Raw genomic sequence first — 230,686 nt, 5'->3', positions numbered from 1 at the left:
TGACGATTAATGGGAATGAAAATCAACTACATCTTTGTCAAAGCTGCTTCCAGAAGGAGCGCGACAAGATGTTATCAACTTTGGGACCAAACCTATCTGGTTTTCAACCTTTCCCCCCTTTCGAATCATTCTTTCAACCTATGAATATGAATCAAAAAGGCAAACCACAAAGAAATATGGAGACTCCACAGAAAAACACTGGGAACGGGGGCTTCATTGATCAATTCGGACGAAACTTAACGACAATGGCACAGGCTGGTTTAATTGATCCAGTGATTGGCCGTGAAGAAGAGGTTAACCGTGTCATTGAAATCTTAAATAGAAGAAATAAAAATAATCCTGTCTTAATAGGTGAACCTGGTGTTGGTAAAACAGCCATTGCAGAGCACCTGGCAGTTAAGATTGCTGAAGGAAATGTTCCAAACAAACTTAAAAACAGCCAAGTTTACCTTTTGGATGTAGCTTCTTTAGTATCAAACACAGGTATCCGTGGCCAATTTGAAGAGAGAATGAAAGAAATAATCCTTGAGCTTCAGCAAAAGAAAAATATTATCCTATTTATTGACGAAATTCATCAGTTAGTTGGTGCCGGGAGTGCAGAAGGCTCGATGGACGCTGGGAATATATTAAAGCCAGCATTAGCACGTGGCGAACTTCAACTTATTGGCGCAACAACTTTAAAAGAGTATAGAAAAATTGAGAAGGACGCCGCTCTTGAAAGACGTTTCCAACCGGTTCAAGTACAAGAACCAACAATATCCGAGGCGATTGAAATCCTTAAAGGTTTAAAAAGGAAATACGAGGACTATCATGAGGTAGTATTTACAGACGAGGCAATCGTAGCATGTGTGAATTTATCCCATCGATACATTCAAGATCGATTTCTTCCTGATAAAGCGATTGATTTACTTGATGAAGCCGGTTCAAAGCTGAACTTAATATCTAATTATTCTAATAAGGAAGGCATTGAAAATCGCTTGAAGGAAATCGCTATAGAAAAAGAAAAAGTTTTAAAGGAAGAAAAATATGAGCTCGCTGCCAAGCTACGTGAAGAAGAAAAAGAACTTGAGCAACAGTTTTCTCAAGTAGACCTTGATCATAGACCAATGGTAAAAGTAGAGCATATCCATGAATTAATTGAAAAGAAAACTAGAATTCCTGTAGGTAAACTTGAGCAATCTGAACAAGAAAAGCTACAAAAACTTGAAGGTTACTTATCAAATAAGGTAATTGGACAGCAGGAAGCTGTGAAAAAAGTAGTAAAAGCTATTCGTCGAAGTCGAGCTGGTTTAAAAGCAAAAGGACGTCCTATTGGATCCTTCCTTTTCGTTGGTCCAACCGGTGTCGGAAAAACAGAATTGTCCAAGTCATTAGCTGAAGAACTATTTGGTTCAAAAAACTCTATGATTCGCTTAGATATGAGTGAATACATGGAAAAGCACAGCGTATCTAAACTAATTGGTTCTCCTCCTGGTTATGTGGGACATGAGGAATCTGGACAGTTAACGGAACAAGTGAGACGAAATCCTTATAACATTATTTTGCTAGATGAGATTGAAAAAGCACATCCAGACGTTCTAAATATGTTCCTTCAAATCCTTGAAGACGGTAGATTAACGGATAGCCAAGGCAGAACAGTCAGTTTTAAAGATACGGTTATTATTATGACTTCCAATGCAGGTGTCGGCCATAAGACGGTAAAGGTTGGCTTTGGAAATGATCATCACGAACTCGAAAGCAATTTATTAGCTACATTAGGATCATACTTTAAGCCTGAGTTCCTCAATCGTTTTGATGCTATTATCGAATTCTCATCATTAAAAGAAGAGGATTTACTTCAAATTGTTGATATTATGATTAAAGACTTAAATAGTATGCTTAAAGAGCAACAGATGGCTGTAACAGTAACTGATGAAGTGAAAAGAAAACTTGCTACCTTAGGTTACTCTCCTTCTTTCGGAGCACGTCCGTTAAGAAGAGTGATTCAAGACCAAATTGAAGATCAAATTTCGGACTTTATTATAAACGATCCTGATTGTAAAGAATTAATCGCGGTTGTAGAGGATGATAAGGTTATTATTAAGAAAGCATAGAAATAGAAAGAGCGGAGCCACATTATGTTGGCTTCGCTCTTTTTCTTATAACTTTTGATCTTCGATTGAGTTTAACCAAGCCTCAATTTCACCTACAACAGATTGTACGCAACCATCTTCAAAAGGTGAAATTAAGTTTGCTGCTTTTACAAGCTCAGTAAAAGGCATGCTACCGCCTAAAGTACAGAGATGTAGATAATCATTCCATGCTTTTTTATGATCCTCTCCAGAACGTTTCCAGAATTGGAATGCACAAATTTGTGCCAAAGTGTAATCAATATAATAGAACGGAGTCGTATAAATATGCCCCTGACGCTGCCAGAATCCGCCCCCCTCTAAGTATTCATTACCATCGTAATCTTTGTGAGGCATGTATTTCTTTTCAATCTCACGCCAAGCTAACTTTCTTTCTTTTGGTGTAGCGGTAGGGTTTTCATACACCCAATGCTGGAATTCGTCCACACTTACCCCATATGGAAGGAATAAAAGGGCTGAGCTTAAATGAGCAAATTTATATTTATCCGTATCTTCCTTAAAAAATAGCTCCATCCATGGCCATGTGAAAAATTCCATACTCATCGAATGAATTTCAGCTGCTTCATATGTCGGCCAATTGTATTCAGGAATTTCAAAATGACTGCTTGAGTACACCTGGAATGCATGCCCTGCCTCATGGGTTAAAACATCAATATCTCCTGACGTTCCATTAAAATTTGAAAAGATAAATGGAGACTTGTAGTTTTCAATATACGTACAATATCCGCCACCAGCTTTTCCTTTCTTTGCCACCAAGTCCATTAAATGATTCTCTACCATATAATGAAAGAACTCGCCTGTTTCCTTTGATAGTTCATCATACATCTTTTGTCCATTTTGAATAATCCATTCAGGATCACCCTTCGGTACCGCATTCCCTGACTTAAACTTGAAGTTTTCGTCATAATACTTGAGAGTATCAACATCAATTCTTTGTCTTTGTCGTTCCTTTAGTTTTGTAGCAATCGGTACAATATAATCTTCCACTTGTTTTCTAAACCCTGCGACCATTTCCGCGTTATAGTCGGTACGATACATACGGTAATATGCTAGTTCAACAAAGTTTTTATATCCAAGTTTTTGAGAAATCTCTGTACGTACCTTGACCAAGTCGTCATAAATACGATCTAACTCACTTTCGTTTTCTGAAAAATAATTAAAACGAGCTTCACTTGCCTTTTTTCTCATACCTCGATCCTTCGATTCTGTAAACGGTTCCATTTGTGCTAATGTCCGTTCTTCTCCCTCGAAGGGAATTTTTGCAGCAGCAAGTAGCTTTGTATATTCCGTCGTAAGTTTATTCTCTTGTTGAAGCAAAGGAATGATTGCAGGAGAGAAAACCTTTAGCTGTGCTTCTGCTAAGGCAAAAAGCTGTTTTCCCCACTTTTCTTCTAGCTCGAGCTTAAAAGGTGAATTTACAAGCGCTTCGTAATACTTTGTAACTAATCCCTCAACACTTGGTTGAATTTCATCCGTATAATCTTGTTCCGCCTTGTAAAACTCATCATTCGTATCGATCGAATGGCGAATATAAACGAGGTTAAACATCGTGCCTAAATCATTACGTATTTTATTTATTTCTTTCATTGCCTCATTTTGCTCGTTTGCAGAGGCTGCTTTTGAAAAAACCTCTAATGCATCTAAAAATTTCTTTTCAACAACCTCAAAATTAGGTCTCTCATATGTATACTGTTCAAATTGCAAAGTAAATCCCCCTTTGTTTAAAAATTTCGAAAAAATCTCTCTTTTATTATAACTCAGGCGACAAAGAAGCACAAAAAAACAAGGCACCCCAGTCGATGCCTTTGCTTACTATTATTTCTTATTTTCTATAGATAATCCTAATTTCTTCAGGAGCTCTGTTGCTTGATCTTTTTCATCAGCTGTAAGCTCTTTCATTAATTCATGTATTTTTTGGGCATGGTCAGGAAAAATATCTTCGATAAATTTCTTCCCTTGTTCAGTGATTTGAGCATATGTTACTCTTCGATCACTAGGACAAGCGACTCTAGCAAGTAAAGACTTTTGCTCTAATTTATCCACCACGTACGTAATACTTCCACTCGCAAGGAGGATTTTTTCACCTATTTGTTGTAACGGCTGATCTCCTTTGTGGTATAAAAGTTCAAGAACAGCAAACTCTGTTGGATTAAGTCCATATGTTTGAATAAGTTTATTTACATTTTCATTGACTGACCGATATGCTCTAGATAGCACAATAAAAAGTTTTAAAGATTGACTGATTTCAGCTTCCATGATTCTCATCCCTTTAATATCCAATATTTTTACCTTTTTTGATAAAATATTTTTAATTAAGACTATTATAGAAAAACTATCTTTGTTCTGTCAAATTCCCGTTTAATCCGTAATTCCTATAAAAAGCTTACTAATATAGTGATATAATAAGCGAAGCTATGGAAAAAAATTATGTGCTTGGAGTCATTACATGAAAAGACACTTACAAAACCTACTTTTATATAGCCTCATCGTAGTACTACCAACACTAGGTGGCAGTTATATTTTTTCGCAGATTGAAAAAGAAAAAAACCTGTTAGAGCAAGTTCAACATGCAGAATGGATTGCTTCTATTCATAAATCACATTGGGATCAATTTATAAGTGAAACAGTCACTTCTATTCAAACTCTGTCTCTCACGTCAGAGATATACGTTAACAGCCCAGAAAAAATGGCCCCATTGCTTCAAAAGGCGTTTCAGACAGATCCTAGATACAGTGGCTTATTTTTATTAAACGAAGAAGGACGATTGATTGTTGGCTCTAACAATCTACTAGACGACAATCTGTACAAAAACTCGTATATTCAAGAAGTCATACGTACGAAAGATATCATTATATCTGCACAGGTGAATACATTAAAAAATAACCAAAAGGTGATCGGACTTGCTTCACCTGTGTTGGATGAGCATAGTCAACTGACATTTATCACGCTTGCACTACTGAGGGTTGACCATGTTCAAAACATAATGAAAATACTTACACCCGAAACACCTATAGTCATCCTCAACCAAGAAGATCAGGTGATCATTGATTTCGATTCCAAACATTTATATAAACAAGGTGGTCATTGGGTATCAACTCCTATGAATCAGCTACCCTGGACGATTAAAGTAAAGGTAGATGAAAACGCAGCACGTACAAATATTTCTCATTTAGTGGGAACAATCACTTTGTTCTTTATTTTGACGCATATCCTGTTTCTTTTAGTTAAATATATTTTACTAAAAAGACAATCCATTAAGGAAAGAAAACAAAATGAGGCCCAAAAACTTGAGCTGGTAGGTACATTAGCTGCTGGCACCGCACATGAAATTCGAAATCCATTAACTGGAATTAACGGCCTTATCCAGTTGCTAAGTGAAAAGCATAAAGGTGAAGAAGATCAATTTTATTTTTCGGTTATCAATAACGAAATTAAGCGAATTAATCAAATTGTGAGCGAGTTTCTAATTCTCGGAAAACCGACAGCCATGAAAAATGAGCCGATCGATATAAAAATGATTATTCAAGAGCTACAACCACTTATTTCATCTGAAGCAAACTTAAACAATGTGATATGCCATTATTCATTTCCTGAAGAACCGGTTGTTGTTTCATGTACAAAGGATCAAATGAAGCAAGTCATTTTAAATATTACGAGAAATGCATTTGAATCCATGCCCACAGGTGGTACACTTGGCATCCGTATTTCAAAAGAAAGGGAAAAATGTGTTCTTACGATCTCTGATTCGGGAGTTGGGATTGGAAAAGATGAGCTTGAGAAGATTTTCCACCCTTTTTATACGTCAAAGGCGTCAGGTACTGGCTTAGGTCTAGTTGTTTGCAAAAGAATCGTCCAATCGTTTCATGGAGAAATTGATATTACAAGTATCGAAAACAAAGGAACAACAGTGCTTGTTACATTTCCGTTAATGAGAAAATAGAGAGCTTGTTTGGCTCTCTATTTTTTTATGAGCACTATTGGAAATTATATACTTATCTACTTCTATATCATATACTTTGCCTCACGAAATAAACCATTTCATAATCACTGGAAATTTAGTAAGATATTTTTATACCATTCTTCAAAATCAAAGGAGATCTTTTTATTATGGCACAGACTGCTACTGTTCAAGAATTTAAAAAAACTGACAGTGCAACAACTTATAAAATCTTATTCATCATCGCATTATGTCACTTATTAAACGATTCGATTCAGTCGGTTGTACCCGCTATGTTCCCTATCCTTGAACAATCAATGGGTCTAAGCTTTACTCAATTAGGAATCATTGGTTTTTCACTAAATATTGTATCCTCGATCATGCAGCCCTTTGTTGGAATGATTACAGATCGTAAGCCTATGCCATTTGCTTTACCCATCGGCTTGATGTTTACTTTAATAGGAGTTCTAGGGCTAGCTTTTGCCCCTAGCTTCTTACTAATTGTCATATCGGTGGTCTTTATTGGCTTAGGATCAGCTGTTTTCCATCCTGAAGGTTCAAGGGTTGCCTATATGGCAGCAGGACCAAGAAGAGGGCTTGCACAGTCCATATATCAAGTTGGGGGTAATTCCGGGCAAGCACTAGCTCCATTAATTACGGCTCTTATACTCGTTCCTTTTGGTCAAAAAGGGGCAGGCTGGTTTACAATTGTCGCAGCAGTTGCAGTGGGGTTACTGGTTTATATTGCTTTTTGGTACGCGAACAAGCTAAAGATAGATGGTCATAAACCAAAAGAAATGAAGAAAATAGCGCCTGCATCATTTTCATTTCAACGACAAATTCGCTTCTATTTGCTTGTGATCTTATTCTTAATCTTCGCTCGTTCCTGGTATATTTCAGGAATCACTAATTACTACGCGTTTTATGCAATTGATAAGTACAGCTTTTCTATACAGCAAGCTCAGCTTTATTTATTTGTGTTTCTAGTTGCAGGAGCATTAGGTACTTTTTTCGGTGGACCGTTAGCTGACAGGTTTGGGAAAAAAACCATCATCTTGTTATCCATGATTAGTTCTGCTCCAATCACCATTTTGCTTCCCTTCGTGCCTCATTATTTCGCAGTCGTTTTACTGGCAATAGCGGGCTTCATACTTATGTCTAGTTTTTCAGTAACCGTTGTTTATGCCCAAGAACTCGTTCCCGGGAAGATAGGGACAATGGCAGGTTTGACAGTAGGATTAGCTTTTGGAATGGGAGCTTTAGGATCGGTATTTTTAGGTATATTAGCAGATACAATTGGATTGACTTTAACAATTATATCAACCGGTTTTCTCCCATTACTTGGGTTTCTAACACTTCTGCTTCCATCTGACAAACAAATTGCAGATATATACAAATAAAACGGAAGAGGCACCCTCTTCCGTTTTATTTTTTAATTCTTTCTTTCAATTGTTCTTTTTCATCTTCTGTAAAGAAGTTTTGTATTATGGGGAATAGTTCATATTGTTACTTTGATTATAAGAAAGTAAGTGCTTTTCTGTTGTGATGCTTATCACAGAGAAAATAATGTAAACGCTTTTAAAATTCTAAAAATTTTAACAATTTAGGAGGTAATTTTTTTGTAAAGCTCATATAATAAAAATATAAGAAGTTTCTATTGTAAACACGAGAGGTTAGGAGGGGTTAAAATGTATCAATGTAATCTACAAGAATTTTACCCAACCGCATTTATTCGAATTGGAGAGAATGACCAGTCCATGCTAAAAGGAAGTCGATTCATGTCTGAGGCTTCTGTACACTGGCTAGTCGCATTAGACGGTCATCCTAAAAATGGAACAGAAGATTTTTATGTTTGGAATGTTCTTGTTTACCTTGCAGACCATCATGGAAACTTTGAGTTAAGTCAACCACATTATTGTTCTGAAAGTTATTCCTGCTTTGAACAGGCTTGCAATACAGCTAAAGATCTTATGGTTAGTGGACTTAACGACGAGATGATGAAATACACGGTAAGAGTAAGAATAAGCTAAATAGATTTTAATCAATACTTTTGGCTTTTCCTTTTTAGGCTACTATGTGAAAATTTATACATAACGATAAATAGGATGGAATTCATAGAGGTCTATCGAAGAAGTAAATCTATAATTGGTAGCTATATAAGTAGTTTTCAACAAACTGAACAATTTCTAAATGTTGCTTATCGGTTTTGTTCTTTTCAAGTTCCTTTAGCCGCTTTTTCGCCTTCAGAACATAGGGCTGCAAAGTAGGACGAGTCCCCGCCTCTTTCACTGTTAATTCTCCATTTAATATATCAATGGCTGCCTCCTGAACTTGTACATCACAAGTTAAATAGTAGAGTATTCCAGCTAAATACGATGTTCGATCCATACTGTCTCCTCCTATCTATTAATAGAACCTATTTTAATAGTAACGGAATGTTTGTTCGTTTTCAACCATATTATCGGAATCTTTAAATAATTCACATTTTATACACAATATTCAGGACATAACAAAACAAAGACACCAATCATATCCATGAAGGTGTCTTTTGCTCAACTATTTATTTGCTGTTACGCTAATCGAAACACAATTCCATGGCCGCCTTTTGGATATTCCCATTTAATATTTTGGTATGGGCAACCAATGCGGCAGCTTCCACATTCGTGGCAGCCCTCGTACCCTACTTGCATTCTCGTGCCTTCCCACTTGTATACTTCTGCTGGACAGAATACGGTACAAATTTTATCAGGACATTTTGTCATACAAATATCGTGGTCAAGCACTGTTAGATGAGATTTCGTGTCACACTTAAAACGCAATAAGTACTGTTTTTCCTCGATAGTTTTCGTTGACATTATTTCACCGCCTTCCAAGCACGATAGACATCTTGAATGACTTTAAACGTTCCTTTGGTCCCAGTTACACTTCTCATGATTTGTTTTTGTTTTTCACGCTTTGGTGTTCCGTCGACTGTAAAGAATTTACTCATTGCCTGATTCATCATTGGAATATACTCTTTAAAATACTGAGGATGATGCTCAAATGTGTGGGCAGCATCTTTATATTTTTCTAAGTCCTTCATAATAAAGCTATTATATAAAGCTTCACGGTAACTATTTAAACTTGCCTCACTAAAATCATTTCTTTCCTTTGCACGAATAATGGCTTCAGCTGCCATCTTTCTTGATGACATCGCCATATTTGAGCCTTCTCGATGGATAGCGTTTACTAATTGGGCCGCATCTCCGACAACTACAACCCCATTACCTGCCACTTTGGGTACCGAATGATATCCTCCTTCTGGAATTAAATGCGCCAAATACTCCGCAGACTCCCCACCCGCAAGTAGTGGTTTTACCATGGCATGATTTTTCAAGTAATCTAGCAAATCATATGGCTTGAGCTTTGCCTTTATCATGCTGGATAGAGTTGTACCTACACCTATATTAATACTTTCTTTATTCGTATATATAAAGGCTGTACCAAGGTTCCCCTTTGTTGAATCACCAAAGATTTCAATCGTACAACCTTGGTTCTCCTCAAGGTTAAAGCGGTCGTTAATCTTTTCTTTTGATAGATTAATAACCTCCATTACCGTAAGAGCAACTTCATCAGGACGAAATTCTTTATGAAAGCCAAGCTGCTTGCCTAACAGAGAGTTTACACCATCAGCTAATACGACTACATCCGCATACACATCTCCATCAGGACGATCGGTCCGAACCCCTACCACTTTTCCATTTTCTACAATACACTCATTGGCTACTGTTTCATTGATGAGCAATACCCCTTGTTCCACCCCTTTTGCCGCAAACCATTGATCAAACGGAGCTCTTAATACGGTAAAGTTATTATAAGGTTCCTTTCCCCACTCTAATCCTTTGTAGCCAAAAGAGACGGTAGACTCCTTATCCATCATCCAGAAGCGTTGTTCAATAACAGGTCTTTCTAATGGCGCTTCCTTCCAAAACTCAGGAATAATCTCCTCCATTTGTTTCCTGTATAATACGCCACCCATTACGTTTTTACTTCCTGGATATTCCCCACGCTCGAGTTGGAGCACCTTCAATCCGTTCTTTGCACATGTATAGGCACATGAAGTTCCTGCAGGTCCAGCACCAACAACAATGACGTCAAATTTTTCAGGCATAACTGATTTCACCACCCTTTTCTGTACGTATTTCTTTAAATTGTTGGATGAGTTTCGGGAGAATGTCCAAAGCATCCCCTACAATTCCATAGGTTGCTATATCAAAAATAGGTGCACTTGCATCCTTGTTAATGGCGATAATAATTTCTGAATTCTTCATACCGACTACGTGTTGAATAGCACCTGAGATACCGACTGCGAAGTATATTTTTGGTGTTACCGTTTCACCCGTTTGCCCAATTTGCAACTCATGTGGGAGCCAGCCAGCTTCTACCACATCCCTCGTTCCACCAACACTTGCACCAATCACTTCTGCAAGCTCATAGATTAATGAAAAATTTTGCTGATCCCCTAATCCCTTTCCACCGCAAACAATGATATGTGCATCCGCAAGATTGGCTCTTTTCGTTACATCCTTCACAACTTTGAGCACTTTTGTTCTCATATCGTCCTCATACAATTCGATATTTTCTTCAATGATTACTCCCTGCCGCTCTTTATCTCGTTCAAGAGCTTTCATTACTTTCGGTCGAACGGTTGCCATTTGAGGTCGATGCTTTTTACATAAAATCGTAGCCATAATATTTCCACCAAAGGCGGGTCTACTTGCCTCCAATAACCTTTTATCAAGATCCACATCTAACATGGTTGTATCTGCAGTCAAACCCGTACTTAAATCAGTTGCTACAGCACTGGCAAGGTCCTTACCGTTTGGTGTGGCTCCGTATAAAAATATCTCAGGACTGTATTTTTCAGCGAGAAGAACCACGCCCTTCATATAGGATTCTGTCCGGTACTCTTCTAATACTGGATGATCAATCACATACACCTTATCCGCCCCGTAGGAGATGACTTGATTACATAGGGCTTTAACATCTTTACCTAGCAGGACTCCACAAAGCGAAACACTTAACTTATCTGCTAACTTTCTTCCTGCTCCAAGCAATTCTAACGAAACACCTTCAATTTCGCCTTCATTCTGTTCAATGAATACCCACACGCCACGGTATTCTTTACTCATTTTAGGCACCCCCATCATCACGTATTAATGTGTATCACTTCACATGAAAAAGTTCTTTTTTCTCTTCAAGTAAGCATTTGATCAGCTCTCTTACTTGTTCATCTGAAGAGCCCTCTAAACGCTTCCCACCCTCATGCTTTGGAGGAGTAAACATTTTACCAACGATGGTAGGTGATCCTTTAAGTCCTAGCTGTGTTCGGTCCACGTCTCCTAGATCGTTTACCGTCCAAACAACGGGTTCGTACCTTGCAGCTTTTAACATATTAGGAAGAGGGGAATATTCTATCGCATTGATTTCTTTTTCGACAGTCAATAAGCATGGCATTTGGATTTGAAGCAACTGGTACCCTCCTGACAGCTTTCTCTTAACAACTACGTTTTGCTCCTTTTCATTAAGTTCTGTCACTTCGATCACGTTTGTAACTGGAGGAATATCCAATCTTCTTGCAATTCCAGGTCCCACTTGCCCAGTGTCTCCATCAATCGCATGCTTTCCACAAAGAATCATATCAATCGGTCTGATACTGGCGATTTTATCTAAAGCCTTCGATAATGCATAGCTTGTTGCTAATGTATCTGCACCTGCAAATGCGCGGTCAGAAATCAAATATCCCTCGTCAGCACCAATTTCAACGCTTTTTTTAATAATCGCATTTGCTTGTGGTGGCCCCATCGATAAAACAGAAATATATACTTCTTTGATGAAACGCTTCATCCGAACGGCTTCTTGGACAGCATGTGCATCGTAAGGATTTAAAATTGCTGGGGCACTTCGACGATCAAGCGTATTCGTCTTAGGATTAATCTTAATGATCTTCGTGTCTGGTACCTGCTTGACACAAACTACAATGTGCATACAAATCCCCTCCTTAATGACTAAAGGCTAAATCAGCTATATATATTTTGCAAAGCTTCGTAATAACGATATATGTATCGGTTTACGAGCATAGTACAAACAAATTAGATGATATTTTTTGTGTATAATAATTTTTGTATGCGTTTTCATTAAAGTGTAGTTAGTTAGAAGTGAATGGCTTACGGAATCTTCATTTTTGTATATCTACATATTTAAATGGTGGGGTTTATCCACTAGGATGGAATAACATTTATTTTTTGAAGGGAATGGTCCAGTACTTACCATTCTAGTTATTATATTAAAAGAAATTCAACTTTTCCCATATGATAAAAATCACAGATGTCATTCAAATTTCATATATGTAATTGTGTGAGCAATCGCTCATATAGATTTACAGCATACGACTCAAAAATACGAAATGGAATTTGATGAAAAAGCGATGTTGATTATTGCAGCGATTACGCTCCATAATATTCCCGAAGGATTATCAGTTGGAGTTAGTTATGCTACAACTGCTGAAGCGAATACAGGAAATCTAATCGCTTTTGCCATCGGACTCCAAAACGCTCCTGAAGGATTTTTAGTAGCCCTATTTTTAGTGAATCAAAAAATTGAAAAAAGCAAGGCGTTTGTAGTAGCTACTTTAACAGGTGCAATCGAAATTGTTACAAGTTTACTAGGTTTCTATTTAACTTCCTATGTTGCAAGTCTCGTCCCCTATGGTCTAGCCTTTGCAGCTGGAGCTATGCTGTTCATTATATATAAAGAGTTAATACCTGAAAGTCATGGGGATGGCAATGAACGTACATCCACTTACTCCTTTATTTTTGGTTTACTATTTATGATATTGCTAATTGACCTCTTTTCATAATATGAATTCGGCATGTGTATACATGCCGCTTTTTTATTTCCTTTGAATGATTAAGTTCCAGATTTACTTACATAGAAACGATTTATTGTATAATAAATAACAAGGATCGATACAAATGGAGGTGACTTAATGGAAAAACAACTTATTCACGAAGCCATTCAAATGAATTTAGAGAACCAAATACAGCACCGAAAATTACCGAAAAAAAGTATTATTAAAAGAGCTGTTTTTATTTTTATTGGCGCTATCCTAATGGCTGTAGGATTAGAAATTTTCCTCATACCCAATCAAATTATGGATGGTGGAATCGTTGGGATATCAATTATTCTCTCTCATATTACTGCGATTAAAATTGGTCTAATCATCTTCATTTTAAATGTTCCATTCTTTTTCATCGGATATAAACAAATTGGAAAAACCTTCGCACTATCTACACTCTTCGCTATCACCATATTATCAATTACAACCGTATATCTTCATCCCGTTCCTGCTTTTACTGATGACATCCTGTTAGCAACCGTATTTGGGGGAATTGCCTTAGGGTCAGGGGTAGGACTAGTCATCCGGTATGGAGGCTCACTGGACGGTACAGAAATCCTTGCCATATTGATCAATAAAAAGATTCCTTTTTCCGTTGGAGAAGTGATTATGTTTTTTAATATTTTTATTTTTGGTACCGGGGGATTTGTATTTGGATGGGACCGAGCGATGTATTCGGTTTTAGCCTATTTTATTGCTTTTAAAACCATTGATATCGTTATTGAAGGTTTAGATCAATCAAAATCTGCATGGATCATTAGCGATAAGCATAAAGAAATTGGTGAGGCGATTTTGGCCCGTCTCGGTCGGGGTGTCACCTTCCTCTCAGGAGAAGGAGCCTATACAGGAGAGGATAAAAAAGTTATTTTCTGTGTCATTACCCGCCTAGAAGAAGCAAAGCTCAAGCTCATTATAGAAGATTTAGATAGCAATGCCTTTCTCGCCGTTGCAGACATAGCCGAAGTTAGAGGTGGGAGATTTAAAAAGCGAGCGATCCATTAGAATATCCACAAAAAAGGAAGGAGCGCTAACGACTCCTTCCTTTTCAATCTATTTATACGCATATGATGTTATTTTGCCATACAAACATAGCTTGTTTTCTGGTTATCTTTATTTCTCTTTTGCTTTTTCTTTTCTCTTGTGATAAGCATTGATATTCAAAAATCAACTTATCAAGCTCCTGACTACATTCGATCGTCTCTTCTCCACCTAAACCATTTGCTTGTGCAGATTCAATCATTTTCTCTCTCATTTGTTGAATCGTGGCAAGCATTTCACTGCTATTCTGCTGCACCCCGCTAACCTCCTAATACTCCCTTAAATCCCCTAAAAAAAATGATCACTTGATGAATTATTGCAAGAATTCGAATAAAAGTAAATAGAATCGCAAAATAAGACAAATTTTTCTAAATATTTCGGAATACGACAAAAAACCACCCTAAAACTCCTATTACTTTTCGACAATTATCGATTTTATCCACCAAAAGTAATAAAGACACTAGGAGTATAGACTCTAGTGCCTTGATAACTATTATTAAGCTTCTACTTCATTCTTTTCGTAGATTGGAACCCATCCTTCAGTAGTTACAAAAATACGGATAGCTACTACTTTTCTATCCTCTTGAAGAGTAAAATAATGTCTAACATTCGGAGGAACTGAAATAAGATCACCAGGATTTAGAAATACCTCAAAAAATTCTCCGTCTAACCCTTGAATAATAAATACCCCGTGTCCACTAACGATAAAGCGTACCTCATCGTCTGTATGGTGGTGTTCTTGTTGGAAGTTCTTTAATAGTTGCTCTAGGTTTGGAGTGTGTTCAGCAAGAGAAATAACATCCTGTGCCTTGTATCCACGCTTCTCTGAAATTTCAGCAATTTCAGTTGAGAATGCGGATAAGATTTCTGCTTTCTCTGCATCTGTTAAAATATATTTCTCTTGAAGATTGCTAGGTAGTTTTGTAATATCCCAATTCTCATAGATTACCTCTTGTGATTGTAAAAACGCTGCTACTTCTTTTTGATCTCTAATCTCTTCTTTTGTACTTTGAAAAACGATATGTGCCATTTTTTCATACTCCTTTATATTTTATTTTTTATATTCTAAAAGTCTTAGATGATAACGAAATAAAAATTCGGATGCTTCTAGTAGTTTTTTTGCCTCGAATGCATTTTTCCCCCACACTGTTATTCCATGGTTTCTGATTAACACAACGCCTTTGTCCTCTTTTACATGTTCACTAAACTCCTGTGCTAGTGTCGGAATATGAGCTGGATTACTGATAATAGGAACTCGAAGTACGGCATCTTCTTCCCATAAATCAAATGCTTTAATAAGCTCCTGGCCAGTAAAAGTGATTTCTCCTTGATCGCCATATAATTCAGATATGATATTATTATCAATTGTATGAACGTGTAAACTACACCCAGCAGCTGTTTTATTATAGATTTCCACATGTAATAAGGTTTCAGCAGATGGCTTCAAATGCGTCTCATTTACTGGTTTTCCATTCTCATCGACGAGCAGAAAATCCTCTGACGTTCGCTTCCTCTTATCCTTGCCACTTGCTGTTACTAAGAATTGTAAAGGATTGTCGCTAACCTTTATGGCTAAATTCCCGCTCGTTCCCATAAACCAATCTCGAACAGCAAGTTCATCCTTCACATCAGCAAGCTCTTCCCAACGTTCAGTTAACTGACTCATCCAATCAACTCCTCTACTTGCGACATATGCTTGATCACATCATAGAAATCAACAAACTCTCTATGATTCAATCCATACTCTATTGATTTTTCTAATAGCAGTTCTCTTGCAATCACTAGATCAGCTTGCTTAGCTGCTTGCAAATCGGTTACTGAATCACCGATAACGACTTTGTAGAAATCTTCTTTAAGTCCACGAATAATAGTAGGTTTACAGCAGCCACAATCGTTCTGACAATGCTCATCACATGCATTTGGCCAAAGAATATTGATATACTCTCCACTAAAATCGGAAGCATTACAATAGACTCCTGAAAAAGGACCATAAGCTTGTAGAATAGGATAAACGAAGAAATCAATACCTCCACTAACAACATACAAAGGAATATTCTTCTCCTTCAAAAACTTCACAAAATCAGCAAATCCTTCACGTATTTTCACATTTTCAATTGCATACGTAATGATTTCTTCCTTTTTAGATGAAGGAAGCAACGAGAATAGCTTACCAACTCCTTCCCGAATGGAAATACGCTCTGACAAAATGTCGTCTTTTAGTGCTTCCCATTCAGGTGGAGCAAATCTTTTCATAATGGCAATAATGTTATCCTTCTCGGTGATTGTGCCATCGAAATCACAAAATACAGCTATCTTCTTGCTCATGATGGTTTTGCCACCTCAGTAACTCCCCACAGTTCAATCGCTTTTGCAAGTTCAGGATATTGCTGTGAATTTTCTCTCAATGGCAGACCTTTTTGACTTAAATCAATAGCTTGGCGGAAAGCTAGACCTCCACCTTTCGCACCAGCTGGATGACCATGTACACCACCACCAGCATTAATGACACTATCTAAGCCAAAATCTTGTAGTAAAAGTGGAACAAGTCCAGGATGAATACCAGCTGAAGGCACTGGGAAACTCTTATTCATAGATTCTGACTGATCTGTTAACGCTTTAGCAATTGATAATGCTGCATTCTTTTCCAAAGCCACAGAACCGTATGGAGACGGGAATAAAGACAAGTCAGCTCCAGCGTAACGCAACAATTTCCCAAGTAGTAGGGAATGAGAAATTCCGTACACATCAGATGAAGTGAGCGCTCCACTCACAGCTGGATGTGCCATAATCGGAAGATCGACATTCTCTTCTTCGCGTAATTCCTGAAGAACATCAAGTCCATACGCAAACACATTAAACAATAGTAAGTCCGCACCAAGTTCTTTTGCTTTTTTAGCTTTGTCAATTAATTGAGACGTACGTCCTGTCAAGTTCACAGCATACAAAGTACGATGTCCAGTTTCTTCATAGACCTGTTGTAGAACTTCTCTTCCTCCAGTAATTCTTTGTTCAAATGGAGTTAATGGGTTTTCAAACAATATTTCATCATCTTTTACAAAATCGACTCCACCCAATGCTTGTTCGCGCAATTGGCTGATGAGGAATGGAAGATCTCTACCAAGAATTCCTTTAAAAATACTCATTAATAACGGACGATCATATACACCCAGCTTGTCTCTTAGGCCATTGATACCAAACTTAGGACCTGGAAAAGCTGTTTTTAACTCTTCTGAAAAATCAAGATCTAATAGCTTAATCTTCCCGTCAAGTGAAAGCTTTCCAAACACTGTTGTTAAAATAGCTGGAAGATCTAGCGAAAAGTTATTTGAAGGATAAGCGATTTTTAACACCGCTACCGTTTCATTTGTATGTTCATCTATGTGTAATTTTTCTGCGGAAATAACTCTACCTTTATATTTTTTCAATTGCTCTTGCTCAAGCTTTTGTAATTGAGTCCATGAACCAACCGTTAAACCAAGCGCAATTTCCTCTGCTTTTTTCTCTGGGTTGTGTTTGGCGTCATGTACTAAGTACGTTGCGATGATCTCACTCATTTGCTTTCGTCCTTTCTCTCCGACACGGGTATACATAAAAAACCTCTTCTGGTCATCAGAAGAGGTTAGTATCGTAAACTAACATCTCCTTATCTATCAGCCTTTGCTGCAAGAATTAGCACCGTGCTTACAAAACTGTAAGTCGGTTGCCGGGCTTCGTCGGGCTCGTCCCTCCACCTGCTCTTGATAAGAAAACGAATGTTTTCATTATGGTATTATTGTTTATACTTTCAATTGATTTTGATTATTCCAGAATTTAATTCGACTGTCAATACATTAACTAAAAATTTGGAGCTTTGAAATTCTTTCAACCGCTTCTTGCAAACGAGCTTCCGAAGTTAGTAACCCCACTCGAACATAACCCTCTCCCCAGTTTCCAAATCCAATTCCAGGGGCAACTGCAATATGTGCTTTTTCTAGTAATAAATCTGAAAATTGCTCAGATGTATAACCATTAGGAACCTTCAGCCATGCAAAAAATGAACCCTCCGGTGCTTCGACATTCCAACCTAATTCTTGAAGTCCTCCGATAAACACGTTTCTTCTAGATTCGTACAATGCATTTAACTCACGTACACAACTTTGAGAATCTGTTAATGCTGCCACTGCCGCCTCTTGGACAGCTCCAAAAAGACTTACATATAAATGGTCTTGCAACAAATTAAGAGCTGAAATGACACTCTCATTGCCAACGGCAAAGCCTACTCTCCAACCAGCCATGTTATACGTCTTCGATAAAGTATATATTTCAATTCCCACGTCTTTTGCACCTTCTGTTTCAAGAAAACTAATCGGTTTATGACCATTAAAGCCTATCGCTCCGTATGCAAAATCATGTACAACACAAATCTCGTGTTCTTTAGCTAGTGCAACCGTATCTTCAAAAAATTCAGCGTTTGCTATTGCGCCTGTCGGGTTATTCGGATAATTTAAGAACATAAGCTTCGCTTTTTCAAGCTCGCTATCTGAAAGAGCCGTATAATCGGGAAGAAAATGATTTTCCTCTTTCAAGGGCATTGTAATCATTTCTGCTTGTGCAAGTGCTACCCCTGACCAATAGTCTGGATAGCCCGGATCCGGGACGAGAACATGTTCACCTGGGTTTAATAAACATTGTGGGATTTCAACAAGCCCAGCTTTTCCTCCGAAAAGAATGGCAACTTCTTTCTCAGGATTGATATCTACGTTATATTCTCTTTTATAAAAGGTCGCAGCAGCTTCTTTTAATGATGCAAAGCCTTGAAAAGGAGAGTATTTGTGATTATTCGGATTCTCTGCTGCCACTTGCAGGGCTTTTACGATATGTGTTGCTGTCGGTTGATCAGGGTTTCCCTGTCCCAGGTTTATCACATCATGGCCATCACTGATTTGCTTATTTACTTTAGCAACAAGTGAAGCAAAGAATTGTTTAGGTAAGCTTTTTAATAATTTTGATTGAGGATATATCATCTTTTTTCCACCTACTTTAAATATTCGGGTAATTGGCAATTTTTATATTGAAAAACTAGTCACAAATGTATATCGTAAATGACAACTTGTAAAGTATTTTTACTAATATTTTTTAGAAAAGGTGGTTTCTTATGAGAGTTTCATGTATTCAGATGGATATAAGCTTTGGGAATGTAGAAGAAAACTTTCAAAAAGCGGAAAGATTAATAGAGTTAGCAATGGCTGAAAAACCTGATTTAGTCATTCTTCCAGAGCTATGGACCACAGGCTATGATTTAACTCGCCTCGATGTTCTTGCTGACTTAGAAGCAAAAAAGAGCATTGAATTTTTGCAGAAATTAGCTAAAAAACATCATGTGCACATAGTTGGTGGATCTGTTGCTTCTCAAGAAAATAACGGTGTATACAACACCATGCTGGTCATTAGTAACGAAGGAGAACTTGTTTCCACATACAGTAAAGCGCATCTTTTTAAGCTAATGAATGAGCATGAACATCTTCAATCAGGCAGTACAAACGGGATATTTGCTCTAGACAAGTATTTATTTGCAGGATTCATATGCTATGATATTCGCTTTCCTGAATGGATTCGTGCTCATACGACAGAAGGAGCGGAAACCATCGTTGTTGTTGCTGAGTGGCCTCTCCCTCGATTGAACCATTGGAGATCTTTATTAATTGCTAGAGCGATTGAAAATCAATGCTTTGTCATAGCATGCAATCGTTCAGGCTCAGATCCCGACAATGTGTTTGCTGGGCATTCATTGATTATTAATCCTTGGGGAGAAGTAATTGCTGAGGGAGACGAACTTGAATCTATTGTAACTGGTCAAATCGATTTGGCAGAAGTAAAGAAAGTCCGCAACACGATTCCGATATTTTCAGACCGTCGGACAGACTTATATTAAAAACTGTTGACAACTTTAACACTATGCTGATATGATTCTGATCAGTGAATATTAACTGAAAATTACATCTCTTATCAAGAGTAGGCAGAGGGATTTGGCCCGATGAAGCCCAGCAACCGACCGTAATTCCATTGTGAAATGGGGCGCTATCAATTTAGCGCCGGATAAATCCGTAAGGCACGGTGCTAATTCCAACAGAAAGAAATTTCCTTTCTGGTAGATAAGAGGTTTGTTGACTAAAGCCTCAAACCTCTTTCTAGTAGAAAGAGGTTTTTTTATGCAATAGGAGGATAATCATTATGTCAACAGTAATACAAGAAACTTATCAACCATTAACAGAAGAAACAGCCATCTTATTAGCAAAAGAGAGAAATTTATTCTCCGAAAATAGTACTCTATCGTGTACAGAAATAGGAGATGGCAATTTAAATTTAGTTTTTCATATTAAAGATCAAGATGGAAAAGGCATCATCATAAAACAAGCTCTTCCATATGCAAAAGTAGTAGGTGAGTCATGGCCACTCACTTTAAAACGTGCCACTATTGAAGCAGAAGCATTAAAACTATTTAAAAAGCATGCTCCAGAATTCGTGCCTGACGTGTATTATACGAATGAAGTATTAGCTATTACGATTATGGAAGATTTATCACATTTGACTATCTCTAGAAAAGGGTTAATTGACGGAAACGAATATCCCCTGCTTGCAAGTCATCTTGGCACATACTTAGCCAATACAACCTTTTTCACATCAGAGTTCGGGGTGGATAAGGGACAAAAGAAAGAGCTTGTTGGAAAATTTATCAACCCAGAATTATGTAAAATTACTGAGGACCTAATTTTCTCCGATCCTTACTTTGATGCAGAGACCAATGATTTTGAACCACAGCTCACTTCAACCGTTGAAAAACTATGGAAGGATACAGAGTTAAAACTTCAGGTAGCCTTACTGAGAAAAAGCTTCTTAACGGAAGCGGAAGCACTTTTACATGGTGATCTTCATACAGGCAGCTTATTTGTTTCGAAGGAAGAAACAAAAGTAATTGACCCAGAATTTGCATACTTTGGTCCTGTAGGTTTTGATATTGGTCAAGTCATTGCCAATTTATTGTTCCAAGCAATTGCCTTCGAAGAAAAATCCGATTCGATATACTCACAGGTAAGAACATTTTGGAATGTGTATCAAAATCAATTTTCAATCCTATGGGAACATGACAATTTAGAACCATTTGCTCGTATTGACGGTTTCCTTTCTTCTACTCTACAAAAATACTTTCAGGATGCAGTTGGTTTTGCTGGATGCGAACTAATAAGAAGAACAATCGGTCTTGCCCATGTAGCAGACTTGGATGGTCTTCCAGATGAAAAGGAACGAATTGCAGCGAAGGAAAAATCATTAGCGTTAGGTAGAGAATTAATTCTCAAGCGCAATGAATTCACATCCATTGAAGAGTTAGTTACATTTTTACAAACAAAAAAATACGAGTAGAATGATTCTCTACTCGTAATCTTACTATCGTTTAAAGCCAGCTCCTTCTAATGTAAGGAGCTTTTCCTTTATATCTGTACGTGTTCCTGCATAACCTGTCAGCTTCTGATTTTTCCCTATTACTCTATGGCATGGAATAATAATAGGAAGACGATTTGCTTTATTCGCCTGTCCGATTGCACGAACCGCCTTACTATTTCCTATCTTTTCTGCTACTTCTTGATAGCTGTAAGTTGTTCCAAATGGAATCGAGTGGAGGACGTTCCAAACAGATTGTTGAAACTCAGTACCTTCCAACTGAAGTGGCAAATCAAAGTCCTGTCTTCTCTTTGAAAAATAGTCCTTCATTTGCTGCACTGCTTCTTTTACCAGTTCATTATCAAGTGAAAAAATCGGCTGGTGAACTCTTTCACGCCTCTTAAAATCTTCAACTCCAATATGAACGGCCGATACCAGTCCATCTTCAACTACTATATAAATGGTCCCTAACTCCGATTCAACCGTTCCATACAATCTGTTCATACATGACTCCACCTTTATTTTCCGACTGGTAAATACACATGAAATACCGTCCCTTTTCCAACTTCACTTTCGACTTTAATCGTACCCTCATGCTCCTCTATAATCCGATAAGAAACCATTAGACCTAGGCCTGTTCCCCTCTCCTTTGTCGTATAGAATGGCTGACCAAGTTTCTTTAACTTTTCCTCTGGAATACCATAACCCTCATCCTTTATCGAAATATGGATCCGATTATCTGTAGTTTGATTCATTGTAATCGTGATAAATCCACCGCTCGGCATAACTTCTATTCCATTTTTAATCATATTTATAAAAACCTTTTTCAACTGATTAGGCTCACAGATTAACGATGGTAAATCATCATCATAATGAAGGAGGAACTGAACATTGTACAAAACAGCTTGTGCACCTAATAGATTAACCGTTTCAGACATGATTTGAGTAATACTATGCTCCACAAATTTAATCGCTTGTGGTTTGGCTAAAATTAAAAATTCATTTATTATCGCGTCAATACGATTCAGTTCTGTTGAAATTACATCAAAATACATCGAATGCTTTCCTTCACTGGAGTCTTCTAAAAGCTGAATAAACCCTTTCAACGCAGTCATAGGATTACGAATTTCATGTGCAACTCCAGCTGCCAACTGACCGATTACACTAAGGGTATCAGATTTATGAAGATTAGCCTCCATTTCAAGCTTTTCCGTAACATCCCTAAAAGTTGTTAAACTTAGGTTACTTACATAGACTCTCGGAATAACTAAGTCATTTTTATGGGATTTGTAAAAAAATAACTGGAAATTAGCTTCGATTCGATGAAAATTCCTTTTTTTCATTTCCTTTTTCAAAAAAATGCATACCAAATAAGCCTTGCTTATAAAATTTTTAAAAATGATTAAGCAGACTTTTTAAAAATGACATTTTCGAGATTCAGCTTTTCTTTTTTAACGTCGTACCAAGCATCAATATGTTGGCACATCATAATGGCATAAGTCCGAATGTACCACATTTTCGTGGAACGATGACGACCTAATTCTAAATGATAATCAACCTTTTCACGTTTGTTCGACCGTTCTACAGATGTACGACGCTTATAAGTTAGCTTCCACTTTTCAGACGTTCTCGGAGTCTTAGTAAACAACCGAAGGTTGTCCTTCCGGAATGTATGAAATGTTCGACCGTATTTAGCTTTAGAACAGGGATTCTCACAAGTAATTTTTGTGCCGCATGCGAGTGGACATCTCCATTTCTGCCGGTTTTTGGATTTATCAAAACCATTGGGCTTCATTTTTAACCCTGCAGAACAAATTGGTGTCCCTTCGGGAGATATTTGTATATCGCTTTCAGTGCTGAAATTTTTCTTGGTTCGAACATTCAGATCAATGAAAGGCTCGATATTATAATGATCTAGCAATTCATAAATAGGTTCCGCATCATGAGCAGCATCCAAGAGAATCTTACCAATTGTGCCCAAGGTAGTGCGTTGCGAAAATTCAATAGAACTGGCAACAAGACTGACAGAATCATGCCGGGAAGCTGGTTGAAGTCTTGGATACAAGGGTAGGTCGTATCGACTGTCGCTAGTGGATAACATGTAGAGATGGTATCCGTTGAAGTAGCGTTCCCGTGAACTGTCCCACCCTGAGTCGATGTCAGGTTGGGAATAATGACGAGGATGGTTACAATTCGTTAGTCCTTGGGCACTGCATTCACAAGTACGCTTGCTTCTTGGAAATCTAGCCGTTTCAATCGGGGTACCGTCTCCGACAACCCCTAGAGCGTCCAAGTCTCCGAGTAAGCCTAGGTTCGCTGATACATGGAGAAATTGAGATTGAAATAATTCAAATAATCGATCGCTTGGCAGCACTTTTTTCTTAGCATCATAACGAAAAAAACGATCGATTAACTTTCTAACTATACCTGGACTTGATGGGGACGCTTTTTCGCCTTTCTTGGGTTTCTTCTTTTTCTTTTTTTGGCGTTTCGGTTTGATATTGGGTTTTATATTAGCGTTATCCCTTCCCCATAAACGGTGGAAAAAATCGTAGAAAGTCCCTATACCAGGAACTTTCCCCGGTTCAAAGCCACTCATGATGGCATAGAAAGGCACTCGATACAATTCATCAACCCATTCAGTAATACTGAGAGTTGGTTTAGCCAAAAGAAGCAAAAGGTAAGAGCGCATCATAGAAGACGGATCACGAGGCTCCGGACCTTTATTCGAATAAGAGCTCCGAAGCCACGAGGTAATCTGAGAAAGGTCAGTGATCCATAACTTGTAAATAATGGGCCAATCATTATTTACAATAGTAAGGACGTTACCAGAGTAATGCTTTCTTAATTGTTCTAAAACGAAGTTTTGGTAATCTTCATGACTAACGACAGTTGGCTTCACCTCAACACCCCAATTCACGGTTTATAAGGAAATAAATCCCTTCGCCGGCGATTATTGTGGTGTTTTCAAAAAGTCAAGTATTTTCGACAAAAAAATCAACAAAATTTCACTGAGGAATTTCCAATTCTTCTTATAAAACGTGAAACATCCCCCTACTAAAAGTAGGAGGAATCAAATAAAAATGGTACAAGAAAATCCTTGTACCATCTAACTCGGCGAATGCCGAGAGTCTATTTACTACATTTTGCTTGGTGGAATACTCATAATGTAAAGTCTTGCCACTTCTTGTCGTTAATGTTATCGTACCTGTTGCATGACCTTCAATCATGAGATTTTTCATAACTTCATTTAACTCGTCATCCGGAAAATGACAATTGATCAGCAAATCACGCATTGTTTTTCCGACAACTTCATATTTAGATACTTTCAAGTACTTTTCACCGGCTGGATTCACATCTATGATTCTTTGATTTTCATCCCATAATAACATTCCGTCAAGGGAGCCTTCAAAAATCTTTCGAAATTTTTGCTCACTCTCTCTTAGCTTTTTTTCCATTTGGTACCGTTCAGTCACATTTCTAAAAATGGTCATATGATATCCATCAACGACATAAAGCTTGGTTGAAAACTCAAGATATTTCATTTGACCATTGTACATTTGAAATAGCAATTCGTCACGAACGGAACCTCTTCTGTTTAAGTCTTGAATGATCGCATGATATTTTTCATCCTTTTCGTACACAAAAGCATCTATTGGATATTGCTTTAATATATCAAGGCTACATTCGAATAAGCGACAGGCGGCATCGTTTGCATTAATGACGCTCATATTTTCATTCCAAAAAATAATCGCATCAAGAGACTCTATAAAAAATGATTTAAAGAGGTCTGCAATGGGTATCTCTATATTATTTTTCTTCATTTGATTGATTCGCACATTCTCTATACCTATACTTGAAAGGAACGTATTCACGGTATCTCTCCTTATAAAGGAACTTCTTAATTATGAATTCTACACTATTCCCAAAACTCCTCTATTGGAAAAAAGAACGTTTTCTAATGAAAAATATTTCAAACCCAAAAGTAAAAGGAGCAAAGTAGTTAACTTTGCTCCTTCCTATTATAATAATGGATTTTCGTGCTTTGCCTTCAAACGTTGCCATCTTGCCTCTATTTCCTTACCAAACTCATCTAGCATTGGCTTGTTTTCTTCCTTTAGTAAGTGTTTGGTTTTACCCATGTAGGCTAACCAATCTGCTAAAGGTATACGCTTTTTCTTGTCTTCCGGATTGTACGTAATGGTCGTTTCCCCTTGTTCCACTTCATACAGTGGGAAGAAACATGAATTAACAGCTGCTTCCATAATAGTTTGACCAAATCTTTCCTCTGACTTCCAGTTTAAGGGGCAAGTAATTAAGATCTTCCCGTAAACTGTTCCCACGTTTTGGGCATACCACTGAGCTTTTGCTGCTTTTTTAATCAAGTCTTGTGGAAATGCTTCTGTACCCGTAAACACATACGGGATATTTGTAGAAGCCATTATTTGTGCTGTATCTTTATGATGGAATGCCTTTCCTTGTTGTGCTTTCCCTACATTTGTTGTGCTTGTCATATGACCCAATGGCGTAGAATATGACATTTGTGATCCGGTGTTCATATACCCTTCATTATCATACTCAAGCATAATCAGCTTATGATTTCTTAAAGCCGTTCCAATGGCAGAACCCATACCAATGTCCATCCCACCATCACCTGTAATCATTACATATGTGACATCGTCTGAAACCGGTACTTCTCCTCTTTCCTTTAACTCTAAAAATGCTTCTAGTGTTCCCGATAGAGTTGCAGGACCATTTTGGAATAAGTTATGAATCATCGTTTGCTTATGAGATGAATGTGGATAAGCAGTTGTGACTACATACGCACAACCTGTTTGGAATAGAACGACCACGTCTCCTTCAATTCCTTTAAAGAATAACTCAAGGCCTGGGAAGATTCCACAACCGGGACATGCACCATGACCTGATGCTAGTCTCTTTGGCTTTGTCGTCAAAGCTCGTAAAGGTGGAATTTTCACCTTGAGCTTTTTCGTCTCTTCATCTTGGTTCACTTCAATTAACCCCGTTTTGAATGCATCGCCAGACTGAGGTTCAATAACTGGTTTCAGCACATTTTCAACTTCACCAGGTACATGACCATAGTAATCAAATGCCTTCTCAACATAGCCTTTTTCCTTTGCATCAAGGGTCATCTCAAAAAACTTGGTGGCATCATCCGCGAAAAAATCCTTTCCTCCCAGTCCGAAAACACGACTTAATACAAGTGTTTGATTTTCTTTATCCTCCTGTAAAGCAGATTTCACCTCATGAGTGAGGTTTGGTCCGTTTGCTCCATATGAATCTGCTCGTTCCCCAACAAGAAGTGCTTTTATATTTTTCAGTGCATCACGAATCTGTTCGGAAGGGAATGGACGAATAATATTTGGGCTGATTACTCCAGCTTTTATTCCTTTAGCTCGGAACTGGTCTACTACATCTTTTGCAGACTCTGCCGCAGAATTTAATAAGAATAAAGCAACTTCTGCATCTTCCATTCCGTACAAGTCAAGTACCGGATATTCCCTTCCAGATATCTTTTGGTACTGCTCTGCTACCTCTTTAAAAACCTCGCCAGCTGCATACATGGCTTCCGATTGCTGGAAATGGTTGTTTAATAGATCGTCACCATTCATATGAGCACCGATAGTGACTGGTTTTTTAGGGTCTCGAGCAAAATGATAATTAGTTGGACATTCGCCCACAAAATTTTGTACAACTTTTCGATCTTTAAAATAGTTTACCTTACGCTTTTGATGAGAGGTAAAGAAGCCATCATAAGCGACAATCACCGGCAATCTGACCTTTGAGTGTTCAGCTATTTTTAAAGCCATTATGTTCATATCATAAACTGCCTGGGGTGTTCTTGCTGTTAAGATCACCCAACCCGTATTTAACGCAAAATATAAATCAGAGTGATCTCCTCTTATATCTAGCGGTCCACTAATAGACCTTGTAACGAGATTCATAACCATCGGGAATCTAGTGCCGGATTGAACGGGGAGCTGTTCAAGCATATACATTAATCCATTTGCGCTTGTCGCATTAAACACACGTGCACCTGTCACAGCTGCTCCGTAACAAATGCCCGCAGAACCATGCTCTCCATCGGCTGCTATTAATTTAATAGTATGCTCTCCACGAGCTTTCATCTGATCTAAATACTGCGCCACCTCTGTTGATGGGGTAATAGGAAAATATCCCATTAAATGATAGTTGATTTGAGCTGCAGCCATAGCGGCCATTTCATTTCCAGATTCAAATGTAGCTAATTGTTCAGGCAAACCCATTGCTTGTAATTCTTTTTCTAAAGTTGCCATTACCTTACACCCCCTACAAATGGAAAGTATTGTTTTACTGAATGTTCTTTTGCATAACCAATCACTTCTCGAAGGTCATTTAATGCATCTGTCGGACATGCCTCTACACACTTTAAGCACCCCTTACAATATTGATAGTCAATTCCTTTAAGGAACGTCTGCTTTCGACCTCGTTTATCTTCTCCTTCTTCCCAAACAAAGCAGTAGTCAGGACAAACTGTATCGCAAGCAGCACAATTAATACATTTTTCTTGATGAAATTCAGGGACAAACCCTTGTCTAGACCCACTTAAGTCCTTCAAAATACTATTCGCTTGAGAAATCATTACTCCCCCAATAGCCTGTGTGTTATATCCGAGCTGCGGTACAGGTCTAGTAAAGGATCGTCCTTCCGCATGATCTGGTACCTCATAAGTTTTGAATTGTACTTCATTATATCCACGATCAAATGTGCGAATGTTTGGTTCTACTAAGTGCGGATATTTCTTTTCAAACGTCTTTCGTATAACATTCCTCATGGTTTCCGGGTTTAAAAAACTACAAATGCGGAATAAGGCACCAAGCATCGCAGTATTCACTTTTGTTTTTTCTTCAACAGCAATGCCGAGAGCATCAACGATGGCCAGTGTACCATAGTTTAGTTTCAAGTCTTTTTTCACGTCATCAAAATCTCTAGTTGAATTAACCAGTACAATACCGTCACCCGTTAAACCACTTACCACATCAACCGTTTTATATAAAGCCTCGTGAAAAACTCCAATTACATGAGGCTGTTCTATTGGGCTATGGTCCCTGATGGCAACTTCAGCATCGCAAAACCGGATAAAACTCTTTACTGGTGAACCTTTCTTTTCTGATCCATAGGATGAAAAGTTTGAACCATTCAATCCGTGCCCAAGCACCCCAGATTCAGCAAGCATTTTTCCGGCTAGGTTTGCACCTAATCCTCCAATAGATTCCAATCGTATTTCAAAAAAACCTAACTCATTTCTAACAGGTAAAATTGACATAAGCTCCCCCCAAAACGAAAGTTAATTGTTTAAATTTTAAGGTAATGAGCCACTTTACGCTGTGATAAATATCAAACAATAGAGATTTTTTTATGAAACAGCTGCTTTTTTTTGTTATTTTCCCAATAAAACCAAACAAAAACCATTATATAACAGGCGTTTATATGTATTAAAACAGCCGGAAGGGAGAGGTTGGAAGAAAGTGTAAGGTTTTATGACTAGAAAAAGAGGGTAAGAAATAGTAGACTTTCGGAAGGAGGATATGATGAAAAAACGAGACTTTTACTTTGATAATGCAAAATTTATATTAATCTTTTTTGTTGTGTTTGGTCACTTAATCCAATCATTTATTCAAGACCACTATACGGTCTATACTTTATATAAAACGATTTACACCTTTCATATGCCAGCTTTCATTCTCATATCAGGATACTTTGCCAAAGGATTTCAGAAGGAAGGCTATTTGAGGAAAATTTCCTTTAAACTAATTATCCCATATTTAATTTTTCAGCTGATCTATTCAGTATTCTATTTCTTTTTAGATTCAAAAGAGACCTTTGTGATGGACCCATTTGATCCCCATTGGTCACTTTGGTTTTTAATCAGTCTATTCTTTTGGAATCTATTTTTATTTGCTTTTACAAAAGTGAATAGGAAAATTGCCCTGATGCTTGCTGTTATTCTCAGTTTACTTGTTGGGTATGTAGATTGGATGACAAATTATTTAAGTCTATCAAGGACATTTGTATTTTTCCCACTCTTTTTACTTGGGTTTTATTTAAAAAAGGAGCATTTTAAAACTCTTTCAAGTACACCTTACCGAGTTGCATCACTTATACTGTTCGCTATCGTCTTCACTGGTTTTTTTGTAGCACCTGATATGAACTATCAATGGCTATTTGGATCAAAACCATACGAAGCATTAGGTGCAGAAATCTATACTGCACCTATTATGAGGTTTGGACTACTTTTGCTTAGTACTATACTGGTTCTAGCCTTTTTCTCACTCATTCCTAAGAGGCAGTTGTTCTTTACTCCGTTTGGTAAAAATACACTTTACGTCTATTTGCTACACGGATTTATTGTTCAGCCATTTAGGCATAGTGATGTACAGGATTATTTTTATAATGTGGAAACCTTCTTTCTGCTTCTATTAATTTCATTTGTAATTACAGTGTTACTATCGAGTAAGCTTTTTACGACTTTTGCACAGCCATTGATAGAACTAAAGATGTCACGCCTGAGGCAATTCGTTACAAGATTTCAAAAATATATAGAAAAAAGGAAGCTCAGTCATTAGACTTCGGCTTCCTTTTTTCTATGTTTTGTATGTTATGTTGTATGAGTAAAATGTTTGTGGGAGATGTTGTACCCTGTTTCTCAATGGATGGGGCGTAGACCCATCCATTGAGAAACAGGTCACCAAACGGAAGTGCGGTAGATGGAAAATAAAATCAAATGAAAAAAGGACTCTCTTCTTGTATAGTAAAGTCTGCGAAAACCACAAATACAAGGAAGAGGAGTCCTATGAAAAAAGATACCATACAATTACCCACATTAAAAGAACTGGAAAAAGATTTATTTGTTATGCTTCAAAAGACATTTGGTGAAGTTCTCACGAAGCAACTCGAAGAAATGGATCAACAGATTGCAGAAAATAGAGATAAAAAGAGATTTTACCTTCAGGATAAGCGAGCCGTAGAGATGGATACTTCATTCGGTTCTATTATCATCAATCGGAATTACTATAGGGACAGGGAAAAGGGTGGATACGTTTATCTCCTTGATCACTATTTAGAGTTTGAGGGGTCAAAAGGTTTCAGTCCCCTAGTTGAAACGATGGCAATGGAAATGGCAGTTCAAGGTACATCCTATCGTCATGCTTCCTCCATGATTGAGAAACTACTAGGTTACAAAGTAATCAGCCATGAGACTATTCGTCAACACCTTCTACAAACAGAAGTTACTTTCGTCAAGCCGACCGACCAATTGAGGAAAGTGCTCTTTGTAGAAGTAGACGGACTATATGTGAAAAGGCAACGTGGAAAACGACGTGGGCGGGAAGAAAAGATTGCTTCCGTACATGAGGGCTGGATAGTCAACGGGAAACGAACATCCTTAATCGCAAAACGTCACTATGTCCACAAAGGTAAAGAAGCGTTCTGGGAAGGATTTGAGCAGTTCTTAATAGATAATTACAACTACAATCCGAGTGAACATCACCTCGTAATTAATGGGGATGGAGCCCAGTGGATTACGGCTTGTCAGGATCACTATAAGAATGCATTCTTTGTCATCGACCGATTCCATGTAGCTCGTGAGGTTAAAACGCTTTTCAAAGGCCATAAGAGATATAGAGTCATTCGTAAGAAACTGGCTCAATATGATGCGAAAGGATTCCTAGTGGAACTTAATAGTGCAGTTGGTACTCTTGAAAACGAAAAGAAAGAAGAACGGTTAGAAGAGTTCATACAACAGCTGTCAAAATATCCTCAGGCCCTTGGAGATTATCGCGAATGGTTGAAGGAAAAAGACATAGACACCAGCCACTATCGTCCAATGGGAAGTGCGGAAGGAACGATGAGTGTATTCGCTAAACGGCTTAAAAACGGCCGCAGCTGGTGCGATAAAGGAATACAAGCATTTATTGACTTTATGGTTGGTATGAAGGATGAATTAGAAATCAAGACGATTTTAGGACGAATTAACCCTAACGATCAAACCGCTTCTGTTTCTCAGCCAAAATATTATGTGGAAAAGTTAAAGAGTTCAGTCGGAGAGCTAACAAGAAATAATTTATCATATTTAAATCGGCAAAAAGGAAAGCCGATATACCATGCTTTACAAGCCTTACGAGGTTTTTAAAAAATGAAGGAAATGAACAAAAACAAAACTAAATTGTTTAGATAACGCTTTCATTTAGGTGGGAAATATAACTAAATAAGAGGGGAGTTTTTCTATCCAAAAAAACCTCCCACAAAAACTTGACTCAATCTGTTATGTTTTCCCTTCTCTATATTTGGAGAAAATATGATAAAATATACTGATTGTATAAAGAAACACAAAAGGAGCAAAAAATGAAAGTTATTGCAGCAACACTTAACGCAAAATATATTCATACAAATATAGCTATTCGCTATCTTAAAGCTTATGCTGAACCTGAATTTGAGATCGAGCTTTCTGAATATACGATTAAGGATCCAACAATGAATATAGTAACCGATCTTGTCCAAAGAAAGCCGGATATTATTGGGTTTAGCTGTTATATATGGAATATTGAAGAAACAATCAAAGTTGTTAGTATGATCAAAAAGATTAATCCTATGATTCAAATAGTCGTAGGTGGTCCCGAAGTTACTTATGATGTGATGGAATGGATGGAAAAAGTGCCTCAATTTGATTTTATTGTCATTGGTGAAGGTGAGGAAACATTTAAAAATCTTCTTCAGCAGCTAGACTCTGAGAAAGATTTTCATCAAGTGGCTGGAATTTCCTACCGTACCGAAACAGGAGAAATCAAATTAAATCCACAGCGTCATAAGCTTGATTTACGTGAACTTCCTTCTCCATACCGTTTTAAAGAAGATATGGAGCACCTAGGAAAGCGTGTGTCGTATATTGAAACTAGCCGAGGATGTCCTTTCAGTTGTCAATTTTGCCTTTCTTCTATTGAAGTAGGTGTACGTTATTTTGATCGTGAAAAAATTAAAGAAGATATCCGTTACTTAATGAAAAACGGTGCAAAAACGATCAAGTTTGTTGACCGTACCTTTAATATTAGCCGTAGTTATGCTCTAGAAATGTTCCGTTTTCTAATAGACGAACATTTACCTGGGACAGTCTTTCAATTCGAAATAACTGCCGATATCATGCGACCTGAGGTTATCGAATTTCTAAACCAAGAAGCACCTCCAGGCTTATTCCGCTTTGAAATTGGTGTTCAGTCTACAAATGATTATACAAATGAGCTTGTGATGAGAAAACAAAACTTTGAGAAGCTTACTCGAACGGTAACAATGGTTAAAGACGGTAAGAAAATAGATCAACATCTTGACTTAATCGCGGGTCTCCCTGAAGAAGATTATGATACGTTCAAAAAGACCTTTAACGATGTATTTGAGATGAGACCTGAAGAACTACAATTAGGATTTTTAAAAATGCTTAGAGGTACTGGCTTGCGTTTACGAGCCGATGACCACCAATACATTTATATGGACCAGTCACCGTATGAAATTCTAGGTAATAATGTTCTGTCCTTTGATGATATTATTAAAATCAAGCAAGTGGAAGATGTGCTAGAGAAGTATTGGAATGATCATCGTATGGACCATACGATTGAATATTTAGTTACGAACTCCTTCTCTTCTCCTTTTGAATTTTTCCAAAAATTTGGTTCTTATTGGGAAGATAGAGGTTGGTCTAGAATTGGTCACCAGCTTGAAGATTTATTTAAGCGTTTGTTTGAATTCATCAAATCCATAGATCTTCCTGACCAAGATGTTATCTTAAGCTTAATGAAGATTGACTATTTGGAGAACGCAAAATTCAAACCACGAAAATCGTGGTGGGAGGATCGTCTTGAGAAGGATGAGAGGTCTGCTCTATATCACATGATCCTTGAGGAACCTCGCCTATTAGGAGAAGATTTTGCTGCTTTAGAGATTAAAGAAAAAGAGCTTTACAAGCATTCCATCGTAGAAGAGCTTTCTTTTGACTATCAAGAGTATATGCATTCAGGAATATTTTCACGAGGAAAAACGAGTCTTTTAGCCTATTTTGAACCGACAAAGCAACAATCGCAATTATTTGGAACAAAAAAATGATAAGAAAAACTAAGGAGGGCTTTATAAGCTCCTCCTTAGTTTTTCTTATTTTGCTTTTTCTTATTGCCTTGCTTTTTATCACCATTCATCAGTGGGACTTCATAATGTTTGGCTGCATTGATATCACCAAACTCACTTCCAAATTCAACGTTTGGGGTTTGTTTTTTCTTTTTCATTAGGATCTACCTTTTCTTCCTTGTTTAGAGTTTCGATTAAATCCCTTCATCGTGTTCTCATCAGAAGTAAATTCCGCTGAAAATTCAGATTCATTTACATTTTTCTTAGGTGTTTTGCTATATTTTACGGCAGCATCTCGCTCTGCTTTTCTTTTAGCCATTTTTCATTCCTCCTTAATGGAACTACATATATGTTTCACTTTTCTTTTATGTTTCACTCTTCCTTTTTTTGTCTTCATTTTCTACTTATAAAAATCCATGGACAACAAAATATAAAAGAAAAAGGGATGATTGTTATGAGCAAAAAGAGAAAAAAATTGGAAGAAAATTATTCAATCGACGGTACTCTACCTCATCAAATAAACTCTCCAGATTTTAAGGGAACAGGCATTACCATAGAACCACCATTTATTAACTCTCAAGGCGTTGTTATTGGAGATAGCCTGTATGCTTCACCTAATTCCCCATTAGAACAATGGAGTGAAGATACGGATCCAGCCGTTATGTCCGGTGACGAATGGGTACATCCGACAAATGATATTGGTTGGAACACAAGTGAAAATAGAGACCTTGTGGAAAGCAAGAAAAAACCGAAGGGATACCCTTTTATGCACCCAACAAAAGATGTTAGTCATGGAAAAGATTAATACGACTTTTCCCTAAAATACGAAAACTTACCACTTATGTTAACAAGTCAATGCTTGCATACTACACATACAGAGAAGATTTCTCTGTAAATACAAAAAAAGGAGCTGATATTATGGCAAGAAATAGTAACAAGCTTTTAGTTCCAGGCGTGGAACAATTTTTAGATCAAGTTAAGTACGAAATCGCTCAAGAATTCGGTGTTACGTTAAGTGGAGATACAGTATCAAGAGGGAACGGTTCAGTTGGCGGAGAAATTACAAAGCGACTTGTAAAACAAGCACAAGCACAAATGTCAGGTCGTAATTTTTAATAAAACTTCATATCAAATGGCAAAAAGCCTCCGCATTAGTTGCGGGGCTTTTCTTCATTATTACTATGAACTTCGTTATTCTTTACTTCTTGTTTTTTTCCTAAGTTACTATTTTGTTTAGCTTGCCGATTCATTTCTTGTTTTCTTCCTGAGTTACCATTTTGTTTAGCTTGCCAATCAACTTCTTTTTTTAGTTGTCCAGGATTGTTATTTTTAGAATTGCCATTCCCTGAATTTTGTTTATTTAAATCTTTTTTTTGAGCATTTGAGTTAGGGTTGGCCTTTCCATTACCGTTATTATTCTTTGCAGGTATATCAGTAGAGTTGTTAACTGGATTATTCACGCTAGGTGCAGGTGTTTCTACTGATGGTTCCTCTTGTTTCGCGTTATCTTCTTTCTTTTCCTTTGCTTTCTCTTTTGCTTGCTGAGCTTTGTATTTACCAACAGAAACGCCTTGTTCTTTTGCCTCTTTTCTTTCTTCAGCAGTCGCTTGAACATCAGCAATTTCCACTTCTGTCTCTTTCTTTAAGGAATCAATCACTTGATGAAGTTTTTCATCCGTTTTGTTTACTTGAGTACCAGCCAAGACCGTACCAACGACGATTTCCTGTGTATCAGAATGTACTTCTTGGTTTTCAATACTAGATAAAATTGCCGTTGATACTTTATCAACTTGCTCATTTTCCCAATCAATGTCAGCAATAACTTCTTTTCCACTCTCGTTATAAGCAATTACGTCTATAACTTCGAGATCTTTATTTACAGCAAGTTCAATGCTTGATTCTCCATCTATTGACATGTAAGCATACACTTCATTATCCACTCTAGATGGAACGAAAGAAAATATTAGAAGAAGAGATGCCGCGACAAGTACCCCTGCTGTTTTTTTATGAAGAACTTTGCCCCAACCACTCAAGAAACTTTCTTTCTCAAACGGAACAAATGAGATTTCTTGTCCTATTTGATAATTTCTACTTTGATTACGGGCCTTTAAAAATTCACCTTCGGGGGTTAATAATGTTAAAAAACGATCATTAACTTCCATTATGATTCCTTGTTTCACGTTTCCAACACCCCTTTTATATACTCCTGTAAATATAGATAGTCATTCATTAATATAAGAGCAATAGCAATAATATATTTTCGATTCCGTTCGATCGTCTTCCTGCTAACACTTACAGAATTCTCAATTTGTTTGATTGGAAGTCTCTTTTTCTCTACTAAAAATTGCTTAATTTCTTCATTAGAAACAATTTCCCTTGCAACTAGCATGGCATTTTTTCTAGCATCTGCATGCTTTGGAGAATTCTCTACCAAGTCTTTAAAAGTTAGATCAAACTCCGTTAAAAGTTTTGAAAAACGGATAATTTCTTGTTTTCTTAATTCATCATCTGTTTGCTTATGATATTCCTCAAGTGACATATTCGCTTCAAGACTAGACTGAGAAACCTCATCCTCGTTTTCTTCAAAGCCATTTGCATCCATTGACAGATTTTGGTGCTTAATTTGCTGCCGGATATAATCAATCACTCTTCTTTTTATAATAACTTCTGCAAAACTAAGCAGGGAGCTGCCTTTATCCGAACTATATTTTTGTATTGCTTCATTAAATGCAATTAAACCAATGCTAAATTCATCGTCTGTTTCACTAATATATCTTTTACAAACGGAAGATACCGTTTTTGCAATAAAGGGTTTATATTGATAGATAAGTTCATTTTGAAGGGCTTGGTCTCCATTTTGGATGGCTAATACCGTCTCTTCTAATGAACGTTTCTTCTTTTTAGGTAAAAACAATAAACCTAACAACAGCTTCACCTCACTTATCACCATATATCATACGATACTTTGTTGTGATTTTTAAGGGTAAGCTATTGGAAAAAAGAGAGCCATTCTAGTAAGAAGCGGCCGCTATCTTCTAGTCACTAAATACCTACGAGCAACTTGTGAATGCTATGGGGGTGTAAAAGTCGAAAAAAACAAAAAAAGTTCTAACAAAAAGTTAGAACTTCACTTTTGGTACCTTTGCTCTTAAAATTAAGTATCTGATTATAAAACCAATAAGCAAACCAGGCACCAAAAACATCATAGGAAGAAAGATTGGCCCAAATACGACACCAAAAATCTTTACTTTCTTAGATAACATCAACCCGACTGTAATAAAATAGGCTCCGAAGGCAAAAGGAAGATAAGAATATTCCTCCGTTTCGGGCATTGCAGATCGATATGCATCCCACATAGCGAACATATAAAGACAAGGGTAAAACATCAGCCATTGATAATCAAGTACTGCAAACGCTTGATCTATCTCCCATAAAAAACTTAACATTATGGCCTCATTAAAGTTACTCATTACATTAACTACAAACTCAAGAAGTACGAATAGTACCCCTTTCACGTAGCTTCCCCTAAGAAGCTGACTAAATCCAGGCAGCGCAATACTCCACAATACAGCTTCTAACTTCCCTTGTTTTTTCATTGTTTTTGACATCTTTAAATTTCCTAAAGTTGACGGTATTGCCTGTCCAGAATTAGTCGATTATAATGTCCGTATATAATTCGAAACATTTCGACATTTATTTTGGGGAAAGGAAAAGACGTCCCCCATAATGTATAACTGCGCCAACAGTTATACAGGAGACGTCCCACAAAAAAAGTATATGATTATTGTATCAGATTATCAGCTGATTGAAAACATACTTACTGGAGTTTTTAGTTAGGGGTGCGGGGAGGATTCCTTCCCCATGCTGCGGGAAAGACATGTTGGTTAGAGGTACAAAGAATCGAAAAGCCAAGGATCATACAGGTCAGAGTAAGACATATAACATCCGAAGATTGCAGTGCACCAATTGTCAGACCATTCATCATGAACTTCCAGATTTATTGATTCCTTATAAACGCTATGAGGCTGAATGTATCGAAGACGTTCTTACGAACCCGTCCACCCACATTGTTCCCGCCGATGATTCCACTCTTTCGAGATGGTACGGCTGGTTTCATCAATTTGTGGATTATTGGATAGGCTGTTTGAATTCCATCATGATCAGAACCAACCAAGGAAATATCCCCCTGGATGTCACGTCCAAATGTTCAGGGACCGCACTTCAAAGGATAGGACGCTTGGCAGGAGATGCCAATGGATGGCTAACAAGAATTGTCCGGCCCATCGTAAATATTAATTTATGGATACACACCCGTTCTGCATTCATTGTCCAATAACACCTGATTTACACTCGTGATAGACACAGAGAGGAGAGTGTATCATGAGGGAACATAAGAAATCAGAGGAATTGGCAGTGCAGCGTTTTCAGCTGATATCCCCTTTATTGGCAGAGGGGCTTGACGCTGGGAAGGTAAAGGAATTAAGAGACCAAATAGTGAAGGCCAGCGGTCTTTCAGAAAGAACCATCAGGCGATATTTGGCTCAATTTCAGGAAGATGGGTTTGGGGGACTAAAGCCACAAGGAAGAAAAGGTGCTCGTAAGTCTGAAGCTATCCCTCCTCATTTATTGGAACAGGCAATCCTTCTGCGTAAGGAAGTGCCAAGCCGGAGCGTAGCACAAATCATACAGATACTCGAGTGGGAAGGGTTGGCTGAGCCAGGACAGATCAAAAGGTCAACGCTCCAGGAAAAGCTCACTGAAAAAGGTTACAGCACACGGCATATGCGACTTTATTCCCAGACAGGAGTAGCTGCCAGGAGATTTCAGAAGCGACATCGCAACCAACTATGGCAATCAGATATCAAGTATGGCCCTTACCTGCCGATTGGTCCCAATGGAATGAAGAAACAAGTGTATCTTGTCGCCTTTATCGACGACGCAACCAGGTTTGTGCTTCATGCAGCTTTCTACCCTACATTGGATTCAAGGATCATTGAGGATTCCTTCCGTCAGGCCATCCAGAAGTATGGTGTTCCAGAGGCTGTCTATTTTGATAATGGAAAGCAATATCGAACCAAATGGATGTCGCGTACCTGCTCAAAAATAGGCACCCGCCTTACTTACACACGGCCGTACTCAGCTGAATCAAAAGGGAAAATTGAACGCTTCAATAGAATCATAGATTCATTCATCAGTGAGGCTGTCATCGAAAAACCCAATACACTTGATCGTCTGAATGAGCTTTTCCAAGTGTGGCTGACAGAGTGTTATCAGAATAAGCCTCATTCTGCACTTGGGGAGAAAATTAGCCCGGAAACGGCATTTCGTTCAGATAAGAAAGCGATTCGGTTCATCGATCCGGATACGTTGAGTAATGCATTTCTCCATTGTGAAACGAGAAAAGTCGATAAATCAGGATGTATCAGCTTCATGGATCAAAAATATGAGGTGGGCCTGGCATTCATTGGACGACAGGTTGAGGTTGTTTATGACCCTGCGAATATCAAGGAGCTGACCATTGAGTTCGAGGATCATACTCCTTGGAAGGCCAAAAAGCTTGTCATAGGGGAAAGAGCTGGGAAGCGTCCTGCATTACCTGAGCACCTACAGGTGCAGGATGTAGAATCTTCAAGACTATTAAAGGCAGCTGAACGAAAGAACCAAAAACGTCAAACTGAACAGAAACCTGCCGTGACCTTCCGTGCCGTTTGGAAGGAGGATGATTCTCGTGTTTGAAGCCTTCTATGAAATGGATAACACCCCTTTCGCCAGAGATCTTCCGACTGATCAATTGTATGATTCCTCCATGATGCAAGAAATCCTTGGAAGGCTGAAGTACACAGCTGAAAGACAGCTTTTTGCCGTTTTGAGTGGGGATAGTGGTACTGGAAAGACCACGACCATCCGTAAGTTTGTGGACAAATTGGATAAAGGGAAATTCCATATCCTTTACCTGTCCGACTCTAAATTAACACCTCGTCATTTTTACAAAGGTCTTTTGGAACAGTTAGGCTCCGAAGCGAAGTTTTATCGAGGAGATGCAAAACGGCAGCTTCATCGTGAGATTGAATTAATGAAAGGCATACGAGGGCTACAACCTGTGGTGGTAGTGGACGAAGCCCATCTTCTGGACCGGGAAATGCTTGAAGAGGTTCGTTTCTTACTGAACTTCAAAATGGATTCGCAAAGTCCGATGGCACTCATTCTCGTCGGTCAAAGTGAATTGTGGGATCGTCTTCGACTCCAATCCTACGCAGCGATACGCCAAAGAATCGATATCCAATTCCAGTTAGGACATCTCGATCGTGCCCAGGTTGAGGAATATGTTTCTAGGCATCTTCGTTATGCTGGAGTTGATCAACCAATTTTCTCTGACGGGGCGCTCGACGAAATCCATCGGTTTTCTGGTGGTGCCGCAAGGCTGATAAATAAACTCTGCACACATAGTCTACTCTATGGCTCACAAAATGGCCGAAGGATCATTGACGACCATATGATCAAGCAAGTCATACAGGGTGAGCTTTCATGAAAAGTCGCTGGAAAGAAATGAATTACAATGAAGAGTTGGATTGTTGGGTCGTGTTTTGGGGAGACAATTCTGGTTATAAGATGAGATGTGGTGAATGGTTTGATCTACATCTGGGAAGTGGGAAGACTCTTTCCTGCCGCTTGGAATTGGGCAGAGACTGGTATATCCTTACGGGTCGAAATGATGTTAGGTTCTACCTTAAGAAAAATGAGACGTATCAAGTTGATTTGTAAATCATTAGGGAAGCATGTGAACTGCTTCCCTTTCATTTTTGGACAGTGAATCCGTCAGTTTTAGGACAATCAACACCGTCAAGTTCTGGACATTGGAGAACGTCATTAACATTTCATCCTAATCACCAGCTAATTTTCATTACTTATAGGTTGTACGAAATAAAGAAGAATTATCACTTGAACATGCAAGACTTTTCCTACATTTTTCGACATTAGTTTTTTTTTCCAGACCACTCTTCCTAATGAATATAAAATAAAGAAGCCCTCAATCTTGAGGACTCCCTTATACTTATTGATAATCATCCATAGGATTATAAAGTGTAATATCTGGATTTTTTTCTTGGAACCAGCGAAGGGCAAAGTCGTTTTCGAAAAGAAATACTTTCTTATCGTAGCGATCCTTTACTAAAAGACTTCGACTGCTAGAAAGATTTTCGTTAATTTCTTCATTTTCGACCCAACGGACAATTTTTGAGCCTAATCTTTCCATTAATACCTCAGCATTGTACTCGTTTCTCATTCGATGCTCAAACACTTCAAATTGAAGTTGACCTACGGCCCCTAGCAAATAATCATCTGTTCGAACCGTACGGAAGAGCTGAATGGCTCCCTCTTGTACAAGTTGCTGAATTCCTTTATGAAAAGACTTTTGCTTCATTACGTTTTTAGCTGAAACTCGAACAAAGAGTTCAGGTGTAAACTGTGGAAGCTTTTCATATTGAAAGTTGTTTTTTCCAACAGTCAATGTATCTCCAATTTGATACGTACCTGGATCGTACAAACCAATAATATCTCCACTAACCGCTTCATCAACCGTGTTTCGGTCATCCGCCATAAACTGTGTTGATTGAGAAAGCTTCATTGACTTTCCTAAGCGTGGGATATTGACTGTCATCCCTCTTTCGAATTTTCCTGAACATACACGTAAAAAGGCAATTCTATCCCTATGAGCAGGATTCATATTAGCTTGAATCTTAAAAATAAAGCCTGAGAAATCCTCTGATAATGGATCGATTTTTCCTTCTGTAGATTCCCGTGCTTGAGGTGCAGGTGCAAATTGAAGATAGGTTTCTAGAAAAGTTTGAACACCAAAGTTCGCTAGGGCGCTACCAAAGAATACAGGTGTTAGTTCCCCATTTGCTATTCTTTCACGAGAAAACTCATTCCCCGCTTCATTTAATAGCATGATTTCTTCCAACGTCTGGTCATATAAGGAGTATTGCTTTAATTTATGATCTCCTTCTATTTCTCCATCTTCATTTAACCCAACAAAACGTTCTTCCTCATCTACTCGGAATTGTTCAATTCGCTTGTAAAAACGGTCATATATACCGAGAAATTCTTTCCCCATTCCAATCGGCCAGTTCATCGGATATGATTCTATTCCCATAACCTCTTCTAGTTCAGCTAAAAGTTCTAATGGAGATTTCCCCTGACGATCAAGCTTATTAATAAAGGTAAAAATCGGAATGCCTCTCATTCGACATACTTTAAATAGCTTTAAGGTCTGCTCCTCAATCCCTTTTGCTGAATCGATTATCATGACCGCACTATCAACAGCTGTAAGAGTACGATACGTATCTTCACTGAAGTCTTGGTGACCTGGTGTATCAAGAATATTTACTCGACAGTCATTATAATCAAATTGCATCACACTCGACGTAACGGAAATACCACGTTGTTTTTCAATTTCCATCCAATCGCTCGTAGCAAACTTACCCGTTTTCTTTCCTTTAACTGTTCCCGCATCACGAATGGCTCCACCAAATAACAATAACTTCTCAGTTAATGTCGTTTTCCCAGCATCTGGGTGGGAAATGATCGCAAATGTGCGACGCGATTGTACATCATCTTTAAAATTTTTTGCCATTATAGAAATTCCTTTCTTTCCTTACACAAATTCATCCATAACTTCAATCTTATCGTGACTGTTTAAAGTTTGCAATGTGTTCTTTACAAAAGCAACAACAAACATATCATTATGTTCATTTTCCAAGAAAGTTCTTCCTTTTCAAGAAAATAATTTCTGCTATAATGAGATAGAAATGAAACTAAATAGGTAAGAATTGTAGGGGAACCGATGAAGACCGGTTGAGAGTGCATCCCATTGATGCTGACCCTTTGAACCTGATCTGGATGAAACCAGCGTAGGGAACATATTCTTTAGACAATCATATTGTTTAAACATATGCGCCCGGTTCAAAAACTGCGGCGCTTTTTGTCGTCTATGGGGCCAGGTCATGTTCCTACTTATACCATTGGAGGAGAAAGTAATGAAAAAATGGATAGCTGCAATAACAGCTTCTGTATTACTCGCAGGTTGTTCAGAAACAAATGAACAGCAAACAGAACAAGAGGAGTCAAGCGCTGACTTAAAAAAAGTGACTGTCGTTCTTGATTGGACTCCAAATACGAATCACACAGGACTATATGTTGCAAAAGAAAAGGGCTTTTTTGAAGAGGAAGGTCTTGATGTGACCATTCAGATGCCTGGAGAAGCTGGTGCTGACCAACTTGTTGCTTCTGAGAAAGCTGATTTTGGTGTAGGTTATCAAGAAGGAATTACACAGGCAAGAGTACAAGGAGTACCGCTTGTTTCTATAGCTGCGGTTATTCAACACAACACTTCTGGTTTCGCATCACCGGCATCTAAAAATATTCAATCCCCTAAAGATTTTGAGGGAAAAACATACGGTGGTTGGGGTTCACCTGTTGAAGAATCCGTCATCGACTCACTTATGAAGCAAGAACAAGCAGATGTAGAAAAGGTGAATATTGTAAACATAGGCGATGCGGACTTCTTTACCGCTGTTAAACGTGATATTGACTTTGCTTGGATATACTACGGTTGGACAGGCGTAGAAGCGGAATTACGAGGAGAAGACATTAATATGGTCTACTTAACCGATTACTCCGAAAAGTTAGACTACTATACACCTGTTTTAACCACTAGCGAAAACATGATTAACAACGATCCTGAAACAGTAAGAGCTTTTGTTAATGCCGCTTCAAAAGGCTATGAATTTGCTATCGACAATCCTTCCGATGCCGCTGACGTCTTAATCAAAGCTGCTCCAGAACTTGACGCAGAGCTTGTAAAGAAAAGTCAGGAATGGCTTGCTACCAAATATCAAGACGATGCAGACCAATGGGGTGAGCAAAGTTTAGAAGTATGGGAAAACTATGCTTCTTGGATGCTTGAGAACGGGTTGCTAGAATCAGAGTTAGATGCAGAAAAAGCCTTTACTAATGAATTTTTACCACAATAGGAGTTGTTCATATGGCAAACGCACTTGTTAGTATACAAATTATCCCTAAGACAAAAAACGGTGAAAATGTGATTCCTTACGTAGATGAAGCAATAGCCGTTATTGATGCGTCAGGAGTAAAGTATGAGGTTCATCCCTTAGAAACAACTATGGAGGGTGATCTTCAGGAACTATTTTCAGTGATTACGAAAATGAATGAAAAGATGATTGAAATGGGAAGCAGTAATGTTATTTCACAGGTGAAGATTCTTTACCAGCCAACTGGTATAACAATGGATACTCTTACGGAGAAATATCGTTCATGATACAAAAATTACAAAAAGGGTGGAGACCAACTTTTGTTCTCCTCCTTTTATTCCTTGTTTGGGAATTCACTGCAAGAATCACTGAGATTCCAACTTGGCTGCTCCCAACTCCCTCACAAATTTTTAATGAACTTATCAATGGCTGGAGCAGTGTTTCTGTACATCTTTCTTCCACCATTCGGCTTATTTTACTAGGCTTTGTTTCTGGAGTTACCGTAGGTCTGTTAACTGCCTTTATATTACATAATATTCCTTTTTTAAAAGAATCTTTATATCCGCTTCTTATATTATCGCAAAATATACCTATTATTGTACTTGCTCCACTTCTGGTTATATGGTTCGGCTTTGGCCTATTACCAAAACTAATTGTTATTACTCTGGTTTGTTTCTTTCCTATTACGATTTCAGCCATGGATGGATTTCGCCAGGTTGCTCCTGAGCTTTTTCATTATATGCAAATGGCAGGAGCAACCAAACGTCAGTTATTTTGGAAACTCGAGTTTCCGTTTGCCCTGCCCTCCATCTTTTCAGGGCTGAAAATTTCAGCGACATATAGTGTAATGGGTGCTGTAATATCTGAATGGTTAGGATCAGAAAATGGGATTGGAGTCTATATGACACTCTCTTCCTCATCATTTCGAACAGATCGTGTCTTTGTTGCCATATTTCTCATTATGGCTTTAAGTTTGTTATTTTTTATCATGATCAATTGGTTAGAGAGATTTATTATTCGTTGGAAAGCAGAGGGGAAAAATCGTGGAGCATCTTGAATTACATAATGTGTCTTTTTCTTATAGAGATAAACCAATATTACAGAATCTCAACCTCTCTATTAAGAACGGGGAATTCGTAACCGTTCTTGGTCCCTCTGGAAGTGGAAAAAGTACGATTTTCCAGTTAATCGGCGGTCTCCGGGCTCCTCTTACAGGGTCTATTATCCTCGAAGGAAACAACATTACAGGTAACAGAGGACATATTAGTTATATGCCCCAAATCCCTTCCTTATTTCCATGGCGAACAATTATTCAAAATGTTGTTCTTGGACAAGAGCTACAAGCTAAAAAAGATTACGAAATGGCTATGGAGATGCTGCGAAGAGCGGGGCTATTAGAATATAGAAATGCTTTTCCTCACGAACTTTCAGGAGGTATGAAGCAAAGGGTGGCATTTTTACGGGCACTTCTTAGTCCCCAGCCCATCATCTGTTTAGATGAGCCATTTTCAGCTTTAGACGAATTAACTCGTCAGGAAATGCAGTTATGGCTACTTTCGATTTGGGAACAGTACAAAAAAACAATTGTTTTTGTTACCCATAATATCGAGGAAGCACTCTTTCTTTCCGACCGCATACTTGTATTATCCGATAAACCCGCAAGAATCAAACAGGAGGTCACTGTTCCCTTCTCACGACCTAGAAACGAGGAAATAATGTTCTCTGAAGAATTTCTCGGTTACAAAAAAAGGATTCATGATTTTTTAAAAGTAAAGGTTGGTCAAAAATGAGGAAAATAATTGACAGCCACATCCATCTAGATAAGTACCTAGATGAGGAAATTCATACGATGATGGAGACACTTGACGAAGTTGAAATGCTCATAAGCGTTTCCTATGACTTAGAATCCTGTAAAAGAAACTCTCATATTTCAAAGGTATACCCGCAGGTCAAAACAGCGTTTGGATTTCACCCTGAACAAGCAATAGGCTCAGACAAAGAAATGGCAGACCTTTTTCAATGGGTGTACTCACATTTTGATGAGATGATAGCGGTTGGAGAGGTTGGCCTCCCCTTTTATTTACGGACTTCAACTTCCTGGAACTCCTCTCTGGAACCGTATCTAGAACTACTTGAAGAGTGGGTAAAGCTGGCTAGCAAGAAAAACTTGCCTATCTCGCTTCATGCCATTTATGATGACGTGCCAACTGTTTGCTCTCTATTAGAAAGACATAGTATTGAACATGCTCATTTCCACTGGTTTAAAGGAGCAGACACAGATATGGATCGCATCATTCAAAATGGACATTTCATATCACTTACTCCTGACCTTTTTTACGAAGAAGAAATTCAACATATCGCTAAGCATTTTCCTCTTTCACAGATCATGGTGGAAACAGACGGTCCCTGGCCCTTTGAAGGACCATTTCGTGGCAGAATGACGCATCCTAATATGATTCATCAAACAATCAAACAGCTTTCTGAATTGAAAGCTATCTCTATGGAAAAGACATATGAAACACTGTATGTAAATACAAAACAATTCTTCCGATTATAAAGGAATGAAGGTGAGAAATCCCACCTTCATTCTTTTTTTTTACCACTTAAAGCATGCAGCACCAACAATGATTAATAGGATGAAAAGTACAACGATTAGAGCGAAGCCACCACCGTATCCAACTCCACCAACTGCTGGATAACCGCAACCGCTGTAAGGATATCCATATCCGTACATTTAAATTCCTCCCTTTTAAGGTTTAGTTTAGTTAATTATTAATAACCGTAACCATAGCCCCAAGAAGCACCAATGATAATTAAAAGGATAAATAAAACTACTAGCAGAGCGAAACCTCCGCCGTATCCACCAAATGTTTCTGACATTTAAATTACCTCCTTAGTTGTAAGTCACTATATCCTATGTAAGAAACCCAAAATGTGCGAATAGTCAATCGCCCTTTTTTAGGTAAAAAGCGGAGGCGGCTTGTACAGTGGTTTTTATGAATAATAAACAAGAGCCTCCCAAAATTGGGACGCTCTTGTTTTCTACATGATCGGTCTCACTTCATAATTATTAATAATAGATTCTTTCATTTCTGCAAAATTATATTCGTATTGAATTTGATTTGGCAGGGGAAGTTCAATCCAGCGATACAGACCATATTTAGTGATTTGTTCTTTGTAAACTGGTCGACAATTTTCTAATACACTTACATTAAAGGATTCAAAACCATCTAATTGAACTACTTCTTTGAGTAATTCCCTTTTCATTTCAAGACTCGTTACTTCCCTCTCCGGTTTGGAAGGAAGATGAATAACAATTTTTTCGTCCTTCATTTGCTCTAATATCATTAATTTCGATTTAGAAAGCTTCTTTAGCATTCTATTAATTTTCCAAAGAGAAACACCATCAATTGTTTTAAAAATCAATTCCATATTTTTTTTCATTTTTTCAGATCCTTTATTTCCTCATTTTCGTATGTATGCATAACATATCACAATTTGTCGAATAAAAAAATTGGACAATTGACCTAACGAATACACGTACATTTCTTTTTCTCATTCAATATCAGGACGTTTGTTGTATGTTTCTATCATTCATTCCCAATATTGATGTAAATTCACCATTTGCTTTCAAAAATACCATTCTAAAGTAGTTTAATAGATTTTATGAAAAAAGGAAACTTCCATCTTATTCCTGCATAGATTTAGAGGTAGATTGAAGTAAAGGCGGAGAAAGTGTGAGTCGATTAAAGCGATACATGACTTGGGTAAGTTTGAGGATTGTTTTTTTACTAGTTTGTCTTATCGTACTTTTCCTTTTAGTAGCAAAGCTTTACGATAATAATACTATCGTCCCTGTTCAACCTAAGGAGGACGAACCAGGGGAAAAGATTATTATCATCTTACCAAGTGGGAAAAAAGTTTATACGTATGAAAACTTGATTGTATCTGAAAATGGAAAGCTGTACTACAAAGGAGATCGATCAGAGCTTGATTTGACAGGCGGAATTGTCAAATATGAAGATTGGGAATAAAAATGAAAAGCCATCCTTCGATGGCTTCATTTTTATATTTTATAGTTTACTTTAATAACATTTGCCTTTTTTAACGTATCGTAAACAATTACGATAGCCGGACCTAAAAATAAGCCAAGAAAACCAATAAGTTTAAAGCCTATGTATAGACTTACTAAGGATGCTAGAGGTGAAATCCCTAGACTGCTCGAATATACCTTCGGCTCAATGATCCTTCTAATTATGGTGATTAACCCAAATAAAATAATTAAGCCCACACCTAATAATTGATTCTCCTGTAATATGGCCACAATTCCCCAAGGGACTAAAACGGAGCCTGTTCCCAAAATAGGTAATATATCAACAATGACTATTAATAATGATAATAGAGTTTTATTTGTAACTCCTAAAATCCATAATCCTGTGAATGCCATCACAAAGGTAATTACACTTAAAAATAGCTGAGCCTTTATAAACCCAACTCCTGCCCAGGTTAGTTGGTTAATGACAAGGGATGCTTTCTTTAAACTTCCCTCTGTTAGATGTCTTTTAATATTTTCTTTTAGTCTAGGTAGCTCTAGGGAAAACAGGAATAAAGCAACCAAGTACACTAAAAATTCAATTAAAAAACCAGGGATGGCTGTTAATAAAGATATGATCGTTTCAAATAGAGTTTGTAAGAAGGCATCTAAGGACGCGATACTTGACTCTATGGTGTTTTCCATCGAGTTTAATACTTCTTCTGGTAGTGTTTGTAAATATCTCTCTAAGCTACCCATTATTGGTAAAATAGTACTTCGATAGAAATCCTTTACAAAAGTTGGTGTACTCTCTGACAAACGAAGAGTTTGTTGAATGATTAAAGTAAAAAAGTGATAGCCAATGATTACTAAACCTAATATGTACGTTAAGAATGATGCTAAAACAGCATGCACTCGTGCAATCCTAAGTTTATTTTTATAAAACTCAACTAAACCTTCTAAAAATAGAGCGGTAACTAAAGCAAAAACCAATGGCAAACTATAAGGCAGTAAAAAAAAGCCAATACTGCACAAAACGATAACGATAATAAGCTTTTTTAGCATGTATTTCTCTCCTACTTTCCTTCCATAGTATTAGTATACAGCGATTTTCATAAGGAAAAAAGAGTGAACATGAAATAAATATAAAAGGACAATGATCTTTTCTGACAAATGGATCAATTGTCCTTTTCCAATGATTTAATTTTGCTTAGAAAACTGTGATAAATACTTAAAATTTAAGCGACTATGCTGATGTATTAAGTGAGCAGATCTCGTTGCACCTTCTTTTCGCAAAGTATTAAGGGCTTTAATCATTTCTTCCTCTGTACCAATTCCAATTCCATGACCAAAATATTTATCTTCACCTAAAAATACAACATTTTCTCCTATCCAAACCGGATTATCATAATCTGGATTGTAAAAATACATCACATCTCCCGGAATAAAATCCGAGCCGATTCTAGTAATAATTCCTAGGTCCTCATCATAGCTCCAATCCCAAACGAGAAGATGATTAAAAAGCCAATTAAAAGCTCTCTCGTCAATAGATTGAAGAACAGCATAATAAAAAATGACAACAATGGCCGTCGTACATTCAAAACCGTACTCTTTCCCATTAAGAAAAATATCTTTTATTGCATCGGAGGGCAATACATTTGGCTTAAGAATATAACCTCTTGATGTTTTCAACCAATACATGGAGTTGAACTTTGATGTATGAAATATGGAAAATTCCACTTCACTTTCGTTCATTTCAATAGCACTATTGATCATGTTTTTTCGTAATATCAATTCAAACAACAGCTCTCTACTATGAACATACCTATGCACTTCCTTGCTGTTCTTTAAGAAGTGGAAAATTTCTGCTTGTTTGCTGGATAATTGAAAAGGGGGTATCTCTAAATTCATTCCCGCAACGATAATCACAAATCCTTGACCTCCTTTCTCCATTACTACATGCTATGCTCCAATGGGAAAAGAGGCATCCATAATACGCAAAAAGAGAGCATCAGCCCCCTCTTGACTTCCGATTACAATAACCGTATCACCAGGCTTAACATCTGCATTGCTTACTCCCCAGTAGGCAGTTGGGACCGCATCAGCTAGTAGAACTAATGCATTTAAGTTCTTCTAAGGGAATTAATTTATTGCTCGTTGCAAATGCTCCCGGAATTTGAACAGGATTATTATGTAAATCAATGGTCGTGTCATTACTGCCTGTGGGCCATTTGATAATCTCTGCATCCACGAATTTCTCAAACTTTTCAATATCAGGTAAGAATTCTTTCCCACCTGTTGATGTTTCTATTTGTGTTGAACTTTGACTAATATAGTCTTTAATATCCTCTAATTCTGTATGAGTAAAATAGGAAGCGGTATTAGTTCCCATGGCAAGCGCAAGACCAATTTGCAAATCCGTATTGGGGACACCCTCCATAATTTTCCCTTTAGCATCAACAGTGGCGTGACAGGCAGCACAGCTTACTCCAGCTTTTAATCTTCCTTCATCAAATACAACCTTAATACCAACCGGTGTTTTAGCCCCTTTAGCCACATCAAGACATGTATCAATTAAGTCACCTTTTTTATGTGAAAATCACCAGCAGAAAAATCTTTATACGCTTCGACCTGAAGATTATTCGTACTTTCCTCATTTAATTTTAAGATTGCCTTTCCTATATTACCTAAGGTTAAGGCCCCATTAAACATTCCTAAAATATCTGAAAAAAAACACTTCATTCCCAAAGGTCTCCTCATAAAATAATTTTCGTCCTAACTCAATCTGTTCTGATGTCCCCATCTCCTCCCCGTTTGACACAGAAGCTATTTTCGATTTCTTTTCTGATTTTCTTACATCCTCTGCTTCCGGAACAAATGCGTAATCAAAGGAAACATTTGTTAATGTATAGATAACAACACCAAAGATAAGCATAATAACTCCAAACAAGATTAAAAGTTTTCTCATACTACACCTCCATAGCAAACATATTATTTGCCCTATGGAGCTTTACAATACAAAAAAAGACGCAATCATTATGCGTCTTCCCTAGAAACTATTAACTACATTCAATTGATCTCTTTTTAGACCGATAGGTGATACAGGGTAACGTTTAAATAAGACAGGTAGCTTCACACTCTCTAGCTCACCTTCGTATAAGAAACTTCCGTATATACTACCACCAAGCTCTTTAACCACTTCTTGAAGTATATTTACATGCTTTGAATTTTCATTTATAACCGCTTTTAAGCGTAGCCATTCCTCCTTGTTTTGCAGTGGAAATACAGCTAATTGAATACTTGCATTATTCTCCTTTTCATTTTGATTTTGATAGCTATATCGATGTACTTTTTGCAAGGGCTGTTTTTGTTGTTCAATTTGTACCAAATCTTCAATCATAGCACTTGCAGTAGCCTTTGAACCAGCTCCTGGTCCTTGAAGCATAAGAGTTCCAACCAAATCCGTTTTTATAACTATGCCATTGTCTACCCCCTCCACATTGTAAAGAGGATGTTCAGAGCTTACAAACGTAGGCTTTACGGTTGCCTTGATTCCCTCGTCCACTCTTTTCAAAGAGGCCAGCAGCTTTAGCCTTAATCCATGTACCTCACCTAAGGCTAGATCTTCTAAAGCGACTTGTTCAATCCCAATTCTTTCAACCTTTTCCCAGTCGGGTTGCTCATGGTAGATTAAACTACTTAAAATCATTTGCTTATAGAAAGCATCTCTACCAGAAATATCACTTTCCGGATTAGCCTCTGCGTATCCGAGTTGCTGTGCCTCTTGCAGGCATTCTCCAAAGCTCAATTTCTCATTTCTCATTTTCGATAGAATGTAGTTACTCGTTCCATTTAATATACCCTCTAGAACTAAAATTCCATTCACTTGAAGAAGCTGAATAATCGTTCTAAGTAAAGGAATCCCTCCTGCAACAGCTGCCTCAAAAGTTAAAAACTTACCTTTATTTAAAGCATAATCCGTGAGCTCCTCACCACGATTGGCAAGCAATTCCTTGTTTGCACTTATCACATGACAGCCCCGATCTAAAAATAACTTTGTATAGGAATACGCTGGTTCAATACCAACAATCGCTTCGAACACATAGTCTATTTTGGGGAGAGCTAAGATTTCGTCAATCTTTGTAGTTACAATAATATTTCGAGGAAGTTGCCGTTCCTTTTCCGACTTCACTAATATACCGACAATTTCAACCTTCTTACCAATAACATGTTCCAGCTTCTCCTGATGTGTATGAAGGATGGAATCATACACACCTGATCCAACCGTACCAAACCCTAAAAGAACAACTTTCACCGTTTCCATCATGTTTTCCTCCTCTGATAAAATAAAAAACCCTCTTCTAAAGAAGAGGGTTTATGGTTATCATCTCTTCTTATCTGTCAAAGCACGATTGCTTTGCAGGAATTGGCACCGTGTTTTCTATAAAAAGAAAATCGGTTGCCGGGTATCATCGGGCCAGCCCCTCCACCACTCTGGATAAGAAATCCAATATTCAGTTCATTTATGGATAATAATAGCACAAACTTTTTTAATAAGTAAAGAAAGAATTATAGTATCTTACAATTTTGCCATAAGATTATATATATCTTGAAGAGTCTCATATCCCTTTTCCTGAACGTTTTCAATAAAAATACACCACAGTACAGCGGTCAATTTAGCATCTCCCAGCGCATGATGTCTATCCACTACTTCTATCCCATACCGCTCGCAAATATCCTCAAGCTTGTTTTGAGTTAATTCTGGATCGGCAATTCTTGATAGGAATGACGTATCAATGATGCGATGTTTTTGAGGAGCTTTGAATTGTTTCCAATTCGCTGCTTGCAAGAAGTTTTTTTCATGATTTGAATGGTGTGCAACAAGTGGCGTTCCTCTAGCAAAGTGATAAAAATCCAGTAGAACATTTGACAAAGGAGGCGCACTCCTTAGTTCCTCTTCTGAAAGCCCTGTTAACTCTTTCACCAGGATCGGAAGTTCTTTATCGTATTGAACTAAAGAATAAAAGGAATCAGCTTCTTTCACATGCGCTCCTTTTGTCTTTATAGCACCAATAGACAAAATTTCATCCCCTTTTTCAGGAAAGAAACCTGTTGTTTCAAGGTCAAAAACTGTCACCTCTAACTCCGACAACGGAATCAGTAAGGCATTGTCTGAATTTAATTCTTTTTGCATCTGACGCAAAAAGGCAACATGCTGACCGTTTTGTCCCTGTAAGCCACTATATACATTTGTCCCCAGTTTCCCCTGGATTCCTCTCACAAAATGAATAAATGGTTCAAACGCCATGATTTCCACCCTTTTCAATCATTCTCTGAACGTATTGCTGCAGCTTCTTTCCATCTTTCAGTATCTTTTTAATTAGTTTTTGATTGTCTTTCGTAAGTTTTTTTACATACAAGTAGTGGGAATCATCATATGAAGCTGTAGAAGAAAGGTGTTCTAAGCGAAACTGAAGAAGCTGCGAATAGTTCTCCTGATAATGAGATAACTCCTCATACCCTAATTTATTAAGCTCTTTTAATCTACCTATTGTACTAGTCTCGGTTATCCCTTCTTTCCATGCTAATAGCCGAACTGCATTCACATATGGTATAAAAGCAGAATACTTCAAATCAATAGCTCCAGCATGTATTCCCTTCTCCTCAACAATGATCTGTCCTAGTGGACCAATCGTCTTTTTAACATGTTTTACATTTTCTAATAATCGTCCTAAAAATTGAGGATGGGATCGACTGTATTCGTGGATAATGTTTTTAAGATCGAATAGAAGTTCATGCTTACCTACAAGTTTCCTAGCATCATAGAAAATCTGCAAATTGCGAATCGACACCCAACTGCTCTCCTCCATCCAATTTACCACCTGTTTATTCCAACTAACAGCCGTTTGACACCATAATGGGTTTGAACTCATTACCTTACCATCGCACAATGGGTATCCAACTATTTGTAATCCCATTGATAATTCCTTACCTAACTCACTAAAATAATTACCTGCCTCTGGACTATCATCTTGAAAAATAATCCCATGATCTTGGTCACTTATTAATCCTTGTTCAAATCGTCCCCCGCTACCAGTAATAAACCATACAAAAGCACATGGAGGTTCAATATTCATTCGGGCACTTGCAGTCTTAAATACCTTCATCATAATCTCGTCGTGGAATTCATTTAAAGATTCTGAATTGGATATATACTCTTCAACATGAGTTTCTTTCCATAATTTTATTGACTCATATGAACTCAATTCTTACACGCCCTTTAAGTAGATAAGGAAAGCCCCATAAAATGAGGCTCTCCTTATTAATTATGAAGAAACTTTTTGATTTTCACTAGTTAAAAATACTTCTGGGTATCCGTAGCTACCATGTTCACTTACATCTAGACCCATAATTTCTTCCTCTTCAGTTACACGAAGGCCACCGATTACTTTTTTAACAATCGCAAGGATGGCGAATGATACTACAAAAGCGTATAGCCCAGATACACCCACACCCATTGCTTGAACCCCAAGTTGCTCTAATCCACCGCCATAGAATAAACCAGGCTTACCAACTGTCGCTAATTCTGGTGTTGCAAAGAACCCTGTTGAAAGTGTTCCCCATACCCCTGCAGCACCGTGAACAGATAGGGCAAAGATTGGGTCATCAATTTTACGCTTTTCAAAGAATCTCGCGCTATAGAATACTAGAATACCAGCTACAAATCCGATAACAACCGCTGCCCATGTATCAACGAATGCACATGATGCTGTAATAGCAACCAGTCCTGCAAGTGCACCATTTAAGATAGTAGGAATATCTGATTTTCCTAATACTACCCAAGAAATAATTAACGCTGCCACTGCACCAGCACCTGCTGCCAGGTTCGTATTAAGTGCTACAAATCCAAAGAATCCTGCATCAACTGATACGGTACTACCAGCGTTGAATCCGAACCAACCAACCCAAAGAATAAGAACACCTAACGCTGTAAATACTTGATTGTGTCCATAAATATTGTTTGCAGAGCCATCTTTGTTATATTTGCCAATACGAGGCTTTAATAGAATAGTAGCTGCAAATGCTGCCATCGCTCCTGTTAAGTGAACAACCGTTGAGCCAGCAAAGTCTTGCTTACCATGTTCTGCTAACCAGCCACCGCCCCAGATCCAATGAGCAACTACCGGATAAACTAATGCTGAGAACAATACTGTAAAGATTAAATATACAGATAATTTTGCACGTTCAGCAAATCCACCAAGAGCAATTGTTATGGCAATTCCTGAAAAAGCTAATTGGAATAAGAAGAATACCGAGGAATTTAGTGCTAAATCTAATTCTGCTCCACCATAGAAAAAGTTCGATAGACCTACAAAGAAATTAGCATTGTCACCAAAAATAAATCCAAAACCTACTGCCCAGAATACTAATGAAGCTAAACCGAATGTAAAAATGGTTTTACCTGCAATATGACCAGCGTTCTTCATACGAGTGGAACCAGCTTCTAGCATGATGAATCCACCAATCATGAAGATAACTAACACTGCCGACACCATTACCCATAGACTATTCATTAAGTAGTTTACATCCATTTTTCTTTTCCCCCTTAATTTTTGTTGTGTAACTTTACTTAACGGTATAATGTCATAAAATATAACATTAGTTCGAATAAGTTTATTTTAAACGATATCCACAAAGAGTCAATATTATTTACAAACATTCTGAAAATACCATGTAAGATAATCTAACAATCGCCAGATGTAAACCCTTTCTTTTTGATTTGACAACAAAAAACACCATCTTCCAGAAGGAAAACGGTGTTATTTTATGCTTATTTCATCAACAAGTTTTTCAGCTACTCGTCGATAATGATTGCTAATATTAATTAATGAGGCGACCAGGAGAACTTTTTTTAAATAAAGATTATCTTCTTCAGTGGTACCTTCCATCTCTTCCATCACATCTTGCCAATGTGATTTTACCTCTTCATTAAAGGATGTAACATTCTTCATAGCCAAATTTAGATAGGATGTATAGAATTTTTCTAAATCCAGATTATCTGATTGGATACCGTCGTTCAAACCAACTAATGTTGTCTTAATATCATTAATGGACAAGCCACCCTTAAGCTGGAATATGAGACTAATGAGTATGAGGTGTTCCTTTGAATACTTCTTATTTTTTATCGGAATAAACAATTTATCCTTAGCGTAATTGTTTATCATAGTTTTTGTTAATAATTTCTCATCTTTATTTCTTTTCGTATCATTGAATTTCTGATCAAACAATTGGATAACTTGATCCATATATAAATCAATCGCTGGAATGTCATCCATTGTAATTTGTTGTTGCAATCCTAGTTCGTCAATCAACTCGTCAAGATGTTTCATAATTCTCTCCTTTTTTCTTCTATATACATATCAATTTTACTTCACAAATCTTTATAAGTAAATGTTGACTAGTTGTCGTAATGCGTATACTATAATAAGTAGTTATAAAAACTACATAAAGAAAAAAGGAGAGAAGCATATGCTTTCTTATATTAGAGAACCTATCAACGGTCTAACCCATTTAGCAGGAGCCATCCTTTCGTTTATCGCCCTCTTAGCGTTGGTAATTAAAGCTTCCATAACCACAAGCTCTGCTTTGGCGATTACGTCTGTTATCATTTTTGGGTTAAGTATGATATTACTTTATTCAGCTTCAGCCACCTACCACATGGTTGTTGCAAAAGATTCAGTCATTGCTTTTCTACGTAGGCTTGATCACTCGATGATTTTTATTCTCATTGCAGGAACATATACTCCTTTTTGTTTAATTAGTTTGAACGGTTTAACCGGCTGGGTCCTGTTTTCTATTATCGTATTTGCTGCTCTTTGCGGTGTGTTATTTAAAATGATTTGGTTTAGTTGTCCTCGTTGGTTATCAACAATCATCTATATTGTGATGGGTTGGATGGTTATCTTTGTTGCTTCTCCTCTTGCAGAGATTTTGAGCAGCACTGGTTTATTTCTGCTCGTTTTAGGAGGAATTTTTTATACAGTAGGTGGTATTATTTACGGAGCAAAACCTAAATTTCTTCAATCGCGTTTTATGGGGTTTCATGAAATTTTTCATATTTTCATCATGCTCGGATCCACCTCCCACTTCCTATGCGTATATATGTATGTACTATAAAATCAGCTCAACAAAGGCCATTATCCATACACGGATAATGGCCTTTTATTAAAATTTTTACATCATATTTGGGGGAATCTTTCCCGCTGTATCTTTAAGTACAGCAGGTGGTGTATCATGAATATATGGTGGTGCAGGGTTTAATTTGGGCTTTTTCGCAAGAGGAACTGGGTTTTCTACATATTGGAAAACACCCTCCCCATCCATACTTGGTCCACTCGCCCATCGACCACTGGCACTTTCATTCCCAGCGGACAGATTAAATAACACATGTGACACTTCTCTTTTTTCCAAATTACGAGGGAATGTGCTTGGAACAACAATATTTTCTTTAGCTTCTAGTTCCTTAATAGCTGCAATCCACTGGTTTTGATGCATCGTGTCACGAGCAATTAACCAAGAAAGCATATCCTTGACCCCTCGATCATTGGTCATCTCATACAATCTTACTACCTGTAATCTCCCCTGTGACTCAGCATTTAAATTAGCTCTAAAGTCAGCTAACAAATTGCCGCTAGCAATTATATAATCCGCTGTCCATCTATTCCCTACGCTATCCGCTGGCATTGCGCCCAGACCTGAAACAATTGCGTGTTGCGGGTTCATTCCTCCTAAAATTGCACCAATAACGGGATCTTTGGCAGCTTCCTCTAAATCACCGACCGGAGCTCCATCTAGCAATCTAGCAATCATAGTTGCTAACATTTCAATATGAGCTAATTCCTCTGCTCCCGTATCCATTAATAAATCCTTATATTTTCCGTTCCCTCGAACATTCCATCCTTGGAATAAATATTGCAAAGCTACAGATATCTCACCGAATTGTCCACCTAACACTTCTTGCAGATTTTTAGCGAACAGCGGATCCGGTCTTTCTGGGTTAGCCTGGTATTGAAGTTCTTTAACATGATAAAACATCGAGCCACCCTCCGACTTTTATGAATATCTATAAATTTCGCTTTTTAACCGCAATGACATTGTATGATGTCACTTGGAATTGGGTGACTGTCCATGGAATAAGCATTCAAGGAAAACAGAAAAAAGCTCAAAACCTTAAAATAAAAGGTTTCGAGCTTTTCGTATGACCTGTGAGGGACTTGAACCCCCGACCCCCACCCTGTCAAGGTGATGCTCTCCCAGCTGAGCTAACAGATCTCTTATAAAGTACATATTTTATTATACTTGAAATAAGAGAATTGTCAATATGATCCCACAGACAATCGAAGTATTTAATTTTCTTAGAGACATCCAACATCCCTTTGTATTTTCATAAAATTTTCCCAACATCCTAACTCTACAAGTCTATTGATTTCGATTAAAAATTATTACTATACTTACCTTACAACCTCGTAGGTTGAACCTATAAGTCGTGAAGGAGTTCATACATGAAAAAAAGAACTTTAGGATCGGTGCTTATTAGCGCAGCAATGGGACTATCATTATTTGCAAGCGGTGCGCTAGGTGCCCAGCAGGAAAGTGCTTCAAAAGATACTTATCGAGTGTACATCCAAGGGCCTCAGAGCGAAAAGGGTAAAGCAAAAGAAACGTACGGATCGCGCTGGGACTTTGGAAATGATGGGTTTACAACAACGGTAAACGAAAATCAGTACAATGCTTTACTTAAAAACAAGAATCTCACCATTCAACTGGTGGATGAGGTAAGCCTTGAAGCTCGTACAGACGCAAACGCGAAACCCAAGTAGGGGGAAATTATGAAAAAACTTATCTATTCCTTTATTGCGATCGCTTTTATCCTATCAGCTTCAACAGGTGTCACTTATGTTTTTTCAAGTTCTGATGTTCCTCAAGGCCACCCAATCTTACCTCCTGTAAAAGAAGCATAAAAAGTTCGGCGATCTGAAAAAATTCAGATCGTCGTTTTTAATTCCTATCAATTCAAGCATTCCATTTTCTATTAATAACTAACTAAAAATAGATATCAATTTAAAATAATTATAAAAAAGTATTGATTTTCGAATGAGAAATGTTATCATTATTTATATACTCAACTTGAACTTCCCAAACTTTTAATCTACCAGTAAAGAGGTTCTATTTTATGACTAACGAATTTGATTTCGATAAACTTATTCCTTTTTTAAAAGAACGCGGACTACGGATTACACCACAAAGAATATTAATATTACGAACAATTGCTTCAATAAAAGGTCATCCAACTGTCGATGATATCCATTTACAACTCCCTACTATTAGTATCGCAACCATCTACAATAATGTAAAAATGTTTGTGAAATTAAAAATTTTAAATGAATTACCCTACGGCAATGGATTTAGCAAATATGAATTTAATATAGATGAACATTATCATGTGATATGTCATATATGTGGTATAATCGAGGACTTCAAATATCCATTGTTAAATGAAGTAGAGGCTGTAGCAAATAAGTTAACGAAGTTTCGTATTCGTTCTCATCAGCTTGAGCTTTATGGAGTATGTAAAAATTGTAATGAAAACAATGAAATGACTAAATAAAAAGTAGGCGATTATTATGCATAACAGTATATGCCCTAAGTGTCAAACTCCCATTAAGCAATTGAAACATAGTGTGATTTGTAAATGTGGAAGTAAGTTTAAAATAAGAAAAAATTAACCTGGTAAAAATTAAATATTGGTTGTTTTTTAGTTTGAATGTATGTTCTTCGCGCTTTTATCAAAAAATAAGTTTGAATCTTTATGGAAAAAGATGAAAAGGCGGGAATGCAATGAAAAAAAACAACTCATCAAAAATTGCTGGTAAATCATTTGAACCCTCTGATTACAACAGTAAAAACCAACTCGAAATGGGCTTAGCCCAAACACATGAACAAGCAAGTGATGGTTATTATGAAGGAACGATTGACCAAGAACTTGAAAAGAACGACTGATTTTATAAAAGTGTGGAATTTTTTCCACACTTTTTTCATTTATTGAATAAAGAACATTTGTTCGTATATAATAGGAATATCAACCTAAATTGCGAGGGATGCATATGCAGAGAGCTTTATTAAAGGCATTAAATGAGAAGCAACCTCTAGAGATCATCTATCTTTCCGACAAACAAAAAATTACTCAACGAACAATCATTGTAAATGAAATCAATCCACATACGATCCGGGCTTATTGCTTTTTACGAAAGCAAAGGAGATTGTTTAAAATTAATAATATATTGTCTATTTTCCCAATAAAACAAAAAGAGCCTAACATTAGCTAGGCTCTTAAATAAATTACTTACCTAAAGCTGTTGATGGCTCAGGTCTTTTTAAGAATACTTGTAGTGCAACTAATACGGCAAATGTCACCAAGCCAATGATGTCAGTAACCCCTTCTGGATAGATAAGAAGAATTCCACCAACAATACCAAGAATTCGTTCCCACCAGAATAACTTTCTCATCCAATACCCGATGACACCTGCACCTATCGCCATCATCCCTGCAAGCGCCGAGAAGATGACCCAAATAAGGTACGTCCATGTTGTATCAATCATTAACAACTCTGGAGATAAAACAAACATATATGGAATGATAAATGCTGCAATGGCCAACTTCGCAGATTGGACACCAGTACGAATTGGCTCACCACCAGAAACACCCGCTGCCGCAAATGCAGCTAAAGCAACTGGAGGTGTAATGTCAGCAATGATTCCGAAATAAAATACAAATAAATGTGCCGACAAATCAGGTACGCCAAGCAATATGATCGCTGGTGCTGCAATCGTAGACGTAATAACATAGTTAGCTGTTGTCGGAGATCCCATTCCTAGCACAATCGCTGCGAGCATGGTTAACATTAATGTTGGTATTAACGCCCCACCAGCAAGATCTAGTAACCCATTAGCAAGCTTTAATCCTAGTCCTGTCTTTGTTACAACTCCTACTATGATACCTGCCGCTGCCGTTGCAGCTGCCACTCCAAGCGCCGTTCTTGCACCATCCACTAGCGCTTCAATAATCCCTCTAATACCTATACGGGTCTCTTTATTAATTGCTCCTACAATAATAGCTACAAGAATGGAAAATAGTGCAGCTCTTGTAACTGTCATACCAGATGTCATTAACACGATAACTGCGATAATCGGTGTTAATAAATAGAACTTTTTAAGCACCTCTTTACGGTTAGGCATTTCCTCATCTTTTAAGCCTCTTAGTCCAAGTCGCTTGGCTTCGAAGTGAGTCATAATCCAAATTCCAGCAAAATATAACAATGCTGGAATGGCTGCAGCTTTTGCGATCTCCCAATACGTAATTCCACCTATGAATTCAACCATTAGGAAGGCAGCCGCTCCCATAATTGGTGGCATTAATTGTCCACCTGTTGATGCAGCTGCCTCTACTGCACCAGCAAAATCCTTTTTATACCCAAGCTTTTTCATCATAGGGATTGTAAATGAACCAGACGTAACAACGTTAGCAACTGAGCTCCCACTAATGGTTCCCTGTAAAGCACTTGAGAAAATAGCCACTTTCGCAGGCCCACCAACTCTTTTACCAGCAATGGATACTGCTAAGTCATTGAAATACTGACCAACACCTGTTTTTACAAGGAAGGCACCAAAGAGTAAGAATAAGAAGATATACGTTGAAGAAACGCCTAATGGTGTACCTAGGATTCCTTCAGTTGTATAAAACATTGTTTGAACAAGTCGTTCAAGTGATAACCCCCGATGCGCTAAGAAGCTCGGCATATACGGCCCGTATACAGCATAGGCAAGAAATAGACCTGCGATAATTGTAATCGGTAGCCCCACTGCCCTTCTTGTTGCTTCAAGCACTAGGACAATGGCAAGAAGCCCAATATAAAAATCCATATCATTCAACATACCAACTCGTAATACTAACTCATCGATCATGAGAGGCCAATAGGCACCCACCGCAACAGAAGCAATCGATAATATAACATCATACCAAGCAACCTTATGTTTTTTCCCTTTCGTTTTTCTAGCAGGAAAAAGTAAAAATATAAGAGCTAGCGCAAATCCCAAATGAATAGAACGTTGCAGTTGGGCTGTTAGAATACCAAATATACCTGTATAAAGTTGAAATAATGAAAATGATAATAATCCCAGAAATACAATCCAACCAAAGATTCCTGTTAACTTTCTCGAACCTGCTTCCGGATCATATTTTTCTAAAAGTTCTTCTTGCTGTTCTTGTGATAGAGATTCGAATTTATCCGTCAATGAGATTCACTCCTTTCCATTGTTGATAAAGGTTTATCTTAATTACCTTTATTCTTACCAAAGTACCTGGTTCTACGTATTTATTTAAAGGGTACTCTTTGTTTCTATATATTATTGTATGATTGGCACGAACCTTTCCTGTTCTTAAATCAAAGTATGGAAAAATTCGATTCATATTTTTTATATAATATTTCCCATTCCTCTGCTCGAAAACCTCACCACTCGAGGCATTTTCCGGCATCCCTATGGAAAAGTCAGAATATTCGAGTTCAAACTGCTTAATTTCTCCATTGCTATTAACTTGGTAACTCTCAATAACGTCTGATAGATGAATCGAATGTGTATATTTTATTTTGAATTCTGGATGGTCTCCAAGTGGAATATACACAAGAACCTCACCAGAGTTTTCTAACTGAAAAGTTAATGCTTTTTTATATGGAATGATTGATAGACAAATGATGAGTAACATACTGAGGAATAAACTTAGAAAGGATTTGCTTTTAATCACTTTCCCCATGGTAACACGTCCATTTTCTAGTACATTTTTATCTCTAAAAGCGAAAAATTGACCGACCATAATAACCCTTAATTGGTTATAAAAGCCGGCCGGTCTCATTTTCACCAAACTACTTTATTATTCAGCTTTAATACCTTTTTCATCGTAATACTTCTGTGCACCTGGATGGATGTCAATTCCTACACCATTTACAGCATTTTCAGCTGAGATCAATTTTCCTTTAGCATGTGTCACTTTATCAAGGTTTTCAAAGATAGCCTTTGTAACATCATATACAACTTCTTCAGAAAGGTCTGATTTTACGACTAACATTGCTTGAACAGCAACAGTTGCTACTTTATCAGTTAATCCGTAAGTACCAGCAGGAACTTCATCCTCAACATAGTATGGATATGCTTCAATTAATTCTGCAATTTTTTCAGCTGCAATTGGTACAATCACAATATCCTCTGTTGCAGATAACCCTTCTACTGCCCCTGTTGGTGTACCAGCAGTAACGAATGCAGCATCAATGGTTCCATCTTGAATACCAGCAGTAGACTCATCAAACGATAGGTCTTGCTTCTGGATATCATCGAATGATAAACCATGAACCTCTAAAATTTGTTCTGCATTAGCAGCTGTACCTGAACCAGGTGCTCCTACAGAAACTTTTTTCCCTTTTAAATCTTCAACAGAGCTAATACCTGACTTTGCTGTAGTAACAATTTGAATGGTTTCTGGATATAATGTTCCAATTGCTTGAACATTATCAACGGCATTCCCTTCAAACATTAACTTTCCGTCTTTAGCGTATGAAGCGATATCAGTTTGTGAAAAGGCAATTTCTGCATCACCAGCTTTAAGTGTGGTCATGTTTTCAGCAGAAGCACCTGATGTTTCAGCGTTTGTTTCAATACCAGTTGCATCCGAGATGATCGAAGCAAATGATCCACCTAGCGGGTAGTATGTACCACCAGTTCCACCTGTTACGATACTAATGAACTTTGGCTTTTCAGCACCTGAATCACCGCTATCCTCAGCACCATTTCCCTCGTCATTGTTTGCTCCACAAGCAGCAAGCACAAGTGACAGTACCAACATCAGAACGGTTGAGAGAAGAAAACGTTTCTTTTTCATTGGAATTCCCCCTTTTATATTTTTCCAGTTTTTCGTAATAATTTTATCATAACTCTTCATCAGTTTGTCAAACAATTTGGTACAACTAGCATATCACCTACAATTTTTCTATCTTTCACTTTTATATACATATTTATTTATGTATTTCTATACAGGATTTATACACTAAGTAAAATAAATTTATTTCCATACAATATTTATGATAGAATTTTTAGTAGTACCTTTATATTCCAGTAAAGGGGAAATGCTCAGTGAATACCCTAAAAGGAACCATTCAAGACTTGTTGGTTTATAGTTACGAACTTAAAGAAGAAATAAACCTTTTGGTATATAAGCCAGCCAATTATTCACCTTTATATAAGTACCATCTCCTTGTTACAGCTGATGGGAAGGATTATTTCCAATTAGGTAGACTAGCCAGGCTTTGTGATGAACTTCTTTCCGAAAAAGAAATAGAAAATATTATTGTAGTTGGAGTTCCATATCTCACAATTGAAGACCGCTGGGAAAAATATCATCCAAAAGGAAAAAAACATGAAGCATACATCCGCTTTTTGGCACATGAGCTTATCCCATTTTTGGATCAAGAGTTTCCAACCTTTCAAATGGGGATGGGACGGGCATTAATGGGTGATTCCCTAGGAGCTACTATTTCCCTACTCGCTGCAATAAAATATCCAAACACATTTGGAAAGGTTATACTTCAATCTCCATACATAAACAGCAACGTTTTGGAAAAAGTGGTCAATAAAAACACAACTAGTCTTCTCTCTATTTACCATAGCATTGGAAAAAATGAGACAGCCGTAAAAATGACAAAGGATGAAGTGTATGATTTTCTAACACCTAACCGAGAACTGAACAAATACTTAAAAAATCATTCTCTTTCCTATGTTTATCATGAATTTGATGGAGATCATACATGGACATATTGGCAAGGAGACTTGAAGTCGTCCTTAAAAGCGATGTTTGGCTCATAATACAAAGGGTATTGCGGGCCTTGTATGGGTATAATTATATAAATGATTTTGAAAATTTGTTATAATATTTAATATTCAACGCTTCTATATTACATAGCTTATCGGAGGTCATATAATGAAATTTGGAATTGTTATTTTCCCTGGAAAAACACTTCAAGATTTAGCTAACTCTTACAGAAAGCGCTATGATCCTCATTACTCACTCATTCCACCGCATATCACGTTAAAAGCGCCGTTTGAAGCTAACGAGGATGAGGCAAAAACATTAGCTAATAAGCTTGAAGATATCTCAAAAAGATTTTCTCCTTTACATATTCACATACCGAAATTTAGTTCTTTTCATCCTGTAAACAATGTTATTTATTTTAAAGTAGAACCTTCAACTGAGATGACAGATCTTCATGAGGCGATTGATGCCCTTGGGTATGGAGAGGCTACAGAATATTCCTTTGTTCCTCATATAACGTTAGGACAAAGATTATCCGATGATGAGCATTCGGATGTTTTCGGATCATTAAAAATGCAGAAGATGAATCACGATGAATACGTAGATCGTTTTCATCTTTTATATCAATTAGAAAATGGCTCATGGACTGTTTTTGAGACGTTTAGGCTTGGAAAGGAATAGATATTAGTGAATGTAGACATCGTTACAACAAAAGAACAGCAACAGGATGCCTTTAAAGTTCGAAGACTCGTATTTGTGGAGGAACAACAAGTACCGGAGGAAGAAGAGATTGATCAGTACGACGATGAATGCACTCACTTCGTACTTTATGATCAGGAAACACCTATTGGTGCTGGTCGCTTTCGAGATTTAGAAGGCATTGGAAAAGTGGAAAGAATTTGTGTATTATTTAGTGCTAGAGGCACCGGTGCTGGGAAACTAATAATGGATAAAATTGAACAATATGCCAAACAAAATGATTATGCTGCATTAAAATTAAATGCTCAAACACAAGCCATTCCATTTTACAGCAAATTAGGATATGAAATCATATCTGAAGAGTTTATGGATGCTGGCATTCCACATCGAACAATGAAAAAATATATATAAAAAAATGCCTCATTAGAGGCATTTTTTTATACGCTTATATCAAGGTACTTTCCTTTTCCTGTAATTTCATATATATGAGCTAACGCCTCATTAGTAGGTCTTACTACTTTTCTTTCTTCTCTTTGAAGCAATTTCTTAGAAAAAGAAGATTGCTGGTGCTGATTACCCTCTGAAGTTCCACTTTTTATCGGAGTAACTCTATTTACCGATTCATATTTATATGGATCTCTGGATGTTATTAAGTTTCTCTCTAAATACTGGTTCGATTGAAAATTAACTACTGGAATAATATAGCCCATCTTCTTCACCTCTTTCATAAATCTCCTCAAACTTTTGGAAAATAAATCTTTTATTTTTTCTTCTTTATGTAGGAGTAATTGTTTTGTTATGATAGAGTTCGATTGAGTTTTTGATTTTAAGGGGTTAATTATGAAAATTGCTATGAAAAATAATGAAACAGTTAATTTAAACATTATGGATAGAGAGAATTATCAATTTGTATATGATGAAGCTAAAAAAGGAAAACTTCATTGTCCCACTTGTAAAGAACAGGTCCGTCTTTATTTAGGAATACAAGAGGAGCCCTATTTTTATCATATGCTCCGGAAGCAATCTGAATGCAAAGGTTTAGATATCGAATCCGCTGAAATGAGTATTGAGCCTATCGAATATGTTGAACGAAATGGCTTCAGAATACCAGTTACTCGTATGATTGTTTCTCCATCCAAACAATATACGTTTCAGCCATCAATACATGTAAAAGCTTCTCCCTCCTTTCAACCAACCGTTCGGCAAGAATCAACCATAACCTCACACTATATAAAACGATTATTTAACAGCGGTTTCCAACTTGATGATCAACAAATAAAGGCAGTCACAACGGTAAACGGCTCTGTCCTAGTTGTTGCTGGTGCTGGTAGTGGTAAGACAAGAGTGTTAACTACAAGAGCGGCATATATGCTTCATGAGTTAAAAATAGATCCAAAATCAATTATGCTTGTTACGTTCACAGCGAAAGCAGCCACAGAAATGAAAGAAAGGCTTAACCAATATCCTCTCCTTTCACCTACAGACATTAATAGGCTTTTAACTGGTACATTTCATAGTATTTTTTATAGAATACTAGCTTACCATGAGCCAGAAAGATGGCATCCATCTAAATTAATAAAAAAGGATTGGCAAAAGGATCAAATCCTTAAAGAAGGTGGAAAAACAATTTCTCTTGATGAGAAGGTGTTTGCATACGATTTAGCTCTTCAACAAATTGGATATTGGAAAAATACGTTTCTACTTCCACAGGATATACAAACAGCTAGTCGTTGGGAGGAGCAAGTATTACAGTTATACAAACATTATGAACAAGAAAAGGAAAAGAAGAATCTATTCGATTTTGATGATATGCTTATCGGATGCTATAAATATCTAACCGATCATCAAGATGTTTTAGAGATGTACCAAAATCGCTTTCAATATTTTTTAATTGATGAGTTTCAAGATATTAACAAAGTTCAATATGAGCTGATTAAATTGCTATCCCGTAAAACAGCAAACTTATTTGCCGTTGGAGATGATGATCAGTCTATTTATGCATTTCGAGGTAGTGACCCTAAATACCTTCTATCTTTCGAAAAAGATTTTCCAAATAGTAAAATGATTATCCTAAACGAAAATTACCGTTCCTCACATGAGATTATTTCAACTGCCAACCGGATCATTGAAAAAAATACAACTCGTAGAAAAAAAACGATGCAAGCTCAATATCAACATTCTCTTTCACCTTTGTTGTTTTATCCTTTTGATGAAGAAGAGGAAGCAACCATGATTGTTCAGGATATAAACGAAAAACTACAAAACGGGTATGCTCCAAATGATATTGCTATTTTATACCGTACGAATACCGGGAGCCGAGCAGTTTTTGAAAGACTAGCGACAACTAGCTTTCCTTTTAGGATCGATCTGGATTCCGAAAACTTTTATGAACGTTATTTAGTAAAATCCATGTTGTCCTTTCTACGTCTCATTATTAATGAAGATGACCAGCAGGCAATCAGTCAGATTCTCCCAGTTCTCTTTATTAGACAAGCTGTTATGAGTGATTTAAAAGCGAACAGTATTTTGAATGATTGCTCCATGCTTGAATGCTTATCCAATATTACAACCGGTCATGCCTTTCAGGAAAGAAAGATAAAGAAGCTATTACCTTCTATTAGAAGCTTGAAAGGAAGCAAGCCACTAGACTGCATTGAATTCATTGAAAAGGAAGTAGGCTTTGGTGATTATTTAAAAAAGCGTGGCAGTGAAGGAAATAGTCTTGAAAAAGGTTCTGACGATATTCGCGATTTGAAGGTTGCAGCAAAAAATTTTCAAACAATTATCGACTTCCTAGACCATACGAAGCATATGAGTGCTATGAATAAAGAAATAAAACAACTTAGTAAACAACTTGAACAGGCAATTACGCTTAGCACTATTCATCGAGCAAAGGGGTTAGAATACCGAGTCGTGTATATTCTTGATGTTGTTGACGGAGGAATTCCTCACGATTACGCACTAGACTCCTTGAGGAATGGTGAGTCGGCACCAATTGAAGAAGAACGTCGTCTACTATATGTAGCTATCACTCGCGCTAAAGAAGAATGCTATATAGCGATACCTCATAAAAGAAGAGGCAAAAATGCTAAGACCTCTAGATTTTTGGCTCCCATCCTTCCAAAATAACAGAGAAAAAGAAGAGAGAAGCTTCCCAATTTTTGGAGGCTTCTCTTTTTTTTTTTATTTCTTATTAATCATTTTAGATAACGTATTAAAATCAAGTTGTTTTCCATCAGCAACAATAGAAGAAACAATTTTATCTTCCATTTCCTTTGTGACTGGTTTGTTTGCAATTTGAGATACACGTTTGATTACATTGCGAACTGTTTTTTCATCTTTAAAGTTTGCATTTTGTAATGAACCAGCCAGTTCAAGAATGTCTTTCATATTAACGCCAGTTTTCTTTTCAACATTTTTGAAAAATTGATTATCCATTCTTAAAACCACGCCTCCTTTTTAAGCTACTCTCATCTTATGAAGAAAACATAAAAAGGGTGATTTTAAGACAGGAAAAAGACCGTTTCTTTGTACAGAAACGATCTTTCTTCCTACACTTCTTTTTGGAGATTAGTTGTAAAAGCTAGCTCCAACAATAATTAACAAGATGAATAATACAACGATTAATACGAAAGTTGATCCGTATCCACCAACGTTGCCACCATAGCCGTAACCGCAATAGCCGTAACCCATATCAAGTCACCTCACTTTTCCTTGACTTACTATAACGTATGTAAGTGACCTGAAAACGTGTAGGCTTTGTCCTATATCAAAAAAAGTTTTAGCCTTTTGGCTTAAATATTAGAGCACCGATAAATGCAAAAACGATTGCTGCTGAAATACCCGAGCTTGTAATTTCAAACATGCCAGTTAATACCCCGATAATTCCATGCTGTTCAGCCTCTTGAAGGGCACCATGAACAAGTGTATTACCAAAATTTGTAATAGGTACAGTTACTCCAGCACCTGCAAAATCGGCTAATGGTTCGTATAATCCAAACCCATCTAATACCGCTCCAATAACAACAAGTGTACTTAATGTATGTGCAGGGGTAAGCCGTGCTACATCAAACATAAGCTGTCCAATTACACAAATGGCACCTCCAACAACAAATGCCCAAAAAAACATAGCCAGCATTTTTTCTTCCCTCCCTTATTCGTTCATTTCAATAGAAACAGCATGGGCAATACACGGAATGGTTTCATTTTGCTGAACAGTAAGCGGCGATAGAAGTGCTCCTGTTGCAACAACTAAAATTCGCTTGTATGTCCCCTTTTTCATTTCATTTAACAGATGTCCATATAATACCGTTGCTGAACAGCCTGCCCCGCTTCCTCCGGATTGAACAGGTTGATCTTCATGGTAAATTAACATGCCACAATCCTTAAATTGCTCTTTTTTTATTGGCAAGCCTTCCTTTTGCAATAATCCAAATGTGGTTTCATGTCCAATTTTTCCAAGATCACCTGTTACGATTAAGTCGTAATATGAAGGATCAATTTCCAAATCCTTAAAATGAGCTAAGATCGTATCAGCTGCAGCAGGAGACATGGCTCCTCCCATATTAAAAGGATCTGTTAAACCAAGATCAATGACTTTTCCAATGGTAGCTGATGTTGTAACCGGCTTCCCACTTTCATTCCCCTGATTTGCTTTGACCAGTGCCACACCCGAACCTGTTACGGTCCATTGAGCAGTAGGCGGCTTTTGTCCGCCGTACTCAGTTGGGTAACGAAATTGCTTCTCCACAGCCGCATTATGGCTCGTTGCACCTGTCAGAATATAATTTCCTCCCCCATAATTTACAAAAAAAGAGGCAAGTGCTAGTCCCTCCATCGATGTTGAACAAGCACCAAATATACCAAGATACGGTAGTTTTAACTGTCTGGCAGCAATGCTAGTTGGAGTAATCTGATTAATAAGGTCTCCAGCAATCATGAACTGTACATCCTCTACCGTCACACCCTCTTTTTCAAACGCTGTATTCGTTGCAACTTCGAGTAAGTGACGGTGGGCTTTCTCATAGGAATCTTCTCCCATCCATAAATCATCAAACAGAACATCAAAATCACCTGATAATCTGCTATTGGCTTCGAATGGACCACCAGTCACACCTGTAGCAGTAATAACGGGGCGATTATTAAATACCCATGATTGTTTTCCTTTCAGCATTATATTGCCCCCAGTTTGATTAATATCGTTTTAATTAACGCAACCACAAACGCTGAAAAAACCCCAAATAAAACAACTGAACCAGCTAGTTTAAATAAATTCCCACCAACACCGAGAACAAACCCCTCTGTTCTATGTTCAATTGCAGCAGAAATGACGGCATTCCCAAAACCCGTTACAGGTACTGCACTACCTGCCCCTGCAAATTGGCCTAACCGATCGTAAACCCCGAAGCCTGTTAAAAGCATGGAAATAAACACCATCGTTGCAACAGTTGGATTACCTGCTGTTTGCTCTGTAAAGCTGAAAAAATAAATATAAAAATAGGTGATAGCTTGACCAATCATACAGATGAATCCTCCAACTAAAAAAGCCTTTAAACAATTCTTAAAGAGCGGTCTTTTTGTTTCAAAATTTTTCTCAAATTGCTTATATTGTTCTACCTCTTTTGATTCTGGCTTTTTATTCCCCACCTTTGCATGCTCCCTTCTATGTTAGTTCTTTTTTCAACTTGATAATTTCTTCTAGCTTTTTCTTTGCATCCTTTTCGGAAAAATCAGGATCTTTCATTTTATCGTTTAACTCAACGGCTTCTAAAAATATTTTATAATCACTAGAGACAATGAAATTTTCCTTCGGGTACTTTTCTTCAAGCATTTTATTAATTTCCCCTTCAATTTTGACCATATGAAAACGTTGCATATGCTTCACTTTATAAGCAACTAATATTTCCTCCTCACCTTTAATAACAGCAACATCATAAAGTTCATCAAATTTAGCGACATCCTTTTTTATGGAGGCCACTAGTTTATGATCTTTCTCTGTTTTCTCATCAAGAATGATGGGGTCAGGATCACTTTTTTGAATTAAGGACATCCCACTGTGCTGTGTAGCGTCAGTATTACAAGAAGTAAGCAAGGCGGTTAATGCAGTTATTAAGGTGAGAGTGAGTGATTTTTTCATATATTTCCATCCTTTTATTCTTATTCTTGTATTTATGTTTTCAAAAAAATGAAGATTTTATGTTGGTATCTATTTGTATATTTATTCCATATAAGACTGCGTTAATGATCAACAAAAGATCCTGCTTCTAAAAGAAGCAGGATCTTTTTATTATCTAGATAGTAAGTGGTAGCCAGAATCTACATGTAGATTCTCACCTGTCATTCCTCGTGACAGGTCACTAAATAAGAATAATGCAGTATCCCCTACCTCTTCCTGTGTTGTTGCATGTCTTAGAGGAGAGTTCTCTTCAATTTCCTTAAGAATCAAATTAAAATCACTGATTCCCTTAGCTGATAACGTTCTAATCGGACCAGCTGAGATAGAGTTTACTCGGATATTGTTTGGTCCTAAATCATTGGCTAGGTATCTTACACTTGCTTCTAGAGACGCTTTAGCCACACCCATTACATTATAATTTTTAATTACACGTTCTCCACCTAGATAAGTTAGCGTGACAATGCTTCCGCCTTCTGTCATTAACTCCCTAGCTTCTTTCGCAACAGCCGTTAAGGAATAAGAACTAATGTTATGAGCAAGTAGGAATCCATCTCTAGTTGTATTCATGTACTCCCCTTGCAGTTCTTCCTTATTCGCAAACGCGATACAGTGAGCAATACCATGAACGGTTCCGACTTGTTCTTTTATTGAAGAGAAGCATTTTGCAATATCCTCATCAGAAGTAACATCACACGGAATAAGAAGAGATTGTTGTCCTTCTAGAGTTTCAACCAATTTACGAACTTCGTTTTCAAACCTTTCCCCAGCATAGGTGAAGATTAAGTTCGCTCCCGCATCATGTAAAGAGCGGGCAATCCCCCATGCGATACTACGCTTATTAGCAACGCCCATAACCACTATATTTTTTCCTTTTAAAGAAAGGTTCATTATGTATATCCTCCTAAATAAGAATCTGTTATTAGTACCTAGTACTAATATTACATGATTTTTTTCAAAAAGAAAAGTCTTAATGATAAAGGCAGCCTGCTGGGAGCTTCCAGCAGACCTAATTTTACATAAGGAATTCTAACTCTCTCCTCAACTCTTCCACATACTCTTTAGAACCAGTTACAATTAAACGGTCATGTAAATGAAGCTCCGTATCTCCGTGAGGAACGATGTTTTCTTTTCCACGGAAAATCCGTACAAAAATGACGTCTCCCGTAAACGGGAACTTTCTTAGTGTCATTCCTTCATATTGTACGTTCATTAACTGGATTTCATATAAGGCAGTTTCCTGATTTGTAAGGATATTCAATACACTCGGAGTTTCAATTAATGCGCGTAACAATGCCTTTGTGGAAAGGAAGATAGAGAATACCTCAACGTCTTGTGCTTTTAATTCCTCCTCTAAATCTTGTGTTTCAATTCTAGCAATTACCCTTTCTACTCCTTTTTCTTTGCATGCTAATGCTAAATGAGCATTGATCTCATCACTACCCGTTGAAACAACGATAATATCAGCATGAAGCACATTTTCCTTTTCGAGTGTTTCAAGCTCAAAATCTGGTATTTCCACAATGTTAAACAGTGAGTCCGCAATTTTATATGTCGCTTTTTCTTGCTTTGTATGATAAATAGTTGGTTCATAAAGACTAGATTCTAGCTGTCTAGAGACTGGCATGGTTAATTGATTGGCTCCAATGAAGGCAATTTTTAATTTTTTCACTTGAACCGATTCCTTTGGTAACAGCTTTTTAAACACAATCGGTGTAAATATACATGTTAAAACTGCTACTAAAATAAGCATTCCACTCATTTCATTCGTAATAACGCCCATTCTCTCCCCAATGGTGGCAGCTGCTATCACTAGAGAAAGGGTTGACGTTAAAATAAACCCTGATGCCATAACGGTTTTGAAATCATACCATTTCTTTAAGACCAGAGCAGGAATAATTTTTGATAATAATAAAGCAATTAACAAAAGAGGGACAAGTATGATAAGCTTCGGATCACTAAATAACTCCCAAATATTTAGACCAACACCTACCATTACAAAGAATATCGGAATTAAAAACCCGTAGCCAAAGGAATCAAGCTTATGAACTAATTCTTGGTTCGGAGATAATAATGACACGAGTACACCTGCTAAAAACGCTCCAAGAATATTCTCTGCTCCAACCGTTTCAGAAAGTCCAACAAGTACAATTATGAGAGTAAATACCCCTCTTGTACCAATTTGAATAGTTCCTGTGGATAGTGCTTCTAGAATTTTATTGTTTTTAAATCTTTTTGCAACAAAGAATAAACCAACTCCTACAGCAAAAAGAACGAGTAATAACCATGTATTGCTATCTCCACCTCCATATAAGGAAACGAAAACTGCAAGCAAAATCATTGTAACTAAATCAGCAATTACGGCCACAAGGAGGATAATTTGACCAATATTGGTCTTCATTAAATTTCCTTCCTTTAATGTTGGAACCACAACCCCTAAAGAAATCGTTGAAATAATTAACGTCATTAAAAACGCATTCTCAATAAATCCTGCTAGTACAAATAGATAAGATAAAACCAATGACACAATAAAGATACCTATGAAAACAATGGATGCAGCAACAAAAGTATTCGGTTCCTTGTTACCAATTGCTTTCTGTCCTTTATTCCCATTTTTCTTAAAAGCAGTAAAATCAATTTCTAGACCACTTAGGAACATTAAAAATATAAATCCAAGAGTCGACAATGTTTCTAGCCACATGTCTTCATGTACAATGTCAAAACCGCTTTTCCCAATGATAAGACCGACGATGATTTCAGCAACTACCACTGGAATAAAATTTAATTTAAATCGATGCAAAAGAATGGGTGTTAAGAATGCAACAACAACTACTATTAATAGTGATGTAACAGAAGCACCATGTTCCATTTATTTTCCCCCTAACCTATCAAATATCCCATAAATATAGTAGCCATACCTAAATAAATGAGAAGACTAATAATATCATTAACTGTTGTAATAAATGGGCCTGAAGCAACAGCAGGGTCTACCTTGAGCCTATGCATAATTAGCGGAACTAATGCCCCTGCTAGTGTGGCAACGATTAATGTTAGTAGGATGGAAATCCCTACGAGCATTCCCAAGAAGATATCTCCTTTCCATAGGTATACAATAATCATTACTAACATTCCGCAAGTAGTTCCTGTTATCAGACCTGTTCCTGCTTCCCTTACAACTAGCTTTGATTTCTCCTCTTTTTCTAAATCACCAGTAGCAAGTCCTCTAACAGCGACAGCCAAGGCCTGAGTCCCAGTATTTCCCGCCATCCCTGCAATCAAAGGAATAAACACTGCCAAAATAGCTACTTGGTCTAACGTTTGTTCGAATCTCCCCATTAAGTTTGCAGTAATCATTCCTAAAAACAAAAGAATTATTAACCACGGCAGTCTTTTTCTCGCAGCGGAGAGTGGACCTCTGTCAAAACTATCGATTCCCGAGACAGCCGCTAACTTTGAATAATCATCAGATGCTTCCTCTTCCATAACATCCATCACATCATCTACAGTGATAATTCCGAGAAGATGATTTTGAAAGTCAACAACCGGTAATGCTAAGAAATTATAATCTTTCATTTTTCTTGCAACTTCCTCTTGATCCTCTCCAACCCCAACAGAGTAGACACGTTCATTCATAATCTCTTCTACCATCTGATCATCATCACTGACAATTAAATCCCTTAGTGAGATAACACCAACTAACCGCTTTTCATCGTCTACTACAAATAGATAGTAGATGGTCTCAGCGGTGGGTGCCTCCCTTTTTAAAATATACATCGCTGAACGTATAGTTTGATTTGCAGCAATCGAGATAAACTCTGTAGTCATAATACTACCTGCTGTATACTCTTCATAGTGCAATAACTCTTTAATCTCTTGGGCTGCTTCATTATCCATAATGGCAAGATAACTTGCAACTTGATCTTTGCTCAGTTCATTAAGAACATCTACAGCATCATCAGCATGCATATTAGCAAGCATTTCGGCTGCATAAGTCGGTGTCATTTGCGAGAGAACTTCTTTGTAATCTTCATCTTCGATTTCTATATTTTCGAAAATCCCAGCCATCTCTTCTGGTGACAAATAATGATAGACCTTTGTTTGGATTTCCTTATCCAAATCCTTAAAAAATGAAGCTTGATCATATGGATGTAATTCTAAAAATTCTTCACGAAATTTCCCTATATCTTCATTTTGTAAAGATTCGAATAATAAATTAAAATCAATATGCTGTTTTCTCTCTATATTTTTTTCAGCCATTTGTTCTCCTCCTTCCCGCTATACACTCATCTTTGTCATTTACCTTTCCCTAAATCAAACATGAAAAAACACTCGGTGTTTAATCATAATCTGATCAAACTTATGAGAAAATAATTTGTGATGGGAAAGGAGAGTATAGGTGAATAATGAAATTAGATATCATTGGTGACATTCATGGATGCTATGAGGAATTCAAGCAATTAACAAACAAATTAGGATATGAGTGGATTGACGATTGTCCCTTACATTCAGAACGTAAGCTGGCATTTGTTGGAGATATAACAGATCGCGGCCCACAATCCCTAAAGATGGTTGAACTTGTTTATTCCATCGTTATGGAACAAAAAAATGGATATTACGTTCCGGGTAACCATTGTAACAAACTTTATCGATTTTTTCTCGGTAGGAACGTTCAAGTGACTCATGGGCTTGAGACAACCGTTGCAGAATACGAGGACTTAGCAAAAAAAGAAAAAACCAACATTCGTGAGAAATTCATTCGTCTTTATGAGACCTCTCCTCTTTATCACGTGTTAGATGATAAAAAGCTAGTCATTGCCCACGCTGGAATAAAAGAGGATTTGATTGGGAAGCAAGGTGAAAAAGTAAAAACTTTCGTTTTATACGGTGATATTACTGGAAAAACAAACCCTGATGGCACACCAGTTAGACGAGATTGGGCAAAAACATATCATGGGCCAGCAACAATCGTCTACGGTCACACCCCCGTTAAGGATCCAAGAATCGTAAATAATACGTATAATATTGATACAGGAGCTGTGTTCGGAGGGAACCTAACTGCCCTTCGGTATCCAGAGATGGAACTTATTTCTGTCCCTTCTTCTATGCCTTTTGTTCAGGAAAAATTCAGGCTTTTTGAATAACCCAAAAACGTTATTCAAAAAGCCTTGTCATATCTTCTGGTAACGGAGAGGAAAACATCATTTCTTTTTTATAAAAAGGATGAAAAAAGGTAATCTCTCTGCAGTGTAATGCTTGCCGCTGGATCAGTTCTCGTAATCCGCCATATAAATCATCACCCAAAAGAGGATGTCCGATATGTTTCATATGTACTCTTATTTGATGAGTTCGACCTGTTTCAAGTCGTAGCTCTATGTGAGTAAATAACGGATAGCTACGTTTAACAATATAGTGGGTACAAGCATATTGGCCATCATCCGTAACTTCTCTTTCAATAATGCTATCCTTTTTTCTTCCAATCGGTTCACTAATCGTTCCTTTTTTTGTTGGAAAAGTTCCGTGGACGAAGGCCTCATAAGTCCGGTGTACTGCCCCACTCTTTTGCTGTTTGCTAAACAGGTGGTGAATATGCCTGTGTTTTGCAATCAATACAATTCCAGAAGTATCACGATCAAGTCGCGTAACAATATGAGCTGTTGACTGAAGATTAATCGAATGATAGTAGCCAACCAACGCATTAGCAACACTGCCTCTAGGATGTTCCCTAGAAGGGATGGTATTCATCGCGGCGGGCTTATCAATTACTAATACATATGGATCTTCATATAGAATCGATAAGGGGATCTTCTCTTCTACAATCCCCTCACTATGTTTTTCAGGTGGATAATATACTTCAAGAAGATCTCCATGCTTTAACCCATATCTAACCGTCATTTCCTCTCCATTTACCAAAATACGACCACCATTGAATTTTATATCGGTTAGTGCTGTCTTTGATACGTCATTTTCTTTTAAATAATCCCGTATTAACATTCCTTCATCAATTACATCAATAACCCATTGAAGTTTAAATTGTGACATGAACGCTCTCCTGCTTGTTAGTTATCCGCTACGAAAGAATCTCTTACTCTCTTCCAGAATGGGAAAGGTCGGAAACGAGCAAATCGTATTTTTTCATCTGCAACACGAAACTGAATAGATTTTACATCTTTATGAAGAAGAGTTAAATGGTCAATGGTTAATTGAAAATCCGGTCCATTTACTGGTTTTAGCATACATGTATGGTGTGCCGGTAAAACAAGTGGGGACCCGATGGTTCGGAACACACGGTTATTAATTGATGCCATCTCAGCTAATTGTATCGCAGGTAATGATGGATGAAGAATCGCTCCACCTAACGCCTTATTATAAGCGGTGCTTCCAGAAGGCGTGGACAAACAAAGTCCATCACCACGAAAACGTTCAAACTGCTGACCACGTATTTCTACATCCATCACTAATGTACCTTCCACACTCTTGACTGTGGATTCATTTAACGCCAGATATCTTGTTTCCCTTCCACCATGTTGGTAACGAACAATTACCTCTAATAATGGATACTCAATGACTTGATAGGGTGTTTTAGCAATCGCAATGACCAGTTTCTCTATTTCCTCTGGGATCCAATCGGCATAAAATCCTAGATGTCCCGTATGAACTCCAACAAAGGCTGTTCGATCTAAGCGGCTACTATAACGATGGAATGCATATAGTAGCGTTCCATCTCCTCCAACTGAAATCACAATATCTGGTTGATCCTCATCGTATATAAGTTCAAAATCCTGCAAATACGTTCTCATTTTATGCATGAGAGTGTTAGATTTTGAGTCTCCTTTTGACGTAATCGCAAATTTCATGACCATGTTCGCTCTCTTCTATAATTAATTATTTCCCTCTTGATGCAGCTCTTTTTTCCTTGAAAAGAATGCTTGTGCATCTTGGATTTCTCCACGTATAAGGGACATTTCTTCATCAAGTCGAAAAGCAGCTTCTGCTGCCCTTTGTAGTCTTACTCTAATATCCTCAGGAAACTGCCCACGATATTTATAATTTAAGGAATGCTCAATCGTTGCCCAAAAATTCATTGCGAGTGTACGTATTTGTATCTCTACAAGTATCTTTTTCTCCCCTTGAATCGTTTGGACAGGATATCGTACAACCACATGGTAAGAACGATACCCACTTGCTTTCTTATGAGAAATATAATCTCTTTCCTCAACAATCTCAAAGTCATTTCGAAGACGAAGAAGTTCCACAACCCTTTTAATGTCATCGACAAATTGACACATCATTCGAAGGCCTGCAATATCCTGCATTTCTGTCTCTAACTTATCCAAGGGAATTGATTTTTGATTGGCTTTATCTAAAATACTTGCGATTGGCTTTACTCTTCCAGTAACAAATTCAATAGGTGAATGAGAGGACTTCATTTCGAATTGCCGTCTCATTCCTTTGAGTTTTACCTTTAGTTCTTCCACCGCTTGATTGTAGGGGGCCAAGAATTTTTCCCAATGCTTCATAAGTCACCTCATCCGGAACATTTTTTTATATTGGTGGGTGATATTAGTTACAAAAACACTCTTCTACTTTTGTAACCATTTCCTCTCCATAGTTGCTATTTCCCTTTATATTGTCAATTAAGTACAATAATTCTTCCTTCAGGTTTGGTAACACCATGGTTTCTTCGCCATTAGAAAGTTTATATTCGCAATTATTCACCAATCCGTCTTTTAAGATTGGCCATGTTTTGAGAGTTAGCTCAAGATACATAAAGCTGTCATCTTTTTCAACAATGTATACAAAAGCTAATTCATTTGAATCAACAAGTACTTGACCAGTTGCTGTTAGCTCTTTTATCAAAAAATCATCGTTTACTATTAATATCACTTCATTTTTTTCAGTTTTGATTGCTTTTTCCACATAAATTTTTTCTCTCATTTTCCATACCTCCACACTTCCCCTATTTTATCATAAGTGGCTGAATTATCCACTTCTCAGGTAATCACATATTGAAATTGAACAAGTAAAAAACGATAATAAAACATAGCATGAGTAGAGAAAGGAAGAACAATCTTGAGCCAACATATTGAAATTGAGTTTAAAAACATGCTTACGAAAAAAGAATACCTTCATTTGATAACCGAATTTTCCATAAATGAAACTATGATTGATACGCAAATTAATCATTATTTTGACACAGAGAAGTTTCAATTAAAAGAATTGGCTAGCGCCTTACGAATCCGTGAAAAGGAAGGAAAATTTGAGCTTACATTAAAGCAGCCAGCAAAGGTGGGACTTCTTGAAACAAATCAAGAGTTATCAAAGGAAATAGCCTTCGCTATGTTACAAGGTACAGATCTCCCCAACGGAATCGTAAGGGAACAATTAGAAAAGATCGGTTTTCCTATCAATAAGCTTCAATATTTTGGTTCTTTAACGACGAAACGGTGTGAGTTACAATATAAAGGTGGTTTATTAGTTCTAGATCATAGTTTATATTTATTAAAAGAAGATTATGAGCTAGAATACGAGGTCGAGGATCCGCTAAAGGGTGAAATAGCTTTTAGACAACTCCTCCAAACCTTTCATATTCCCATTCGTGCTACTGAAAATAAAATTAAACGTTTTTACAATCAAAAATATTCACTTCATTGAGGTGTCACATGAATATAGACAAACTTAAAATTATGCTTCAACTACAGGCATTACAAAATTTCAATTCTACATCTAATTCTTCACCAGGAAATATATTTCAAGACCTGATGAATGAGATGCTGTTAGAGGAAGACCATGCCATGTCCCAGTTAAGTGGACAAACGAGTGTTTCTACTCCTGTCACTTTTTTAAAACAAACACCTGCTTTACCACCTATTCATATGACGAAAATTGCTAATACCAGCAGTGCAACTGAATTTGATTCAATCATTCAAGAGGCGGCAGCCAAATACAACTTACCAGTAAATTTAATTAAATCAGTAATAAAACAAGAATCAAACTTCAACCCCAATGCGGTTAGTGGTGCAGGAGCTTCAGGTTTAATGCAACTTATGCCGGCTACCGCAAAAGGACTTGGAGTGACTAATGTATTCGATCCAAGGGACAATATATTCGGTGGCAGCAAATACCTGAGACAAATGTTAGATAAATATAATGGCAATACAACATTAGCTTTAGCAGCATACAATGCAGGTCCTGGAAATGTGGACAAGTATGGAGGTATTCCTCCATTTAAAGAAACTCAAAATTATGTTAGAAAGGTTACGAGTCACCTGCTAGCATAAAAACGTCTGTTACGAAACAGACGTTTTTTTGCGTAAAAGCCAACAGGAAATAACCTCCTAATGCACATTGTTTGTGATATATTCTCCGCACTGATAAAATAGTACTATCAATCGGCAAGAAAAAAGATTTATTTAAAGGAGTTTTTACACTAGTGTTGCATAAATAGTGTCATAATTTTCAGTTTACTCACCTTCCCTGTTTAGAGGCAAAAAAGTAAATACCCAATCAAAGGTGGCCCTATCCATTTGGAAATTTATTTACAATTAGACTTTTGCAACGACGACAATTTGCATATTTAAGGGATGGCTTTTCCTTCAATCTTTCGAAGCCAAACATTCGCTGGTTTCCACAATGCAGCCCTTAGATAACGGCTAATCTGTAAGGTTTTTCGCTTGCTTCTGGTCTCGATTTGTACGAGAACATGTAGGCAAAAAACAATTAGTGCGATAAATACTTGATTTTGAATCGCCCATTCGCTTTGACCGTAGAACTTTTTGATGCTGAGATGTTGTTTGATCCATTTAAAAAACAGCTCAATGGCCCACCGTGATTTATACATTTCTGAAATTTCTTCGGCGCTTAAATCAAAACGATTTGTAATTAAATGAAGTTCATTTCCTTTTGAGTCAATCACTTTTAGAAGCCGAAAGTAATTTTCAGCACGGTTTTGAGTCGTACCTATCAACACCATTTGGTCTGATAAAACAGCTGTATCCTTGGGTAGCTTAAAATCGTATACGTTCCGTATGACTGCATTTTTGCGTAGCCGTGAAAGAAAGAAGTAGCTATCATCAGTCATGCGATCAAAGCGCTCGTAGTCTAGATAACCACGGTCAAACACATACATGCATTCCTTGTCATCCACCATGATTTCAAGCTGACCACGGTCATGTTCTTTTGCCGTTGTCATAACGGCCTTTTCAGGATAGGATATACCCTTTTCCATAAACACAAGGCGCAAATGTAACTTTACACCTGCTTTTGTTTTGCGGAATTTAGCCCATTTATGATTGGTCAAATTAAGTGGCAATGTGCTTGAATCAATGATTTTTAACGGCATCACGAGTTTCGTGTAATGCGTTTTGGCATGAATTTGTGACACTAAATCAAGGAAAAGCCTTTGAAATAGATCAGGGTTTATGCCGTTTAACCGCCGTGACAACTGAGAAATACTAATAGAATCAAGGTCTATCCCTTTTTGAAGCTGGTCATCGAAAAGACAATCACCCAGCGCATGCAGACTTTCAATTTCTTGTAGCTGCGCAAAAAGTAGTAATTTTAGAAATGACTCTGTCGTTAATTTTTTCGTATAGTAATCTAATTTCATCGTTTTCACGTTTTCTTCAAATAATTGAAGATTTATAGGTGAAAACCATTGTCCAAATGAAGTTTTTCGTGTAATCTGGTCCATGTGATGGTCCTTTTTTAGTGGATTTGGACGGGTTACCACCTGACTAATCCATTATAAAGGACTTTTTCTTTGCACAAAATAATAATATTGAACCACTAGTGTTGCATAAATAATTTCGTAATTTTCAGTTTAATTATATTCTCTATTTAGAGCCAAAAAAGTAAATACCCAACAAAGGTGGCTCCATCCATTTGGAAATTTATTTACAATTAGACCTGTGTGACGACGACAACTTTCTTATCAAGGAATGGCTTTTCCTTCAATTTTTCGGAGCCAAATATGGGCTGGTTTCCAAAGGGCAGCCCGTAGATAACGGCTAATTTTTAAGGTTTTTCGCTTACTATTTGTCTCAAGTTGAACAAGAACATGTAGGCAAAAAACGATAAGTGCGATAAACACTTGATTTTGAATGGCCCATTCGCTTTGTCCGTAGAACTTTTTGATGCTAAGGTGCTGTTTGATCCATTTAAAAAACAACTCAATGGCCCACCTTGATTTATACATCTCTGAAATTTCTTCAGCGTTCAAATCAAAGCGATTGGTGATTAAATGGAGTTCATTTCCTTTGGAATCAAGCACTTTTAGAAGGCGAAAGTAATTTTCAGCACGGTTTTGGGTTGTACCAATCAGGACCATTTGATCTGATAAAACAGCGGAATCCTCGGGTAGTTTAAAATCATAAACCTCCCGTATAACGGCGTTTTTTCTTAGCCTTGATAGAAAAAAGTAACCGCCATCTGTCATGCGATCAAAGCGCTCGTAGTCTAGATAGCCACGGTCAAACACATACATGCATTCCTTGTCATCGACCATGATTTCAAGTTGACCACGATCATGTTCGTTTGCCGTTGTTATGACTGCTTTTTCTGGATAGGACGCACCTTTTTCCATAAACACAAGGCGTAGATGCAACTTCACACCGGCTTTTGTCTTACGGAACTTTGCCCATTTATGATTGGTCAAATTAAGTGGCAATGTGCTTGAATCAATGATTTTTAACGGCATGACCAGTTTCGTATAGTGTGTCTTGGCATGAATTTGTACGACCAAATCAAGGAAAAGCCTTTGAAATAGATCTGGGTTCATGCCATTTAATCGCCGTGACAGCTGAGAAATACTGATCGAATCAAGGTCAATCCCTTTTTGAAGTTGGTCATCGAATAGACAATCACCTAGCGCATGCAGGCTTTCGATTTCTTCTAGCTGGGCAAAAAGTAGTAATTTTAGGAAAGACTCTGTCGTTAATTTTTTCGTATAGTAATCTAATTTCATCGTTTTCACCTGTTCTTCAAATAATTGAATATTAATTGGTGAAAACCATTGTCCAAATGAAGTTTTTCGTGTAATCTTGTCCATGAGATGTGTCCTTTTTAGTGGATTTGGACGGGTTACCACCTGACTTATCCATTATAAAGGACTTTTTCTTTGCACAATATAATAAAGTTGAACATTTTGAGTATTTTTAATAGTGAAATTAAATTAATGCAACACTAGTGGAGTTTTTAATATGGTCGAAAACATGCTTACACCTTTTGATATGATCGGTGAAGAAACATTGCATCGACTAGTTGATGCCTTTTATCATCGAGTTGGGCAACATCCAGATCTTACTCCCATATTTCCGAATGATTTAACGGAAACAGCGAGAAAACAAAAGCAGTTTTTGACACAGTATCTAGGTGGACCTACTCTATACACAAATGAGCATGGGCACCCGATGATGCGAGCTCGACATTTACCGTTTGAAATAACGGAAACTAGAGCTAAAGCATGGCTCGGATGTATGAGGGAAGCTATGGATGAGGTTGGTCTATCCGGTCCTATCCGAGATGAATTTTATGCGAGACTCGTACTGACCGCTCAGCATATGATAAATACAGATGAAAATGCAAAAATGAAAGGTGAGAGAACGTGAGGAATCGAGAAACATCGCGGGCGACTCCCTCCTACAATTGCCATGGAAATGAGAAGAAGCCGCTTGAAATTTATATGTTTATTGATCCTCTATGTCCAGAGTGCTGGGCACTTGAGCCAATCATAAAGAAGCTACAAATTGAATACGGTCGTTTCTTTTCAATTAAATATATATTAAGCGGTCGCCTTGCATCATTAAATATGAGCAAAAAGCAAAAATACGAAAATATAGCAGACTTATGGGAAAAAACTGCAAGTCGAACAGGCATGTCATGTGATGGAAGTCTTTGGTTTGACAATCCTATATCATCTCCTCATTTAGCCTCTATCGCTATTAAAGCGGCTGAATTGCAAGGAAGAAAAGCCGGAATTCGCTTTCTAAGAAAACTACAGGAGGGTATTTTTCTAGAAAAACAAAACATCTCTAGCTTTGAGGTGTTAAAGGAAATGGCTAGTTGCACCGGGTTAGATGTGGATGAATTTGTTCTTGATATTCATTCAGATTCAGCTGGCAAAGCATTTCAATGTGACTTAAAAATCACCTCTGAAATGGAAGTGGACGAAATTCCAACCTTGGTTTTCTTTAATGAGAATATTGAAGAAGAAGGAATTAAAATTACCGGATATTATCCATATGAGGTTTATGAGCAAATACTTGAAGAAATGTTACCGGTGAAACCTGAGAAAAGCACCCCTCCTACGTTAGAGAGCTTTCTCAAATGCTTTAGACTCGTAGCAACAAAAGAAATCTCAGTTGTTTATAATATGTCAATTAATGAAGCAGAAAGAGAAATGAAAAAGCTTCAATTAAAACAAATGGTTGAACAAGTTCCAGCTAAATATGGTATGTTTTGGCGCTATATTGAATAGCGCTAAAACTATGTAAAAAAGAAAAGGCCATACAAACCTGTCTGTTTGTAAATGGCCTTTTCTCTATTTAAATACGAACAAAGGGGATGGGAGAAATTTTTCACGGTCAAACAAAGGGGTATAAGTTTGCTTGTGATCAACTTCACATCAATAATATATCACGAATATGATTATTCGACAATAATTTTGCTCGCTATTTCACAATATTGTCATAATCTACGAATGATTACTGGGACAAACGAATATATCTATAAAGAAAGAAAGGGAGGGATTATTGTGGCACGAACCATCGGCTTATGGCTGATTGTTTTATTTATTATTATTTCTTTTATACTAAATCTTTTTGGTTTATTAAAAATTTTCCCTCTGATCATTACTGCTCCCCTATTATTCCTTTCTCTATTGTCCCTTGTTCTCTTCTTAAATGAGCGAAAACGATTTAAGGGTTTATAAAGGTCCCTCCCGATTGGTCGGAAGGGACTTCGTCTTTATGATAATAATGCTTCCATTTCATTTAACTTTTCTTCAAATACCTTGCATGCTTCCTCAATTGGCTTCGAACTCGTCATGTCAACTCCAGCCTTTTTCAGAACTTCAATCGGATAATCCGAACTACCTGACTTTAAGAAGTCAAGATAACGATCAACGGCAGGTTGACCTTCTGTTAAAATCTGATTGGACAATGCTGTTGCAGCACTGTACCCAGTTGCATATTGATATACGTAGTAATTGTAATAAAAATGTGGAATTCGAGACCATTCTAAGCCAATCTCTTCATCAATTTCGATATCTTCTTCACCAAAATACTTTTTATTCAGTTCATAGTACTCTTTTGTTAGTAGATCTGCTGTTAATGCTTCATTTTCTTGTGCCTTTTTGTGAATTAAATGCTCATATTCAGCGAACATCGTTTGGCGGAACACGGTCCCTCTAAATCCTTCTAAAAAGTGGTTAAGTAAGTACAGACGTTTCTGTTCATCATCAATCGTCTTTAATAAATAATCATTCAGTAGCGCTTCGTTACATGTAGACGCAACTTCTGCTACGAAAATGGAGTAACTGCCGTATGCATATGGCTGTTCTTTTCTAGTGTAATAGCTGTGTACTGAATGTCCAAACTCATGAGCAAGAGTAAACAAGTTATTTACATTATCCTGCCAATTCATAAGGATATAAGGATTCGTTCCATATGCCCCTGAAGAATAGGCTCCACTTCTTTTCCCTTTATTTTCGTGAATGTCTACCCAACGGTTTGAAAACCCTTCTTTTAACACATTTAGATAATCCTCACCAAGCGGTGCCAAACCTTTAAGAATCAGATCTTTCGCTTCTTCATAAGGGATTTCCATCTTTACATCCTTTACAAGAGGCGTATATAGATCATAAATATGAATTTTATCAAGTTTCAATACCTTTTTCCGAAGTTTCACATAGCGGTGAAGCAAATGTAAGTTTTTATTAACCGTATTAACTAAGTTTTCATACACGGATTCTGGAATATTATCAGCCGCTAAAGCTGCATGCCTTGCTGAACTATATTTGCGTACTCTTGCATTAAAGTTATCTTTCTTCACTTGACCACTTAAAGTACTCGCAAAAGTATTTTTAAATTTTCCATACGTATCATAAACCGCTTGGAAGGCATCCTTTCTTACCCTTTGGTCTGCACTTTCGAGGAAACGAATATAGCGACCATGAGTTACGTCTACTTCATTTCCATTTTCATCTTTAATACTTGGAAATTGAATATCTGCATTATTTAGCATTCCAAATGTATTACTTGAAGCACTCATCACTTCTGATGCTTCTGCAAGAAGGGCCTCCTGTTCAGCAGACAATACATGTGGCCTTTGCAAATTTAACTCATCTAGAGAATGCTCATAAAGCTTTAATTCTTCTTTTTCATTTAGAAATTTTTTTACTTTTTCTTCGTCGATAGACAATATTTCTGGAACAATATAGGCAAGTGTACTTGCTGCCTGAGTGTAGAGATTTTTAATACGGTCATCTAAGCCTTGATAAAAGGAATTGGTGGTATCCTGATCATATCGCATATGAGCATATGTATACAGTTTACCGATCCTTTCTAGCAACTGATCTTGCGCTTGTAAAGCTTTAAATAGAGAATCCGCACTTTCCCCAAGCTTTCCTTGATAGCTCGACATAGAAGGAATTAACTGTTTAACCTCTTGAAACTCGCTTTCCCATTGTTGATCGGTTTGGAAAATATCCTCAAGTTTCCATGTGTCTTCCAATGGAATTTCACTTCTAGTGGGAAGTTTCTTTACTGCTGTCTCATTTGCCATTGTATATTCCTCCAATCTACTCACTTCTATTTTTGGTATTCGCCACCAATTAATAAATTCCTGCTTCTACCTAGGAAAATTCCACTACATCCTAGTGTATGTTAATAGCGGTGAGTTCATTAATACCAAACAATCTTTTCACTCGTAAGATTGTTATAAAATTTCTTTTCAAAATTACTAGCTTCACTAATAGTAAAAGGAAAAGACATTTGATTCTCATATCTATATACATTAGGTTTAATTTCTTTAAGGACTTGGCACTTCGTTAGTAGATAAAGGTACTCTCTAATTAAAGCCAAAAGTTGATTCACACTTGGCTTTATATGGTTTCTAATTTTAATATGGTTCCTATTTATACGCTTTTCTAAACGTTTATACACATCCTCTTTTGTAAGGATGATCCCTACCTTTTTTGAAAATATATTATCTAATAAAACATACATTTGCCAAATGATTGGGGAGGTTTCAAGCAGTAGATTATCTCTGAGAGGTACGCCTACATATGGCGGGAGAAGATAGAGGTGAAGTTGATTCCTATACAGTTCCTGCAGGAAGAGCTTGTCTGTATGATAACGAATCATAGTGTCTTTTACGTGCTGAATTCCTTTACACCAGTTGGCAACATAAAAGGTATTTTGAAAGATTGGGTTTAACCATTGAGGTAAATGAAGTTGGGATTGAGGAATGATTTCGTAGTCACATTGCATCGTATGTGGAGAAAGAGGGTGCAAATTCGTAATGGTAATAAAGCTCTTTATACTAGGACAATACGATGATAAATACCAAGCTCCTGTATGATTTCTCTTAATAAACAAGGATTGAAATTTAGGTAGAGTAATTACGTTGGTTTGTTTCCTATGAAGTTTATTTGCACCTAGTATCCATAAAGGGATCAAACCCTTTGATAAATAACCATTTGTCCGCTTTTGAAAGATCTCCTCTGATATCGGGGAGCATTGATATTCAACACAGTATGTGTTTCCAAGGTACGTAAACATAAGATCTGGTCTTTGTATGATATCAGGAAGAAATACTTCCAAATCAACTTTTGAGCATTCTGATTCAAGCCATTCATATAGCTGCATTTTTGCTTGCATATGGTACGCAGATTCTCGATCGTATTCCACACATTGTGGAGACAGGTGAACATGAGCAAAGTGACTGATTCTCTGTACACCAAGCTTAACAATTACTTTACCCTCACATTGTGGACAAAAATAATGATTTCCCTTTAACTGTTGTACACCCTCCTTCTTTATTAAATCTCCAATATAAACGGTCTCTCCAAAATGATTTTTAGCCGTTAACAAGCTATCATCTCCTTTCTACTTATTAATTCTATTCCTTAGGAGTTAATTCCTCCATAAAAATAACCTAGCATTTTTCGGCTAGGCGATTTTTTATAAGAGTGGAGATAATAGCCTCGATGTAGATTCTAACAGCTTTAATCCAAAATGGCGCTTTGTAAATTGAGCAAGATTGATTTGCCTAGAAAAAGTAATATCACGTTCATACTCATTGACTAACATTTCAACACTTCTTGTCCCATACAAAAAGGCATTTACTTCAAAGTTTAAATGGAAACTTCTCATATCCATATTAGATGTACCAATAGAAGCAATCTTCTTATCAATAATTAAAATTTTACTATGCATGAAACCTTTTTCGTATTCGAACACTTTGACTCCAGCCTTTAAAAGCTCTGGAAAATAGGAACGGGACGCATGAAAAACTATCCGTTTATCCGGTTTATAAGGAACAAGAATACGTACATCAATCCCACTCAATGCAGCTACTTTTATAGCTGAAAAAATATCTTCATCTGGAATGAAGTAGGGAGAAGCAATCCAAACCGATTCCTTTGCCGATGTAATCATTGCAAAGAAAATTGTTTTAATTACACTATGTTCATTATCAGGACCACCCGCAATTAACTGAACGCCTCCATGAATGTTTTCCTCAAGAACTGGTGAAAGGTATTCAGAATTAAGAAAACTTTGGTTCGTCATATAGTACCAATCTTGAAGGAAAATTAACTGTAGCGTTCTTACTGCTTCTCCTTTTACAAGTAAATGTGTATCTCTCCAAAATCCAAAGGAATCATTCCTGCCTAAATATTCATCACCAATATTTAATCCTCCAACAAACCCAATATTTCCGTCTATAACAATAATTTTACGATGATTTCTAAAGTTAAATTTGCTATTAAGGAAAGGGATATGGACCGGACCAAATGGCACGACCTCTACTCCAGCTTCTTTCAACTCTTGTATGTATGCGCTTGGCAACTTCCACGAACCAACAGCGTCGTAAAGAAAGCGAACTTTCACACCTTCTTTTACCTTTTGGATCAAAACATTCTTAATTTGTTGGCCAATCTTATCATGGCGAACGATATAATATTCCAAATGGATGTGATGCATAGCCTTTTTAAGCTCTTCTAAAATCTCATTAAAGGTGGAATCTCCATTAGATAACACCTTAGTAGATGTGGCAAAAGATATCGGACTATGTCCTATACGATGGGCCAAATGGAACAACCTTTGCTGATCGTCTCCCAGTACTTTTATCTTTTCTTCACTGATAGGGTCTTTTCCCCGTTCGAATTTCAAGTAATTTTGTTGGTCAAGGAAAAATTTACGACGAAACATTCTTTCCTTTCTATGGTTCCTACCAAACAGCAAATAAAAAAAGAAACCTACTAACGGAAAACTTCCTAGTACGATCAACCAAGTTATTGTCTGTGTAGGATGTCTATTTTCTAAAAAAATGACGGCTCCAATAAAAACAACTGATAATGTAGTTAAAATACTAATATATCGGAATAAGCCTTCATACACTCTTCCTTGGAGAAAATAATAAAAAATGGCTAAAACAGCAATAAATAACAGAATTCTAACGAAATTTTTCATAGCTTCCCCCTCTGAACATGCCTTACAATTCCCCAATAAGTAAAAGGGTAAACTCTTTGTCCAAAAAATAAAAAACCGATTTCATTATTGAAATCGGATGATTATTTAAAGTGTCTTCTTATTTCAGAAAAAACATTCTCAGACATAATTAATTTTCCATATTCCTCAACTCGATGAATGGTGATCGCTGTTTCATGTCCATATTCTAATAATAAACTTAAGCTATTATCGATATCCTCTTCATCATACTCTTCTTCGAGAAAATCAACAAATAAATAATATTTTCCTTCGAAGGAGTATAGTTTTGTTGATAAGTCTTCTAAAATATTTCGATTTGATAATGAGATTAAGTCTTCAAAGTCTTTAAAAGCAATAAGGAACTCTAGTGTATCTTCGTATGAATCATCATCATCATCAGTTTTTGTATTAAAATGCTGATCAAGCAATTCCTCAATTCTTTCATCTACAGGAAGATCCTTCAGCTTTTCATCTGTGATAGGAAGTTCAAATTTCTGCCCATCTTTAGATATTTGTGCTTTTGTTACGAGAACCTCAAGACCTTTATCAAGAGCCTGGACCTGGATCCAAAGGGGACCTTCAATCATAAATTCTTCCTCTTGATGAACCTCATCCATCATTTCCCAAAAAAGCTCTTCGCTTTTTTCACGATTATACCAGATCTCATCACGGTCAAATCCTCTTTCTTCAATATCCCCGTATGAAATATAAAACTTGACTGTATTATCATTAATACGTTCGATTTCCAACATTAACCTCTCCCTTCTTGCATTTTTGGAAGGGACTTACCCTCATGCAGAAAAACGATCTAGTCTTTAGTGTTTTCAAAGGCATGTGTTAAACGTATTGTTGCCTCGTATTTATATTTTATGACAAAAATACAATAAAGGGAAATAAAATGTTACACATTTCAAAAAACAAACTAACACCCATAAGTGATACTTTTCTTCCTTCATATTTCTCTATTACAGCTATTTTTAAACCAATAATAGATAAAAAACCTCCGATTTGATTCGAAGGTTTCAATCATTTAGTTAACTAAGCGTTGAGCTTCACGTAATTGAAACGTACGAACTCTTCTTGGTAAGAAACGACGGATTTCATCCTCATTATACCCAACTTGAAGTCTCTTCTCATCAATAATGATCGGTCTACGAAGTAAACCTGGATTATCCTTAATCAACTCAAATAAATCTTGAAGAGGCATAGTCTCTAAATTTACATCTAGCTTTTGGAACGTTTTTGACCTAGTTGAAATAATTTCATCTGTTCCATCTTCAGTCATACGAAGAATCTCTTTAATTTCATCAATAGATAATGGTTCAGAAAAAATGTTTCTCTCTGTATAAGGAATATCATGTTCTTCTAGCCAAATTTTCGCTTTACGGCATGATGTACAACTTGGTGAAGTGTATAATGTTACCATTAACTACTCACACTCCTTTAAAATTAACTTATAAAATCTATATTGGAAGATATTTTGGTCATTTGACATATTATTTAAAATTACTTTAAATTAGTAATTTATATTAATTATTATACATCAAATCTGAGTAAAAAGGTATCCTTTTTTCGAAAGATTTAAATCCCGATAAATACAATAAAATAATTGGCTAGATAGCTTATATACGTAAAAGGAGAGAGAAAAGTTTCATTTTTTTCTTACTTTTTTTAAATAAACAAAAAAGATTTATATGTTTCTACTATATTTACCCGAATTTCAGTTATAGTAAACCTTAATATAATTCTCATTTAGATAATGAAAATGAAAAACAGTTACCTCACGGTGGCAACTGTTTACACTTTTATATATCCTTTAATAGGTCTCCTGTTTCATGTTTTTGATCAAAGCTTAATACCTCTTCTACTGGTTCATAGGATTCTCCATAGAAATCTATATCCTTATATGTGTGAATCAATTTGTAAGCTTTTTTCATACCTTCAAATATTGCCTCTTCATTTTCATGTCCAGGTGACCAGTAAAGAATTTCCATCGTATTTACTTCATTTGTTGCTAGTGATCTTCTTTCATATCCAATTTTGCTTGCATGCTCAAATCCTTCACGTTTATAAAAGCGCAATCTCTTTTCTGTATCACTATCTTTATAGTTTATTGGTTCAACTTCCAAAATGATTGGTTTTTCCTTCTGTTTCAGCTTTTCTAAAAGTTGATGTCCTAACCCCTGCCCTCTCGCTTCACCAGAAACATATAAATAATCAATGAAAATAAATTGGTCAAATTCTGCATACATTAACACGTGATATTTTCCTTCGTCTTTGTGATAAATGGACGATTTTTCTTTTAAAAGGGTTTCCATATGTTCTTTTGACTTCATTTCTTCAATTGGAAAATATTGATTTAGCTTTTCATACCAGTTCATAAGGATACTCCTTTTATTGGTTTGATTGTTTACGAACTATATTCCATTTTAGAAAGTTTTCTTACGATACAATTTTTTGTTAATATTACTCTTTTCATACTAGGGATAATTCTTTAGAATAGAAAGTAGTGGGAATTACATAACCGCGCTTATGCCAGTTATTCGTAAAGGAGGTTTATTATGGGTAGTTACATTACCGACCTTACCATTGTTGCATTATTAATCATAGGAATCACCGCTGTTTTAGGAGTCGTTACAAATGGAATTGGACAGAAGTTATTTGGTGGTAAACAAAAAGCAGAGTTTGTAGACCAATCAGCGAAATTTCAAACTGGCTGGAAACAAGTTGGTGGAAAAAGAAAATAATAAATCTATTGCTTTACCACGTTTCGTAAGCGCTTCATCTATTATCAATGATAGTGTAAAGCGTATCTTTCTTCAAATGAAAAACGATCTCGTCCTCGAGATCGTTTTTATTATTTCTTATATTGTTCAAATTCCTTCTCAGAACATAGAACGAAATGTCCTGGTGATACTTCACGTAATTGGACGGTTTCATCCGCCTGGTAATTATGCATCTTGGGATCATAAGTTTTGCGTTTTCTTGAACGCTCTGATATAGGATCTGGTAGTGGAATTGCAGAAAGCAAAGATTGAGTGTATGGGTGCTTTGGATTATTATATAATTCATCTGCTGGAGCTAGTTCTACAAGCTTTCCGAAGTACATAACTCCAATTCGGTCACTGATATACTTCACCATTGAAAGGTCATGTGCAATAAACAAGTAAGTTAACCCTTTTTCCTTTTGAAGCTTTTTCATTAAGTTAACTACTTGTGCTTGAATTGACACGTCAAGAGCTGAGATCGGTTCGTCAGCAATGATGAAGTCTGGATCAACTGCTAGAGCACGAGCAATACCAATACGTTGTCTTTGACCACCTGAGAATTCATGTGGATAACGGTTCGCATGCTCTTTGTTTAATCCAACCGTTTCTAATAGTTCATACACTTTGTTCATTCTATCTTCTTTCGTTTTTGCTAAACCATGGATATCGATTCCTTCAGCAATGACATCAGAAACTTTCATTCTTGGATTTAAGGAAGCATATGGATCCTGGAAGATCATTTGCATTTTATGATTAAATGCCTTTAACTCTTCTTTAGATTTTTTCCCATGTACATTAACCCCATCATATAAAACTTCTCCGTCTGTTGCATCATAAAGTCTTATAATGGTTCGACCAGTTGTAGATTTTCCACATCCTGATTCTCCTACGAGGCCTAATGTTTCACCTTCATATATATCGAAACTAATCCCATCAACTGCTCTGACTTCGTTTGGCTTACCGACATTGAAGTATTGCTTTAAATTTTTAATTTCAAGCAATTTCTTTCTAGTTTCCATTGATTTACCTCCTTATTTATTATTGTAGCCTGGATACATTTCTTTTCTTTTCATGACAGCTGCTGGTGGCTCAACCTTTGGAGCATCCGGATGAAGTAGCCATGTTGCTGCGTAATGTGTATCCGATACTTTAAACATTGGAGGCTCTTGTTCTAAATCAATTTTCATCGCATATTCGTTACGAGGGGCAAACGCATCTCCCTTTGGAGGGTTAAGAAGGTCTGGTGGTGAACCTGGAATCGCATATAGCTCATCTTCAGCTGTATCCAAGTCTGGCATCGAGCTAATTAAACCCCATGTATACGGATGCTGCGGATTGTAGAAAATTTCATCTACTGTACCGATCTCAATAATTTTCCCTCCGTACATAACCGCTACTCGGTCTGCTACATTGGCAACCACACCTAAATCATGCGTAATAAAGATAATAGATGTATCAATTTTTTTCTGTAAATCTTTCATTAGCTCCAAAATTTGTGCTTGAATCGTAACGTCTAAAGCAGTGGTTGGTTCGTCAGCAATCAAGACCTTAGGGTTACATGCTAAAGCAATCGCAATAACAACCCTCTGTCTCATACCACCAGAGAATTGGTGAGGATATTGTTTAAAGCGTTCCTCCGCCATTGGAATGCCAACCAACTTTAAAAGCTCAATCGCCCGTTGCTTAGCTGCTGATTTACTCATATTTTGGTGTTTAATAATTGGTTCCATGATTTGCTTACCAACCGTCATTGTTGGATTTAAAGAAGTCATTGGATCTTGAAAGATCATAGAGATTTCCTTGCCACGAATCGATTGCATTTGCTTGTCCGATAATTTTGTTAAATCTTTTCCATCAAACAGGATTTCGCCCTCTTTAATCTCAGAATTAGTCTCAGGTAAAAGACGCATAATAGCCTTTGTTGTTACAGACTTCCCTGAACCAGATTCTCCAACTATGGCAAGAGTTTCTCCTTTATTAAGATGAAAGTTAGCTCCACGAATCGCTTTAACTTCTCCAGCAAACGTATGGAAAGATATATTTAAGTTATTTACTTCTAATATTTTTGACATCTTTTCTCACCTGCCTTAGTCTCTCATTTTAGGATCTAACGCGTCGCGAAGACCATCTGCAATCATATTAAATGCAATCATAATGACAGAAATAATAATCGCCGGAACTAGCATTTGGTATGGGAAGGCAATCATTGATTTAAATCCTTCATCAATAAGCGTTCCTAATGATGCTAATGGCTCTTGAAGACCTAAACCGATAAAGCTCAAGAAGGCTTCAAAGAAAATTGCGTTAGGGATCGTAAACATTGTGTTAATAATGATAACACCTGCGAGATTAGGAATTAAATGTTTAAAGATAATTTTCGAATGGCTAGCACCAAGTGTACGTGACGCTAGAACAAACTCTTGGTTTTTCAATTTTAAAACTTGGGCCCGAACGACACGAGCCATACTAACCCAACCGGTAATGGTTAATGCGACTGTAATTGATATAATTCCCGGCTTTAAAACTATAATCATCAAAATAACAATAACGAGATTTGGAATTCCTGAAAGTACTTCAATAATTCTTTGCATAATATTATCAATACGTCCACCAAAGTAACCAGAAATAGCACCGAAGGCTACACCGATAACCATATCGATAAAGGCCGCTAAGAATGCGATATATAGAGAGATTTGCATCCCTTTCCATACACGAGAAAATTGGTCTCTCCCTAGAGCATCTGTACCAAACCAGTAGTACTCTTCAATTTGCTTCTGCTCATAAGGATTTACCACATTACCATTTTTCAACGTTCTAGTTCCATCAAATGGTAACCATGAAACATTTTCTAATGCCGCAATACGAGGTGGTAAGTTAGCATGTTTCGTGTTTTGCTTATCAAACTCAAATTTACTTAATGATGGCCCAATTAAAGCCATAATAATTAAAATTCCGATCACTACTAAACTTACAATCGCACCTTTATTTTTTCTAACACGTAACCACGCATCCTGCCAATAGTTTAGACTTGGTTTAGAAATGCGCTCACTTGTTGATGCGTCAATAATAGCGGGCTCAAATTGGTCTTTGCTGATTTTCTCATCAAATTGTGCCATTATTTCTTCCCTCCCGCTAAACGAATTCTTGGATCAATCAAGCCATAAAGAATATCAACCACTAAAATAACAACAATAAATAGGAACGCAAATAATAGAGTGGTTGCCATAATGACCGAATAGTCATTCACTTGAACCGATTTTACAAACTGCTCTCCTAGTCCTGGAACAGAGAAGATCTTTTCAATAACTAGAGAACCAGTCATTAAGCTTACAGCAAGCGGACCTAATACAGTGATAACTGGAATTAAAGCATTTCTTAACGCATGCTTAAATGCGATTTCAAAGTAGTTTGCACCTTTTGCTCTAGCTAATGTAATATAATCCGACCCTAGAACTTCTACCATTTCTGTTCTCATAAAACGAGCTGCAATGGCAATCGGGAACATCGAAAGTGCAATCGTTGGCATAACCGTGTATTCAGGACCTTTCCAGAATGCAACAGGGAACCAACCTAGTTTTACACCTATATAATATTGAAGCAATCCAGCAAAAACAAATGAAGGAATGGATTTACCAATAACAGCTATAAAGGTCGTTCCATAATCTACCCACGTATTTTGCCTTAGGGCTCCTAACACCCCAAGAATGATACCTACAATTGTACCTACTAATAGAGCTTGAAATCCTAGTAATGCAGAGGCACCTATCCTTGCACCTAATAATTCTGATACTGGTGTATTAGCAAATTGATAAGAAGTACCTAAGTCACCCTTAACTAAGTTTGTCATATACGCCACATACTGAACTGGAACAGGTTCATCAAGCTTATAATATTCAAGCATCATCTCAAGTTGCTCATCTGACATTTTTGCTTGGTTTTTAAACGGTGTTCCTGGAACAAGCTTCATTAAGAAAAACGTCATTGAGGCAATTAGAAATAGAGTAATTATCATATAAATAACCCTTTGGCTAATATATTTAATCATCTGTGCACCTCCTACTTATTTTGAATTTTCCCCATGTTTCGACAATTTGATTACAGGGAAAAAGAGAGTATATTTAAGCGAATATACTCTCTCTCCTATTTCATTGTACATCATTTCACCATATTAATTATATGGTAAATTATTTATTTAGTTTCGCAAACTTCCAGCTGTACTCTGGTCCAAAGATATGGTAAGTAAAGCCTTCAAGCTTTTCGTTTACTAGTAAATTTGAAGCACGTTGGTATGTTCCAGCAAGAGCTGCATCCTCAAACAATACCTTTTCAGCTTCTTGTAGAGCTTCAAAACGCTCTGCAGGCTTATCAGCTAACTCAGTTTGAGCAGATTTTACTAGCTCATCATATTTAGCGTTAGAGAAAGACATTTTGTTGTGTCCTCCACCAGTTAACCAAAGATCAGAAAATGTCATTGCATCTGGATAGTCAGGACCCCAACCAGCATGAAGGATATCATAATTTTGAGTATCTTCACGGTCAAGACGTACAGAGAATGGAACACTTTCAAGGTTAATTGTTAAACCTGGAAGGTTATTTTGTAGTTGATCCTTAAGGAAAGCATCAACTGTCTTTGAAGTCTCAGTGTCTCCACCAAGGAAGTTTAATTCAAGACTTTCTACGCCTAGTTCAGCTAGACCTTTTTCCCAATATTCTTTTGCTTTTTCTGCATCAAATGCATTTAAATCTCCGTTTGCTGCACGGAAGTCTTCACCAGTTTCTGGGTGCTTAACGAAATCGGCAGGTACCGCATAGTTAGCAGCTAAAGAACCGTTTTGAAGAATATCGTTTACTAAAGCATCTTTATCAAACGCTAAAGAAAGAGCAAAACGAATGTTTTTGTTAGCTAGAGCTTCGTTTTCTTGGTTAAACTTTAACCAGAATTCAGTTGGCTCTAACCATGTTAAAAGACGAGAATCTCCCTCATATTGCGAGATAACCGCTGGTGTTGATAGTTTTGGTGTTACATCAGCTTGTCCTGCTTCAAAAGCATTTGCAGCTGCTTGTGGATCTTTAGATGTATTATAGTTGATTTTTGTTAAAGTAACGTTTTCTGCATCCCAGTACTCTTCGTTCTTTTCAAGAGTCCACTCAGTTGCAGCAACCCCATCCCACTTAGTCATTTTGAAAGGACCGTTAAAGATTAGGTTTTCAGCATTCTTTGCAAAGTCTGCGCCTTTTTCTTCAACAAACTTTTGGTTTTGTGGATAGAAAGTAGGGAATGCCATTAAAGCTTTAAAGTAAGGAACTGGCTTTTCAAGTGTTACTTCTAACTCAGTATCGCTTAATGCTTTAATACCAAGCTCACTTGGGTCAACTTCTCCAGCTTTTACTTTATCTGCGTTCTTAATTACTCCAGTCATTATGTAAGGACCGTAGAATGAAGCAGAATCAGGTAATAGTGCACGTTGCCATGCATATACGAAGTCGTTAGCTGTTACAGCATCACCATTAGACCATTTAGCTTCTCTAAGTTTGAATGTGTAAACAGTACCGTCTTCGCTAACAGTTGGTTCACCGTCAGATAAAGCAGGAATTGGATTTTGTTCCTGATCTAGGCGATATAATCCTTCGTTAACGTTATTGATCATTGTGAAACCTACAGTGTCTTCAGCAAGTACAGAGTCCATAGATGGAATTTCCGCTGATTCTAGTACTGTGATTTCTTGGTTTTCTGCTAATTCAGAACCTGTTGCTTCTGAATCATTATCAGTTTTTGCTTCGTCCTCTTTATTTCCACCAGAACATGCAGCTAAAAACATGCTAAGAACTAGTGTTAGGACTAAAAGCAATGAAAATTTTGACTTTTTCACTGATAGACCTCCTTAGATTGTTTTTTCTGAAAAGTTGTACATTAGTTATTATACATTTAAATTACTTTTTGTACATGTTTTTTCAAAAAAATTTTATACTATTGTTATAATTGTTAACATCGACTTTAGATATACTATGATATAATTAGCATTTATTAGTAAATGAATATCTAACCCGACCAAATAGTTTTTTGCTTTAATACTTTTTAGATATAATAATTTTAGAGAGGATCACCTAATGAAAACGGTTAAAACAAAGCTAAATTTAGCACTTTTATTATGCTCTCAAATAATAATTTTCATTCTAATGTTTTTTAGTAATAGCATTTCAGTTTTAAATTACATAAATAAAAGCTTCTATATTTCAAGTTTGCTCCTTTTTATATCTTTAGCTATATTTACTGTCAATACAGGATTTTTTGACGTTGTAACTAAATCCTTTCGATTAATTTTTGCTGGAAAAGATGTAACAAGAGAAACCGTGGATGAAATGAGACCCTTATCACAAATAATTACTGTTAAATATTCTCCGTTACTGTTCGTAGGCTTTATTAATTTAGCACTTTGTCTCATAGCACTCCTCTTCTACTATATGTAAGCGGTAGTTCTTGATTAAAAGAGAATAGTTACTTATAATTTTTAATAAGCATCTTATTACATAATTAATGAGTGATTTTAAAGTTTGTGGTTAATATTCTGCCACTCTTTCCTAGTATTAGTTTGGAGAGGTGGTTTTTTCCACTTAAAAGGAGGAACTTTCATGAAAACTATCTTCTCTGGTATCCAACCGAGCGGAATGATAACACTAGGAAATTACATAGGCGCCTTGAAACAATTCGTTGAACTTCAAAATGAATATAACTGTTATTTCTGTATCGTTGACCAACACGCTATTACGGTCCCTCAGGATGCTCAGCAACTTAGAAAAAATATTCGCAGTCTCGCTGCCTTGTACATTGCGGTTGGATTAGATCCTGAAAAGGTTACGTTATTTATTCAATCTGAAGTTCCAGCTCACGCACAGGCAGGCTGGATGTTCCAATGTATATCTTATATTGGAGAGCTTGAAAGAATGACACAGTTTAAGGATAAATCTGCTGGGAAAGATGCTGTTTCTGCTGGATTGCTTACTTATCCACCTTTAATGGTTGCGGATATTTTGCTTTACAAAACGGACCTTGTTCCTGTGGGAGAAGATCAGAAGCAGCATTTAGAGCTTACACGTGATTTAGCGGAGCGCTTTAATAAGAAGTACAATGATATTTTCACTATTCCAGAGGTTCGAATTGCAAAAGTTGGCGCTCGGATTATGTCCTTACAAGATCCAACGAAAAAAATGAGTAAGTCTGACCCTAATCAAAAAGCATTTATATCATTATTGGATGAACCAAAGCAAATAGAAAAGAAAATTAAAAGCGCTGTTACTGACTCTGAAGGTATAGTAAAGTTTGACAAGGAAAATAAACCTGGAGTTTCGAATTTATTATCGATCTATTCCATCTTAACTGGAAAAACGATTGAAGAATTAGAGAATCAGTATGAAGGAAAAGGTTACGGAGACTTTAAATCAGAACTAGCACAAGTTCTAATTAATGAATTTGAACCGATTCAGAAAAAATACCATCAGTTAATGCAATCTACTGAACTGGATGAAATCCTCGATAGAGGCGCAGCTAGAGCCAATGAAGTTGCTAGTAAAATGGTTAAGAAAATGGAAACGGCTATGGGGCTAGGAAGAAAAAGAAAGTAAATTAAAAAGGCTGGATATCCAGCCTTTTTAATTTACTTTCGGACCATGCTCCATTTCCCACAACTTCTCAAAGAAGGGCTGGCCTTTTATTAAGTTTTCACAAAAGGTCTCATGCTTAAAGGACCAACCGTACTTTGTATTTTCATATAATTCCTGCCAAACATTTTCAAATGTCAGGTCTTGAATTTCTGAATACTTTTCCGGATTCCACTCTGTATACCAGTATCTTACTTCTGCGGCGTTATTTGATGAGTGAAGCTGGTCTAGGGCCATAAATAACAACTGCTTTAGTTGTCTCTCTTTTCTAGTTAACCCGTTCATTAGCTCTGGTGCTGGTGATAAAATATGAAATTCTTTTAATGAAGAATGATCATTAAATGCATAGGGCATGGTGTCATGCTTATCAATCATCTCATAAACTAGCTGTTCTTGCCTTGGAATCAACCTACTCTTCCGAATCGGTATATTGTAGCCGATAGTATCCACTACTAGTATTCCCGTGCCATCAGTGACCACAAAGCAATACTCTAGCTGAATGCGCTCGTGATTTTTACGTAAATATGCCTTTTGATAAACATCGTCCAATAGCTGTTGTGGGAGTTCTGAAAGATCATTTTCAATATAGTTAAACAACACTGACTCAACCTTTAACAAGGGAACCTGATCTAGAAGTTCGACTCCGTCATCTTTCCGCCACTCATGAAAGTGACAGACATTGTACCCGTTCTCTTCTCCTTCAAACCAATTTACCCAAACATCATGAAGATACAACATTTATTAACCCCTCACTTCACTCTCTGTTTGTCATTCAGTATGGGCAGGTTAACGTTAATTTATTCCTTTTATGAAATCTTAATCCAATTATTGTATTATTCCTCTTTACCTGGAAAATAAATACTTAACCATATAATCAACATACCAACTAGAAATAGATAGCACTCTACACGTCCCTTTATAAATTCAAGATAGTCTATCATCGTATATCCTGTCGTTAATAAATTTAGGTACGCAATCGTACTTATCCCACCTAGTACAGCTAGTCCAAAACCAGTTAGTAAAAGGAAAATTCTCATAATCATAGAAATTTCCCCACTCTCTTCATCGCCTTTCCCCCAGCCTTCTTTTCTACATACATATGTTATTGGTGGACAACTTATGAGACAAAAAAAACTACCAAATTGAATTGGTAGTTTTATCTGTTTGATTTAGGGTTAAATGCGTCCTTAAACCCTTCACCTATGAAATTAATGGATAATATCGTACCTGTTAACACTGCTGCTGGTGGTATCCAAATCCACCATTTACTAGTCAACACATCAGGACTGCGTGCTTCCTGAAGCATATTCCCCCAGCTTGGTATATTCATCGGTACACCAAAGCCTAAAAAGCTAAGACCTGTTTCTGCAACAATCATAACAGCTAAAGTTAATGTGGCTTGTACGATAATTGTAGACATAACGTTTGGAAGTAAGTGCTTCGTAATCGTTTTAAAAGGTGAGCACCCTATTGATATCGCACTCAAAATATATTCATTTTCCTTTTCAGCCATTACCTTACTTCTAACAAGACGTGCTGTTCCTGTCCAGCTCAGTACCGAGATGACAAAAATTAAGGTAGCTGTGCTTGATTCTAAGAAAATAGACTTTAAGACGATGACAAATAGTAGGAATGGAAAGTTCATCATAATTAAAATGACTGACATATCATTCACTTTTTGGATATCTTTAAGTAGTTCTAATATTTGTGCCTGAACCGTTACATCCAGAGCTGTCGTCGGTTCATCGGCAATCAACAGCTTAGGTTGACAAGCGATTGCAATCGCTATCATTACTCTCTGCCTCATGCCTCCAGAGAGCTGATGCGGGTACTCATCAATAATTTTCTCTGGTCTTGATATACCTACACTTTTTAACAAAGCAATACTCTTTAATCTCGCTTCTTTTTTCGAGATTTTCATATGATTAAATAACACTTCTTGAATTTGAAAACCAATGGAAAACACTGGATTTAGTGAGGTCATAGGTTCCTGGAATATCATCGCGATATCTTTTCCACGGATACTATTAATCTCTTTATCTGACATTTGTTCTAAATGCACACCTTCAAATTGAATGCTACCTGAATTAATTTTACCGATACCTTTTGGTAGGAGCTTCATAATTAAAAACATTCACGTTATTGAAAAAACAGAAAAAGCCTCTACTTTAAGGCTTTAAAGTGTATTTGAAACCCTTGATACAACTAGGTTTCTTCGATAAGCGTAATAAAATGTTTTCCTTGAATTGTAAATGACGTTTTTGTAGAAAAGTAATTTTCCTTGTAATACTTTCTAACAAGGTAATACCCACATGCATAACCTAATAGTTTTGGATATGCACCAACCCCAAATAATAATTGATCATGTTGTTTATCTGTTTTTTTCAATTTTAAGTTGGACATGATATATTTCTTCATGTACATTTCTATGTCTTCCTGACTATAATAATGACACCAGTCGGCCAAGTATTCTGTTCCACAGTTTTTTTCAACTTCCAATTCTGCAAGGCCTTCTAATATAATGGAGTCTAGTAAAGTAAACTCTATCGGTTTCCTGTTTTGTTTTTTCATCCGGCACACATGATGGTATTCATGGACAAATAAAGCCTCTAACTCTTTTTCATCCTCATAATCTCCGATAAATAAAAACATTCTATCAGGAAAAGAAACACCAGATTTTCTTGTTTTCCGCTCTCTAAAAAAGGAAGCGCTCGATTGATTTATAGGGAAAATATAGATATTTACTTGGGGTCCAAGCCACTTTTTTCTATACTTTTCATAAATCTTGTTAATCGTTTCCCATGTTTTTTTCTTTTTTAATGTCTCATATGTTCGAAAGCTTGCATGATTAGGTCGATACATCCCAAACGAGGTAAGATATTCATATATAGGCTTTGACTCACTTTCATTAAACTCTTTTAGAAATCTTTTACATATAGCAACAGGATTCGAGAATTCTTTTTCTAACCATTTATCCGTGCGTGCGACTACCACCCAACTCCCCCATTTCTTTTACACTGTAATAGCATATTATGAGAAAACATCCAAAACTTGATTAAAGCATTAAAAAAACAGAGCGGATATTACTCCACTCTGTTTCATTTTATTTATATGCTTTAAAAACGATGGTTGCGTTATGACCACCAAAGCCAAGCGAATTACTCATAGCCACTTGTACTTCTTGTTTTCTAGCTTCATTTGGAACATAGTCTAAATCACATTCTGGGTCTGGTGTTTCATAGTTAATCGTTGGAGGAATCATGCCTTCTTTAATCGCTAATACGCTAAAGATCGCTTCCACTCCCCCTGCTGCTCCAAGCAAGTGACCTGTCATAGACTTTGTTGAACTCACGGCAAGCTTATACGCATGTTCACCAAACACTTCTTTAAGAGCTAATGTTTCAAAGCGATCATTGTAATCGGTACTTGTTCCATGTGCGTTCACATAGTCTACTTCATTAACGTTTAAACCAGCATCATTTATAGCCATTTTCATTGCACGCGCTCCACCTTCTCCACCTGGTGCTGGTGCAGTAATATGGTAGGCATCCCCTGTTGCTCCATAGCCAACGATTTCTGCATAGATTTTTGCCCCACGAGCTAAAGCATGCTCCAATTCTTCTAATACAATAATTCCTGCTCCTTCTCCAATAACAAAACCATCACGATTTTGATCAAAAGGGCGACTTGCTTTACTTGGATCAGGATTCGTAGATAGTGCAGTGTTTGCACAAAAACCTGCAACAGACATTTTTGTAATTGGCGCCTCTGCTCCACCAGTCACCATTGCAATTGCGTCTCCTCGTTGAATTACCTTAAAGGCATCACCAATTGAATTTGTTCCTGTGGCACAAGCAGTTACGGTACAAGAGTTAAATCCTCTTGCTCCTAGTGTAATGGAAACCTGACCTGTTGCCATATCTGGAATCATCATTGGTACGAAAAACGGACTAACTCTTCGATAGCCACGGCTTAAGAATGTTTCATACTGACTTTCAAAGGTCTCCATTCCACCGATACCTGATCCAATCCAAACACCAATATTATGCGAGTTGCTGTCATTAATCTCAAGTCTTGAGTCTTCAACCGCCATCTTAGCTGCTGCTACAGCATAATGAGTGAAACGATCCATTTTTCGAGCATCTTTTTTATCAATAAAATCTTCAACTTGGAAATCCTTTACCTCTGCAGCTACTTTTGCTGGGTATTCATCTGCATTTAATCTAGTAAGCGGTCCTACACCAGATACACCTGCTAATACATTGTTCCATGCTGTTTCAACGTTATTACCAACTGGAGTAACAGCGCCAACCCCTGTTACAACTACTCTTTTCTTCGTCATGTCTGGCAACTCCTTTGATTTTCTATAATGAATATATAATTTAAATAATTATTTGCCCCAACGAATGGCAATGGCACCCCAAGTTAATCCTCCGCCAAAGCCTACCATAACAATCAGGTCATCCTCTTTTATTTTACCAGCCTCTACCTCTTCTACCAAAGAAATCGGAATAGATGCTGCTGAGGTATTTCCATATTTATCAACGGTTTTAGACATTTTTTCTTCAGGAAGCTCTAGTCTTTGTCTTGAAGCCTCCATAATTCGAATATTCGCTTGATGCGGTATTAAAAAGTCAACGTCTTCTTTTGAAAGTCCTGCCTTTTCAAGAACATTTACGCTACTTTCTCCCATTTGTCTAACTGCGAACTTAAATACCTCTCTACCATTCATTACAATATAATCTTCCTGGTAAAGATGCTTACCACCTGTACCGTCCGCTCCCAGCTCAAAAGAAAGTATACCTCTACCTTCCGTTACTTTACCCATGACTACTGCACCGGCTCCATCACCAAACAATACAGCTGTATTTCGGTCTTGCCAATCCGTAATTTTTGATAATTTCTCAACACCAACTACTAACACATATTTATAGCTGTCACTCTCAATAAACTGCTTAGCTGTAATCATTCCGTACATAAACCCTGCACACGCTGCACTAATATCCATAGCCGCAGCGTTTACTGCACCTAATTTCTCTTGTAACATACAAGCTACGGAAGGAAACGGTTGATCTGGTGTCACTGTTGCTACTAGTATTAAGCCAATTTCCTCAGGTGAAATCTGTGCATCTTCAAGTGCTTTTTTTGCAGCTTCGAAGCCTAAATCGGATGTATTAACGTCTTTTTCAGCGATTCTTCTTTCTTCAATACCTGTTCTAGTACGAATCCACTCATCAGAGGTGTCAACTATCTTTTCTAAGTCCGCATTTGTCAGTACTTTATCTGGAAGACATCTACCAATACCGATAATTCCCGCCTTCATGTTCCCAGCTCCTTTATATAACTACACTTATTATCAATTATTATGACTTGGTACTAAAATTTTAACAGTAGTTCCCCGTTTTATCAATCTTTTTATCCATTTTATGTACATTCACCATCTATCGTCCATACATTCTTTATTCCATTTCATAACTTATTAATAAGGGTGAAAGGAGGTAGAATGATGCTGAGTAAGAAAGATGATAGAGATCCCTTTTCAGCACTAATGTTTCCATCCAGAAGAGAATCCAATCAAGAGACGGAGCAAACGGAAAGTGTTGAAGGCATGTCCGAGCAAGAATGGCTTTTTGGAAAAAGACGGTCACACTCAAAAGAGGAATCACTTAATAATAGTCCTAAAAACCAAACAGCAATAGAGAAAGCTATAAACAATGTGAATTTACCCGAGCTTATGAATCATTTTGACACATTAATGACCTCTGCTCAAAACCTAAAACCATTATATAAGCAAATCAAACCAGTTATTTCATCATTTTTGAGCTCTAAAAAATAAACAAAACAAGGCTGATATCTCTTTTGTTAGAGAATCAGCCTTGTTTTTATTCTTCTTCTTGCATTGCATCTTTAACACCAAGTTCATATGCTTCCTGCATAACTTTCGTAAACAACGTCATAAAAGGCTGAATGAGTTCCATAGATAATTCAATGCCTGCATTTTCTAATTGCTCCTTGGCCTCCGGTAAGTATTTCATAGCAATGCCCATAAATTCCATTGTTTTGTCTTGAGACATGTTGAAAATCCTCCTATTGATTTGGCAATTTACCCGTTTCTTTGTACTTTGTTATTAATTCGGTTATTTCTTTTTCAAATTCTTTATCCACTTCAGGACTGAACTTACCCAAGGATATCACATTATCTTGAAAATCAAAGGAAAGGTTTCCTGTTTGCAGCTCATTCTTGCTATATTTTTCAGCAACTAATTCATAAAGTCTATCTACATGTTGAACGGTGCTAGTAAGAACCGTGGATTCCCCTAAATCTGACTGGTCAGAAATAAAACCTATTGCATACAAACCATTTTCTTTTATTCTCTCAATAACTGGCACATTGTATCCGTCACCTGCTGGATAGATGACATCCACCTTGTTTTTTAACATATGATCTAAAAAGGTTAAGGCCTTATCATCATCATCCCAATGGCCAACATAATCAATTTGTACAGATACATCCTTATTTTGGTATTGAGCTCCCTCAAGGAATCCTTTTACTTCTGGCTGCCATTCATATGCAGCAATAATCCCAATTTCATTGGTTTTTGTCATCTTCCCTGCTACCATTCCACCAAAAAAACCCATAGCATATGCTTCAAAGTTTAAGCTCGTTGTATTTTCCATTTGAGCATCACTATTAAAACTCACGAAATGAATCTCAGGGTACTTATCTGCTAAGTTGTTAAAATAAGGACCGTACTCATTGCCATGTCCAAAAATGAGATTTACTACTTTTTGATCAAACTCTTTTATCGCTCTTTCAACGATTGCCTCTGAGTTCATGTCCTCTTTATAATAAACGTCCACTTTAAATCGGGATTGAATTTTTAACATTCCTTTATAACCTTTCGTCCCCCAAACCTGGTCGTTGATTGTATCTGGCACCAATAATCCAACCTTCTTAAGCTCGCCAGAAGACATAGGTTGTCCACAGCTTGTCAGGAAAGGAAGGCTTAAAAGAAGTAACAATCCAACCCGAACAAACATCTTACGCATTTTCTTTTCCGCCTTTCAAAAGGACACTCAACGAAAAAAGTGAAAGTCCCTTACTTACTATTTATCTATTACATTCTACCTTTAACATATAAAGAATGAAAAGTAATTTTTTCACCTTAATACAACGATGTCCATTATTGCTCTAATGATGGAAGAAAACTCATTTCGTTCATATGCTTTATGTGATAATGATATAAAAAAACTCATTACATTTCCAACATACTCATTTTCGTTCCGTTTTTCCCACTCTGTGAAAGGGTGAATAACTATAAATTTTAAGTTTTTAGAATTTGTAGCTAGGGTCTGTAACTTCCTTTTTAGATTACTATTTTCTTTCATCCAAACATGTCTTACATTTTCGTCAAAGTTATTCAGAAATACCCAAGTTGATGTTGTATTAAAATCACTTTGTTGAAGCCAATCATTTAGAGCTATTTCTTCAAAATTTGCATTTCTCCCAATCTCCATTCTTCTCTCGTTATAGATTGTTTCATGTCCTGTTTGGAGGTGTATTCCTCTGACTTCGTAGCCTTCTTCTAAGAGGAAATTAGTCATTTCAAATCCGAGCTCCTCCAAAGCTCCAAGTACAAGTACCTTGTCCATAAAAAAAGCCTCCCTGTTACTCGATATACCAGTATATGCGCAGGGAGTCACCACTATTCTTAGTTCTTCATTACAGTACTTTTTCATGCTGTTTTAAAAATTTTGTAACTTGTTGAGCGATTTGCTGCTTTTTCTCTGGCAGCATATAACAAACAGTAACAGGCGAATTCGTATCCTCCCACTTCACTGACAATTCTTTTAGTAAATTGGATTGTTTATATGCACGATTTCCGGACAGGACATGAATGATCTTCGTTGGGGTCTTCGGTTTCACATGTCGGTCACCCTGATCACTGATCAGCAACTCGACGATCTGATGATGCTCTTGTTCGTAGGATTGAGACAGTTCTCTCATAAGCTTCTTATAAAAGAATTTATGTTCCTTTTCTTGATCTAAGTGATCTTTTAAAGAAAGAATAGGGTTGATAAGAACCGTTGAACGAATATTTTCCTCCATCATATCAATCAGCTTTAAAGCAACTAGCGCTCCCATACCCTCAGCTAAAATATGAATATTTTCATTAATTATTTCAGTGCGGATAACATACTCATAGAGTCTTTTCGCTAGCTTAACGGCCTTTTCACAACCCCAATGCTTTCCGTAGAGGTTAGAATAAAAAACCGTATAGCCTGTTTCTCTGAGCTTCTGAATGAGTGTCCATTTCCCTTCATTTTGCGTCCAAAAACTACTTTTCTCATCAACAAAATGCCTTTCGTCACCAATAATTAAGATACCGAAACCGCGTGGTTTTTCGGGATAATGAATCATATTCCATTCGGTATCCAGTTTAAAGTTTCGGTTCTCCATACTAAAAACTCCTTCAACGTCATTTTGCTCCATAATAATGTATGAATCATTATTTAAAATGAAAGGGAGATTAGCCTATATTCGGTGAATTGACTGATAAATTTCTACCTTGTTTTGTCATTATTCATTTATTATTTTATAGTGATATGGTAAGATGAATGAAGATTTCAATATGTAAGAGGTGAAAAAAATGAGTTACTTTTGGACATTTTTCTGGACGTTCTTATTAGTACAAATGCTTTCATACGTTGTTTCGTCGATGATTGGAGCTGCATTCCATTTTGAAACCGGTGCCATAGTTGGAGTGATTGTTACGGTACTAATTATTGTAATTGGTGCTGTTTTACCGAATGAGCCAGCTGGTCATGAAACACATTAATCTTAATAAAACGGTTTGAAAAAAGTCATCCATATTCAAGGGATGACTTTTTAATTGATCAAAGGATATTTAATTTTATTTTACCGTCTACCAATTCGATCTGTACAGTATTTTTCTCCTTTACCTTACCTGAAATAATTTCCCTAGCTAACAGGGTCTCAATATTTCGTTGTATATATCTTTTTAACGGCCTAGCACCGTATACAGGATCAAATCCATGTGTAGCTATATACTCTCTTGCCTCATCCGATATTTCCACGTGTATATTTTGTTCCTTAACTCGCAGACTCAATTCATTTATTAATTTGCTAACAATTTCCTTAATAGCTGATAAATCTAGAGGGTTAAAGGTAATAATTTCGTCAATTCGATTTAAAAATTCAGGTCGGAAATGAGCTCTTAATAACTCAAGTACTTTTTCCTTTCCTTCATGCTTATTTGATTGGTTTTCTAACAATATATGAGAGCCAATATTGGATGTCATAATAATAATGGTATTTTTAAAATCTACCGTTCGCCCTTGAGAATCAGTAATTCTTCCATCATCTAACATTTGTAATAAAATATTAAAAACCTCAGGGTGAGCCTTCTCTATTTCATCTAGTAGAATTACTGAATAAGGCTTTCTTCTCACCGATTCTGTAAGCTGTCCACCCTCTTCATAACCAACATATCCAGGAGGAGCACCAATTAATCTTGAAACAGCATGCTTTTCCATGTATTCAGACATATCGATTCGAATGATTTTTTCCTCGCTATCGAATAATATTTGCGCAAGTGCTTTTGCTAATTCTGTTTTACCAACACCAGTTGGTCCTAGGAAAATAAATGAGCCAATTGGTCGATTGGGATCCTTAATTCCAGCCCGAGCTCGTAATACGGCATCAGAAACAAGCTCGACTGCTTCGGATTGCCCAACTACCCTCTCTTGTAAAATACTTTCTAGCCGAAGCAACTTCTCTCTTTCTCCCTCAACTAACTTTACAACAGGGATGCCTGTCCAACGAGAGACGATATTGGCGATTTCCTCCTCTGTAACCTCTTCACGAAGCAATCGTTCCCCTTGCTTCGAATTCATTTCTTCCTCCAACAGTTCGAGCTCTTTTTCAGCTGTCGGGATTTTCCCATGTCGAAGTTCTGCTGCACGATTTAAATCATATTTGTTCTCCGCATCTTCTAGCTCTCTTCTTAATTTCTCTATTTGTTCTCTTTTTTCTTGGACCTTATGAATTTCTTCTTTTTCCGAAAGCCACTTCGCCTTCATTGTAGCGACTTTTTCCCTTACGTCTGCCAGTTCCTTTTGCAAAATAAGAAGGCGTTCTTTACTCTGACTATCTTCTTCTTTCACTAATGCGGCTTCTTCTATCTCTAATTGCATGACTCTCCGAGCTACTTCGTCTAATTCGGTTGGCATCGAGTCGATTTCAGTTCGAATTAAGGCACAAGCTTCATCAATTAAATCAATCGCTTTATCCGGTAAAAAGCGATCTGTGATGTACCGATCAGACAAAATAGCTGCTGTAACGATTGCTCGATCATGAATATTTACTCCATGATGAATTTCGAATCGTTCCTTTAGTCCTCTCAAAATAGAAATGGTATCCTCCACATTCGGTTCCTGAACGACCACCTGCTGAAACCGACGTTCTAGTGCAGGGTCTTTTTCAATGTATTTTCGATGTTCATCAAGAGTTGTTGCACCTATACAATGCAGTTCTCCTCGAGCAAGCATCGGCTTTAACATATTCCCAGCATCCATTGCTCCTTCTGTTTTTCCAGCTCCTACAATTGTATGAAGCTCGTCGATAAATAGAAGAATCCGACCATCACTCTTCTTTACCTCATTTAAAACTGCTTTCAGTCTTTCCTCAAATTCACCTCGAAATTTTGCACCTGCGATTAAAGCACTCATATCAAGCGAAAAAACAGTTTTATCCTTTAACCCTTCCGGTACATCCTTTCTAACAATTCGTTGAGCAAGCCCCTCGACGATAGCCGTTTTTCCAACACCTGGTTCTCCAATTAATACTGGATTGTTTTTCGTTTTTCGAGACAAAATTCGAATCACATTCCTTATCTCCGCATCCCGTCCAATTACAGGATCAATCTTTCCCTTTTTTACTTCTTCTACTAAGTCACGTCCATATTTATTTAATACATCATAAGTTGATTCTGGATTCTGTGAAGTCACCTTTTGATTCCCCCTAATCTCATAAATAACTTCAAATAATCTTTCCTTAGTAATTTTATGTTTCTTCAAGTACTGACTAAATGCCGTTTCTTGTATGCTGGCTGCAGCTAACAATAAATGTTCAACAGACATATATTGATCCTCTAATGCATCCTTCTCTTTGTCTGCTTCGAGGAGAAGCTTTTGAAGGAGAGACGTTATATATATATTGGATTGTGTATTTCCGCTTACTACCTCCGGCTTTCTCTTTCGTATATGTTCCAACTGTTCTAAGTACGGATCCACCGAAAGCTCAAGACGTTCTATTATCATAGTTGCTAAACTATCCTTCTCTTTGAAAAGAGACATAAAAAGGTGAGCTTCGTCCATTTCTTGATGGTTTGATTTTCTGGCTAGCGCTTGAGCCTCCGAAAACGCCACCTGCACCCGCTCAGTCATTGATTGATAATCCATAAGGCTCCTCCTTTGACCATTTTTGACCTTTATTCATTTTCTATTATAATCCATTTTTCACATAGTAAAGCCATCCATGTAGGATGGCTTTGCTTAGTTATGAGTGTACTTTGGAGCATATGTCCATTGGCGCTCGTCATTTGTTGATTCTGGGAAGCGTTCGCCTGCTTTTAGCTTAATCTTTTTCGGATTCGAAACCATAGAACCTGTATCACCAATCTCTATATAGACACCATTATTTGGTGCCTTATCACCTGAACGAAAACGATGGTTTTGTCCCATAATCCCACTCCTTTCTAATGGTCGATTATAGTATTACCCAAATAAAAAAATCCCTGCGAAATCGCAGGAATCCTTTTTTATCCAAGTAATTCAACCAATAACGCTTTTTGTGCATGAAGTCGATTACCTGCTTGATGAAAAACAACTGAGTTCTCGCCATCAATTACCTCGTGGGAAACTTCTTCCCCACGATGAGCAGGTAAGCAATGCATGAATAAATAGTCAGGCTTCGCATGCTTCACGAGGTCTGTATTTACTTGATAATTGGTAAATGCTTTTAGACGAATTTCATTTTCTTCCTCTTGCCCCATACTCGTCCAAACGTCCGTATACACAACATCCGCTTGATTTACTGCTTCAACAGCATCGTTTGTAATCGTCACGGAACCACCTGTTTGTTCAGCGATTTCTTTCGAATACGTTACAATCTCCGGATTTGGTTCGTATCCAGCTGGACTTGCGACAGCGATATGCATCCCCATTTTTACAGCTCCAATGATGAGGGAGTGTGCCACATTATTGCCATCACCAATATAGGCAATTTTCAGACCTGTTAATGAGCCTTTACATTCCAATATCGTTTGAAGATCAGCAAGTGCTTGGCATGGATGATACATATCTGTTAATCCATTTATGACTGGAATTGACGCATGCTTAGCAAGTTCTTCAACCGTATGGTGATAATGAGTACGAATCATAATTCCATCAATATACTCTGAAAGCACCTTCGCCGTATCAGAAATCGGTTCCCCTCTTCCGATTTGCAAATCTTTTCCGTTTAAGTACATGGCTGTTCCACCAAGCTGTATCATTCCTGCTTCGAATGATACACGTGTTCTTGTGGAAGACTTATCAAATATCATTCCTAGAATTTTTCCTTTAAGTGGAGTATATGACTCCCCCTGCTTAAAAGCAGTTTTAATTTTTATCGCGTTTGATAAAAGATCTTTAATTTGATCTGAAGAGTAATCCTTTAATGTTAACATATCCTTTAAGTCAGCTGTTTTCTCAATTGTTTTAACAGAGATCATGTAAGCTTCACCTCTTTTTTCTTTGATAACCATTCATTAAGTGAATGAACGGTAAATTCCTTTACTGTTTGCCCAGCTAGGAAAGCTATCAATGTTTCTTCTTCTGTAAATGTAAGAACACGATTTTTCGTAGCTGTTTCCCTTACATTTTTGTCTTCGAGTCCTTGATCAGGGTTGTAATAAGCAATAATTGACTCTTCTTTTACTTTGTTTGCCGATAATTCATTTGCTTCTATAATTGCTTCTTCATCTATTCCAGCTTGTTTGATGTCTGACATATAACTTGGTTTTACTGCTATTTTTCCAGTTGGTCGGTCCTTCAGCAACGTGTGGAAGGATTTCTTCATGGCTTCCTCATAAGTCATTGCAAGACTTATCCCTTCCCCAGTTGATCTCATCTCTGGACTCACCTTTGAATCTAGGCCTTTTAACGCATAATTTGAAAACACCGGGTACTTTACACAAATAAATGGGAGATCATTTAAATTCAATGACTCATCATTTTTCGACAACTGGTATTTCCCAAGCAATATTTTTGTCGCAATTTGAACTAATGGTACACCTGTAACCTTACTTATAATTGGTACGGTACGACTAGCACGTGGATTAACTTCTAGCACATATACATCTTCTTGATCAATAATAAACTGTATATTAAGAAGACCTTTATATTTAAGATGAGTAGTAATTTTCGTTGCATAAGAAAGCATTTTCTCTTGTACTTTTTTCGATAAAGTATGAGGAGGCAATACAGACAAACTATCACCGGAATGGACGCCTGTTCGTTCAATATGTTCCATCACCACTGGAGCGAGAACATTTTCTCCATCACTGACAAGATCAAGCTCTGCTTCTATTGCTGGTAGAAATTGATCAACAAGGTATGGGAACTGTAAATCTGTCTCTTCAATAAATGCTTGAAGCTCACTTGATTCCTTTATAGTGACCATACCTCTTCCGCCGATTACATAAGAAGGGCGAATGAGGATTGGAAAACCAATGGAATTAGCTGCCTGATTTAGCTCCTCAACACTGTTTACAAATTGGCCTTCTAGTCTTGGGATCTTTAGTTCATCAAGAAGTTGATAAAATTTATCTCTTTCTTCAAGGATATCTATAACTTTCGAACCAGTACCTAAAATAGTTACTCCCGCTTGTTCAAGACCTTCCGCTAGGTTTATCGCTGTTTGACCGCCTAGTTGAATGATAACCTCGTTTGTTTGCTCTGCTTCTAACACATTCAAGATATCTTCAACAGTTAACGGTTCAAAATACAAACGATCAGCTGTGGCAAAATCTGTACTAACCGTTTCAGGGTTATTATTGATCATTATCGTTTCTATTCCTTCGTCTTTTAAAGCAAACACTCCATGCACGGAGCAGTAATCAAATTCAATTCCTTGCCCAATTCGAATCGGCCCACTGCCAACGATGACTACCTTTCTTTTATCTGAGGGAATTTGTTCATTTTTCCCAAAATAAGTGGAGTAAAAGTAATTCGTAACGGCAGAAAACTCAGCAGCACAGGTATCTACCATTTTATAAGCAGGCAAAACATTGTGTTTCTTACGTGTTTCTCTTAATTCAGCTTCCGTTACATTCCAAGCTTTAGCTAGGAAAAGATCACTAAATCCTTTTTCTTTAAAAAGCTGTAACTGCTCTGAAGTAACAGTTTGGAGAGTTGCTTCATAAATTTCCTTTTCGAACTGTGCAAGCTTCTTCATATAGTACAGGAAAAAGAAATCAATCTTCGTCAATTCATGCAGTGTATTTACTTCTTCTCCACGTCTCATTAGCTCCATTAAGATGAAAAAGCGCTCATCGTTTTGTTTCGCAAGTTCTACATATAATTGTTCTTTACTTAATGTTTTTAAGGAGGACATCTCTAAATCCTGTACCTTAATTTCGAGTGAGCGAATGGCTTTTAATAGTGCTCTTTCAAAGTTACGGTCAATACCCATTACCTCACCCGTTGCTTTCATTTGTGTACCCAACTTTCTCTCAATGGTTGGGAACTTATCAAATGGCCACTTAGGGAACTTAACAACAACATAATCCAATGCAGGCTCAAAGCTTGCAAACGTATCACCTGTTACAGGATTAATTAATTCGGACAACTCATAACCTACTGAAAGCTTAGCAGCCATTCTCGCGATTGGATAACCCGTTGCTTTTGAAGCAAGTGCAGAAGAACGACTTACCCGAGGATTTACTTCAATTAAGTAATAATTCTTACTTACCGGATCAAGGGCGAATTGGATATTACAACCACCTACGATACCAAGCGCGGAAATGATTTTTATCGAAGCAGATCTAAGCATTTGATATTCTTCGTCTGTTAATGTTTGAGAAGGAGCAACAACGATTGAATCACCTGTGTGGATTCCGACTGGGTCTAAATTTTCCATATTACAAATGATAATGCACGTATTTGAAGCATCACGCATTACCTCATATTCAACTTCCTTAAAACCAGCAATACTTTTTTCAATTAAGCATTGATGAATCGGACTTTCCTTAAGTCCGCCTTGGACCAATTGGAGGAATTCCTCCTCATTTGATGCAATTCCTCCACCTGTTCCACCAAGAGTGTATGCAGGTCTAATGATAATGGGGAAACCAATTTCTTTTGAAAAGCTAACTGCTTCATCAACCGTATGAACGATCTTACTTTCTGGAACAGGCTCTCCAAGTTCGTGCATTAACTGACGAAAGGCGGAACGATCCTCACCTTTTTTAATTGACTCAATGGAGGTACCAAGAACCTTTACTCCGTATTTCTCAAGAATTCCATGCTCAGCTAATTGAAACGCAAGGTTAAGTCCCGTTTGACCACCTAGCGTAGCAAGTAACCCATCTGGCTGTTCTTTTAAAATAATTTTCTCGATAACGTCTACTGTAAGCGGTTCGAAATATATAGCATCAGCAAAATGACTATCTGTCATAATGGTAGCCGGATTATTATTTACTAATATAACGCGGTACCCTTCCTCTTTTAAGGCCATGCAGGCTTGTGTGCCTGCATAATCGAATTCTGCCGCTTGCCCGATGATAATCGGTCCCGAACCGATGACTAATATGGATGTGATAGATTGATCTTTAGGCATATGCAACTTGACTCCCGTTATTTTCTTTAATTAATTGCAAAAATTCATCAAATATATATTCACCCTCTGAAGGACCTGGGTTTGCTTCAGGATGAAATTGTGTCGTTATTAGCTGATAGCTTTCGTGGTAAAATCCCTCAATCGTTGAATCATGTAAATTATAAAATCGAGTTTTAAGACCCGTTCCAGCTAAGCTTTTTTCATCTACATAATAGCTATGATTTTGAGAGGTCATAAATACAGTCTTCGTGTCCTTATCCATGACTGGATGATTCGCACCACGATGTCCGAACAATAATTTTTTTGTATCTGCTCCTAAAGCTAACCCGGCTAGTTGGTGACCCAAACAAATTCCAAGGGTCGGAAATGCTTTAATGACCTTTGAGATGTTAGGTAATAAATGTTTGAGATGCTTTGGGTCTCCAGGTCCATTGGACAATAAAATACCATCCGGATTAAGCTTTTTTATTTCTTCATAGGAGCAATTGTAAGGAACGGTTGTTACCTTGCAACCCCTTTTTAACAACGATTGTTGAATCGACTTTTTATTTCCAAAGTCCATTAATACGACATGAAAATCTCCTTCTTGCCCTTCCGTTGAGATCTGTGTTGAAGACACTTTCGATACCTTTTCCATTTCTCCGAGCTCGAAGGATTGTGGTTTATCAGAATCTGTATTAATCATGACAGGCATGGAACCCTCGTTACGGATTTGTTTTACAACTTCTCTCGTGTCCACGTGTTCAATTAGTGGAATTCCCCATTTTTGTAAATATTCACTTATCGAGTATTTAGCTTGGTAATGAGAATGATTCATACAAGCCTCATATACAATGACCCCGGCAACATGTGGTTGTTTACTTTCAAAATCTTCAAGATTTATCCCGTAGTTACCAATTAGAGGATACGTAAATACGATGATTTGATCCTTATATGAAGGGTCAGTCAATACTTCTTGATACCCAGTCATTCCTGTATAAAATACAATCTCCCCGGACACTGGTTTATTGTCTGTTTTGACAACCCATTTTCCTTCGAACGTGTCACCACTTTTTAAATGCACATATGCTTTCATTGTTCCACCTCGTAAATTGTGAATATTTATATCCAAAACTTAATTTTTATGCAATACATTGTAAAAAAGAGCAGCCATTTAGGCTGTTATATATGATTTGTGTAAGACCGCTTTAATTATATGAACCGCTTCATTTATTTGTTCCTCTGTGGCAGTTAATGGTGGCAGAAGACGGAGAACATTTTCACCAGCTGGTAATGCTAACAATCCGCTTTCTCTTAAATCCTTTAGAAGTGAACCTACCGAATGTTGTAATTCAACACCAATCATTAATCCGGATCCGCGAATCTCCTTTACAACAGAAATCTCCTTTAATTCCTGTTCAAGTAAAGCTTTCGTGTATTCACCCTTCTTAACAACAGACTCTAAAAATTCTGGAGCAAAGATCTCTTCCATCGTAGCTATCGCAGCACTAATGGAAATTGGATTACCTCCAAACGTTGAACCATGACTTCCCGGTCCAAAAAACGTTACTAGCTTCTCTGTACCGATTACTGCGCCGATTGGAAATCCACTACCTAATCCCTTTGCTGAAGTCACGATATCAGGAGATAAATCGTACTGTTGAAAAGCAAAAGGCTTTCCCGTTCTTCCTATTCCTGTTTGGATTTCATCAATAACAAATAACGCACCATATTCCTTACAAAGATTCTCTACTTCTTTAAGAAATGCCTCTTCACCAACATGAATACCGCCCTCACCTTGAATGACTTCAAGCATTATTGCAGCCACTTCATGAGACATTTCAGCCTTTAGAGATGTGATATCATTATACGGAACATAAACGAATGTTTCGAGCATGTTGCCGTAGCCTTCTTTTATCTTTTCTTGACCAGTTGCTGACATTGTCGCAAACGTTCTTCCATGGAAGGATTGTTGAAACGTAATGATTTTTGTTCTGCCCGTTGCTTTTCTTGCGAGTTTAATTGCTCCCTCATTGGCTTCAGCACCACTATTTGCAAAAAATACTGCCTCTAATCCAGCGGCATCAGCCAGCATTTTTGCAGCAAGCACTTGCTTTTCTTGAGGAAACAGATTCGATACATGCCAGAATTGATCAAGTTGTATTTGCACAGCCTTTTTCACGGCTTCCGGCTGATGCCCAAGGTTACAAACTCCGATGCCAGAAGTAAAATCTAAATATTTTTTATCATTTTTATCGTATAAATAGGAACCGATCGCCTTAGCCGGCTCCACTTCCCATCTTGCATATGTTGGAAAAAGACCACTCATTGAAGAATTCCTTCCTTTCTACAAATCTGAGTACCAAGCCATTGGTCATTCTCAAAAAATCCTTTTTTACCATTTACAATCATTACGCTCTTAAGCCCCATGTCTATCGCTGACAACGCTGACTCTACTTTAGGAATCATACCACCATATATCGTACCGTTTTCAATCAATTCACTAACTTCACGCTTATTAAGTTCTTTCTTCACTTGATTATTTACGAGAATGCCATCCACATCTGTTACAAATAAACACTGTTCAGCTTCTAAACCGATCGCAACCGCAGCAGCTGCGTAATCTGCATTTACATTTAGTTTTACGTTTTGATTATTTATCGCAATTGGTGTAATTACAGGTATATGTCCCGATTCAACCATTAGTTGTATGAGGTCTTTATTAATCGATTGGACCTTACCAACATATCCAAGCCTCGCTTTGTCTAGGTATTCTGCTTGAATTAGATTAGAATCACTGCCATTTAGACCAATAGCTTTGAGTCCTACATCATTTAGTTGTTCAACCAACTTACGATTTGTTTTACCTGTGAGCACCATTTCAGCAATTTGTAATGTTTCTTTCGTTGTTTTCCTTAATCCATTTACAAATTCAGGCATAATGTTTAGCTTCTCAAGCATGTCATTTATGTCTGGTCCTCCACCATGAACAAGCACCACAGAATAACCTTTCTTCTTCATTTCTTTGATACTATCAAAAAAACTAGAAGACAATTCGTTTAATACACTTCCACCACATTTAATTACGATCGTTGACAACTTATGTGCCCCCTTACGTTCGATAGCTCGCATTAATTTTTACGTAATCGTAAGAAAGGTCACATCCCCATGCCTTTCCTTCCCCATCTCCAAATTGTAGGTCGACAAAGATATGAATCGTATCATTTTCTAAATATTTCTTAGCGTCATCCTCTGAAAACACTTGAGGCACACTATTTAATAACATCGTTGTTTCACCAAGCTTAATATCTACCATATCAACATTCACTTCGACACCCGCTTGACCAATTGCACCAATAATACGTCCCCAGTTTGCATCAGCTCCGAAAATAGCTGTTTTCACGAGATTGGAACCTACAATTTGCTTTGCAATTTTACGTGCATCGTCATTGGAAGCTGCACCTTTTACACTCACTTCAATTAGCTTTGTGGCTCCCTCTCCATCTCGTGCAATTTGCTTTGCTAAGTCTTGGCTCGTATTCTTCAGTAACTCAAGGAAAGCTTCCCAATCCTTATGGCCCTCATGAAGCTCCTCATTACCCGCTTTTCCGTTTGCCATTACAAGTACCATATCATTCGTAGATGTATCACCATCAACTGTTATTTGATTGAAGGACTTATCTGTTACACTTTTAAGTGCTTTCTTAAGAGACTCAGGAGATATAGCGGCATCACAAGTTATAAAGCCGAGCATGGTTGCCATATTAGGATGAATCATTCCAGATCCTTTTGCTGCTCCACCCATCGTCACTAGCATTCCATCAATCTCCGTTGTATAACAACTACTTTTCATACATGTATCGGTTGTTAAAATTGCCGTTTGAAATCCTTCAGCATCTTCTTGTGTTTGACCAAATTGTATATCTGTTATTCCTGCTGCAATTCGATCCATTTGGAGGTACTCACCGATTACTCCTGTTGAAGCAACCGCTACGAAAGTTTCTTCAAGGTTCAGCTTATCGGCTGTCAGCTTTCGCATGGAATAAGCATCTTGTAAACCTCTTTCTCCTGTACAAGCATTTGCGCATGCACTATTTACAATCACTGCTTGTAGCTTACCTTTCTCCTGAATACTATGCTGAGTTACCTTCAGCGGGGCTGCTTGGAACTGATTTAATGTGTAAACAGCTGCGCTACTGGCAGGAACTTCACTATATATTAATCCAACATCTTTTCTAGAATAACGAAGTCCAGCGTGTACTCCACCTGCATAAAATCCCTTTGGTGAAACTACGCTACCACCATTTACTTTTTTTACTTGTGACACTTCCGATAAAGCTTCCATCCCTTAACCTCCTATTACGGATACAGTGGCATAAACTTCAAACCTGAATGACTCTCCAAACCAAACATGATGTTTGCATTTTGTACGGCCTGCCCTGCAGCACCCTTCATTAAATTATCGATTACCGATACAATTGTTAATCGGTTTGTTCTCTTATCAACGTGTAAACCTATATCACAAAAATTCGAACTTGATACATCCTTAATTGATGGAAAATAGCCTTGTGGTCTTACTCGGACAAACGGCTCATTTTCGTAATACGATTGATATAAATCTATGACTCTTTCTGTCTCCCAATCTGCTAAAAGCTGGACATACATCGTGGCCATAATGCCTCTTGTTAATGGAAGAAGATGAGTGCTAAAGGTGATTGGCTGAATCTCACTATTCCATACCATTAATTGTTGCTCGATTTCAGGAATATGTTGATGTTCATTCACCTTGTAAATTTTAAAATTCTCATTTACCTCTGCATATAATGTTGCTCGACTTGCTGCTCTCCCTGCCCCAGAGGTTCCTGATTTCGCATCAACGATAATACTCCTTGGGTCAATTAACCCTTCCTTTACAACAGGAGCTAACCCCAGTAACGTTGCAGTTGGATAGCACCCTGGATTGGCAACCCAATTTGCCGCTTTTACCTGCTCCTTATTCCATTCGCTTAGTCCATATACCGCTTCATCAACGATCGCCTCATTAGCAGGAGTTTTTTTATACCATTTTAGATAGTCAGAAGTATTCTTTAACCGCAAATCCCCTGATAGGTCAATGACCTTAATATCTTTTCCTTTGAATTGATCAACGAGGCTTGAAGAGACACCTGATGGAGTAGCAAAAAAGACTAAATCACTTTCATCAGCAATTTTATCAGCATCAATGCTGCTCATTTTTTTATCAATAATTCCATAAAGATGTGGATATTCATCTGAAATGGCCACTTCTTCTTTTGTTGAATGAATGGAATGTATGTCGAATTCAGGGTGTGAGTGCAATATACGGAGCAACTCAACTCCACCATATCCGGTTGTTCCGATAATTGATACTTTCATTCCTTACCCCTTCCTGAATATTATTGCATATTTAATCATTCGATTTAATTTTTATAAGTTTTAATGTACCTTATTATAAAAACTGCTAACAATAAAATCAACCAATTTTTAAAACTATTTTCATTTTTTTTAGATTATTTTTAATGTTAGTACTTCTAACAAAAAATCTGCATAAACAATTACTCCTATTGGAAGGTTTTAAGGTTGACGAAATGGATTTTTCTTTTTACAGTTAGACTAGTTAATTAAAGGGACTAGCAAACCGGTCAGGCGGGTGACATCTCCATGAATACTTCCATACAGCTACAGGATTTTATTCAAGTGGCAAGGTATACACGTAAGATTGAAAAAGGAAATTACTTATTTCATGAAGGGCAAAAGGCTGAGGAGTTATATGTCGTTCTAAAAGGGAAAATCCAAATCAGCAAAATGGTCCCAGATGGAAGAGAACTGACGATTCGAATGTGTTCTACTGGAGAGCTTATTGGAGAGATTCCTTTATTTTGTTCTTCCCCAAAGTACATGTTGGACGCAAAGATTGTAGAAGATGGTGAAGTTGCTGTCATTCATAAGGGCGATTTAGAGGAAAAGCTTAGCAAAGATCATTCTTTATCTTTACAATTTATGAAATGGTTAAATGGACAGCATAGGAGAAACCAAACAAAATTTAGAGACCTTATTCTCCATGGTAAAAAAGGGGCATTGTACTCCACACTCATTCGTTTATGCAATAGTTACGGAATTGTTCGTGAACATGGCATTGTCATAGATCAGCCTTTTACCAATCAAGAGATAGCTAATTTTTGTGGAACATCCAGGGAAGTTGCTAATCGCTTGTTAAGTGAATTACGAAAGAATAACATCATCTCCATTGATAAGGGGATGATTACGATCCATAATTTGATGTTCTTAAAAGATGAGATTGATTGTGAAGATTGTCCAATTGATATTTGCAAAATTGATTAAAAGCACTCGGCAGTGAAAAACACCGAGTGCTTTTATTTATCATACAAGCATCGCAACTGTCATACTTCCAAAAAATAATACAGCATTAACAATCTCTAAAATCCCTACTGTTTTTACTGAATAAGGCTTGCCGTAGAAGAAAATGGCTCTAAGTAAGCTTGGCAAGCTTGCTAATGCAAAGATCAAATTACCAACAATCATCCAAAGTATGACCACCAACAAATGATATCCCCATGAGATCTGTTTGAATACCTCACTCTTTTTCTCGCGAATCATGGTTTTTACATAGAATGTACTTCCTGTAAAAAAGAGAATAGAAGAGAAAAAGGCAAGCCATGCTTTGTAACTAATACCTCCCTCTCCTAAATAGCTACTTGCTAAGCCAGCAATTCCAAATACGATAATGGCACTTAAATCATTCGTTAGTGCACGGTCATTGTTTTTGCTAGAAAAATACGCATTTATGCAAAAAAACGGGATCATGATTAGTCCAAAAAGAATAATAGAAGGCCTTGTAAATAAAGGGACTAGCAAAAAAAAGAAAGACGGTAACAGGTAGATCACTGTCCATTTTTTATACAAAGAGAGTTTTTTTCTTTTAAATAATAGCAACATCGGATATGTCGCCAAATATAGTAGTAACCAACCCACAAAGAAAGGGATATGCTGCCAAAGGAAGTTGGAAGCAATCACTCCTAACCAAAAAGGGATGATTAGCATTGCCCATGCACCATGCTGTTTAGGTAAAAATAATTTCATTGTCCTCACTCCTAGTGTTGTAGCTACTTATACTATAAAAGAATGAAGGATATTAGTAAGTGAATTGAATCACAGGGCAAAAAACTGCAAAGTACATTTACACTTTGCAGTTTCCTTGATTTCTTTGTTCATTTATATATTGTACAAGCCAGGTCATAATATCGTTTTCGTTCCAAATAGGAACGTTTGGATTTATATGTAATGGTTCTTGACTTACAAACGCCATCACATTCTCTAAACTTTTAAGAGCATCAAAATCTTCTTTATTTCGTAAAAGGACAATTTTGTGAAATCTTTCATTTTTATGCCCCTCTATTACGATCACCTCTGGATTCATGCTACATAAGATGTGAATCTGTTCTTGTATATTCCATTCATCCTTCTCTACTTGAATAAGAAGTCTTCCTTCTCCCTCAACTAACGAGGCAAAGGCACCAGATTGTATATGCTCCGATGAGTCCTTTTTTTCAACTACGTCAGGTTTGCCACCATGTCCATGATGCTTAATTGTAGCTACAAATATATTTTGATTGGATAGTTCTTGTAGTAGTTTTTTAACAAATGTTGTTTTTCCACTGTTTTGAAAACCGACTACTTGGACAATGACGGGGTCTACCACGGCCATTCGCTACCTTCATGATCTTCTAGCAGTAAGACATCAACAATCGTATGGGCTTCATACCCTCTTGTTCCACCTGGTAGGATAATAAATGAATTGGCCCCAGCCAAACTCATCACGATATTTGATTTGTCTACTCCACTAGGTGCAGCCACTAACTTCCCATCAGTGATTGTTAATTTGCTCCTCACAAATCGAGTAAATGGATTTGCTTTTGGAAAATCAACTTCTAGAACTGCCTTTTCCCTTCTTAAATGTGGCTTCGGACAGTTTAACATGGTACGTATAATTGGTCTCGCAAATAACTCAAATCCTACATAACATGCAGAAGGATTTCCAGATAACCCAAATAAAATTTTCCCATCTAAATGCGCTACAGTGGTAACACTTCCAGGTCTCATAGCTACTTTATTAAAAAGGACATCCGCCCCTAATTTTTTATAAATTTGAGGCAAATAATCGAAGTCTCCAACCGAGACACCACCTGTAGTAATCAATAAATCAACCTCTTCTATAGCACTCTCTATCGATTCATAGCATAATTCGAAATCATCAGGAAGTTTCCCGAAATACTTTACTTCGGCCCCAGAACGCTCGATTTGAGCAATGATCATATGGGTATTAGAGTTTCGAATTTTCCCCGGCTGTAATTCATCCTCTACCTCAAGCAGTTCTGTACCAGTAGCAAATAAGCCAATTATTGGTTTTTTAGCAACAGGTACTTCCTTATAACCAAATGTTGCTAACATCGCTTGAATCCCAGGATTGATTTTCGTTCCTCTTTTTACAAGGACTTCTCCCTTTTTTGCATCCTCCCCAGCGAAAGAAACATTATCTCCTGGTTTATAAGATCGCTTAATGGACATATATGGTTGTCCGTTTTTCTCACTCGTTTTGGCGAGTTCTAACATAACAACTGCGTCACAATTCATAGGCATTTGTGCTCCTGTCATGATACGAACTGCCTGAAATTCACCAATTTCCTTATTTGAAACGTATCCTGCACCAATATGATCAACCACTTCGAATTCAACTGGATTGGAAAGCGAAGCTTCAGCTGAATCAACCGAACGAATAGCAAAACCATCATAAGGAGAACGATTGAAGTGAGGAACATCTGACGTGGCGACTAAATCCTCTGAAAGGAATCGGCCATAACTCTCGTTTATGGAAACTAATTCTTGTTTGCCACATATTGAATGCGACATCACTTTTTTTACTGCTTCACCAACTTGTATCGGCGTTCTTTTTTCTACCAATTAAATCAACTCCTACATGGTAAGGTCGTATGTATGTGTAATTATAAACATTTAAATAACTATAAAACAGGACTAACATCACTTAAACCTTATTTTAGCACTTCCCCTAACAATTTGAAGAAAATAGAGAACATTTAATTTGAAAGTGTGATTCACATCACCTTAAAAGAAGACAAAATCATTTATTCTTAGTTTGTAAATAAAACGTATTTTTGGAGGGCAATTAAAATGACATATCCATTTCAAACTGACTCATTAGTAAAAGATATAGTAAATGAATTTCCAAAAGCAGCAGACGTGTTTAAGAGAAACCGAATTGATTTTTGCTGTGGTGGGAATATTCCTTTAGAAGAAGCTGCTTCTGAAAAATCAGTAAACGCTAATGAAATTATTCAAGAGCTTCAACAGCTTTTTGATACGTATAAAGGAACTAAAGAAGATGTAGCCGTATGGACAGATTCAGCATCTGACGTAATTATTAACCATGTGATTGAACAATATCATCGTCCGTTAGAAGAAGAACTCGCTAACTTAAGTCCTTACGTAACAAAGGTGGCAAAGGTACATGGTGGACATCGTCCAGAATTGTTAAAGGTATACGAACTATTTTACGAACTAAAGAAAGAATTGCTTGAACACACAGCAAAAGAAGAAGAACTCGTATTTCCAATGCTACAAAAGCTTGATACTACAACTGGCGAAACTCGTAGCGAAATGATTAAAGAAATAACCGAATTAGAAAAAGAACATGATCATGCTGGAGCTATTCTAAAGGAATTAAGAGACATTACATCCGACTTCCAACCACCAATGGATGCATGTGGTACGTACCGTCTGGTTTACAAAAGACTTGAATTATTAGAAGAACAAACATTTATGCACGTTCACCTTGAAAACAATATTTTGTTCCCTAGATACATTGCGTAAGAAAAACAAAAACTACTTCACCGCCATGAAGTAGTTTTTATTTATCCCCCTATATAGGACATTTCAATTTTCTTTCTATTAGCTATTGTTTCTTCCGTTCTTTCATCGGAATAACGATCATTTCTTCTATTCCAAATGTCAGTAATTCTTTGTTCGATTTCCGAATCAGACACACCATTTCTCATAAAGTCACGAATATCGTGTCCGTTCCCATTAAACAAACAGGTAAAGAGCTGTCCATTAGCAGAAAGTCTCGAACGAGTACAGCTAGAGCAAAACGACTCAGACACAGAAGTAATAAATCCGACATCTACGTTTGAATCCTTGTAGCGATATCGCTTTGCAACTTCTCCAAAATAATCTGGATCAACTGGCTCTAACAAATAATGCTCATTCAATCGTTCATAAATTTCCTTTTTGGTCACAACGTCATCCATTTTCCATCCGTTTGTACTACCCACATCCATGTATTCAATAAAACGGAGTTGAAGTCCATTATCTTTACAAAATTGTGCCATAGGAACAATCTCTTGATCATTTAATCCCTTTTTAACAACCATATTCAGTTTGACACCAAGCCCTGCTTTTTGGGCCGCTTGAATTCCTTCTATTACAGGTCCAGTTTTCACTCCACGACCATTAATCTCACCAAAAAGCTCGTCATTCAAACTATCAAGACTTACATTTACCCTCTTTAGACCAGCAGCCTTTAATTCCTCGGCATACTTTGGCAAAAGAACACCGTTCGTTGTTAAGCCAATATCTTTTAAGCCATTTATTTTAGAGAGCTTCTCAACTAGCAAAGGAAGCTGTTTTCGAAGGAGAGGCTCTCCACCTGTGAGACGTATTTTTTCCACTCCAAGTCCCACAAAAATATGAGCCAAACGCTCAATTTCTTCATAGCTAAGTAATTCTTTTTTAGGTAAAAAAGCAAAATCGGGACCGAATATCTCTGCTGGCATGCAGTACTGACACCGGAAATTGCATCGATCGATAACCGATATTCTTAAATCTCGTAACGGACGGTTTAATTGATCAGTAATTTTATTCATGATAATCAACTCCATCGCAAGAGTATCTTGCATGCATTGTAGTATATCTTATTATAACGGTAAATCACTTTACAACATAACTATTTTATTAAACGTGAACATATTGTTACATCATGGGTGAAGTTATTGACAACAATTCTTATTACCCTCATTGTAGATGATAGAATCATTACTGTCTAAAAAAGGGTGAATCAGGATGTCAGCAGTGGTAAAAGAGACTCATTCAATAGAGATAAAAGAACTTCTTCATCTGGCTGACCGCCGTTTTATTGGAGAAAAAAATACTTTTATCTTTCAAGAAGGAATGGAAGCAGAGGAAATGTACGTCATTCTGTCAGGAAAGGTTCAGATTAGTAAAATTACATCCGATGGCAGAGAGCTGTCTTTACGAATTTGCGGTAAAAATGATATTTGTGGTGAACTAACCCTTTTTACTCATTCCCCTAAATATTTGCTTAGCGCTAGGGTACTTGAAGATGCAGAAATCGCTGCAATAAATAAGGATGTCCTTGAGAAAGAAATCTTTCAAAACAGTTCTCTTGCCCTAGAGTTTTTAAAATGGATGAGCGATCATTTTAGAAAAACGCAAACGAAGTTCCGTGATCTCGTATTAAACGGAAAGAAAGGCGCATTATACTCGACTTTGATCCGTATGACAAATAGTTATGGTGTAGAGGTACAAAACGGAATCCTTATCGATCTTCCACTAACGAACCAAGAACTTGCCAATTTTTGTGGAACTTCCCGTGAAAGTACCAATCGCATCTTAAATGAACTAAAAAAAGAGCAAATTATATCTATAAAAAAGAGCAAAATCATCGTTCATCATTTACAATATTTAAGAGACGAAATTGGCTGTGAAAATTGTCCAAAGGTTTATTGCAGCATTGAATAAATCGGAGTGCAGAGGTTTCTGCACTCTTATTTTTTATGCTTTCTTTGATCTTAATGCCTTTGGCACATAAACACAAAATGGTTCACTTTCTAGGTAATCGCCTGTCATGGCATATGCTCTTGATCGTGAGCCACCGCATACATATCTAAACTCACATACGCCACACTTGCCTTTATATTTATCAGGATTCCTTAAGTCTTTAAATATCGGTGATTCTCTGTAAATATCGGCTAACGGCTGCTCACGCACATTTCCTGCTTTTATTGGTAACAGCCCACTCGGGTACACATCCCCAATATGAGAAATAAATACAAAGCCGTTTCCATCATTGACCCCCTTGGGAGCTCTTCCTAACCCATCAATACTTCCTGTTAACCCCTGACTAGTTAAGGCATCCAAATAAGATATATTATCCTTATTCTTCTCTTCTTTCATTTTTTGCTGAATAAACACACGTCGGTAATGTTGAGCAGCTGTCGTTTTTATATCAAATGGTACGCGTTTACTCAGGTCCTGAAGCCAGATAAATACTTTTTCATGCTCTACTGGAGAAATCATATCTTTCTCTTGTCCTCTACCAGTTGGCACTAAGAAAAAGACACTCCATAAAACACATTGCAGCTTCTCGACTAGTTCAGCCATCTCGTCTAAGTATTCATAATTGTAACGAGAGATCACCGTGTTGATTTGAATCGGTATTTCAAGTTCATGGAGATACTGAATTCTTTCTATGGTTAAGTCAAATGAGCCTGCTGTTCCACGAAAATGGTCATGTATTTCAGCAGTCGGGCCGTCTAAACTAAAGGCCCATCGTGAAAGACCTACCTCCTTGGCTTTTTTGATTGACTCTTTTGTGACATTTGGCGTGGCACTTGGTGTCATCGATACGCGCACACCTTTTTTTACCGCATACTCGGCAATAGCAAATACATCTTTTCTCAAAAGCGGATCTCCGCCTGTAAATACGAGCATGGGATTATTCATTTCATATATTTCATCTATTAATTTTTTACCTTCTTCAAAGGTTAATTCCCTTGGATCGGTTTTATACTGTGCTTCTGCACGGCAGTGAAGGCATTTTAGCTGACAAGCTCTCGTTAACTCCCAAATAACAATAAACGGATCTTTGTTAAAGTCTCGACTGACAATCACAATGAGGACCTCCTGACAAAGCACAACTTTTATGAATCATATACGTCCATTGTAAAGCCATCTTCTCTTGAAATAAGTGAACTAGCTCACAGTTTTAATAAAACTTATTAGTTTCCATAAAAAAGCTAACCGCATGGGCGGTTAGCTTCCTTCCTATCGAATACCAAGCGCAATCTTTGCGTATCTTGACATTCTGTCTTTCGACCACGGCGGGCTCCAGACGATATTTACTTCTGTCTTTTTTACTTCAGGAATATCACTTAGTGCTTCTTTTACATTTTCTACAATAGAACCTGCTAATGGACACCCCATTGAAGTTAACGTCATTGTAATGGTCGCTGTACCTTCTTCGTCCATCTCAATATCATAAACAAGGCCAAGGTTCACAATATCTATTCCAAGCTCTGGGTCAACAACTAATTCCAAAGCCCCCATAATACTATCTTTTAAATCTTGATCCATTATAATCACTCCTTAAAGTTCAACTCTATTTACATGATAACAAATTGGTTTACATAAGTTATAATATAATGATTATTTTTCTGCCGAAGTGACGTACATCATACTTGATGAAAGTAAATGCTTTTCAAACCACTCAACGGTTTTTAATAACCCTTCTCTGCTGACCTTATGATCCGCCTTTTCATCACTTATAAACTGAAGTAATTGAGGGGTTTGTTGATAGTCTTTCTTAATGCTCTCATAGTAATCATGCGCATATGAATACGGAACAACATTGTCCCTTTTCCCATGCCAAAATAATAGTGGTCTTCCCATTAATTTTTCTGGTTGTTGACTTAAATCTTTTTCTCGAAGACGATTAAATAATTCTTCAATAGCTGACTGCTCCATTGGCAGTTCTTTACCTTGATTTTTCAGCTCCGCAATTTGCGCTTTTGCAAGCTTTTCATAATAAGGCATACCCATTAGACTTACAGCTGTATGAATCCATGGATATTTTGTTAATGCTCCTAAAGTAACAATACCTCCCATTGATGTTCCAACAACACCTATTTTTTCTGAATCAATTAACTGATTTTCTTCAAAGTGCTTTTTTAGTTCATTTAGTTCGGAAATGGTTTGTAAAACTATTTCCCAAAAATGAAACTGCAGCTGGGAACTAGTTTCTTCCGTCTGTCTCTCCCCATGATACAGACAGTCTGGTAGTATCACACGAAACCCTTTATCAGCCAGTAAATAGGCATAATGCAAATTATATTCCTTCGCACTTGTAAACCCATGTATAAAAATCACGAGAGGGAGCTTCTTATCAAACAGGTTCGCACGAGCCAAATGTAATAACGGAATCTCCCCTATTTGTTTATTTTCAACAGAAATCACAAAGAAAACCTCCATTAATAAGTTGAATTTTTTTACAGAAGGGAAGCAATATTGTTAACATAAGAATATGTACAACATTTTTTTATTAAGAATTTCTATATTTTAGTGTATCATGTGGACAAGTATTTTCCTAAAGGTTTACACTTAACCTACTACGTCATGAATCGAGGGATAGACATGAGAGAAAAACATTTAATTGCTTTAGACCTTGATGGTACTTTATTAAAAGACGATAAGACCATTTCTGAAAAAACAAAAAAAGTCCTTAATAGCGCGAGAGAACAAGGACATGAGATTATGATTGCTACGGGGAGACCATTCCGCTCAAGTGAAATGTATTACCACGAATTAAATCTTACGACTCCCATTGTTAATTTTAATGGTGCATTCATTCACCATCCACGTTCTAACCAGTGGGGAGCATATCATACCCCATTAGATATTGAAGTGGCAAAAGATATTGTTGAGGCACTCGACTCTTTTTCCTTTCACAATATTATTGCTGAAGTCATTGACGATGTGTATTTTCATTATCATGATGAAAAACTTTTAGATATATTCGGTTTAGGAAAACCGAATATTACAACGGGTGATTTACGAAGGTTCTTAAAAGAATCACCAACTAGTATGCTCATCCACACAGAAGAAGAGCAGGTACAGGAAATCCGTAAGCATTTATCAGCTGTTCATGCAGAGGTTATTGATCATCGTCGATGGGCTGATCCTTGGCATGTAATTGAGATTGTCAAATCAGGTCTGAATAAAGCGGTTGGACTTAAAAAGGTATCAGAGTTCCTACATATTCCAAAGGAAAGAATTATTGCATTTGGTGACGAGGATAATGATTTTGAAATGATTGAATATGCTGGTAGAGGAATTGCAATGGGTAATGGCATTGAACAATTAAAGACCCTTGCAAATGAGGTTACACTTACTAACGAAGAAGATGGCATTGCTATCTACTTAAATGATTATTTAAACTTAAAAGCATTGTAACAATATATACAAACCCTCCCATTTTTTCTTCTAGTAAGCGAGCGAATTAGTGAGCATACTAACTCTTGAGGTAGCAAATGTGTTACTTCAAAATAGCTCGGATATGGAGGGATTTGCAATGGGTAAACGCAATAAATCAAAACGCTTTGTACAACAAGGTGTAGATGCAGTATCCAAGCATGATGATCGTATCCCATATCACACAACGTATGCAGAGGCAGAAGCACAAAAGATGGCAAATGTGAAAGAATCATCACTAGGTGGAATATAATGGGAAATAGACTATTTATCGAAGCCAGAAAAGCAGTTGACCTTGCCAAAAATGCAACGGGCAGCGGCCAGTATGAAGCGATATCACGAGCCAAAAATGCTTTATCTTCTGCATATGCTAACTCCACTGTAGCTGAACAAGCGCAGCTGCGAGAAATGCAAAACGAGCTAGAAATATAAAAAGGAAAGGCTGACGTGCTCGTCAGCCTTCCTTTTTATTCAAATACCTCTAGAACCACTGGGTGTGATTGTTGGATTTCACCCTTTTCGGATTTCGTATACAAATTCATAATCAACGAACCATTTTTCGGAAGTTTCTCTTTTGGGATTGAGATAGTAATCACAAAAGGATAGGCATTACCGAAGGCTTTTCCTGTTTGTATTTTTGTTTCCTCGATAAACTGTGTATGTCCATCTTCTACGGAATAATAAAAATAATCTTTACCAATATGAGCATCTCCTCGTACTTTGTAATTCCCACTCCCTCCATCTACAACAATATTTTTAAAAGCAGCTTCCTCTTTTGCATAGCCCATTGATGGAATAAGAATAAACATTATGGTGATCATAAAAAGCCATTTTTTCATTGTTTTCCCTCCAGTAATTATTCTTTTCGAAAGAAACCAAAGATTCCTGCTGTTTGTACAATATTAGTAAAAGCATTAGGATCCACTGACTTAATGATGTGTTCAAGATCAAATAATTCATAACGAGTAATGACTGTTATTAGCATTTCTTTATTTTCATTTGTAAATGCACCCTTTGCAGGAACAGTTGTAATCCCTCGAACAAGCTTTGAATGAATGGCTTGTTTCATCTCATCCGATTTCTTTGTAATAATCATGGCTGTCAGCTTTTCATGACGCGTGTGAATGGTATCTATTACCCTTGTAGATACATATAATGTGACTAGTGTGTATAAAGCCTTTTCCCATCCGTATAAAAAACCTGCTGTCACAATGATTGCACCATTTAACATAAAGAAATAGGTTCCAACGGGTTTATCCTTCATTCTTGATAAAACCATCGCGACAATATCCATTCCTCCTGTAGACGCTCCCCACTTTAAGGTAATCCCGGTTCCAACAGCCGCAATTACTCCTCCAAAAACCGCATTTAGTAAAATATCTTTAGAAACATTAATGATTGGGACGATTTCTAAGAAAAAAGACATTAGAAACACACTAATAAAACTGTAAATGGTGAATGATCGACCTACCTTCTTCCAGGCTAAAATAGTAACAGGCAGATTAAGAATAAATAACCAAACCCCAGTTGTCATGAAATTTCCAAATACACTAGACAATAGCTGTGCTACGCCCACAAAACCACTGGAGTACACATTAGCCGGGATTAAGAAAAAATTCATTGCCACTGCATTTAATATCGCTCCGATCGTTACAATGATTATTTTTTTCGTATGCAGATAAATCAATGACTTTCCCCTCCTCGAAAACTCTATTTTTCCTATTATGAGCAAACTCCACTACAATTAATTGTATTTCTCTTATTATTTCTTTAAACTAAAGATAAGATTACATAGTTATTGGAGTGTGATAGGCATGTCGATCAAATTAATGGCTGATTCGGCTAGCGATTTGCCGCTTAACTTTTTTGCTGAACATAATGTAACCATGTTACCACTGAAGGTACATGTAAATGAGCAAGAGTTCGAAGATTTACTTACGATTAATCCCGAAACGGTTTACGAATCCATACGAAACGGAGATCTCCCCAAAACATCACAAGTATCTCCAGCTGTATTTGAAAAACAGTTTACTGAGCTAGCGATCAACAAAGAATCTGGTCTATACATAGCTTTTTCTTCCGAATTATCTGGAACGTACTCAACAGCAGTGATGATACGTGACCAAGTAAAAGAACAATATCCTGATTTGGACTTGACGATTATTAATTCAAAATGTGCATCACTTGGATGTGGATTAGTTGTTATGGAGGCAGCCAGACTTCTAAAAAATGGTGCTACTAAGGAACAAGTTATTGCCTCTTCAGAATTTCTATGTAAGCATATGGAGCATCTCTTTTCAGTGGATGACCTTGACCATTTAGCTAAAGGCGGAAGGGTTTCTAAAGCCTCTGCTTTCGTTGGCGGTCTATTAAATATTAAGCCGCTCTTAAATGTGGAAGATGGGAAACTAGTACCCATTGAGAAAATTCGTGGCAAGAAAAAATTAATGCGTCGAATCATTGAAGTTATGAAAGAACGAGGAGAGTCACTAGATAAGCAAGTTATCGGAATTAGTCATGCCGATGACAAAACAACCGCGGAAGAAATGAAAACCATGATCATCGATGAATTCTCACCTCAAGATGTTTATATCTCAGATATTGGGGCTGCAATTGGGTCACATACAGGACCAGGAACGATTGCCATATTCTTTCTAAATAAGCTTCATTCGTGACTTGCATACTTCTCCTTTTCCAACAGAAACTAAAAGAAGCCTTGAATTTTGAGGTAGATTGTTTACTAGGAAAGGGGATCTTTATGCCACATACTTCAGATAATGATAAAAAAGCAAAAGACAAAAATGCTATGAGACATGAAAAGGCCATGGAATCAATGAAAAATCGACAAGCCGGAAAAAAATCATTTTCAAAAAAGACTGATCACTTGTAAGAAAAAAATGACGTGGTTACTCCACGTCATTTTTTTCTTCTTTTTTATACGTCCAAAAATCTTCTTGATAAACTAGCCCATTCTTCATTAATTTTCCTAATGCACGCTTAAAAGCAGCTTTACTTAAACCAAAACGCTCTTGAATATCTTCTGGCATACTTTTATCGCTATAAGGCATTGCCCCGTTTCTAAGCAGTAGATATTCATAAATCTTATTGGCATCTTCGTCGAGAGCTTCCTGTTTACGAGGAATTAAAGAAATATTAACGGTTCCATCTTCTTTCACGTCAATAATTCGGCCTTCTACTTTTTCACCCAGCCTAGGCTCGACTTTCCGCTGTGACTCATGAACAAAGCCTTTAAACCCTTCTACCGTATATACCCAAGTGCCTACCTTAGCAGTTCTGTACACATGGCCTTGAATATTTTTATTAAAATCCTTTGATGTAGCTTTAATACTGATGTCTGTAATAATAGGATCAGTCGCAGCTTTTACATAAATTCGGTTATTTTTATTTACCCGAAGTGTGATGTATAAAAGATCATCCACAGTTGGCCAAACAGACGTATGTACAGGAAGGTCCTCTTCTCCTAATAACACATCCTTTTTTATTCCAATATCAATAAATACACCAATTCCAGGCTTTACTTCGACCACCTTCGCCCAGCCATACTTGCCGACTTGAACTTCTGGTATGTAAGTGGTTGCTGTAATACGATCACGAGAGTCGATATAAAGGAAAACCTCAATTTCTTGGTCCTCTGTTAATTCCGTATTTTCAACCATTTCATTTTCATGTAACAGAACGTCTTCTTCCCCATTGGTTAAAAAATATCCAAACGCAGCCTGCCTTGCAACCGTCAGGGTTGTGACCTGTCCAATGTAATCAGTTAGTGACATACACTACCTCCTAAAATTTATCTATATCTATACATTAACCTTATCTATCGTTTATAAAACGGCGAGAAAGTTGTTTGAACTGCTATATTTTACTATAATGAACCCATAAAGGGAAACTGAATAAAAGTTACATAAAATTTTTTTGACTGTAGGAGGATCATATGTCTAAAGAAAGTTCATTCGATATTGTATCAAAGGTAGATTTTTCAGAGGTAACAAATGCCATTTCACAGACAATGAAAGAAATTTCTACTCGCTATGATTTTAAAGGAAGTAAGAGTGAAGTATCACTGGATAAGGAAGAATTAGTACTTATTTCGGATGATGAGTATAAGCTAGATCAACTCAAAGATGTGCTGCTAAGTAAATTAATCAAACGTGGCGTTCCAATCGGTAATCTCGATTATGGGAAGCTTGAAGGGGCTTCTGGCGGAACCGTCAGACAACGTGCCAAGCTTGTTCAAGGAATTGATAAAGAAAATGCAAAAAAAATTAATACGATTATTAAAAATAGTGGTGTTAAGGTCAAAAGCCAAGTTCAAGATGATCAAGTTCGTGTAACTGGTAAGAATCGTGATGATCTTCAAAAGATTATTTCTCTTGTAAAAGAAGCAGACTTAACCGTAGAAGTACAATTTACAAATTATCGCTAGTATTAGAAATCTGCCGAGAACTTCGGTAGATTTTTTTATTTGGTTTTACATAATCTCTCCTTTTTTAACATCTAAAAGTTGTATACTAAATCGTATAAGAACATGTTTTGGAGGTTCATCCAATGAATTACAAAAAGATAAAACCGAAAAAAATTTATGAAGAAGTTGCTGATGCCATACACGATATGATTAAGTCAGGACAATTTAAACCTGGTGATAAGCTTGATTCGGTTCAGCAACTAGCCGAGAACTTTCAGGTTGGACGCTCAACCATTCGTGAAGCATTAACCGCTTTACGTGCTATGGGCTTAATAGAAATTCGGCAAGGTGAAGGAACTTACGTAAAAGAGTTTGAATCGGGACAAGTAAGTCTTCCCCTCTCTACCGCTATATTAATGAACTTACAGGATACTCAAAATTTACTCGAAGTCCGAAAAATTTTAGAAGCTGGAACATGTTACACAGCAGCTCAAAAAAGAACAGAGGAACATTTGCAAACCATCGAAACCGCTCTGAAAGAAATGCAACTCGCTAGCGGGAATGAAGAGCTTAATGAACAAGCAGACTTAGCCTTTCATATGTCAATTGCCGATGCCACTCAGAATCCTTTACTTGTAAATTTAATGAACCATGTATCAGGACTTATTGGTGAAACCATTAAGGAAACTCGTCGCCTTTGGCTCTTTTCTGAACAAATCACTGTTGACCGTCTGTATGAAGAGCATCACAATATTTATATAGCAATAAAAGAACAAGACGGAGAAAAGGCACGTGCACTTATGCTAGATCATCTTGAAAATGTAGAAAGTGTGCTTTATAAAAACTTAAAATAATCTTCATACACTTCTAATAAAAATGAATGAAGAGATTTTTCAGAAATTTTCGTGTAATCCCTTTCAAGAAATACTATAAATATAGTATTATTGTTATTAATTAATCTATTTTGAACAGGTCATCAGATGACCTGACTTTAAAAGGAATTGGAGACAAACTATCATGAAAGTTACCCTTTTTGCCACATGCCTTGTTGATATGTTTCAAAGCAATGTAGGAAAAGCAACGGTTGAATTGCTAGAGCATTTAGGCTGTGAAATTGACTTCCCAACAGCTCAAGTTTGCTGTGGTCAGCCCTCCTACAATAGCGGATATGTAAAGGAATCAAAGGAAGCAATGAAGACAATGATTAACACGTTTTCACATGCTGAATATATCGTTTCACCTTCAGGTTCTTGCGTTGCCATGTTTCATGAATATGAGCATATTTTTAAAGATGATCCAGTTTGGGGACCGAAAGCAAAGGAACTCGCTTCCAAGTCATATGAATTAACACAATTTATTGTTGATGTATTGAAAATAGAAGATGTTGGTGCTCGTTTTAAAGGTAAAGTGACATACCACACTTCATGCCATATGACTAGATTACTAGGGGTCAAAAAAGCTCCGATGGTCCTTCTATCAAATGTAAGAGATTTAGAATTTACAGAGTTACCAGGAAAAGAGCAATGCTGTGGATTTGGCGGAACTTTTTCTGTAAAAATGGCACAGATCTCTGAACAAATGGTTGATGAAAAAGTCGCTCACGTGGAAGAAACCGGAGCAGATTATTTAATTGGAGCTGACGCTGGCTGTTTAATGAATATTGGCGGGCGTATTGAACGGAATTTAAAGCCAATTAAGGTATTACATATAGCCGAAATATTAAATAGTCGCTAATGGGAAACAAGGAACCTTGGGGAGGGATAAAGAAATGTCAATGAAAATTAGCACAACCGACTTTAAAGAGCGAGTGGATAAAGGCATTCAAGACTCATTCATGCGAGGAGCAGTAGTTGGAGCGCAGGAACGAATGGGTACACGCAGATTAGACGCAACAATTGAACTAGGAAACTGGGAAGAATGGCGTAAGCACGGTGAAGAAATTAGAAAGCATGTACTTGACCATCTGGACTATTATTTAGAACAACTTAGTGAAAATGTTGCTAAGCGAGGGGGTCACGTATTTTTCGCCCAAACAGCTGAACAAGCCAATGAATATATCAAAGGAGTTATTAAAGAAAAGAACGCAAAAAAAGTAGTGAAAGCAAAATCGATGGTTACGGAGGAGATTCACCTTAACCAATGTCTTGAAGATGCGGGTTGTGAGGTAATCGAAACCGACCTTGGTGAGTATATTTTGCAGGTTGATGACCATGATCCTCCTTCTCATATCGTTGTTCCCGCTCTTCATAAAAACAAAGAGCAAATCCGTGACGTGTTTTCGGAAAAGCTGGGCTATAAAAAGACGGAAAAACCAGAAGAACTCGCCTGGCATGCTAGAGAAATGCTACGTCAAGAATATTTAACAGCTGATGTAGGAATTACTGGTTGTAATTTTGCCGTTGCAGAAACAGGATCCATCAGTCTAGTCACGAATGAAGGCAATGCAGATCTTGTCACTTCCCTTCCGAAAACGCAAATTACCGTTATGGGGATGGAAAGACTTGTTCCAACCTTTGAAGAAATGGAGGTTCTGGTTAGTCTTCTTACGAGAAGTGCGGTTGGTCAGAAATTGACTAGCTACATTACTGTGTTAACTGGCCCTCGTGAAGAACATGATGTTGATGGTCCTGAAGACTTCCATCTTGTTATCGTAGATAATGGCCGCTCTAGTATACTCGGTGGTGAGTTTCAATCGATCCTTCAATGCATTCGCTGTGCAGCGTGTATAAATGTTTGTCCTGTCTATCGACATGTGGGTGGCCATTCATACGGATCCATCTATTCGGGACCGATTGGTGCTGTATTATCTCCTTTATTAGGCGGGTACGATGATTATAAAGAACTACCATATGCATCAACACTTTGTGGAGCATGTACGGAGGTTTGCCCAGTAAAAATACCATTACACGAGCTTTTGCATAAGCACAGACAAACGATTGTTGAAAAAGAAGGCAAAGCACCAATTTCTGAGAAATTAGCCATGAAGGCCTTTGGTTTAGGTGCTGCGTCCCCTTCCCTTTACAACCTTGGAACGAAGTTCGCACCTACGGCCATGCTGCCTTTTACGTCAGGTGACAAAATCTCTAAAGGTGTTGGTCCTTTAAAGGCATGGACAGAAATTCGTGAGTTCCCCGCTCCAAACAAGGAAAGATTTAGAGATTGGTTCAAAAATAGGGAAAAAGGTGGGGAACAATCATGACTGGAACAATAAAAAATAAAGAAGTTTTTTTAAATCAAATAGCTACCTCACTTGGTCGAGAAAGACAAATCCAAAACGCGCCTGTTCGAAACTGGAAGCATCAGCCCCAACATCTTGTGTTAAAGGATGCATCTGTTGATGACCTAGTAGAAGTTTTGAGGTTACAATGTGAAAAAATTCATACGACTCTCATTGAAACAAATCTCAAGGAACTAGAAAAGACACTTAAAGAAACGGTTAGCGTTCATGGTGGTGGGCCCATTGTAACTTGGAAGGACGAACGTTTTTCCAATTGGGGTCTTTCTCCCCTTATGAGTGAAACTTGGCCGAGTGAAGGTGTTTCTATTCATAAATGGGATTACACCAAAGAATTGGAAAACATCTCACTTGCTGAAAAAGCAAACGTTGGGATCACAATTAGTGAAATAACACTTGCAGAATCAGGTACGGTCGTTTTACTAAGTGACAAGGATAAGGGACGGACCGTGAGCTTTCTTCCAGCTACACTCATCGTTTTAGTTCCTAAAAGCACCTTAGTACCTAGAATGACGCAAGCTGCACAAAAACTACGTTCCATACATGAACAAGGTAAGCAAGTGGCTTCATGTGTCAATTTCATTACTGGTCCAAGTAATTCGGCTGATATTGAATTAAATTTAGTAGTTGGAGTTCATGGTCCCGTTAAAGCTAGCTATATCCTTATTGATGATTTATAAAACTATTAAACAAAAAAAGCCGATAACCAAGTTTTTGTTTAGTGTTCCATTTTCGGGTGCTTTCTGATTAAAAGACACAAGAAAGGACGTATATCAAATTGGTATACGTCTTTTCTTTAATTATTAACGTTTCTAAGAAATTCATAACTTTGACACAGCAATTGACATCGCACTTATTGGTTTGGGGTTAAGGTTAAGCACCCAAGCTGAAAATAGACGGAGAAATTCCTCTTAATTAGTAATTCCTATTAAAAAAAGCTGAAATAGACGGAGAAATTCCGCCTATTGGCTCGAAAAATTCGAAAATAGGAGATTTTTCTTTGCATAAGCGGAAAACCTCCCCTTATTCCCCCCCAAAGAGGTTACATTCTGCATCTAACCGGAAATTCTCCGCTTTTTTTTCTTTTGCTGGTTACTCTATTAAGGACAAGATATCTTATTTAAAAGGGAGTGAGTTTACCTCAAAAATCCAAGAGAACCTCACTTTGATGCATTTACTGCTTACGCATCCTCGTAAGCGAGGGAGGTAGATAATTCACGATAGGCGCCAATCTGTTGTTGAAGCTCTACAACCTTTTGATCTGCACCAACAAGGGCATCTGCACCAGCAATCCAGCGAGACGGTGGTTCCTCCTGATTTACGATGGTAATGAGAGCCTTTGCAAGTTTGCTAGGATCCCCTTCCTGTTCCCCATTTTTTTCCTTCCAAAAAGCCACATTACACATAGCTAATACTTATTTCATATATCTTGATATGCTTGATAGGCATTTCTGGAATGTATATACTAAAACCTAATGAAGGAGGAGGAGAGAATGGAATTAAGAGTTTTGCGATATTTCCTTACGGTGGCCAGAGAAGGAAGTATGACAGCTGCTGCTGATTTTCTGCATATTACACAGCCAACTTTGTCAAGGCAATTAAAAGATCTTGAACAAGAGTTAGGAAAAAAACTATTTATTCGCAGCAGCCACAGTATCCATCTCACAGATGAAGGAATGCTCTTGCGAAAAAGAGCAGAGGAAATTATAGAAATGGTCGATAAATTAGGAGCTGAATTTAGTTCCATGGAAGAAACAATTAGTGGAGATGTTTATATAGGTGGCGGGGAAACAGATGCCATGAGACAGATCGCACGGGTAGTAAAAGATTTGCAGTTAGGTTATCCAAATATCCGGTATCACCTCTACAGCGGAAACGAAGATGATGTAACTGAACGACTTGACAAGAGATTACTTGACTTTGGTATTTTAATTCAACCAGCTGATTTGTCTAAATACAATTATATCAATATCCCAGCCAAAGATGTTTGGGGCGTTGTTATGAGGAAAGACAGCCTTCTAGCTTTCCATGATAACATTCAAGCAGCGGATCTATTAAATGTTCCTTTAATCTGTTCAAGACAGGCTATGAAACAGACATTTTCTAAAAATGAATTTGCTGATTGGTTTGGTGAAAATTTTGAAAAATTAAACGTTGTGACTACATACAATCTAGCATATAATGCTTCCCTTATGGTTGAAGAGGGCATTGGTTATGCCATAGCTATTGATAAAATAGTGAATACGTCTAGTGATAGTAATCTTTGTTTTAGACCGCTAGAGCCAAGACTTGAATCTGGGTTAAATATTGTTTGGAAAAAACATCAAGTTTTTTCCGCTGCTGCTGAAATGTTTTTAAAAGAAATTCAGGTGAAATTTTCAAATCCTTAAAGAATGGTAATTTATTTGAACCTTAGACAAAATAAAATAAAAAACATTGGAATCAATCCAATGTTTTTTATTTTCGAGATTATGTAATAGTTTCTAAATCTTCTTCAGCTACCCATTTATGATTTTTTACTTCATGTCCATCTGATGTGACAAAGTCTACAATATAAACCGTTGTTTCAACGGACGAATCAATGGTTTGAATGGAATCCTTCATTCCTTCCATGTGGTCGGCAACGGTTTTAATTTCAGTACCTGTTGCGATTGGTTTATTACCAGCATTAACAAATTCTTCATGCACAATCCAGCGGTGTTTTTCCATCTCCGTCCCATCACTCATAACGGATGAAGTTTCGTATGCAGTTGTTTTATAAGCTGCAACAATCGTTACTTCCACCCCATCCATCATTCCACCCATGTGATTTGCTTTACTAATCGCTTTGCTTCCAATTGGATATTTTGGGTTCTCAACTGCCTTTATGGCCAGTGCTTCAGGAACTTCAGCGGAGCCATTAAAATTATGTTTGTGTGCCATTTCATGTGCATGTTCCTCATTATTAGCGCAACCTACAACTAGGAAAATTAAGTATAAAAAGATTAAAAGGATATGTTTTCTCATGATATTCCTCTTTTTCAGTTAATTAGTCGATGAAAAGACCCAGAGTTAGTATACACCTAATTTAGAAATGTTTACAAAGCACAAATTTTAATTCCATCGTTTGCTAATAATATTAATAAATTAACCATATTTCATTCAAATTTCACACTTTAATATTAGAATGGTCTTTGCTTGAAATTAAGTGTTTACATTTTAAGCACTATACTACTTTTTGGAGGTTATTTATTATGAGAAAACTTTTATTAATTTTATTCATTTGCTTTCTCTCATTTGAGGGAAATGCGCTTTCACACACTGGCTTAGAAAGTTCTACACCTCAAAATGGAGAGGTAATTACAGAAAATCTTCAGGACATTACCTTAACTTTTGAAGGAAAGTTAGAGAATGGCAGTATATTCACACTACAAAATAGTAATGGAGATGCATTACCTATTGACATTTCTTTAGCCGAAAATATATTGACAGGAACACTTTCAAATCCTTTAGAGAGTGGTGAGTACAATGTACATTGGAGTATAATCGGAGCTGATGGACATCCAATCGAAGGCGATCTTTCATTTTCTGTAAAGGTACCAGAAACAGAGGTGCCTGAAGAGTCTGAAGAAACCCCAGAGGAATCTCATGATCACCAAAATGTTGATACACCAGAAGAAGATACAGCAAATGAAGCAATAGAAGAGGACGGTAATCAAAACGAAGTATCATCATATGTAGCACCCGTTGTTATTGGTCTTTTAATTGTAATCATCATTGGAAGCTTTATATTTTTGATGAATAGAAAGAAATAATTATGTTGGTTTTAATGATTATTAGTAAAACGCTATTATATTTATGCTTTTCATTAACTTTTGGTACCTTCCTTCTTACTCTTATCCCAAATACACATAAACCAAAAGTGAATGTTTCAAAACATATATTAATGATTGCTATTATTGGAATTCCCCTTTCCACATTCTTTCCCATTTTACAAACGATTCTGTTCCTAACCCCTAGAATAGGTTTTGGAGAATCATTCCAATCCGTACTAACGACATTTGAAGTGGGAAAATCATGGGTATTTATTTTCTCTGTATCGTTTATTCTAATTATTTTTATTTCATCAATAGATTATCAGAGAAAAAAATTATATGGATATATTGGTGCTATTCTAACTTTCATTCTGATTGTGGGAGTTAGTTGGTCTAGTCATGCAAGTTCTATAAGCCAATTTTTCGGGGGGCTGAGTCATACTTTACATTTCACCGCTGTCAGTGTATGGGTAGGAATATTGATTGTAATTAGTTGGTTTTCAACTAATTATGATCATTGGTTAAAGTTCTTAAACTGGTTTACACCCATTGCATTATGTTGCTTTGTAAGCACCATCATTAGTGGATTGATTTTGATGACTCTTGTGATTACAGACTATACTAATTCTTGGCTATTCCCATATGGACAAGCATTATTAATAAAACATATTCTAATTATTCCCTTACTTATATATGCAATCATTAACGGGATTTTTGTTAAAAGAAAAATAAAGAGAGATCCAAATTTCAATCCAAAAACTTGGACAAGAATAGAATGTATTATTATTCTTCTAATTTTTACAGTAACAGCAGTGTTAGGGCAACAGGCACCACCAAATAAAACTACCTTATTAAATCCAACAAGTTTTGATACCAGAAATCAATGAAAAAGCACGATAAGCTAATGCTTATCGTGCAAGTCTCATTTTATCCACCTAAAATACGTTCGTGATGTGTGTATACATTAAACCCTTGACCGCGAATAAAACCAACAGCTGTAATACCTAGTTCTTCAGCCAAATCAAGTGCGAGGTTTGTAGGAGCGGATTTTGATAATACAATTCCTACACCAATTTTTGCTACCTTCAACAATACCTCTGAAGAAATTCGGCCACTAAATACAATTATCTTGTCCTTCAACGGAATACGATTCATTAAGCAATATCCAAATATTTTGTCTAAAGCATTGTGGCGGCCAATATCCGTCCGTGAAACGATGATTCCTTCTTTTGAACACAAAGCCGAGTTGTGAACGCCGCCGGTTTGCTGGAAGTGTGATGAACTTTCTTGCATTAGCGTCATCAGCCTGTGACAGTCTTGACCAGTTATAGTTGTCTTACTCATTACCGTTTTTGCCGTTTTCATATCATTGTAAAAGTAAAACTGACGCCCTTTCCCACAGCATGAACCTATAAAGCGTTTAGAGTGATGGTGGTTTTGCATTTCCTTCTTAGTGACTAGATCCACATAGGCAAACCCTTTAGAATCATCAATGGTTAACGTTTTAATTTCGTCAAACCTTCGAATGACACCTTCTGAAGCTAAAAAACCGACAACAAGTTCATCTAGATCAGCTGGGGTACAGACCATGGTAGCAAATTCCTGACCATCGACCATCACTGTTAGTGGAAATTCAACAGCAATATCATCCTCTTGTTCATAGAAGTCCTGGCCGTCAAATCTCATGATTCTTCTTATGGTGGTCACATCATCTATTTCATTGTCCATTTCTGTACCCTCCTAAAATTCAGCTTACATCTGTTTCTAGATCTGGAATTGGCTTCTCCAGGTATTGAGTATCTTTTCGAGCATTAAAACGCTCAGCTTTTTCCACTTTTACAGCAATATTATAATCTGGAATACCAGCAAATTTTTCGTATTTACCTTTTGGTAATAAGAAGTTCCCTTCTGGGAAGTGAACGCCCAGGTTACCTGGTGTGATATCAGCATATCTTGCACGCCCTTGGAACACTCCGTGCTGATTGTAGACAACAATCCCTTCGCCATCTGCAATTCGATGCAAACGAGCTTCTTCAGCATTGATTAATACATCATAACGGTCAGATCCATTCAACGGATCCTTTTCGCTAAACACCATGGAATTGAATTGCTTTCCTCGGCGAGTCGTTAGTAAAAACTGTCCTTCTTTTTTACCCATATTTGGGATATCGACAGTAATTAATGTCCCTTTACCGTCTGGTGTCGGACAGATTCCATCTTCGCACAGCCAAGCGCCACCCCATTGGAACACATCACCTTTTTTCTTTAAATGCTGGATCCCGTCGTAATTTGGATTCGCTAATGCAATCTCGTCACGGATCGCCTGTGCATCCTTAAAATCGACCAAATGTGCCATTGTAGGATTTACACGCTTTGCTAGATCAATATAGATTTTCCATTCTTCACGAGCTTCTTCAATCCGGTTCTTATTTCCTTCGATTTCCGGAGAAAAATAGACCATTCTTTCAGTGGAAGTTGATGTTCCACCACCTTCCTGCTCATATCTTGTTTTCGCCGGTAGCACGATAACCGCTTCTTGTGCATCTACTAGAGTAGAAGTGTTTAAAATAATATCTTGGTGGACACGAATATCTAACTGAGATAATGCTTTCTCTACAAATATTGGATCAGGCATGGTTTCTAAGAAGTTTCCACCACTCAAATAGTATAACTTCACCTTTCTCTCATGGTCTTCTGGAAGCATAATATTTTCAAGAGTGACACCAACAATATCCCCTTGCCAACGCGGAAGTTTAAAGCCCCACAACTTTTCAATCCGCTCAATATTTTCACCGTAAAAATCCCCACCTGGTAAGACAAAAGGATCTGCCCCCATTTCCCCTGAACCTTGTACAGAGGAGTGACCACGAAACGGCATTAAACCAGAATGCTTACGGCCTAGGAAACCACGTAATAAAGCTAGATTAGCAACTTGGGAGATGTTGTCTGTGGCAAAGGAATGCATCGTTAAACCAAGTGCCCAGGCAAAGACAGCATTTTTTGCTTTTGCTAAAATTTCAGCAAGCTCGATGATACGCTCTTTTGTAACACCTGATGATTCTATTATATGTTCCCATGTTTGCTCTTGTACCTTTGCTTTTAGTTCTTCATACCCATTCACATGTTCTTGTACAAATTTATGATTAATGGCCGAACCATGGTGCTTCTCTTCCATATCAAACCAATGCTTCATAATTCCATGCATAAACGCGATATCTCCGCCGATATTAACTTGATAGAAATCATCTGCTAGCTTGGTTCCAAAAAGAGCTGATTCTGGATTGGAAGGAATCCAGTAATTTTCCATTGCTGGCTCACGGTATGGATTAATAACAATGATCTTTGTTCCCTTTTTCTTCGCTTCTAACATGTATTTAGAAGATACTGGTGAAGCATTTGATGCCACGCTACCCCAGAATAGGAGTACATCTGTACCAATCCAATCTAAATAGTTCGAAGTGGATGCTCCTACACCAATCGATCGTTTTAATGCCGTTTTACTTGGAGAGTGACAAATTCGTGAAGCATTATCAATATTGTTCGCTCCTAAAAAGCGTGAAACCTTAGCCGCTACATAATAGTTTTCATTGGTAATTCCACGTGATGTTAAATAGAATGCATATTGCTTAGGATTTAGTTTTTTCATCTTTCCGGCAATCATATCCATCGCAGCATCCCATGTAATTCGAGAAAACTTACGCTCCCCTTTGCGACGAATCATTGGATAGGGGATACGACCAAGTTTACGAAGTTCTGTACTATCATATTTTTTAAGCTCGTCAATATCTGCATGAAGAATCTCGGGTTTAATTGCTGGCATCGTGTTTAGTCTGAGGACATTTAAACGAGTCGTACACAGATGTGGACCGGATAAGGTTTGATCGTACAAGCCAGATACTCCAAGCGCACAGCCGTCACATACACCCTCTGTAATGATGCGAGTGGCATAACCTATATTGTCTTTATTATCGTATGCGATCTTCATCGTATCGCGAATATGTTTTGGTTTAATTTTTCCTAATCCAAATGGGATGGGACTAACCCAGTACTTTGGTGCGGGTAGTATGGCTTTCTTTTGTGGGCCTGGATGTTTTGTTTTCCCCATAATTTATTCCTCCATTTACACTTTTTTCATGTAAAAAACCACCAGAAGAAATCCTTCCTTTTTTATTAGGACGAAAACTTCAGGTGGTTAGTCTTTAACAGGTGCGCTGCCAAGTTCCAACAATATAAATCTGTTTGCAACAGTTATTACATATTAAATTTCTCTTCAATGTTATCTTCAAATACAAAGATCGACATACCAATATCTAACTCAATATCGATATCGACAAACACACGGACGAATTTTGTTCCAAGCAATTCTTCCATCTCTGTAGGATGATTTTTTTTATAAATCTCCTTCACCATTTCTGTCCGGGCAGCGCGAAGCATTTGGCGCCCATCTTCCGCAGTGGCAATGAATTTTTCAATAGGCGATAGATTTCCCTCTAGTTCACAAATGGCCCAGTTTTTTGAGAAAGTGGTTCGAACTTGACTTGGCCCTTTTCCCATATGCTTTTTACGAAAGGCTCGAACAATATTGCTAAACTCAGCTTCGTACTTATTCACTCGTTTCAACTCACTTACCGTTTTTTCCCTATCTTACACTATTTTAGTTAGATATTATACTGCTTCTTTAGAACGGCCTAACTTTCCGGCATTCTCTGCTTTTAATCTATTAATATCAAATCTTATTAAAATTGAAATGACTAATGCAACTACAAATAATCCAGAAAAGAAGGTCAAACTTCCAGCGTAGCTGCCAGTCGTATCCTTAATCCATGCCGCGAATAAAGGACCAACTAGTCCTGCAGCTGCCCATGCCGTTAAAATATAGCCATGGATGGCCCCAAGTTGCTTTGTACCAAACAAATCTCCAATATATGCTGGGATAGAAGCAAATCCACCTCCATAGCATGTATACACGACAATGAGCATGGCCATGAATAACCACTGAATAGACACTTGTGGTAAAAAGAAAAACATGATAATTTGTAGAACAAAAAATGCGGTATAAGTATTCGGACGTCCAATATAATCAGATAAGGAAGCCCAGCCAATACGACCTAAGCCATTAAAAATACCTATTGCCCCAACCAATGCTGCAGCCGCTGTCATGTCAATGCCGATGCTTTCCATCGCTAGTGGTTTCGCTACCGCTAAGATGGCAATACCACAAGTGACATTAATGAATAACATGAGCCATAAATACCAGAAGCGTTTAGTTTTTACTGCTTCATTAGCCATTAACTGTGACAATTCCATCGTTGGCTTTGCCTTTCCACTTTCAATTTTCGCTTGAAAACCTTCTGGTAACCAACCTTCAGCAGGCTTCTCTAAATATAATGAAGAAAGAGTCATAATAGCAAAGTATGATACACCTAAAATATAAAATGTATTCGCTACACCTACAGTTTCAATCAATGAGTTCATAATTGGGCTTGAAATGGCTGCTGCAAACCCAAATCCCATTATAGCAAGGCCAGTGGCTAAACCTCTTCGGTCTGGAAACCATTTTACTAGAGTAGAAACAGGTGCGATGTAACCAACTCCAAGTCCAATTCCACCTAGAGCTCCGTAACACACATAAAGCATGTACTTTGAACCAAAATCCACCGCTAAACCAGAACCAGTAATACCAATTCCAAAGAAAATGGCTGCTAGTAATCCTGCTTTTCTTGGACCATGCTTTTCTACAAAATGTCCCAAAAATGCTGCTGAGAGACCTAAAAATAGGATAGCGATACTAAAAGTAAGAGCTACCTCTGAATCCGACCACCCAAACATGTTCTTTAAAGGAGCGGTAAAATTACTCCATGCATATACCGAACCAATGGAAATATGTATTCCAACAGCTGATAATGCAATAAGCCAACGATTTTTTGTTGCTTTCATTTGTTTTCCCCCTACATCAATCGCTTAGATGCTCCCATAGAAAACAAAAAAACCGTTGTAATTAATCCAAATTAGACTCCTATATAAGGAACCCTCACCTGAATCATTACAACGGTTTGCCTTATACAGGAGCGCTGCTAAGTACCAACAGTCATAAAACGAAATAATTAAATATTTTTAACCGATCAACAGGGTCGCTGTTTTCGTATTAAAACATCATTATTATTGTTCACAAATATGTCACATATGACCTTTTAAACTTATCACGAAAGCGTATCCATGACAATAGTTTTTCACTTTTTTGTTTTGATAATAGTGATAAAGGAGAATAAAAAAAGGCCAGTATCGGCCTTTTTAAAAAATTTCCATATCTATATATTACTTTGACTCTAAGACCATAGTAGCTTCAGGTGTCGTTACTTTGTCATAGAATTCTACAAATTTATCTCTATCTGAACTATCACGGTACGCCATAGCGATACGTGGATGCTCATTAAGTACACCAGAAATCATATATGGGATAATATAGCCCCATTCCCACTTCTTACGCATATCTAACATATGCTTTTCGATAACGCCTAGAACAGGCTTCAGCTCATAGCTTGGTTTCTGAATATAGCTGACAAGAAGCTCTGTGTTGCAGTTCCCCGCTGCACGCCCCATCCCATAAACAGATGAATCAAGGAACGTAACCCCATTTTGAAACGCAGTTAACGTATTAGCAAAGGCCAGTTGCATATTGTTATGGGTATGAATTCCGAGCTGTTTATTTGGAATCAAGGCTTGGAATTTTTTCACTTGGTGCTCAATATCTCTAGGATCTAAGCTTCCGAATGAGTCAACGATATATACCACATCTACAGGGCTCTCTTTTACCAGCTCAAACGCTTTTATTAGCTGTTGCTCTGGTACACTTGATAACGCCATAATGTTGAGAGACGTCTCATAGCCTAAATCATGGAACATTTGTACAAGTTCCAAGCCTTTATCCACTTCACGCACATAGCAAGCTACTCGAATCATATCCAAGATGCTTTGCTCACGTGGAAGGATGTCATTAGGGTCTACTCGTCCAATATCCACTAAAGCTGATAGCTTGGTGAATTTTTTCTCAGGAATAATTTCTTTTAGGAAGTGATCGTCGAGAAATCTCCATGGATTGGGCTCTGATACGTTCAGGAGCCTGGCTGAATTTTTGTATCCAATTTCCATATATTCGACTCCAGCCTCACTTAAACCATTATACAAGTCCTGAACAAACTCTACGCTAAAATCCCAATTATTGACTAAGCCACCATCTCGAATTGTACAGTCTATAATCTTACTACGATGTTCCATAAATGTCACTTCCTCCATTTGATTACGTTCATTAGAAAATATTTTAATATTATTGCTTATATCACAATTCATATAAATCCGTCAAATTTTTCACCTATTCTGAATTGTTCTATTTGCATATAATCCCCCTCATTTACCCTATACTACAAAAATGACAAATGACAATTTGAAAGGATGGATATGCTTGTCTCAGAATAACAAACAAACCTTTCCACCTCAACATCAAAATCACCAACCTGGTGTTGAGGATGAAATGAATCCCATACCGATTCATGTTAGTGAAGAGTATAAAGGCTCCAATAAATTAAAGGATAAAGTAGCGATTATTACAGGTGGCGATAGTGGAATTGGGAAGTCAGTAGCCATCTATTTTGCTAAAGAAGGAGCTGACGTTGTCGTTTCCTATTTAAACGAAGCAAAGGACGCTGAGGACACAAAAAAGCTAGTTGAAGCAGAAGGCAGACGTTGTATTCTTGCCGCAGGAGATATTGGAGATGAGAAGGTTTGTAATCAAATGGTCGATAATACGATGAAAGCATTTGGCAAAATTGATATTATCGTCAATAACGCTGCCGAACAGCATCCACAACAAAGTTTACTTGATATCACATCAGAGCAGCTTGAACGAACGTTTCGAACAAATATCTTCTCTTATTTTTATTTAACAAAGGCTGCTCTTCCCCATCTTAAGAAAGGGAGCTCTATTATTAACACAGCTTCCATAACAGCCTATCAAGGAAACGAGCAATTACTTGACTATTCCGCTACTAAAGGTGCGATAGTTACCTTTACTAGATCTCTTTCAAAGTCACTTGCTAAGGATGGAATACGAGTCAATGGAGTGGCACCTGGACCTATTTGGACCCCTCTCATTCCTTCTACCTTTCCGGCCGAACAAGTAGCAGAATTCGGCTCTACGACACCAATGGGAAGAGCGGGACAGCCGTATGAACTTGCCGCAAGTTATGTTTTTCTTGCATCCAATGACTCTTCGTATGTCAGCGGTCAAATGATTCATGTGAACGGTGGTACAGTCGTCAATGGATAAGGATACAAAAAGGGACTTTTCAACTGAAAGTCCCTTTTTGTGGCAAAAACACTCTTTCTTCATTTGGAAAAGAACAAGAGAAGCGTTTGACAATTTGATGTGGAATAATAATTCTTTTGATTGGTTCCTTTGGGTTTTCAATCTTTTGAATCAAACTACGAGCAGCCTCAAACCCGAGGTCAAAAATATTAATATCCACACTTGTGAGAGGTGGTCTGGACATCTCTGAGACTAGGACATTATTGAAACTGATGATCGAGATATCTTCAGGCACTTTAATTCCCAGTTCATCTAATGTATTAAGAACCCCCAATGCCATTAAATCGTCCGCGACAACCAATGCTGTTGGTGGAACTTTTAAAGAAAGCAATTCCCTTACAGCTTCTTGTCCACCTTCTCTTAAAAACTCCTCATGAACAATATACTCGTCATTTAACGAAATTCCAGCTTCTCGAAGTGCCTTCTCGTATCCAAGTAACCGCTCAACCGTAACAACAAGGTTTAAGTTTCCACCAACAAAAGCGATATGATCATGCCCAAGCTGAATGAGGTATTCCGTTACTTCCTTCGTTGCACGGAAATTATCATTATCAACATGAGTAATTTCCTCCACATGCTTAAAAGGTTTGCCAATAACTACAAATGGAATGCCTCTTTCCTGCAAATACATTAATACTTTATCTTCAATTTTCGAATAAAGTAGGACCACTCCGTCAACGCGTCCACCTTGGACCATTTGTGTAACCCCATCTAGAATTTCATTGTCAGTCTTTCCAGTTGTCATATATAACGCGTAGTGCTTTTCATGTGCCCCTTCACTAAGTCCTCTTAGTACTGTTGGAAAAAAGGGGTTCTGGAATACTACGTCAGTAGAGCTAGGCATGACGAGACCGATTGCTTGTGTGCTTTGACTCGCTAAACTTCTTGCAATAAAGTTAGGATGGTACCCTAACTCATCCATGGCTTCTCTAACCTTTTTCTTCGTTTTTTCACTTATTCGAGGATTATTTGCAATTACACGTGATACGGTAGATGGTGCGACCTTTGCTAATTTAGCAACATCTTTAATTGTAACAGCCATCTTACCCACCTCATTTCCTAATAACTACATTTCTGAATAGTATTAATATTTATTCAGGTTTTTCTTTATTCCTTATTCTACCCTAACTATCCAATACTTTTGTAGTATATTTTTAATCTTTGATTCGGGAGTTTTTTCCTTTTGATCTTTTCCAAAGCAAATAGATAAATATGATAAACGCTACATACACAGCTGCCATAATAAGTATATATGGAATATTCAAACCTGTTTTCTGACCCAAGATATAGATTTGAGCTTGATCACGGTCGAGAACGAGTGTATATTCCTGGCCTTTTCCGCGGACAATCTCATCACTGAGAACTCCTCGAAGTTCCTTATCCTTTTCAAGTCCTTCTGTAATGGTTACTGTTTGTGTTTTTGATGTATTATTTATTGCTACAACAGTGGTTTCACCTTCGTACTCTCTTTTATATACAGCCATACCCTTCTCTTCATATAGAAACTCGAACGTACCACGCGTTAAGGAAGGAAGTGTCTGTCTAGCAGCTCCAATTTGAGAAATATAATCTACCAATTCTTTATCTGTTCGAAAATCCATTTGTCTACGGTTATCAGGGTCTTCCCCCCCATCAAGAGCAATCTCACTGCCATAATAGACAATCGGAATACCAGGCGTCGTGTACAAGTAAGTAAGGGCCAGCTTCCAGCGAGGGCCAGGATGTTCATTGTTTTGTACTGTATCTCTTGTGAAGCGCGGAGTATCATGATTATCCATAAAAGTACCCATTAAATAAGGTTCTTCGTAAATGGTCTTGTTTCGGTCGGCAGTCGTATACAACCAATAAAGAGATTGATCTGGCTTAGCAAAAGCCGTCCGTAAATGTTCATTCAAGGGATAATCCACAAAGCCATCAATCCCCGCTTTGTCATACTGGGCTATATAATTTGGGTCATTGTCCCAAACCTCACCGAGTAAGTAAAAATCATTCTTTACACTTTTAACTTCTTTAGAAAATGATTCCCAAAATTCAACCGGTACATGTCGTACCGTATCCAGTCGATAACCATCGATATCTGTTTCTGTAATCCACCACTTTGCTGCCTCTAATAAATAATTTGATACTTCAGGATTTTCCGTATTTAAATCAGGTAATCCATAAATCCAACCATTATTGAGTTCATCCTGATCTTCCCAATTTAAAATTTCTTTATTTTCATGAAACCAATCCTTTTTCTCACTGTCTGTCAGCCACTCGTGCTCAGGCGAAACATGATTGACAACAAAGTCAAGGACGATCTTTATGTCTCGATTATGTGCCTCTTTAACTAATTCTTTAAATTTTTCTATCGTACCAAAATGTTCTTCTGTGTTGTAAAAGTCATTAATCCAGTATCCATGATAGCCCTTTTCCGCATTATCAAAAACCGGGGTAAGCCAAATAGCGGTGAACCCCATGTCTTTAATATAATCCAATTGATCGATTATACCTTGAAAGTCACCGCCATGATATGATTTGGGATCATCCATATTTACTTTAAAATCGTTGTTGAAATCGCTATTATTAAAGCGATCGATCATAATAAAATAAAAAGTCTCATCCTGCCATTTTCGCTCTTCTTTTTCCACTGCACCTACCGGTAGGGAGTAAAAAAGAAGAAACGGGATTAAGATGAAAGAAAGCATTTTCTTTTTCATCTCCGCTCCTCCTTTTCCTGTTAGAAATCCTTCCCTACAAGATTATCCTTTTGTTCCTCCAGCCGTCAAACCAGAAACAAAATATCTTTGGAAAACTAAGAATAATGCAGCGATTGGTATAGCAATTAGTACAGAACCTGCAGCAAATTTTGTAAATTCGTTACCGAACTGTTTCGCAACCAGTTCATATAGGCCAACTAATAATGTAAATTTATCTTCAGATCGTAATAAAATACGCGCTAAGATAAAGTCGCCAAATGGAGCAATAAATGAGAATAAAGCAACTACTGCTAATATTGGTTTAGCTAAAGGCATAACAATTTGGAAGAATATCCTTAAATGTCCCGCTCCATCCATCTTTGCAGATTCATCGAGCTCTTTCGGAATCGTATCTAAATATCCCTTCATTAAATACGTATTCATTGGAATTTGTCCACCAACATACACAAGAATTAATCCTAAGTGCGTATCAATTAATCCCGTACGGTTTGCTAAAACAAAGATGGCTATTAATGCAGCAAAGTTTGGAATCATTTGTAAAATTAAGAATGTGATTAGACCATTCTTACGACCTACAAAACGATATCTTGAGAATGAGTATGCCGTTAAAGCTACACTCGCAACAGTTAACACCATTGTAATAATACTAATTTTCAAGGAATTTTTGTACCAGATAATATAGTCACTCTTGTCTGCATCAAACAGATGCTTATAGTGTGCTAGAGTTGGATTTTCTGGAAACATCGTCGAACCTGAGAGACTATTCCCAGGATTAAAGGAAGATCCAATAATCCAAAGCAATGGATAGAATACGATAACTGCCATGACCGCAATGACGAAGTATGACAGTGTAAGTCTTATGATTTTATTTTTTTTCATACTCATATTACATCATATCCTCTTCTTGGAATGATTTTGTTCTTCTAAATTGCCATAAAGCCACTGCAATAATAATGAAAGAAAGAATCATTGTGATGGCTGCAGCTTTTCCATATTGTGCCGAAGTCATCGTTAATCGATAGATCCATGAGATCAAGATATCTGTTCCCCATGCAGTTTGCCCTGGCACAGCTGGTCCTCCGTTGTTAAAGAGGAAGATTACGTTAAAGTTATTAAAGTTAAAGGTATATTGCGTAATCATGATTGGTGCGGTTGCAAACAATACAAGTGGTAAAGTAATTTTTGAGAACTTCTGCCAAATACTTGCACCATCTACAGTTGCTGCTTCATATAAGTCCTCTGGAATAGACTGAAGAACACCTGTTACCATGGCAAAGATGAACGGGAAACCTAACCAACCTTGAATTAAAATCAATGCTAGACGTGTCCAGTTGGCTTCTGTCATCCATGGCTGTGGTTCTAACCCTAGAGCTGGTAATATCATTTTATTGATTGCACCAAACGTTTCATTAAACATTCCAGAGAAAATCATAATGGATACGAAAGCTGGTACCGCCCAAGGTAAAATTAATATGGTACGAATAATCGCTTTTCCTTTAAGATCTTTCTGATTAACAATAATGGCAAGGAACATCCCTAAAGCAATTTGGAACGTTGTTGCACCAAATGTCCAAACAATTGTCCAACCTAATACCTTAAAAAATGTATTACGCCAGATATCAATTTTAAAGATATCGATAAAGTTCTGTATCCCAATCCAATCAACTAATTTAGCTGGTGGTGAGTGGTATAAATCGTAGTTTGTAAATGCCAAAAGAATCACGAAAATGATTGGAAAGATTACAACAAAAATTAATAACAAAAACCCTGGTGTAATCATTAAATATGGAAAACCACCGTCAATTAAGTTGTGGTATTGTTCTCTAACTGAATTTAGTTTTAAACCTAGATCACGTTTTTTTCCATTCGAGTGTGCATCATAAAGGTTAAATGCATACACCCCTAATCCTAGCACCGTAACAATCAATGCGATAATTCCATCAATCAAAAGAAAGATTGAATGATCAACTTTAGGTATTTCACCTAATGTAAACAGTCCCCAAAAACCCATGTTCAATATGTCACCAAACACAATACCAAATGATGCTGCTAAAACAAGAAAGATGATTCCTTTTAAAAATTGACGATTATAAAATTGCCCAAATCCAGGGACAATTGAAAGCAATGCAGCTGTCTTTGCATGCTTGGTTGTTCCTACTTTTTCCGCTTCCATTTGACTTCTATCCCCTTTCTAACTTGAGGAGGAATGTATTTTTATTGCGCAACCGTTTGCCTAAATGAATGTAATGATAGGCAATACCAGAGGTACTGCCTATCGATTGTACCACAAATTATTTTGCGTGGTTCGTCTCAATCTGCTTCTTAATCGTATCTACTGCAGAATCAAGAGCTGCTTTTGGCTCTGATTTTTGCGTAGCAATTTGTTGTAATGCTGATGCCATTGGAGACCAAACCTCAGCCATTTCTGGAATATTAGGCATTGGAATCGCATAAGAAGACTGAACAGCTACTGCTTTTGCAGCTTCGTTATCAGCAATAATTGGATCCTCAATTAAAGTTTTAACTGGTGGAATTTCTCCAGTTGTTTCAAAACGAGTTTTTGCACTCTCTTCATTTGTTAAGAATTCAACAAGCTTTGTAGCCCAATATTGATTTTCAGTGAATGCTGTTACATGCCATCCTTTAACACCCATGAATGTTTTAACATTATCACCGTTTGGTAGAGTAGGTAGCGGTGCAACACCGTAATCAATTCCAGCATCCTTCATTGCTTGGAATGCCCAAGGACCGTTCATCACTGAAGCAACTTTTCCTTCGTTAAATAGCCCGTCCATAGCTGATCCACCAGATTCACCGATAATTCCCTTAGGGAAAAGTCCTTCTTTATACCATTGTTGAATGTATGCAGCACCTGTTACTGCACCTTCGTTATTTAGACCAACATCGTCGCGATTTAATGCACCATTTTCATCTTTAAATACGTAAGCACCGTTTCCACCCATAATACCATGAGCGAAGTAATAGTTATCCCAAAGAGCTAGGAAACCGTAATTATCACCTTTAGTGAAATCCTTTGAGAAAGCATATAACTCATCAAACGTTTCAGGAGCTTTTTCCATTAACGCTTTGTTGTAAATAAAAACTGGTGTTTCTGTAGCTTTTGGTAGTCCATAAAGCTTTCCATCATACATTTGAGCTGAAATAGAAGATTCAGTGAACGTATCAAGTACTTCCTGTCCTACTTCGATTTCTGAGATTAATCCCTCAATAACAACTTGACCGATTTGGTCATGTGGTAGAGTTACAACGTCTGGAGCATTTCCAGCTGGACCATCTAGACGAAGTTGGTCACGAATTTTGTCTGCCATACCTAATGTTTTATACTCAACTTTAATGCCATATTCTTTTTCGAAAGCTTCGATAGCAGGTTCTAAGGCAACCTCTTTATCGGTATCTTCCCATACTACTAATTTCTCTGGCTTTGCTGGTTCTTCTCCAGCCGTATTGCTACCTTCATTTTCTGTTGAAGTACCTTCTTCACGATTTGGTCCACATGCAGCAAGGACTCCTAGTACTAACATGATCATCATGAAAAGCGAAAATGCTTTTTTCATTATTGACCCCCTCCAAAAATGTATGTTTTTAATTTCTGTTAGTTGTACAAACGATTGCACAAATCTATAAAAACAGCACTCTATGAAAACGTTGCCACAATTAGTTATAAATATATAATTTATTGGTCTTATACGTTCAACTGAAAGAATAGAGTTGCGAAAACGATTGCACAAACTATATTTTTTATTATACCTAGTTTTTTCGTTTTGACAACTATTTTCACATAAAAGACAAAGAAAAAAATTTACAAATGTTTTGACATTTATTTGTTGAAGGGTTTTCACATATCTGCTAACTTTAAGAAAGTAGAATTAAATGCAATCGATTGCACAAGGAGGAAATAATATGATTACTCGTTCTTCTATTTATCATCGTCCTACAGATGAATACGCATATCCCATTGATGAACATACATTACACTTAAAACTGCGTACTCGTAAAGAAGAAGTTCAAACGGTTCAGCTTTTATTCGGTGATCAATATGAATGGAAAGATGGGGCTTGGATTTCTCAGCAAACAGAAATGGAGAAAGTTGCAACAGATGCTCTTTTTGATTACTGGCTTCTAAGTATACAACCTACCTACAAGCGAATTCGCTACGGATTCTTTATTAATAATGGAGAAGAAACCATTTTATATACAGAAAAAGGATTTTATGAGAAGGCTCCTGAAGATCCGAGTTATTACTTCTCATTTCCCTTCCTTCATGCGAGCGAAGTATTTCGTGCTCCAAGCTGGGTAAAAGATACAGTCTGGTATCAAATATTCCCAGAGAGATTCGCCAATGGAGATCTTACCAATGATCCAAAAGGGGCCCTACCATGGGCAAGTGAACCTCCATCACCGAAAAACTTTTTTGGTGGAGACTTTAAAGGAATCATCGATCATATTGATTATTTAGTGGATTTAGGGGTCACAGGAATCTACTTTACTCCTATTTTCAAGGCATATTCAAATCATAAATACGATACGATGGACTATATGGAGATTGATCCTCAGTTTGGAGATAAAGAAACCTTTAAGGAACTTGTAAAAACTTGTCACAAAAATGGAATAAAGGTGATGCTTGATGCTGTGTTTAATCATAGCGGATACCACTTTCCTCCCTTTCAAGATGTTCTTAAGAATGGAGAGAAATCAAAGTATGCAAGCTGGTTTCATACAAAGGAATTTCCTTTAAAAGGTGGTGAGCTTCCAAACTACTCCACATTTGCCTTTGAGCAAACGATGCCTAAACTTAATACACAAAACGAAGAAGTAAAGCAATACTTGCTTGAGGTTGGAAGGTACTGGGTTCGAGAGTTTGATATAGATGGATGGCGATTAGATGTAGCCAATGAAATTGACCATCAGTTTTGGAGAGAGTTCCGTCATGCTGTTAAGAACCTCAAGCCTGACCTATATATTTTAGGTGAAATATGGCACGATTCCATGCCGTGGCTGCGAGGAGACCAATTTGATGCAGTGATGAACTATCCTTTCTTAACAAATGTGTTAAATTTCTTTGCAAAAGATCAAATTTCAAAGCAGCAGTTTATTGAAAACATGACATCGGTTATTCAAATGTATCCTAGCAATGTTAATGAAGTTGCATTTAACCTAGTTGGAAGTCATGATACACCACGTATTTTAACAGAATGTAATGGTAACACAGATAGAATGAAGCTTATTTATACCTTTATGATGACATTTATCGGGACACCTTGCATATATTACGGAGATGAAATTGGTTTAAGTGGAGTCATGGACCCTGGTTGTAGAGAATGCATGCCGTGGGAAATGGAAAAATGGAATAAAGAGATGCAACAACATATCCAATCATTAATTAAGCTAAGAAAAGAAGAAAAGCTTCTTGCCAACTCAGGAACCTTCTCTTTCCTTGCCCATTCGGATAAGGATGAGTGTATTGCCTATTCGAAAAAGGATGAAAACAAAACAATAATAGTTATATTAAACCCTACTAGTAAAGAAGCTACGCATTCATTACCTTTTCATTTAAAAGGAAGAAAGCTTATAGACTTATTGAAAAATAAAGAATTTGCAGCTGAATCTGATCATCTTTCAGTTACGGTTGCTCCTTTCGGCTTTGAAATCATCTCCTTTTAAATTAGTACTTCATTCTGTTAAAATGAATTGTTTACTAAATAGTCTTAAGCATTCTGCTTAAGACTATTTCGTTTTATTATGTTAGGGGGTCAAATAGTCATGAGCACGAAAAGCAAAAAACAAAAGATGACCCTTGTTGCTTTAACATGGCCCATCTTTATTGAAATTTTATTGTATATGCTTATGGGGAATGCAGATACATTAATGCTCTCTCAATACTCTGATGAGTCCGTTGCCGCTGTTGGCGTATCGAACCAAGTCCTTTCTCTAATTATCGTTATGTTTGGTTTTGTTGCAACAGGGACAGCAATATTGGTGACACAGAATTTAGGAGCGAAACAGGAGCATGCAGCTGCAGAAATTTCAATCGTTTCTCTTGGAGCAAATCTTGTTTTTGGTATTCTTCTAAGTATAGGAATTTTTCTATTTAGTAAACCTATTTTATTAATGATGGATTTACCTCCCGAACTATTGGATGAAGCAAACTCCTACCTATTAATTGTCGGAGGATTTTCTTTTGTTCAAGCATTTATTATGACGATTGGTGCAGTCATCCGTAGTTATGGTTTTACGAAAGATGTTATGTACATCACAATTGGCATGAATATTATTAATGTGATTGGTAATTACTTATTCATATTTGGTCCTTTTGGTTTTCCGGTTCTCGGTGTGGAAGGTGTAGCTATTTCAACTACTGTTAGTAGATTCATAGGTTTGGCAATAGCGATCATCGTGATGATTAAAAGAATCCCTGTTGAGTTGCCGTTTCACCTGCTGTTCCGTTTTCCAAAGGTGCATGTTAGAAACTTGCTTAAAATTGGAATTCCTTCCGCCGGTGAGCAGCTTTCCTATAATGCTTCTCAGATGGTCATTACATTCTTCATTGCCACACTAGGTACAGAAGCACTCACGTCCAAAGTATACGCTCAAAATCTTATGATGTTTATTTTCCTTTTTAGCATAGCTATAAGTCAAGGTACTCAAATCTTAATAGGGTATTTGATTGGTGCAAAGAAGTATGAGGATGCCTATCATCGATGCTTAAAAAGTCTTCGATTAGCTATTATCATTTCCTTAAGCGCAGCGATACTCTTCTCGTTCTTTGCAAAAGATTTAATGAAGTTATTTACAAGCAATGAGGACATCATTGCACTGGGTAGTACGTTGATTCTGTTAACAATTATCTTAGAACCAGGCCGCTCCTTTAACTTAGTCATTATCAATTCTTTAAGAGCAACGGGTGATGTGAAATTCCCAGTATATATGGGAATTCTTTCTATGTGGGGGGTGGCTGTCACCTTATCTTATTTGCTAGGAATCACCTTTGGGCTTGGACTCGTTGGCATTTGGATTGCTTTCATAGCTGATGAATGGCTTAGAGGGTTACTCATGCTTTGGCGATGGCGTTCAAAGGTTTGGGTTCGCCATTCCTTTATAGAAGAGAAAGCCGTTTAAATAGTTTAACATAAAGAAGCCTACACTAGTGTATAGGCTTCTTTTCTTACTTACGATTCAACAATATTAATATTGTAATCTTTAAACCAGATATGAATTTGGGCAAGATGAGCAAGAAGTTGCGGTCCAGTCATTAATTGGCCAAACCACGGTTCTTTAAAGGCTGCTCCTTCAGTAGTGATTATTTCCTTAAGTTTTGCTTCATCAAAGAATTCATAAAGAACCGATCCTTTATCCGTCATAATCTCTGCAAGCATCTGCTGTACTGCTTTTGTATACTTCGGATTATGTGTTTTCGGATATGGACTTTTCTTTCGATACAATACCTCATCAGGGAGAATTCCCTCTAATGCTTTTCGTAGCAATCCTTTTTCACGGTTCTGATAATTTTTCATCTCCCAAGGAATATTCCAGACATATTCAACAAGTCGATGATCTGCAAAAGGAACCCTTACTTCAAGACTTGCTCCCATACTCATTCGGTCCTTGCGATCAAGCAAAGTGGTCATAAACCAAACCATATTCAAATAGAACAACTCTCGTCTTTTTGCTTCTTCCCTCGTCTCCCCTTCTAAAACAGGAGTCTCTTGAACCGTCTTATTGTACTGTTGAAGCATATAGTCCTTAAGCTGTAACTTTTCTCTCCATTCTGATCGGAGCAAACCCTGTCTTTCTTCAATCGATCTCATCCATGGAAAACCTTCACGCGTTAAATCAGCTTCACGTCGGAACCAAGGATATCCGCCAAAAATCTCATCTGCACATTCCCCAGATAAACTAACAACAAAATCTTTTTTTATTTCACGGCAGAACCATAGAAGAGATGAATCTACATCAGCCATACCTGGTAGGTCTCTCACATGAACGGCTTCAATTAAATGTTCAGCAAGAAGCTCTTGAGAAATAATACTATTGTGATGAGTAGTCTGAAATTCATCAGACATCTTTTGTATATAAATTCCATCTGAGTTCGGCTGAAATTCATTTGCCTTAAAGAATTGGTCATTGTCTTCATAATCTATAGAATACGTATGAAGGCTCCCTTTTCCCTCTTTTTGATATTCCATCGCAGCAATGGCTGTAATGGCACTAGAATCTACTCCGCCGGATAAAAATGTACAGAGAGGAACATCTGAAACCAGTTGCCGTTTAACCGCATCCGTAAAGAGGAAGCGAACCTTATCAACAGTATCATTCAAGCTGTCTGTATGTTTTTCACTTTTTACATTCCAGTATCGCCAAATTTTTAGTCCTTTGCTTTTGGATAGAGTAAGTGCATGAGCTGGTCTTAGCTCTGATATCCCTTTAAATACCCCATTTCCAGGTGATCTTGATGGACCTAAAGCAAAGACTTCCGCTAACCCTTCTCGGTCAATTTCTGTCTTTACTTCTGGATGAGCAAGAATCGCTTTCAATTCAGACCCAAACATCATTCCTTTTTCTGTTGATAAATAAAAAAGCGGCTTAACGCCAAGTCGATCCCGTCCTATAAAGAGCTGTTCCTTTCTTTCATCCCAAATGGCGAAAGCAAAGATACCATTTAGATGTTCTACACAATTTTCTTCCCATTCGATATATGCAGTTAATAGAACTTCTGTATCAGAATGACCGCTAAAGGAATATCCTTTTAATAGCAGTTCTTTTCGAATATCTTCGGTATTATATAGTTCACCATTATAACAAATCGTATATTTGTGATTATTTTTTGATTTAGACATTGGTTGCTTTCCGCCCTCAGGGTCAACAACGATTAAACGTTTATGTCCGAATCCTACATGAATATCCGTCCATACATTTGTATCATCTGGACCGCGCTTTGCCAAGGTTTCAGCCATTTTCGTTATAGAGCCACGTTCTTTTCTCATATCTCTTTGGAAGTCAATCCAGCCTGTTATGCCACACATATTTTATTCATCCTTTCAAGAGTAGTGCGTTTGTTTGGTTAGTCCGAACATATACCCATACTATGCTGGGCGCGAAAAATGGTTAATTGTCCAATTTTTATGTGCGGGCGTTTAAAAAATATACAAGATGTCTAAAAAGAATGAAGATAGATCTAAAAAACTTCTATAACCTTTAGCCTTTAACGGAGGTCTTATCATGAGTAGTGTTAATGGCGTTTTATTATGTCCCGAAATTGACGTTACTAATTGTCCCAACACTGACGGATTCACTGTCCAAAATGAAGGGGAAGCACCTTTATGCTTCCCCTAGAATCTTACAAATCAACGTGATACGTTTCATTATTCTTAAGGTAGAACCTAATCTCATTTCTGCCAGTAATGATGTACCAGTCTCTACCCAGTTCCAAACGGCAAGATAGAATCTTTCCATTTCCTAGATGGAGATCAAACCATTCACCGCAACGCATTTTATAACCTGTATTATCTCCCCAAAACACAACCCAACAATCCAACTCAGCGTTGTAGTTCATTTCTTTCCAGCGGCTTTTCATGAAAGTTCCCCCTGGATAACTTGCTTAATCATATGATCATCAATGATTCTTCGACCATTTTGTGAGCCATATAAAAGACTATGTGTACAAAGTTTATTAATGAGCCTTGCGGCACCACCAGAGAACTGATGAATTTCATCAAGCGCCCCATCAGAAAAGATAGGTTGATCAACTCCGGCATAACGAAGATGCCTAGATACATATTCTTCAACTTGAGCACGATCGAGATGGCCTAGCTGGAATTGGATATCGATTCTTTGGCGTATGGCTGCATATGATTGCAGTCGAAGTCGATCCCATAGCTCGCTTTGACCGACGAGAATAAGCGCCATCGGACTTTGCGAATCCATTTTGAAGTTTAATAGAAAACGAACTTCTTCAAGCATTTCCCGGTCCAGAAGGTGAGCTTCATCCACTACTACAACTGGCTGGAGTCCTCGTATACCTTTCATCAATTCTATCTCTCGGTGAAGCTGCCGTTTCGCATCTCCTCGATAAAACTTCGCTTCAGAGCCTAGTTGTTCCAATAGCCCTTTATAAAAATGGCGCGGGGTTAATTTTGAATCTGATAGATAAAGGACATGAAATTTTCCTTTATCTAATCTATTCACAAACTTACGGATTGTCGTAGTCTTTCCTGTACCACTATCTCCACTTAGGACCGCAAAAAGCTGTCTATCGGCTGCATATTTTAGCCTTCCAAGGATTTCTTGCATCATGGAAGAATCATAAAGTTGGTCTGTTGGTAGATCTCTGGTAAAAGGTGTATTGTCCATTTCATAAAAGGTTTCAAACACGAGAATCATCCTCCTTCCAGACAGCACGGAAGGTTACGGCAGGTTTTTGTTCGATTTGACGTTCCTGATTCTTTCGTTCAGCTGCCTTTAATAGTCTTGAAGAGTCAACACTCTGCACCTTCAGGTGCTCAGGTAATTCAGGCCGTTTTCCAGCTCTTTCCCCAATGACAAGCTTTCTAGCTTTCCAAGGAGTATAACCCTCGAACTCAATGGTAAGTTCCTCGATATTCGCAGGATCATAGACAACATCAACCTGTCGTCCAATAAATGTTAAACCCACCTCATATTTGTGATCCATGAAACTGATGCATCCTGACTTATCAACTTTTCTTGTTTCGCAATGAAGAAAGGCATTGCTTAAAGTATCAGGATCGATAAAGCGAATTGCTTTCCTGTCCGAACGAAAAGCTGTTTCCGGACTAATTTTCTCCCCAAGTGCAGAGTGAGGCTTATTCTGATAACACTCTGTCAACCACACCTGAAAAAGTTCATTCAGTCGATCTAGAGTATTGGGCTTTTCGATGACAGCTTCACTAATAAATGAATCTATAACTCTATTAAATCTTTCAATTTTTCCTTTTGATTCGGCAGAATAAGGCCTTGTGTAAGTAAGACGAGTGCCAATTTTGGAACATGTGCGTGACATCCACTTGGTTCTATATTGCTTTCCATTATCAAAATACACTGCTTCCGGAACACCATATTTTTGGATTGCTTGTCGGAATGCATCTTCAATGATTCTTGAATCTAGAGTAGGATAAAAGGCTGCATGAACCACTAACCTTGTGGCATCGTCGATAAAAGCGACAAGATATACTTGTTTCTTGATTCCATTTGGACCAATAGGTAAATATGGGCCATATTTGATATCTGATTGCCAAAGTTGGTTCCGATGCCGTTTCTGAAATCGTCGGGCGGCAACTCCAGTTTGAGAATATAGGCGCATATGTCGCGAACTATATCCTTTTTCAGTCAGCTTTTCCTGCAGTGTGGATCTTTTAATTTGTCCTGGTTCAGCTAATTCTTCCCATTCAAGAATCTGGATAATCTGTGCCACACTACGGCTTGGCACTTCTTTTCGAAGAAGAATAGCCTGTTCCAATATATGAGGAGGGATAGCTTCTGACTTTTGAGAACCTTTTCTTCCTTGTGGCTTCAATCCCCCAAATCCATCCTCACGAAATTGAGCTAAATATCGCCTAATAGTTCTTTCTGAAAGGCCATTGGCTTTCGCAATCTGTTCTTTTAACTCTTTTAATTTTCCAGCATCAAGTCCTTCTGCCAATAAAGGGGATATCAGCTGAAAACGCTGCACTGCCAATTCTTCTGATTTCTTATGATTCCTCATGATACACTCTCCTCTCTGTGTCTATCATGAGTGTAAATCAGGGGTTATTGGACAATGAATGCAGAACGGGTATGTATCCAAAAATTAATATTTACAATGGGCCGGACAATTCTTGTCAGCCATCCATTGGCATCTCCTGCCAAGCGCCCTATCCTTTGAAGTGCAGTCCCTGAACTTTCGGACGAGAAATCCAGAGGGATGTTTCCTTGATTGGTTCTGATCATGATGGATGTTAAACACCCCAACCAATAATCCACAAATTCATGAATCCAGCCATGCCATCTCGAAAGAGTAGAATCATCGGCTGGAACAGTATGGTCGGATGGATTCGAGAGAACGCTTTCAATACATTCAGCTTCATAGCGCTTATAAGGGATTAATATATCCGGCAGTTCATGATGTATCGTACAGCAACAAGTGCACCTTAGTCTTCGGATGTTATAGGTCTTACTCTGCCCTGAATGATCAATAGATTTACGATTCTTAGATCCTATTACCAACATGTCTTTCCCACAACATGGAGAAGGAATCCTCCCCGCACCTCTAACGAAAAACTCCAGTTAGATTGTTTTCAATCAGCTTATAATCTGATACAATAACCATATACTTTTTGGTGGGACGTCTCCCGTATAACTGTTGGCGCAGTTATACATTATGGGAGTCGTCTTTTCCTTTCTCCGGAATATATTCATGGACATTATACTCGACCACTTCCGGACAGGCAATACCGTCAACTTTCGGTAATTTAAGAGTGTCAAAAACATGAGTAGACAGCAACGACTACAACTTTTTGAGTTTCAAACGAGAGCATTTATTGAAGGAACGGTAGAACATATAAACAACCAGTGGATTTTTTTTGATGAGGAAACAGATGAAGCCTCCATCTTGGATGATTTTTTACACCAAGAAATTGAGGTATTTCGGTTCAATCGGTGGAAAAAGGGTATTTTATTTGAGGATGGGAAAGTCACATTTGGAAATGAAACCCTTCATTTAAAAAATCAAGATGTAGTAAGAATCCGCAAACACTTAATGTATTCCCTTGAACGGTTATTAGAAGAGATCAACGATGATTCATTTTATCAGTTTGTCTCCCATTTAAATTCTCTTGGCTTTTCAATCTTTGATTGTATTTATTGCTACAATCATCTAACGTTTTTAAAGGATGCAGAAAGAAAAAGTGGTGTGAATTTTATTATCTTTGATAATCAAGAAGATATTTGTAATGTTCAACATCATTTCTGTTATTATAAGAAGCAAACTGACCGTTTTGAATTTACACTTAACACTGGTAAGAGAACAGTGATTGAGAAATTTCTATAATAAAACCTGCTCCGAGATTAAAGGAGCAGGTTTTATTTAAAATAATTGAAATCCAAGTGGTAAGCGAAGTCCTAATAAGATGACTAGAACTACCGCAATATAAAATTGTATCCAAAGTGACTTTGTTTCTTTTCCTTTAACCGTACGTACTAGAACCATCTCCATCGCTGCAATTACCCAAAGTCCAATTAAAACTTTAGCTATATATTCACCTGGTTGCATCGAGAATAATGTATGGACGAGCATTCCACCCGTTGCAAACACAAGGATATACAAAACTCTCAAAATCATATGAACGATTTTCGCTGCCTTTGCTTTTCCACTCTTATGTAATGAGGTTGCTACAAAAAATAGGACTAGTGCAAGAACCCATGCAGTGATATGGGCATGTGTGTTAATCGACATAAATTAGCCTCCCTATTAAATATCGACTTTATCATACCACAACAGTGTTAAAAAAACTAAAAAGAACGTCCCTTTGGAAATCCACGTTTCAACATTTGTTCACAAATTTTTCATATTTCCTCGCTGACTTTATTTGATAAGGTTCCTATCCCCTCAATGGTAATTTCAATTTGATCACCTGGATTTAAGAAGCGCGGTGGTTGAAATCCTTTTCCAACACCTGCAGGAGTACCTGTAGCAATCACATCTCCGGGTTCAAGCGTCATCCCCAATGAAATGGTCGAAATCATTTCCTCCACTGAAAAGATAAAGTGCTTTGTATTGGAGCTTTGGCGAACCTCACCATTTATTTTCGTTTCAATATGTAAGTGATTGGGGTCTGATAGGCACTCTTTATGAACAAGAACTGGTCCCATCGGGCAACTGGCATCTAGGCTTTTTCCGAGAAAAAACTGTTTATGCTTCGCCTGAAGATCACGTGCTGTTATATCATTTACAATTGTATAACCAAACACATAGTCAAGAGCGTCTTCTTTTTTTATATTCCTCCCCTTCTTTCCAATCACAATCGCTAACTCTCCTTCATAGTCTAGCTGCTTCGTAATGGAAAGATGATTTTCAATTTGTTCATTTGGACCAATAATCGTTGTTGGAGCTTTTGTAAAAACCATCAAATGCTCCGGAATGTCGTCCTTACTTCCCATCTCAATCGCATGGTCCACATAATTTTTCCCTACACACAAAATGTTTTTCGGAGGCTTTGTAACGGGCGAAAGCAAGGTAACCTCTTCTAGGAAAAAATACTCCTCCTCGCTTGCTGCTTGAATTTTCTCTTTTATCTCCTGTAGAAATTTTTCTCCCTTTGCAATACATTCGACCATTGATTCTCTTTCATTAACAGAAAGAACTTTTGTTTCTGTTGAATCTAAAACACCAATAAACACTTTGTTATCTCTTTTTCCGGTAAGAAGCTTCATGAGTTTTCTCCTTTTTTCATTAGACTCTGCCATTTCCAATACGAAACGGTTCTCCACACCCACTCAAAGGGGCCAAGATAAAAGTACTTTACCCAAATATGACTAAAAATCAATTGAATAATAAATATCGTCAAGGCTAGTAACGTTCCTTCGACAACTGACACTTGTCCATATAGACCAAGACCGTAGGAATAAAATATCAACGTCGAGACGATGGATTGAACTAAGTAATTTGTAAAACTAAGCTTCCCAACAGGTCCAAACAATTTAAACACCTGTAAGCCTCGTTGATGATTCGTACCAAGCGCGATCAGTAGGATGTATGCTATCGATAATAAAGGACCACCAAGCATATCTTGAGAATATTCTGTTGCCCAGTTTCTGGTTAACCAATAAGGAGCGCTCTTAATAAACAATCCCATAAATAATGTTACCGCTATTACTACTAGAAACGGTCTTTTTAAATCTGTTACTCTTCTTAACCAGTCCTCTTTCGCCGCTCCTCCCCCGATTAAAAACAACGGAAAGATCGAAAAGAGCATAAAAAATAGATTGCCTGGATGATTGACTAAAGACCAGTCGATAAATCTTTGTTCCCGAATTTCCTCATAAGTACCATTTTGATAAGCTTTATATGACGCTAAAGCACTTGTCTCATCTGCCACCGTAAATTCCCCATTACCAGCAACCATTGAGGCTAATGTAATCATTACCGTAATGATTACATTAGGTACAAAGTATAAAATCAACCCCAATAACATTAGTACTTTCCCTCTAAGTCTGATAAAGAGCAGTAGGAAGATACCAAACAACGAGTAGGTAAAAAGAATATCTCCATGCCAAATATAGTTAGCATGTACCCATCCGATAACCAACAAAAAAAGCAATCTCCTTATTGCGATGGTGGAAAATGTTCCACCCTTCATAATGGTTCTCTCCCTTAAAATAACAAAACCATATCCAAAAAGAAAAGAGAATAAAGGATATATACTTCCTTGAATAAATAAATCAATCCACGAGTAAAACAAACGGTCACTAGTTGATGTCCAAGTAACAAATGGGTCGATATAAAGGATTGGAGTATGAAAAGATAGCATATTTACTAAGAAAATCCCCAATATCGATAAACCTCTCATTATATCAATGGAAACAATTCTTTCCTGATTTCTTATATGTATCCCTCCCCCATTTCTACAACTTAAAAACTATTATACTTCAAATATTCCCAATAACACCAAAACTGTTCCCTAAATGGACAGGATATGACCCTTTAAGTAAAAATCTGCAATTTAATTTTTCCTCTAAATAACTCACATCTAGTTTCTAGGCACATACAATGTAAAGAATCTTAAACAAAGGGTGTAGTGTATGCCAGCAATTGTCGGTGTAGCTCAAGTAATCTCGATTGGAAGTAGTTCCATTTTTCATATTGGAGATGTATATAAAATCATGCCTATTTCTAATGCCAAGACATACTCAGGGGCAGGTTCTTTTAATACAGGGGATGGATTACGTGTATATAATAAGTTTAGTTCTACCAACGCGTATGACCATGACGGCATTGACCAAGGAAATATATTAAATGCTTAATAAGCAGGTGATGATATGAATTTTTATATTCAACAAAATATTTCTATTAATCTTCTACGCATTGATGCGATTACGAATTCATCCGTTTTACAGATTGGCAGTGCTGGAGTCATTCGCCCAACCGCCCATCTATATAATACTGGAGGTTTTACAGGACCAGCACCTGAACCTATTCATCCCGGCGGCACAATCGTAACAAATCAGGATTCGGCTGAACCCACAGGAATTGATACTGGGTCGTATATAGATTCTCCAGCTGTTCCGTTATCCATTTCATAATAGAAGGGAAGATGTCAGTATGAATAATGAATTCTATGACTACTTAAGACAGCTTCACCAACTTGTTGAAAGCCAAGAACACCGGATACGAGCTCTTGAACGAAGTGTATTACTCATGCAAAAAGAAATATCTCAACTCAAAGAAAGACCACCTGTTCATGTGGATCGAATTGAATATAAATTTGATCAACTCAAGGTAGAATCGCTCGATGGCACTTTAAATATTGGACTAAATCCATCTGATCTACAAGGGATCGAGGACTTCTCTGTTCCAAATCAATCTATCAAAACTCCTACCCCGCCAAAGCAAATGTTCCAAAGATCAATGGAGCTCGAGGATATAGTATATGAATATATGGGCAATCATTTACCGGCAATCTTTGAGAAGACCCAAGCAAAGCTGCAAACAAACCTCGATGAATCGTACTATCACTTTATCGAGGAAGATATCAAAAAACAAATACCAAAAAGAGTCGAACATTATCTACGCGAGTTTTCCGCAGGAGTGATAGAGAACGAGGATCGTTCACAGCTAGAAAAAACGATAACTGACCAGTTTCATAAAGAAATGGAGCATGGTGTTGAGATTTTTATAAAGAATTTACCGGAGAATGTGAAAGGGCTGAAACAGGAATGATGAATTTTCAAGTATACAATCGGGACATACATGTGGGGAATATCCGAGTGGTCGGGGTTTCGAGTTCTTCAATATTAATGGTAGGAGATGCAGAAACCATCCATCTAGCATCAGCGTTCGATACCCCTGCTGAATCTCTAATCATTGGTCCATTTGTACCTCTAGCTGTGGAAGGTAGATAGTATGCTTCAACGATCAAGTTCTGTTAAACATATTCACATTACGAATGCAGCTATATCATCCGTCATTCAACTTGGGGATTCAAAAATTATTAATGGTCTGAATAGAGCGATCGCTGTGCAACGGGAAAAGCAATTGTTTATTGGTGATGAGGAGGATTTCTCGAAATACCCCATCTTTCAACGCCCCATTATTTTTCCTCAAGACAAGGAAGACGTGATGATCACTTCCTTTCATCAAAATCCAATGATTCATGTGAACACCATTAATGTCATTGCCTTCTCCTCTTCCTCTATTCTTCATGTTGGAAATACGCAGGCAATTAATATGGAAGCACGAATCAAGCATATTCGTCAGCTTTTATCAAAGAAAACTTGATGCAGACTGAAAAGACTCATATGTAAAGGATGTTTTTTATGCCCGCAATTATCGGTCCCGTACAAATTACAACGGTGAGCGGTGGAATCGTCCAATTTGGCGATGCACTTTACATCTCACCGAAAAGCAACTCTAAATCTGTCACTGGTGCTGGTGCTGTAAATACAGGCGGTATCATTATTACTAATAACGGGTTATCAGCTAGCAATGTGTTAGATACTAACTTAATAGATCAGCCAACATTAGGAAATAACTAGGTGGAACACTGTTTCACCTCTTATTTTGCCTTCTGTCCTTTGATTTAGATACAGTAATCAATTTGGAAGCTGGTTGTTTCTGAATCCACTTTACAAACTTTTTAATCATTTCGTCATCACGTAGTCTTTCAATTGTGTTCATACGAGCAGCCAATTCCTCATTCGTATAAAGGGCATGAATTTGCTTATGACATGGTAGACATAGCTTGGCTGTAGGTAAAAAAGTTCCTCCCAGCTCCTTCGGTGTTAGATGATGGATAGTAATCTCAACATTGTTGCGCAAACAAAGCTCACAATCACCAAGAATGATTGGTTTCTTCCCCATTGCTTTCCCTCCTAAAAAAATAGCCAGCAAGAGTAATGTCTCCTGCTGACTAACTATTTAGTCCATTTTCATGATATGTGCACCATCGAAGAAGAATAAATACGATTCATGTACCTTCTTCTTCCATATTTCCTCTAACGCTTTTCTATATAATTCAATTTGAACTTTGTAACGATCTTCAAGAATTAATCTCGCTTCTTCATATCCACCCTTGTAGCGTTCATGAATTCCATCCGTTTTAAAATCAAGTAGGACGAGTCCTTCATCATCTTCAAAAACACAATCAATGATACCTTGAAGGAGAACGGCCTCCTCCTCTCCCTTCCAATCTGCATACACATCGCTTGCAGGAAGAGATAAACTGAAAGGGATCTCACGCAACACTGTGTTTGCTTTTAATAATCTAACACCGAGCTTCGATTCAAAAAATTGAACCACCTGGTCAACATCTATTACCTCCAGCTGCTCAAGTGTTAACAGTTCAAGTTGAACCATTTCAGTTAATTGGCTCGTAATGCTATCAAAAGTGATTGGTTTTTCTAAATCAATCTGCTGCATCACCGCGTGCATAGCCGTGCCTCGCTCTGCTGGGGTTAAGGATTTTTCCTGCATAAAACGTGGACGATTCATTAGCGGTTTCCTGAATTTTTTTTGCAATTCTATTCCGCTTTCTTCATCCCGCAATTCTCTTTGCCTTTTCACTTCAGAGACAGACTGCTTAGAACGATGAGTGGAAGGCGCGAAGTATTCATACTTGTACTCTAATTGTGAAAGTACCTGTTCGTTCCACTCTAATTTAACCGGAAGCTCTTTTCCCTCTTTTACAAGTTCTAATAAATGATCCTTTTCTTCTAAAACCGTTTCTTTTATTGAAGCTAACTGTACTGCATCTATTAATTCTATCTTCCAGCACGATGAATGGTTCGAAATTTCTTCTGGGACAAGATGTCCGATCCCCTTTCCATTTCGCAACTCCTGACAATCTTGATGTCTAATTAATGATGGTCCAATCCAGTCTAAGTAGCCCTTCGCTGATTGACGGTCGTACTCTTTTAGTAGCCATTCCGGATGAATGGAGAACTGCTCCCAATCCTCAAGCTTCTTTTCTACATTCTTTACGGTTCCTAGTAAATATAAATACTCTTTTGCTCGGGTTAACGCAACATACAATACACGCATTTCTTCCGCTAACATCTCGAGTTTCTTTTTGCGTTTAAAAGCTAGCTGGGGCAACGATGGATATGAGATTCTCTTTTTAGGATCAACATACTTCGCAGAAAAGCCGAGCTCCTTGTCTAACATATAGGATTTCCTGATATCCATCATGTTGAACTGGCGGCCCAATCCAGCCACAAACACGACTGGAAATTCTAACCCTTTACTGCTATGAATGGTCATGATTCGTACAACATCTTCACTTTCCCCAAGTGCGCGAGCAGCACCTAGGTCGTCCCCACGTTCTCTCATGCGTTCGATAAATCGAAGAAAGCGAAACAATCCACGGAACGATGTTTCCTCATATTGTCGTGCACGATCATACAGAGCACGTAAATTCGCTTGCCTCTGCTTCCCGCCTGGTAGCCCACCAACAAAATCAAAGAATCCCGTTTCTCTATATAGCTGCCAAAGTAATTCTGATAATGCACCTTGTCTAGCTGCCGTTCTCCATTTTGCTAAATTCTCCATAAACGGTACAATCTTCTCATGCGCCGCTTCATTCATTTCCGTTGGCGCTTTTCGATAAAAGGAAGTTAGAGCCTCGTAAAAAGAACCTCTTCGATTCTCCATGCGAACACAAGCCAGGTCTTCTTCGGTTAAGCCCACAATCGGAGAACGCAGAACAGAAGCAAGTGGGATATCCTGATATGGATTATCAATGACATGTAACAGAGACATCATAATAACGACTTCTGTTGCTTCAAAATAACCCGTTGATAGGTTCGCATAAACCGGTATTCCCTGATCTTTTAATTCCTCCATAATCTGTGGAGCCCACGTCATTGATCGAAGCAAGATGACAATATCTTTATATGATGCCGGCTTAGAGCTCTTTGTTTTAGGATTGTAAACAGGCTTTCGCCCTTGAATCAGATCGTTTATTTTACTCGCAATAAGCTTAGCTTCTAGCTGTGATTGTTCGAGTTCTTCTTCATCAAAGGAGTCACCTTGGCTCTCAGTTTCTCCCTCTTCATTTGAAATTTCCTCTTTACCATTACTATTAATGATCAACAACTCAACTGGAACAGCTTCCTCTGGGTAGGACGCACCAGTAATTAACTCAGCCGCTTCATCATAGTTGATTTCTCCAACTAAAACACCCATGATCTGCTTGAATAAATAGTTGGTCCCATGAAGAACTTCCTTTCGGCTCCGGAAATTACGAGCTAAATCAATTCGAAGGCCTGATTCTTCACCCTGTGAAGTAAATCGGTTGTATTTACCCAAAAATAAATTTGGCTCTGCTAGGCGGAAGCGATAAATCGATTGCTTTACATCTCCTACCATAAACAAATTCCCTGTCTGCTCTTCGTCTTTAGTTACTAAATTTAAAATTGCTTCCTGTACCATATTTGGTTGCGATAGGTAAGACTTTGAAGTAATCTCCATCTTTTCCCCCGCTTAGCACCGTACGTGAGACTTTCACCTCATACGGCGCCCCATCAACTACTAGCTCGTTACATTATCAATTACACAGTTGCCCACTTTTTTACGAAGAGCGTTAACTTTACTCAGTTGTTCTTCATTAAGATTCAGTACATTAAGGTACTTATTAATGGCGCTTTCCTTTACCGCATGGATTAACTTATGGACTTCCTTACATATAAATATAAGGTTTTGATAAGCGTCCGTTCCACCTTTATTTCTAGGCTTTTTATGATGGAGTTCCATTTCCCCAATGATTAAATCTTTACGTGTTATTGCACATTTACCTAATTGAGCAATATATTTTGAGAGTCGATTGTCATTGTATTCCATACTCTCCGATTTTATTGGGTTTTCCATCAAATAATGTACCATGATCGGTGGTACAGCCTCTTGGCTATTGTGAACCAAGATTCGTCCACTTTCGGTATAAGAGTTTTTCTCCTGAGTAAAGTTCAAAGGGCTTTTGTGTTTCACCCCATCTATCGGGAATAAAATCATGCCACACGCAAAGAATTTCTTTTTATTAAGATAATCTTTATATGCTTTTTGAAAGAATGGTGTGATAACTCCCTTTGAACTCTTTGCTTTTTTAAGCTTGTTATACAGGATTCGTTTGACTGAGTAAGAAATTTCACTGAAATCCTTTGTCGTATGTGTCGCATACCGATAATAATTGTGAATTCCCAAGATAGTTGAGTTAAATTTAGTTACTTCAGCCTTATTCGGTTTTCTTCGAATAAATTCAGCTTTTGTTTTTATTTTCTCAATTACCTTGCGTCGTGATTTATCTGTCATATGCGATTTAACAACACGCTTTTTGCCTTTTGGAACTACTTTGAACTTAAACCCTAGAAACTCCGAATAGTTCTTACGTAAATTGACTACTCTCGATTTCTCATTGCTGATTTCAAGGCCTAATCTTTCCTTTAACCACTGCTTAGAAGATTCAAATATAATAAATGCGGTTTTGTGGTCTCGACAAAAGATTTTAAAGTCATCTGCATATCTTACAATAAACATTTCCTTTAACTTGGTATACCTTTTAAGGGTGGCGTATTTCACCGTTTGGTCAAACCGCTGTTTTCCACCAATTACACGTATCTTTGTGTAATCCTTTCTCGTCTTAAATGTTTCCCACTGATTACTTATCCACCAGTCGAATTCATTCAATACTACATTTGAAAGTAACGGAGAAAGAATTCCTCCCTGTGGAGTTCCCTTAGTAGGTTTCCCAATTCCTTTAACCTCAGCTTTGAGCATCTTACTTATAATCGAAAGAATACGTTTATCCCTAATTCCAATTGTCCATAGTTGTTTAAGCAACTTCCCATGATCAACGTTATCGAAGAAACCTTTAATATCAACATCTACTACATAATGTAGTTTGTTTTTGTTTGCTAATGTTACAGCCCTTGAATATGCGTGGATTTGACTCCGATGAGGTCTGAATCCATAGCTATGTTTATGAAAGCGAGCCTCGCATATAGGTTCAAGAACTTGTAATAAGCATTGTTGAATAAGTCTATCTTCAATAGTAGGAATTCCTAAAGGACGAATGCCGCCATTTGGCTTTTGGATTTCCTTACGTTTCACTTTATGAGGTTTATAATCATCTAGGCGATTTTTAACATATTGTACAAGCATATCAGGGCTTCTAAGTCCGATTTCGAATATAGTGTTTTGATTCACTCCTGCTGTCTTACTTCCCTTGTTTTTCTTGATGTTACGAAAAGCAAGTTTAACATTTGCAGGGTTTACAACTAATTCATATAACTTATTAAAAGTTTTTCCTTCCGAACTTAGCTGATATAACTGGTCAAACATGTCTTGCGTGTTGTAATACTCATTGTTTCTCAGCTTTTGACTTTTTAACTCCTTCGGCTTTGCATGGGTTTCAGTCAATTACTCACCTCTTTACATTCCCAAATTGGGTTTGTAATTTCAGCTTTCATTTCTCTTAGTCATACTCGAACCTGAAATTTCTGTGATAATAATGTCGTCTTCTAACAGTTGACTAATGGCTATCCCTCCACTGTTTGTTATCACAGTTTCTTTGGTACTGTGCCATTACCTTCACCGACATAAAAGAGGTTATACATATACACTTTCGACATATATGCTTTCCCTGCTACCGCTTCATAGAGTGCAAACTCTCCACGTTATCGGCTTACCACGTTCCAAGAATCCTATCTATTCATTCACAATCCGTAGGTGATTCCTCTAGCCCTGTTAGCTGGATGGTGCCTGTAACACCATAAGGTATTTCATAAAGACAAATTTTACTCTACCTCACTAACCCCGACATGCGGGACTATCCATTTCGAATAGCTATACCTCTAGAGCCGTACATTCGGAATTTCGTCAATAGATGGCTGTGACATCTAATTTCTCACCATAGACTATCTTGTAGAACCCCGGTCTATCAGCCATACCCTCTGCCTCCAGAGAGCTTTCCTCGTCTTTCTCGTTAGGATGACCTTCAACCGACTTCACCGAGCTTATAACCTTCAAGTGTTTTGCACCACCTGAACGCTATTCGGAGGATTAGGCGAGCCTTTCAGGGCGTTACCCCATCATTCGACTCTTCAGATTCTTAGTTCTCCTAGCTTTAAGCTAGTGGCTAATCTTTTCAATTAGCAACGTGTCGCACTGTCTTGATATTCATCAACAAGTACTTCTTTAAACTGCCGTCGATAGACACAAGCTTCCTCAGAAGGTTTGAACTCTTGATCCGTACTTTCTTCTGGATTTGATAAGATCTGGAGGCAATAATGCTCTAAATCAGCAAAGTCGACAAGTCCTTTTTCCCGCTTTATGAAATCGAATTGTTTAGAAAATTCCTCAACAAGGTTAACCAATGTTTGGATATAAGGCTTCATTTGTTTCATGTCATGAATAAAACTTTGTGGTTTTCGTGAAAAAAGCTCCGCTTGTAAGGCTTGAACCATTTTCTTTCCTTTGTCACGAAGTTTTTGAGATTTTTCTAATAGTACCTCATCATACTCCGTTTTTTTACATGGTTTTAGCTTTGAAAATGATTCACTTATCAGTGTGTTATATAACTCATCCCATGAGTGTTTACTTGCTTCAAGCAATCGATCAATGATTCTAATATCATCAGTAAAAGTTTCCGCTCGAGGACTGGGTCCTTCTGGAAGCTTTGTTATTTCAAGAGCAGCTTCAAATAAGCTCCTTGCACCTTGAAGCTGGAGTTGAATATCAAAAAGAAGTGTCTGATAAAAGGGCAATGATTCGATCGTTGTTTCTTCATCTACATCATACATATCAATAATTGATTGTAGATAGCTCTTAGGCGATGGATTTGAACGCGCAAAGTCATAGAGCTCTCGGATAATCACTTGTAGGGCCGCATCACTGCGGTCATTTGAAAACATATCAACCAAATCAAAAAATTCAGTATTAGCTTCCTTCCCGTACTCCTCTTCAAATATGGTATCTAAAACCTCATCTCTTAAGAGTTGCGCTTCCGTTTCGTCAGCGATTCTAAATCCGGGATCAACCTCAATTTTATAATAAAACTTTCGAATCACCTCTAAGCAAAAGGAATGGAGAGTGGATATACTCGCTTTATTAAGTAAACTTAGTTGCTTTCGGAGATGTCTTGATGTGGGATTTTCATCAATCGCCTTCTCAAGTGCCTCTCCCATACGATGCTTCATTTCTGCCGCGGAAGCATTCGTAAAGGTTACGACTAGCATCTCATCAACGTCCATCGGTTGATCTTCAGAAACAATTTTCTTAATCATTCTTTCAACAAGAACGGCTGTTTTTCCAGATCCCGCTGCGGCAGCAACTAAAATATCTTGTCCGTTTGCAACAATTGCTTTCCACTGATCATCCGTCCAAGTCGCATCACTCGGTTTCGGTGGAAGTTTCATGCTCCCCATTTTCAACACTCTCCTTTCGCATTTTTTCTATTACAGTCTCCTTGTCTTCAACCTTTAACATCCTATATTTATTAGCCTGTAATGATTCATCAAATTGACAAACAGACTTGAACGAACAAAAAGTACATGGTGTTTTCTCCTTCATTTTATAAGGAGAAATTTGAACGGCACCGTCGACTATACTATTTCCCGTTTTCACGTACATATCTCTAACATACGACCGTAACTGATTAAATTCTTCCTTACTTGCCACTTTCGATTTTTTCGTTAGCGACCCGTCCTTTTTAATTCCAGCAGAAATAATTCTCGATTCACCAGATTCTAATGTTTGGTCCATAAGTTTAATCACATTTTCTTCGCCTAACAATAAACCATTCATCTTGAATTTTTTAAAAAGCTCTGCCTCAATCTCATCCAACGTAAGCATTTTGCTCGTACTAATCATCGGATTATGCACATGGAAATACACAACACCTGCTGGGCTAGCCTTAGTACCAATTAAAGATTCAGAGTTTGAAATAATGATATCTAAATACGTAAGCATTTGCAGGGCCAAACCATAATAAATTTCGTTTACATTTACGTCTTTTGCACTTGATTTATAGTCGAGTATTCGCAGGAACACTTCACCAGCATGGTCGGCTTTGTCTACTCGGTCAATACGGCCCACTAGCTCCATTTTCGTCCCATTTTTCAAGGTAAATGGTGCAGGCTTTATTTGTTCCGATGGTCCAAATGGTAATTCCAGCCCTACCGGTGCAAACCCGCTTGCCTTTGCATGGTCACGTAAAATAAGAGAAGCCCGCTGAATAATTTGTTCCAGCTTTCGTTTAATATAATGGTGACGATTCGAGCTTAATAGAATTTCATTTTGTAGTTTTGGCGCAAGTAAATCCACTGCTTGTTTTGCCAGATTTTCCATTTCATCCTTTGACACATCTGACCATGACAACTTGCTCGCTACAATTGTTTCAGTAATATATTTTAATGCTGCGTGAAAGAGTTCTCCAATATCCGGTGCTTCTAGTTTAAATACTTGACGTTCTCTAAGCTTTAACCCGTGCTGAGAGAAATGTGAGAACGGACAGCTATGGAACATTTCCATTCGGCTGACACTCGATTGGATTTCTTCTCCATACAAATCCTTGCTCGTCTCCTCAGACAGCTTTGTTGTTTGATTTTCATAGGTTAAGCTAGAAAGTACTTTCCGCACATCCCTTTGAAAATGCGGTTTTGTCTGGTAATAGTTATACACATCCCACCATAAGTCGTAGATAGGATAATTTCTTTTCTTTAGCTGAAGCTGTGACGTTAAATATGCAAGCGCCGTATTTTCATGTGCAACAAATTTTAATTGTTCCAACTCACTAAGCTCTGAAGGCTCAGTCATGAACGATAGAGCTTCACCATCAGGAAACATATCAACCATTCTCTTAATATATGGGGAGGCAATTAATGCCTTTCCTTCAGAATTAGCTAGTGGATAAGAAACATACAAACGCTCAGACGGAGTGGTGAAAGCCTTATAGGCGATAAACTCCTCATCCAATAAACGGGTTTTACTACTCGCGGAAATCTTTAAACCATTTAGTAATAACTGCTCTCGGTCCTCATCGCCAAATATACCCTCCTCTGAAAATTTAGCAGGTAGGACACCTTCTGTTATTCCGATTATAAAAGCAACTTTCACATCGGTTAAACGAGATTTTTCAAGATCAGCCCCTAGCACTTGATCCATTGCCGGTGGCACTAAAGAGAACTGCAGTGCTTCTAATCCTGCATCCAAAACATTTGAAAACTGCTTTGGAGAAACTTTTTCATCCCCTAACATTTCAACAAACTGATCCAAAAGCTCAATCACACCGTTCCATGCTTGATCATGCTCTCTTGCTTTTGTTAATTCTCCCTTTTCCTCTTCAGCTATTTTCCATCTTTCAAGCTTTGCAGGGATTTCTAATTCCTCTAGATAAAGAAAAAGTGCCTCCGCTAATTTGCTTCCATTCTCAGCTTTTTTCAATCTTCTTGATAAGCGAAGGATCGGTGCTGAGATCATTAGTCTAAGCTCGTTTAACTTTTGTTCAAAGTCTTTTTCCTTATTCGTTTGGGCAACAGATTCTAATTCAAGTCCTCTCATTCGGCGATAGACCCAACGATCACGTCTTGTCCACTTATCTCCTTGAATTCCAAACGCGAGGACAAAATTTTCAAGCTGATCCATTTGCTCTCGCATTTTATTAGAATCTACATGAAGCGGAAAAAGCAGCTCTGTTTTGATCGCTCGAAACACAGGCTCATAACGCCAATATCCGTTGATTACTTCAAGCGTGGAGCGAATAAGTTCGATAACAGGATGATGAAGCATCGTACGTTTTTGATCCACAAAAAACGGAATCTCGTAATCATCGAAGACCGTTTCTATTAAGCTCTTGTATTCATGACCATTTCTCATCATGATGGCAATGTCTTTGTATCTATAATTCTTCGTTCGAACAAGTGATAGAATTTCACGTGCAATTCCTTCGATTTCCGCTCGACGATTAACCGCTTGTCCAATCGTAACAGCCGTTTCCCCCTTAAATACATTTGTAGGGCGCGTATCAAAAAATGTTTCCAAATGCTTCAGGGATGGATGCTGCCATCTTTTTTGCTCAGATAAAATGGTTTCTTTTATTTCTAATTTTTCTACTCTAGCAATCTCATAAAGACTTTGACAAGTCTCCGCATTCATACGGAATAAATGCAATTCATCTGGATATTTTTCATTGTACGGTTCATCTAACGTAAGAGTGATCGTTACTTTTTTACAATGCTTCATGAGCTGACTTATGATGAAATACTCTTGAGGTGTATAACTGTAAAATCCGTCAATATATATTTCCGCATCTTTTAAGTAGTGCGATAACGGTATTTTTTCAGCTAGTAATTTGAAATAATCCTCCGAGTCCACATACGAACCAAAAAGGGCATCTTCAAAATGTTTATAAATCAACTCCAGATCATGTAATTTATCACGAAGGACTTTGTTCATTTGCTCAGCTTGCTGCTGAATAAGCAACTCTTCTGGTCTTACTAAATATCTTTTAAATTCAACCAACATTTGTTCTAGCTGCTGGATGAACCCATTTTTGTCAGCAGAAAGATTAAAGAGCTTTAAGTCTGCTTTTCTCTCCTCAACAATCTTGCGAATCAACATATTAATACCAACACTATTTAAATGGTACCTAGTATTCCCACCCGTTTCCTGCAACACTCGCCACGCTAGTCTTGAAAAACTAAAAACCTGAGTTCGAATCATTCCTCCAAGCCCAGGTGTTGTTATCAATTTATATTCAGAAGAAAATGTCATCTGGTCAGGTACTAAGTAAACAATTGGATCTCCCACTGGCCGTTGCAGCATTTCTTCTCTTATCTCATCTAAACAAAATTGCGTTTTTCCAGTTCCAGATCTTCCGATAACTAAGTGAACTGCCATAAGAAAACCTCCCTCGTACGTTCCTTCTCTATCCTATTATCTTACCATAGCTACTCCCGGAAATAGGGAAATAACCTTCTTACCGTGAACCGCTTTTTCTTTCCAATTTAGAAATAAAATAGGCCAACCGATTTGGTTGACCATTTATATCTTGGTTGTCACGCCTTGCGATCAAGTTACGCCAACCATGGATACCTATTTTTTTAATAGACGATAGATAAAATGAGCAACTCCATGTTCATGATTTTCTAGAGTTACCTCATGTGCTTTTTCTTTTACTGCCTCATCAGCATTTCCCATGGCAGCACTTCTTCCTACCATCGTTAACATAGATACATCATTGTAATTATCTCCCACTGCTGCCATTTTTAGAAGTGGTATTTGTAAGATTTCTCCTAATTTTTCTAAAGCCTTACCTTTAGAGGAGTTTTCATGTATAAATTCAAAATTATGTTTACCCGACGAAACAATATTCATCCCTTTTAATCCAAGGAAGTTCTCTTTCCCTCTATTTAATTTTTCATCATGGAAAGAAAAGGCAAGAATATTATAAATGTCTGCATCACTTCTAATGATGTCTTGATAAGAGGGGACAAATTCAAAGCCTGTTTGACTGTACTGGGTCGCTAATGCCCGCTGTATATCCTCTTCTTTGACAGAAGGATCTTCCGTTCTCAGCTTTTCTGCTTCCCTTTCTAGTAATTCTCTCCCATGCTTTGGTGTAAGTAATGAATGGTCAGCAAACACTTCATAATAGAATCCTTCATCCTCTAGCCATTTCAGTATCGGTTCTGCTGCCTCTTTATCAATGGGAACCGAGTGCACCTTCTCACCGTTCGGATGATGAATGGTTGATCCATTCGCTGAAATGATCCATGGTGTCATAGGAAAGTTACTTTCATTAAGTATGTTTTTAACATCGTGATAAGAACGTCCTGTTGCAATGACGACCATGACTCCTTGATTATGGGCAAAAGTCAACGCCTCCATGTTTTCAGCACTGATGGTATTTTCGTGGCTCAACAAGGTACCATCTAAGTCAACTGCAATTAAATTAGTCATTTTCCTCTTCCTCCCCCTCGCCAGCTATGACTATCTCTACACCTTTCTCTTGTAAGAGTTGCATAAAGTCACTACTAGGCTCACGATCTGTGATCAGTACATCTATATCTGCAAAACTTCCATAATGAAAGAAGCCATTGACTCCAAATTTTGTGTGATCTGCTAATACAATCACTTGTCTAGCTTGTTGCATCATTTTTTTCTTTAACATTCCATCCTCTTCATGAGCACTTGTTAAACCCATTTCGGATATACCTACTGCCCCAATAAAAGCTTTATCAACAGAATACTGTGCCAATTTCTCAATCGCCTGTGATCCAAACAAATACCGATGCTTTTTGTGCAGCTCTCCTCCAACGAGATGAATCGAAACAAGCGGATGTTTAGATAAAATTTCTGCAGAGTTAATAGAATTTGTAATAATCGTACATTCCATATTACCTACATGTTCGGCACATGCTTGAACTGTGGTTGAAGCATCTAAAATGATGGCATCTCCTGTTTTAAGGAATGTTGCGGCTTTTTCCCCAATCACCTGTTTTTCACTGGAAACCACCTTTAAACGATGGTTATAGTCCATAACCATCTGATGTTCAGTTGGAAGCAATGCTCCTCCTCTTGTTCGGATAATTCGTCCTTCCTCTTCAAGGCGAACCAAGTCTCTTCTTGCCGTATCTCTTGAAACCTCTAATTCAGAACAAATTTCTTCAACTGTAATCCGTTTATGTTCCCTTAAATAACTAAGAATAGCTACTAAACGTTCTTCTTGGTACATGATTTTTTCATCTCACATTAATTATTTATAAGTAATTATAAGTAATTACGCTTGTTTTTTCAATATATTTAATTAAAGTTAAGTGTTTCGGTGGTTTTTATCCATTTTATGAATGGTATTTAATTCCTACTTTGAACACCATTCACTTTTCACATACTATCCTTAAAGAAATATGGTTAGGAGATACTACATGAAGAGCATCGTAGTTAATGATGAACGTATCTGTTATGAAGATATCGGTGAAGGAATTCCTATTATTTTCCTCCATCCACCAGGCATGGGAAGAAAGGTTTTTTACGAGCAAAAAGCTTTATCCAAGCATTTCCGTATTATTTTGCTCGATTTCCCTGGACATGGAGACAGTTCATACAATGTGGAAAGAGAAGTGTCCGTTGAACGATTTGGCGAGGATATCATTGCGTTTATGAATGGTTTAAATATTACAGCAGCTGTTATTTTTGGTTATTCCTCTGGTGGAGCTATTGCCCAATATTTGGCTATTCATTATCCAAGTAGAGTTCATACTCTCATTTTATCCGGAGGTTATCCTATAGTGGATCGTTGGATGATAAAAAATGAGCATCGTTTGGGTGTATATACTGCAACAAAAAGCAAAAATTTATTAGCTAACGTTTTGGCCATTTCCCATACAAAGGATCGACAATTTCGCCGTGAGTTAAAAGAGCATATGTACAAAGCTAACCATCATGTCTGGGCAAAATACTATTATGATGTTATGCATTTTAACTGCAAAGATGATTTAGCAAAGATTACGGCACCCGCTCTGTTGATGTACGGAAGCAGATCAGATTCTTTTAATACCTACATTAAAACGTATAAAAAGGAGCTGGCTGATGTCGAGATCTTTGTTATTAAGGGAGAATCACACCAGTTGCCAACGAGACAGCCTAGTTATGTTAATCAGATCATTACGGGTTATTTGTTGAGTAGAAAGTAGGCGGGGAATGTGTAGGAGGTTGGCTGGCAGTTCTATTTGACCGTCAAGGGGATTATTCCGTCCTAGCGGGCAATTAGGGAGCTTCTATTTGACCGTTCATGGGGAATTACCGTCCTAGCGGGCAGTTAGAGCTCGTTTATTTAACCGTCCTGAGGGAGTTGACGTCCTTCCGGGCAATTAGGACCTCCCTCTCTTCCCATCCATTCGCTTTTACACGAAAGTTACACAGGAAAAAACGCAAAAAAACTAGCCCAATAAGGACTAGTCCATTAGTTACATCATAATTCCCCCATCAACATGTAGCACAGTTCCATTTACATAGTTGGATTCATCCGATGCTAAAAATAGGTAGGCATTCGCAATGTCTTCCGGATTTCCCAGTCGACCAAGTGGGACCATCATCTTCATTTGCTGTAGTACTTTTTCCGGTACTTTGGCCGTCATTCCCGTTGCGATAAAGCCTGGTGCCACTGCGTTTACATTGATTCCTTTACGTCCAAGCTCCTTGGCCCATGTTTTTGTCATACCAACCACGCCCGCTTTGGTGGCAGCATAATTGGTTTGACCCACATTCCCATATACCCCAGAGACGGACGAGGTATTAATGATTCTCCCTTTTCCGTTAGAAACTAAAATAGGAAGCACGGCTTGTGTACAATGAAATACCCCAGTTAAATTAACATCAAGCACTTGCTGAAAATCCTCCACCGCTAACTTCGATAGCATCGCATCACGAGTAATACCCGCGTTATTCACTAGAATATCAATTCCACCAAAACGACCCACTACTTCCTCCACCATTGCATTTACACTATCACGATCCGCCACATTTACTTGAAAAAAAGCCACTTGATACCCCTGTGCCTTTAATTCCTCTGTCTTTGTTTCTCCTAAGGTGGCATCGTAATCCGCTAAAGCCACCTTTGCTCCTTCTTTCGCAAACAAGCTCGCTGCGGCAAAACCAATTCCGTTTGCCGCCCCCGTAATGATTGCTACTTTCCCCTGTAATCTCATACTTTTCCTCCTCAGTTTAAAAACGTATTGTCAAAACTTTTATATTAAAAAAGTTAATAATCCTTGATATAAAGGGGTTTAAATGCAAAAAACTTGCCACCCCCATAGTTTTAGGATAAAAGTGAGGTTACGACACCGAACACTTAATCCCTAAAAGCTAGGAAGTGACAAGTTTGTACCCTCAATTATTAACTTATTTAATGGAATTTATCAAGTATCAAGATCAGGTAATTCGAACATTACTTACCCTGCTTATTGGGAAGGGCATGTTTGAAAAGCCTGAAGAAACTCCTGTAAATAAACCTTACCGTAAACTTCAGGTGGATGATCTTCCGATCATCGAAGCGCTCCAGAAACATGATTATCGTATTCTTCTTACAGAATATCTGGAGAAGAACGGTAAGCATTTAAAACCTGTTCAAAGGCGTTCTAATGTAAAGACAGCGGTGTCTACATCAATGAGTTGCCCAAAGTGCGGTGCTCAATCGGATTATCTCTATGCCAATAATGGAGGCAAAGGACAGTATCAATGTAAGGTGTGTACTTGTGTTTTTAACGAAAAGAGCCGCTATTTGAAAGAGGCTATTTTGAAGTGTCCTCATTGTTCTAAAACACTTGAGAAAGTCAAGGCGCGAAAAGACTTTGACGTGTATAAGTGCAAGAATAATGACTGTTCCTATTACCAAAGAAAACTGAATGGTATGTCTTCAAAAGAGAAGAAACAGTTTAAAAAGGACCCTCAAGCCTTTAAGATTAGATACATTTACCGACAGTTTCGAATTGATTTTCAGCCATTGTCTAAGTCTACTCCACAGAAGCCAAAGGTAGATTTATCAAGGTTATATGTTTCGCCACATACATTAGGGCTCATTTTAACCTACCATGTTAACTATGGCCTTTCGGCCCGTAAAACAGCAGCACTGATGAAAGATGTTCACGGGGTATCTATATCGCATCAAAGCATTTTAAATTACGAGAATGCAGTAGCCCTTACACTTAAGCCTTACGTAGATTACTACCCGTATGAACTTTCTGACCAGTTCTGCGGGGACGAAACCTATATCAGGGTGAACGGCCGTTGGCATTACTTGTTTTTCTTCTTTGATGCGGTGAAAAAGATTATTCTCTCTTACCCAGTATCACCAAATCGGGATACAGCTACGGCGATCCGTGCGATTGATGATGTCTTAGTGAAGATGAAGGATATTCCTAAAGACCTTACGTTTGTGGTGGACGGCAATCCGATTTATCTTTTAGCTCAACACTTTTTTGCCCAACACGATATTCAGTTCGATATTAAGCAGGTTATCGGGCTTACCAATGAAGATCCTGTATCAACGGAGTATCGACCACTAAAGCAAGTAATTGAAAGACTCAATCGCACATTTAAGGGTAATTATCGCTCAACACACGGGTTCGGATCTGAACACGGCTCTGTTTCTTTCGTCACATTGTTTGTGGCTTACTTTAACTTTTTAAGGCCTCACTCTGCATTAGAAGGTAAGGTGCCCGTGCTTAATCCGGAGTTATCACAGCTCCCGAATATGCCAGCACGATGGTCTAAACTTATTGGTTTAGCACAAGAATGGATCATTGAGCAATCAGCCTAACTTTTTTGTTTAGCAGAGCCCTTGAGTAAATCAGCAATCGGCGAAGCGAACTCTTGACAAACCGAACTTGCCAATGGTTTAAAATGGAAAAAACCAAGGGCTATTTGGCATGCCTTCTTTTTGTCCCCTTCGCCCTTGATAAGGGAATCTCAAACCATTGGCGTGTTTGTCAAGAGCGATTGCGGGTACTTCCAATACAAAAAAGAGAGAAAAACAAACCCTCAGGTTACTTTTTCATAGAAGTTTTGACACTACCTTTAAAAAACTCTATATTTTAGCACCGCTTTCATTATTCACGAACTTTGCCCGCCGAATCAACCCTTTACTGCAGGGGGAATTAGTTTTGTTTGTATAACAGGGGCAAACCTTTTCATCTTCATCCCTCCTTCTGTTGATTATCGGTCCTTTAATCTGATCTTTTCCGGCTCACTTACATTCGTTTCAACACGGTTGAGACGGGCCTCAATCCTTTTTCCTATAAACCAAAGTAAGACAATAACAAAACCAACGATCGCTGTACGTATGGGTTGAGTAATCAATGAATGTATATCATAGCCAACAAAGCTAATCGTAAAAATCATGACCATTTTCCCTGTCAAAACAGCTAGCATATATTGAGCAATACTTATTTTAGATAGGCCAGCTACAATGTTCACAACAGCTGATGGTGTAAAAGGAAAGCATAAAAGTAAAAACAGTGGGCCAAATCCATGGTTCTCCACCCAAACCATGAGTTTTTGAACTTGAGGGTGCTTTTTTAAAAAGTTCAATATTCTCTTTTGACCAAACTTCCTGATCAAGAGAAAAACGATTAGTGCCCCACCAGATGCACCTATCCAAGAAAATAGAAATCCAAACCATAATCCAAAGGCACTCGCATTTGCCATCACAAAAAGGAAAAGTGGTAAAAACGGAAGGAACGCTTCTAGTAATGGAAGTAATATTCCCGGTAATGGACCAAAGGAACGGTATTTTTCTATTAACTCCATAATATTTTCAAGAGTAAACCAAGCTTTGATTAATTCTACATCCATTACCTAATCTCCTCACGTAAATAAGCTGCATATTATTCTAACATGGTCCTTTTTCTCATATTGTACACCTCCTAATTAAAAAAGAGAACGAATTCGCCTATTTTATGACAAAAATACCCACAGGACTCGTTTCCCATGGGTATTTACTAGATTATTGAATATATTCTTTAAACCATCCAAGAATATGGTTTAGTCTCTCGATTCTTAAATTAGGCTTCCCGCTTCTTGATAACTCATGATTGGATTCAGGGAAACGCACGAATTTCGTTTCCTTTTTACGATGCTTTAACGCAATGTATAACTGCTCAGCCTGCTCGATAGGACAACGATAATCCTTTTCACTATGCAGAATAAGGAGTGGTGTTTCTATCCTTTTTACATAGGCGAGTGGGGAATGCTTCCACAAGGTTTCTAAATCCTCAAGCTCTGCTTTTATTTGCCATTCATTAAAGTAGTACCCAATATCACTTACTCCATAAAAACTAATCCAGTTTGAAATGGAGCGCTGCGTAACTGCCGCCTTAAACCGGTTCGTGTGTCCAACAATCCAGTTTGTCATAAAGCCGCCATAGCTTCCGCCCGTAACCCCTAGTTTGTTTTCATCTATAAAGTCAAACTTTTTCAATGCAAAATCAACCGCATCCATTAAATCTGCATAGTCTCTTCCACCATAATCTCCACGAACCGCATCAACAAATGACTGCCCGTATCCGTGACTGCCTCTTGGATTAATAAATAAAACGGCATATCCGGCTGCAGCTAGCATTTGAAACTCATGAAAATATGTATTGGCATACATAGCATGAGGTCCACCGTGAATTTCTAAAATACACGGATATTTTTCACCCTCTTTAAATGATGCCGGCTTCATGATCCAACCGTGTAACTGCCAGTCATCTGTGGAGGTAAATTCAATTTCTTCCACTTCAGCGAGGACGACCTCCTCAAGAAATTCTTTATTTACATTTGTTAGTTGCTTAAGATCTCCCGTTGGTACATCCAATAGATAAAGCTCTCCTGGCTCGGTTGGTTTACTGATTGCAACGACTGCTTGATTCACTTGTCCACCCGTAGTTGCACCATACACATGCTGCTTATCAAGCAATGCCGGATACAGCTCACCTTCTACCGAACCGTAGTATAGAACGGTATTTCCATGATCAGTTGCCAAGAAATAAAAACTCGTACTGTTTTCTCCCCAAAGTAAGCCCGGTGTGACTACCCCTTGATGAAAATCTCCGATTGCTAAGTCTCCAACAAGCAAGTCTGTGCCTTCCGTTAAGCAAGATAATGTTTCTCCCTCAACATCATAAATCCAAAGCTTGGTTAAAGTTGCATTCTCAAATTCTCTTTCGTGACCAAACAGTCCGATATATTTTCCATCCGGAGAAAAGCTAGCACTGCCAAAATAACCTGTACCTTCTGTCACTTTTCTTAGCTCTTTTGTTTTTATATCTAATAAAAAGAAATCATTTATGAACGAAAAATCTGCATCTTCGCTTAGATCCGCTGATACTGCAAGTGTATTTCCATCTGGAGACCAGCTTTGTAAATGGATATCGGCATTTCCCGATGTGATTAGCTGTACTTCTCCACTTTCAACGTTCACGATGGCCACCTGTTTTACTTTTTCATCTAGAAAACCGGCTGCATCCGATTTATACTTCATCTTCTCTACTACTAATGGCTTTAACAGATTTGGATTTTCTTCACTTTTCTCTTCTTTCTCACTCAGTTCTTCCCCTGGTTTTAACGCAGTAGTAAAAGCGATTTGTTTTCCATCAGGTGACCAAACTGGATTACTAACTCCATGAGCTATGTTAGTAAGCTGTCTCGCTTCCCCACCCTTTTTATGCAGTATGTATATCTGTCCCTTCCCGCTTCTCGTTGAAACGAAAGCTACCTTTTCTCCACATGGTGACCATCTTGGAGAAAAATTCCGCTCCGTACCAAAAGTCCATTGAACAGGATCCGATTCTTCCTCTACATTCATGTAGTAAATATTTGAGACATAATCATTTTTCTTTTCATCAATTGCAGTTTGAATATACACTAGGTCTTGTCCATTGCTAGCTAGCTGAGGGTCTGCTACTGATTTTAATTGATACAAGTCTTCTGCCACTAACGTTCTTTTACTCACCCATATCATCTCCTTCATATTTACTTATTTATTTCGATAGCTGAAATATTATTCCTTCTAAAAAACTTATTTTTTCTTTTTTCTTTTCATAAACTAACCCACAACAACAGTTGAAATAAATCGTTTAAGTTAGCATCTTGCCTTTCCCTCTTGAATCGTATAAAATAAAATAGAACAAACGTTCTTATTTTAGTCTGAAAGGTTCGATAAATATGACTAGAATTCCACCAGAAGAAAGAAATATGATTGAGCAAGCCATTTACTTACCAATGGTCCTTACCGTTCTAAATCGTGACATTCAAAGTATTAACAAAAGTACCATTAAGTTAAAGGAGCCCTATCTTCATTTGATTGAGGAAACCATGAAGATCGTCCAAAAGGAGCTTAGTGAGATTAAGCGCTATATGAGTAAAAATAAAATGAAAGTATACCAATCCAATCACGACGAAGCGTTTACGATGTTCACCTTTCTTTATAAAGGATACGAAGAGCATCATAATTATTTTAATCCAAGAATTCGAAACAAAGTCCAAGAACTGCTTGAGTATTATTTATTTAAGCGAGAAAATAACAAAACAGAAGCATAAAGCTGCTCCTGTTCATATTGATTTAATGCCCGTAATTTCCATAATCCAGTTGGTTTTCTGACGCCCTCATCTTTTTACCAAAATTCACATACATGGTTCTTGTATCCTCTAGACGTTTTCCTAACTTCGATTGTACTAGCAAGGTTCTTGAGATTTGGTTGTGAAAAGAGTTATAGGAAATTGGGATATTCATAACTTCCTTGTTCGTGAACATGACCGTCGTCTCACTTTTATCACCCTTTTTATAATCGACGATATGCTCATGAGCAAGCCAAATACATTCCGAATTATCGGGGGAAGTGGTTGGGAAAAAGTAGATGTAATTTGTAGGGGAAACAGGAATGGGGACCTTATGGGTAATTCCAGTGAGCTGTCTAACTCCGTCCTTTCTACCTTCATAACTTGATCCAAAAAACTGACAGCTTTTTCTTATGATTTCAATAGGCTTAAAAGGGGAAAGACAGGTATCATCTGTTTCATATACCTTTGAATATGTTTTGCACCCATACGTGGTAGGCATAATCACCATCGTAAATGGGTTAATTTCGTACTCCTCTACCAGATTTCTTTGATGCTGCATTCTCATTCTTTCATCTCCTTATGACAATTCTGATTCAACTCCTATCATATCAGCTTGAATTAAAACAATATCAAATTTTGTAAAAAATTCGGAATTAGTTCACAATTGAAACTTAAACTTTCTAAATTTTTTAAAAATTCTGTTGATAATTTCTATAAAGTTAAATATAATATGAAAAAGACATCAGAGGTGATTTCAATGAAAGAAAAATCTTATACAGAGCTAATGAAATCCAGTGCCATGAATCGCAAGAAAGCGAAGGAATCATTTGTGTTAGATTTGTACGTTGAGATGCTGCTGTCAGAATCATTGTTAAAAGCGGAAAAAGAAAAACTAACAAAACGAATTGATCAAGCCATTGACGAAAGAAACAGACCAGAATTTTTTAAGCTATCAAATGAATACAAGCTGTTGACCAAGAGATTTGGGACTTAAGAAGAAAATGGGGCTCCTTTAAAGGGCCCCATTTTCTTCTTATTGCTGATTTCTTTGGTCAAGTTCATATTCTTCTATTCTTGTAATCCGCTCAAGCATGGTTGGATGACCATATCGGAAGATTTTTACAAGTAGAGGCGGATTTACCTGACTAAGCCCCGCTTTTGTAAGCTCCTGGAATGTTCCAATCGCTGCCTCTGAATTCTGCGTCATTTCAATTGCATAGCGATCCGCACGCATCTCTTGATATCGTGACACTGTATTTGAAAATGGACTTGATACATACATTAGCATCGATAACAGCAATAGAAACAGTGGAAGCGACGCAATATCGTTAACTGCAGAAATTTTTAATGCCTCACCCCATCTGCTCACAATCGCTCTCATTAACCTCGAAATGATATATAGTCCGAGCAAAGAGAACACCAAATACCCAGCAATTCCAATATACAAATGCTTTTCCACATAATGTGCCATCTCATGAGCCATAATAAATAGAATTTGGTCTTCGGTTAATCGATTAAGAGTCGTATCCCATAGAACAATTCTAGAATTGGATCCAATTCCTGTTACATACGCATTGAGCGCATTCGTCTTTTCTGCCATATTTACTTCAAATACATGCTCCGCAGGAATTCCAGCCGAGTCCGCTATATCAAGGATTTTAGCCTCAAGTTCCTTATTTTTAAGAGGATAGAAATCATTGTACAATGGATCAATCACTACTGGCTGTAAAAACATCATAAATAAAGTGAATGGTATGGAAATTAACCACGCATAAAACCACCACTTTTTACCGCTCTTTCTCATTAACCAATATAGAACGGACACTATGAGAAACAAAGTACCGTAATTTATCCAAAAATCGATTAACTCGTCCTTCATCCAAGACGAAAAGGATTGGGTTGAAATATTGTATTTCTTTGAGAGTGAATAGCTAACATAGCTTAATGGAGTCGTTGCTATAAAGGCAGCTACAGACAACCAAATTAAATAAATTGCCTGCTGAAGAATCCGATATTTAGCCGATTGTTCCGACCATCGCTTAAACGCCTTAGATAGACCAAACAATAATATAAGCAAATAAAATAACCACTCAATGGGGGTTGAAATAAAAAACAAGAAGTTGCGAATTTTCGAGTATTCCTCTGTTAACATTAACTCTCTTTCATTTAAAAAAGTAGCAGGATCTGCCTTCGTTCCTTGATATTCAAACGGCAAGCTTGATTGTGAAAAATAAAATAAGTACCAGTAAAAAAAGAGTACGTATAAACAAAAGGCAAGCACACCGTACAAGCCAATTTTCTTAGCCAAAAAATATCTCCCCTTTCCACCTTGTCCAATCCTTTTGTACTTATTTTAGTAATAAAAATAGGATTTAGAACCAGTAATTACTATATTCCAAAAGATAACAAAAAAACTGTTCCTCCAGGAGAAACAGCTTAGAAAAAATAGGAATACACCGTAAGTACCGTGATTGAGCAAATAACGACTATTATTACATTTGCACCGAGAAAAGCTGCTATAAACGCGGCTGCAGCCCCAAAAAGTCCATACCAAAGATCCTCTTGAATAAATAATATGCCCGGGAATATTAGTGCCCCTAGTGTTGCATATGGTACGTTTTTCAAAATTCCTTGCAAAAATGAGGGTAATTCTTTTCCTTTAAACAGCACGAAAGGAAGCATTCTTGGAATGTAAGTGACTAATCCCATTCCGACAATCATCCAAAGAATTTCACTTTTCATGTTCCTGCTCTCCCTCCCGTCCCCGAAGTGTTTGCACAACTTCCACAATTATAGCTGATAGCAAAGTCGACGCGACAATGGACCAACCAGTAGACAGAACTTCTGTCATCGTAAATATTGTGTTAAAACTCGCCGCTATTACCGCTAAAAAAACCACCTTCACGCTTTTCTTCATCGAAGGAACCACAAGTCCGATAAACATCGCATAAAGAGCAACAGACATACTTTCTTGAAGAGTCTTAGGTAGTGACGCACCAATTACATGTCCTAGACCGGAATTAATGACCCAGCTCGAATATGAAACGGTAATAACTCCAAACAGAAATCCAGTCGAAACCTTGCCATCTTTTAATGCGGCAACAGAAAACGTCTCGTCTGTTATTCCAAAAGAATAGAGCATTTTAAGTGAAGTCCCTTCCTCTTCTACTTTTTCATTCAAGGAAGCTGACATAAGAAAATGTCTGATGTTTACAATAAAAGTTGTTAATACAATCTCAAATACTCCTGTACCAAGCGTGAGCAAGCTAAGTGAAATATATTGAGAGGCACCGGCAAACACTATAATACTCATTAGTACGGTTTCAGTCACTGTGAGACCGGTTGTTTTTGCAAGCAAACCAAATGTTAACGCAATCGGAAAATAACCAATGCCGATTGACAATCCTGCTTGTATTCCTTTTCGAAATTCACTGTTACTTCTAACAGAAACCACTTCTTCCAAAAAAATCACCAACCCTATCTACGAATCTACCAAAATATACATAAAACTGGAAACTCAGGTAACGATTATTATACCTGTACAATAAATATCCATCAAGAGACACAAAAAAGAAAACACACAGAGAGTCTCTCTGATGTGTTTTCTATACAAGTACTGAACGGTCACTACTCATTTTAGAACCACGGATACGCTGGAATTCCTCAAGAAGCTTTTCAACCGTTAGCTTTGATTTTTCCTCTTCAGTTGCTTCGAAAATAATTTGACCACTATCCATCATAATCAGTCGGTTACCAAGATCAAGTGCCTGTTGCATATTATGGGTTACCATTAACGTTGTTAAGTTTGTTTCATTCACGATATCTCTAGTTAAGTTAGTAATAAGCTCTGCTCGTGATGGATCAAGAGCAGCTGTATGCTCATCTAAGAGAAGGATTTTAGGATCAGTAAAGGTTGCCATCAGTAAAGATAATGCTTGGCGCTCCCCTCCTGATAGGAGTCCAACTTTCGCCTGAAGACGATTTTCAAGCCCAAGATGCAGTGACTCTAATTTTTCGATAAAAAACTCTCGGCGTTTTTTGGTCACTCCTCTGCTCAATCCTCGTGAAGATGCTCTTGAATAGGCAATGGCTAAATTTTCTTCGATCGTCATAGATGGAGCTGTTCCTGCCATTGGATCCTGGAACACGCGACCAATGAGACGAGAACGTTTATGCTCTTTCATGGTAGTAACTTCCTGGCCATCTACCTTCACCTGGCCAATATCAGGAAACATTTTTCCAGAGATAAGGTTCATAAGAGTTGATTTCCCAGCTCCGTTACTTCCAATCACAGTGACAAAGTCTCCCTTATTCAAAGACAAATTGACATGATTAATGGCAATCTTTTCGTCAGGTGTGCCTTCATTGAACACTTTATAAATCTGATTTAGCTGCAGCAAGCTGTTCACCACTCTTCTCTATGGAGTTATTTTGTCTTGATGCTGATTCAAGCAGGCGTTTTTTCTTTCGTTGTCTTTCTTTTTGCTGATTAACCAGCTTAGGTACAACAAGGGCAGAAACAACAATAATCGCAGTAATTAACTTCATATCTCCCGTTTCTAAAAACTCTACTCGTAACGCCAACGTAACAATAATTCGATATACAATCGCACCACCGATGACAGCGAATGTCGCACGAACAATACTTTTCGCTCCAAAGATTGCTTCACCGATAATTACCGATGCCAAACCGATGATAATCATACCAATACCCATTCCAACATCACTAAATCCGTTGTACTGAGCAATCAGTGCACCCGCAAAAGCAACAAGAGCATTTGATAAACCTAAACCGATTACCTTTAATGTATCCGTGTTAGCAGAAAAGCTTCTAATCATCGTTTCATTGTCACCAGTCGCACGCAAGGCAAGACCAATATCTGTCTTTAAAAATGCATCGATCAAGCCTTTAATAATAAATGCAAGGATGATCATAAAAAGTAAAATTCCCCATGTTTTTGGAGTATAGTCGGATAATCCTATGGAAGCAAACAACAAGCCAATGGTCTGATCAATATTTAAATTCGTCCAAAAATCCGAAATCTTTGTAATAACCGTTTCCTCTGATAAAAGTGGAACGTTTGATTTCCCCATAATTCGCAGGTTAATCGAATAAAGAGCAATCATCATTAAAATCCCAGATAATAAAGGATTGATTCCTCCTTTTGTATGAAGAAGACCCGTCAAGCAACCGGCAATAAAGCCTGCAACAAGTGCAGCCAATGTTGCGATAAAAGGATTCGCTCCAGACACGATCATTACAGCTGCAACTGATGCTCCCGTAACAAAACTTCCATCCACCGTTAAATCAGGGAAGTCTAGTATTCTAAAAGACAAGTACACACCAAGCGCCATAAGTGCGTAAATGGCACCTGCCTCCACTGATGAAAAAATCGCTGTAAACATAGATGCTTCTCCTTTCTTAAATACGGAAGGGCTTCAAGGAATAAATCCAGAAGCCCAAACCAATATTCATTAGTCTACAAGTTCCGCAAGTTCTTTCCATTCGTCCTTTATTTCAATACCCATTTCCTTTGCAGCTGTTTGGTTGATTAATAGCTTTAGGTTTTGTGGATACTGAACAGGTAATTCTGATGCCTTCTTTTCACCTTTTAAGATTTGCGCAGCCATCGCTCCAGCTTCATAGCCGATATCACCGTAGTCAAAGCCAAATGCTGCAAAACCACCGCGTTTTACTGAATCTAGCTCTCCTACAAACAACGGTAAATCTTGGTCATTCGCTACTTGAATAACAGACTCTAAAGCAGAAACAACTGTGTTATCAGTAATGATATAGAACATATCAGCCTTACCGATTAATGATTCAGCTGCTTGCTTTACTTCAGAAGAAGTAGAAACCGTAGCTTCAGCAAGCTTCAAGTCTGTCCCTTCTAACGCTTCCTTAACAAGATCGATTTGGGCAACTGAATTTTGTTCACCTGAATTGTAAATAACTCCAACCGTACTACCACTAAAGTTCTCATTCATAAAATTAACCATATTCGGAATCGCGTCTGGATGTGTATCTGTGGTACCTGTAATATTATCTCCTGGCTGATCCATAGCCGTTACAAGACCAGCACCTACTGGATCAGTAACAGACGTAAACACAATTGGAATGTCCTTCGTTGCGTTTAATGCGCTCAATGCACTTGGTGTTGAGTTAGCAAAAATCAGGTCCACTTTATCACCAACAAAGTTGTTAGCAATCGATTGGTTATTATTTTGGTCACCTTGTGCAATTTGCACATCATATTCCACTTCAAGTCCTTGTTCTTCAAGCGCTTTTTGAAAGCCTTCAAGAGCCGCATCTAACGACGGATGCTCAACAATCTGAGTTACACCGACTTTAAGTGTCTTTACTTCTGAATCTCCGTTTGCATTATCCGTTTCTGAGCTGCCACAGCCACTTAAGAATAATGCTCCTGCAACCGATATGGCAGCGAGTGATTTCATTTTTCTTAGCATAATATTTCCCCCTCTTACTCTCTCTCTATCACTTTTTTACTTTTATGCTTTTATGCACTAAAATATCTACCTATTAATATATAAGGAGCCGTTCTTTTCTACAAGTCTTTTTTATAAATTTTCTAAATATTTATTATACTACAAAAGAGAACCAATCGATTCCGACTGGTCCTTTGATCTACTTTCCTTGAAAATTTGGTTTTCTCTTTTCACTAAAAGCTTGTAACGCTTCCTTGCGATCTTCGGTTGGTATCGTTACCTCATAAGCTTTCCTTTCAATCTTTAATGCCGTATTCAAATCTACACTCATCCCTTGACGAACGGCAAATTTCGCTTGCTGAAGGGCAATAGGTGCATTAGCAAGCATCTCATTAGCCAGGTTTAAGGATTCATTCATAAGGTCATGCGACTCAGTCACTTTGTTCACGAGCCCTAATTGTTCTGCCTGTTCAGCTGTTATTTTTCTAGCCGTTAAAATCAGCTCCAATGCTTTTGTTTCACCAATTAAACGTGGCAGACGCTGTGTACCACCTGCACCTGGTATAATTCCAAGACTCGTTTCGGTCAACCCCATCTTAGTGCCTTTTACCGCTAGGCGGAAATCACAAGCTAGAGCTAGCTCCATTCCTCCACCAAAGGCATATCCATTAATTGCTGCAATTGTTGGTTGAGGGAGCTCGCTTATTTCTGAAAACACTTCTCCGATTTTGTGTACATTTCTCATCACATCTTCTGGTGAGAGATGTTTCCGTTCCTTTAAATCGGCACCGACACTAAAGGCTTTCTCTCCTGATCCGGTGATTAGGACAGCACGCACATCACGGTCATGACGAATTTTTCGCACAATATCCTGAAGTTGCAGCAAGGATTCAAAATTGAAAGCATTCATAAGATCTGGACGATGCAAGGTAATAAAACCGATTAAGTCTTTTTTTTCATAAAGCATAAGGCTCACAGCTAACTCCTCCTTCAATCAAAGCTCTTTTCTTAAACTTTGTTGCTTTTTGGAACCTAATTTTAATAATTGTGCTAAATTTCAGCAGAAAATAGCATAAAATTAATAAGAAAAGAGCCTGCAAACTAAATTCTATAGGGCAAAATAGCTATTTCCACGTTAAAATCGGCTTTTAGATTTTAACAACAATCTTTGCGAAAACAGCCTCAATCAAAAAGCAGACATATTTCAGCCTGCTTTTTTCTAATCCTATGCTTGAATGATTTGTTGCTTTAACGCTCTTCGTAAAATTTTCCCGGTTGTATTCTTTGGAAGCTCTTCAAGAAAATCTACAGAACTAGGAATCTTGTATTTTGCCAAACGCTCACGGCAATAATCAAGAACATCCTCTTCTGTTAGCTCTGAATTCTTCGTAACAACATAGCTTTTTACCGTTTCTCCTTGTTCTGGATCAGGAACACCAAGCACTGCCACCTCGATTATATCTGGATGACTATAAAGCACTTCCTCTACTTCTCTCGGATACACATTGTAGCCACCGACAAGAATGAGGTCCTTTTTCCGGTCAACGATATAAAAATAACCTTCCTCATCCTTTCTAGCAAGATCACCGGTGTATAACCAGCCATTACGAATGGCCGCCTGTGTTTCCTCCGGCATTTTATAATACCCCTTCATCACATTCGGACCGGAAACGATAAGCTCCCCAACCTGCCCGATAGGAACTTCTTCTCCTAATTCATTCACAACCTTGTTTTCTACATGAACAATGGACTGACCAATCGAACCTGCCTTTCGCGGACGATCGAGCGGATTAAAGCAAGTAACTGGTGAAGCTTCCGAAAGTCCGTATCCCTCAGAAATAAGCACGTTGAACTTCCTCTCAAAGTTCTCGAGCAAGGAAACCGGCATCGAGGCACCACCGGAAATACATAATCGTAAGGATTGTAAGTCCTTTGGATCTCCTGCTTCGTATTGGTAAAGGAAGTTATACATAGTAGGTACTCCGGCAAAAACAGTCGGTTCATACTTTTTGGATAAGCGGAAAATTTCAGCAGGACTAAATTTTGGATCAATTAATATGGTTGCCCCACTCAATAAAGGTGCATTAAGCGCGACCGTTAAGCAAAACACATGAAACATGGGAAGAGTGGTAATGATACGGTCATCCTCATTCATTTTCAAATAATCGCCTGTATCTTTTGCATTGCTGTATAAATTTTTGTGAGTAAGCATGGCACCCTTTGGCTTTCCAGTTGTACCTGAAGTGTACAAAATCACTGCCACATCATCCTCATTAAGCTCTGGGCCCTGATAACTTAAGTCACCGGATGCAAGTATGCTTGTAAATGTATGTAGCTTATCTCCTACCGATAAGTTGCTATTATTGAGTCCTCGTTCCTTACCTTGAGGTGTATCACAAATGATATAATTCTCAACCTCAGGCAATAAATGATGCATTTTTTCTGCAAGTGGAAGTAATAGATCCAGTGCAACCACTGTTTTTACATCCCCATTTTTAATAATATAGCCAATTTCATCCGGAGTATAAATCGGATTAACCGGAATCACTGTTGCCCCTAATCTCAGTGCTCCGTACAAACTAACAACAAAATACGGTGAATTCCCCAATAGTAACGCAATATGATCCCCTTTTTTGACCCCAAGTGCCTCAAGCCCTGACGCAAACTTCGTAATGGCCCCATCTAATTCAGCATACGTACTAGCCTCATCATTAAAAAAATACGCTGTTTTTTGAGGCAATGCTTTCGCCGTCTCGTGTAACTGAGCAGATAAATTCATCGCTCCATCCCCTTTAGTTGGTTGTGTTGGTTTGTTCGTATGGTGGTCTTAGGTGTTGTGTTGTTGTGTTGTTGTGTTGTTGTGTTGTTGTGTGATTTGTTTGTGTGCTTTTTCGTTTGCTTTGTTCGTGAATTTTTTCAAACACTCACTATGAATGAGTATTCATTCATAAATGATGATAAACCCCTACTTCCATTATATTGGTTGGCAATTAGGCTTACAAGTGTAAACGCATACATTTATGAATTTTTAGACAAATCATTTAAGAAGATATACACTAAAAAGGAAAGGATGTGGAAGATGTTACTTAAATCCAGAAAAGAGTCGGAAAACCTTTTGTTATATCGCAGTTTATTTTTACGAATGAGCTTGTGTGAAAAGGATGTTTCTCATTACCAACGTCTTGAGAAGGGCTACGCTGGCGAATTGTTGTTTGATCAATATGTCAGTACATTGACAAATGAGTTTCTACTGTTAAATGACGTGCTGCTTGATTTTGGTAATAACCTTTTTCAAATGGATTCTCTAGCAATTTTTCAAGAATCCGTTTTGTTGTTTGAGATAAAAAATTTTGAAGGGGATTTTATTGTTAGAGGAGATCGTTGGTATACTTTATCAGATAAGGAAATTAAAAACCCTCTAGAACAGTTGCAAAGAAGTGAATCCTTACTACGACGATTTTTACAGGAACACGGCTGTATGCTTCCTATTGAACCATTTTTAGTATTTGTAAACCCTGAGTTCACCCTCTATCAAGCCCCCATGAAAACACCCATTATCTACCCTACCCAAATCCAGCGTTTACTAAGAACACTTTCCAACAAACCAAACAAAACTACTCATCTACATGAGAAAATGGCAAATAAACTCCTGACACATCATTTATCTACATCACCGATAATAAGAAAACCTGATTATTCTTATGAGATTCTACAAAAAGGAATTTATTGTTCCCACTGCTATACTTTCTTCAAAGAAGCTACAGAAACGTGGTTGGTCTGTTCATGCGGACCAATTGAAAGTATTGACGATGCAATCGTTAGAAGTGTTCATGAGTTTATGCTGCTGTTTCCGGATCGGTTGGTAACCACGAATGGTATTTATGAGTGGTGCGGGGGTGTGGTGAAGTCGAAGAAGACTGTGAGGCGGGTGTTGTCATCACACTTTGTATTAAAGGGGCATAGTAGGAAAGCACATTTTGTACTGAAAAGTTAAATTGTGAAAATATGACACCTTTGATTACCGCTCAGAGCCTTTTACTGTGCACATGGGAACCTAACTCACACTTTGGTTACCGCCACACGCTTTTTTTCGGACTCACGGGAACCTAACCCACACTTTGGTTACCGCCACACGCTTTTTTTCGGACTCACGGGAACCTAATCCACACTTTGGTTACCGCCACGCGCTTTTTTTCGGACTCATGGGAACCTAACCCACACTTTGGTTACCGCCACGCGCTTTTTTTCGGACTCACGGGAACCTACCCCACACTTTGGTTACCGCCACGCGCTTTTTTTTGGACTCACGGGAACCTAACCCACACTTTGGTTACCGCTACACTCTTTTTTCCCGACTCCTGGGAACCTAACTACCATTTTTCCCAAATTTTCACCTCGTATGCTCTCCCGCATCTTTCACCATAATAGACACGTACGGTATTTAGCTGTACAAATCCAAATGTGGGGGTTGAGGCGGATGATAACACAACAACAGCAAAACAACATGCAAACGGCTTCTACAAATAATATGATGGCTTCACCGAATATGGCGAGAACCGTGAATCACGGGGCGCATGAGATTCTTGATGTGCATGAGGTGATTTCGGGTACTCTTGGTACGATTGACCAGTATTTAATGTTCGAACAACAGATTAAGGATCCTGAGTTAAAGGATATTGTCGTTCGCCAACGTCAATTTATTACGGATCAATATAATGTGTTGGTCGAGTGTTTTAAAACTGGGCAAGACCCAAGTCACCCAACTTCTAGCTATATGATGAAGCAATCCAATGATGTTGTTTATGGTATGAAATCCTCCCAACCGACTAAACCGAAGCAGTCTGCAGCTGAAATTGACGATAAGTGTTTATCTTCGCTCATGCTTGGCTGCATGAAGTCATCTGCTCAAACGATGACGATGGCTGCTGGTGAAGCAACGAATCCGATTGTTCGTCGTGTGCTTCAGGATAGTATCCCTAACTATTTGGAAATGGCGTACGAAATTTTCTTATATCAAAACAAAAAGGAATTTTATCAAGTTCCTCAACTCAAAGAAGAAGACACACAACAGTTGCTTAATTCGTTCGCTACATCAGGTGGTTCCCAAGGTATCCAAGGTACTACACAAGGAATGCCAAATATGCAATGAATGCAGAGCAATCAGCAAAACCGCATCCTACAATAACACCAAAAGGGGCTCCATCCCATGGAGCCCCACCTACATCCTATTTTTCATAGCCACCAGGATTGTTCTGATGCCAATTCCATGCGGTTTCAATAATGGTTTCTAACTGATTATACTTTGGCTTCCAGCCTAATGTTTGCTGAGCTTTTTCAGATGATGCAATTAATACAGCTGGATCGCCCGCTCGACGTGGACTAACTACAGCTGGAATGTCATGCTTTGTAACTGTTCTTGCTGTTTCAATTACCTCTTTTACCGAAAAACCTCGGCCATTTCCAAGGTTGAACACATCACTTACTTCATTTTTACGCAAATATTCTAAAGCTAACCAGTGAGCGTTAGCAAGGTCCATAACATGAATATAATCGCGGATACATGTTCCGTCCTCAGTCGGATAATCATCCCCATAGATACCAATATGCTCTCTCTGTCCCAAGGCTACCTGCAAAATAATTGGAATTAAATGAGTTTCAGGTGTGTGGTCCTCACCAATTATTCCGTCCGGGTGGGCGCCAGCAGCATTAAAATAGCGCAGGGAAATCGACTTTAAGCCGTAAGCACCGTCACACCAACGGAACATTTTTTCCATAGCAAGCTTTGTTTCTCCATATGGATTCGTTGGAGATGTTTCTGACTCCTCTGAAATCGGAACCTCTTTGGGCTCTCCGTAGGTTGCTGCTGTTGATGAAAACACAATTTTCTTCACATTATGCTCCACCATAACAGAGACCAATGAGTGTGAAGAAATAAGATTATTTTCGTAATACATGAGCGGCTTCTCTACACTTTCTCCTACAAGAGAACTCGCCGCAAAATGAATCACCGCTTCAATCGAATGCTTTGAAAACACTTCCCTTAATGCTTCCGAATTGCGTAGGTCTACTTGATAGAAAGATGCTCCCTTTGCCGCTGGGAGATGACCGGTTTGTAAATTGTCTACAACCACGACTTCTTCTCCATGATTCAAAAGCTCTACCACTGTGTGGCTACCAATATAGCCGGCTCCACCTGTTACTAAAATTGCCATCCTTAATCCCCCAACAAGTTAATATATTAGTTGTAAAAAATCTTCTTTTGTCACGTTACCAAAATAATGTTTAATATTTACATCGTCCAACGCTAATTGTATCACAGCTTTATCGTAACGAATTCCCGTTAGTTTTTCTTCTATATCGGCGACATCTCCAACTCCAAAGAAATCACCATAAATTTTGCAGCTTTCAACAACCCCTTTATTCACTTCCAATCGCACATCAATATGACCCACCGGGAAACGGTGCGAATGCTGGAGGTTAAACTTAGGGGACTTCCCGTAATTCCAATCCCATTTTTGATAGCGTTCTTTGGAAAGCTCGTGAATATTCTTCCAATCTTCCTCTGTTAACACGTACTCATTAACATTCTCTGTACCACCAAAGATTTTCTCAAGTAGCAGGGAACGAAACTCTTCAATAGTAACCTTTTCTGTTAAGAACTCCGAAATATTGGCGACTCTGCTTCGAATCGATTTGATTCCTTTGGACTCAATTTTATCCTTACGAACCTTTAATGCTGAAACAACATGGTCAATTTCTGAATCAAACATAAGCGTTCCATGACTAAACATTCGTCCCTTAGTGGAAAACTGTGCATTCCCAGAAATTTTCCTACCCTCAACCAAAATATCGTTTCTGCCACTTAATTCTGCCTGTACCCCTAGCTCACGCAAAGCTTCAACGACCGGGTCCGTAAACTTTTTAAAATTATGAAAGCTTTCTCCATCGTCCTTAGTAATAAAGCTAAAATTTAAATTTCCTAAGTCATGGTAAACCGCTCCACCACCTGAAAGCCTACGAACTACATGAATCTCGTTTTCCTCTACATAGTCCGTATTTATTTCTTCAATCGTATTTTGATTTTTACCAATGATAATAGAAGGTTCATTTATGTAGAAAAGTAGATATGTTTCATCTATGTTTAAATTTTTCAGGCAATATTCTTCAATTGCTAAATTTATTCTTGGATCGGTAATCCCTTTATTATCAATAAATATCATGCTTCTCTCTCCTTAAATTTCAATCACTTGTCCAGTGTAGGCCAAGCCTGTTGGACCATTATAATGTTGCTTTGCTTCGTCCACTAACTGCTGTAGTTCTCCATAGTGAGGAAGATGCGTCAACACAAGCTGCTTAACATTTGCTCTAGCCGCAAGCTTTCCAGCATCAAAGCTGTTCATATGTCCGGCTCCACTGCCGTCCTGATTAGCATAGAAGTTACATTCGCACAAAAGAACGTCGGCTCCTTCACTAAAAGAAACAAAATCCTCAATGAACGAAGTATCTGCTGTGTAAACTAAAGCTTTTCCATCAACCTCAAATCTCATCGCATAACAAGGAACCGGATGCTTGGTTAATAAAAATTGAATAGTGAATGGACCTACTTTCAATTCAGCATTCGGATCATAAGCAATCCCTTTTGTGATCGTTTTGTACGTTAACTTAGAAAATTCATGGGCATCACCATCATGTGCATAAATCGGTAATGTATTCATCTGACTCCCTAAAAACCCTTGAATCAATCGAGCATGCTGCAAGGCACCAATATCAGCAATATGGTCGGCATGATAATGAGATAAAACCACTGCATCCAATTCTTCAGGCTGATAATAATTTTGTAACTTGGACAAAACCGCACTTCCACAATCAATCAATAATTTAAAACCGTTATGTTCTAACACATATCCTGTGCTTGCTTCATTTGCTTTAGGATAACCACCCCAAAAACCTATTGTTGTGAGCTTCATTGAACGAATCCCTCCGCTTTTATTATATCTATCGTTTATTATAGCTTTTTTATTTATTTATGAAAAATAGGTAAAACAACGATTGACACATCTAAACTGTTATAATACAATTTAATTAATAATTAATCTGTTTCGAACACCATAATAGGGGGAACTTATATGTTTGAGAGCATTGTTGAATTTTTCAGAAACTTACCACCGAAGGAATGTGTACAATGTGGGAATAAAATTGATGAACAACATGAATGCTATGGCAATAAGTGCGAGCATTGCATGGATGTAACAAACATATAGATTCATAGTTTACAATAAAGGCCCCAGTCAGCTGACTGGGGCTATTTTTTATTCTGCCATGACACGAAATTGATTCTTATGCATTTTTGAAAAATAAAGAATGGTCCCCACCGCACAAACAACAGCGAACGATAATAGGATATATGCGTTATGCCACATGAATGAATAATCTCCACTTGAAATAACCGCTTTAAATCCTTGAACCGAATAGGTCATTGGCAATAATGAATTAAACGGCTGTAATGCGCTTGGTATAAGCTCTAATGGAAAAGTTCCTGCACTTGTTGTTAATTGCAAAATAAGAACGATAATGGCGACAAAACGACCTGGATCTCCAAGCGTTGTGACCAATAATTGAATTAATGCCACAAACGTGATACTAGTAATGATCGTAAAGAGATAGAAGTAAAATGTACTTTCCACCTGTAAACCCAGACCTAGTAGTAACACGGTCGCTGCTACAATCCCCTGTAATACCCCAACTACACCAATAATAGAAAATTTGCTGATGAACCAGTTCATTCCACTCTTAGGAATAGATGCTGGCTCTTTTAAAGGAAACACAATGGATAATAGTAAAGCACCTACGAACAATCCTAAGGACAGGAAGTATGGAGCAAACCCTGTACCGTAGTTTGATACCTCATTCACTTTTTTTTCCTTCACTTCGACTGGCTGTGCCATCATATCAAATGTTTTATCCGTCGCCTCAACGCTAGACGCCTTGTCTGCCCCCTCAGCTAACTTTGTTGATAGTTCATTGCTCCCGTCTAATAGCTTATTATTTCCATCGACAATTTTATTGCTACCTTCTTCTAACAGACTGGCACTTGACGCAATGGTTTTAGATGCGTCCGATAGCTCTGTAACCCCGGACACTAACACATTTGTACCCTCGCTAATTTTTTTGGCACCATTTGATGCTAGAGTAAGCTTTTGTTGAAACAATTCCATGCCAGACTCAAACGTTGTTTGGCCCGCAGAAAGTTCTGAAGATCCTGCTACTAAAGCATTCGTACCTTCTTCTAACTGATTTAATCCACCTTGAAGCTCTTTTTGTCCGGCTAGTAAAGATTCCATGCCGTTTTCAAGATTGCTTGCACCTGCGGACAAAAGAGCCGATTTTTCTGCTAGAATTTGAGTGTTGGAATCTAAAGAGGCAAGTGTTTGTTCAAGTACTGCTCTCTCCGGTCCTTCAGGCATTTGTGCAATCACCGCTTGTAAGGATTGAGTGAGCGCCTTTACGCCACCATTAACCGCCTCAGCACCCTTTTGCCATTCAGCAAGTGAGGTTTCAAGTGTTGCCACCCCTTCCATTAACTCACTTGTTCCACTGATTAACGCCGGAACTTTACCATTCACCGTTTCTATCCCTGTGTTTACATCCGTCATTCCTTGATGCAAACTGCCTAATCCTGATTGAATTGTCTTTGAGGCTGTAACAAGCTCGTTTTGACCACTTCTTAATTGTCCTAAACCTGCTGATAAATCGGACGCACCTCTATTGAGGGCAATTGTCCCGTTTGTAGCACTTGCCATTCCTTCTGAAAACTTTTCTGTCCCATTTGAAAATTGGGTCAGCTTTTCATGAAAGTTTGAAGTTCCTGCCAAAAGATCAGCTGTTCCAGTGCTTAAATCATTCGCACCATCACTTGCTTTTGTCATTCCATCCGCAAGTTCTTCTACTTTGTCAAACATACTTTCTGCATACGTTTCTGTTACTTTTGCAGAAAGAGAAGCTTTAATCTTTTCAATAGCTGTGCCACCAATTTGTGCAGCTAAAAAGTTATAGCCTTCATTTGGTATAAAGTTAAGTGCTAGCTTTTCTGGATTTTCATCTAAAAGTGTCGTCGCATTTTCAGAAAAATTATCTGGTATCTCGACGATCATATAATATTTTTGGTTTTCTAGGTCATCGTTTGCCACAGTACGATCCACAAATTCAAAATGAAAATCTTGACTTTCTTTTAACTTGGCGACTAAGTCATCACCTAGATGAAGTTCTTTTCCTTCATAAGTTGCACCATCATCTTCATTTACAATCGCTACTGGAAGATCCTTTAGGTGATCATACGGATCCCAAAATGCCCATAAAAACATCCCACTATATAAGATAGGTATAAAAAGTACGGCGATCAGTGGAATCAATAGTTTCCGATTTCGAAACACCGCTGCGATTTCTTCTTTTAGAAGATTATTTTTCAATTGTTATTCTCCCCTTTATATTCAAATTGACTGAAATGTTCATTTGGTCATTTTATAACAAAAAAGAAGGGCTTATTTGGCTAAACCCTTAAATATATATTGTTCGAATAGCTTGGCTATCTCGTCTTTTTCAAGTGGTGGATTATTTTTTTCCCAATCGAATATTAAAGCAATATACAGTTTCAGCATAACAAACGCCGTTAACTTTGGGTCACAGGATTGTATGCTTCCAGTTTCAATGGCTTTGGCTACTCGTTCTTCAATATTTCGCAATATATTATTTTCCATTCGATTAATCACATCTACTACAGCAGGTGTACCAATTTCTCTTGCTTCCTGAAAAAGCTTAATGGAAAGCTGGTGGCTCATCCGAAATTCGAGGATTTGATACAGTGCCTGATGCAGCTTTTCATGGAAAGGCAAATCGCCTAAAAATGCCTCATCTGCTGTTATTTTTAGCTCCTTTATTAAGCTAGAAATAATCTCATCAAACAATTCTTCCTTATTTTTAAAAAAGGTATAGATGGTTCCTTTACCAACATTTGCAATTTTGGCAACTTGGTCTATGGTGGTAGCTTTATAACCAAACTGTGAAAAAGACTTTGTCGCAGCCTCAACAATGAGCTTTTTTCGATCAATCCCCATATCTTCACCTCAATAATTGACCAAATGAACAAAACGGTCATTTTGTATAATCAGTAATCTATCACCTTATATTGTTTGTGTCAATAGTGAAAAAGAGACTCTTAGTAAAGAGTCCCTTAAAAAATTTATTGAAGAAATTGTAATACCTTTTTTACTGCTGCCTCACCTTGATCAATACAATCAGGGATTCCTAAGCCTTCAAAAGAAGCTCCTGCTAAAAATACACCCGGCAATTCTTGAGCAACGTGCTCATTGACCGTTTGAATTCTTTGTTTATGTCCAACAGTGTATTGTGGCATGGAGTCCTTCCACCTTGAAACAACAACAAAATTAGGATCCATCGTAATATTCATAGTCTTATTCAAATCTTCCAGAACAATTCTACTTAGTTCATCATCAGATAAATCTACAATCGCCTCATCACCAGGACGGCCCACATAACAACGAAGCAGAACACTACCTTCAGGGCATGAATGCGGCCATTTTTTATGTGTCCACGTACAGGCAGTTATCGAATAATCGCTATTTCGAGACACGACAAACCCGGTCCCATTGATATCCTTTTCTACCGCTTCTTTTGGAAAAGCCAATGCAACCGTCGCCACTGAAGTAGATGGCATATGTTCAAAAGGATCGAAGAAATCGTACTGCTGAAACATCGCATGTGTCACATGATGTGGGACAGCAGAGACAATAGCATCTGCTGTAAGTTTTTCTCCATTGTTTAACTCAAGCTTGTATCCTTTGTCCATCTTTTTTATTCGATCCACACGGATTCCCTTCAACACCGATCCAGTCTCAAGTTTTGCTTCAATTCCGTCCACTAAAGACTGCAACCCGGAAGTAAGTGTTAAGAAAATACCTTTACTCTTTGTTTCAGGCGATTTTTTTGGAGCTTGGGGTGTTGATTTTTTCATTCCAAGAACTAGACTGCCATATTTTTGTTCTACCTGATAAAACTGGGGAAAGGTTGCCATTAGGCTCATTTGGTCAATATCCCCTGCGTAGATACCCGAAAGAAGTGGCTCAATTAAGTTTTCAACCACTTCATCTCCTAGTCTTCTTCTAAAGAAGGTACCTAAAGATTGATCCTCAACTGGATTTGACTTTGGTAAAACAAAATCAGCAGCGGCTCTTAACTTTCCTTGAATAGAAAATAGTCCAGTCGTAACAAATGGGGCCAGTTGTGTTGGGATACCCATAACAGAACCACCTGGCATTGGATGCAGCCTTTCTTGAACCAATACATACGATTTCCCAGCTGTATTGTTCACAAGCTTTGACTCCATTCCTGCTTCCTTTACAAGACGTGTCGCACTTTGCTTTCTTTCTAGGTAGGAATCTGGACCTCTTTCAATGACAAAACCGTCACGAACCATAGTCTGTATTTTTCCACCTAGACGATGCGATGCTTCAACAAGGCATACGTCAATCGGTAAGCCCTTTTCACGAGCTTCCTTTTGTAAGTAGTAAGCAGCTGTTATACCTGTTATGCCTCCCCCAATGATGACAACCTTCTTTTTTTCTTGCAACACGGTTAATCGCCTTCTTTTCTAAAAGTTGTTTACTTTATCTCATATTTAACTTGTCCAGTATAACTGTTGCCATCGCATCAATAAATAATGGTTGTGAATTCGGCATTTCTGGTCGGTAATACGACACACCTAATTCCTCCGTAATAATCTTACACTCATAATCATTATCATAGAGAACCTCTAAATGGTCAGCGACAAAGCCAACTGGTGTGTATATGAATGCTTTATAACCATTCTTTTCATACAACTCTCTTGTGAGATCCTGAACATCAGGTCCAAGCCATGGCTCTGGTGTATTTCCTGCACTTTGCCAGCCAACTGCATAGTTTTTTACACCGGCACTCTCAGCAATGTAATCAGCTGTTTTTTGAAGCTGCTCCGGATATGGATCCCCCGATTGAAGGATTTTCTCAGGTAGACTATGCGCAGAAACAATTAAAACTGAATGATCCTTTTCTTCTACTGGCATAGAATCAAAAGTTGCCTTTACTTTCTCAGACCAATACTGAATAAACTTCGGCTCATCAAACCAGCTTTCAACTGATGTAATTTTAAGATTTCCAAGCTTTTCCGCTTCCTCATGAGCTCGTCCGTTGTATGACTTTACGCTAAAGGTAGAAAAATGCGGCGCAAGCACGATACTCACTGCTTCTTGAATGCCATCGTCGTGCATTTGTTTCACAGCATCTTCAATGAACGGTTCGATATGCTTTAAACCTAAGTAAAGCTTAAATTCCACTTGATCCTGAACTCTATTTAAATGCTCTTGTAATTCCTCTCCTTGTTCCTGCGTGATTTTAGCTAGTGGAGAGATGCCACCAATTGCTTCATAGCGATTTTTTAAATCCTCTAGCATTTCAGGAGACGGTTTACGGCCATGGCGAATATGCGTATAATAACGTTCAATATCCTCCTCCTTGTAAGGAGTTCCATAGGCCATTACTAAAAGCCCCATTACTTTCTTTGTCATACTATCCCTCACATCCTGTTTATTCACGATTATTCAGCAATTTTCTCACTCATTCATTTATTTTGCCAAAAAAACCGTGAGAGTGCTAGTAATAATACTTAAAATATAATAATAATTATTAATTAATAATTATTAACGTTTGTTTATTGCTGTATATTCATGAACAAAAGTTGTTAATCGCTTTAAAGTTTCAGGATTAACGGAAGGAAACACACCATGTCCTAAGTTAAAAATATGCCCTGGATGTGCCAGTCCTTGATCAAGGATCGCTTTGGCACGCTCCTCTATTACTTCCCATGGAGCCAATAAAATAGCCGGATCTAAGTTTCCTTGAACCGTTTTATGCACTCCTATTTGGCGAGCTTCTTCAATTTGTAGACGCCAATCTAACCCTACTACATCTAGTGGAAGATCATTCCATTCTAGAGCCAAATGACTTGCACCTACACCAAACATAATTAATGGAACGTTTTCTTCTCTAAGTGCACTAAAAATCCGATTCATCACTGGCTTTATAAAATAGCGATAGTCCTGAACATTTAGGGCACCAACCCAAGAATCAAAGATCTGAATGGCCCGTGCGCCTGCTTTTATTTGTGATTTCACATATGTAATAGTCATCTCTGCCAATTTATCCATTAGTGCAAACCATGCCTTTGGTTCTGAGTACATAAATGCTTTAGTTTTGTTATAGTTTTTCGATGGTCCACCTTCGATCATATAGCTAGCTAGTGTAAAAGGTGCTCCTGCAAATCCAATAAGGGGCACGTTAAGCTGTTCCTCCGTTAGAAGCTTAATCGTATCCAGCACATATGGAACATCCTCTTCAGGGTGAATCTCGCCTAATTTCTCTACATCAGCCAAAGATCTAATAGGATTTGAAATAACCGGCCCAATTCCTGATTTTATTTCTACATCTACCCCGATTGCAGGTAGCGGTGACATAATATCTTTATATAAAATGGCTGCATCAACATCGTATTGCTCCACCGGAAGTCTTGTTACATACGCACACAGCTCAGGCTGATGAGTGATTTCAAATAAAGAATATTTTTCTTTAATTTCACGATATTCAGGTTGAGACCTGCCTGCCTGTCTCATATACCAAACAGGGGTATAATCCGTTTGTTCTCCTCTTGCTGCCTTTAAAAATGTTTCATTAATTTGTCTAACCATTATGTTGACCCCTTTCAAAAAAACAAGCTAACTCCCATTTTAATATACTTTACTCATATTTTAAAAATACTGCGCTTACATACACATCTTCTAATATAGCTTTTTCTACTATAGATGTATAGATAACCGCCTCATCTGTCAAAAAATCTTCTTTTTTTTAAATGGTTTTATTCTATAACAAGTTGAAATTAGGATTGGGTAACTCTTCTCGTTATAATTAATTTATTACATTGAAAGGGGTGAAAGAGTATGAATATCTTTATGACGAATGGAACCTATGAATTTATGCACGCACTAAAGGAAAATTATCTTCAGGAAAAGATGCTGCTTATGCAGGATAATGAAACAACCCTTCTCATCCATGAAACAGATGGCAATACGGTCTTCGCATCCCCAAGGAAGTATGAAGTGATTGATCAATCAGGGGTTTTGGCAAATGGAGCATTTTTTGTGTTTAACAATATTCCTGTTAGTGAAGAAGGTAGACCTGTGTTCGAGTATCGCTTTAAAAATAGGGCCAGACTCATTGAACAAGAACCTGGTTTTGCAGCCATTCGAGTGCTACGTCCCCTTTCTAACGATACATACGTCATTTTGACTGCATGGAAAGAAGAAAAAGACTTTTTAAATTGGCAGGAGTCTAAGGCTTATGAAAAGGCTCATGAGAGAAGAAAAACCGATAAGGGGATTGATCAGCAGCAACCATCGATCTTCACTAGACCTTCCTTTGTGACAAAATACCACCTTGCCCTAGAGAAGGAATAAGAAAAAGCCGGGAATGTTATCCATCCCGGCCCTTTTCTAACTTCATTAGTCCATTTCGATTGGCATATACCGCCGCCTGAGTTCGATCAGCCACTTGTAATTTACTCAAAATATTGCTCACATGAGTTTTCACTGTCTTCACACCGATGTATAGTTCATTACTAATTTCCTGATTCGTTTTTCCATCCCCGATACATATTAATACTTCCATTTCTCTATCAGTGAGCTCATCATGGGGCTTCTTTTCTTTCACTCTCAAACGACTCATCATCCGATTGGCTACTTTCGGTTCGATCACTGATTCTCCTCGGGCACATTTTCTAATCGCTTGAACGATTTCATCAGCAGTTGCAGTTTTTAACATATAACTAAATACCCCAGCCTCAATCGCAGGAAATACTTGTTTGTCATCATAAAAGCTTGTTATGATAATAATTTTACAATTAGGATTAAAGGATAGAATTGCTTTAGTTGCATCAATTCCTGTGCCATCTTCCATAAGTAAATCCATCAAAACAACATCCGGTTTTTTATCAGCAACTAGTGTCACTGCATCTTTTCCACAACTTGCTTCTCCTACAATCTCGATATCCGGTTCTGTTTGTAAATATGAGATAATACCTTTTCTTACAACTTCATGGTCATCTACGACAGCAAGTCTAATCATACAGTCCCCCTCCCGGTCACAGGTATTCTAATATCAATATATGTACCTTCCTTCTTTTTGGAGCGAATTGTAAAAATGCCACCAATCTCTTCACATCGTTCTCTCATGGTTTTCATACCATAAGATGTCATGCGCACCACCTCAGGGTCGAAGCCTTTTCCGTTATCACTAATAAACAAATAAATATACGATTCCTTTTCTGTTAACGTAATGGTTATTTTTGTAGCTTCTGCATGTTTTAAAATATTGGACAGTGCTTCTTGAATAATTCGAAACAAATGCTCTTCCGTTGCTTTTGAAACACAATCAAGCTCATCAATGCTCGCTTGAAATTCAATGCCTGTTTTCCCTCAGAAATGGATAAGAAACGACAAATAACTCTGTTATTTCCAAGGAAATGACACCTATATTAACAAGTAAGAGCACTCCACCCACTAGTAAGAGCATTATTGCAAAAAGCACTTGGTTAATAGTTTGATATCTCAAATCATCCGCCTACTTTCAATCAATAGCTTAATAATTCGATAATTTTTCATATTCTCCTTCATTCATCTTACCTCTACTTTTGAAAACTTGAACCAAACTCGAGGTGTTCTTTTTCTCCGTCTAGGGACAGAAAGATTTTGTTTTCCCTCTCACATCTTTGCCCATTTTACATATTCTGTAGCAACCAACCATATAAGGGCAAAAGCCTAAAAAGGCATGTCCCCTTATATAGGAGAAAGGAGTTTGTTCGATGGGTATTGAGTTAACAGCATTACATTGGATTTACCTTTCTTTTATCATTTTAATTATAGGCTTTATGGTTATGAGAAGAGATACCTCACTCGTTTGTATTACGGGAATATTTTTAATAGCGATTACGGCTACCGGTTCACTTAGCGCTTCTATTAGTGATATATTTTTTAGTTTTATATTTGCTATTACGGAGCTACTCCCCACTATATTAGTCATTTCCATTATCGTAGCTATGAGTAAAAGTTTAACTACAACCGGTATTAATGACGTAATGATTTCTCCTTTTTCAAAAATCATACGTACACCCGCACTCGCATACTGGACAATTGGTATTTTGATGATGGTGATTTCTTGGTTTTTTTGGCCATCTCCTGCCGTTGCACTCCTTGGTGCGGTACTACTACCTGTCGCAATCCGAGTCGGTCTACCTGCCTTGGGTGCTGCGATGGCTATGAACTTATTCGGTCACGGAATTGCGCTTTCTGGTGATTTTATTATCCAAGCTGCACCCAAATTAACGGCTGATGCTGCAGGATTACCAGTTAGTGAGGTTATTAGTGCTAGTATTCCGCTTGTCATCGTCATGGGTGTGGTTACAACAATAACTGCTTTCTTCTTCTTAAAACGCGATATGAAACTCGGGAAGCTACCCACAACTTCCTATATTCAATCTAAATCTTCAGATGATGATACAGAGAAAAATTTATTATCTCTTCGACAAAAACGATTTTTCTCGCTCCTAATCCCTTTTTTGTTTTTATTAGATGTGGTCGCTATGTTCTTACTCGATTTACAGGGTGGGGACGCAACGGCATTAGTGGGTGGAACATCGATCGTTATCCTTATACTCATCACAATCGTTGGGCATAAAAACAAAGGTCTTGAAAAAACAACAAGTTATTTAATTGAAGGATTTCAATTTGGGTTTAAGGTTTTTGGACCTGTTATTCCCATTGCCGCCTTCTTTTATCTTGGCGATGCTGGCTTTTCTGTCATCATTGGAGAGTATTTACCGGATGCATCACAAGGAATCGTCAATGACCTTAGTGTCTCCTTAGCTGGTATTGTTCCGTTAAGCAATGAGATTGCTGCGGTAACTCTTACAACAGTCGGAGCTATTACTGGGTTAGATGGTTCAGGTTTTTCAGGCATTTCACTGGCCGGTTCTGTGGCCAATTTATTTGCCGAAGGAATTGGTGCAGGTGCTGCTACATTAACGGCTCTTGGTCAAATTTCGGCCATTTGGGTGGGGGGAGGAACATTGGTTCCTTGGGCTTTGATTCCTGCAGCTGCCATTTGCAATGTCGATCCGTTTGAATTAGCCCGAAGAAACCTGCTTCCTGTTTGTATTGGTCTTATTGTTACCACGATTGTAGCCATCTTTTTAATATAAAAAAACATCGTCAGATTCCTTCTGACGATGTTTTTTTATTTCAACAGCCCGACCAATTCTAATCCGTACGCAATTCCATCTTCATCTACATGCTTTGTTACATATTTAGCAGCACTCTTCGCCTTTTCATGTGCATTTCCCATTGCTACACTATTCTTAACAAAGGAAAGCATCTCAATATCATTTAGTCCATCTCCAAATGCATACACATGCTCAGGTCCAATGCCAAAATGATTCATAGCTGCTTGAATTCCTACAGCTTTAGATCCTCCAGCAGGTAACACATCCACCGCATATTCATGCCAGCGGATAAAATCTAATTGAGGAAATGCTGATTTATAATCCACTTGATCTTGATCTCTATATATTAAAAAGGATTGAAATATTTCTCGACCTCGATGATATAGAGGATCATATCCAACCTTCCCACTTACACTTAGAGAACCAACAGCTTCTTCTAACATGGTATGTGATTCTACATTTCCCTTCATATCTTTGTGATCAAGATATACGATTGGGTGTTGATTTTTAGTTGAATAATTTGTAAGCTCTTCTAAAGCTGAGATGTTGATTGGATTTTTGTATATCACTTGTCCATTTAATACGACATACTGACCATTAAAGCTTACATAATTATCTATTTCTAACTCTTTACGAATCTCGGTTATATTAAAAGGAGATCTCCCTGTCGCAATCGCTACCTCATGCCCTTGATTTTTTAACTGCTGAATAGCTTCCTTTGCCGATTGTGGTAGTTTTTTTTCTTCATTATATAATGTTCCATCAATATCAAAAAAGATCAATTTTTTGGACATGTATCTTCTCTCCCAATTAGAAACCCCATCCAAAAATTGAATGGGGCTACTTGATTTGATTTTATTCAGCAAGTCCTTCTTTAGCTAATACATCAGTAAGACCTTTTAACGCTTCCTCTTCATCTGCACCCTCAGTTGTAATTGTAATTGATGCACCTTTAGGAATACCTAAAGACATGACACCCATAATTGACTTGAGGTTAACTTCTTTTTCCTTGTAAGCTAGTTTCACATCTGAGTTGAATTTACTTGCTGTGCTTACAAGAAGTGTAGCTGGTCTTGCATGAATACCTGTTTCATCAATGACTGTAAAAGTTTTCTTTGCCATAATTAAAACCTCCAAATATGCTTATAGTTTCTCACCGTTTGACTCGATCACGGATTGGTACCATCCAAAGCTTTTCTTCTTGATTCGACGAAGGTCGTGTTCTCCTTCTTCATGTTGATTCACATAAACGAATCCGTAACGTTTTTGGAATCCATTCAACCAGCTTAAAAGATCGGTAAATGACCACACGCAATATCCAAGCATCTCAACACCATCCGAAATGGCTTCCTGAATGGCTACTAAATGTGTTCGAATATAGTCAATACGATAATCATCGTTTACCACATCATTTTCTTCAAGCTTATCATACTCCCCTAACCCGTTTTCACTGATTAAGATTGGCAGGCCGTATCTGCTTTGTATGCGGCGAAGTCCAATTCGAAGTCCAACCGGATCAATATTCCAATCCCAGTTTGTTCTTTCTAAATTGTCATTCTTGACCGTTTTAAATACACCTGGAATTCCTCTGTCTTTTGTTGTTCCTTTTTTCCCTGATGTATTAAAATGACCTTCTGTTACTCCATCAAGCGGGTTTTCTTCGTATGTGGTTGTTTGGTAATAGTTTACACCCATAAAATCAGGTTTTCCAGCTTTTAATAATTCAAAGTCACCATCTTCTACTTGAGGAGCCAATCCGTTCTTTTCTAAATAGTTCCACGTTGCCTCAGGATATTTCCCCCACGCGTAAACGTCCATCCACCAATGGCTTGTAAATTCCTCGGCATTTTCAGCGGCTAGTATATCGGTTGGTTTGGATGTAGCAGCATAAGCAGGAGAATAAGCAAAACTTGGACCGATTTTCCCACCTGGAACATATTTACGGAACTCTTTAATCACGCTTGCATTCGCTAAATTCGCATGGTGATTTACTTGATAAAAAAGCTTGTCATCCTTTACACCTGGTGGATGAGCGGCCCATTGATACCCAAGCATAGTAAAAATATTTTGCTCATTTAAACTTACCCAATACTTAACACGATCACCAAATCGCTTGAATAAAATGGTACTGTAATTCGTGAAATCTTCTATGATCTTTCTTGATTCCCAGCCACCATATTCATCTTGTAACGATTGGGGTAAATCCCAATGATATAGCGTCAAAACAGGTTCAATATTATGTTTTACGAGCTCATTGATTAGATTATCGTAAAACTGTAGACCTTTCTCATTAACTTCCCCTTTTCCTTGAGGAAGAATTCTTGTCCACGCCACTGAAAAACGATATGCCTTCATTCCCATTTCTGCCATTAACTGCACATCTTCTTTATATCGATGGTAATGATCAACTGCTACATCACCAGTTGTCCCCTTAAATGTCTTCCCTGGTATGCGAACGAATAAATCCCAATTAGAGGGTCCTTTTCCATCCTCATCCCATGCACCTTCTACCTGATAAGCTGCAGAAGCTGCACCCCATAGGAAATTCTCCGGAAACGGTTTTAGTTGCTTATGTATCATTTCTATCTCTCCTTCGTTTTATCCCTTTTTTCAAAGTAATGAAGATGGTTCTGATGCTCTCACACCAGAACCAATTCTTTGTTATTATGCTTATTTCTCTAGAAATTACAGTACCAAATTGTTAGCTAGAAACTTTCTCTAACTTAATCGTTTCGTATAGATCCACAAATTCTGTTGCTAAGTCCTTTAGTGTGATCGCATTCATTAAGTGATCTTGCGCATGAACCATCAATAGAGAAATTTCTACCTTTTCTCCTCTGATTTCACCTTGAATTAAAGACGTTTGAACATGGTGTGCTTCATTTAATGCATCTGCTGCTTCTTGTAATTTTGCTCGTGCTTCTGAGAAATCTCCTCGCTTCGCTGCTGCGATCGCTTCCATTGAAGAGCTTTTTCCATTTCCACCATGTAAAATAATCTGAAATACTGTTTCTTCCATTGTTGCCATTGTAAGTCCCTCCGTATAAAAAGCATTCTCACAAAAACTCTTGTGAGAATACTCCTTCTATTTTTTTAAACGTTTAATTAGCTTACTTTTGATGAATTATTTACTCCGCCTTCTTCTTGTTGCTTCATTTTATCCCACATTCTGAAGAACGGGAAGTAGATAGCTAAAGCGATAACGACGTTGACAGCCTGCATAACCGCACCTGAAATTTTACCTCCAGTTGCAAGGTATCCACCGATAATTGGCGGCGTTGTCCAAGGAATCGCGATACCTGCTGGCTTCGCAACTAAACCTAACTTCATGGAGTAGTACGTTACAATGATTAACACGATTGGTGTTAAGAAGAATGGTACGATTAGTAATGGGTTCATTACGATTGGTGTACCAAAAATGATTGGTTCGTTAATCATGAATGTTCCAGGACCAGCCGATAATTTACCAAGCGCCTTCATTTGTTGGCTCTTTGCCCAGAAAAGCATAAGCATAGCTAGACCAAATGTAGCACCAGTACCACCGATGTTGACGAATACTTCAAAGAATTGTGATGTAAAGATATTTGGTAATTCTTCACCTGCACGGAACGCAATTTGGTTTTCTTCTGTAGCCATTAACCATACTGGACTTAGTACACCTGCAACGATGTTTGTTCCGTGAAGACCTGCTGACCAAAGCATCATGATAAGCATGTAGGCAACAATGGAACCGATTAAGCTTCCGCCTAATAATCCAAGTGGTTTACCAAGTACTAATTGAACTACGTCGTGAATACTGCTGATTCCAAAGTATTCAATTACTAAGCGAATAACGAAGATAGTAGTAATAACGATAAAACCAGGAACGAGTGCAACAAACGATTTACTTACTGCCGGTGGTACACTATCTGGCATTTTAATAACGATATTTTTCTTTAGAATAAGGTTATACACTTCTGTCGAGAATAAAGCGATTAAGATCGCTACGAAAAGTCCTTTACTTCCCATTAGTGCGACAGGAATTGCTCCACCAACTGCAATAGCTTCAGTTGCTCCATCTGGAGTGAACGGAACATTGAAAGGTGTAGCTAGTAAGAACGCACACAGTGAGATTACCCCAGCTGTAATGGCGTCGATGCCATACCGCTCAGCTAGACGATACGCAATACCGAATGCTGCGATTAAACCCATCATGTTAAACGTTGCATCGGTTGGATACATTAATTTTGCTAGCCATTGATCTCCGAACACACTTGCCATGAAATCAGCATAACCAGGAATCGGTAGGAAACCTAAGATTAGGAATACGGAACCGATAATAATCATTGGCATTGCTAGGATAATACCATCTTTTAAAGCACCTAAATGTCTTTGTGCAGCTAATTTACCAGCAAAAGGCATAAACTTTGATTCAAGGAAACCTAAAAACTTATTCATCACGTTTCATTCCCTTCTCTAAACAGAGATATTTAGTTTTTTAGTGCTACAGCTGTTTTTAACACTTCTGCACCATTACACATTCCGTAGTGGATTGGGTTAATAGAATCAACTGGGATATTCTTTTCTTTTCCTAGTTGTTGCATTTGAGGTAAAAGGTAACGAACTTGTGGTCCAAGAAGAAGTACATCCGCTTGATCGATATTCGCTTTTACTTGATCTGCACTTACAGCCCAAATTTTCGACTCAAGACCTTGTTCTTTTGCAGCCGCTTCCATTTTTGTTACTAGTAAACTTGTAGACATACCTGCCGCACAGCATAATAGAATATTCATTATAAATTCCTCCTAATATTTTGAGATGCTCTCTTAATCATTGAGAGCGTAAAAGTAAATGATGGAATTGTCTCAAGAAGCCTTACTTGTTTGTTTCACTTTGTTTGTTTCACTTTGTTTATCTCTTCTTGATGTCTTTATTGTAATTGTAAACCGCTTTCACTTACATCTATCGTTTTTCCGTTTCTCAAAGGAAATGGCTATTGAACGCTTTTTTACACAAAAAAAAACAGGGAACTCACTCCCTGTTTTCCGGTTATTTATTTTTTAAAAGTTTTGCATATTTCAATACTTCAGTACCATTACAAGTTCCATAATGAACCGTGTTAATCACGTCTACTGGAATGCCTTTTTCTTCTCCAAGCTTTTTAAGTTCAGGTAGTAGATGGCGAACTTGTGGACCTAATAGGATTATGTCTGCATCTTTTATATGTTTATACACAACATCCCCGGGTACTGCCCAGATTTTATTGATTTCACCCTGATCGATTGAAATTTGATTCATTTTTCTTACTAGCAAGCTTGTTGACATACCAGCTGCACAGCATAACAAGATATTCATCGCAACTCCTCCTATACTAATTCGCCAAAGTAAAAGCTCCCATTCAGGTTCCTCTATTAAAAGAAAAGACACCAGCCTCTATAACTTTAAGAAGGTGTCTTTAAATTCATGATAGGTCTTTGCCTTAATTAATTGTTGTACTAACTCACGATCATCGATCACTTTACCTAACATATCGTACATTCGCTGTAAATCTCCACTACTATCTCTTTCGACACTAAGCAAACAAACAAATTGCACCAGTTTATCGTCCCACTCTATTGGCTTCTGTAAGGTACAAATCGACCAAAATGTCTCGTCTGTTAATGGATTTAATGGATGTGGAATAGCAACAAAATTTCCAAAGGAGGTGGAAGAAAGAGATTCCCTCTCCTTCACTGATTCAATGAAAACATCATCTATCAAACCCATTTCTTTCAAATTCGAGAACATGTAAGATAAAACTTCTTCCTTCGATAAAAGTGCTTGTTGTAAGAAAACTAGCTCTTCCCTTGTATACTCGAGGGTTGTCGTTTGCTCTGATACAGCCGACTTAATTTTATTTAAATCTTGATCACCTAAAAATGTGTTCACATGAATGACTGGAATGGACATTTTTTGCTGAATAGGTACTGTACTAATAATGAAATCAATATCATGTAGATCCATCTGCTGAAGTTTATAAAATTCGGTTGTGTCAACAATATCAAGCTTTGGCCCAAAGGTTGACTGAAGCTTATAGTAAAGCAATCTCGCACTCCCTACTCCTGATGCACATACAATTAAGCATCTTTTCGGACCATGGTGGATTTGCTTCCGCTCCATAGCGACTCCAATATGGAGGGCTAGGTATCCAATTTCATTTTCGTCTATATCAATACTAAGTTGTTTTTTTAACTCTTTTCCAGCAATGAGCCCAGCTTGAAACGCTACTGGATAATTAGCCTTGATTTCATTAATCATTGGATTTCTCAAGTTCATTCCATAACGGTACCGATTGATTGCTGGCTTAATATGTAGACACATTTGCTCTAGGAGTTCTTTATCTTCGCTAATTCCTAATGACAGATTTTCATCGATTTTTGCAAGAATATCAGATACTAATTGAGCAATTTTTTTATCAATCACTTTCTCCACTTGCTCACCAGGTGATTTTTCAATCATTTTCGTACCTAAAAGATGAATGGCTATATAAGCGACTTCATTTTCTGGAAAATCAACCATGAGGCTTTCACTTAGGTTTTTCACAATTTTTTCAGCAACAGAAAATTCCTTTTGTCCAATGATTTCATTTAGCTCATCTGAATACAATAACACATGATTCCCTTCACGGATGCGCTTACAAGCTATTGCTACATGGATAATTAAATTATTTAACCCGACATCAGATAGGGTGATATGATGCTCTCTAATAAGCGCTAAAATGACGTTTCGAATCACTAGTATTTCTTCCTTGGTAAGGATATTCAGTTGTTCATTAACAACATCAAGTTCGTCCCTTTTTTTATTAAAGATATAATCCGACATACAAAAGCGAACCTTGACTTCATCACCTTTAATCCTTAAACCATAATTAGGTTTCTTTTCTAAACTTAATCCATACCGTGAGAGGATTTTCTTAATATCCTTTACGTCATTTAATATGGTTGAGCGACTAACAAATATTTCATCAGCCAAGTGATCAAGCTTTACAAATTTATTTGTTAGAAGTAGCCTCGTAATAATATACCGTATCCGTTCTTCAGGTGAGTCCGGTCTTCCAACACTCGTTTCAGCCGTATCTTGAAACACTTCATTTATAAAGTTGATAAACTGCTGGTTATTATTTACAACTAGTTCGTATCCTGTTCCTCGTACTGATTTAATATCTGCACCGTTCTTTTCAAGGATTGCCTGAAGGTCTTTCATATCATTTCGAATGGTTCTTGATGTTACTTTAATAACACTAGCTAAATACTCGCTCGTAATAGGCACCTTCGCTCCCATTAGTTCTCCGAGTATCATCATGAGACGAGAAATAATCATGTCGAACCTACTCCCCTAGAATCTATTTCTTTCTAAAATATGTTTGTTTCGTTCTACGGAATTTTCTGAAAAGTTAACATTTCTCTCTATTTCTTGTCAAGTTGATAATCAAAATAAGACTTCCTTCTTGATTTTCATTGACTGTAAGAATAGGATAACATTGTATATTAATTTATTGGAGGGAATGCCTTGAGTAGCGCTGATAAAGTAATTGGATATGTAGGAACGTACACAAAAGGTGATAGTGAAGGGATTTATCGCTTTGTTTTAGACACAAAAGCTGGAAAAATTGAAGAGGTTGAACTTGCAGGTAAAGTAGAAAACCCTACCTATGTTTCTATTACAGGCGATAACAAATTTCTTTATTCCGTTTCAAAAAATGGTGATCTAGGTGGAGTAACTTCTTTTTCAATTGAAGAAGGTACAGGAAAGCTTCAAAAAATTAATGATCAAGGGTCGGCTGGTTCTCCTCCTTGTCACTTAGAGATAAACCCAGATAATACCGCACTGTTTACTGCGAACTACCATAAAGGAACGGTTGAAGTGCATAAGGTAAACGCAGAGACGGGTGAAATCCAACCTGCTTCTTCAAGTGTTGCCCATACTGGAAGCGGTCCAGATCCTAGACAGGAGAAGGCACATACCCACTTCTCTGGCTTAACGCCTGATGGAAAATACGTGGTGGCAGTTGAACTTGGAATTGATAAAATCTTTACATATGAACTGAAAGAAGATCAATTATCTCTAGTTTATGAACTTTCTGTGAAACCTGGAAGTGGCCCAAGACATATTGTGTTTCATCCAACAAAACCACTCGCTTATGTGATGACCGAATTTAGTGGAGAGGTACTAGTTCTTCAATACGATTCAACTAACGGTAGCTTAAAACAAATTCAAGCCATTTCTACACTTCCCTCAAGTTTTACCGAAAACAATCAAGGAAGCGCAATTCACATTAGCTCTGATGGGCGTTTTGTTTACGCTGGTAATAGAGGACATAATAGTATTGCGAGCTTTGTTGCAGATGAGAATGGCTCCCTTTCATTTTTAGAACATACATCTACAGAAGGTGATTGGCCACGTGACTTTGCACTAGACCCTACAGAATCGTATATTGTTGCATCCAATCAAGAGTCAGGCAACCTTGTCCTTTTTGCTAGAGACAAAGAATCAGGAAAGTTAAGTCTTCTTCAATCAGACATTACCGTTCCTTATGCAGTTTGCGTGAAGTTTTTATCTATTTAACGAACGAAAGACTACCCTCAGGTAGTCTTTTGTTTTTCTTTTTTTCAAGCAAAGAAAACCATTTTTCAAGCAAAAAAGATGTTATAATTATCTGAAATTAGTAAAAGGAGTGGGGATTAATTTGCTTACGACACTGTTTACGAAGCTAGAAGATTATTATCCTGAAATGGTTGAGATTAGAAGATACTTACATCAGCATCCAGAGCTTTCTTTTCAGGAAGTGAATACAGCTAACTTTATCGCATCTTATTACGAAAAACTTGGAGTGGAAGTTCAAAGAGGTGTCGGTGGCAATGGAGTAGTAGCAAAGATCCAAGGAAATTATCCTGGAAAAACAATTGCCTTACGTGCAGACTTTGATGCACTTCCTATTCAGGATGAAAAGGATGTCCCGTACAAATCAACTGTTCCAGGTGTTATGCATGCTTGTGGCCACGATGGTCACACTGCCTCCCTACTTGTCCTAGCTAAAGTACTCCATGAATTAAAAGATGAACTTCACGGTACATATATTATGATTCATCAACATGCAGAAGAGTATGCTCCAGGAGGCGCGGCATCCATGATTGAAGCGGGTTGTCTTGAAGGGGTAGACGTTATCTTTGGTACGCATTTATGGGCAAGCGAGCCCACAGGAAAAATCCAATACCGAACTGGTCCTATTATGGCCGCAGCAGATCGATTTGTGATTACCGTCCAAGGCAAAGGGGGACATGGAGCACAGCCACACAAAACAAAGGATTCCATTGTTGTTGGTGCCCAACTCGTATCCAATTTACAACAGATTGTAAGCAGACGTGTTAATCCAGTGGAGTCTGCTGTCGTAACCGTAGGATCCTTTGTCGCAGACAATGCATTTAACGTAATTGCGGATAAAGCAAAATTAATCGGAACCGTCCGCACATTTAACGAAGACCTTCGTGACTTTATCGCTGACGAAATCGAACGCATTGTAAAGGGTACTTGCATTGCCTCCGACTGCTCGTATTCTTATGAGTATATAAAAGGTTATCCAGCAGTTGTTAACCATAAAGAAGAAACGGAGTATCTGGTTCAACTAGCAAATGATATGGAAGACATCAAAGTAGTAGAAGAAGCAGAGCTGCAAATGGGTGGAGAAGATTTCGCCTATTATCTCCAGCATGTGAAAGGAACCTTCTTCTTTACGGGGGCAAAGCCTGTCGGTGTGGAGATTGCTTACCCACATCATCACCCGAAATTCGACATCGATGAACAAGCCCTACTCGTAGCTGCTAAAACGCTCTTGTCAGCTGCCATTAACTATAAATAAAGCTTGGAGATAACCTCCAAGCTTTTTCCTTTTAAAGTAGCCTGTGTTTAAGACATCGAAAAGCATTTTGAACCTAATTCTGTCTGTTTCGGACTGACTCCCTCTTCTCCTTGGCTTTCCTGTCCGAATCAACCCCGCATTCGGACTGACTCCCTCTTCTCCTTACGTCTCCTGTCCGAATCAAACCCGCATTCGGACTACCTCCTTCTTCTCCTTGCCTTTCCTGTCCGAATCAACCCCCTATTCGGACTACCTCCTTCTTCTCCTTGGCTTCCCTGTCCGAATCAACCCCCTATTCGGACTACCTCCTTCTTCTCCTTGCGTTTCCTGTCCAAATCAACCCCGCATTCGGACTGACTCCTTCTTCTCCTTACCTTTGCTGTCCGAATCAACCCCGCATTCGGACTACCTCCTACTTCTCCTTGCGTCTCCTGTCCGAATCAAACCCGCATTCGGACTGACTCAACCTTTTCTTTGTCTTTATTGTTCAAATCCCCCTCACTTTTAATCAAGCCTTATTGTCTCAAGCATAAAAAAATGCCCTACTACTCAGGTTGTGGGGCCCTTTTAAGTAAACGAAGACGATAACAGTTCATTGCCACTTCTCCTAAAGAGTCTAGAAGATTATAGTTTGCATATGCCCCTACAACGGCTCCAATCCCAGGGACTAGCTGAAGCATTTTTATAAAGTCAATATGATCTCGGTACTCTTGTTGGAAAGATTGCCAGTCCAGATCTTCATAATTTTGTTTTCTTGCCTCCCAATTTTCAATCACCTCAAATGTTTCCAGTCTTTTTTCATCACTTGAGAAAGCTAGTGAGAACACATGTAAAATAAATATTCGTTCTTCAAGCTTTTCGGGATTAAAACCGTATATGGTAGCCATTTCACTTAAGTATTTCATTTTAATGGACAGTAGCAGCGGAAAGTCAGCTAAACCTAAAAAAATCCCTCCTGCTCCTGTTCCTGCTCCCTCTAGAGTGGCTGTTTTTCGGTAAAAGGAAAGTTTTTCAGCAGCCATTTTATCTTTTTCCATTAAAGATGAACCTGCCCTATTCTCTTTCTTTGTCGTGATATATGACCCTACTAGTAGAGCTTTAACCATTTGTTTAATACTATCAGTGATGAATTGATGCGCCTTTGCAGGGATTAACTCATTAATTTTTCCCTGTGATTTTTTGGATACTCGCTGAAGGATTGGTGATTTTTTTAATAATTTCCGTTTCCATAAAACAATTTCATGATAAATCTTTAATTCGTATTCATTCATCAAAATTTCCCCTCCTCTCTTTTATACGTTCAAACAAGACTTTTGTTTCAAAAAAGAAGAAGGCATTCGCCTTCTTCAACTTAATGCTGCTTATTCGGAAGCCTTTTCTCTGGGTGATTATTTCCACGCTTCTTATTTTTTAGTTCCTTTTTTTTATCTTCTGCCAGTTTATCAACAAATTGACTTGTATTTTCCATCATGACTCCCCTTTCTTTTCTGGGTAGTCATAGTGTAACCAGCTTTGCAAAAATTACGTCAGCTTTTTATGACTATACTGATATACAAACAAATAACTAAATGCAACCCCTGCGAACAATGCAACAGCACTAATCATCAAGTCACCCTTTAAGATGATTGAAATGGATAGTAAAAGGGATTGAATGCTTAATACGACAAAAAGAAGCTTCTGAAATGATATTTTTTTCGTTATTTCTTTTACTGGATATAACTGTATCCATAGCTTGTTTTGATGGTGATTCCATAATGGGAGTAATTGAAAACCTGTTAAGTAAAGAAACAGTACAACAAAAAGAATTTGTCCATATCCAAAAGTGACAAAATAAAGGACTAGTCCTCCAATAACAGTCAGACGTATCCACAAGCCTAAATAATCTCCACCTCTGATAAAAGTTTGAAGAAATAAATGTAAAAAAGTAGCATCCTGATGATAGGGCAAACTTGAGGGTATCCAATCTAAACACCTGCGTCTCTTTACCTCATCCTTTAACTTCGGAACATCTGTAAACAGATTGGCTAAGCGATAGAATGACATCATTCTTCTGTCTTCTAGCTGAATAAGACGCTCCCATTTTAACCCCTTATTCTGTGTTTGGTTATAGTAAGTAAAGAAAAGAAGAAGTAATAAAAAAGCGACAACCCCAATTAACCAAATAGCTGCTTGATTGAACAAAAGATATAAAAATACTCCATTCACCACAAACCGGATGACCGTATCTAGCCTTTGAGTGGACTCCTCCACATAATATTGTACTCTCCATCTAATATACAGATTTAACAGTTTTAGCCCTGCTAAGACGACAAGAAACGGGAGGAAATGATGAAAACCACTTCCTGTTACTTGAGCATAAATCGGCATTAAGACACCGAGGAAAAGTACTAACAAGTACAAGCCAATGAAAAAACTCAAAAGAATGCTGCGATTAAAATATGATTGAAGTCTTTCTTCAAGGGCAAGAAGAAACACTTTATCAGGATCAACTACAAAAGTAAAAATAGGACTAATTGTAACCACTAGGGACAAAATGATTGCCATTAATAGGGCTACGGGAAAATCGCTTGATAATGTCTTTACCCATTCTTGATAGTAGAAAGCAGCCGTTCCTAATAAAAATACCAGGACAATGACAATATGACCGTTAAAAATATATCGAGAATAACGACCAATTTCTTTACTTGCTGTACCGAGTCGCTCCCTCCACAACTTAAGTGCATCAAACATAATCTTCTTCCTTTGTCAGTTGGATATAAAGATCATCAAGTGTAGCATCTGGCATTGAAAATTGCTCCCTTAATTCTGCTAAAGTGCCCTTTGCACGAACCTTACCTTCGTGAAGAATAACAAACCGATCACAATATCTTTCCGCCGTTGCAAGTATGTGGGTAGACATTAATATCCCTGCACCGCTTTCCTTCATCTTCTTCATAAGATCTAACAAAGATTGAATTCCAAGTGGATCCAGACCTACAAAAGGTTCATCCACAATGTAAAGAGAAGGCTGAACCAAAAAAGCACACATAATCATTACCTTTTGTTTCATTCCTTTTGAGAAATGAGCAGGAAACCACTTTAGCCTCTTACTCATTCGAAACTCCTTCAACAGGGTTTCTTTTCTCTCCTGAAAGGTCTTTTCTTCTAGACCGTATGCCATAGCAGTTAAACGTAAATGCTCATCCAATGTTAACTCGTCATAAAGAATGGGTGTTTCGGGTACAAACGTAAATTCTCTTCGATATTCCTCTTTGCTTGTATGTATCGCTTTTCCATTAATCGTAATTTCACCCGATTGTGGCTCCATCAAGCCAATAATATGTTTAATGGTTGTGCTTTTGCCTGCCCCGTTCAGTCCAATTAGACCTACAATTTCATTCGCTTTCACATCAAAAGAAATGTCTTTTAAAACAGGGTTTCTAGTATATCCACCGGTTATATTTGAAAGCTGCAAAAGTGTCATTTATCTTCCTCCATTAGTTGTTAGCACCATTTTAACAAAATGTCATTCTAAAAAATAGAAATAGGCATTTATAAAAAAATTTCATTTCTTTTTGTATAGAACCTCTTAATGCGGGCATGATAATATTCGAAGGGGAGCAACAAGTAGATGTTCAATCATCGAAATGAGGTGTCAGTGGGCGATAATAATCAATCACGATACGTTAAACGTTCCTATATGCGTTGATCTAACCACATTTTTATAAATGAGGTGTTCGCAAAAGACCAATCTGCTATGCTTTATAAGTTGTAAAACATATAAAGATAAGGGGATGGTTCGCTTGAACAAAGGATCTAAATCTCTATAGACAAATCATTTTTAAATGAGGTGTTTATCAAAGAGAATTTATTGCTATAGAACGATTAAAAAGCTTTCCCCTTCAAGAACGGGCGGGATTCCTGGCGAATCCTGCCCTCTTATTTGTTTAAATTCTATGGTAAAATATACATATATATGAATAGGAGGGACAAATAATGAGCGATTGTATTTTTTGCAAAATTGTGAATGGAGATATTCCCGCAGCGAAAGTATTTGAAAATGACCACGTGGTTGCGTTTTTAGATATAAGCCAAGTAACAAAGGGACATACATTAATCATTCCAAAGGTACATAAGGAAAATCTATACGAATTGACTCCCGAAATTTCTAGCGAATTATTCAAAGTGGCTCCTAAGATTGCCAATGCCATTAAAGATGCGTATCACCCAGTTGGTCTAAATCTTGTGAATAATAATGGTGAAAAAGCTGGACAATCCGTGTTCCACTTCCACA

The 230,686-nt window shown here is 37.7% G+C and carries 238 protein-coding genes, 1 tRNA gene, 3 pseudogenes and 4 riboswitches (2 of these 246 cut by a window edge); of the genes and pseudogenes, 82 read left to right on the top strand and 160 right to left on the bottom strand.

Going from position 1 to position 230,686, the window contains the following annotated elements:
• Positions 1-2,093, top strand: the 3' portion of a protein-coding gene (locus tag MKX65_RS07175; protein WP_340903018.1) for an ATP-dependent Clp protease ATP-binding subunit. 49 nt of this gene lie to the left of the window's left edge; the window shows 2,093 of its 2,142 coding nt (coding positions 50-2,142); the start codon falls outside the window, past its left edge; the stop codon is at positions 2,091-2,093.
• A gap of 45 nt (positions 2,094-2,138) precedes the next feature.
• Here MKX65_RS07175 and MKX65_RS07170 read toward each other — a convergent pair whose 3' ends face one another.
• Entirely contained in the window at positions 2,139-3,833 is a 1,695-nt protein-coding gene (locus tag MKX65_RS07170) for a M3 family oligoendopeptidase (RefSeq protein WP_340903017.1), read from the bottom strand.
• Positions 3,834-3,944: 111 nt separating this feature from the next.
• Entirely contained in the window at positions 3,945-4,394 is a 450-nt protein-coding gene (locus MKX65_RS07165; protein ID WP_377058807.1) for a MarR family winged helix-turn-helix transcriptional regulator, read from the bottom strand.
• Between the two features lie 181 nt (positions 4,395-4,575).
• Here MKX65_RS07165 and MKX65_RS07160 point away from each other — a divergent pair, with 181 nt between their 5' ends.
• From MKX65_RS07160 to MKX65_RS07150, 3 genes are all read left to right on the top strand, one after another.
• The gene (locus MKX65_RS07160) at positions 4,576-6,069 is read left to right on the top strand and encodes an ATP-binding protein (RefSeq protein ID WP_340903014.1); all 1,494 of its coding nucleotides are present in this window, start codon (positions 4,576-4,578) and stop codon (positions 6,067-6,069) included.
• A 167-nt stretch (positions 6,070-6,236) separates the two neighbouring features.
• The gene (locus tag MKX65_RS07155; protein ID WP_340903012.1) at positions 6,237-7,466 is read left to right on the top strand and encodes an MFS transporter; all 1,230 of its coding nucleotides are present in this window, start codon (positions 6,237-6,239) and stop codon (positions 7,464-7,466) included.
• A gap of 288 nt (positions 7,467-7,754) precedes the next feature.
• On the top strand, positions 7,755-8,096 hold the full coding sequence (locus tag MKX65_RS07150) for a hypothetical protein (RefSeq protein ID WP_160549483.1): 342 nt from the start codon (positions 7,755-7,757) through the stop codon (positions 8,094-8,096).
• A gap of 109 nt (positions 8,097-8,205) precedes the next feature.
• Here the strand turns inward: MKX65_RS07150 and MKX65_RS07145 are convergent, their stop codons facing one another.
• The 5 genes from MKX65_RS07145 to MKX65_RS07125 form a co-directional block, all read right to left on the bottom strand.
• The gene (locus tag MKX65_RS07145) at positions 8,206-8,454 is read right to left on the bottom strand and encodes a hypothetical protein (RefSeq protein WP_160549484.1); all 249 of its coding nucleotides are present in this window, start codon (positions 8,452-8,454) and stop codon (positions 8,206-8,208) included.
• Between the two features lie 182 nt (positions 8,455-8,636).
• Positions 8,637-8,921: a ferredoxin family protein gene (locus tag MKX65_RS07140; RefSeq protein WP_160549486.1), complete on the bottom strand. Its 285-nt coding sequence runs from the start codon at positions 8,919-8,921 to the stop codon at positions 8,637-8,639.
• Complete coding sequence (locus MKX65_RS07135; protein ID WP_340903007.1) at positions 8,921-10,216, bottom strand: FAD-dependent oxidoreductase; 1,296 nt, start codon at positions 10,214-10,216, stop codon at positions 8,921-8,923. Before MKX65_RS07135 ends, MKX65_RS07140 begins: the two co-directional genes overlap by 1 nt.
• Entirely contained in the window at positions 10,209-11,237 is a 1,029-nt protein-coding gene (locus MKX65_RS07130) for an FAD-binding protein (RefSeq protein ID WP_160549488.1), read from the bottom strand. Before MKX65_RS07130 ends, MKX65_RS07135 begins: the two co-directional genes overlap by 8 nt.
• A gap of 34 nt (positions 11,238-11,271) precedes the next feature.
• Positions 11,272-12,093 carry an electron transfer flavoprotein subunit beta/FixA family protein gene (locus MKX65_RS07125; RefSeq protein WP_160549489.1) on the bottom strand — a complete coding sequence of 274 codons (822 nt, stop codon included), beginning with the start codon at positions 12,091-12,093 and terminating at the stop codon, positions 11,272-11,274.
• Positions 12,094-12,469: 376 nt separating this feature from the next.
• On the opposite strand from MKX65_RS07125, the pseudogene MKX65_RS07120 reads away from it, so the two are divergent.
• Both MKX65_RS07120 and MKX65_RS07115 read left to right on the top strand, forming a co-directional pair.
• Positions 12,470-12,964, top strand: a pseudogene (locus MKX65_RS07120) (ZIP family metal transporter); the annotation flags it as partial.
• 162 nt (positions 12,965-13,126) lie between these two features.
• Complete coding sequence (locus MKX65_RS07115; RefSeq protein WP_445677946.1) at positions 13,127-14,005, top strand: YitT family protein; 879 nt, start codon at positions 13,127-13,129, stop codon at positions 14,003-14,005.
• A 52-nt stretch (positions 14,006-14,057) separates the two neighbouring features.
• On the opposite strand, the gene MKX65_RS07110 is transcribed toward MKX65_RS07115, so the two are convergent.
• The 6 genes from MKX65_RS07110 to MKX65_RS07085 form a co-directional block, all read right to left on the bottom strand.
• Positions 14,058-14,297 (bottom strand): aspartyl-phosphate phosphatase Spo0E family protein, encoded by a 240-nt coding sequence (locus MKX65_RS07110; protein ID WP_340903001.1) that lies wholly within the window; start codon positions 14,295-14,297, stop codon positions 14,058-14,060.
• Positions 14,298-14,537: 240 nt separating this feature from the next.
• Positions 14,538-15,071, bottom strand: coding sequence for a cupin domain-containing protein (locus MKX65_RS07105; RefSeq protein ID WP_160546331.1), 534 nt, complete (start codon positions 15,069-15,071; stop codon positions 14,538-14,540).
• A 21-nt stretch (positions 15,072-15,092) separates the two neighbouring features.
• A complete protein-coding gene (locus MKX65_RS07100; RefSeq protein ID WP_340902998.1) occupies positions 15,093-15,707 on the bottom strand; it encodes a methylthioribulose 1-phosphate dehydratase in 615 nt (204 codons plus the stop codon).
• A complete protein-coding gene (locus MKX65_RS07095; RefSeq protein ID WP_340902996.1) occupies positions 15,704-16,366 on the bottom strand; it encodes a 2-hydroxy-3-keto-5-methylthiopentenyl-1-phosphate phosphatase in 663 nt (220 codons plus the stop codon). The genes MKX65_RS07100 and MKX65_RS07095 overlap by 4 nt, the downstream gene beginning before the upstream one ends.
• Positions 16,363-17,595 (bottom strand): 2,3-diketo-5-methylthiopentyl-1-phosphate enolase, encoded by a 1,233-nt coding sequence (locus MKX65_RS07090; RefSeq protein ID WP_160546464.1) that lies wholly within the window; start codon positions 17,593-17,595, stop codon positions 16,363-16,365. The genes MKX65_RS07095 and MKX65_RS07090 overlap by 4 nt, the downstream gene beginning before the upstream one ends.
• Positions 17,596-17,681: 86 nt before the next feature.
• A riboswitch (SAM riboswitch) is annotated at positions 17,682-17,788 on the bottom strand.
• A gap of 83 nt (positions 17,789-17,871) precedes the next feature.
• Entirely contained in the window at positions 17,872-19,044 is a 1,173-nt protein-coding gene (locus tag MKX65_RS07085; protein ID WP_340902995.1) for a pyridoxal phosphate-dependent aminotransferase, read from the bottom strand.
• Positions 19,045-19,175: 131 nt separating this feature from the next.
• Here MKX65_RS07085 and MKX65_RS07080 point away from each other — a divergent pair, with 131 nt between their 5' ends.
• Both MKX65_RS07080 and mtnK read left to right on the top strand, forming a co-directional pair.
• Entirely contained in the window at positions 19,176-19,952 is a 777-nt protein-coding gene (locus MKX65_RS07080) for a nitrilase-related carbon-nitrogen hydrolase (RefSeq protein ID WP_160546335.1), read from the top strand.
• Positions 19,953-20,020: 68 nt separating this feature from the next.
• Positions 20,021-20,179: riboswitch (SAM riboswitch) on the top strand.
• A gap of 72 nt (positions 20,180-20,251) precedes the next feature.
• On the top strand, positions 20,252-21,439 hold the full coding sequence (mtnK, locus tag MKX65_RS07075; protein WP_160546336.1) for an S-methyl-5-thioribose kinase: 1,188 nt from the start codon (positions 20,252-20,254) through the stop codon (positions 21,437-21,439).
• 24 nt (positions 21,440-21,463) lie between these two features.
• On the opposite strand, the gene MKX65_RS07070 is transcribed toward mtnK, so the two are convergent.
• From MKX65_RS07070 to MKX65_RS07045, 6 genes and pseudogenes are all read right to left on the bottom strand, one after another.
• A complete protein-coding gene (locus MKX65_RS07070; RefSeq protein ID WP_340902991.1) occupies positions 21,464-21,961 on the bottom strand; it encodes a methylated-DNA--[protein]-cysteine S-methyltransferase in 498 nt (165 codons plus the stop codon).
• A gap of 14 nt (positions 21,962-21,975) precedes the next feature.
• Positions 21,976-22,773: pseudogene (locus MKX65_RS07065) on the bottom strand (ATP-binding protein); the annotation flags it as partial.
• Between the two features lie 86 nt (positions 22,774-22,859).
• The gene (locus tag MKX65_RS07060; RefSeq protein WP_340902990.1) at positions 22,860-24,359 is read right to left on the bottom strand and encodes a transposase; all 1,500 of its coding nucleotides are present in this window, start codon (positions 24,357-24,359) and stop codon (positions 22,860-22,862) included.
• A gap of 130 nt (positions 24,360-24,489) precedes the next feature.
• Positions 24,490-25,332: a PAS domain-containing protein gene (locus MKX65_RS07055; RefSeq protein ID WP_340902988.1), complete on the bottom strand. Its 843-nt coding sequence runs from the start codon at positions 25,330-25,332 to the stop codon at positions 24,490-24,492.
• Positions 25,333-25,479: 147 nt separating this feature from the next.
• On the bottom strand, positions 25,480-27,774 hold the full coding sequence (locus MKX65_RS07050) for a thiamine pyrophosphate-dependent enzyme (protein ID WP_160546338.1): 2,295 nt from the start codon (positions 27,772-27,774) through the stop codon (positions 25,480-25,482).
• Positions 27,774-28,784, bottom strand: a complete 1,011-nt coding sequence (locus tag MKX65_RS07045) for a 2-oxoacid:acceptor oxidoreductase family protein (RefSeq protein ID WP_160546339.1) — start codon at positions 28,782-28,784, stop codon at positions 27,774-27,776. Before MKX65_RS07045 ends, MKX65_RS07050 begins: the two co-directional genes overlap by 1 nt.
• A 262-nt stretch (positions 28,785-29,046) precedes the next feature.
• Here MKX65_RS07045 and MKX65_RS07040 point away from each other — a divergent pair, with 262 nt between their 5' ends.
• The 3 genes from MKX65_RS07040 to MKX65_RS07030 all read left to right on the top strand — a co-directional run bounded on the left by MKX65_RS07040 (position 29,047) and on the right by MKX65_RS07030 (position 33,607).
• Complete coding sequence (locus MKX65_RS07040) at positions 29,047-30,084, top strand: acyltransferase family protein (RefSeq protein WP_340902987.1); 1,038 nt, start codon at positions 29,047-29,049, stop codon at positions 30,082-30,084.
• Positions 30,085-30,311: 227 nt separating this feature from the next.
• On the top strand, positions 30,312-31,649 hold the full coding sequence (locus MKX65_RS07035) for an ISLre2 family transposase (RefSeq protein ID WP_169187606.1): 1,338 nt from the start codon (positions 30,312-30,314) through the stop codon (positions 31,647-31,649).
• 212 nt (positions 31,650-31,861) lie between these two features.
• On the top strand, positions 31,862-33,607 hold the full coding sequence (locus MKX65_RS07030; RefSeq protein ID WP_340902985.1) for a B12-binding domain-containing radical SAM protein: 1,746 nt from the start codon (positions 31,862-31,864) through the stop codon (positions 33,605-33,607).
• A gap of 35 nt (positions 33,608-33,642) precedes the next feature.
• Here MKX65_RS07030 and MKX65_RS07025 read toward each other — a convergent pair whose 3' ends face one another.
• Both MKX65_RS07025 and MKX65_RS07020 read right to left on the bottom strand, forming a co-directional pair.
• The gene (locus tag MKX65_RS07025; protein ID WP_340902983.1) at positions 33,643-33,783 is read right to left on the bottom strand and encodes a hypothetical protein; all 141 of its coding nucleotides are present in this window, start codon (positions 33,781-33,783) and stop codon (positions 33,643-33,645) included.
• Entirely contained in the window at positions 33,783-33,944 is a 162-nt protein-coding gene (locus MKX65_RS07020; RefSeq protein ID WP_162927708.1) for a hypothetical protein, read from the bottom strand. The genes MKX65_RS07025 and MKX65_RS07020 overlap by 1 nt, the downstream gene beginning before the upstream one ends.
• Positions 33,945-34,079: 135 nt before the next feature.
• On the opposite strand from MKX65_RS07020, the gene MKX65_RS07015 reads away from it, so the two are divergent.
• Together MKX65_RS07015 and MKX65_RS07010 are read left to right on the top strand one after the other, a co-directional pair.
• Positions 34,080-34,430 carry a DUF3905 domain-containing protein gene (locus MKX65_RS07015; RefSeq protein WP_160546341.1) on the top strand — a complete coding sequence of 117 codons (351 nt, stop codon included), beginning with the start codon at positions 34,080-34,082 and terminating at the stop codon, positions 34,428-34,430.
• Between the two features lie 113 nt (positions 34,431-34,543).
• A complete protein-coding gene (locus tag MKX65_RS07010; protein WP_119707319.1) occupies positions 34,544-34,741 on the top strand; it encodes an alpha/beta-type small acid-soluble spore protein in 198 nt (65 codons plus the stop codon).
• A gap of 35 nt (positions 34,742-34,776) precedes the next feature.
• Here MKX65_RS07010 and MKX65_RS07005 read toward each other — a convergent pair whose 3' ends face one another.
• From MKX65_RS07005 to MKX65_RS06995, 3 genes are all read right to left on the bottom strand, one after another.
• Positions 34,777-35,805, bottom strand: a complete 1,029-nt coding sequence (locus tag MKX65_RS07005) for an anti-sigma factor domain-containing protein (RefSeq protein WP_340902978.1) — start codon at positions 35,803-35,805, stop codon at positions 34,777-34,779.
• Entirely contained in the window at positions 35,802-36,551 is a 750-nt protein-coding gene (gene sigI, locus MKX65_RS07000; RefSeq protein WP_340906176.1) for an RNA polymerase sigma factor SigI, read from the bottom strand. Before sigI ends, MKX65_RS07005 begins: the two co-directional genes overlap by 4 nt.
• Positions 36,552-36,744: 193 nt before the next feature.
• Complete coding sequence (locus MKX65_RS06995; protein WP_340906175.1) at positions 36,745-37,221, bottom strand: hypothetical protein; 477 nt, start codon at positions 37,219-37,221, stop codon at positions 36,745-36,747.
• Between the two features lie 209 nt (positions 37,222-37,430).
• Between MKX65_RS06995 and MKX65_RS06990 the strand changes: the two genes are divergently transcribed.
• Genes MKX65_RS06990 through MKX65_RS06975 form a run of 4 tightly spaced genes read left to right on the top strand, consistent with a single transcriptional unit; the run spans position 37,431 to position 40,387 of the window.
• A complete protein-coding gene (locus tag MKX65_RS06990; protein WP_340902976.1) occupies positions 37,431-37,961 on the top strand; it encodes a DUF6431 domain-containing protein in 531 nt (176 codons plus the stop codon).
• A gap of 44 nt (positions 37,962-38,005) precedes the next feature.
• Positions 38,006-39,361 (top strand): DDE-type integrase/transposase/recombinase, encoded by a 1,356-nt coding sequence (locus MKX65_RS06985; protein ID WP_160549917.1) that lies wholly within the window; start codon positions 38,006-38,008, stop codon positions 39,359-39,361.
• A complete protein-coding gene (locus MKX65_RS06980) occupies positions 39,354-40,154 on the top strand; it encodes an AAA family ATPase (protein WP_197197386.1) in 801 nt (266 codons plus the stop codon). Before MKX65_RS06985 ends, MKX65_RS06980 begins: the two co-directional genes overlap by 8 nt.
• Positions 40,151-40,387, top strand: coding sequence for a DUF5348 domain-containing protein (locus tag MKX65_RS06975; RefSeq protein ID WP_340902974.1), 237 nt, complete (start codon positions 40,151-40,153; stop codon positions 40,385-40,387). Before MKX65_RS06980 ends, MKX65_RS06975 begins: the two co-directional genes overlap by 4 nt.
• A gap of 289 nt (positions 40,388-40,676) precedes the next feature.
• Here the strand turns inward: MKX65_RS06975 and MKX65_RS06970 are convergent, their stop codons facing one another.
• Complete coding sequence (locus tag MKX65_RS06970; RefSeq protein ID WP_340902971.1) at positions 40,677-42,257, bottom strand: peptide chain release factor 3; 1,581 nt, start codon at positions 42,255-42,257, stop codon at positions 40,677-40,679.
• A 190-nt stretch (positions 42,258-42,447) separates the two neighbouring features.
• Positions 42,448-42,558, top strand: a riboswitch (TPP riboswitch).
• 102 nt (positions 42,559-42,660) lie between these two features.
• On the opposite strand from MKX65_RS06970, the gene MKX65_RS06965 reads away from it, so the two are divergent.
• From MKX65_RS06965 to MKX65_RS06945, 5 genes are read left to right on the top strand one after another with little or no spacing between them, the layout of a single operon-like run.
• Positions 42,661-43,656, top strand: a complete 996-nt coding sequence (locus tag MKX65_RS06965) for an ABC transporter substrate-binding protein (RefSeq protein WP_340902969.1) — start codon at positions 42,661-42,663, stop codon at positions 43,654-43,656.
• A gap of 11 nt (positions 43,657-43,667) precedes the next feature.
• The gene (locus MKX65_RS06960; RefSeq protein ID WP_160546347.1) at positions 43,668-43,961 is read left to right on the top strand and encodes a thiamine-binding protein; all 294 of its coding nucleotides are present in this window, start codon (positions 43,668-43,670) and stop codon (positions 43,959-43,961) included.
• The gene (locus MKX65_RS06955; protein ID WP_340902966.1) at positions 43,958-44,731 is read left to right on the top strand and encodes an ABC transporter permease; all 774 of its coding nucleotides are present in this window, start codon (positions 43,958-43,960) and stop codon (positions 44,729-44,731) included. The genes MKX65_RS06960 and MKX65_RS06955 overlap by 4 nt, the downstream gene beginning before the upstream one ends.
• Positions 44,718-45,464 carry an ABC transporter ATP-binding protein gene (locus MKX65_RS06950; RefSeq protein ID WP_340902963.1) on the top strand — a complete coding sequence of 249 codons (747 nt, stop codon included), beginning with the start codon at positions 44,718-44,720 and terminating at the stop codon, positions 45,462-45,464. Before MKX65_RS06955 ends, MKX65_RS06950 begins: the two co-directional genes overlap by 14 nt.
• Complete coding sequence (locus MKX65_RS06945; RefSeq protein ID WP_340902961.1) at positions 45,461-46,231, top strand: TatD family hydrolase; 771 nt, start codon at positions 45,461-45,463, stop codon at positions 46,229-46,231. Before MKX65_RS06950 ends, MKX65_RS06945 begins: the two co-directional genes overlap by 4 nt.
• A gap of 39 nt (positions 46,232-46,270) precedes the next feature.
• On the opposite strand, the gene MKX65_RS06940 is transcribed toward MKX65_RS06945, so the two are convergent.
• From MKX65_RS06940 to MKX65_RS06930, 3 genes are all read right to left on the bottom strand, one after another.
• The gene (locus MKX65_RS06940) at positions 46,271-46,408 is read right to left on the bottom strand and encodes a YjcZ family sporulation protein (RefSeq protein WP_251523951.1); all 138 of its coding nucleotides are present in this window, start codon (positions 46,406-46,408) and stop codon (positions 46,271-46,273) included.
• A 38-nt stretch (positions 46,409-46,446) separates the two neighbouring features.
• On the bottom strand, positions 46,447-46,554 hold the full coding sequence (locus MKX65_RS06935; protein ID WP_340902957.1) for a YjcZ family sporulation protein: 108 nt from the start codon (positions 46,552-46,554) through the stop codon (positions 46,447-46,449).
• 162 nt (positions 46,555-46,716) lie between these two features.
• Positions 46,717-47,118, bottom strand: a complete 402-nt coding sequence (locus MKX65_RS06930) for a hypothetical protein (RefSeq protein ID WP_340902955.1) — start codon at positions 47,116-47,118, stop codon at positions 46,717-46,719.
• 293 nt (positions 47,119-47,411) lie between these two features.
• Here MKX65_RS06930 and MKX65_RS06925 point away from each other — a divergent pair, with 293 nt between their 5' ends.
• Positions 47,412-47,708 carry a hypothetical protein gene (locus MKX65_RS06925; protein WP_160546352.1) on the top strand — a complete coding sequence of 99 codons (297 nt, stop codon included), beginning with the start codon at positions 47,412-47,414 and terminating at the stop codon, positions 47,706-47,708.
• Positions 47,709-47,740: 32 nt separating this feature from the next.
• Here the strand turns inward: MKX65_RS06925 and ytvI are convergent, their stop codons facing one another.
• The 9 genes from ytvI to MKX65_RS06875 all read right to left on the bottom strand — a co-directional run bounded on the left by ytvI (position 47,741) and on the right by MKX65_RS06875 (position 56,097).
• A complete protein-coding gene (ytvI, locus tag MKX65_RS06920) occupies positions 47,741-48,772 on the bottom strand; it encodes a sporulation integral membrane protein YtvI (RefSeq protein WP_340902953.1) in 1,032 nt (343 codons plus the stop codon).
• A gap of 135 nt (positions 48,773-48,907) precedes the next feature.
• Complete coding sequence (locus MKX65_RS06915; protein ID WP_340902951.1) at positions 48,908-49,636, bottom strand: protein-glutamine gamma-glutamyltransferase; 729 nt, start codon at positions 49,634-49,636, stop codon at positions 48,908-48,910.
• Between the two features lie 172 nt (positions 49,637-49,808).
• On the bottom strand, positions 49,809-50,264 hold the full coding sequence (locus MKX65_RS06905; RefSeq protein ID WP_340902949.1) for a hypothetical protein: 456 nt from the start codon (positions 50,262-50,264) through the stop codon (positions 49,809-49,811).
• Between the two features lie 147 nt (positions 50,265-50,411).
• The gene (locus MKX65_RS06900) at positions 50,412-50,675 is read right to left on the bottom strand and encodes a hypothetical protein (protein ID WP_340902947.1); all 264 of its coding nucleotides are present in this window, start codon (positions 50,673-50,675) and stop codon (positions 50,412-50,414) included.
• Between the two features lie 81 nt (positions 50,676-50,756).
• Positions 50,757-52,031 carry a homoserine dehydrogenase gene (locus tag MKX65_RS06895; RefSeq protein ID WP_340902944.1) on the bottom strand — a complete coding sequence of 425 codons (1,275 nt, stop codon included), beginning with the start codon at positions 52,029-52,031 and terminating at the stop codon, positions 50,757-50,759.
• 67 nt (positions 52,032-52,098) lie between these two features.
• Positions 52,099-52,212, bottom strand: a riboswitch (SAM riboswitch).
• 74 nt (positions 52,213-52,286) lie between these two features.
• Positions 52,287-53,015: an exonuclease domain-containing protein gene (locus MKX65_RS06890; protein WP_340902943.1), complete on the bottom strand. Its 729-nt coding sequence runs from the start codon at positions 53,013-53,015 to the stop codon at positions 52,287-52,289.
• A complete protein-coding gene (locus tag MKX65_RS06885) occupies positions 53,005-53,973 on the bottom strand; it encodes a DUF294 nucleotidyltransferase-like domain-containing protein (RefSeq protein ID WP_340902942.1) in 969 nt (322 codons plus the stop codon). Before MKX65_RS06885 ends, MKX65_RS06890 begins: the two co-directional genes overlap by 11 nt.
• 60 nt (positions 53,974-54,033) lie before the next feature.
• Positions 54,034-55,299, bottom strand: a complete 1,266-nt coding sequence (locus MKX65_RS06880) for an ammonium transporter (RefSeq protein WP_160546359.1) — start codon at positions 55,297-55,299, stop codon at positions 54,034-54,036.
• 228 nt (positions 55,300-55,527) lie between these two features.
• The gene (locus MKX65_RS06875) at positions 55,528-56,097 is read right to left on the bottom strand and encodes a DUF1836 domain-containing protein (RefSeq protein ID WP_160546360.1); all 570 of its coding nucleotides are present in this window, start codon (positions 56,095-56,097) and stop codon (positions 55,528-55,530) included.
• Between the two features lie 139 nt (positions 56,098-56,236).
• On the opposite strand from MKX65_RS06875, the gene trhA reads away from it, so the two are divergent.
• On the top strand, positions 56,237-56,884 hold the full coding sequence (gene trhA / locus MKX65_RS06870) for a PAQR family membrane homeostasis protein TrhA (RefSeq protein WP_160546361.1): 648 nt from the start codon (positions 56,237-56,239) through the stop codon (positions 56,882-56,884).
• Between the two features lie 57 nt (positions 56,885-56,941).
• On the opposite strand, the gene MKX65_RS06865 is transcribed toward trhA, so the two are convergent.
• A complete protein-coding gene (locus MKX65_RS06865; protein WP_340902940.1) occupies positions 56,942-57,802 on the bottom strand; it encodes a manganese catalase family protein in 861 nt (286 codons plus the stop codon).
• Between the two features lie 164 nt (positions 57,803-57,966).
• A tRNA-Val gene (locus MKX65_RS06860) sits at positions 57,967-58,039 on the bottom strand.
• Positions 58,040-58,269: 230 nt separating this feature from the next.
• Here MKX65_RS06860 and MKX65_RS06855 point away from each other — a divergent pair.
• The 5 genes and pseudogenes from MKX65_RS06855 (at position 58,270) to MKX65_RS06835 (ending at position 60,093) form a co-directional block, all read left to right on the top strand.
• Complete coding sequence (locus tag MKX65_RS06855) at positions 58,270-58,587, top strand: hypothetical protein (RefSeq protein WP_340902938.1); 318 nt, start codon at positions 58,270-58,272, stop codon at positions 58,585-58,587.
• A 9-nt stretch (positions 58,588-58,596) separates the two neighbouring features.
• Entirely contained in the window at positions 58,597-58,728 is a 132-nt protein-coding gene (locus tag MKX65_RS06850; protein WP_340902937.1) for a hypothetical protein, read from the top strand.
• A 212-nt stretch (positions 58,729-58,940) separates the two neighbouring features.
• Positions 58,941-59,375: a Fur family transcriptional regulator gene (locus tag MKX65_RS06845; protein WP_340902936.1), complete on the top strand. Its 435-nt coding sequence runs from the start codon at positions 58,941-58,943 to the stop codon at positions 59,373-59,375.
• Between the two features lie 233 nt (positions 59,376-59,608).
• Positions 59,609-59,767, top strand: a pseudogene (locus tag MKX65_RS06840) (YozQ family protein); the annotation flags it as partial.
• A 104-nt stretch (positions 59,768-59,871) separates the two neighbouring features.
• A complete protein-coding gene (locus MKX65_RS06835) occupies positions 59,872-60,093 on the top strand; it encodes a hypothetical protein (protein WP_340902935.1) in 222 nt (73 codons plus the stop codon).
• 13 nt (positions 60,094-60,106) lie between these two features.
• On the opposite strand, the gene MKX65_RS06830 is transcribed toward MKX65_RS06835, so the two are convergent.
• The 3 genes from MKX65_RS06830 to MKX65_RS06820 are packed head-to-tail and all read right to left on the bottom strand — an operon-like array spanning position 60,107 to position 63,695.
• Positions 60,107-62,059, bottom strand: coding sequence for a TRAP transporter permease (locus MKX65_RS06830; protein ID WP_340902934.1), 1,953 nt, complete (start codon positions 62,057-62,059; stop codon positions 60,107-60,109).
• Positions 62,049-62,636 (bottom strand): DUF1850 domain-containing protein, encoded by a 588-nt coding sequence (locus tag MKX65_RS06825; protein ID WP_340902933.1) that lies wholly within the window; start codon positions 62,634-62,636, stop codon positions 62,049-62,051. The genes MKX65_RS06830 and MKX65_RS06825 overlap by 11 nt, the downstream gene beginning before the upstream one ends.
• A gap of 57 nt (positions 62,637-62,693) precedes the next feature.
• Positions 62,694-63,695 carry a TAXI family TRAP transporter solute-binding subunit gene (locus MKX65_RS06820; protein WP_340902932.1) on the bottom strand — a complete coding sequence of 334 codons (1,002 nt, stop codon included), beginning with the start codon at positions 63,693-63,695 and terminating at the stop codon, positions 62,694-62,696.
• 251 nt (positions 63,696-63,946) lie between these two features.
• On the opposite strand from MKX65_RS06820, the gene MKX65_RS06815 reads away from it, so the two are divergent.
• From MKX65_RS06815 to MKX65_RS06805, 3 genes are all read left to right on the top strand, one after another.
• Positions 63,947-64,675: an alpha/beta hydrolase gene (locus tag MKX65_RS06815; RefSeq protein WP_340902931.1), complete on the top strand. Its 729-nt coding sequence runs from the start codon at positions 63,947-63,949 to the stop codon at positions 64,673-64,675.
• A gap of 115 nt (positions 64,676-64,790) precedes the next feature.
• On the top strand, positions 64,791-65,303 hold the full coding sequence (locus tag MKX65_RS06810; RefSeq protein WP_160546369.1) for a 2'-5' RNA ligase family protein: 513 nt from the start codon (positions 64,791-64,793) through the stop codon (positions 65,301-65,303).
• Between the two features lie 6 nt (positions 65,304-65,309).
• Positions 65,310-65,732 (top strand): GNAT family N-acetyltransferase, encoded by a 423-nt coding sequence (locus MKX65_RS06805; RefSeq protein ID WP_340902927.1) that lies wholly within the window; start codon positions 65,310-65,312, stop codon positions 65,730-65,732.
• 26 nt (positions 65,733-65,758) lie between these two features.
• Here the strand turns inward: MKX65_RS06805 and MKX65_RS06800 are convergent, their stop codons facing one another.
• A complete protein-coding gene (locus tag MKX65_RS06800) occupies positions 65,759-66,049 on the bottom strand; it encodes a hypothetical protein (protein ID WP_160546370.1) in 291 nt (96 codons plus the stop codon).
• A gap of 112 nt (positions 66,050-66,161) precedes the next feature.
• Between MKX65_RS06800 and MKX65_RS06795 the strand changes: the two genes are divergently transcribed.
• Positions 66,162-68,450 (top strand): ATP-dependent helicase, encoded by a 2,289-nt coding sequence (locus MKX65_RS06795; RefSeq protein WP_340902924.1) that lies wholly within the window; start codon positions 66,162-66,164, stop codon positions 68,448-68,450.
• Between the two features lie 54 nt (positions 68,451-68,504).
• Here the strand turns inward: MKX65_RS06795 and MKX65_RS06790 are convergent, their stop codons facing one another.
• From MKX65_RS06790 to mgtE, 9 genes are all read right to left on the bottom strand, one after another.
• Positions 68,505-68,759 carry a stage VI sporulation protein F gene (locus MKX65_RS06790; protein ID WP_119707282.1) on the bottom strand — a complete coding sequence of 85 codons (255 nt, stop codon included), beginning with the start codon at positions 68,757-68,759 and terminating at the stop codon, positions 68,505-68,507.
• A 132-nt stretch (positions 68,760-68,891) separates the two neighbouring features.
• Positions 68,892-69,014 carry a YjcZ family sporulation protein gene (locus MKX65_RS06785; RefSeq protein ID WP_340902922.1) on the bottom strand — a complete coding sequence of 41 codons (123 nt, stop codon included), beginning with the start codon at positions 69,012-69,014 and terminating at the stop codon, positions 68,892-68,894.
• Positions 69,015-69,102: 88 nt separating this feature from the next.
• Complete coding sequence (gene spoVAE, locus MKX65_RS06780; RefSeq protein WP_119707280.1) at positions 69,103-69,459, bottom strand: stage V sporulation protein AE; 357 nt, start codon at positions 69,457-69,459, stop codon at positions 69,103-69,105.
• 15 nt (positions 69,460-69,474) lie between these two features.
• Positions 69,475-70,494: a stage V sporulation protein AD gene (spoVAD, locus tag MKX65_RS06775; protein ID WP_340902921.1), complete on the bottom strand. Its 1,020-nt coding sequence runs from the start codon at positions 70,492-70,494 to the stop codon at positions 69,475-69,477.
• Entirely contained in the window at positions 70,494-70,967 is a 474-nt protein-coding gene (gene spoVAC / locus MKX65_RS06770) for a stage V sporulation protein AC (RefSeq protein ID WP_340902919.1), read from the bottom strand. Before spoVAC ends, spoVAD begins: the two co-directional genes overlap by 1 nt.
• Before the next feature lie 16 nt (positions 70,968-70,983).
• Positions 70,984-71,457, bottom strand: a complete 474-nt coding sequence (locus MKX65_RS06765) for a sporulation protein (RefSeq protein ID WP_340902918.1) — start codon at positions 71,455-71,457, stop codon at positions 70,984-70,986.
• 150 nt (positions 71,458-71,607) lie between these two features.
• Complete coding sequence (gene fabI, locus MKX65_RS06760) at positions 71,608-72,384, bottom strand: enoyl-ACP reductase FabI (protein WP_160546374.1); 777 nt, start codon at positions 72,382-72,384, stop codon at positions 71,608-71,610.
• A 124-nt stretch (positions 72,385-72,508) separates the two neighbouring features.
• Complete coding sequence (locus MKX65_RS06755) at positions 72,509-74,362, bottom strand: cation:proton antiporter domain-containing protein (RefSeq protein WP_160546375.1); 1,854 nt, start codon at positions 74,360-74,362, stop codon at positions 72,509-72,511.
• A gap of 11 nt (positions 74,363-74,373) precedes the next feature.
• The gene (gene mgtE / locus MKX65_RS06750; RefSeq protein WP_340902913.1) at positions 74,374-75,750 is read right to left on the bottom strand and encodes a magnesium transporter; all 1,377 of its coding nucleotides are present in this window, start codon (positions 75,748-75,750) and stop codon (positions 74,374-74,376) included.
• Positions 75,751-75,896: 146 nt separating this feature from the next.
• Between mgtE and prpE the strand changes: the two genes are divergently transcribed.
• Positions 75,897-76,634, top strand: coding sequence for a bis(5'-nucleosyl)-tetraphosphatase PrpE (prpE, locus tag MKX65_RS06745; RefSeq protein ID WP_160546377.1), 738 nt, complete (start codon positions 75,897-75,899; stop codon positions 76,632-76,634).
• 10 nt (positions 76,635-76,644) lie between these two features.
• Here the strand turns inward: prpE and MKX65_RS06740 are convergent, their stop codons facing one another.
• From MKX65_RS06740 to MKX65_RS06725, 4 genes are read right to left on the bottom strand one after another with little or no spacing between them, the layout of a single operon-like run.
• A complete protein-coding gene (locus MKX65_RS06740; RefSeq protein ID WP_340902911.1) occupies positions 76,645-77,532 on the bottom strand; it encodes an RluA family pseudouridine synthase in 888 nt (295 codons plus the stop codon).
• 17 nt (positions 77,533-77,549) lie between these two features.
• Positions 77,550-78,347, bottom strand: coding sequence for an NAD kinase (locus MKX65_RS06735; protein ID WP_119710511.1), 798 nt, complete (start codon positions 78,345-78,347; stop codon positions 77,550-77,552).
• Positions 78,348-78,371: 24 nt separating this feature from the next.
• Positions 78,372-79,010 carry a GTP pyrophosphokinase gene (locus MKX65_RS06730; protein WP_066054880.1) on the bottom strand — a complete coding sequence of 213 codons (639 nt, stop codon included), beginning with the start codon at positions 79,008-79,010 and terminating at the stop codon, positions 78,372-78,374.
• A 43-nt stretch (positions 79,011-79,053) separates the two neighbouring features.
• The gene (locus MKX65_RS06725) at positions 79,054-79,428 is read right to left on the bottom strand and encodes a UPF0738 family protein (protein WP_340902907.1); all 375 of its coding nucleotides are present in this window, start codon (positions 79,426-79,428) and stop codon (positions 79,054-79,056) included.
• Positions 79,429-79,563: 135 nt separating this feature from the next.
• Between MKX65_RS06725 and MKX65_RS06720 the strand changes: the two genes are divergently transcribed.
• The gene (locus tag MKX65_RS06720; protein WP_340902904.1) at positions 79,564-80,145 is read left to right on the top strand and encodes a CYTH domain-containing protein; all 582 of its coding nucleotides are present in this window, start codon (positions 79,564-79,566) and stop codon (positions 80,143-80,145) included.
• Between the two features lie 8 nt (positions 80,146-80,153).
• Positions 80,154-80,771 carry a lytic transglycosylase domain-containing protein gene (locus tag MKX65_RS06715; protein WP_340902902.1) on the top strand — a complete coding sequence of 206 codons (618 nt, stop codon included), beginning with the start codon at positions 80,154-80,156 and terminating at the stop codon, positions 80,769-80,771.
• A 296-nt stretch (positions 80,772-81,067) separates the two neighbouring features.
• Here MKX65_RS06715 and MKX65_RS06710 read toward each other — a convergent pair whose 3' ends face one another.
• Both MKX65_RS06710 and MKX65_RS06705 read right to left on the bottom strand, forming a co-directional pair.
• The gene (locus MKX65_RS06710) at positions 81,068-82,183 is read right to left on the bottom strand and encodes an IS4 family transposase (protein ID WP_340902901.1); all 1,116 of its coding nucleotides are present in this window, start codon (positions 82,181-82,183) and stop codon (positions 81,068-81,070) included.
• 240 nt (positions 82,184-82,423) lie between these two features.
• A complete protein-coding gene (locus MKX65_RS06705) occupies positions 82,424-83,539 on the bottom strand; it encodes an IS4 family transposase (RefSeq protein ID WP_340902899.1) in 1,116 nt (371 codons plus the stop codon).
• Positions 83,540-83,690: 151 nt separating this feature from the next.
• On the opposite strand from MKX65_RS06705, the gene MKX65_RS06700 reads away from it, so the two are divergent.
• The 3 genes from MKX65_RS06700 to MKX65_RS06690 all read left to right on the top strand — a co-directional run bounded on the left by MKX65_RS06700 (position 83,691) and on the right by MKX65_RS06690 (position 85,420).
• Positions 83,691-84,098 (top strand): globin domain-containing protein, encoded by a 408-nt coding sequence (locus MKX65_RS06700; protein ID WP_160546382.1) that lies wholly within the window; start codon positions 83,691-83,693, stop codon positions 84,096-84,098.
• Complete coding sequence (locus MKX65_RS06695) at positions 84,095-84,967, top strand: ClpXP adapter SpxH family protein (protein WP_340902896.1); 873 nt, start codon at positions 84,095-84,097, stop codon at positions 84,965-84,967. The genes MKX65_RS06700 and MKX65_RS06695 overlap by 4 nt, the downstream gene beginning before the upstream one ends.
• 276 nt (positions 84,968-85,243) lie before the next feature.
• Entirely contained in the window at positions 85,244-85,420 is a 177-nt protein-coding gene (locus tag MKX65_RS06690) for a hypothetical protein (protein ID WP_340902894.1), read from the top strand.
• A gap of 35 nt (positions 85,421-85,455) precedes the next feature.
• On the opposite strand, the gene pepF is transcribed toward MKX65_RS06690, so the two are convergent.
• From pepF to MKX65_RS06660, 6 genes are all read right to left on the bottom strand, one after another.
• On the bottom strand, positions 85,456-87,273 hold the full coding sequence (gene pepF / locus MKX65_RS06685) for an oligoendopeptidase F (RefSeq protein WP_160546383.1): 1,818 nt from the start codon (positions 87,271-87,273) through the stop codon (positions 85,456-85,458).
• Positions 87,274-87,392: 119 nt separating this feature from the next.
• Positions 87,393-88,583 carry a competence protein CoiA family protein gene (locus tag MKX65_RS06680; protein ID WP_160546384.1) on the bottom strand — a complete coding sequence of 397 codons (1,191 nt, stop codon included), beginning with the start codon at positions 88,581-88,583 and terminating at the stop codon, positions 87,393-87,395.
• A 90-nt stretch (positions 88,584-88,673) separates the two neighbouring features.
• Positions 88,674-90,185: a cardiolipin synthase gene (gene cls / locus MKX65_RS06675; RefSeq protein WP_160546385.1), complete on the bottom strand. Its 1,512-nt coding sequence runs from the start codon at positions 90,183-90,185 to the stop codon at positions 88,674-88,676.
• Positions 90,186-90,286: 101 nt separating this feature from the next.
• Positions 90,287-90,952: an adaptor protein MecA gene (gene mecA, locus MKX65_RS06670; RefSeq protein WP_160546473.1), complete on the bottom strand. Its 666-nt coding sequence runs from the start codon at positions 90,950-90,952 to the stop codon at positions 90,287-90,289.
• 281 nt (positions 90,953-91,233) lie between these two features.
• Positions 91,234-91,629 (bottom strand): transcriptional regulator SpxA, encoded by a 396-nt coding sequence (gene spxA, locus MKX65_RS06665; protein WP_119707263.1) that lies wholly within the window; start codon positions 91,627-91,629, stop codon positions 91,234-91,236.
• Between the two features lie 379 nt (positions 91,630-92,008).
• The gene (locus MKX65_RS06660; RefSeq protein WP_160546386.1) at positions 92,009-92,584 is read right to left on the bottom strand and encodes a GNAT family N-acetyltransferase; all 576 of its coding nucleotides are present in this window, start codon (positions 92,582-92,584) and stop codon (positions 92,009-92,011) included.
• Between the two features lie 180 nt (positions 92,585-92,764).
• On the opposite strand from MKX65_RS06660, the gene MKX65_RS06655 reads away from it, so the two are divergent.
• On the top strand, positions 92,765-92,950 hold the full coding sequence (locus tag MKX65_RS06655; RefSeq protein ID WP_160546387.1) for a hypothetical protein: 186 nt from the start codon (positions 92,765-92,767) through the stop codon (positions 92,948-92,950).
• 110 nt (positions 92,951-93,060) lie between these two features.
• On the opposite strand, the gene MKX65_RS06650 is transcribed toward MKX65_RS06655, so the two are convergent.
• The 5 genes from MKX65_RS06650 to MKX65_RS06630 form a co-directional block, all read right to left on the bottom strand.
• A complete protein-coding gene (locus MKX65_RS06650) occupies positions 93,061-93,990 on the bottom strand; it encodes an ABC transporter ATP-binding protein (RefSeq protein WP_160546388.1) in 930 nt (309 codons plus the stop codon).
• Between the two features lie 12 nt (positions 93,991-94,002).
• Entirely contained in the window at positions 94,003-95,043 is a 1,041-nt protein-coding gene (locus MKX65_RS06645; RefSeq protein ID WP_160546389.1) for an ABC transporter ATP-binding protein, read from the bottom strand.
• Positions 95,044-95,058: 15 nt separating this feature from the next.
• Entirely contained in the window at positions 95,059-96,087 is a 1,029-nt protein-coding gene (gene opp3C / locus MKX65_RS06640) for an oligopeptide ABC transporter permease (RefSeq protein WP_160546390.1), read from the bottom strand.
• On the bottom strand, positions 96,087-97,016 hold the full coding sequence (opp3b, locus tag MKX65_RS06635) for an oligopeptide ABC transporter permease (RefSeq protein ID WP_340902889.1): 930 nt from the start codon (positions 97,014-97,016) through the stop codon (positions 96,087-96,089). The genes opp3C and opp3b overlap by 1 nt, the downstream gene beginning before the upstream one ends.
• A 139-nt stretch (positions 97,017-97,155) precedes the next feature.
• Positions 97,156-98,841, bottom strand: a complete 1,686-nt coding sequence (locus MKX65_RS06630) for a peptide ABC transporter substrate-binding protein (RefSeq protein WP_340902888.1) — start codon at positions 98,839-98,841, stop codon at positions 97,156-97,158.
• A 238-nt stretch (positions 98,842-99,079) separates the two neighbouring features.
• Here MKX65_RS06630 and MKX65_RS06625 point away from each other — a divergent pair, with 238 nt between their 5' ends.
• Both MKX65_RS06625 and trpS read left to right on the top strand, forming a co-directional pair.
• On the top strand, positions 99,080-99,439 hold the full coding sequence (locus tag MKX65_RS06625; RefSeq protein ID WP_160546392.1) for a DUF3899 domain-containing protein: 360 nt from the start codon (positions 99,080-99,082) through the stop codon (positions 99,437-99,439).
• Between the two features lie 162 nt (positions 99,440-99,601).
• Positions 99,602-100,591, top strand: coding sequence for a tryptophan--tRNA ligase (gene trpS / locus MKX65_RS06620; RefSeq protein ID WP_160546393.1), 990 nt, complete (start codon positions 99,602-99,604; stop codon positions 100,589-100,591).
• Positions 100,592-100,618: 27 nt separating this feature from the next.
• Here trpS and MKX65_RS06615 read toward each other — a convergent pair whose 3' ends face one another.
• The 6 genes from MKX65_RS06615 to MKX65_RS06590 all read right to left on the bottom strand — a co-directional run bounded on the left by MKX65_RS06615 (position 100,619) and on the right by MKX65_RS06590 (position 105,950).
• A complete protein-coding gene (locus MKX65_RS06615; protein ID WP_160546394.1) occupies positions 100,619-101,365 on the bottom strand; it encodes a YjbA family protein in 747 nt (248 codons plus the stop codon).
• 95 nt (positions 101,366-101,460) lie between these two features.
• Positions 101,461-101,670, bottom strand: a complete 210-nt coding sequence (locus MKX65_RS06610; protein WP_160546395.1) for a hypothetical protein — start codon at positions 101,668-101,670, stop codon at positions 101,461-101,463.
• A gap of 113 nt (positions 101,671-101,783) precedes the next feature.
• Positions 101,784-102,749, bottom strand: a complete 966-nt coding sequence (locus MKX65_RS06605) for an ABC transporter permease subunit (protein WP_340902884.1) — start codon at positions 102,747-102,749, stop codon at positions 101,784-101,786.
• An 83-nt stretch (positions 102,750-102,832) separates the two neighbouring features.
• Positions 102,833-103,621, bottom strand: a complete 789-nt coding sequence (locus MKX65_RS06600; protein ID WP_340902882.1) for a DUF2268 domain-containing protein — start codon at positions 103,619-103,621, stop codon at positions 102,833-102,835.
• A gap of 109 nt (positions 103,622-103,730) precedes the next feature.
• Complete coding sequence (gene fabF / locus MKX65_RS06595; RefSeq protein ID WP_340902881.1) at positions 103,731-104,969, bottom strand: beta-ketoacyl-ACP synthase II; 1,239 nt, start codon at positions 104,967-104,969, stop codon at positions 103,731-103,733.
• Positions 104,970-105,017: 48 nt separating this feature from the next.
• Entirely contained in the window at positions 105,018-105,950 is a 933-nt protein-coding gene (locus MKX65_RS06590; RefSeq protein ID WP_160546397.1) for a beta-ketoacyl-ACP synthase III, read from the bottom strand.
• A gap of 183 nt (positions 105,951-106,133) precedes the next feature.
• On the opposite strand from MKX65_RS06590, the gene MKX65_RS06585 reads away from it, so the two are divergent.
• On the top strand, positions 106,134-106,463 hold the full coding sequence (locus MKX65_RS06585) for a hypothetical protein (RefSeq protein ID WP_160546398.1): 330 nt from the start codon (positions 106,134-106,136) through the stop codon (positions 106,461-106,463).
• A 46-nt stretch (positions 106,464-106,509) separates the two neighbouring features.
• Here the strand turns inward: MKX65_RS06585 and MKX65_RS06580 are convergent, their stop codons facing one another.
• The 4 genes from MKX65_RS06580 to MKX65_RS06565 all read right to left on the bottom strand — a co-directional run bounded on the left by MKX65_RS06580 (position 106,510) and on the right by MKX65_RS06565 (position 109,088).
• The gene (locus tag MKX65_RS06580) at positions 106,510-106,701 is read right to left on the bottom strand and encodes a ComZ family protein (protein WP_160546399.1); all 192 of its coding nucleotides are present in this window, start codon (positions 106,699-106,701) and stop codon (positions 106,510-106,512) included.
• Between the two features lie 13 nt (positions 106,702-106,714).
• Positions 106,715-107,668 carry a BMP family ABC transporter substrate-binding protein gene (locus tag MKX65_RS06575; RefSeq protein WP_445677945.1) on the bottom strand — a complete coding sequence of 318 codons (954 nt, stop codon included), beginning with the start codon at positions 107,666-107,668 and terminating at the stop codon, positions 106,715-106,717.
• Between the two features lie 120 nt (positions 107,669-107,788).
• Positions 107,789-108,280 (bottom strand): hypothetical protein, encoded by a 492-nt coding sequence (locus MKX65_RS06570; RefSeq protein ID WP_340902877.1) that lies wholly within the window; start codon positions 108,278-108,280, stop codon positions 107,789-107,791.
• 70 nt (positions 108,281-108,350) lie between these two features.
• Entirely contained in the window at positions 108,351-109,088 is a 738-nt protein-coding gene (locus MKX65_RS06565) for a hydrolase (protein WP_340902876.1), read from the bottom strand.
• Between the two features lie 190 nt (positions 109,089-109,278).
• On the opposite strand from MKX65_RS06565, the gene MKX65_RS06560 reads away from it, so the two are divergent.
• Positions 109,279-109,467 (top strand): DUF2929 family protein, encoded by a 189-nt coding sequence (locus MKX65_RS06560; RefSeq protein WP_160546403.1) that lies wholly within the window; start codon positions 109,279-109,281, stop codon positions 109,465-109,467.
• Positions 109,468-109,525: 58 nt separating this feature from the next.
• Here MKX65_RS06560 and clpB read toward each other — a convergent pair whose 3' ends face one another.
• The 9 genes from clpB to argC form a co-directional block, all read right to left on the bottom strand.
• A complete protein-coding gene (gene clpB, locus MKX65_RS06555; protein ID WP_340902875.1) occupies positions 109,526-112,111 on the bottom strand; it encodes an ATP-dependent chaperone ClpB in 2,586 nt (861 codons plus the stop codon).
• Positions 112,112-112,204: 93 nt separating this feature from the next.
• Entirely contained in the window at positions 112,205-112,393 is a 189-nt protein-coding gene (locus MKX65_RS06550; RefSeq protein WP_160546405.1) for a YjzC family protein, read from the bottom strand.
• A gap of 77 nt (positions 112,394-112,470) precedes the next feature.
• Complete coding sequence (gene argF, locus MKX65_RS06545; RefSeq protein ID WP_340902873.1) at positions 112,471-113,424, bottom strand: ornithine carbamoyltransferase; 954 nt, start codon at positions 113,422-113,424, stop codon at positions 112,471-112,473.
• The gene (locus MKX65_RS06540; RefSeq protein ID WP_340902871.1) at positions 113,421-116,531 is read right to left on the bottom strand and encodes a carbamoyl phosphate synthase large subunit; all 3,111 of its coding nucleotides are present in this window, start codon (positions 116,529-116,531) and stop codon (positions 113,421-113,423) included. Before MKX65_RS06540 ends, argF begins: the two co-directional genes overlap by 4 nt.
• Complete coding sequence (locus MKX65_RS06535; protein WP_160546408.1) at positions 116,524-117,606, bottom strand: carbamoyl phosphate synthase small subunit; 1,083 nt, start codon at positions 117,604-117,606, stop codon at positions 116,524-116,526. Before MKX65_RS06535 ends, MKX65_RS06540 begins: the two co-directional genes overlap by 8 nt.
• Positions 117,607-117,684: 78 nt before the next feature.
• Positions 117,685-118,839, bottom strand: coding sequence for an acetylornithine transaminase (locus MKX65_RS06530; RefSeq protein ID WP_340902869.1), 1,155 nt, complete (start codon positions 118,837-118,839; stop codon positions 117,685-117,687).
• Positions 118,836-119,609, bottom strand: a complete 774-nt coding sequence (gene argB / locus MKX65_RS06525) for an acetylglutamate kinase (protein ID WP_160546410.1) — start codon at positions 119,607-119,609, stop codon at positions 118,836-118,838. The genes MKX65_RS06530 and argB overlap by 4 nt, the downstream gene beginning before the upstream one ends.
• A gap of 13 nt (positions 119,610-119,622) precedes the next feature.
• On the bottom strand, positions 119,623-120,855 hold the full coding sequence (argJ, locus tag MKX65_RS06520; RefSeq protein WP_340902868.1) for a bifunctional ornithine acetyltransferase/N-acetylglutamate synthase: 1,233 nt from the start codon (positions 120,853-120,855) through the stop codon (positions 119,623-119,625).
• 14 nt (positions 120,856-120,869) lie between these two features.
• Positions 120,870-121,904 carry an N-acetyl-gamma-glutamyl-phosphate reductase gene (argC, locus tag MKX65_RS06515; protein WP_340902867.1) on the bottom strand — a complete coding sequence of 345 codons (1,035 nt, stop codon included), beginning with the start codon at positions 121,902-121,904 and terminating at the stop codon, positions 120,870-120,872.
• 285 nt (positions 121,905-122,189) lie between these two features.
• Here argC and MKX65_RS06510 point away from each other — a divergent pair, with 285 nt between their 5' ends.
• The gene (locus tag MKX65_RS06510) at positions 122,190-122,870 is read left to right on the top strand and encodes a Crp/Fnr family transcriptional regulator (RefSeq protein WP_160546413.1); all 681 of its coding nucleotides are present in this window, start codon (positions 122,190-122,192) and stop codon (positions 122,868-122,870) included.
• Positions 122,871-122,909: 39 nt separating this feature from the next.
• Here MKX65_RS06510 and MKX65_RS06505 read toward each other — a convergent pair whose 3' ends face one another.
• From MKX65_RS06505 to MKX65_RS06495, 3 genes are all read right to left on the bottom strand, one after another.
• Positions 122,910-123,629, bottom strand: a complete 720-nt coding sequence (locus MKX65_RS06505; RefSeq protein WP_160546414.1) for a YwiC-like family protein — start codon at positions 123,627-123,629, stop codon at positions 122,910-122,912.
• A gap of 97 nt (positions 123,630-123,726) precedes the next feature.
• Positions 123,727-124,254, bottom strand: a complete 528-nt coding sequence (gene mobB / locus MKX65_RS06500) for a molybdopterin-guanine dinucleotide biosynthesis protein B (protein ID WP_340902866.1) — start codon at positions 124,252-124,254, stop codon at positions 123,727-123,729.
• Positions 124,242-125,507: a molybdenum cofactor synthesis domain-containing protein gene (locus MKX65_RS06495; protein ID WP_160546416.1), complete on the bottom strand. Its 1,266-nt coding sequence runs from the start codon at positions 125,505-125,507 to the stop codon at positions 124,242-124,244. Before MKX65_RS06495 ends, mobB begins: the two co-directional genes overlap by 13 nt.
• Before the next feature lie 228 nt (positions 125,508-125,735).
• On the opposite strand from MKX65_RS06495, the gene ric reads away from it, so the two are divergent.
• Positions 125,736-126,434, top strand: a complete 699-nt coding sequence (ric, locus tag MKX65_RS06490; protein ID WP_160546417.1) for an iron-sulfur cluster repair di-iron protein — start codon at positions 125,736-125,738, stop codon at positions 126,432-126,434.
• A gap of 41 nt (positions 126,435-126,475) precedes the next feature.
• On the opposite strand, the gene moaA is transcribed toward ric, so the two are convergent.
• Complete coding sequence (gene moaA, locus MKX65_RS06485) at positions 126,476-127,486, bottom strand: GTP 3',8-cyclase MoaA (protein WP_160546418.1); 1,011 nt, start codon at positions 127,484-127,486, stop codon at positions 126,476-126,478.
• A gap of 196 nt (positions 127,487-127,682) precedes the next feature.
• On the opposite strand from moaA, the gene MKX65_RS06480 reads away from it, so the two are divergent.
• Positions 127,683-128,381 (top strand): Crp/Fnr family transcriptional regulator, encoded by a 699-nt coding sequence (locus MKX65_RS06480; protein WP_340902865.1) that lies wholly within the window; start codon positions 127,683-127,685, stop codon positions 128,379-128,381.
• A 33-nt stretch (positions 128,382-128,414) separates the two neighbouring features.
• On the opposite strand, the gene MKX65_RS06475 is transcribed toward MKX65_RS06480, so the two are convergent.
• From MKX65_RS06475 to yjfP, 3 genes are all read right to left on the bottom strand, one after another.
• On the bottom strand, positions 128,415-129,533 hold the full coding sequence (locus tag MKX65_RS06475; protein WP_340902864.1) for a TIGR04053 family radical SAM/SPASM domain-containing protein: 1,119 nt from the start codon (positions 129,531-129,533) through the stop codon (positions 128,415-128,417).
• A gap of 153 nt (positions 129,534-129,686) precedes the next feature.
• Positions 129,687-129,995: a metal-sulfur cluster assembly factor gene (locus MKX65_RS06470; RefSeq protein WP_119707221.1), complete on the bottom strand. Its 309-nt coding sequence runs from the start codon at positions 129,993-129,995 to the stop codon at positions 129,687-129,689.
• A gap of 72 nt (positions 129,996-130,067) precedes the next feature.
• Positions 130,068-130,874 (bottom strand): esterase, encoded by an 807-nt coding sequence (gene yjfP, locus MKX65_RS06465; RefSeq protein ID WP_340902863.1) that lies wholly within the window; start codon positions 130,872-130,874, stop codon positions 130,068-130,070.
• A gap of 177 nt (positions 130,875-131,051) precedes the next feature.
• Between yjfP and MKX65_RS06460 the strand changes: the two genes are divergently transcribed.
• From MKX65_RS06460 to MKX65_RS06450, 3 genes are all read left to right on the top strand, one after another.
• The gene (locus MKX65_RS06460; protein ID WP_160546421.1) at positions 131,052-131,870 is read left to right on the top strand and encodes a Cof-type HAD-IIB family hydrolase; all 819 of its coding nucleotides are present in this window, start codon (positions 131,052-131,054) and stop codon (positions 131,868-131,870) included.
• Positions 131,871-131,988: 118 nt separating this feature from the next.
• The gene (locus tag MKX65_RS06455) at positions 131,989-132,141 is read left to right on the top strand and encodes a hypothetical protein (RefSeq protein WP_162927704.1); all 153 of its coding nucleotides are present in this window, start codon (positions 131,989-131,991) and stop codon (positions 132,139-132,141) included.
• The gene (locus tag MKX65_RS06450; protein WP_160546422.1) at positions 132,141-132,320 is read left to right on the top strand and encodes a DUF3813 domain-containing protein; all 180 of its coding nucleotides are present in this window, start codon (positions 132,141-132,143) and stop codon (positions 132,318-132,320) included. The genes MKX65_RS06455 and MKX65_RS06450 overlap by 1 nt, the downstream gene beginning before the upstream one ends.
• 35 nt (positions 132,321-132,355) lie before the next feature.
• Here the strand turns inward: MKX65_RS06450 and MKX65_RS06445 are convergent, their stop codons facing one another.
• Together MKX65_RS06445 and MKX65_RS06440 are read right to left on the bottom strand one after the other, a co-directional pair.
• Positions 132,356-132,727 carry an intracellular proteinase inhibitor gene (locus MKX65_RS06445; RefSeq protein WP_160546423.1) on the bottom strand — a complete coding sequence of 124 codons (372 nt, stop codon included), beginning with the start codon at positions 132,725-132,727 and terminating at the stop codon, positions 132,356-132,358.
• Positions 132,728-132,744: 17 nt separating this feature from the next.
• Complete coding sequence (locus tag MKX65_RS06440; RefSeq protein ID WP_160546424.1) at positions 132,745-133,575, bottom strand: YitT family protein; 831 nt, start codon at positions 133,573-133,575, stop codon at positions 132,745-132,747.
• A gap of 127 nt (positions 133,576-133,702) precedes the next feature.
• Here MKX65_RS06440 and MKX65_RS06435 point away from each other — a divergent pair, with 127 nt between their 5' ends.
• Both MKX65_RS06435 and MKX65_RS06430 read left to right on the top strand, forming a co-directional pair.
• The gene (locus MKX65_RS06435; protein WP_160546425.1) at positions 133,703-134,563 is read left to right on the top strand and encodes a DegV family protein; all 861 of its coding nucleotides are present in this window, start codon (positions 133,703-133,705) and stop codon (positions 134,561-134,563) included.
• A gap of 83 nt (positions 134,564-134,646) precedes the next feature.
• Complete coding sequence (locus MKX65_RS06430; protein ID WP_160546426.1) at positions 134,647-134,778, top strand: DUF3941 domain-containing protein; 132 nt, start codon at positions 134,647-134,649, stop codon at positions 134,776-134,778.
• A gap of 16 nt (positions 134,779-134,794) precedes the next feature.
• On the opposite strand, the gene MKX65_RS06425 is transcribed toward MKX65_RS06430, so the two are convergent.
• The gene (locus MKX65_RS06425) at positions 134,795-135,679 is read right to left on the bottom strand and encodes a CvfB family protein (protein ID WP_340902862.1); all 885 of its coding nucleotides are present in this window, start codon (positions 135,677-135,679) and stop codon (positions 134,795-134,797) included.
• A gap of 161 nt (positions 135,680-135,840) precedes the next feature.
• On the opposite strand from MKX65_RS06425, the gene MKX65_RS06420 reads away from it, so the two are divergent.
• From MKX65_RS06420 to MKX65_RS06400, 5 genes are all read left to right on the top strand, one after another.
• Positions 135,841-136,332, top strand: a complete 492-nt coding sequence (locus MKX65_RS06420; protein WP_160546428.1) for a YajQ family cyclic di-GMP-binding protein — start codon at positions 135,841-135,843, stop codon at positions 136,330-136,332.
• 122 nt (positions 136,333-136,454) lie between these two features.
• A complete protein-coding gene (locus tag MKX65_RS06415) occupies positions 136,455-137,165 on the top strand; it encodes a FadR/GntR family transcriptional regulator (protein ID WP_340902860.1) in 711 nt (236 codons plus the stop codon).
• A gap of 163 nt (positions 137,166-137,328) precedes the next feature.
• On the top strand, positions 137,329-138,045 hold the full coding sequence (locus MKX65_RS06410) for a (Fe-S)-binding protein (protein ID WP_340902859.1): 717 nt from the start codon (positions 137,329-137,331) through the stop codon (positions 138,043-138,045).
• Between the two features lie 34 nt (positions 138,046-138,079).
• The gene (locus MKX65_RS06405; protein WP_160546431.1) at positions 138,080-139,510 is read left to right on the top strand and encodes a LutB/LldF family L-lactate oxidation iron-sulfur protein; all 1,431 of its coding nucleotides are present in this window, start codon (positions 138,080-138,082) and stop codon (positions 139,508-139,510) included.
• Positions 139,507-140,226, top strand: coding sequence for an LUD domain-containing protein (locus MKX65_RS06400; protein WP_160546432.1), 720 nt, complete (start codon positions 139,507-139,509; stop codon positions 140,224-140,226). The genes MKX65_RS06405 and MKX65_RS06400 overlap by 4 nt, the downstream gene beginning before the upstream one ends.
• A 501-nt stretch (positions 140,227-140,727) precedes the next feature.
• Here the strand turns inward: MKX65_RS06400 and MKX65_RS06395 are convergent.
• Complete coding sequence (locus MKX65_RS06395) at positions 140,728-140,952, bottom strand: hypothetical protein (RefSeq protein ID WP_340902856.1); 225 nt, start codon at positions 140,950-140,952, stop codon at positions 140,728-140,730.
• Between the two features lie 87 nt (positions 140,953-141,039).
• On the opposite strand from MKX65_RS06395, the gene MKX65_RS06390 reads away from it, so the two are divergent.
• On the top strand, positions 141,040-141,936 hold the full coding sequence (locus MKX65_RS06390; protein ID WP_340902855.1) for a LysR family transcriptional regulator: 897 nt from the start codon (positions 141,040-141,042) through the stop codon (positions 141,934-141,936).
• A gap of 79 nt (positions 141,937-142,015) precedes the next feature.
• Here the strand turns inward: MKX65_RS06390 and MKX65_RS06385 are convergent, their stop codons facing one another.
• Positions 142,016-142,552, bottom strand: coding sequence for a DUF1541 domain-containing protein (locus tag MKX65_RS06385; RefSeq protein WP_340902854.1), 537 nt, complete (start codon positions 142,550-142,552; stop codon positions 142,016-142,018).
• A gap of 227 nt (positions 142,553-142,779) precedes the next feature.
• Between MKX65_RS06385 and MKX65_RS06380 the strand changes: the two genes are divergently transcribed.
• Both MKX65_RS06380 and MKX65_RS06375 read left to right on the top strand, forming a co-directional pair.
• The gene (locus MKX65_RS06380; RefSeq protein WP_340902853.1) at positions 142,780-143,340 is read left to right on the top strand and encodes a copper resistance CopC family protein; all 561 of its coding nucleotides are present in this window, start codon (positions 142,780-142,782) and stop codon (positions 143,338-143,340) included.
• A gap of 2 nt (positions 143,341-143,342) precedes the next feature.
• Positions 143,343-144,227: a copper resistance D family protein gene (locus MKX65_RS06375; protein ID WP_340902851.1), complete on the top strand. Its 885-nt coding sequence runs from the start codon at positions 143,343-143,345 to the stop codon at positions 144,225-144,227.
• A gap of 40 nt (positions 144,228-144,267) precedes the next feature.
• Here MKX65_RS06375 and fdhD read toward each other — a convergent pair whose 3' ends face one another.
• From fdhD to MKX65_RS06350, 5 genes are all read right to left on the bottom strand, one after another.
• A complete protein-coding gene (fdhD, locus tag MKX65_RS06370; RefSeq protein ID WP_340902850.1) occupies positions 144,268-145,068 on the bottom strand; it encodes a formate dehydrogenase accessory sulfurtransferase FdhD in 801 nt (266 codons plus the stop codon).
• A gap of 19 nt (positions 145,069-145,087) precedes the next feature.
• Positions 145,088-147,445: an FdhF/YdeP family oxidoreductase gene (locus tag MKX65_RS06365; protein ID WP_340902849.1), complete on the bottom strand. Its 2,358-nt coding sequence runs from the start codon at positions 147,443-147,445 to the stop codon at positions 145,088-145,090.
• Positions 147,446-147,591: 146 nt separating this feature from the next.
• Positions 147,592-147,951: a DUF2294 domain-containing protein gene (locus MKX65_RS06360; RefSeq protein WP_340902848.1), complete on the bottom strand. Its 360-nt coding sequence runs from the start codon at positions 147,949-147,951 to the stop codon at positions 147,592-147,594.
• 54 nt (positions 147,952-148,005) lie between these two features.
• Positions 148,006-149,277 carry an L-lactate MFS transporter gene (locus tag MKX65_RS06355; protein ID WP_340902847.1) on the bottom strand — a complete coding sequence of 424 codons (1,272 nt, stop codon included), beginning with the start codon at positions 149,275-149,277 and terminating at the stop codon, positions 148,006-148,008.
• Positions 149,278-149,655: 378 nt separating this feature from the next.
• Positions 149,656-150,615, bottom strand: coding sequence for an aldolase catalytic domain-containing protein (locus tag MKX65_RS06350; RefSeq protein ID WP_340902846.1), 960 nt, complete (start codon positions 150,613-150,615; stop codon positions 149,656-149,658).
• 151 nt (positions 150,616-150,766) lie between these two features.
• Between MKX65_RS06350 and MKX65_RS06345 the strand changes: the two genes are divergently transcribed.
• Positions 150,767-151,663, top strand: a complete 897-nt coding sequence (locus MKX65_RS06345; protein ID WP_160546441.1) for an SDR family oxidoreductase — start codon at positions 150,767-150,769, stop codon at positions 151,661-151,663.
• 19 nt (positions 151,664-151,682) lie between these two features.
• On the opposite strand, the gene MKX65_RS06340 is transcribed toward MKX65_RS06345, so the two are convergent.
• From MKX65_RS06340 to MKX65_RS06320, 5 genes are all read right to left on the bottom strand, one after another.
• On the bottom strand, positions 151,683-152,744 hold the full coding sequence (locus MKX65_RS06340) for a LacI family DNA-binding transcriptional regulator (RefSeq protein WP_160546442.1): 1,062 nt from the start codon (positions 152,742-152,744) through the stop codon (positions 151,683-151,685).
• Positions 152,745-152,856: 112 nt separating this feature from the next.
• Positions 152,857-154,401 (bottom strand): alpha-amylase family glycosyl hydrolase, encoded by a 1,545-nt coding sequence (locus tag MKX65_RS06335; protein ID WP_340902844.1) that lies wholly within the window; start codon positions 154,399-154,401, stop codon positions 152,857-152,859.
• A gap of 42 nt (positions 154,402-154,443) precedes the next feature.
• Positions 154,444-155,286 carry a sugar ABC transporter permease gene (locus MKX65_RS06330; RefSeq protein ID WP_340902843.1) on the bottom strand — a complete coding sequence of 281 codons (843 nt, stop codon included), beginning with the start codon at positions 155,284-155,286 and terminating at the stop codon, positions 154,444-154,446.
• Between the two features lies 1 nt (position 155,287).
• Positions 155,288-156,574, bottom strand: coding sequence for a carbohydrate ABC transporter permease (locus tag MKX65_RS06325; protein ID WP_340902841.1), 1,287 nt, complete (start codon positions 156,572-156,574; stop codon positions 155,288-155,290).
• Positions 156,575-156,692: 118 nt separating this feature from the next.
• Positions 156,693-157,976: an extracellular solute-binding protein gene (locus MKX65_RS06320; RefSeq protein WP_340902840.1), complete on the bottom strand. Its 1,284-nt coding sequence runs from the start codon at positions 157,974-157,976 to the stop codon at positions 156,693-156,695.
• 349 nt (positions 157,977-158,325) lie between these two features.
• On the opposite strand from MKX65_RS06320, the gene MKX65_RS06315 reads away from it, so the two are divergent.
• Positions 158,326-160,083 (top strand): alpha-glycosidase, encoded by a 1,758-nt coding sequence (locus MKX65_RS06315; protein ID WP_340906173.1) that lies wholly within the window; start codon positions 158,326-158,328, stop codon positions 160,081-160,083.
• Between the two features lie 99 nt (positions 160,084-160,182).
• On the top strand, positions 160,183-161,538 hold the full coding sequence (locus tag MKX65_RS06310) for an MATE family efflux transporter (protein WP_160546448.1): 1,356 nt from the start codon (positions 160,183-160,185) through the stop codon (positions 161,536-161,538).
• A 50-nt stretch (positions 161,539-161,588) separates the two neighbouring features.
• On the opposite strand, the gene asnB is transcribed toward MKX65_RS06310, so the two are convergent.
• The 5 genes from asnB to MKX65_RS06285 form a co-directional block, all read right to left on the bottom strand.
• On the bottom strand, positions 161,589-163,442 hold the full coding sequence (gene asnB / locus MKX65_RS06305; RefSeq protein WP_340902839.1) for an asparagine synthase (glutamine-hydrolyzing): 1,854 nt from the start codon (positions 163,440-163,442) through the stop codon (positions 161,589-161,591).
• Positions 163,443-163,756: 314 nt separating this feature from the next.
• Entirely contained in the window at positions 163,757-163,993 is a 237-nt protein-coding gene (locus tag MKX65_RS06300) for a DUF5348 domain-containing protein (RefSeq protein ID WP_169102663.1), read from the bottom strand.
• Positions 163,990-164,790: an ExeA family protein gene (locus tag MKX65_RS06295; RefSeq protein WP_340902837.1), complete on the bottom strand. Its 801-nt coding sequence runs from the start codon at positions 164,788-164,790 to the stop codon at positions 163,990-163,992. The genes MKX65_RS06300 and MKX65_RS06295 overlap by 4 nt, the downstream gene beginning before the upstream one ends.
• On the bottom strand, positions 164,783-166,138 hold the full coding sequence (locus MKX65_RS06290) for a DDE-type integrase/transposase/recombinase (protein ID WP_160549919.1): 1,356 nt from the start codon (positions 166,136-166,138) through the stop codon (positions 164,783-164,785). The genes MKX65_RS06295 and MKX65_RS06290 overlap by 8 nt, the downstream gene beginning before the upstream one ends.
• 44 nt (positions 166,139-166,182) lie before the next feature.
• Positions 166,183-166,668: a DUF6431 domain-containing protein gene (locus MKX65_RS06285; RefSeq protein ID WP_340906172.1), complete on the bottom strand. Its 486-nt coding sequence runs from the start codon at positions 166,666-166,668 to the stop codon at positions 166,183-166,185.
• Positions 166,669-166,900: 232 nt separating this feature from the next.
• Here MKX65_RS06285 and MKX65_RS06280 point away from each other — a divergent pair, with 232 nt between their 5' ends.
• Positions 166,901-167,461 carry a DUF2777 domain-containing protein gene (locus MKX65_RS06280; RefSeq protein WP_340902836.1) on the top strand — a complete coding sequence of 187 codons (561 nt, stop codon included), beginning with the start codon at positions 166,901-166,903 and terminating at the stop codon, positions 167,459-167,461.
• A gap of 36 nt (positions 167,462-167,497) precedes the next feature.
• Here MKX65_RS06280 and MKX65_RS06275 read toward each other — a convergent pair whose 3' ends face one another.
• The 3 genes from MKX65_RS06275 to MKX65_RS06265 all read right to left on the bottom strand — a co-directional run bounded on the left by MKX65_RS06275 (position 167,498) and on the right by MKX65_RS06265 (position 169,961).
• A complete protein-coding gene (locus MKX65_RS06275) occupies positions 167,498-167,866 on the bottom strand; it encodes a YisL family protein (RefSeq protein WP_160546451.1) in 369 nt (122 codons plus the stop codon).
• Positions 167,867-167,976: 110 nt separating this feature from the next.
• A complete protein-coding gene (locus tag MKX65_RS06270; protein WP_340902834.1) occupies positions 167,977-168,843 on the bottom strand; it encodes a fumarylacetoacetate hydrolase family protein in 867 nt (288 codons plus the stop codon).
• The gene (locus tag MKX65_RS06265) at positions 168,840-169,961 is read right to left on the bottom strand and encodes a DUF418 domain-containing protein (RefSeq protein WP_340902833.1); all 1,122 of its coding nucleotides are present in this window, start codon (positions 169,959-169,961) and stop codon (positions 168,840-168,842) included. Before MKX65_RS06265 ends, MKX65_RS06270 begins: the two co-directional genes overlap by 4 nt.
• A 250-nt stretch (positions 169,962-170,211) precedes the next feature.
• On the opposite strand from MKX65_RS06265, the gene MKX65_RS06260 reads away from it, so the two are divergent.
• From MKX65_RS06260 to MKX65_RS06235, 6 genes are read left to right on the top strand one after another with little or no spacing between them, the layout of a single operon-like run.
• Entirely contained in the window at positions 170,212-170,433 is a 222-nt protein-coding gene (locus tag MKX65_RS06260) for a spore germination protein (RefSeq protein ID WP_119707179.1), read from the top strand.
• 15 nt (positions 170,434-170,448) lie between these two features.
• On the top strand, positions 170,449-170,712 hold the full coding sequence (locus tag MKX65_RS06255; RefSeq protein ID WP_160546454.1) for a spore germination protein GerPB: 264 nt from the start codon (positions 170,449-170,451) through the stop codon (positions 170,710-170,712).
• Between the two features lie 19 nt (positions 170,713-170,731).
• Positions 170,732-171,349, top strand: coding sequence for a spore germination protein GerPC (gerPC, locus tag MKX65_RS06250; RefSeq protein WP_340902829.1), 618 nt, complete (start codon positions 170,732-170,734; stop codon positions 171,347-171,349).
• Entirely contained in the window at positions 171,349-171,531 is a 183-nt protein-coding gene (locus tag MKX65_RS06245) for a spore gernimation protein GerPD (protein WP_340906170.1), read from the top strand. Before gerPC ends, MKX65_RS06245 begins: the two co-directional genes overlap by 1 nt.
• Position 171,532: 1 nt before the next feature.
• The gene (locus MKX65_RS06240) at positions 171,533-171,907 is read left to right on the top strand and encodes a spore germination protein GerPE (RefSeq protein WP_340902828.1); all 375 of its coding nucleotides are present in this window, start codon (positions 171,533-171,535) and stop codon (positions 171,905-171,907) included.
• 38 nt (positions 171,908-171,945) lie between these two features.
• Complete coding sequence (locus tag MKX65_RS06235) at positions 171,946-172,164, top strand: spore germination protein (RefSeq protein WP_119707175.1); 219 nt, start codon at positions 171,946-171,948, stop codon at positions 172,162-172,164.
• 13 nt (positions 172,165-172,177) lie between these two features.
• On the opposite strand, the gene MKX65_RS06230 is transcribed toward MKX65_RS06235, so the two are convergent.
• The 8 genes from MKX65_RS06230 to MKX65_RS06195 form a co-directional block, all read right to left on the bottom strand.
• The gene (locus MKX65_RS06230) at positions 172,178-172,489 is read right to left on the bottom strand and encodes an HNH endonuclease (protein WP_340902827.1); all 312 of its coding nucleotides are present in this window, start codon (positions 172,487-172,489) and stop codon (positions 172,178-172,180) included.
• A gap of 57 nt (positions 172,490-172,546) precedes the next feature.
• A complete protein-coding gene (gene addA / locus MKX65_RS06225) occupies positions 172,547-175,096 on the bottom strand; it encodes a helicase-exonuclease AddAB subunit AddA (RefSeq protein ID WP_445677909.1) in 2,550 nt (849 codons plus the stop codon).
• Positions 175,097-175,156: 60 nt separating this feature from the next.
• Positions 175,157-177,037 (bottom strand): group II intron reverse transcriptase/maturase, encoded by a 1,881-nt coding sequence (gene ltrA, locus MKX65_RS06220; protein WP_318010528.1) that lies wholly within the window; start codon positions 177,035-177,037, stop codon positions 175,157-175,159.
• 459 nt (positions 177,038-177,496) lie between these two features.
• Positions 177,497-177,628, bottom strand: coding sequence for a hypothetical protein (locus MKX65_RS06215; protein WP_340902024.1), 132 nt, complete (start codon positions 177,626-177,628; stop codon positions 177,497-177,499).
• A 140-nt stretch (positions 177,629-177,768) separates the two neighbouring features.
• Positions 177,769-179,043 carry a UvrD-helicase domain-containing protein gene (locus tag MKX65_RS06210; protein ID WP_340902825.1) on the bottom strand — a complete coding sequence of 425 codons (1,275 nt, stop codon included), beginning with the start codon at positions 179,041-179,043 and terminating at the stop codon, positions 177,769-177,771.
• The gene (gene addB, locus MKX65_RS06205; RefSeq protein ID WP_340902824.1) at positions 179,009-182,515 is read right to left on the bottom strand and encodes a helicase-exonuclease AddAB subunit AddB; all 3,507 of its coding nucleotides are present in this window, start codon (positions 182,513-182,515) and stop codon (positions 179,009-179,011) included. The genes MKX65_RS06210 and addB overlap by 35 nt, the downstream gene beginning before the upstream one ends.
• A 195-nt stretch (positions 182,516-182,710) precedes the next feature.
• A complete protein-coding gene (locus MKX65_RS06200; RefSeq protein WP_160546459.1) occupies positions 182,711-183,577 on the bottom strand; it encodes a Cof-type HAD-IIB family hydrolase in 867 nt (288 codons plus the stop codon).
• Positions 183,570-184,352: a DeoR family transcriptional regulator gene (locus MKX65_RS06195; RefSeq protein WP_160546460.1), complete on the bottom strand. Its 783-nt coding sequence runs from the start codon at positions 184,350-184,352 to the stop codon at positions 183,570-183,572. Before MKX65_RS06195 ends, MKX65_RS06200 begins: the two co-directional genes overlap by 8 nt.
• 190 nt (positions 184,353-184,542) lie before the next feature.
• On the opposite strand from MKX65_RS06195, the gene MKX65_RS06190 reads away from it, so the two are divergent.
• A complete protein-coding gene (locus MKX65_RS06190) occupies positions 184,543-185,310 on the top strand; it encodes an alpha/beta fold hydrolase (RefSeq protein WP_160546461.1) in 768 nt (255 codons plus the stop codon).
• A 273-nt stretch (positions 185,311-185,583) separates the two neighbouring features.
• On the opposite strand, the gene fabG is transcribed toward MKX65_RS06190, so the two are convergent.
• Positions 185,584-186,324, bottom strand: a complete 741-nt coding sequence (fabG, locus tag MKX65_RS06185) for a 3-oxoacyl-ACP reductase FabG (protein ID WP_160546462.1) — start codon at positions 186,322-186,324, stop codon at positions 185,584-185,586.
• A gap of 173 nt (positions 186,325-186,497) precedes the next feature.
• On the opposite strand from fabG, the gene MKX65_RS06180 reads away from it, so the two are divergent.
• The gene (locus tag MKX65_RS06180) at positions 186,498-187,934 is read left to right on the top strand and encodes a DDE-type integrase/transposase/recombinase (protein WP_340902821.1); all 1,437 of its coding nucleotides are present in this window, start codon (positions 186,498-186,500) and stop codon (positions 187,932-187,934) included.
• Positions 187,935-188,329: 395 nt separating this feature from the next.
• On the opposite strand, the gene MKX65_RS06175 is transcribed toward MKX65_RS06180, so the two are convergent.
• Together MKX65_RS06175 and MKX65_RS06170 are read right to left on the bottom strand one after the other, a co-directional pair.
• Entirely contained in the window at positions 188,330-188,968 is a 639-nt protein-coding gene (locus tag MKX65_RS06175; protein ID WP_160546463.1) for a TVP38/TMEM64 family protein, read from the bottom strand.
• Positions 188,969-189,119: 151 nt separating this feature from the next.
• On the bottom strand, positions 189,120-191,117 hold the full coding sequence (locus tag MKX65_RS06170) for a S9 family peptidase (protein WP_340902819.1): 1,998 nt from the start codon (positions 191,115-191,117) through the stop codon (positions 189,120-189,122).
• Between the two features lie 203 nt (positions 191,118-191,320).
• On the opposite strand from MKX65_RS06170, the gene MKX65_RS06165 reads away from it, so the two are divergent.
• Positions 191,321-191,695, top strand: a complete 375-nt coding sequence (locus MKX65_RS06165) for a hypothetical protein (protein WP_160549192.1) — start codon at positions 191,321-191,323, stop codon at positions 191,693-191,695.
• A 22-nt stretch (positions 191,696-191,717) separates the two neighbouring features.
• Here MKX65_RS06165 and MKX65_RS06160 read toward each other — a convergent pair whose 3' ends face one another.
• Positions 191,718-192,281: a competence protein ComK gene (locus MKX65_RS06160; protein ID WP_340902818.1), complete on the bottom strand. Its 564-nt coding sequence runs from the start codon at positions 192,279-192,281 to the stop codon at positions 191,718-191,720.
• Between the two features lie 192 nt (positions 192,282-192,473).
• Here MKX65_RS06160 and MKX65_RS06155 point away from each other — a divergent pair, with 192 nt between their 5' ends.
• Positions 192,474-192,710: an IDEAL domain-containing protein gene (locus MKX65_RS06155; RefSeq protein WP_160549191.1), complete on the top strand. Its 237-nt coding sequence runs from the start codon at positions 192,474-192,476 to the stop codon at positions 192,708-192,710.
• 39 nt (positions 192,711-192,749) lie between these two features.
• On the opposite strand, the gene MKX65_RS06150 is transcribed toward MKX65_RS06155, so the two are convergent.
• The 8 genes from MKX65_RS06150 to MKX65_RS06115 all read right to left on the bottom strand — a co-directional run bounded on the left by MKX65_RS06150 (position 192,750) and on the right by MKX65_RS06115 (position 200,942).
• Entirely contained in the window at positions 192,750-194,024 is a 1,275-nt protein-coding gene (locus MKX65_RS06150) for a M48 family metalloprotease (RefSeq protein WP_160549190.1), read from the bottom strand.
• A 128-nt stretch (positions 194,025-194,152) separates the two neighbouring features.
• Complete coding sequence (locus MKX65_RS06145; protein WP_340902817.1) at positions 194,153-194,458, bottom strand: AzlD domain-containing protein; 306 nt, start codon at positions 194,456-194,458, stop codon at positions 194,153-194,155.
• Positions 194,448-195,179 (bottom strand): AzlC family ABC transporter permease, encoded by a 732-nt coding sequence (locus tag MKX65_RS06140; RefSeq protein ID WP_340902816.1) that lies wholly within the window; start codon positions 195,177-195,179, stop codon positions 194,448-194,450. The genes MKX65_RS06145 and MKX65_RS06140 overlap by 11 nt, the downstream gene beginning before the upstream one ends.
• 142 nt (positions 195,180-195,321) lie before the next feature.
• Positions 195,322-196,116: an ATP-binding cassette domain-containing protein gene (locus MKX65_RS06135; protein ID WP_160549187.1), complete on the bottom strand. Its 795-nt coding sequence runs from the start codon at positions 196,114-196,116 to the stop codon at positions 195,322-195,324.
• Positions 196,091-197,122 carry an ABC transporter permease gene (locus MKX65_RS06130; protein WP_340902815.1) on the bottom strand — a complete coding sequence of 344 codons (1,032 nt, stop codon included), beginning with the start codon at positions 197,120-197,122 and terminating at the stop codon, positions 196,091-196,093. The genes MKX65_RS06135 and MKX65_RS06130 overlap by 26 nt, the downstream gene beginning before the upstream one ends.
• Positions 197,123-197,191: 69 nt before the next feature.
• Positions 197,192-198,184: an ABC transporter substrate binding protein gene (locus tag MKX65_RS06125; protein WP_160549185.1), complete on the bottom strand. Its 993-nt coding sequence runs from the start codon at positions 198,182-198,184 to the stop codon at positions 197,192-197,194.
• A gap of 178 nt (positions 198,185-198,362) precedes the next feature.
• Complete coding sequence (locus tag MKX65_RS06120) at positions 198,363-199,139, bottom strand: enoyl-CoA hydratase-related protein (protein WP_445677908.1); 777 nt, start codon at positions 199,137-199,139, stop codon at positions 198,363-198,365.
• 249 nt (positions 199,140-199,388) lie between these two features.
• A complete protein-coding gene (locus tag MKX65_RS06115; RefSeq protein WP_160549184.1) occupies positions 199,389-200,942 on the bottom strand; it encodes a long-chain-fatty-acid--CoA ligase in 1,554 nt (517 codons plus the stop codon).
• 300 nt (positions 200,943-201,242) lie between these two features.
• Here MKX65_RS06115 and MKX65_RS06110 point away from each other — a divergent pair, with 300 nt between their 5' ends.
• On the top strand, positions 201,243-202,157 hold the full coding sequence (locus tag MKX65_RS06110) for a nuclease-related domain-containing protein (protein ID WP_340902813.1): 915 nt from the start codon (positions 201,243-201,245) through the stop codon (positions 202,155-202,157).
• Positions 202,158-202,640: 483 nt separating this feature from the next.
• Positions 202,641-203,312 carry a spore coat protein gene (locus tag MKX65_RS06105; RefSeq protein ID WP_340902812.1) on the top strand — a complete coding sequence of 224 codons (672 nt, stop codon included), beginning with the start codon at positions 202,641-202,643 and terminating at the stop codon, positions 203,310-203,312.
• A gap of 76 nt (positions 203,313-203,388) precedes the next feature.
• On the opposite strand, the gene galE is transcribed toward MKX65_RS06105, so the two are convergent.
• The 3 genes from galE to MKX65_RS06090 are packed head-to-tail and all read right to left on the bottom strand — an operon-like array spanning position 203,389 to position 206,130.
• Entirely contained in the window at positions 203,389-204,375 is a 987-nt protein-coding gene (galE, locus tag MKX65_RS06100; protein ID WP_160549181.1) for a UDP-glucose 4-epimerase GalE, read from the bottom strand.
• An 18-nt stretch (positions 204,376-204,393) separates the two neighbouring features.
• Positions 204,394-205,383 carry a lipoate--protein ligase gene (locus MKX65_RS06095; RefSeq protein ID WP_160549180.1) on the bottom strand — a complete coding sequence of 330 codons (990 nt, stop codon included), beginning with the start codon at positions 205,381-205,383 and terminating at the stop codon, positions 204,394-204,396.
• A 12-nt stretch (positions 205,384-205,395) separates the two neighbouring features.
• The gene (locus MKX65_RS06090) at positions 205,396-206,130 is read right to left on the bottom strand and encodes an MBL fold metallo-hydrolase (RefSeq protein WP_160549179.1); all 735 of its coding nucleotides are present in this window, start codon (positions 206,128-206,130) and stop codon (positions 205,396-205,398) included.
• Positions 206,131-206,289: 159 nt separating this feature from the next.
• On the opposite strand from MKX65_RS06090, the gene yhfH reads away from it, so the two are divergent.
• Entirely contained in the window at positions 206,290-206,424 is a 135-nt protein-coding gene (yhfH, locus tag MKX65_RS06085) for a protein YhfH (protein ID WP_160549178.1), read from the top strand.
• 48 nt (positions 206,425-206,472) lie between these two features.
• On the opposite strand, the gene MKX65_RS06080 is transcribed toward yhfH, so the two are convergent.
• The 5 genes from MKX65_RS06080 to hemE form a co-directional block, all read right to left on the bottom strand.
• Complete coding sequence (locus tag MKX65_RS06080) at positions 206,473-208,629, bottom strand: YhgE/Pip domain-containing protein (protein ID WP_340902811.1); 2,157 nt, start codon at positions 208,627-208,629, stop codon at positions 206,473-206,475.
• Between the two features lie 72 nt (positions 208,630-208,701).
• A complete protein-coding gene (locus tag MKX65_RS06075) occupies positions 208,702-209,274 on the bottom strand; it encodes a TetR family transcriptional regulator (RefSeq protein WP_160549176.1) in 573 nt (190 codons plus the stop codon).
• 125 nt (positions 209,275-209,399) lie between these two features.
• On the bottom strand, positions 209,400-210,809 hold the full coding sequence (gene hemY / locus MKX65_RS06070; RefSeq protein ID WP_340902810.1) for a protoporphyrinogen oxidase: 1,410 nt from the start codon (positions 210,807-210,809) through the stop codon (positions 209,400-209,402).
• Between the two features lie 34 nt (positions 210,810-210,843).
• The gene (gene hemH / locus MKX65_RS06065; RefSeq protein WP_160549175.1) at positions 210,844-211,779 is read right to left on the bottom strand and encodes a ferrochelatase; all 936 of its coding nucleotides are present in this window, start codon (positions 211,777-211,779) and stop codon (positions 210,844-210,846) included.
• A 132-nt stretch (positions 211,780-211,911) separates the two neighbouring features.
• Positions 211,912-212,955 (bottom strand): uroporphyrinogen decarboxylase, encoded by a 1,044-nt coding sequence (hemE, locus tag MKX65_RS06060; protein ID WP_160549174.1) that lies wholly within the window; start codon positions 212,953-212,955, stop codon positions 211,912-211,914.
• Positions 212,956-213,204: 249 nt separating this feature from the next.
• On the opposite strand from hemE, the gene MKX65_RS06055 reads away from it, so the two are divergent.
• On the top strand, positions 213,205-213,720 hold the full coding sequence (locus tag MKX65_RS06055) for an antibiotic biosynthesis monooxygenase (RefSeq protein WP_160549173.1): 516 nt from the start codon (positions 213,205-213,207) through the stop codon (positions 213,718-213,720).
• A 16-nt stretch (positions 213,721-213,736) separates the two neighbouring features.
• Here MKX65_RS06055 and MKX65_RS06050 read toward each other — a convergent pair whose 3' ends face one another.
• On the bottom strand, positions 213,737-214,387 hold the full coding sequence (locus MKX65_RS06050) for a response regulator transcription factor (RefSeq protein WP_340902809.1): 651 nt from the start codon (positions 214,385-214,387) through the stop codon (positions 213,737-213,739).
• Positions 214,384-214,665, bottom strand: a complete 282-nt coding sequence (locus tag MKX65_RS06045; RefSeq protein WP_160549171.1) for an ATP-binding protein — start codon at positions 214,663-214,665, stop codon at positions 214,384-214,386. Before MKX65_RS06045 ends, MKX65_RS06050 begins: the two co-directional genes overlap by 4 nt.
• Before the next feature lie 458 nt (positions 214,666-215,123).
• On the opposite strand from MKX65_RS06045, the gene MKX65_RS06040 reads away from it, so the two are divergent.
• Positions 215,124-216,518 (top strand): hypothetical protein, encoded by a 1,395-nt coding sequence (locus tag MKX65_RS06040; RefSeq protein ID WP_340902808.1) that lies wholly within the window; start codon positions 215,124-215,126, stop codon positions 216,516-216,518.
• 35 nt (positions 216,519-216,553) lie between these two features.
• On the opposite strand, the gene MKX65_RS06035 is transcribed toward MKX65_RS06040, so the two are convergent.
• The 8 genes from MKX65_RS06035 to MKX65_RS06000 form a co-directional block, all read right to left on the bottom strand.
• Positions 216,554-217,333, bottom strand: a complete 780-nt coding sequence (locus tag MKX65_RS06035; protein WP_160549169.1) for a Cof-type HAD-IIB family hydrolase — start codon at positions 217,331-217,333, stop codon at positions 216,554-216,556.
• A gap of 61 nt (positions 217,334-217,394) precedes the next feature.
• Positions 217,395-217,661 (bottom strand): phosphocarrier protein HPr, encoded by a 267-nt coding sequence (locus MKX65_RS06030; protein ID WP_119707141.1) that lies wholly within the window; start codon positions 217,659-217,661, stop codon positions 217,395-217,397.
• Positions 217,662-217,682: 21 nt separating this feature from the next.
• Entirely contained in the window at positions 217,683-219,119 is a 1,437-nt protein-coding gene (locus MKX65_RS06025) for a glycoside hydrolase family 1 protein (RefSeq protein WP_340902805.1), read from the bottom strand.
• A gap of 121 nt (positions 219,120-219,240) precedes the next feature.
• Positions 219,241-219,567: a PTS lactose/cellobiose transporter subunit IIA gene (locus MKX65_RS06020; RefSeq protein WP_340902803.1), complete on the bottom strand. Its 327-nt coding sequence runs from the start codon at positions 219,565-219,567 to the stop codon at positions 219,241-219,243.
• 77 nt (positions 219,568-219,644) lie between these two features.
• Entirely contained in the window at positions 219,645-220,976 is a 1,332-nt protein-coding gene (celB, locus tag MKX65_RS06015; RefSeq protein WP_340906168.1) for a PTS cellobiose transporter subunit IIC, read from the bottom strand.
• 32 nt (positions 220,977-221,008) lie between these two features.
• Positions 221,009-221,311, bottom strand: coding sequence for a PTS sugar transporter subunit IIB (locus tag MKX65_RS06010; protein WP_160548206.1), 303 nt, complete (start codon positions 221,309-221,311; stop codon positions 221,009-221,011).
• Between the two features lie 256 nt (positions 221,312-221,567).
• Positions 221,568-221,873, bottom strand: coding sequence for a PTS sugar transporter subunit IIB (locus MKX65_RS06005; RefSeq protein WP_340902802.1), 306 nt, complete (start codon positions 221,871-221,873; stop codon positions 221,568-221,570).
• Positions 221,874-221,951: 78 nt separating this feature from the next.
• Positions 221,952-223,877, bottom strand: a complete 1,926-nt coding sequence (locus MKX65_RS06000; RefSeq protein WP_340902801.1) for a BglG family transcription antiterminator — start codon at positions 223,875-223,877, stop codon at positions 221,952-221,954.
• A gap of 189 nt (positions 223,878-224,066) precedes the next feature.
• On the opposite strand from MKX65_RS06000, the gene MKX65_RS05995 reads away from it, so the two are divergent.
• Positions 224,067-225,122, top strand: a complete 1,056-nt coding sequence (locus MKX65_RS05995) for a lactonase family protein (protein ID WP_340902800.1) — start codon at positions 224,067-224,069, stop codon at positions 225,120-225,122.
• 121 nt (positions 225,123-225,243) lie between these two features.
• Entirely contained in the window at positions 225,244-226,413 is a 1,170-nt protein-coding gene (locus MKX65_RS05990) for a M20 family metallopeptidase (RefSeq protein WP_340902799.1), read from the top strand.
• Between the two features lie 545 nt (positions 226,414-226,958).
• Here the strand turns inward: MKX65_RS05990 and MKX65_RS05985 are convergent.
• The 4 genes from MKX65_RS05985 to MKX65_RS05970 form a co-directional block, all read right to left on the bottom strand.
• Positions 226,959-227,684: an EcsC family protein gene (locus MKX65_RS05985; protein ID WP_340906167.1), complete on the bottom strand. Its 726-nt coding sequence runs from the start codon at positions 227,682-227,684 to the stop codon at positions 226,959-226,961.
• An 80-nt stretch (positions 227,685-227,764) separates the two neighbouring features.
• Complete coding sequence (locus MKX65_RS05980) at positions 227,765-227,881, bottom strand: DUF4023 family protein (RefSeq protein WP_160548213.1); 117 nt, start codon at positions 227,879-227,881, stop codon at positions 227,765-227,767.
• A gap of 53 nt (positions 227,882-227,934) precedes the next feature.
• The gene (locus MKX65_RS05975; RefSeq protein ID WP_340902796.1) at positions 227,935-229,143 is read right to left on the bottom strand and encodes an ABC transporter permease; all 1,209 of its coding nucleotides are present in this window, start codon (positions 229,141-229,143) and stop codon (positions 227,935-227,937) included.
• Positions 229,136-229,876 carry an ABC transporter ATP-binding protein gene (locus tag MKX65_RS05970; RefSeq protein WP_160548200.1) on the bottom strand — a complete coding sequence of 247 codons (741 nt, stop codon included), beginning with the start codon at positions 229,874-229,876 and terminating at the stop codon, positions 229,136-229,138. Before MKX65_RS05970 ends, MKX65_RS05975 begins: the two co-directional genes overlap by 8 nt.
• Before the next feature lie 512 nt (positions 229,877-230,388).
• Between MKX65_RS05970 and MKX65_RS05965 the strand changes: the two genes are divergently transcribed.
• Positions 230,389-230,686, top strand: the 5' portion of a protein-coding gene (locus tag MKX65_RS05965; protein ID WP_119707130.1) for an HIT family protein. The gene runs 122 nt beyond the window's last position; the window shows 298 of its 420 coding nt (coding positions 1-298); it begins with the start codon at positions 230,389-230,391; its stop codon lies off the right edge, out of view.

This window comes from Robertmurraya sp. FSL R5-0851 (genome assembly GCF_038002965.1).
GTDB lineage: Bacteria > Bacillota > Bacilli > Bacillales > Cytobacillaceae > Robertmurraya_A > Robertmurraya_A beringensis.
This window is presented reverse-complemented; position numbering and strand designations above follow the sequence as displayed.

Bases quoted from the DNA above. Each gene is read 5' to 3' on its own strand.
- MKX65_RS06105 (WP_340902812.1), top strand. From the start codon at position 202,641: ATGATAACACAACAACAGCAAAACAACATGCAAACGGCTTCTACAAAT.
- MKX65_RS06900 (WP_340902947.1), bottom strand. From the start codon at position 50,675: ATGAGAAAACTTTTAATCTTGTTTGGAGTTATTATGCTTATCTTTGGT.
- MKX65_RS07105 (WP_160546331.1), bottom strand. From the start codon at position 15,071: ATGGCACATATCGTTTTTCAAAGTACAAAAGAAGAGATTAGAGATCAA.
- MKX65_RS06255 (WP_160546454.1), top strand. From the start codon at position 170,449: ATGAATTTTTATATTCAACAAAATATTTCTATTAATCTTCTACGCATT.
- MKX65_RS06330 (WP_340902843.1), bottom strand. From the start codon at position 155,286: ATGAGTATGAAAAAAAATAAAATCATAAGACTTACACTGTCATACTTC.
- MKX65_RS06845 (WP_340902936.1), top strand. From the start codon at position 58,941: ATGACTAACGAATTTGATTTCGATAAACTTATTCCTTTTTTAAAAGAA.
- MKX65_RS06415 (WP_340902860.1), top strand. From the start codon at position 136,455: ATGAATTACAAAAAGATAAAACCGAAAAAAATTTATGAAGAAGTTGCT.
- MKX65_RS06740 (WP_340902911.1), bottom strand. From the start codon at position 77,532: ATGTCACAATTTAAACTTCAATGGGTTATTGATGTAATTGATGAAGGA.
- MKX65_RS06375 (WP_340902851.1), top strand. From the start codon at position 143,343: ATGTTGGTTTTAATGATTATTAGTAAAACGCTATTATATTTATGCTTT.
- MKX65_RS07115 (WP_445677946.1), top strand. From the start codon at position 13,127: ATGAATTTAGAGAACCAAATACAGCACCGAAAATTACCGAAAAAAAGT.
- MKX65_RS06540 (WP_340902871.1), bottom strand. From the start codon at position 116,531: ATGCCTAAAGATCAATCTATCACATCCATATTAGTCATCGGTTCGGGA.
- MKX65_RS07095 (WP_340902996.1), bottom strand. From the start codon at position 16,366: ATGAGCAAGAAGATAGCTGTATTTTGTGATTTCGATGGCACAATCACC.
- MKX65_RS06350 (WP_340902846.1), bottom strand. From the start codon at position 150,615: ATGGAACATCGTAGTAAGATTATAGACTGTACAATTCGAGATGGTGGC.
- MKX65_RS06115 (WP_160549184.1), bottom strand. From the start codon at position 200,942: ATGAATTTATCTGCTCAGTTACACGAGACGGCGAAAGCATTGCCTCAA.
- MKX65_RS06430 (WP_160546426.1), top strand. From the start codon at position 134,647: ATGCCACATACTTCAGATAATGATAAAAAAGCAAAAGACAAAAATGCT.
- MKX65_RS06940 (WP_251523951.1), bottom strand. From the start codon at position 46,408: ATGTACGGATATGGATATCCTTACAGCGGTTGCGGTTATCCAGCAGTT.
- MKX65_RS06560 (WP_160546403.1), top strand. From the start codon at position 109,279: ATGAGTTACTTTTGGACATTTTTCTGGACGTTCTTATTAGTACAAATG.
- asnB (WP_340902839.1), bottom strand. From the start codon at position 163,442: ATGTGTGGCATAACAGGCTGGATTGACTTCCAAAGAGATATGAGAAAA.
- MKX65_RS06095 (WP_160549180.1), bottom strand. From the start codon at position 205,383: ATGATATTTATTGATAATAAAGGGATTACCGATCCAAGAATAAATTTA.
- MKX65_RS07130 (WP_160549488.1), bottom strand. From the start codon at position 11,237: ATGAGTAAAGAATACCGTGGCGTGTGGGTATTCATTGAACAGAATGAA.
- MKX65_RS06855 (WP_340902938.1), top strand. From the start codon at position 58,270: ATGAAAAAAAGAACTTTAGGATCGGTGCTTATTAGCGCAGCAATGGGA.
- MKX65_RS06730 (WP_066054880.1), bottom strand. From the start codon at position 79,010: ATGAAGCATTGGGAAAAATTCTTGGCCCCCTACAATCAAGCGGTGGAA.
- MKX65_RS07020 (WP_162927708.1), bottom strand. From the start codon at position 33,944: ATGGCTAAAAGAAAAGCAGAGCGAGATGCTGCCGTAAAATATAGCAAA.
- MKX65_RS06970 (WP_340902971.1), bottom strand. From the start codon at position 42,257: ATGGCAAAAAATTTTAAAGATGATGTACAATCGCGTCGCACATTTGCG.
- MKX65_RS06625 (WP_160546392.1), top strand. From the start codon at position 99,080: ATGAAAACGGTTAAAACAAAGCTAAATTTAGCACTTTTATTATGCTCT.
- fabG (WP_160546462.1), bottom strand. From the start codon at position 186,324: ATGAGATTACAGGGGAAAGTAGCAATCATTACGGGGGCGGCAAACGGA.
- MKX65_RS06705 (WP_340902899.1), bottom strand. From the start codon at position 83,539: ATGGACAAGATTACACGAAAAACTTCATTTGGACAATGGTTTTCACCA.
- MKX65_RS06055 (WP_160549173.1), top strand. From the start codon at position 213,205: ATGAATATCTTTATGACGAATGGAACCTATGAATTTATGCACGCACTA.
- MKX65_RS06010 (WP_160548206.1), bottom strand. From the start codon at position 221,311: ATGAATATTCTATTATGCTGTGCGGCAGGTATGTCTACAAGTTTACTA.
- MKX65_RS06190 (WP_160546461.1), top strand. From the start codon at position 184,543: ATGAAGAGCATCGTAGTTAATGATGAACGTATCTGTTATGAAGATATC.
- MKX65_RS06125 (WP_160549185.1), bottom strand. From the start codon at position 198,184: ATGCTAAGAAAAATGAAATCACTCGCTGCCATATCGGTTGCAGGAGCA.
- trpS (WP_160546393.1), top strand. From the start codon at position 99,602: ATGAAAACTATCTTCTCTGGTATCCAACCGAGCGGAATGATAACACTA.
- MKX65_RS07165 (WP_377058807.1), bottom strand. From the start codon at position 4,394: ATGAGAATCATGGAAGCTGAAATCAGTCAATCTTTAAAACTTTTTATT.
- addA (WP_445677909.1), bottom strand. From the start codon at position 175,096: ATGGAGATTACTTCAAAGTCTTACCTATCGCAACCAAATATGGTACAG.
- MKX65_RS06960 (WP_160546347.1), top strand. From the start codon at position 43,668: ATGGCAAACGCACTTGTTAGTATACAAATTATCCCTAAGACAAAAAAC.
- MKX65_RS06585 (WP_160546398.1), top strand. From the start codon at position 106,134: ATGCTGAGTAAGAAAGATGATAGAGATCCCTTTTCAGCACTAATGTTT.
- MKX65_RS06380 (WP_340902853.1), top strand. From the start codon at position 142,780: ATGAGAAAACTTTTATTAATTTTATTCATTTGCTTTCTCTCATTTGAG.
- MKX65_RS06390 (WP_340902855.1), top strand. From the start codon at position 141,040: ATGGAATTAAGAGTTTTGCGATATTTCCTTACGGTGGCCAGAGAAGGA.
- MKX65_RS06615 (WP_160546394.1), bottom strand. From the start codon at position 101,365: ATGTTGTATCTTCATGATGTTTGGGTAAATTGGTTTGAAGGAGAAGAG.
- hemE (WP_160549174.1), bottom strand. From the start codon at position 212,955: ATGGTTAGACAAATTAATGAAACATTTTTAAAGGCAGCAAGAGGAGAA.
- prpE (WP_160546377.1), top strand. From the start codon at position 75,897: ATGAAATTAGATATCATTGGTGACATTCATGGATGCTATGAGGAATTC.
- MKX65_RS06170 (WP_340902819.1), bottom strand. From the start codon at position 191,117: ATGATATGGGTGAGTAAAAGAACGTTAGTGGCAGAAGACTTGTATCAA.
- MKX65_RS06530 (WP_340902869.1), bottom strand. From the start codon at position 118,839: ATGAGTGGTCTTTTTCCAACATATGCAAGATGGGAAGTGGAGCCGGCT.
- MKX65_RS07025 (WP_340902983.1), bottom strand. From the start codon at position 33,783: ATGAAAAAGAAAAAACAAACCCCAAACGTTGAATTTGGAAGTGAGTTT.
- cls (WP_160546385.1), bottom strand. From the start codon at position 90,185: ATGAAAAATTTCGTTAGAATTCTGTTATTTATTGCTGTTTTAGCCATT.
- MKX65_RS07050 (WP_160546338.1), bottom strand. From the start codon at position 27,774: ATGGCAACTTTAGAAAAAGAATTACAAGCAATGGGTTTGCCTGAACAA.
- MKX65_RS06965 (WP_340902969.1), top strand. From the start codon at position 42,661: ATGAAAAAATGGATAGCTGCAATAACAGCTTCTGTATTACTCGCAGGT.
- MKX65_RS06510 (WP_160546413.1), top strand. From the start codon at position 122,190: ATGAATACTTCCATACAGCTACAGGATTTTATTCAAGTGGCAAGGTAT.
- MKX65_RS05975 (WP_340902796.1), bottom strand. From the start codon at position 229,143: ATGTTTGATGCACTTAAGTTGTGGAGGGAGCGACTCGGTACAGCAAGT.
- hemH (WP_160549175.1), bottom strand. From the start codon at position 211,779: ATGACAAAGAAAGTAATGGGGCTTTTAGTAATGGCCTATGGAACTCCT.
- MKX65_RS06270 (WP_340902834.1), bottom strand. From the start codon at position 168,843: ATGAAGCTTCTTACCGGAAAAAGAGATAACAAAGTGTTTATTGGTGTT.
- MKX65_RS06735 (WP_119710511.1), bottom strand. From the start codon at position 78,347: ATGAAATTTGCGATTACGTCAAAAGGAGACTCAAAATCTAACACTCTC.
- MKX65_RS06210 (WP_340902825.1), bottom strand. From the start codon at position 179,043: ATGGGGAGCATGAAACTTCCACCGAAACCGAGTGATGCGACTTGGACG.
- MKX65_RS06660 (WP_160546386.1), bottom strand. From the start codon at position 92,584: ATGAACTGGTATGAAAAGCTAAATCAATATTTTCCAATTGAAGAAATG.
- fdhD (WP_340902850.1), bottom strand. From the start codon at position 145,068: ATGGACAATGAAATAGATGATGTGACCACCATAAGAAGAATCATGAGA.
- ytvI (WP_340902953.1), bottom strand. From the start codon at position 48,772: ATGCTAAAAAAGCTTATTATCGTTATCGTTTTGTGCAGTATTGGCTTT.
- MKX65_RS06300 (WP_169102663.1), bottom strand. From the start codon at position 163,993: ATGAAAAGCCGCTGGAAAGAAATGAACTACAACGCTGAGTTGGATTGT.
- MKX65_RS06200 (WP_160546459.1), bottom strand. From the start codon at position 183,577: ATGACTAATTTAATTGCAGTTGACTTAGATGGTACCTTGTTGAGCCAC.
- MKX65_RS06455 (WP_162927704.1), top strand. From the start codon at position 131,989: ATGGGTAAACGCAATAAATCAAAACGCTTTGTACAACAAGGTGTAGAT.
- MKX65_RS06385 (WP_340902854.1), bottom strand. From the start codon at position 142,552: ATGAGAAAACATATCCTTTTAATCTTTTTATACTTAATTTTCCTAGTT.
- MKX65_RS06765 (WP_340902918.1), bottom strand. From the start codon at position 71,457: ATGAAAAAATCACTCACTCTCACCTTAATAACTGCATTAACCGCCTTG.
- spoVAD (WP_340902921.1), bottom strand. From the start codon at position 70,494: ATGCTGAAAGGAAAACAATCATGGGTATTTAATAATCGCCCCGTTATT.
- MKX65_RS06580 (WP_160546399.1), bottom strand. From the start codon at position 106,701: ATGTCTCAAGACAAAACAATGGAATTTATGGGCATTGCTATGAAATAC.
- MKX65_RS06895 (WP_340902944.1), bottom strand. From the start codon at position 52,031: ATGGAAACGGTGAAAGTTGTTCTTTTAGGGTTTGGTACGGTTGGATCA.
- fabI (WP_160546374.1), bottom strand. From the start codon at position 72,384: ATGAACCTTTCTTTAAAAGGAAAAAATATAGTGGTTATGGGCGTTGCT.
- MKX65_RS07080 (WP_160546335.1), top strand. From the start codon at position 19,176: ATGAGAGTTTCATGTATTCAGATGGATATAAGCTTTGGGAATGTAGAA.
- MKX65_RS06050 (WP_340902809.1), bottom strand. From the start codon at position 214,387: ATGATTAGACTTGCTGTCGTAGATGACCATGAAGTTGTAAGAAAAGGT.
- MKX65_RS07015 (WP_160546341.1), top strand. From the start codon at position 34,080: ATGAGCAAAAAGAGAAAAAAATTGGAAGAAAATTATTCAATCGACGGT.
- MKX65_RS07155 (WP_340903012.1), top strand. From the start codon at position 6,237: ATGGCACAGACTGCTACTGTTCAAGAATTTAAAAAAACTGACAGTGCA.
- clpB (WP_340902875.1), bottom strand. From the start codon at position 112,111: ATGGATTATCAATCAATGACTGAGCGGGTGCAGGTGGCGTTTTCGGAG.
- MKX65_RS07135 (WP_340903007.1), bottom strand. From the start codon at position 10,216: ATGCCTGAAAAATTTGACGTCATTGTTGTTGGTGCTGGACCTGCAGGA.
- MKX65_RS06245 (WP_340906170.1), top strand. From the start codon at position 171,349: ATGAATTTTCAAGTATACAATCGGGACATACATGTGGGGAATATCCGA.
- MKX65_RS06570 (WP_340902877.1), bottom strand. From the start codon at position 108,280: ATGGACAAGGTACTTGTACTTGGAGCTTTGGAGGAGCTCGGATTTGAA.
- MKX65_RS06985 (WP_160549917.1), top strand. From the start codon at position 38,006: ATGAGGGAACATAAGAAATCAGAGGAATTGGCAGTGCAGCGTTTTCAG.
- MKX65_RS06725 (WP_340902907.1), bottom strand. From the start codon at position 79,428: ATGAGAGAAAAAATTTATGTGGAAAAAGCAATCAAAACTGAAAAAAAT.
- MKX65_RS06795 (WP_340902924.1), top strand. From the start codon at position 66,162: ATGAAAATTGCTATGAAAAATAATGAAACAGTTAATTTAAACATTATG.
- MKX65_RS06175 (WP_160546463.1), bottom strand. From the start codon at position 188,968: ATGGATGTAGAATTAATCAAAGCTTGGTTTACTCTTGAAAATATTATG.
- MKX65_RS06480 (WP_340902865.1), top strand. From the start codon at position 127,683: ATGTCAGCAGTGGTAAAAGAGACTCATTCAATAGAGATAAAAGAACTT.
- MKX65_RS06025 (WP_340902805.1), bottom strand. From the start codon at position 219,119: ATGATACATAAGCAACTAAAACCGTTTCCGGAGAATTTCCTATGGGGT.
- MKX65_RS06435 (WP_160546425.1), top strand. From the start codon at position 133,703: ATGTCGATCAAATTAATGGCTGATTCGGCTAGCGATTTGCCGCTTAAC.
- argJ (WP_340902868.1), bottom strand. From the start codon at position 120,855: ATGGAAGCTTTATCGGAAGTGTCACAAGTAAAAAAAGTAAATGGTGGT.
- MKX65_RS06035 (WP_160549169.1), bottom strand. From the start codon at position 217,333: ATGTCCAAAAAATTGATCTTTTTTGATATTGATGGAACATTATATAAT.
- MKX65_RS06230 (WP_340902827.1), bottom strand. From the start codon at position 172,489: ATGGGGAAGAAACCAATCATTCTTGGTGATTGTGAGCTTTGTTTGCGC.
- celB (WP_340906168.1), bottom strand. From the start codon at position 220,976: ATGAATAAGTTTTTAGGTTTCCTTGAATCAAAGTTTATGCCTTTTGCT.
- MKX65_RS06785 (WP_340902922.1), bottom strand. From the start codon at position 69,014: ATGGGTTACGGCTATTGCGGTTACGGCTATGGTGGCAACGTTGGTGGA.
- trhA (WP_160546361.1), top strand. From the start codon at position 56,237: ATGCTTTCTTATATTAGAGAACCTATCAACGGTCTAACCCATTTAGCA.
- MKX65_RS06715 (WP_340902902.1), top strand. From the start codon at position 80,154: ATGAATATAGACAAACTTAAAATTATGCTTCAACTACAGGCATTACAA.
- MKX65_RS06875 (WP_160546360.1), bottom strand. From the start codon at position 56,097: ATGAAACATCTTGACGAGTTGATTGACGAACTAGGATTGCAACAACAA.
- MKX65_RS06590 (WP_160546397.1), bottom strand. From the start codon at position 105,950: ATGAAGGCGGGAATTATCGGTATTGGTAGATGTCTTCCAGATAAAGTA.
- MKX65_RS06420 (WP_160546428.1), top strand. From the start codon at position 135,841: ATGTCTAAAGAAAGTTCATTCGATATTGTATCAAAGGTAGATTTTTCA.
- MKX65_RS06290 (WP_160549919.1), bottom strand. From the start codon at position 166,138: ATGAGGAATCATAAGAAATCAGAAGAATTGGCAGTGCAGCGTTTTCAG.
- MKX65_RS06400 (WP_160546432.1), top strand. From the start codon at position 139,507: ATGACTGGAACAATAAAAAATAAAGAAGTTTTTTTAAATCAAATAGCT.
- MKX65_RS07140 (WP_160549486.1), bottom strand. From the start codon at position 8,921: ATGTCAACGAAAACTATCGAGGAAAAACAGTACTTATTGCGTTTTAAG.
- MKX65_RS06890 (WP_340902943.1), bottom strand. From the start codon at position 53,015: ATGGCGTTTGAACCATTTATTCATTTTGTGAGAGGAATCCAGGGGAAA.
- MKX65_RS07090 (WP_160546464.1), bottom strand. From the start codon at position 17,595: ATGAGTGAGATCATCGCAACGTACTTAGTACATGACGCCAAACACAAC.
- MKX65_RS06655 (WP_160546387.1), top strand. From the start codon at position 92,765: ATGGGTAGTTACATTACCGACCTTACCATTGTTGCATTATTAATCATA.
- spxA (WP_119707263.1), bottom strand. From the start codon at position 91,629: ATGGTAACATTATACACTTCACCAAGTTGTACATCATGCCGTAAAGCG.
- MKX65_RS06235 (WP_119707175.1), top strand. From the start codon at position 171,946: ATGCCCGCAATTATCGGTCCCGTACAAATTACAACGGTGAGCGGTGGA.
- argC (WP_340902867.1), bottom strand. From the start codon at position 121,904: ATGAAAGTATCAATTATCGGAACAACCGGATATGGTGGAGTTGAGTTG.
- MKX65_RS05985 (WP_340906167.1), bottom strand. From the start codon at position 227,684: ATGAATGAATACGAATTAAAGATTTATCATGAAATTGTTTTATGGAAA.
- MKX65_RS06460 (WP_160546421.1), top strand. From the start codon at position 131,052: ATGAGAGAAAAACATTTAATTGCTTTAGACCTTGATGGTACTTTATTA.
- moaA (WP_160546418.1), bottom strand. From the start codon at position 127,486: ATGAATAAAATTACTGATCAATTAAACCGTCCGTTACGAGATTTAAGA.
- MKX65_RS06445 (WP_160546423.1), bottom strand. From the start codon at position 132,727: ATGAAAAAATGGCTTTTTATGATCACCATAATGTTTATTCTTATTCCA.
- MKX65_RS06810 (WP_160546369.1), top strand. From the start codon at position 64,791: ATGAAATTTGGAATTGTTATTTTCCCTGGAAAAACACTTCAAGATTTA.
- MKX65_RS06320 (WP_340902840.1), bottom strand. From the start codon at position 157,976: ATGAAAAAAGCATTTTCGCTTTTCATGATGATCATGTTAGTACTAGGA.
- MKX65_RS06605 (WP_340902884.1), bottom strand. From the start codon at position 102,749: ATGAAGCTCCTACCAAAAGGTATCGGTAAAATTAATTCAGGTAGCATT.
- MKX65_RS06995 (WP_340906175.1), bottom strand. From the start codon at position 37,221: ATGAAAAAACAAGGGAAGTTAGAAGCTGTATTGTGGAGTATTGCGCTG.
- mtnK (WP_160546336.1), top strand. From the start codon at position 20,252: ATGTCAACAGTAATACAAGAAACTTATCAACCATTAACAGAAGAAACA.
- MKX65_RS07150 (WP_160549483.1), top strand. From the start codon at position 7,755: ATGTATCAATGTAATCTACAAGAATTTTACCCAACCGCATTTATTCGA.
- MKX65_RS06345 (WP_160546441.1), top strand. From the start codon at position 150,767: ATGACAAATGACAATTTGAAAGGATGGATATGCTTGTCTCAGAATAAC.
- yhfH (WP_160549178.1), top strand. From the start codon at position 206,290: ATGTTTGAGAGCATTGTTGAATTTTTCAGAAACTTACCACCGAAGGAA.
- spoVAE (WP_119707280.1), bottom strand. From the start codon at position 69,459: ATGCTGGCTATGTTTTTTTGGGCATTTGTTGTTGGAGGTGCCATTTGT.
- MKX65_RS07035 (WP_169187606.1), top strand. From the start codon at position 30,312: ATGAAAAAAGATACCATACAATTACCCACATTAAAAGAACTGGAAAAA.
- MKX65_RS07160 (WP_340903014.1), top strand. From the start codon at position 4,576: ATGAAAAGACACTTACAAAACCTACTTTTATATAGCCTCATCGTAGTA.
- MKX65_RS06130 (WP_340902815.1), bottom strand. From the start codon at position 197,122: ATGTTTACAGCGATTTTTTCATCAGTGGAGGCAGGTGCCATTTACGCA.
- opp3C (WP_160546390.1), bottom strand. From the start codon at position 96,087: ATGGCACAATTTGATGAGAAAATCAGCAAAGACCAATTTGAGCCCGCT.
- MKX65_RS07125 (WP_160549489.1), bottom strand. From the start codon at position 12,093: ATGCACATTGTAGTTTGTGTCAAGCAGGTACCAGACACGAAGATCATT.
- MKX65_RS06610 (WP_160546395.1), bottom strand. From the start codon at position 101,670: ATGATTATGAGAATTTTCCTTTTACTAACTGGTTTTGGACTAGCTGTA.
- MKX65_RS07070 (WP_340902991.1), bottom strand. From the start codon at position 21,961: ATGAACAGATTGTATGGAACGGTTGAATCGGAGTTAGGGACCATTTAT.
- MKX65_RS06365 (WP_340902849.1), bottom strand. From the start codon at position 147,445: ATGGGGAAAACAAAACATCCAGGCCCACAAAAGAAAGCCATACTACCC.
- MKX65_RS07145 (WP_160549484.1), bottom strand. From the start codon at position 8,454: ATGGATCGAACATCGTATTTAGCTGGAATACTCTACTATTTAACTTGT.
- MKX65_RS06325 (WP_340902841.1), bottom strand. From the start codon at position 156,574: ATGGAAGCGGAAAAAGTAGGAACAACCAAGCATGCAAAGACAGCTGCA.
- MKX65_RS06090 (WP_160549179.1), bottom strand. From the start codon at position 206,130: ATGAAGCTCACAACAATAGGTTTTTGGGGTGGTTATCCTAAAGCAAAT.
- MKX65_RS06505 (WP_160546414.1), bottom strand. From the start codon at position 123,629: ATGAAATTATTTTTACCTAAACAGCATGGTGCATGGGCAATGCTAATC.
- MKX65_RS06820 (WP_340902932.1), bottom strand. From the start codon at position 63,695: ATGAAAAAGAAACGTTTTCTTCTCTCAACCGTTCTGATGTTGGTACTG.
- MKX65_RS06030 (WP_119707141.1), bottom strand. From the start codon at position 217,661: ATGGCAAAGAAAACTTTTACAGTCATTGATGAAACAGGTATTCATGCA.
- MKX65_RS07100 (WP_340902998.1), bottom strand. From the start codon at position 15,707: ATGAGTCAGTTAACTGAACGTTGGGAAGAGCTTGCTGATGTGAAGGAT.
- MKX65_RS06005 (WP_340902802.1), bottom strand. From the start codon at position 221,873: ATGAATATCTTGTTATGCTGTGCAGCTGGTATGTCAACAAGCTTGCTA.
- MKX65_RS06575 (WP_445677945.1), bottom strand. From the start codon at position 107,668: ATGTTTGTTCGGGTTGGATTGTTACTTCTTTTAAGCCTTCCTTTCCTG.
- MKX65_RS07085 (WP_340902995.1), bottom strand. From the start codon at position 19,044: ATGATATATCCTCAATCAAAATTATTAAAAAGCTTACCTAAACAATTC.
- MKX65_RS06000 (WP_340902801.1), bottom strand. From the start codon at position 223,877: ATGATTATTTCTCGTCTCATGATGATACTCGGAGAACTAATGGGAGCG.
- MKX65_RS06850 (WP_340902937.1), top strand. From the start codon at position 58,597: ATGAAAAAACTTATCTATTCCTTTATTGCGATCGCTTTTATCCTATCA.
- MKX65_RS06280 (WP_340902836.1), top strand. From the start codon at position 166,901: ATGAGTAGACAGCAACGACTACAACTTTTTGAGTTTCAAACGAGAGCA.
- MKX65_RS06550 (WP_160546405.1), bottom strand. From the start codon at position 112,393: ATGGGACAAAACCATCGTTTTCGTTCAGGTGATAAGGCACCAAATAAT.
- MKX65_RS06340 (WP_160546442.1), bottom strand. From the start codon at position 152,744: ATGGCTGTTACAATTAAAGATGTTGCTAAATTAGCAAAGGTCGCACCA.
- MKX65_RS06535 (WP_160546408.1), bottom strand. From the start codon at position 117,606: ATGAAAGCATATGTGCATTTAAAAAGTGGTGACACGTTCGAAGGAAAA.
- MKX65_RS05970 (WP_160548200.1), bottom strand. From the start codon at position 229,876: ATGACACTTTTGCAGCTTTCAAATATAACCGGTGGATATACTAGAAAC.
- argF (WP_340902873.1), bottom strand. From the start codon at position 113,424: ATGATCTCTGTTAAAACAATTGAGAAAACAGCTGACTTAAAGGATATG.
- MKX65_RS06410 (WP_340902859.1), top strand. From the start codon at position 137,329: ATGAAAGTTACCCTTTTTGCCACATGCCTTGTTGATATGTTTCAAAGC.
- MKX65_RS06865 (WP_340902940.1), bottom strand. From the start codon at position 57,802: ATGTTTTATCATGTTAAAGAACTTCAATACCAGGCTAACCCAGAAAGA.
- MKX65_RS06790 (WP_119707282.1), bottom strand. From the start codon at position 68,759: ATGGATAATCAATTTTTCAAAAATGTTGAAAAGAAAACTGGCGTTAAT.
- MKX65_RS06075 (WP_160549176.1), bottom strand. From the start codon at position 209,274: ATGGGGATTGATCGAAAAAAGCTCATTGTTGAGGCTGCGACAAAGTCT.
- MKX65_RS06425 (WP_340902862.1), bottom strand. From the start codon at position 135,679: ATGTCACTAACTGATTACATTGGACAGGTCACAACCCTGACGGTTGCA.
- MKX65_RS06040 (WP_340902808.1), top strand. From the start codon at position 215,124: ATGGGTATTGAGTTAACAGCATTACATTGGATTTACCTTTCTTTTATC.
- MKX65_RS06825 (WP_340902933.1), bottom strand. From the start codon at position 62,636: ATGGTCGGTCAATTTTTCGCTTTTAGAGATAAAAATGTACTAGAAAAT.
- fabF (WP_340902881.1), bottom strand. From the start codon at position 104,969: ATGACGAAGAAAAGAGTAGTTGTAACAGGGGTTGGCGCTGTTACTCCA.
- MKX65_RS06195 (WP_160546460.1), bottom strand. From the start codon at position 184,352: ATGTACCAAGAAGAACGTTTAGTAGCTATTCTTAGTTATTTAAGGGAA.
- MKX65_RS06935 (WP_340902957.1), bottom strand. From the start codon at position 46,554: ATGTCAGAAACATTTGGTGGATACGGCGGAGGTTTCGCTCTGCTAGTA.
- MKX65_RS06275 (WP_160546451.1), bottom strand. From the start codon at position 167,866: ATGTCGATTAACACACATGCCCATATCACTGCATGGGTTCTTGCACTA.
- MKX65_RS05980 (WP_160548213.1), bottom strand. From the start codon at position 227,881: ATGGAAAATACAAGTCAATTTGTTGATAAACTGGCAGAAGATAAAAAA.
- ric (WP_160546417.1), top strand. From the start codon at position 125,736: ATGACATATCCATTTCAAACTGACTCATTAGTAAAAGATATAGTAAAT.
- MKX65_RS06240 (WP_340902828.1), top strand. From the start codon at position 171,533: ATGCTTCAACGATCAAGTTCTGTTAAACATATTCACATTACGAATGCA.
- MKX65_RS06165 (WP_160549192.1), top strand. From the start codon at position 191,321: ATGACTAGAATTCCACCAGAAGAAAGAAATATGATTGAGCAAGCCATT.
- MKX65_RS06755 (WP_160546375.1), bottom strand. From the start codon at position 74,362: ATGGAACATGGTGCTTCTGTTACATCACTATTAATAGTAGTTGTTGTT.
- MKX65_RS06470 (WP_119707221.1), bottom strand. From the start codon at position 129,995: ATGGATCAAGATTTAAAAGATAGTATTATGGGGGCTTTGGAATTAGTT.
- MKX65_RS06405 (WP_160546431.1), top strand. From the start codon at position 138,080: ATGTCAATGAAAATTAGCACAACCGACTTTAAAGAGCGAGTGGATAAA.
- MKX65_RS06310 (WP_160546448.1), top strand. From the start codon at position 160,183: ATGAGCACGAAAAGCAAAAAACAAAAGATGACCCTTGTTGCTTTAACA.
- MKX65_RS06155 (WP_160549191.1), top strand. From the start codon at position 192,474: ATGAAAGAAAAATCTTATACAGAGCTAATGAAATCCAGTGCCATGAAT.
- MKX65_RS06145 (WP_340902817.1), bottom strand. From the start codon at position 194,458: ATGAAAAGTGAAATTCTTTGGATGATTGTCGGAATGGGATTAGTCACT.
- mgtE (WP_340902913.1), bottom strand. From the start codon at position 75,750: ATGGCTGAAAAAAATATAGAGAGAAAACAGCATATTGATTTTAATTTA.
- addB (WP_340902824.1), bottom strand. From the start codon at position 182,515: ATGGCAGTTCACTTAGTTATCGGAAGATCTGGAACTGGAAAAACGCAA.
- MKX65_RS06930 (WP_340902955.1), bottom strand. From the start codon at position 47,118: ATGAAAAAAAATATGGAATTGATTTTTAAAACAATTGATGGTGTTTCT.
- MKX65_RS06700 (WP_160546382.1), top strand. From the start codon at position 83,691: ATGGTCGAAAACATGCTTACACCTTTTGATATGATCGGTGAAGAAACA.
- MKX65_RS07010 (WP_119707319.1), top strand. From the start codon at position 34,544: ATGGCAAGAAATAGTAACAAGCTTTTAGTTCCAGGCGTGGAACAATTT.
- MKX65_RS06955 (WP_340902966.1), top strand. From the start codon at position 43,958: ATGATACAAAAATTACAAAAAGGGTGGAGACCAACTTTTGTTCTCCTC.
- MKX65_RS06160 (WP_340902818.1), bottom strand. From the start codon at position 192,281: ATGAGAATGCAGCATCAAAGAAATCTGGTAGAGGAGTACGAAATTAAC.
- MKX65_RS06800 (WP_160546370.1), bottom strand. From the start codon at position 66,049: ATGAAAGAGGTGAAGAAGATGGGCTATATTATTCCAGTAGTTAATTTT.
- opp3b (WP_340902889.1), bottom strand. From the start codon at position 97,016: ATGATTAAATATATTAGCCAAAGGGTTATTTATATGATAATTACTCTA.
- MKX65_RS06020 (WP_340902803.1), bottom strand. From the start codon at position 219,567: ATGGCAACAATGGAAGAAACAGTATTTCAGATTATTTTACATGGTGGA.
- gerPC (WP_340902829.1), top strand. From the start codon at position 170,732: ATGAATAATGAATTCTATGACTACTTAAGACAGCTTCACCAACTTGTT.
- MKX65_RS06110 (WP_340902813.1), top strand. From the start codon at position 201,243: ATGTTACTTAAATCCAGAAAAGAGTCGGAAAACCTTTTGTTATATCGC.
- MKX65_RS06645 (WP_160546389.1), bottom strand. From the start codon at position 95,043: ATGTCAAAAATATTAGAAGTAAATAACTTAAATATATCTTTCCATACG.
- MKX65_RS06835 (WP_340902935.1), top strand. From the start codon at position 59,872: ATGCAGAGAGCTTTATTAAAGGCATTAAATGAGAAGCAACCTCTAGAG.
- MKX65_RS06395 (WP_340902856.1), bottom strand. From the start codon at position 140,952: ATGTGTAATGTGGCTTTTTGGAAGGAAAAAAATGGGGAACAGGAAGGG.
- galE (WP_160549181.1), bottom strand. From the start codon at position 204,375: ATGGCAATTTTAGTAACAGGTGGAGCCGGCTATATTGGTAGCCACACA.
- MKX65_RS07030 (WP_340902985.1), top strand. From the start codon at position 31,862: ATGAAAGTTATTGCAGCAACACTTAACGCAAAATATATTCATACAAAT.
- MKX65_RS07045 (WP_160546339.1), bottom strand. From the start codon at position 28,784: ATGTCAATTTTACCTGTTAGAAATGAGTTAGGTTTTTTTGAAATACGA.
- MKX65_RS06335 (WP_340902844.1), bottom strand. From the start codon at position 154,401: ATGAAAAAGAAAATGCTTTCTTTCATCTTAATCCCGTTTCTTCTTTTT.
- MKX65_RS06650 (WP_160546388.1), bottom strand. From the start codon at position 93,990: ATGGAAACTAGAAAGAAATTGCTTGAAATTAAAAATTTAAAGCAATAC.
- MKX65_RS06710 (WP_340902901.1), bottom strand. From the start codon at position 82,183: ATGGACCAGATTACACGAAAAACTTCATTTGGACAATGGTTTTCACCT.
- MKX65_RS06450 (WP_160546422.1), top strand. From the start codon at position 132,141: ATGGGAAATAGACTATTTATCGAAGCCAGAAAAGCAGTTGACCTTGCC.
- MKX65_RS06260 (WP_119707179.1), top strand. From the start codon at position 170,212: ATGCCAGCAATTGTCGGTGTAGCTCAAGTAATCTCGATTGGAAGTAGT.
- mobB (WP_340902866.1), bottom strand. From the start codon at position 124,254: ATGGCCGTGGTAGACCCCGTCATTGTCCAAGTAGTCGGTTTTCAAAAC.
- MKX65_RS06975 (WP_340902974.1), top strand. From the start codon at position 40,151: ATGAAAAGTCGCTGGAAAGAAATGAATTACAATGAAGAGTTGGATTGT.
- MKX65_RS07040 (WP_340902987.1), top strand. From the start codon at position 29,047: ATGATGAAAAAACGAGACTTTTACTTTGATAATGCAAAATTTATATTA.
- MKX65_RS06565 (WP_340902876.1), bottom strand. From the start codon at position 109,088: ATGGAGAACCGAAACTTTAAACTGGATACCGAATGGAATATGATTCAT.
- MKX65_RS06880 (WP_160546359.1), bottom strand. From the start codon at position 55,299: ATGGATGTAAACTACTTAATGAATAGTCTATGGGTAATGGTGTCGGCA.
- MKX65_RS06945 (WP_340902961.1), top strand. From the start codon at position 45,461: ATGAGGAAAATAATTGACAGCCACATCCATCTAGATAAGTACCTAGAT.
- pepF (WP_160546383.1), bottom strand. From the start codon at position 87,273: ATGGCAAATGAGACAGCAGTAAAGAAACTTCCCACTAGAAGTGAAATT.
- MKX65_RS06355 (WP_340902847.1), bottom strand. From the start codon at position 149,277: ATGAAAGCAACAAAAAATCGTTGGCTTATTGCATTATCAGCTGTTGGA.